Raw genomic sequence first — 230,686 nt, 5'->3', positions numbered from 1 at the left:
ACTTACTTTGTATTTGTTTGGTGATACTGTGCGTATTGGTGCAGCTGCTTTTAATTGTATCGAATAAACGTCAAGTCATGAAAGCTGTCTAAATACTATGGCGATGAAAGAAGACAGAGAACATTGGCATGTTTATGTTATCAAAACACGTTTAGATACCTTGTATACAGGTATCAGTACAGATGTTGAAAGGCGCTTTAAAGAGCACTCTGGGGCGAATAAACGAGGTTCCCGCTACCTAAAAGGTAAAGGTCCCCTTGAGCTGGTATGGCAGCAATTTATAGGTTCTAAAAGCGACGCACTGAAACTGGAATACCGTATTAAACAATTGAGCAGAAAGCAGAAAGAAAAGCTGATTAAAAATGAACTTGACCTAGGGAAGGTATGAATAAGTCTTCTGAACTTCAGTCTTATCAGAGAAATGACCTATCAAGGCAAGAGTGAGCAGGAATGTAAATACCTTTCAATCGCTCTTACTTTTGACCACTATTAATCTAGAGAGACCGTTTCTCTGAAAGACCCGAAGGGCGTGGGCTAAACTCTTTTTATTCTTTGTTAAGCTTCTTGCCAATATGTTCAATATTGGACGGCGAAACTTGCCTCGAATAATAAAGGTTTATCCACACGCTGAAGCCAGTGGACTTGTTCGTATCTTCCCTAGCGTCTTTATGTAAAGAGAAGGGCGGATTGACTTGTTTTTCTGAGGAATCGTTGTAGCATGATAGCTATTCTTTAAATGGCCTGAAAGAGGTAATGCAGGGCTATGATTTGCCATTTTGACCATATCGTTTTGACTGTAGCGGACATTGAAAAAGCGGTATCTTTTTATGAAACTGTTTTAAAAATGGAAGCCATTACTTTTGGTGATGGGCGACGTGCTGTGAAATTTGGTAATCAAAAAATCAACTTCCAGTTATTGGGGGATGAATTGCGTAATCATGCACTGGAAGGCTCGGGCGATCTTTGCTTGATTTCTAAATGGGCGATTGAAGATGTGATCGCCCACTTTAAAGAACAGGATATTAGAATACTGGAAGGCCCAGTGGAGAAAATGGGTGCCCAAGGGCCGATGCAATCCGTTTACTTTAATGATCTTGATAACAACCTTGTAGAAGTGGGTGTCTATCAGGAGCTACCTATTAATTACTGATCTATTAACGACTAAGTCGTTAACTGCTATCTTGTTAGCGATGTTTTAAATTTTTCACTTGATTTAATACCTCTCCATAAGCAAGCTTTTCACATACTCCAAACCCTGATAACTGTCTTGCTTTTACCTTGGTAAAAATAGGTTGTGATAAGCCTGTTAAAAAGCGGCAGATGAGTGTTTCTGTCATTACTGTCGTCGGACTTTTGCTGCTTACTTGGCCGACGAATTCTGCAACATAGCCTCTGATCGATTCTTCACTCAACATGTTTTGGTTAGCGTCCAGTAAACTACTCTGTTGTTCATCTAGAAAAGTTAGAACGTTTCCGCGACATACAGAACAATGGCCGCAGTGAGTGGGCGCATTTTGGTCGCCAAAATATCGCGCCAGATTGTGGTTCAAACATCTATCAAGTTGAAAGAAGCGAATCATGGTCGCAATACGCTCGATTTCGGAGGTTTGCTTTTCTTCCACATAAGTTTGTAGTTGAGAAGAAAGTGTTTGTGGATAAAAAGTACTCTTATTCATCATATAGACTTCTGTTAACCCCTTACTTTCTAATGTAAGGGCATTTTGCTCTGCGGCGAACTCTAATACTTGTAAAACATCACTTCGTGATAAATCGTATTGATTAAAAAGCGCCTCGAAATTTGGCGTGCCCCAAATTTTTTTGTATTGAATGTTCTTTAATATCGCTTGATAGCTTGCTTGCCATGGTTCGGGAACCTGTTGGGCGAAGGCTGTTCTATCCATCTCCCATTTCAGACGTACATCAGCGTAATAGCTAAACTTCGGGGTGATGGCGCCTAATAACTCCAATTGAACTAATAAGGTCTTTAAAGGCAATGAGCGAATGTTCGTTTGATTGGATAGGCCGTATAACTGTGTTTCCCATTCACCAGCTACACTTTGTTCTTCAATAATACTTAGCAAGTTGGCAATGTTATGGGCTTCAGGTGTATCGCCATAAACAAAGTTTTCTAATGTGTGTAAACCGTCTAAGCTAGCGAGCAACACGCAGCGACTTGGTAGGCTATCTCGTCCAGCACGGCCAATTTCTTGGCTATAGTTCTCAATGGACTTGGGCAAATCGAAATGCACTACAAGGCGGATGTCGGCTTTATCTATCCCCATCCCAAAAGCAATAGTCGCCACGATAATACGTGTGCTTCCTGCCATAAATTGAGCTTGTATATCACTGCGCATATCATTACCCAGCCCTGCATGGTAAGCCATGGCAGAATGACCATTACTCTTTAAGTGGTTGGCAATACTTTCAGCGGTTTGTTGTTGTGTCACATAAACGATGCTTGCGCCTTGGCTTTTTCCGAGTAGGTTCTCTAGTTTTTTGAGTTTATCCTGACTGCTAGTTTGAACCAGCTCAATATCCAAATTCTCTCGGTAAAAGCCCGTTTGTACTATGTGGTTGGGTTGAATAGCGAACTTTTCCGCCATATCTCGCTGTACGCGTCGAGTTGCTGTTGCCGTCAATAAAAGCACCAAAGGGATGGCTAACTCTTGTTGGTAAGAGGGCAGTTTTAAATAGTCTGGGCGAAAGTTATGCCCCCATTCAGAAATACAGTGGGCTTCATCTACGACTAGCATGGAAATTGGGATGTTTTTAATAAAACGGCGAAAGCGTTCGTTTTTAAAACGTTCCACAGAGATCATCAATACCTTTATTTGACCGCTTTGAACCCCAGCCATTACAGCTTGGCTTTCTTCTCGGCTTTGGCTGGAGTCTAAACTGGCAGCGGGCATGTTCTTAGAGCGTAGGAAGTCGAGCTGGTCGTGCATTAAGGCAATCAAGGGTGAGATAACTAGAGTTAAATTCGGTAGTTGAGTTGCCGTAAATTGATAACATAGGGACTTCCCTGAGCCAGTAGGGAAGACGGCTAAGGAAGATTGTCCATTGAGTAGCTGTTGAATAGTTTGTTCTTGGCCTTCGCGAAATTCTTCGAAGCCAAACAAGTTAGCAAGGGTATGCTTTATAGGGTTCATCGAGAAATATTACCCCATTCCAGCTCGCAATTTTTTAGTTCATTTAAGTGATTTAACCAATAGTCTTCACTACCAAACCAAGCAAAGGCTTTTTTGAAAGCTGGGTCACTCCAGCGGTTCTGTAACCAAGCTGCGTATTGAATAACGCGTACACTTTTGAACACATCGATTAAATCTAATTCGCGAGTTTCAAAGGGGAGATAAGCTTCATAACCTTCAATTAGCTCGCTTAATTGCTGCCTTGGATTTTCGGTTTGTGTGAGGTGAAGCCAAATGTCTTGAACAGCGACGCCGTTTTGGCAGTCATCAAAATCCAATAAATGAAATTGTCCTTCATGCAACATCAAGTTGCTGCGGTGACTATCACCATGTACTGGGCGTAACTGAGTTGGCCAATAATCATTGATACGAGCTTGGCTTTTCTCTCGTAAGATTTCTACTTGCTTGCGATAAATAGTTTTCAGCTTTTCAGGCATGAACTGGCCAGACAAAATGGTTTTGGCGGCGTTATCTAGCTGATCAAGAGGTGTCACGCTGATTCGAGCTTTAAAAGGTTCAGAGGACATACCTTGATGGACTTGCCCTATCAGCTCACCCAGTTGATATAGCTGGTCTAGGTTGTCAGCCTCAGGGTGCTGGCCAATCAATCGAGGTGACAAACAAAAATGTAACCCTTGATGGCTAAATAGACTTTTCCCTTCAAACTGCATAGGAGCCACAACAGGGACGCCTTTCTCTTTGAGTGTTAAGAGTGTTTCATGCTCTTCAAGAATTTGGGCTTCATTCCAACGTTCAGGGCGATAGAACTTGGCAATCACCGCAGGCGCGTCTTCTATACCAACCTGATAGACCCGATTTTCATAACTGTTTAAAGGGTAAATGCGTGAATCGCTCCAGATGCCCGTGGACTCAACCGCATCAAGAATGACATCGGGAACAAGAATAGAAAAAGGGTGATCTGATGTCATAGAAAAGCGTCTCAAAATGATTAGGAAATAAAAGGCATGCTGTTTCAGAAGAGCAAGCAAATGACCATAACGAGGACGATGTGAAATGGCAAGGGCTTGTTGCGGAGAAGGGTTAAAAAGCATCACCCTATCCAATAGGATACACTGGATAAGGTGATGAAAATGGTGACGGGTTATGAGCTGAGGTTAAAGACCATAAACAACAGTTGAAGAAAGGTTTTTGATGGCCCTGATAATCGCAAAGGGAACATCCGCGCTAGTGCTTGGCGTCAAGTTCGAAGGTACCCCAAGCCAAGAGGTTTTTAGGCTACCCACATCACTATTGAACTCGATATTAGTTTGCATCTCACTACTGTGTGGGTCAGCGACTAACTCAACATTCAAATGGTCTAAGCCAACTGTGGCTAAAGCAAGCATGGCGGTAATGTTGCTACTTTTTGGAAATAGGTTCGCAGCTTCTCTTGCTGTCCCCGTAAAGAAAGGCGTTACTTCCGTGATTTTGCTTAGTTCTACAAATTGCTCTGCGGGTGTGCCAATCCAAGAATTTACGGGCTTGGATTGGGTAATGGCGATACTATTGACTTCAGACAGCGCCGCAGCCGACATCCAATCTATTGCAGGCAGAGCGCCAGACGATAGTAGAATCTTAGCGCCGTGCCTTTCTGCAATACTCACAAACTCATAGAATATTTTGTCGTCAGTAAAGAGTCCGATACTAGAGACTAATATGCTAATCCCACTCTCAAGAATCTTAGGGCCATATTGAGCAAGAGATTCCTGTCCCGCGGCTTCAACAATGAGGTCTGGTTTAGCCGCTAAAACCTCATCAATATCGTTTGTAATGAGGGAGGTAAATTTTTCTCCCTTTAAAGCATGAAGCTTTTTATGCTTTTCTTGATCACGACATAAAATGGCAGAGAGTGCGACCTTGTTATCCTCATTGATAACGTAGTCTGCTACGGTTTGCCCAATGGCGCCAAGACCAATAATGGCAACGTTAAATGGTTTTATTGAGTTCATTATTATCCCTATAAAATGAAATTTAAATACCTAGGTAATTGGGAATATGTTTATTGAAAAATTAGGTTAGGAATCACCAAACTAAGCCAAGGAACATAAGTAATGATGACTAAGCCGATCAGCATAATAATTAAGAAAGGTACACAGCCTCGGAAGATGTCGAATAGCCCCATTTTTGAAATGGTGACGGCAACAAAGAGGTTTAGACCAACCGGAGGAGTAATCATTCCTACTGAGTAATTCACTAAGTTGATAATACCGAAGTGCACTGGATCTATGCCGACTTGAGCGGCAATAGGTGTCATTAAAGGAGCGAGCACAATAATGGCGGAGGCACTGTCTAAGAAGAAACCAGCAATTAACATGATGACATTTAACAGTGCTGTGATAGCTGCATTTGAATCACTAAAAGATAAGATAGCACTGGCCAAGTTTGAAGGTGCACCAGCCATAGTAAGTAACCATGAAAAGGCAGAGGCACCTGCTGTAATCAGTAAAAGAGAGCCAGAGGTTAGCCCTGTACTTTGTAGTATTTCCCATAGGTCTTTGGTTTTGACTTGTTTATAAATGAACATGCCAACAAATAAACCGTATAAACAGGCAACTGATGCAGATTCTGTTGCTGTGAAAATCCCACTGTAGATTCCACCCAGTAAAATAACTGGTAGTCCAAGCCCCCATGCAGAGCCTTTAAAGGCTGAGACCACTTCTTCCCATGTGGGAAAGTTTGCTTTTGCAAACTGCTTTCGCTGGGAGTAGATCATGCAATATAAAATCAGCATGCCTCCTAATAACAAAGCTGGGAGAATACCGGCAGCAAAGAGTTGGCCAACACTATTGGCGGTAACTGAGCCATAAATGATCAGTGCGATACTGGGAGGAATGATGGGGCCAAGGGTACCCGCGGTAGTTAATAATCCAATAGAAAAACGTTTACTGTAGCCAGCTTCGACGAGAGCTGGAAACATAATGCTACCAATCGCCACCACTGTTGCAGGGCTTGAGCCAGAAATGGAACCAAAGAATAAGCAAGATAAAACAGCAGCCGCTGCTAGGCCACCAGGTGCCCAGCCAATTAGTACTCGGGCAAGGTTAATTAGGCGTGCAGATAATCCTCCTACACGCATCAATTCTGCGGCAAGTATGAAAAACGGAATCGCCATCAAGGAAAAATTATTCATTCCCGAAAACATTCGCATTGGCACTATCATAGAGTTCATGGGGCTAGATAATTCCATTGTGCCGATAACAGATAAAGCTAAGGACCCATAAATAGGGAGCCCTAAGAGAAGTAATACAAGAAAAAGTGGCAAGAGTAGAGCTGTCATAATTTAAAGTCTCTTATTGAGATAGATTTACTAAGATAGGCTTCAATCGTTTTTACTTGCTTGTATTGGAGCAATACTTAATTCACATATCATCTGACCGTATCGAATAATTTGCAGCATAGCCGTGATAGGAATGAAGGCGTAAATAGCGGCAATAGGGATGCGTAAAGAAGAAGACAATTGGCCTCGCTCTAAGGTGTTCAGAAACAAGAGCCCCCCCAGATAAAGTAATGCCATGGCAAAAACGATACCTATTAAAGCGGAGATAAAGAAAAACAGAGGCTTGAGTCGGTTAGGTATAAGAGACTTTAATAGGTCCACAGTAATGTGGGAGCCCTTACGAATACCTAAACTCGTACTAAGAAAACTCATCGCAATGATTAAATATAAGATGGCTTCTTCTGCCCAAAAGATCGAGTCATTAAGGGCGTATCGAAAGAAAACCTGTGTCACAGTTAAAATAGAAGCGGCACCCAATATAATGGCAATACATGCACCTTCGATCTTATCTAGATATAAATTGAGTTTTGTTAGCATAAGAGTGTCTTGTTAAGGTCAACTTATTAATGGAATTAATGCCGTCCTTGGCAAAACACTGGTACATTAGTTGTTGATTTCGGCGTATACCAAATCGAGTAGATCAGATGTTACTGTCTCACGGAACTCTTCATGGACTGGCTGACTTGCTTTTACAAAAGCTTCGATTTGCTCATCCGATAAAGTCGTGACTTGAGTGTATTTTTTGATGTTATCAAGTGCAGAGCTTTCAAGGTCATTAGTCAATTTACGAGACAAATCACGAGCATTATTAAATGCAGTTGTCATAACCGCTTTCAGGTCGTCAGGTAGTGATTCCCACGCTTGCTTATTTACGATTGCCGCGTAACCATGATAAGCATTTGAAGTAAGAGTCATGTATTTTTGCACTTCATAAAAACGCTTACTGGTAATGTTAGCAATAGGATTTTCTTGGCCTTCAATCACACTTTGTTGTAAACCGTTATACACCTCGGTGTAAGCCATAGCTGTTGGGTTTGCATCGAAGTTACGGTAAGTGCTCAATAAGATAGGAGACTGCATAGTTCTCATCTTGATGCCACTAAGGTCTGAAGGCTCAGTAATTGGGCGTACATTATTTGTCATATGACGAAAGCCTGCACCCCAGAAATTCACTGCATGCATTCCATGACCATCCAACGTGTCTAGAATCTTACGTCCTGCAGGGCCATCTAGTACTTTTTTCATGATGGTTTCAGACGGTAGTAAGAAAGGTAAATCCAAAATTTGTACACGTGGCTCAAAGTTACCAAGAGTTGCTGTCGGTGGAATAGCAATTTGCACCATGTTCATTTGCAATTGCTCGATGATTTCTACATCGCCACCCAACTGTGCCGCAGGTAATACATTGATATCAATTCGACCGTTGGACTTTTCTTCTACCTCTTTTGCAAAAGACAGCGCAGCTTGCCCATTTGGCGTTTCATCAATAAGAACATGAGCAAAGGTGAAATTATAGTCAGCCGCAAACGCAGATGTCCCCAAGAGTGATAATGCAGTAAGTAGTACTTTTTTCATTCTGAGTGCCCTTTAGTTAAGAGTTAAGTGGAGGTTTCATTTGCTCAAATCATGATTAAGAAGCTTGTTAAAAAATAGGCCTCTCAGAAGGTAAAGACAATAGTATTTTTATTACACATACTGTAAAAAAAATAACAGTTATAGATAAGTTTAATTTTTATAAAGTGCTATTTCCTACTGAGAACTGTACATTTCACCTTGATGTATGGGATGTTTAGGCTAAATAGAAATAGAAGTTATGTTTTTAATATTTTTCTTTCTGTAATAAAAATCACATTGCTTTTAGCTGATTAAAAACGCTTTTTTATACGCAATTATGTACGGAGTAGAGCTTTACATGAATGAGTCACCCAGTTTGCTTACTATCAATTGGAATGATTTAAAGTACTTTTTAGCACTGTGGCGCTATAAGAGACTGTCTGTCGCGGCGACTAAGTTGGGTGTTACGCATGTAACCATTGCTAATAGAGTGGAGTGCCTAGAGAAGGCGATGGACGCCAAACTTTTTTTTCAAAATAGTAAAGGTTTTCACTTAACGAAAGCGGGTGAGGAGCTGATACCCTATGCGGAAAAATGCGAGAGGACGTTGCGATTAGCGAATGAAAGCTACCGAAGTGGTAAAGAGATTCGTTCGAAAATTCGTATCGGAGTAACGGAAGGCTTTAGTAACTATTACTTATCCGAGTATTTACCTGCTTGGTTAAAAGGCAAAAATATTGATATAGAACTGATTTCTTTAGCTGGCGTCACTTATATATCAAGTGGCGAAGTGGATATCAGCATAACAATTGGTCCTCAAAAAGGTGCCAATATTATTCAAAAGAAGCTAACAGATTACACATTGGGCTTATATGCGAGTAAAGGCTATATAGTCGAGAATGACGCCATTCAAAACCGCTCTGATTTGGTTTCCCATCCTTTTATTGGCTATATTGAAGATCAGGTTTTTTCTGATTTATTAAAGTATCAAAATGAAATCGCCCACGACCTTCAATTTGTCTACAAATCGACAACAATTCATACCCAACGCAAAGCGGTTAGAACGGGGTTAGGTATTGGGATATTACCGCATTTCGTTTCTTATAATGATGATTTACTCGCACCTGTTTTACCAAATTTTCTACTGCATCGAGAGTTGTGGATTTCCACGAGTAAAGATCTTCATCAATTTAAAGATTTAAAATTAACTTGGGATTTTATATTAGGCTCTTGTGCGCAACACCGAAGCCGTTTTATTGCGTTATAGAAGGCGCGAGTGATTATATTAGTAATGAAGTAAGGTATTAATGAGATGGAGCAATTTCTAGATATGCTAAAGTTTCCTTTAACTGAGGACGCTTTTCGCAAGAGATGTAGGGATACCCTTGAGGCAGAAGGTGCTCTGGTATTAAAGAACTTAGTTTATCCTGAAGCGATTAACCGTGTTCAACGTGAAGGGTATGAAAATCAACACAAGGCTTTTTATACGAAAGCAGATCATAATATTTACCTTACAACCTCTGATGAAAGTTATGATTCGAATCACCCTAGAAACCGTTTAATATCCTCTTCGAAAGGTTGCATTACGGACGATCAAATCCCACAAGAGTCGCTATTACATACCTTGTATGACTCTTCTATATTTCGAGACTTCCTTTGTGCGGTACTCGATACCCCTAAACTGTATGAGTACGCAGATCCCTTATCTTCAATTAACTTACATTATGCCAGTGAAGGGCAGGAGCTTGGTTGGCACTTTGATAATTCGTCTTTTGCCATTACCTTGATGATTCAGAAGCCAACTGCAGGTGGCAAGTTTGAGTATGTCAAAAATGTAAGAGATGCGGATGCTGGTGAAATGAACTATGGCTTAGCACAACAAGTTTTAGATGGAGAGATTGAGCCCAATGTGCTCGAAATGTCACCGGGGACTCTAGTTCTGTTTCGGGGAAGAAACTCATTACATAGAGTGACGCCAACCCAAGGAAATCAAACTCGGATGCTAGTGGTGTTTGCTTATAATACTGAGCCCGATGTGTCGCTATCAGAATCGGCTCGGATGACATTTTATGGACGGTTGAATTAATTCGTTATATTCAAATACTAAAGGCTGACTATACAGCAGTCTTTATTTCCTTCTTATAACTTTCCAATAAATACGCCACGGTACGAGCAAGTCAATGAGTTTCCATTCACGGAGAATGCAGGGGTATGGTAGAGGCTTTCAACGCTCTTTGATGCTTCTGGGAAAGGTAACTCCAAAGCTTCATCTTTATTATTAAATATCAGCCAAAGTTTAGTGGATGTATCGGCAGAGGCTAGCACCATAGCGATATAGCCACGGCTGCCTTGTTGCCAATCTTCGTGAGTCATAGGCACACTTTTTTCATTGAGCCACTCAATATGATCTGATGAAGCGTGGGCATAAAGTGCATCATCTTCTAGGCGAATCTCGGCTAATATAGGGTACTGCTTACGAAGCTCCATTAAACGAGAAATGGCTTCTTGAATTGCTGCTCTTTCATTACTTTCTTGCCAATCTAACCAAGTAATTTCATTATCCTGACAGTAAGCATTGTTATTACCTTGCTGGGAGTGAGAGAGCTCGTCACCGCCTAAAATATGTGGCGTGCCTTGGCTAAGTAATAAAGTTGAGATAAAGCAAAGCTGTTGATTGAGTCTTTTTTCTAAAACAGTGGAGTCGTTTGTTTCACCCTCCACACCAAAGTTCTGGCTAATATTATCGCCATGGCCATCACGGTTATTCTCCATATTGGCAAGGTTATGGCGCTGGTGGTAAGACACCAGATCACGCATGGTATAACCGTCGTGGTAAGTAATATAATTGACCGAGTTCAGGGCACTTCGCAGACCTTTATGGAAACAATCTCTCGAGCCCATGAAGCGGGTGGCAAACTCAGGAACGACATGTTCACCCCCTCGCCAAAAACGTCGCACAGTATCACGGTATTTGTCGTTGCACTCTAAAAAGCCTTTTGGGAAATGACCTACTTGATAACCATTTGGTCCTATGTCCCAAGGCTCCATAACCAAACAGGTTCGGCTCAATACAGGGTCTTGTAAAATAGCCTGTAAGAGGGGGGCATCTGTAGTGAAGTCATGGTCAGTCCTACCTAAGTCCACACCTAGATCAAAACGAAAGCCATCCACGCCCATCACTTCCACCCAATAACGCATGCTGTCACATATCAAACGAATCGAATTGGTGTTGTAGGTGTCTATGCAGTTGCCACAGCCCGTATAGTTAAGGTAACGACCTTCATGATGGCGATAATAGTGGGCGTTATCTAAGCCTCTAAAGCTGATACAGGCCTGATTTAACTCGCTTTCTGCTGTGTGGTTGTATACCACATCTAAAATCACTTCAAAGCCTGCTTCACGCAAAGCGTCTACCATCTCTTGAAACTCGGCCACCGCATCTTTTACAGCGTAAGAGGCTTCAGGCGCAAAGAAACTAATGGGGTTATAGCCCCAATAATTACGCAAATTGAGACGCTCTAAATGAGGTTCTGTCATGAAGCTAAAGCAAGGCATTAGCTGGATAGTGGTAATATTTAGGCTCTTTAAGTGTTGGATGCCAGCTGGAGAGGCGACCCCAAGATAGGTGCCTTTGAGTCCTTCATCTATGGCGAGATTTTGACTGAAGCCTTTTACATGTAGTTCGTATAAAGCTCGGCTGGAAGGCGTGACTTTTACTCGTGCTGGTCGACATTCCTTTGCTTGAACAGCACGAACAATGGACTTGGGTATTAGTTGTGCGGTATCTGTTTCATCTGGCTGGTTATGGCTGTTAATCGTTGTTAGATCTTTGTGCCACACCAACTTGTTAGTTAAGTCTTTAGCATATGGGTCAATAAGCAACTTATGTTCGTTAAAGACGTTTTGTGTATGAAGGTTGAAATCGCCTTTTGCTCTTAAAGCATAATGTTGGCCTTCTTTAAGGCCTATGACTTCCATAAACCAAATACCATTTTGCTTAGTGACGAAGGGTATTTGCTGAATTTCTTCTCCAGTTCTATCAAATAAGCAAAGGAGCAGTAGGCTGGCTTCTTCAGAGACGACGGAAAAATTTACGCCCTTCTCAGTAAGAGTTGCTCCTAGAGGAAAGGCTGAGCCCATTGCTATTTGATAGTCTGAATTCTTCATTAATGTCTCTTTGTTATTTACCTAGCCATTTAAATATCATGCCTGCAAGAGGCGATATTGGAATTTCGATACTTTGCTCACGCCCATGGCAGTCAACATCTTGTGTCTGGTAGATAGCGTTTTCTACAAAACCACTGCCTGCATATTGGCTATCATCCGTATCCAGTAGAAGCTGGTAGCGGCCCGCTTTAGGAACGCCAATTCTATATACTTCATGGGCCATAGGAGTGAAGTTAATTACCGCAACTGTATGCTCATCACTACCTTTGGCTTTACGAGCAAAGGCTAAGATACTGTTATGGCTATCATCATGGCTTATCCATTCGAAGCCAAGGTGAGAATGGTCATAATGTAAGCTGGCTTCATCTTTATAAAGGTGGTTTAGGTCTTTTGACAGCAATTGTTGTGCTTTGTGATAATCCACATCTAACAAATGCCAATCTAATGAGCGCTCATGTCCCCACTCCTGCCCCTGAGCAAATTCATTACCCATAAAGTTAAGCTTTTTGCCCGGGTGGAAATACATATATGCGGTAAAGGCTCTTAGGTTAGCGAACTTCTGCCAAGCATCGCCGGGCATTTTGGTAATCATGGAACCTTTCCCATGTACCACTTCGTCATGGGATATAGGTAGCACAAATTGCTCATCAAAGGCGTAGACCATACTGAAGCTCAATTCACCTTGGTGATGCTTACGGTAAATAGGGTCTTTTGCCATATAAGCCAATGAGTCGTTCATCCAGCCCATGTTCCATTTAAAGCCGAACCCTAAACCGTTCATGTAAGTGGGCTTAGATACTCCGGGGAAAGCGGTGGACTCTTCGGCAACTGTGAAGCAGCGTGGGTGGTTTAAGTACACTGTTTCATTTAGTTTACGTAAGAAGTCGATAGCCTCGTAATTATGATTGCCGCCATCTTTGTTAGGTATCCACTCACCATCTTCACGGGAATAATCTAGATATAACATAGAGGCCACAGCATCAACACGTAAGCCGTCAATATGGAACTCTTCTAGCCAATAAACGGCATTACTGATTAGGTAATTAACGACGTGACCTTTACCAAAATCGTAAATCAGAGAGTTCCATTCTGGATGCCAACCTTTTTTAGGATCTGGATACTCATATTGTTTAGAGCCATCAAAATTCGCCAAACCGTGGCTATCAGCAGGGAAGTGGGCTGGTACCCAATCCATGATGACCCCAATATTGGCTTGGTGTAAGGCATCGACTAATGCTTTGAAGTCTTCGGGTGTGCCAAAGCGAGAGGTAACAGCGTATAAGCCAACTGGCTGGTACCCCCAAGAACCATCAAAGGGGTACTCGGTGACAGGCAGTAATTCCACATGGGTGTACCCCATTTCAACCATGTAAGGAACGAGTTGTTCTTTGAGTTCTAAATAGGTTAAAGGTTGATTGTCGCCTTTTCTGCGCCATGAGCCCACATGAAGTTCATAAATACTCATGGGCTTTTCATAAAGGTCTTCTACTGGGCGAGATACCCAAGCTTGGTCTTGCCATTCATGTTTGTTATCAAAACAAGTGACACTCGCGAAAGAAGGGTATTGCTCGATGCGCTGGGCATAGGGGTCGCTGCGATGGGGAAGTAGATTGCCATCACTGGCACGTATTTCAAACTTGTAACTTGCGCCATGATTGATATCTGGAATGAATAAACGCCAGATGCCATCGCCATTACTGGACATAGGATAGGTGCGACCATCCCAAGAGTTAAAGTCGCCGACGACAGCAACAGATCGTGCTGCAGGCGCGTAAACCGCAAAACGTGTACCTTGAATTGTGAGTTTTTCACTTACTTTTGCACTTGCTCGAATCGCCCCTTGGCTTTTATATAAGCTCGCGGTGTGGTGCTCAGGGTCGGTAAAAGTGGTATCTGCAAACTGGTATGGGTCGACAATGGTGTTGGTCTGATCGTTAGGGTAAGTGATTTCTAGGCGATAATTAAAACGTTCTGTCGCTTTTGGCCATTGGGCAAAAAATAGCCCTTTTGTGTCGGTTTCTACCATGCTAGCGAGTTCTTTATCCGCGTCGATCGCGAGCACTCGTACCGATTTCGCTTCAGGTTGCCAAACCAATAAAGATAAGCCGTCTTCTATAGGTGAATCTTGTAGTCCTAGACAGCCAAATGGGTCTGAGCAGTGCGCATTTACCACATCGTTAACTAGGGCATTATTAATGAAATCCATTCACTTCTCCAATCGGTCTTGGTGTTATTATTTTGATGAATATTGATGACTGTGCAGCTTGCTCACGGCTAAACGTAGGTGCTGATTGACTTTGTTAGGTGTCAATTGGGCAAACTCATCTAGTGCGGCATCAATATGCTCTTCTTTGAAGTTTTCTTGCTGAATCTGTTGCGTGTAATGCAGTGCTGCTTGAGACACTAACACAGGTAAGTTTACTTCGCGCTCAAATTGACTGTCCGTATGTTGTTTACAGAACTGGATGAAGGCGTAGAGGGCTTCAAATATCAAACTTTTGTACCAGCTAGGGTGAATATCTGAAGTCAGTGATTCAATCATGTGAGCAAAAGTGTCTTCACCTTTGGTCATGGAGTTGAGTGCACGTTTGCAATCTAGCGCAGTTTTACTTTGCACGTCCCCAAAGATAATAGTGTCTACATGGCTTAGACTCTCCCAAAGCTGCAATAACATAGACTCTGGGAGCTTAGTTATCATGCCTTGTTCAGAACGCCAGTCAAACCAGTCTACGTCTTTGATATTGCTCTTCGCGTCAGTACTGTGATGATAGCGAAGGTTGCTGGCGATATGAGCAAATTCATCATGCTTTTGCTGAAGAACCTGTTTAAGTGCTTCATACAATTCGCTTGGTGAAACCTTAGCCAGTGTATCAAATGTAGATTTTACATCTTCCGAGCCAAACTTACGGGCGCAGAGAACAGCAAGGTTATGGGTTCTAATTGTTCTGATACCAGAGAAGAATTCAGGGTTTACCTTAATGAGAGTCCCTGTAATGGCAATTAACTCGTGGGTGATAACAAAACTAATAGGCGAGCTAGAAACTTGCTTCAGCATTTTTAGAATTTCATCTTGGTGCAGAGGCGTACTGATGTCGATCTCCGATTCAGGCGTTTCTCCAATCACCAAAATACGCTGCCTTACAGTGATATCGGCGATGTAAGTAGCGAGATCTGTGGTTGGTTGAGCAATCAAACTATATAGCTGTCGAGCTAATAACCATTGCTCCGCTAGCAAAGATTGTAGGTAGACACTGTTGAGCACTTTGTAGGCTGTAATCGCAGGTGCGGAGTTAGGTATTGTACTCATAAGGGCATGACGAGCTCCTAACTCAACTAAGCAGTCGACCGCTTCGTGTAGGCTAGGGTTATCAGCTAGCCTTGTTAGTAAGGCGTCAGTTTCAGCCCCTTTGATACTGTCTATATCGTAGAGTTTTATCTCTGATGACAGGGGCCAATGGGTATTATGTACAGGCAGTTGTGATTGCAACTCATGTTGATTTGAGTTGTTGATAATTATGTGACGTCTGTTGCCAGATTTAAAGGCATTCTTTGCTGATTGAGGAATAACACGGAACTCTTCATGCTCTCGTTTTTGTAACAGACGAATAAACTCAAATAACTCTTCGCTGCCCTGCATATCGCTCATGGCTTCATCAATTAATATGGTGAATACCGCATTTTCTTGGTAGTACCATTCGTCAGCAATGGTTTGTAACTCATTACGAATGTGAGCTTGGAACAAAATAGGATCAATTTTACGGTAATCTTTATTTTCGTTCTGAATCCAAGACAAACACAAATAGTTTTCATCATTAATATTAAAAGCTTGGGAGGTGGCTAAGCTATTTAATGCTCGGTTAGGGCGCCCCGTCAAAGAAAGCGCTTCTGATTCACCAAGGTGTCTATAGGTAGCGACCAATTGGTCGGCACTAATGGCTTTTAATGGTGCAATGTCTTCAAGCGTTTGACATAGGCAGCCAGCATCAATAAGTTTGCGTTTGACCTTGTCATTTTGAGCCAAAATGACCATGGACGTCGTTGCTTTCTTCGCTTTGTGTTGAACTCTGTGAAGCCCTAATGGATCTAAATCATCTGTTGTGATGAGTTCTTCATCCAGCATTCTTCCTACTAAAAACAAACTCTGTGCCCACACTAAAGGTAGGTTGTCGTTAGGCAGACGTTTTTGTGAGCCGGGCTTCTCTTTCTCGGCCAAGATGCTTTCTTGAGGGACATAGTAGAGCTCAGGGAGTAGCATATGACCGTCTTTTTCTACCATGAGAGATTCTAGTTTATGACGGTAAAAGTTAGCACTCTCCCAGTCTCGAGCGAATAAGCGGTCAATATATAAGTAGGTAAAAAAGAGCGGCCACTCAGATTCAATATGCTCAAAATTAATGAGCTCATCGTATTCATAATAAATACGGCTTTGATCTTCTAACTCAGATTGGTGACCATCTAGTAAGAAGCGTTTGCAGCCATATTCTCCGCCTAATTTGCTGATAATTTCTTTTCGGGTACGCTTGGTAAGTTTTTCATCATTCACAGCGAAAGCTGGGTAACTAATAATGCTTAGTGTTGCACTGTCTATTTCTTTGGATCGGGACTCTTTGGGCAGTAGAGACTGTAATACTGAACCTGCTCGTGCCACAGCATCTGCGAAAGAGTGAACTACCGCCCACTCAGGGCCATCTTTACCGAATAGGTTCAGTCCATCCATGGCTTCCATGGCCGCTTTTGCCATGCCTACTGAACTGGCGTTAATTTCAGCTTTACCATTATTTACCTTATTACCACGTTCCCAAATACCATAATCGGGTGTGCGGTACGTTCGAGAAATATAGTAAATAAGGTTCTGCACAAAGTTAAACTCATCACGAGAGAAAACCAGCTTGCTGCCAGATTTCGTCATTTGAGCCATCATTAGTAGATAAAAGCTGGTGGCGTCTATTTGTAAATGCCCCCACGCATCGTCAGCTACCGCTTCAAGGCCCGTTTTAGTGTCATACTTTGCGTGTAAGGCATCTTTAGGGTCTAGAGTGTGCTTAAAAGTTTCTACTTTATGACTTTGACGCATCATGGAAAAAAGCAGACCACGCATCATTTTTATACAAGCTAATTCTAGTTCATCTGCGCGATTATCAGGGTTCGACGCACGTTTGTAGGCTAGGTGTAATGCCCAAACGGCTTGAATGCTGTAAACATTATCCCGTACCCATGCATCCGTGTAATTACCATGAATACTAATGCTTGTACTTGCTGGGAATAGCCCTGTTACAGGGTGTTGGCGAGATAGAATGACGTCTTGAATATGTTGATAGAGGGAGTCTAGTTTCGCTTGTGTATCAGGTGTCATATTCGATCCTTAAAAAAGAACAGCTGTATGTAGGGTCAGCAAATCAACTTAAACTATATGTGGGAATGCATCGAAAAACTACCTATAGAGATAAGATAATCTTGTTTGATGAGTAACTTTCTGTATCGACTTAGTGTCATGTACGCGTTTTTATTTACATCTAGATTATTGCTTGATGACCTAAAACTCATCCACTTCTTACACTCCGGTGTCACTATTTTCAATGACCCATACAAATAGCTTAAGAAATTGATATCATTGATCAACAATTATTTTTTAGGTAAATCATATGAAATCAATGAAAAAAGCATGGTTAGTTATTGGAAGCTTGCTCCTCTTTATTTCTAGTAATCTGCAAGCTGAAGTAAAAGTAGAGTTTGCTGAAGCATCGACCCCTGAAACTAAAGTTTGGAAGGAGAAGCTTGAAACTTCTAGCGAGGTTCAGGCTGTTGTTGACTTCATTAATGAACGCCTTCAATTAAGCAGAGAACTATTATTTTCTTATGGCGTAGAAGACGGTCCCTTGTTTGATGGGGAAAAAGATACTGTGTTTATCCCTTACTCTTTCTTAGTGGAAGTGGAGGAACGTTTTTCTGATGCGCAATATGAGGAATCCGGTGTTAGCGTCGAGCAAGCAACAGTTGATGCGCTAGTCCATACCCTATTTCATGAGTTCGCCCATGCGATTATCTATTTTAATGAGATTCCTGTAACAGGTAGGGAAGAGGATGCTGCTGACTCTTTTGCCACAGTATTGTTAACAGAGTACTTTGATCGTGGAGAAGATATTTCTATCAGCGCTGCAGATTTGTTTCATTTAGAAAGTGGTGATTATGAAACAATTGAAGATTATGACTTTACTGGAGAGCATAGCTTAGACGCTCAGCGCTACTACATGATCATGTGTCATGTATATGGTAGCGACCCAGAATCTTATGGGGTGAATTTAGAAGAAATGTTTGAAGAAGAGAGAGGCTATAAGTGCATTGATGAGTACGAACTAGCTCGTCGCAGTTGGCTAGCTTTGTTAAAGCCACACATGAAGTAAGCTTAAGAGGAAAAGCCAAAACGATATCAAGCAGGATGTACTAACAACTAAGGTGTAGGATGATATGGTGTTTAATCAAGGAAGGCTCTATTAAGGTTAAGAAATACTGAAGTCTTAGAGAGCGATAATTTATACATAAAATAATTAAAAGGAATTTTTATGAGTACGAGTATTTGTGCCATGGCTGGCTATATTTTATGGATGCTTTTATTGTTAATAATATTGGAAATTTTTAGGTCGTATTTAGTTGTTTCTTCAGGTAGGGCTGCTAACAGCTTTCACCCTTCTGGAAGTGATACTACTGCCTTTGGTCAGAGGTTAACCAGAGCCCATGCCAATTGTTACGAATTTTTTCCTGTTTTTGCTGGCGTAATAATTTTAGCTGTTGTTAGCGACAAAACAGCTGTTACAGATTCGCTCGCATTATTTTGCTTAGGGGCAAGGTTAGCTCAAAGTTGTACTCACTTAATGTCTGCTTCTAATTTGGCTTCACAAGTCAGGTTTTTATTCTTTATAGCTCAAATAGGTATTTGTCTATTCTGGCTAATTGAAATTATAAAACTTGACGCTTGATAAAAGCATATTTAACCTTGTTCATATAAATAAGCCTGATTAATAGTTTATTGATCAGGCTTATTTATACATATCGCCTTGTTCTGAAATATATTCTTACCTGACTAGTTCAACTGCTCAACGTTAAAATAGAGGCTCCTAAGAATTATTTTGAGTACTTTCTAATTGATAAATGATCTGCTTTGCTTCTTGTGTAGCATATTCAAATTCGAGGGCTTTTACGTTCTTAACGATATTTGTGATGGCATCTTGATAAGGTGAACCTTGAGCTAAATTTTCTAGTGCTATTAAATGGCTTTCAGCTTTTAAACTAGATTCTTTTAGAAGAGGAAAGATTCTCTTAAGGACACTCTTCAAGTCCTGCTGGCCGTTTTCCGTTGCTTGATCTTGTTTATCCAATATATTGGATAGCTGACAGAGGATACGGGATAGTTCCCCTGATATTGCTTTACATAAATCTTCAAATGGAAACTCTTTCTTTTGTAACGTTTTTTCTATCTCCGAGCATAAAAATTGTAAGTGGTAGGCTCCAATATAGGTAGCATTTGATTTTAGCGTGTGAATAATATCAGGTAGTGCTTCGGCATTATCTAAAAAGTATGCTTTTGCTTCATCTAGCTCAGAGATGCTTTGGTATTTCTGCCAAAACTTATTTGTGATATCGAGATAGAGTGCATTGTTATTTTGAAGGTTTATTAACGCCTTTCTAGCATTTAGCTCGTTTATTTTTTCCAGTTCGTTAAAGATATCGTAATCCTTTGGAACTGGCTTGACGCGTTTTACTTCAGTATTTTTTGGAGTTAAAGCTAATAAATATTGTGAAATTTTTGCGAATAACTGATCGCGAAGTATTGGCTTATGAATATGATCATTCATTCCTGCGGCCAAACTTTCATTTTTATCTTCTTGTGAAGTGTGAGCTGTCATCGCGATAATGGGGGTGTTTTTATAAGCGTCTATTAAGCGAATTCTTGAACTTGCCGTTAGCCCATCCATTTCTGGCATTTGTATATCCATAAGAATTAAATCGACATCACGGTGCTTTTGAAGATACCTAAATGCAGTCAGACCATTATCTGCAGTTTCTATATTCACATTTGTATAGGCTAAATAGCCCTTGGCGACCTGCATGTTTATGGGATTATCTTCGACTAATAGAATGGTAAAACCAGCTAAGTTAGGGGCTGATGTCACTGGTGTTTTTTCGCTAGTCTCTGTTTGTATTTGAAAATACTTATTCAGTGAGTCTAAAAGAGTGGATTTGCTAATAGGTTTTTCTATGAATAAGTCTGCTAACCCACTGACTAAGTGTGGCTGGACATGACTTTTATTATGAGTCGTGCCCATTAATATAGGGGTGGGAATAGAGTATTCTTTGAAGGCTTTTTGAATATTTTCAGCAGTTTTTATCCCATCTACTTTCGGCATATGAGAGTCGATAAGAATAACATCGTACATAGAATTTTTGGCAACACACTCTTGTATTAGTGAGATGGCTTCATTCGTATTGTTCACGCAAGCGGGTACTAGGTTGAAAGAGAGAAGGTGCTCACTTAGTAGGGCTCTAGAGCGTTGATTTTTATCAATGACTAAGGCCGTCATTTGCTTTGAATGTGGATTGTTAAAATGACTACTTTCCGGTTGTGATGTAGGGAGGCTAAGAGGGATATTGGCTGTAAAGGTTGTTCCTTTCCCTAATACACTTTTGACCTCAATGCTTCCATTCATAAGCTCGCAGAGCTGTTTAGTAATAGTTAACCCTAGCCCTGTGCCGCCGTATTGTCTCGTAATACTATTATCGGCTTGGGTAAAAGAAGAAAACAGCAGGCTTATTTTATCTTCTGCTATTCCTATGCCTGTATCAGAAACCGAGCAGCTTAAAAGCAATCCTTGTGAACTTTGTTCACCAGTTAATTGAACAATAATAGTGCCATCCGAGGTGAACTTTACTGCGTTGCTTAATAAGTTGACTAGGATTTGCTGTAACCTTAATGGGTCACCTAAAGCAGTAGTAGGAAGTTCTGCTGCGATATCAATAATAAGTTCGATATTGTTTTTTTGCGCATTAATAGATATCAGATCAATTGCAGTGCGAACGATTTTTTCTAGAGAGAATGGCGTTGACTCTATTGCCAGTTTTCCGGCTTCAATTTTTGAAAAATCCAGTACATCATTTACTAGACCTAGCAAGGTGTCTCCGGAACTTTGTATTTTGGTAAGGTAATCTTGTTGCTCATTATCCAATGATGTTTTTAGTGCTAGGTAACTTAGCCCAATAACAGCATTTATAGGCGTACGTATCTCATGACTCATACGGGATACAAATGAGGTTTTTGCTTCTAACGCATCCTCTAATGCTATTTTTGCTTGTTCAAGTTCAGCCGTTCTTTGTTGTACTTTTTCATCGAGTCGGTTATTCACCTCTTCAAGAGCTGAGCTATATTTTTGTTGTTTCTCTTTAGCGTCAATGGCCAACTCTTTAGCTTCAATAGCTAGAACTTCTGCTTCTTTTACTTTTGTAATATCTCGGCTTACCCCACATATAAGTATAGGCTTATCAGACTCATCAAAAATGGGTACTAGAAGTGTATCGACGTAGAGTTCTTCTTCATTAACGATGACGAATTGCTCGATAGATATTGGTTTCTTAGCATCGATAGCAGAGCGGTAAGTGGCATAAAGCCCATCTGTTATCTCGTCACCATACTTTTCCCTAATGTTCAGTCTGTGAATATCCTCATCAGGGCTTAGCCCCATGGTCGCTCGTGAAGGGGGGTTACAGTCATGAAGTGAGAACTCACCGTCTTCTTCAACAACCATTACGAACATAGGGTCTATAGAGTTGTACCACAGGTGAGTGAAGCACTCGCTCAGGACCTTCGAATGAAAGTGAGTGTCTAAGATTTCTTTGAATTCCATTTCAGTATTGCCTTATTCGTCAACTTTATTTAGTAACCAATTCAAAGCCTTTGCTTGAAAATATGAATCAGCTGGCGAGGTAGAATTGGCATTCCAGCAAGTCAACTGTAACTTATTGTCCTCTATTAAAAGCTGTCCACTGAGTGAAATAGGAGTGTCTGAGGAGGATAGATAGCCTGATAGGGAAAGGCTTTGAAGAGAGAGGCCATCATCCGAGGCATATGTATCCGTAAAACCATTCATAGATATGCTTTCACCTTGGTAGAGTAAGGTGCCTGAAATATAACCTGTTTTCTGATCTGGTGTAGATAAGCTTAACTCTGCTCCAGAGATAGGGTCTAACCAAGAGCCTATTCGTGGATGATTGGCTTCGTTGATATTGTTTGGAAGTGCAGCGGATAATTTAGGTATGGATTTATTTTCTTGGGTGAAAGCAAGTTTGTCGATATAAGCGCCTGTAGAAAAGCCGGCAAACTCAATAGTGGCAACAAGAGAGTTAATGACAGATAAAGTACCATCGCTCTGTAATTGACCGCAGTAGGTAGAAACCCAATGCCAACTATTATCAGGATCTTTACCCTCAATTGCCCGCCAGAATATAGATAAAACAATACCTTGCCCTAGTTCTTTGGTTGGGTCATCTGGGCGACAATAACCAACAAGGTAATAGGTACCACTTGAGCCAGTGGTTGACGAGTATTCGCCAATTATTTGGCCACTCTCATCTGCTTGTATTTTTAAAACTGAACCGTAAGAGTTCACCCAAGTACCATTGATTTGTAACGACATAGCAAAAATCCTTTTAATTAGTTGGTAAATATTTGAGCCGGCGTGTCTTGTATTTTTTGAATGATTTTCGGACCGTTTGGTTTATTAAAAATCCACATGCCCTTAGGCTTTAATTCAAATTCAGATCCAACCTGAATCACTTCATATTCATAAACTGTATAAAGATGGTCTATTAAAACAGAACCAACAAGTGCTAAATTATCTAGGCCTGCCATTGCCTCGAATTGTGGTAATACCTTCCCTTTATCTTCACCACCTTCAATTTCAACCATATATACAGATGCTGGAACAACAAGCTCTTCTGTAGAGTTAGAACCAGATTCACCTAATTTGATAATTAAGTCTTCTTGGTTTTTATTTACTAGACTAAGGGCTTGATTCATCATGGTCGGATCACCTTTAAATCGCGAGGCACCTGAGTCAAGGCTGAGGAAGTCTTGATTTTCATTAGCAAAATTAAGCTGAGTGTTACCTATATAAGCGCTATTAAGATTCGTCGTCCAAATGTAGCTTACTGAGTCTATTGAGTATCTATCCCATGGAAGGAATAAATATTCTCGGCTGTCTTTATAGTCTTGATTTAGCTTGCCGAATGACACTTCATTAGAGCCATCTGCTTCATCGGTTAAAAAGCTAACGTAAGGCATGGAGGGGGAAATAATGTTGTTCTTAAGAAGGTCCGGAAAAAAGGTAAAGGAAGGAGATTGATCGCTTGATGGAGTATGGGAATACATACGGTATGGTATATGCAAAGCGTTTGATTCACTGGCATCGAAAGAGAAGTCGTATAAGCTGGGTATGCCAATACCTCCATCCCACACCAGCCCCTCAAATGATTCACTCTTGTACTCTTTCGCTAAAAATATATCTGATTCAATTGTGTAGCCATTGGAGCTGAGGCTGAAAATATCTTCCCCTGTTTCTACTTCCATTGTTCCCCAAGGGCCAAAATCTTGAGATGTTACGTCTTGGCTTATCCACTCAAAAGTCGAGGATTCTTCAATCTGAAATTGCCCTCCAGCAGCATGTGGACAGCTATCATCACCGCATAGTGAGGAAGTAACCCAAATAAAGTTACTACCAGTATCAAAAGAGAATTTTAGCGGTTGAGCTGCTGTCCCTAAACCTAATTCAGCTGACCAAGGTGAGGCGCCATTGTTATAAAGCTTTCCTCGAGTTAGAGGGGTTGAAAAACCATCTGCATAATTTGAAGTTTTATCTTTTCTTGAATCCATAAGTAGCTTCCATTGTTATCATAGGTTTCAATGATAAATTAATTGAGTATCAATATTTATCAAGGGTTAAATTTCTAATTGAAGAACTTACTTATAACAAACCTTCTTTTATTTACAAATAATATTTAACTTATAAATTAGAAAAGCAGCAGAGGGAAATTATCAATATGTTTTTAATGTGCTGTTTTTCATGTACATTTTTTAATAGGAAGTTTTAAATAAAAAAGCCAGATCAATTTAATATTGATCTGGCTTTTTATGCCTAGTATTTCGAATGCAATAAGACTAGTAAACGTCTCTTACGTAACGTTTGTTTTTCTTCAATGCATTAACGTAGTCAGCGGCTTGCTCTGCACTCATGTTACCTTCTTTTTCGATAACATCATGTAAGGCTTGATCAACGTCTTTTGCCATGCGAAGGGCATCACCACAAATGTAGAAGTAGCCACCACTTTCTAAGTCAGCAAAAAGTTGAGCGCCTTGCTCACGCATTTTATCTTGTACATAGACCTTTTCGCTTTGGTCACGAGAGAAGGCCAAGTCAAGCTGGTTTAATAAGCCTTTTTCTTGCATAGCTTCTAGCTCATCACGGTACAAGAAGTCGGTTTTGCTGTTTCTGTCACCAAAGAATAACCAGTTTTTACCGCTCGCACCTGTCATTTCGCGTTCTTCTAAGAAAGAGCGGAAAGGGGCGATACCCGTACCAGGGCCAACCATGATGATAGGCAAGCTACCGTCTTCTGGTATAGCGAAGTTCTTGTTAGGTGAGAAGTAGCAAGCAATGCTGTCACCTTCGTTTGCTTCATCGGCAAGGAAGGTTGAACACACACCGTTGTGGTCTCGATCTTGAGCATTGTAGCGAACCGAACCTATGGTTAGGTGTACTTCACCATCGTGTTTTTTGATGCTAGATGAAATCGAATAAGCGCGAGGAGCCAATGGCTTACATAGACCGACGAACTCTTCGATAGATAACTTTCCTGCCAGCTTATCTTGATATTGAATCAACAAATCTAGGCTGTCTTTTGCCCATAGGAAGTCGCTCAAGCCAGCTTTGTCATCGTTATCGATAAGCGCTTTGAAAGCGGTGTCATCACTTAACGAAGCGATGTGAGATACCAACTCTTTACTTGGGGTACGAATTTCTAGTTCTTCGATAAGTTGCTGCTTAAGCGCTTTATCTGCACCGGCTAATGTGACACTGCCATCGGCATCGAAGTAGCCTAATAGCTCTTCCACAAGATCCACACGGTTAAGTGGGATAATGTTTAGTGCATCACCCGCTTGGTAAGTTTCACCAGAATCACCTAGTGAAAACTCGAAGTGCATGACTTCTTTACTGGACTCAGGGTGTGTCAGTACTTTCTTGGTGGTTAAAGTCGCCATCAACGGGTTAGTACGATTGAATTTCGACTTAGCCGCTTTAGGGGTTGTAGAAACAGTACTAGCTGCTCCAGCAGAGTCAGAGCCTTTTTCAGCGATGGCAGGAATAACTGCATCCATCCAACTTTGTGCTGGTTCTTCGAATGCCACATCACAATCGACACGGGCACCGACACGGTTCGCCCCTAGTTCAGCCAAGCGCTCATCCCATAACTTACCAGCCAAACAAAACTCGTCGTAACTTGTGTCGCCTAAAGCTAATACACTGTAGTTAAGTTGGGCGAGTTGAGGGGCGCTGTCTTCACTAATTGCATCCCAAAGAGCTTGGGCGTTATCGGGCATTTCCCCTTCACCATAGGTACTAGTGACAATCAGTAGGCGTTCAATTTGGCTAAATTGGTCAATAGACACATCGTCCATATCCAATACAACTGGGCTAAGACCTAGTGCTTTGGCTTGTTCTGCCGCCAGCTCGGCAACGCCTTCTGCGTTACCCGTCTGGGTGCCGTAAATGATAGTAATAGGGCGAGTGCTAGTAGGCGCGGCAGTTTGTGTTGTGCTGCCTTCTACAACCATTAATTTACTGTGTAAACCTGCAAAGAAGCCGCCTAACCATTGACGTTGCTCGTCGTTAAACGGAATGTCTTGTGGAATAAAGCCTAAACTTGGCGCTGCGTTTTTGTTTTGTGTTTTATCTTCTTGATGACTCATTTCGATAACTCCAATAATTCTTCTTTGTCTCGTTATGCGGCTTGTGAACGCATAACGTCGGCAATCACTTTCATATAATGTTTTGCTATTTGCTCATCCAACTCTGGGTGCTCTGCAAGTTCGGCGAGGCTTTGGCGGTCTCGCTCAATGATCCAAGCATTGGTGCCCATAGAGTGGATATCCCACACTTCACGGATCTCAAGGGAGCGCTTGTAATCACTAACGCGTTTTTGAGCTAGTAAAGCCGCGAGTGCATCGTCAGAGTAGCCAGCTAGAGAAGCCTTCATGTCTTTCACAAGAGCATCAACCAGCTTGCGGTCTTTTTGCTGGATTAAGGCTTTAGCCATAATGTCTGTTTGGCTTTGCTCTGCGCTTGGGTTCGCTTTTTGTGCCAACTCTAGAGAGCGGCGTAATACACCAGTAGTAATGATGTATTTCAAAATCAGCGGACTATCGCATTCACCATACTGAGGCACTTGGCTATTAAAGATACTTGCTTGGTCATTTTGATAAGCATCAATCAGTAATGTCAGTTGTTGATTGGCAAAGAACTGTGCCAGCTCTTCTTGCATCTGTGCTGTTTTCGTTGCGGCAAGAATGCTTGAAGATTGCTGGTGGCTCAACATAGGGCGAGGCAAGACAACATAGAAATGCTGACGAGATTCCTGCCAGTTATCTAATAACTTTTTCGCCAAGCTAGAACGGCTGTATTCTGCGTGTTGTTCTAAGTGAATCAATAGTGCTTGCTCTTGACCTGTCACTAGCTGATCATCAGAAGTCATAGGAATGGCAATAACACTGTCTTGGCTGCAACGCTTCACAATATCGCCACTTGGGTCGTATTGGTAAGCGGTACCACCACTCATGCCATTACCAAAGCCTTTGCCGTATTCACCAAGGTTAACCACAGAGCCGTGGGTCATGTATTCACAACCAAAGTCACCAACCCCTTCCACGACAGCAACGGAGCCTGAGTTTCGTACACCAAAACGGTCACCCGCTAGGCCTTGAATAAATACACGGCCACCGGTAGCACCAAAGAGTGCAAAGTTGCCTATCAGCACATTATCTGAAAGAGGGTGCGCTTCTTTGTTTGGGTTTTTAATAACAATCACACCGCCAGAAGCTGCTTTGGCAACACCGTCATTACAAGTACCAGTGTGAACCAACTTCATACCTGTGTTGTTGAAAGCACCAAAACTTTGACCAGCGGAATTACTGGTATGAATCGTGACACTGTCTTGCGCCAATACCCAACGACCATTGCTTAACTGCATGATGGAAGGGTGGGCACGCTTTTCTTCTTCGCTTAGTGTGTAATTTAGGATGCGTTCAATATCAACGGCAAACTGACCAGAAGTGGTTTTGTTGCAGTTGTGTAGAGCAGGTCCTTGAATATCAATCGAAGCGGCTTGTTGTTTAATAAAGTTCTGCTCGAACTCCACTAAGTAATTATCATCTGGTGTGAAATCAGCTTCTAGGTAAACAGGCTTTTCATAAGTAATGGTGTCTGCTTCACGCAGCATGCCTGTCATATCTAGACGACCAATTAAGGACTTGTGATTAATCAAGGCCATTAATTGGCTCTTACCACGGATAGAACGCAATGATGGGTAACCCATAGAAGCTAGAATTTCGCGAACTTCATGGGCCAAGTTGATGAAGTATTGCGCTAAGGCACGCGGGTCACCTTCGTACATTTCGGCATTGGTGGTGAGACCTGCTGGACACTTCACATTACAGTTCTTCGCCATGACACACTTCAGCATCATCAGCGCTGTGGTACCGAACTCAAATGAGTCACCACCCATAAGGGCAGATTTCACCACATCCAAACCAGTTTGGTGTGAGTTGGAGCAACGTAGAACAACCTTGTCACGTAAGCCGTTTTCACTCAGTGCTTGGTGAACTTCGGCGATACCTACGTCAGCAGAACGACCTGTGTTTTTCAAACTGGTGACTTGGGCAGCACCTGTACCACCTGTGTTACCTGCCACGTTAATGACATCAGCACCTGCTTTTGCAACACCAACGGCAATGGTACCGATTCCTTCAGAAGACACGAGTTTGACGATCACTCGTACACGAGCCGCTTTAGCATCGTGAATTAGCTGACCTAAATCCTCAATTGAATAGGTGTCGTGGTGAGGAGGAGGTGAAATCAATTCAACACCCGGAGTCGCACAACGGGCGGCGGCGATTTCAACATCGACTTTGGCCGCAGGCAGCTGACCACCTTCACCCGGTTTAGCACCTTGGGCCAACTTAATTTCAATCTCTTCTAGGCAAGGATCAGCAAGGTAGCCAGTCCAAATGCCAAAGCGACCAGAAGCAAACTGTTTGATCTTACTGCCTTTGATGGTGTTATAGCGACGTGAGTTCTCACCACCTTCACCACAGTTACTCATGGCGCCAACAATGTTTGTGCCTTGGGCGACGGCTTCATGGGCTCTGGATACTAGAGCGCCGTGACTCATAGCACCAGAAGCCAAAGCGGAAGTGATTTCACATGCTGGTTGCACTTGAGTTAAATCAATTGGCTGCGGTGCTGTGTATAGCTTGCTGAAGAACTGAACTGCTGTGTCATTCAGTACCATAACAAGCTGTTCAGCAGAAACATTCAATACAGTGCTTGGTGTTTCACATTTAAACTGGCTAATAATGGCATCTGCCAAGGCTTGATGACGCTCAGTAGAAGGCTCAGATAAGCTAAGTTGCCATTGGTTGTCTTCGGTGCACTCAACCTGCAATCCCTGTACTGGATAGCTTGCGTTGCCTTCTAAATTAAATATTGACAGCTTTTGTGCAAAGTCTTCAGTAGAAACCGCATCGCAAAGGTTAACTGCTAGATGCAGTACATCACGCAAGGAAGCAGGGCGTTCATCACGTTCCGCATACAAGTTTTCACAGAAAGAGCGGTAGGCTGGTGTGATAGTGGCATTGTTAAGCTGCTCATCGGTGCGTTTTTCAAAGCCTAGGTCACGGTAGCTATCGTCTTGCGGTAATGCTGTTTGTTCTATCGCTTCGCTCTCATCCGTACTTTCATCAATATACTGGATGTCTTCTTCCGTCATATTAAGGTATTCACGAACAGAGGTATTACCAAAGGTATGGCCAGCACCATCGCCACGTTCTTTAAATAGACCGAGTACTGGAATTTCATTCTCAGACTGAATCTCAGTTACTTTAGCGTGCCAAGTGGCGGCACTTTTCGCCAAGTCGGCAAATTGAACACCACCAATTGGCGCATCAATATTTGGGAAAATAGTGGCTAGTAGAGGCTCTTTCGTGTCTAAGAAGTTACTCTCGAAGAACTCACCGCCAATGTAACTTTCTGCCGTACATAGACCAAATTTACCCATGGTTTTCATGAGGGCTTTTTCAACGGCTTTTTGGAACTTATTCAGTGCAGCTTGTGCTTCTTCATTGCTGTTCGACAATTCTAATGCACGGTAATAAACCGTAAGAGAACATACTGCAGCGGCACCAAAGCCTAGTAGACAAGCAATGTCGTGGGTGTTGGACGCTTGCCCTGTTTCCATAACGACACTGCAATTAAAGCTCAAACCTGCTTTGATTAAGCGCTGATTTACGGCTGCCATAATCATGATGGCGGGAATAGCGGCTTGGTTCGTGCTGATATTACGGTCAGACAGTATGATGATCTCACCGCCAGCGCGCACCAATGTTTCTACTTGGCTGCAAACTGTTTCAACAGCAGCCAATAGGTTTGCTTGGTTGTTCGCTTCGTTAGTAAGGTCTGGAGTAAATAGAGTCTCTACCGTTTCTACAGATAGATTGTCCTGCAAGCGAATCTGCTGCAATTGTGGCAACTGTAGAATAGGGGAGTTCAATACCAACTGATGGGGCTTGTTACTATCTTTGCCATTATAGAAATTAGGCTTAGGGCCAAGGGCAACACGCAGTGTCATACCATCGGCTTCACGAATACTGTCTAGAGGCGGGTTGGTGACTTGCGCAAAGCGTTGGCTGAAGTAGCGAGACATGCCGCCTTCGTCTTCATTTAATGCGTTAGGGGCAATGCCATAACCCATTGCTGAGATCTTCTCTAGGCCAGTTTGTAGCATAGGGTCCAACATGAACTTGAAGCTTTCTTGGTTCATGCTGTAAGCCACCATTCTGGCAGGAATGGATAAGTCAGATTGTACAGATACATCTGCCAAAGATAGGGCAGGTAAATCGGTTAAATTAAGACGAGTCTTTTCGACGAGTGCTGGGTAATCGGCTTGTGTTGCTAATCTTTCCAGTACCTCTTTGGTGTAAAGGATTTCACCATTTTCATGGTTGAACACTACCATGCCGCCGGCATCAACACGGCCACGGCGGACAATGCTTTCAGGTGGGAAGTCGATTTGCCCCGCTTCACTCATTACTGCTAGGTATTCGTCTGTTTCAACAGTACGTAGAGGCCTTAGCCCTAAGCGGTCAAGGCGAGCGCCCACTTTAATACCATCACTAAAGACGAGTGCGGCTGGGCCATCGTTTTTCTCTTCGCTAAGGCTGAAGTATTCCAGCATGTCTCGAACTTCTGAGCTTAATGTCTCATCGTTCTCCCATGCTGGAGGCATCATAGCCAGCACAGACTCCACAATATCCATGTCGTCTTCAGTAATACGGCGCGCCAACGTTTGGTCAAGACGAGCCGAGTCTGATTGGCCTTTAGGGAAAATAAGCTGCTTGTTATGGGACATAGCAATGGCATTTTCGCTAAGACGGTTTTTTCTATCGGTATTTAATTCACCGTTATGGGCCATGCGGCGGAACGGCTGAGCAAAGATTGGATTAGGTGCTGTATTGGTCGAAAATCGAGTGTGGAAGAACAAGGTCTTAATGCAATGCTCAGGGTGTTGTAAGTCTTTAAAGTAAGGTACGACTTCCCAGCTATTTAAACGGCCTTTATACACTTGTGTATAAGAGCTCATAGAGAGTGGATAAAAACCTTGTAGGTATTCGTCTTGGAAGGCAGGCTCTTCAATTTCAAGCAGAGCTTCATTGATGATAGCTTCAAATTCTTTTTGAGAGCTTGCCGAGCTTGGTCGTGAGAAAACTACTTGGCGGATAGATAACTGTTCCTTCGCGCTGGCTTCGTTTACCGCGCTAATATCGACTTCCACATCACGCCATAATAGAAGGCTTAAGTCATGCTTTTCTAATGCCTTCGAGATAATGCTTTCAGCGGTTTGGTGGGCATTGCTGTTTAAAGGATAAAAGAAGTTGCCAACACCAAAATCGCCGTACTCTAATGAATTGTCGTTGGTTAAGTATCGGTAAAAATTAACCGACAAATCGATGTTTACACCTGCGCCATCACCTATGCCTTGTGCATTCATACCGCCGCGGTGTGGAATCTTACAAAGAGCTTGATGGGAAAGGTTTAGTAGCTCATGGGTCTGAAGACTGAGTTTGTGAGTAATAAAGCCGACGCCGCAGCTAGAATGTTCAGCGTCTTTATCATATAAGCTTCTCATTAATACCTTCCTATTACTTTCTAAAACTATGCGCTAATGAATGTCCCGTTCTTGCGTGTGGCCTACTTGCCCTTCGTTAATAGTTTGTTGTTTTTTCATCGTTATTTAATTTGGCGGTGCAGGATACACACAGAGAAAATCTAATGCAAATCGTTATCATTACCTTTAAATTGCCTGTATGTGCTTGAACTAATGGGATATTTGGCGGTTTGTACTTTTTAGCAGGTGAAACGCAGAGGTTTTCCCTGAAAGGGGAGGGGTTGGGGACTTTTTCCTCTTTTGAAAAATGTTTAAAAAATGGAAGTTAGGCATATAACTCCCCTTTTACACAAATCATAAGCTTTAAGGGTTGTTTTTGGTCTAGTCTTTGTTTATTAATGTAATAAAAGCTCATCTTGAATATTTAAATGTAACTGTAATGTATCTATTTTATGTATTCATTGGACAAGGAATGTAGGGCCAAATAATAACAATAGACAAACAAGGACTTTAATTAATGACTTATCAGGTATTAGTTATCATTGATAGTAAGGCTTCTAAGTCATCTAATTTAGAGGACCCTTTACTTTTCTCAGAGACTCCACATCAGATTACTTCTTTATCCTATGAAGAGTTTGACCACACTAGTGTTTCAGATGATGAGTTCGATTGCGTTATTTTTATAACGCACCTTCACTCATCTTTACCTACTTCGTTGCGTTATTCCTTAATAGATAAGTTTCACCCTACACCAGTTATTGTTGTGTTAGATCAATACGACGAAGAACTAGAAAGAAAGGTAATAAACGAGGGCGCTAGGAACTGTTTTTTTCTTGATTGTTTTGATCAAGCTCACTTTGACTATGCTATGCAGGACGCGATTAGGCTAGCCAAACTTCAATATCATTCGCTTAGTAGAGTAAGTAAATCCAATCAACTTTTTCGGCAATTAAAAGACGAAAATGCGTTCTACGATTTAATTGAAAAAACCATGCCGGCCTACATATTTGTCAAAGATGAAAACTTTGTCATTTTGAGAGCAAATGATCGCTTTATTAATCTATATCCTGAGGAGCTACGTAACCAAGTAGTAGGTTATACAACTCTTGAGCATTATAGCTTGGAAGATAGGGAACCTTTTCTTATTAAGGATAGGGAAGCTTTTGATTATGGTTTTAGTGAAACGCTTGAAAAAATAACCTTTCCCGATGGAAAAGTTCGCACTATGCATACCACGAAAACTCGCTTTGATAGCTTAAATGGGCGCCCCCATATTCTAGGTTTATCTATTGATGTAACAGAGCGAGAGGTTTTAATCGAGCGATTACAAAAGTCCAATAAAGATTTAGAGCAATTTGCTTATACCGCTTCACATGATCTGAAATCCCCATTAAATGCCATTAAGAAATTAGTGAATTGGATAGAGGAAGATTACGGAGAACTTTTTCCAGCAGAAGTTACTACTCAGTTTGGGCTTATTAAAAGCAGAGCAGAGAGAATGTCGCAGCTTTTATCCGATTTACTGGAATACTCTCGTTTGCATAAAAGAATTGGTGAAGGGGACTATGAAAAATTTAAATTTAATGAGTTTGTTAAGCCCATACACGCGCTTAATGAAAACTCTGAAAGCTTTAGCCTTGATGTATCCGATATAGAAGTGCTTTTACCAAAAACCGCATTGAATATCGTACTGTTAAATTTACTGAATAATACTATTAAGCATCATCATGAATCTGTCGGTGTTATTTCTATCAAGGTGGATGAAAATAAGTCGGGTTATATTATCGATTATCAGGATGACGGTCCGGGTATAGACGACATGTATGCGCAAAAAATCTTTGAAATGTTTCAAACACTGCAACCTAGAGACAAAGTGGAAGGCAGTGGAATGGGGTTAGCTATTGTTCAAAAGATAATAGATTACTACGGTGGCAATATTCAACTTATGGATAGCTCAAAAGGCGTTCACTTTCGCATTGTTTGGCCTTCAAAAAATGTACTGAGCAATGATTGATTTTCTCAAGGGAGGGGTTATGAATTCAAACTCGGATGAAGTTTCATTATTAGTCGTTGAGGATGACGACATAGATTTTATGACCATTCAAAGAAGCTTTGCGAAAATGAAAATTGCTAATCCGCTTATTCGAGCGATAGACGGTGTAGAAGCTTTAAATATATTGATGTCAGGTGAGGTCTCAAAACCCTTCATAGTATTACTAGACCTCAATATGCCCAGAATGGGTGGACATGAGTTATTAAATAGCATCCGTTCTACGGAGGGAATAGCAGATACGGTTATTTTTATACTGACTTCCTCCGCGGATGAAAAAGATATTCTAAAAAGCTACCAATACAATGTGGCTGGTTACTTTGTTAAAGAAGAAGCTGGGCAAGGATTTTTAGAAATATTGTCTTTATTAAATGGTTATTGGCGTATTGCCTGCCTTCCCAAAAAATAACACGTTAGAGAAAGAGTGAATAAAGCTCATGGCTAAACTTAGAGTATTGATTATCGATGATGATACGGTTTCTCGCTTAGAGTTGAGAAGGGCGTTGTCACACTCTATGGCAGGCTCAAATGACCAATATAATATTGACGAAGTGAATTGTGCCCAAGATGCGTTAGTGAAATTAGAGTCTAATTTTTATGACGTATTATTGGTTGACTACTTGTTACCTGGAGCCAATGGAATAGATTTTCTTTTTGATATAAAAGAGTCGACAACTGGCCATAACGTTACCATTATCATGATAAGTAATCATTCTGACGATGATCTTATTGTTGAGTCTATCGATGCTGGTGCCCATGATTTCATCTTAAAGTCGGATCTTTCTGCATCTTTTTTAAAGCGCTCAATACTTCAGGCGAGAAAACGCTACGAACTCGAACAAGCTATTCATAGTAGCTATCAAAAAGTGAGACAACTCGCTGAGAGAGATATTCTAACAGGGTTATTTAATCGCTATTACTTTGATGAATATTTGTCCCATAAATTGAGTGTAGACCTAGGCAGTAACAAACGATTCGCCATCATGGTCATCGATATTAATAATTTTAAGCGCTTGAATGACACCCATGGCCATAATGTGGGCGATAAATTAATTTGTGCAATTGGTAGAAGACTTTCTAGCTGGTTTGGTGCAAATGAAAAGGTGTTTAGGATTGGTGGCGATGAGTTTGCCTTTATCTTGGACTACTCAGGAAGTAGCCAATCTTTGCTTGTTAAAGGTAACTCCCTAGTAAAAGCGTTATCAGCGCCCTTTTCGGTAGACGGCGTGGTGCATCATTGCTCTGGTAGTATTGGAGTGTCAACCTTTCCTCAGCATGGTACTTCATCTAGTGAGCTGGTTAAATGCGCAGAAATTGCCATGTATCGTGCTAAATCAACCAGTGAACATATACGCTTATATCAAGATGGTATGAAAGAAGAGTTGCTTCTTAAATACAGTGTTGAGACGGAACTTAAAGCGGCGAATATAGAAAAAGATTTTTCACTGCAATACCAACCTATTATGAAAAATGACCGCGTCAAAGGGGTTGAAGCCTTAGTGCGCTGGACAAACGGTACCTCAACACAAAGGCCAGATATTTTTATTCCTATCGCTGAAGAAAGTGGTGTGATTATTCCTTTGGGTAAATGGATAGTAGAAAAGGCCATTCAAGATATTCTTGATTATATTTTATGGGGAGATGATTTTTACCTTTCGATTAATGTATCGCCTCGCCAATTACAGGACAGGTCATTTGGCTATTTCCTTATTGATTGCCTAGAGCGACATCAAGTTTCACCTTCCAATTTGATTGTAGAGATTACCGAAACCGCAATGCTGGAAGACGATGAAACTTCATTGGAAACCATAGAGAGGCTGGCTGGAGCAGGTGTTCAAATCGCTTTTGATGATTTTGGTACGGGCTACTCGTCGTTATCTCATTTACTCAAATGGCCAATTGATTTTATTAAAGTAGATAAGTCTTTATTAGATGAGATTGATTTGTCTGTAGGCTCAACGACTAATACCGTATTGGAAGGCTTAGCGTTAATGCTCAATAAGCTAGAACTAAAAACCATTGCGGAAGGTATTGAAAGGCAGGAACAAGCTGATTTTTGTCGCAAATTAGGTATGGAGGCTCATCAAGGGTATCTTTATTCGAAACCCTTGGATATTGAGCCGCTGCACGAATTTTTAAGAAAAAACAGCAAAATAGAAAGGCTAAACGGCACCTTGATTTAAGAGGTTAGAGCTTCTATTAGTTTTCACTTCTATTAAATTGCACATCCATTAAATCGCGTTTCTATTTCGGGTATATTTTTTCATATATTGGAAGCCAATAAGCCCAGCTAACACAATGGCAGAAGCGATATAGAGTGGATCTGTCATTGGGTGATGGTGTCCAGCATTAACCTGCATGCTCCAATCAAAGTATTTCACTAGCCAATCTAGGATCAAACCTGATGCTATTGCCGTGGCGATTACACCGACTAGATACGCGGCTAAAGAGCGATTCCCCAATTCATTTTTTACCACCATGAGTGTGGCGATATTAGTCGCAGGGCCAGCAAGCATAAAGACCAAAGCTGCCCCGGGAGAAATGCCTGACAGCATCAAACCAGCAGCGATAGGCGTGGAAGCCGTAGCACAAATATACATGGGAATGGATATAAGGATGATGACGAGCATCGCCCATACACTGGTACCGTATTGAAGAAAGAAGTCAGTAGGTACAAAAGTCTTGATGATAGCAGCAAAGAATAAACCGATTAATAACCATGTCATAAAGTCAGAAAGCAGCTTTCCGTAACCATATTTAATGGCACGACCCACTTTGGTAACGATAGTGTCTTCTGGTGCTGATTGTGTTCCACAGCAGCTGGCTGTTTCAGGTTTAATAGCGGGCTCAGCTTTCTCTTGTTTGCTACTACAGCAGCTGGATGTTTCTGCTTTAACAGCAGGTTTAGGCTTGTTACTCTTACTGCTGCAACAGCTCACAGTTTCAGTTTTAATGTCTGGCTCTGCTTTAGCCTGTTTACTGCTACAACAGCCCGTTGTTTCGGCCTTCACACTAGGCTCTGCTGTCTTTTGATTGCTACAACAGCTGCTTACTTTTGTGTCAGTCTCTGTAGTGCCTGCTGGAGTTTCCTTATCCCATACTTGTACTAGCTTGCCAGCCACAATGGCTGAGGCAATGGCGGATATAGGTCGAGCAATGGCCATGATTGGGTTCATAAGAGCTAATGTGATACCGATAGAATCGACTCCTGTTTCAGGGGTCGCCACCATGAAACTGGCTGTGCTGGCTTTGCTTGCACCTGCCCGACGAATCCCCATCGCTGTTGGGATCACGGAACAGGAGCAAAGAGGGATTGGCGCGCCAATCAGTGCCGCTGTGGTCACAGAGCTGTCTTTACCAAGCACTTTTTGAATCCATGATTCGGGTACTGCCTGCTTAATGATGCCAGCAATAAAAAGCCCTATTAACAAATAAGGTGCTGACTCCATGAAAAGTTCAAAGAAGTTGCCTATAAACTCCATAATCATTGGTTGTTCTCCTTATTCGCTGAAGAGTCCGCTTCAAGCGTATCGAGTATTCGACAGAATTCCGCACTTTCGACCCCACCACAGCAGGCGTCGCTGAGTTGATGCAGTGTGTTTAGCAACTGTTGCATTTGCTGGATCTTACTTTCGACATCAAGAATCTTTTGTTCTGCTATTTGCTTAGCGTCTTCACAAACATAATTCGCTTTGTCAGCACGTATGGACAGTAATTCAGATACTTCCTCCAAACTAAAGCCAGTATCTCGGCAACGCTTGATGAACTTGGCGGTACTTAAATCTTGCTCAGTATATTGACGATAGTTGGAACCACTTCGGCTGCTGGCTTGAATTAAGCCCTGTTGTTCGTAGTAGCGAAGGGTGGACGAACTGATGCCTGACGATTTGGCGAGTTGACCTATTTTCATGTCTACCTCCAATATGAGCTACTAAAGATGTTTCTTTTAAGTGATAGCGCAAGTATAAACCTTAGAGTTAACTTTAAGGTCAAGGCGTGAAGGAAAATTTATGGAAGAAAGTCGTATTTTTGGAAAGTAATATCTGGAAAACGATAATAAAAACAGCATAAAAAAACGAGCACTAGGCTCGTTTTTACTGACTCTGATTTTTACCAGTCTTGCTTTTAATGCTTAGTGATGGCTACAACCACAAGATGGACCATCGTCTTGACCGGCATAGTGCTTCAGCTTACTAGTTTTACCAATCCCAGCATTGAAGCTGTTAGTTGGGTCAATTTGCTTATAGAAGTTACGGAGTGACTGCTTGGCAACATATTCATTACCCACGTTATGCTCGGCTGGATATTCTGCGCCGCGCTCATCATAGGTTTTCAGAATTTTTTGCTTAACGGCTTTCGCATCTGAACCTTCTTTCATAATGTAATTCTGGTGCATAACATGGCAGAAGAAGTGTCCGTAGTAGAGTTTTACGGCCAAGTGGTCTTCAATTTCTGCAGGAAGATTTTCTACCCACTCACGCTCGTTGCGAGGGAAAGCCACATCGATAGTCATGATACTACCCAGCTTCGCTGACTCTTTTTCCATGATGAGCTTACGACCAATGGCGCCACCAGCAACAAATCGATGAAGGATAGCTTGATCTGACTCACGTTCGGTACAGGCGAAGAAATCACCTTCGTTATCATTATGTTGAAAGAAGCTCTCTAAGTATTCTCGTGCTTCGTCTACACAATCGTTGCTGGTTTCAATAATCCAGTGGTGTTCATACTTATCACGGAAGTCTTCCATACGCTTAGGCAGGTGGTTTGGCATGAACTTACTCATGAACTGCAACATACGGTCAGAGAACTTGCTTGGCAAGAATGGGATTTTTTCCGCCATGCTGTCGATAGAGCGCTTCATTGAAAACAGCTTAGGCATGTATTTAGCGCCTAGTTTATCAATGACAACGAAAGAATCTTTACCGTACTTTTTACAAGCATCGTAACAATCGCGGTGTAGGTATTCACCAGAGATCGGCAGGTTCTTAAAAGTGGATAACATGTCACGACGAATTTGTGTCATCACAGTGGAATCATTCGTACCCACATAATAAGTACATTGCTTCTCAGCAATCGGGAAGGTATCTAAGCGAACGGCAAATACCGCCAGTTTACCGGCACAACCTGAAGATTCATGAAGGCGGCGAGGATCGGCATTAAAACGTGATGGTGTGTCCGCATCAATTTCACGAACGCGTTCATGGTACTGATTATCAGAAGCTAATTTATTAGGGAACTCCACATCGTCTTCTTGGTAGCGTCCGTTATGCAAATTGGTCAGCATTTCTTCTGGTGTGTCACCAAGCTTGATGCCAAGGTTATTGACCAGTTGTAGTTGGCCCTCTGCATTAACTTGCGCATAAATCGCTAACTCTGTGTAAGCTGGGCCACGGTGAACTAAAGCACCGCCAGAGTTATTACAAACACCACCGACAATAGAAGCACCGATACAAGAAGAACCGATTACAGAATGCGGTTCACGCCCAAACGGTTTTAGCTGATCTTCCAAACCAAACAAAGTACTGCCCGCAAGGCCGATGATTTGTTTGCCTTGGTCAATAATTTGAATCTCGCTAATACGCATTGTGCTAATGACAACAACAGGACGATCATAGCTATTGCCATCTGGTGTTGAACCACCGGTTAAACCTGTGTTTGCTGCCTGCATAATAACAATGACATCCGCTGCAACACACACCTCTAACAGTTTCCATATTTCTAACAAGGTACCCGGTCTAGCCACCGCAACGGCACTGCCCGAACCCAATCGAAAGCCTTTGCAGTAAGGTGCGGTTTTCGCAGCAGAGGTTAGGGTGTAGCGTTTTCCAACAATCTCTTGAAAACGCGAAATCAATTCGTTAACAGGCAGTTTAGACATAAGCTTGGGTACCATAAAATAAATTCGAGGTAAGTATACGGAATTAAGCAAAAGTTAAAATGAAATTTGCGAATAAAGTCTTGAGTTACATCAATATGATTTTGTCTAAAAGGTCACAGAAAGCGCTCATGAAAATAAGAGCTGGCTGCCTTTGCATAGACTCATAGCAAACTATTTATTCAATGATGTAATACGCTCATAACGAATAATTAGATTCATATTAGGTGAGGGGAATACGGGAAGGGCTGGGCCAAGAGGGTTAAGCCAAGAGGGCTAAGCCAATAAAGTTAAGCGTTATTTGGCCAAATTAGCCAAGGTAAGCCAATGCGTGCTGCGGCAATCAACTGCTCTTTTGAATGACTATGGTATCCATAAACTCTAATGCCGAAGATATGCACCATCAAGCTTGCCGCTCTGGCACTTGCTTCCTCTTCGGAATGACTTTTCAGAAAGTAGCTTTGATATAAGGTTTCTACTTTTCTTAACTGCTGAGAAACATATTCTTTTAGTTCAGTTTGATCTGCATTGAGTTCTAACTGGCTCTTCACTAGAAAGCAGCTGCAATACTCAGTCTGGCACGACTCATTAATCAAGTTCATCAGAATATGTGGAATGGCTGCTTCGGCATTGTCATATTGCGTCAGAATGGCTTCCAACTTGGCTAGTGATTGTTGAGTATAAAAATCAAGAGACTCTTTAAACAAACCTTCTTTATTGCCAAAAGCCAAATAAATGCTGCCGGGCTTTAGGCCAGTTTCTGCTACCACAGTTTGCATAGAGGTCGCATTGTAGCCCAATCGCCAAAAAGCATTGGATGCGTTTTCTAGTACCTGTTGCTTGTCAAACTGAGCTCTCGCCATGGTAGAGATAGCCTTTATTAATAAATGATGTGTGTTGCAAGTATAGCGACTGAATCAAGCTCACTCAAGATTTTGAGTGATCATTCAAAAAATAGCTTGATTGATCGTTCAAGTGGTGTTTGAATGAATGTTCAAGTTAATTCAATCTATCGATGAGGTTCACATGTCATTACAAGATAAGATCGCAGAATACAAAGCAGGCTTCGTTCAAAAAGCACCAGAGCATGTTCAAGCTTTGATGAAGCAAGCAACACTAAACCTTTCAGAAACAGGCATTGTTGATAAAGCACCAAAAGTGTCTGAAAAACTTCTGCCTTTCTCTCTGCCAAATCAAAATGGTGAAACAGTAAGCCTAGAATCACTATTAGAAGAAGGCCCAGTTGTCTTAACTTTTTACCGTGGTGGCTGGTGCCCATACTGCAACCTAGAACTAAAAGCTTTCCAAGACCAGTTAGCAAACATTAAAGCGGAAGGTGCTAGCCTTGTTGCTATCACACCAGAATTGCCAGACGCGTCACTTTCTACGGCAGAAAAGAATGAATTAGAGTTTTCTGTGTTGTCGGACGTAAATTCTGAGTACGCGAAAAGCCTTGGCCTTGTTTTCTCATTAGCCGAAGAACTACGTCCAATTTACTTGTCTTTCGGTATTGAAGTTGAAAAGCACAATGGTGAAGGTCAATTTGATCTGCCTCTAGCAGCAAGCTTTGTTATTGCTAAAGACGGCACTATCGTTAGTGCTTTTGTGGATGCTGACTACACAGCTCGCCAAGAGCCAGCAGAACTAGTAGAAGTATTGAAAGGTCTTTAATTTATTCTTCTACTTAATTAGAAAGCTCAATAACGAAGAGCTATTTAATTGAAGCTTCCATAGCCAAAAAGCCAGTTAATAACACTAACTGGCTTTTTTGTGCCTGTTTCTTATTATTTATACTCCCACCTGAACAATGTTCATTTTGAAACTAGACCTTTTCATCCCAAAAAATCACCAACCCCTGTACAATGCTGCTATTCGCGTTTTAAGCGCATGATTTGATATAGAGATGACATGACGAAGTTATTTGTAATGGGCATGGGGCCCGGTGATTTAGGCCTAGTAGCACCCAATGCCACAAAAGCATTAGCAGCTTGTACTGATTGGGTGGCCTATGGCTATTACCTAGATTTATTAGGTGAGTTGAGCGAAGGCAAACAATTCCACGACTTACCACTGGGTGAAGAAATTGGCCGAGCACGTTTGGCGCTAAGTTTGGCGGCAGAAGGTAAAACAACAGCCTTAATTTCCAGCGGCGATATTGGCATATACGCCATGGCGACCTTGGTGTTTGAACTGCTCGACCAGCAGTTGCAAGGTAAAGAGAACCACCCTGAATGGTTGGACGTAGAGATAGAAGTTATCCCCGGTATTTCTGCTATGCAAGCAGGCGCTAGCCGAGTGGGTGCCATGTTAGGTCACGACTTTTGTACCATCTCATTATCTGACCTACTGACCCCGTGGGAAACCATAGATAAGCGTCTTCATGCCTGTGGTGCTGGGGATTTTGTGGTGTCTTTTTATAACCCAGTATCGAAAAAGCGGGACTGGCAATTGAACCACGCCCGTGATGTCTTATTGCAATATCGTCCAGCGAGTACTCCGGTGATGATTGGCCGACAGCTTACAAGACCAGAAGAAGAAATTACCTTCACGACATTGGGCGAGTTGGATGCCAAAGACGTAGACATGTTTACCATGGTCAGCGTAGGCAATTCGGACACTAAGCACATAGTGAATGGGCAAAAGAATTGGATCTATACACCTCGCGGGTATTCCAAAAAACTTTAACGCTTAACACCTAACTCTTAGAAAGACAGAGTTGTTTAAATAGCGTGAAAATTAAGGTAGTAAAATGACAGTTTTCTTTATCGGCGCTGGGCCGGGCGATCCTGATTTAATGACGGTAAAAGCCGTTAAAACCATAGAGCGTTGTCAGGTCATTCTGTACGCAGGGTCTCTCATTCCCATGCAAGTCATCGACAGTGTGCGTGGCTCGGCAGAAGCTATTTACGACACAGCAGAAATGACGCTCGAAGAAACCACGGCTGTGATCGAAAAAGCCTCGGAAGAGGGTAAAGATGTGGCACGCCTACAATCGGGTGACCCTGCTTTATACGGTGCCATTGGCGAACAAATTCGTCGTTTAGAAGCTTTGGATATAAATTACGAAGTGATTCCCGGTGTCAGTGCTGTGGCCGCTTCAGCTGCTTTATTGAAAAAAGAGCTGACTCTTTCGGGTGTGTCTCAAACTGTCATCATGACCCGCTATGAAGGCAAAACCCCTTTCCCTGAAAGAGAGCGTTTGCCGGCCCTTGCACAAAGTGGCGCGACCTTGGCGATTCACCTTGGTATTACCCGCATTCATAAAATTGTAGAAGAGCTGATTCCTCACTATGGGGAAGATTGCCCTGTGGCTGTGTGTTATCGCACTAGCTGGCCAGACCAAGATTTTGTGGTCGGTACCCTAGCTGACATAGTGGCAAAAGTAAGGGAGAAGAAATTTACCCGCACTAGCTTAGTATTGGTGGGCAAGGTCTTAGATACGGACGACTTTGCCGATTCTTATCTCTACGATAAAAGTCAGCCGCACATATTTAGAAAAGTACACAAACCGAAAACACGCTCTGTGACTTCAGAGCAACCTAAAAGTGAGAAGGATTGATCATGCAACTTAATAAAATTCCAACGACAATCGTGACTGGCTTTCTAGGTAGCGGTAAAACCACGCTCTTGTCTAATGTTTTGAAACAAGCCCAAGGCAAACGCATTGCCGTTATCGTAAATGAGTTTGGTGAACTGGATATTGATTCCGATTTACTGCGTTCTTGTCCTCTGGATTGTGACGATGAGCAAGGCGCCGGAGAAGGGGATGATGGTTTCTATGAACTGGCTAATGGTTGTATCTGCTGCACGGTAGAAGAAGAGTTCTTACCTGTTATGGAACAATTGGTTGCTCGCCGTGACGACATTGACCACATTCTTATTGAAACCAGCGGTTTGGCTCTACCTAAGCCCCTAGTACAAGCCTTCAATTGGCCGGGTATTAAAGAATACTGCACAGTGGATGCGGTTATCACAGTCGTTGATGGTGCAGCTGTCGCTGCAGGTCGTTTTGCCCATGATGAAAACAAGGTGCAAGCGCAACGTGAAGCAGACGAAAGCCTAGATCATGATCCAAGTTTGCAAGAGCTACTGGATGATCAGCTAAGTGCAGCGGATCTTGTGGTAGTGACCAAAAACGATTTGCTAGATGAGCCATCCCGTGACCGAGTACAGGGTGTGATTAGCCATGAAGTACCGAGCACGGTGAAAACCGTCTACGTGGAAAATGGCGAAGTCGCACTGGATGCTTTGTTGGGTATCGATGCTGCAACCGAAAGCCGTATTGAAGAAGTTCATAACCACCATGATCACCATCACGCCCATGGTGAGCATCATGATCATGCCCACGATCATTTTGACTCTTTTGTTATCACCCTTGGTGAAGTGCAATCCGACCTTTTGCAAGAAACCCTTACCCAGCTGGTGGAGCAACATAATATCTTCCGAGTAAAAGGTTTTGCGGCGGTACATGGCAAGCCTATGCGTCAGGTATTCCAAGTGGTCGGTACGCGTCTAGACCGTTACTTTGATCGTCTATGGCAAGCGGATGAAGCCCGTAAAACGCAACTGGTTTTCATCGGTAAAGGTATTTCTAAATCGCAAATCGAAGGTGCCTTGCTTGATTCTTTAAGCGCTTAAAAAGACCTTTCACGACTACTTCGCTTGTTAATACGTCGTTAAAAACAGACTCGAAATGCTCATTTATAACTTATAAACTCCGCTTTCTCGTCTGTTTTTGCCTTGTCTTATCTTCGCTCGCGACATCGTGTTAAGGCTTTTGGGGTTTTGAATATTCAAATTAAGTGAATTACGGGGAAATAAGAAGTGCATCTATTAGCAGCCAAACCGGGGGGATTTGTAGACGACGAAGGCATTGTCGACCTAGGACAAACCCCTGCGAATATCGTTGTTTTGGCTGCTGCTGATTCCGTATTAAGTGCCTTAGGCAGTGGTTTAGATTCCCTGCATGCTTCCCTAGCAGATGAATTAGCCGATGATGGATTGGATGCTAGTCAATTACCAACGGTACGCCTTGCTAACTGGATGCAACTCGTAAAACCCGCCGCCTATGACCTTTATGAAGATAAGGTGTTGGACTCGGCAAACCTAGTAGTAGTTTCCCTATTGGGCGGCGAGCATTACTGGGCTTATGGCTTTCAACAGCTGCAAGCGTGGGCGCAAGCCAAGCCAAACCGCACTCTTATTTTTGTACCGGGGGACGACACTCCAGATCCTGCCTTACTGCAAGCTTCTAGCTGTAGCATGGAAAACGCCCACCGAGTATGGCGTTATCTTCGTGAAAGTGGCCTTGCCAACAGTGAAGCTTTATTCCGATTTCTTTTTGCGGAATTCTTCCAACACCAGATTGTATGGCGAGAGCCAGCCCCTTTGCCCAATGCCTTGCTCTATTTCAAAGGCCAAGCGTCTAGCCTGAGTGAATGGCAGTCTCACTATGAAGCGGACTTAACCAATAAGCCTGTGGCCTTAGTGCTTTTCTATCGCTCTCATTTGCAGAGTGGCAATACAGGCATGTTCGATGCCTTGCTAGAAGTAATGGAAGATGAAGGCATGGTGCCACTGGCAGTTGCCGTTGGCTCATTGAAAGACGCGGTTTGCGTTAGCTTAATCGAAACGCTAGCCACACAAACCCAAGCCAGCGTTATTTTGAACACCACAGGCTTTGCGGCGAACCGTGTGGGTACGCCTGATCTTGCTTCTGAACCGACGGATTTTCAGTCAGCTTTTGATTTACCCTTGCCTGTTTTGCAGTTGATTTTATCGGGCAGTACGGAAGAAGACTGGCAGCAGCAAACTCAAGGTTTGCGCAGTCGAGATGTGGCCATGCAAATCGTATTGCCTGAAATGGACGGCCGTATTGTCACCCGTGCAGTGAGCTTTAAAGCTTTAAGCCATTACCATGAAACTGCTCAAATCGACCTGATACGTTATGAGCTTCATGAAGAGCGAGCGAGGTTTGTCGCTCAATTGGCTAAGCGCTACGCCAACCTTGCCAGTAAAGCCAATAGCGAAAAACGCATTGCATTTGTATTGGCCAACTACCCAACCAAAGATGGTCGCATTGGTAATGGTGTGGGGCTAGATACCCCTGCTTCAACGGTGAACTTACTCAATGCCTTGGCGCAAGCTGATTATCCCATCGAAGATATTCCAGCCGATGGCAATGGCTTAATTGAAGCTTTATTAGGTGTGGTGACCAATAACCCTAATAGCCTTCATGAGCGGGGGTGTTGGCAGAGTTTGGCGCTGGATACCTACCTAGAATATTTTTATCAGTTGCCTTTGTCCTCTCAACAAGCGGTTTGGGAAAGGTGGGGGCCACCGGAAGACGACCACAAATGCCGAGAGCAAAATGGCCAATGGCGCATTATGCTAGCGGGTATTCGTTTAGGGGAGACCTTTGTGGGCATTCAGCCAGCACGAGGTTTCAACCTTGATCTGTTAGCAAACTACCATGACCCAGATTTGGTGCCGCCTCACAGCTATTTGGCTTTCTATTTTTGGCTGCGTCACGTTTATAAAGTGGATGCTTTTGTACACGTGGGCAAACATGGCAATCTCGAATGGTTACCGGGTAAAGGTACGGCCTTGTCTGATGAATGCTGGCCAGATATCGCCCTTGGGCCAATGCCCAACTTTTACCCTTTTATCGTCAATGATCCGGGGGAAGGGGCGCAGGCCAAACGCCGTAATCAAGCTACTATTATTGATCACCTGATGCCGCCGATGACACGAGCGGAAAGCTATGGGGAAATGGCCGAGCTGGAAAACTTGGTAGACGAGTACTACCAAGCTATGGGTATGGATATTCGTCGTGAAACTTGGTTACGGGAACAAATTCTCAAAAAGGTTCAAGAAACCCACTTATTAGAAGAACTCAGCTCGGTGGATGCCCAAGATGAAAAATCGGTACTTGAGGGGCTAGACACTTACCTATGTGACATTAAAGAAGCACAGATTCGCCATGGTTTGCATCGCCTTGGCCAATTGCCAGAGGAAGACAAGTTCGCCGATACATTGGTAGCCTTATTGCGCTTACCCCGCGGTAACGAAGTGACCAGTCAGGGGATTTTGCACAGCTTAGCCAAAGACCTAAATTTATGGGCAAAGGACGACAGCTTTGACCCAATGCAAAGCCTGCGCACCCCTTGGTTAGGCGATAAGCCAGCCCAGTTGTTGGCGGTGAGTAATGAAGATTGGCGAACCCATGCTGACACCAAAGAGCGGTTAGAATTGCTCGCAAAAGACTTGGTGTTGGCGCATCTCATCCACCAAGAAAACTTAGATTTGATCGAAATCGATTTACCGCAAACCGCCGCTTTATTAGCCCACAGTAAAACCACCTTAATGGCGGCTCTAGAGCGTAGCGCAGAAGCTGAAATCTCGGCGCTGATAACTGGCTTAGAGGGCGGCTTTATTCCTCCGGGGCCAAGTGGCGCACCCACAAGAGGGCGCTTAGATACTTTGCCCACAGGTCGCAACTTCTTCTCTGTGGATAATAGAGCCATTCCGTCTCCAGCGGCGTGGGCAATTGGTCAAAAATCGGCGGAAGCCTTAGTGCAACGCCATTTACAAGAACACGGTGATTACCCGAAAGACCTAGGTTTGTCCGTGTGGGGTACGGCCACCATGCGAACGGGGGGCGATGATATTGCCCAAGCCTTTGCGTTGATGGGGGTTCGCCCTATTTGGGCACCGGGATCAAATCGTGTCACTGACTTTGAAGTTTTATCTTGCATGCAACTTGGTCGTCCAAGGGTGGATGTCACCTTACGAGTATCTGGCTTCTTCCGAGATGCTTTTGCCAATGTTATGCGGCTTTATGACGCGGCTGTGCAAGCCATTGCCGATTTCGAAGAACCAGGACAGGGCAATGTGATTCGTCAAAATATCACTGCCCGTAAGCAAATCTTGCTTGAGCAAGGAATGGACGAAACACAAGCGAGTCGACAAGCCTCTTATCGAGTATTTGGTAGTAAACCGGGGGCATATGGCGCTGGCCTACAGGGCTTGATTGACGAGCGTTGTTGGGACAGCAAAGCCGACCTTGCGGAAGCCTATGTGAACTGGGGCGGCTACGCCTACGATGGTAGCTATCATTCTGGTGAAACCTCAGGTCAACAGGATGGCGTTGAAGCGAAAGGCGCTTTTGTCGAGCGTTTGTCCCAGTTAGACGCAGTGGTACAAAACCAAGATAATCGCGAGCACGATATTCTCGATTCGGACGATTATTACCAGTTCCAAGGGGGGATGACCAATGCGGTCACTGAGTTTAGTGGACAAGTGCCGAGCGTGTACCATAATGACCATTCCAATCCGACCAGCCCTAAGGTGCGTACTTTAAAAGAAGAGCTAAACCGTGTGGTGCGCTCCCGTGTCTTGAACCCGAAATGGATCGGTGCCATGCAAGAGCACGGCTATAAAGGGGCGTTTGAAATGACGGCGACCGTGGATTACTTGTTCGCCTACGATGCCACCACAGATTTGGTATCCGATTACCAATACGAACAAGTCACAGACAGCCTTTTACTCGACCCGAAAAACCAGCAATTTATGCGCGATAATAATCCCCATGCCCTAGAGGAAATGGGCGAGCGATTGTTAGAAGCAATTCAACGTGGCATGTGGCAAAATGCCGATGACCACCAAGAGCAGATTCAATCCCTGTTGATTGATTTAGATCAGCAGCAAGAGCAAGGCCGGTAACTCATAATACTGGCCATGTAAAAATGAGAAAGAACAGCATTAATACCATGATCACTTCGCCATGAAGGCGACAGAAAGAGAGACAGAATGAGCAATACCAAAAAACAGGGAATTATGATTTGCGGCCACGGTAGTCGCGACAAAGACGCCGAACGCGAATTTGGCTTAGTGGCAAAAGGGCTGAAAGAGCGCTTTCCAGATATGCCAGTGGAATACGGTTTCTTGGAATTCTCCGCACCGAATATTCACATGGGGTTAAACAGCCTATTAAAGCAGGGAGTAGAAGAGATCTATGCCGTGCCGGGTATGTTGTTTGCGGCCACCCATGCGAAAAATGATATTCCCTCTGTTTTAACGACCTACGAAGAAAAGAACCAAGGTTTACAGGTGACCTATGGTCGTGAGTTGGGCTTGCAAGATGACATGATCAACGCCTTTCAAGCGCGTATTTATGAGTCCCTTGGTTTAGACCCAGAGAATCCACCTGAAAATCTATACGACACCTTGCTTGTGGTGGTGGGACGCGGTACTTCCGATACCTCAGCCAATGCCGAAGCAGCGAAGCTGACTCGTATTGTGAACGAAAACATGGGCTTTGGTTGGGCGGATACGGTTTATTCTGGTGTGACTTACCCATCCGTTGGTGTGGGCTTAGAAAAGCTCATGAAGCTGGGCTATAAGCGCATTGTTGTTGCCCCTTACTTCTTATTCACAGGTCGCTTGATTAAGCGTATTCAGGGCTATGTGGACAAAGTGGCACAAGCAAACCCTGAGGTTAAGTTCATTCAAACGCCTTACCTAAGTGATCACCCAAGGGTGATAGATGCCTTCCAAAATCGTGTTGAAGAGATCATGCAAGGCTCGCAAACAAGCGGTGAAGAAACCTTAATGAGTTCTTTCAAACGCCGACTTGCGGCGGGTGAAGTGGATGTGCATCACCACCATGCGGAGTTTGTGGACCCAGAGGATGATACACAAGGTGTGGCTGCGACGGATAAAGCCCATTCACACGAAGATAGTCATTCTCACGATCACTCACATGGACATTCCCATAGCCACGATCCTAGTCATTCACACGGACATTCTCACGATCATTCCCATAGCCACGGTCATTCGCACGGTCATAGCCATGGGCATGGTCACAGCCATGGTGTGTATAAGCATATTGGTCATCCAATGGGGCCAAGAACTATGATAGGTGAAGGTATTTGTTGCTGTTTCATGGGGCAGTTTACGGATGATATTTTGGCGGAAGAGCAAGATAAATTAGATGGGGATTGTACGAAGACGGCGTTTGCTCATAAAAAGTAAACGCGTTGTTTTAATCCGAAAATACCCAGCTTAGGCTGGGTATTTTTTTTGTCTGTTCCTTCCCCTTTCTTCAAGGGGAAGGCTAGGATGGGGTTCTTTCTATTTCCATTAGAACGCTTTGTAGTTGGGAGTATTTTTCCGCCCTGCTGGGCGGGTAACTTTTGCCCAGATCCGCAAAAGTAACCAAAAGGTCTCTTCGGTCAGAATCTTAACGCCTCCTTTTTCTGTTTATAGCTTTTTATCTCCTACGCGGTCATTTACGTAAGGTGTTTAGGATATTCTCTGTGATTTACTTGGTATTTCAAACACGGTAACCCGACTATCGAGCTGTCGTGCAATCGGGATTGCATCGAAGGGGTGCTGGGGAAATACGAAAACAAATACATGATTTTCGTTTAATGGTTTTTAAAGCTGTTTTTGGTCAATGAATCATAGTTTTTTTATGGAAGGGGTATCGGGCAGTAGTCTCCTGATCAGAGTTCAGAAATAACATGTATGTTCTATTTTCCCATTTTTAGGATTGTTAATAAACTTAGAAGTTTTTTCAAGATAATAGTATAGAATATTATTTGGTTGATTCTGAGAATATGTAAACGAATATATATTATTAAAAGGCTAAAAGAATAAAGGTAAGTTATGGCGTCAGTGGATAGAACTGTAGAGTATTTCAAGGATGACTTTTCTAAAGGGTTGTTCCCTTTAGATACAAATCGAATTGTTATTGAAAATGGTGCTGTTGAACTAAGTGAATATATATATCAAAGTGTGCTGAATAATAATGAAGAATCACATCATTTTCTTCCTCAAGCTAGGTGTCATGCGGCAAAGCATGGTTTGCATCTTAGGAGAACATTAAAATTAGACCCTGTTGCCGAATTTTATATATATGATCTAATAAACAGAAACCGAACTTCATTTAGAAAGGACTTTTCAGACAATAGAATTAGTTTTGGGCATCGTTTCGAAAATGGCAAAGCTATTCCCCTAAGTAAAGCCTATAGAGAGTTTAAAAAGTCTGTAGCTGAAGCCAATGCAAAGTTTGAATATGGGTTGAAACTTGATATTGCTACATATTTCAACTCAGTTTATCACCATGATATTGTAAAGTGGTTTGATGATGGAGATAGGGACCAATCCGATGTTGAGGGGCTGGGGCAGTTTTTGAGAGAAATAAACTCTGGCCGAAGCGTAGATTGTTTACCTCAGGGAATTCACCCATGCAAGGTTATTGGTGCAGAGTTTCTTAAGTTTTTAGACAATTCAAGAATATTGAAATCAGATCTAATGTTTCGATTCATGGATGATATTTACCTCTTTTCAAATAATCAGCAAAAGGTTGAGCATGACTTTATTCTTCTTCAACAGCTTTCAGGGGAGAAAGGCCTTAGCTTCAATAGCTCTAAAACAAAACAGGGAAAGATTGCTATTGAAAATGTGGATGAACACATAGAAGAAGTTAGAAAGCAGCTTTTATATGTTAGAACTGAGCTTGTAGAAACGTATAACGGTGAAGAAGAAGTTGAGATTGAGGGTGAGTTGACCCTTGATTCTGAGCAGCAAGAGTATTTATACAACCTTCTCCATAATCCCGAGTTAGAGGAAATGGATGCAGAGCTTATCCTTACTTTTATGAACGATAAAGGTGAAGATGTACTTGAATATATAGCAGTGTTTTTTGATAAATTTCCAAATCTAAGTAAAAAGCTATTTTATTTCTGCAAAAATATTGATGATAAGAGCTCATTAGCTCAGGTTATAATTGATCATCTAGATAACTCAGTAATCGTTACTGAAGAACAACTATTTTGGTTTGCAAAAATAGCTGAAGAATACTTAGGTGGAACATCTGAATATAGCTCAATTTTAGTAAAGCTTTTAGAGCATAAGTATGCCACTGATATTAGTAAAAGTAAGATCTTAGAAATTCCAGATCTGAGGTTTGGTTTACCTGATATAAGAGAGCAATATCTGAGGGTTGGCAGGGCTGACTGGCTTTCTTGGTCATCTGCAGTTGGCACAAGAGGTATGAGCAGAAATAATAGGAATCATATGCTGAAGTATTTTAGCAACGTATCTCAAATGAATTTTCTAATAGCGAGTGCTGTTCGTAAAATATAAATTTAACAGGGCATGTGCTGTAATAATTGAGAGGCTCATAAGCTAGTCGTAATAATAAAATTTACTTCAACCTTATTTATTAGATTTTTAGTTAGAGGGATTATGGCTTTACAAGAAGTTAAGGAAGCAAAATATAAATATCAAAAGGTTAGGTACTCGCATATATCAATGGAGCCTGCAGAGTTAGCTATTTTGACAGCTGACCCTTGGTCGTTTATGCATGGTCATCTTCTTGAAAGAATTGATAAATCTGTAGGTAATAATAGAAAGTGTTTTACAAGAGCAAGGTATTTTGCATCTCTAGCCGAAGACTTTTACAAAGCTGCAGAGTCAGTCAGCATGCCTGCAAAAGGCACACTTTATTATTACGGTATGATGAACCTTGTTAAAACACTTCTTTCTGTTAATAAAATAAAGCTTGAGGATATTGCTGAGCATCACGGTATAACAAATACTCATGGAAAAAAACACTCATTGACAATATCTGGGAAAATCAAAAACTGTACAAATGTCTTTTTAGAATTTGCAAAAATACTGGGAACTCCAGTGTCGGGTAAGCATGAGTTAATGCTTCGTAATGTATGTACATTTATTCCAGAGCTTAGTGGTATTAGCAGGAACCTTGGTTTTTTCAAACAGCCAAAGTACTTGCCTATTAATATTAGATTTTGTGTTAATGAAGCAGCCACTTATCTTATGACTGAGGTTGATTATCCAAAAGGTCTTGAAAATAGTATTGATACAAAAAAATTCCGGAAAAATAACAGGAAAGACTATTTCTTGGAACCATATGAAAAAGACGGGAAAGTAATATATAGAAGTCAGAAAAGAAAAAAAGTCAGTAACGATAACTGGCCCAGTGTTTACAAAAATGTGTTGAAAGAATACTCCACCCTTGGAATTGCCTCCATTCTAACTCGTAATGGATATAGGTATTATTGCTCCATACAGGAAGGTACATACCACCATTTATGTAATTCTTATCTTCTAATGTTCTATTTGGGGCATTCTGCTAGGTATAGGCCAAGTGAGATTGAAGAAATAATGCAGGGTGAACTTAGGCCTATAGCGACAGAGGCCGTAGCTATATTACCCAAACAATTCATGTATCAAATGGTTAGTATGATTACAGGTAAATTATGTGTAATTCCATTTTCAGAAATATAAAAAATAATTGGAATAATTGGGGCTGGAGTAAACATAAAGCTGAATCCTAGTTGTTTCATACCTTCCCCAAATTTCTGTTTAGCATTGTTGTTTGGGTACTGTTATTTAGGCGAATATAAGTAATGGCCGTGCTACCTTGTTAAGAGTTAAGAAAACTGGAAATAGGACTTTCAAATGGAATTAATTAACCTTCTTCTTTTTATACCTGCGTGTTTTGCTTTGAGTATGGCACCTGGCCCCAATAATCTTTTGGCGATGAATAATGCTCGTTGTTATGGCTTGAAAGCGGCGATGATTGCTGGCTTTGGTCGGATTGTCGTTTTCTCAATCATGATTGTATTGGCAGCTTCTGGGTTGGCGGTTGTCTTATATACATCGGAGATGTTGTTTCTTCTTATCAAATTAGTTGGGGCGTTGTATTTGCTTTGGCTGGCTTTCAACCTTTGGCGCTCTGATGTGAGTCCTATTACTGATGTCGTCAAAACCAAGAACTATCGTGGCCTATTTAAGCAAGAGTTCCTGCTCGCAGCGGGGAACCCTAAGGCCATTCTTGTTTTTACTGCCTTTCTGCCTCAGTTTGTGAATGTTGAAGCCAATGTTACTCAGCAGTTTTATACACTGGGTGCTATGTCTCTTGTACTTGAATATGTGGCTTTAACCATTTACGCCATGTTTGGTGTGTATTTAAGGCAGTGGTTTTCAAAGCCTGCCATGGCTAAGCGATTTAACCGAGGCTGTGCGCTTTTCCTTGGCTTCTCAGGTGGAAATTTATTGCTTGCTCGAAATTAAATACCGCTCATATGAGTAAATGAGCCGGAGTAAAGTTTCTAATGTGTGGTTATTATTTAAGTGCCAAGTGCATATAAATTGATATGCTCAGTGTTGTTAGTTGGAGTGTTATAACACCACAGATAAAGCAAAAAGATAGCCTACCGGAAAGCAGGCTACCTTTTTAATTTACTTATTTAGTTACGGCCTGCGATTACACCACCATCAACGTCCCATATTGCACCTGTTACCCAGCTTGATTCATCACTTAGTAGCAGATTTGCGACTTTAGCAACATCTTCTGGCTGACCGATTCTTCCAATTGGGTGGAAACCATTAAAAGTCGCTAGCGTTTCATCCATAACCGTTGGATCAATGAAAGATTCGAAAATCGTTGATTTCACCAAAGCAGGGGAGATCGCATTTACGCGAATGTTGCTGTCTGCTAACTCCATTGCCATGTGCTGTGTTAATGAATGCAAGCCTGCTTTTGCCATTGAATAGGCGGAAGAAGGGGTTGCTTTGATTGCTTGCTTTGCCCACATAGAACCAATATTTACAATAGAACCACCGCCATTTTTAATCATGTTCTTTGCCACAGCTTGAGATATAAAAAATATGGCGCGATTTAATTCGTGGTAAATATCGAAGTCACCATTATCGTGTTCAACGAATGGTTTAGGTTTAAAGTAGCCTGCAGAATTCAGTAAGTATTTGATATACAGATTATTAACGCCCGCAAACTCAATAATGCTTTGTACATCATCTTGATTGTATAGGTCTGCTTGAATCGTGCTAACCTCTCCATATACAGACAAAGCTTGGCTGGCTTTGTTTAGCTTTTCTAAATTACGTCCGACAATGATTGTCTTTATGTTATTTTTCAGTAAAAGCTTTGCACTTTCGAATCCCATTCCGCTTGATCCACCAACGATAAGTGCAATAGGTTGCTTTGTATTTTCCATTTGTTAATCCTCGTATTCATATGTAAAGTGAGGCCAAGATTACAAGTGAGATGGGCTTAAAAATAGTAAGTACTATTTGGTAAGGTAGGTACTTAAAGGTATATCTTTATGATTAATAAGAAAAAAATAGTTAAAATTAATTCTGTGCCAGAACGTAGTACGCGTATTGTTGAAGCTGTTTTTCGCTGTAAATGGTCTCTGACGGTATATCAGCTTTTGACAGAAGGTATTAACCGACCCGGTGAAATGGTTAGAAGTGTGGACGGTTTATCAACCAAGGTACTTAATGATTGTCTACGGAAGAATGTTGATTTTGGCATTATTGAGCGAATCGAATACAACGAAATACCTCCTAAAGTAGAGTATGTTGCAACGCCTTTTGGTAAAAAGTTCATTACTATTGTGGAAGAGCTAAAAGATCTAGAAGATGAAATGAGTTAATCAACTTAGCTTTTGAAAAAGGGAGTGTTACTAGGGTAAAGACTGTACTAAGTTTATATATTTTTAGGAGTAGAAATGAACTTTGGAAATGGTTTATTTCTGCATACAAAGCAATAGTAAGAGCTGAAACGTGCTGGTCCGAGTGGATAGAAGCTAATGTCCATAGAGTAGCGGGTATTGAAGAGCAATTAAGTTTTGAGACGGTTTCCTTAGGGTAGGCATCTTATAAGAATAGGAAAGTTTTTAGGACTGATGCCTTAATCATCCGATAGATTAAAGCTGTTCGCGCTTTATTTCGTTTTTGCCTTTTTCCATGCATTCTTACTTTGTGTTTTCCGTAAAAAGGGAGGTTTATTAACTCGATCTCTTATTTATTAAGGCAATGGTAATGAAGAGGGCTTAAGAAAGTGCAAGGGTAATGACATGACATCGATTAGCAATGAAGTGCTGTTGTTCTTGCCTGTCAGTTGGAAAGGGGACTTTTCCGTCAATTAATAAAATCGACAAACCATGGACTATGGACCAAGTTGAGGTTGTTGCGGCTTCAACAGTGAGTCCACTTTGCTTGTTATCTAATAACTTACTCACCTCTAAGGATAGTGGCTCGTAACACATCGCACTTGCTTCTCTATGTCTCTCCGAGACTGTTAACTCTGCTAGTTCGCGACCAAACATCAAGCGAAAGAGTTGTACATTTTCCAATGCAAAAGACACGTAGCCAATAGCTAAACGCTCTATCATCTCAAAGCGGGTTAACTCGGTCATTTCATCAAGTGATTGTCTGAGCTTTTCATAGCCTTCAATCGCAATAGCTTCTAGTAGCTTATCTTTATTTTTAAAATGGCTATAAGGAGCAGCTTCACTTACGCCAGCTAATTTTGCTACCGCTCGCACAGACAAACCTTTCAACCCTTTGTCATTTAAAATCTCGATAGATTTCGATAGCAAAGTGTCTCTTAAATTACCGTGATGATAACTGTTTTTCATAGGCTTTTTGCCTTTTTCGATGAGCTTTACTGCTCTATTTTAATGAATGCTTTATTAAAAAATAGAGCAAAAACACATATTGACAGAAATTAGTAATAATTCTATCTTAACAGTGTTAAGTTTGTGTTTTATATAGAGGGTCCCCATGATTGTTCTTTATATTTTTATACCCACTTTTTTGTTATGTGAATTGCTTCGTAGGTTTAGAGGCCGTGCAGGTAAGTTTCAAGTGGATTGGCAATTGGCTGATAGCCTTCGTTTTGCTGTCATCTTAGTTTTATGTGTAATTGGCAGTAGTCATTTTTCGCCATTGAAGTTGGATATGTTAGCGATGCTTCCACCGCCTATTCCAAAAGACCTTTCTATAATATATCTAACGGGCTTGTTTGAATTTGCGGGGGCAATTGGATTGCTATTACCAAGAACACGGATACTGGCAAGCTATTGTTTGATTGTTATGCTGATATGTTTTTTTCCTGCAAACATTTATGCTGCATTAAATGATATTCCTTTTAATGGACGAGCTGCGACACCACTAATCATCAGGACACCTATTCAGCTTTTGCTTATCATCTCACTGGTATTTATTGCATGGCATGAAAGGAAAAATAGAGTCTACAACTAGGTCATTTGTACATAAGCATTTTTTCCAAAACGAGTGATATCTTGCTAATTCTTGTTTAGAAAGGATAATAATCCGCTCTTCCACTTTTTGAATTTTCTACCATGCGCCTTGATAAGTTGTTGTGTAAAAGTACTGAGCTTACGAAGCCTGAGGCGATTCAGTGTATTCATGCTGGCGATGTTTTGGTTAACGGAATGTTAGCTGTGAATGAAGCTATGCAAGTCCATGAAAATAATGTGGTTCTGCTCAATGGTGTTAAGCTGGTTCCTCGGGCTTTTCGCTATCTTCTGCTGCATAAACCTGCGAATACGGTTTGCTCAAATATCGATGAAGCTTACCCATCTGTGTTTCATTGTTTAGATATTGATAAGGTCTCTGAATTACACATTGCAGGGCGTTTAGATGCAGACACAACGGGCTTGGTGTTAATTACGGATGATGGACGTTGGTCATTTCATATTACTTCACCTAAAAATGCCTGCCGTAAGGTGTATCGCGTTGGGCTTTCACGAGCTATGTCTAATGATGCTGCAGCTGATATATCAGAGAAGTTCGCAAAGGGCATACAACTGCAAGGGGAGGATAAGTTAACCTTGCCTGCTGATCTGGAAATACTTACTCCAAAGGAAGTACTACTGACTATAACGGAAGGTCGATTCCATCAGGTAAAGCGCATGTTTGCTGCCGTGGGGAATCGTGTAGTGTCGCTTCATCGGGAGCAAATAGGCGATGTTTACCTTGATGTCGAAGTAGGCCAATGGCGTTATTTAACTGAGCCTGAAATCGCTTCGTTGGGAAAATACTCTGTAGATAAATAGAAAGGGTGATTAGGGACAGAGTGAAATTTTATGTACTTCAAGATATTAGACGGCTATGAGTACCTTAACTAGAGGTGCATATAGCCGTCTTTTTCCTTCTAAAAGCGTTAACTTTTAACTCAATATTTAGTCAAAACCTTAGCTATTAAGAATGCTTTCTAACGTTTCAATAAACAAATCAACTTCAGCTTCGGTGTTGTAGTGCGTTAGACCAATTCGTAGTATCCCGCCTTTATCACTTAAGCCTAGTGAGTCGATAAGTTTGTCTGCGTACAAGTGACCGCTCCATGTGAAAATATTTTTTTCTCCCAACGCTTGAGCAATTTCTTTAGGCTGGTGATTAGCAAATGATAACGCGAAGGTCGGCGTTCTCTCATGGTAGCTATCGTTATGTACACCATAGATTGTGACTTCTGGCATAGCGATTAGCTTATCTAGACACATTTTTGCTAGATGGTGTTCGTAACGAATAATGTTTTGGTAAGCATCATCCAGTTGTTCATCTAACGAGTCACCTTCACCGAGTGAGGCCATATAATGAATGGCAGCAACCGTACCGGCGAGGGCTTCAAAGTTAAGCGTTCCTGTTTCCCAACAATTAGGTGGGAAGGTCGGTGCTGGCTCGACTTTGTAAGGCTTAAAGCCTTCTAAATGTTGTTTTTTCCCGTAAACAAATCCCACATGTGGGCCAAAGAATTTGTACACAGATCCCGCTAAAAAGTCACAGTCTAACTCTGTTACATTAAGACGTTGATGCGGTAATAGATGCACAGCATCAATGTAACTTATCGCTCCGTTCTCTTTTGCTGCTTTTATAATGTGTTCTAGATCGGTTCTAGTACCACTCACGTTACTAGCAGCGGTCACAGCAACTAAGCGCGTTTTGTTATTGATTAAGGTATCAAAATACTTAAGATCCAACGCACATTTCTTGTCAATAATAGGGATGTAATGCACATGAACGCCTCGTTCTTCTGCAATACGTTTCCATGCGCTGCGGTTTCCACCGTGGTCAGCTTCGGACAAAATAATATTATCTCCAGCCTGCCATGTTTGCCCAATTGAGCGGCTAAAGCTTAGGGTTAGGCTGGTCATATTCGCGCCAAAAACAATCGTACTTGGAGACGTTGCTCCAACCAATGTTGCGACGCAGTCACGGGCTGTATTTACGATATCAACAGTTTTTCGGCTTACGCTAAAGTCTCCTCCTAAATTGGAGTTTCCTTGTCGGTAATAATCGCCCACTGCGGCAATAACAGAGGTAGGGATTTGCGTCCCTCCTGGACCATCAAAAAATATTGGTAGGGACTCGGAGTCTTGAGTATTTAAAGCAGGAAATTGCTGCCTGATGCTATTAATCTGCTCTAGTAATTTTGGTTTATGCTGTGAAAACGAAGACATCTCTTACTCCTTTTTTTCCTTGTTGTTCTGATAAGGTTTCTGACACATAGTGGTAATAACGCTGGTCATTAAAAATGATAAATTGGCCTTCTTCTAACACCGTGTTTATGTGCAAATCTTCACCTTCTGAGTCAGTGAAAATCTTGGTGTTTCCGCCAGAAATATCTTGGCGCTTAAGACAGCAAATTCCTACAAAGTTAAATCCATCCTGATGGATGCCTTCTGGGGCAGGGTTACCCGCTTGTTGGGCGTCACAGGTTACTCGAATTTGATGTGCCTCAATAACGCCATCTTCACCCCCCAGTGTATATTCAGCAAACGAGCGTAATAGGTGCTGAAGCTCATCCGTATGATCGATGTGCTCATCCATAGGCGAAAAATCACGCTGAACGTCACCTACCAAGCGATTAATATTTGACGACTGACAAAATGGTGTATGGGGTAAGCGAGTGTAGCTATCGCCTTTTTTCTGATAACGAGAATAACCTCGTAGTCGATAATCTCCGTCGATATAAGGATCAACGGGTAATTGTTCGAAATACATCCCTAATTCGGAATGAAAATTATGGGGTATTTGGAACGCAGCAAGTAGCAATTTATTCTTCATGGGTTCTCCTTAATAAATACTAAGCAACTGGTTTTTAGTATAACGACGAACTAAAAGAAAAATTTTGCTATTAATGCGCTATAAAAAGGAATATTGGCTAATTTTTCTAAAATAAATTAGATTGTTAGAAAAATATTTTCAATTAACTAAATTAGAGCATAAGTAATGCGTAGCTAATACCGAAAACGGAACATGAGGAGAGAAAAATATGAATAATGAACTTGATAAAATAGATCTCGCTATTTTGGGGTGCCTACAGGTTGACGCAAGCTTATCGACCTTAGAAATTGCTGAAAAAGTTAATCTATCCCAAACCCCTTGTTGGAGAAGAATTCAACGACTAGAAGAAAAAGGGTTTATTCAGCAGAAAGTCGCTGTGCTCAACCGTAAATCCTTGGGTTTTAATTTGGTACTCTATACAGAGGTTAAGTTATCAGAGAACGATGAGAACACACTCGCTTTGTTTGAGCAGGCGATCTGTCAGCATGCAGAAATAACGGAATGTTATTCAATGCTAGGCAACAGTGATTTTCTATTACGCATTGTCACTAAAGACATGGAAAGCTATGAACGTTTTTTTTATAAGCACCTATCAAAATTGCCTAAGATTCACGCCATAAACTCAAATGCCGTATTGAGTGAATTAAAGAATACTCAGGCATTACCTCTGCAAATTATTGGTTAATATAACCTCATTGCTTATGTTGAATGAGTGGGATGGAAAACAGGTACGAGTAAAATTTAAGGTGCTTTTTAACATATGAATATGATGCCAAACTTTCCTAGTGATATCGCTGTTCCTGTGCAAAATTACCTTTCGGGAGAAAGGTATATTCTGAGGCGTATCGATGAGCTCGAAGTTAGTCCAAGTCTTGTTCAAGGTGTGACGACTATTTGTAATGAGCCAAGTGTCTATAAGTGGATATTTGAAGACTTGTTTGGCAGTACTCCATACACGAAGGACAAAGCAGAAAGTTTTTTTGAAATAGGGCTTAACGGCTGGAAAGAAAAAAAGCACTTTATCTTTCTGCTGATGTCTCAGACTGGTGATGTGGTGGCAGCCATTGATATAAAGTCCCCTGATTTAGAAAATGCAGAAATAGGCTACTGGGCGAGTGAACTTCATCGGGGCTGTATGACGAATACAGTATTGGCTTTGCTAAGTTTAGCTCGTACAGCGGGTTATTTTCGGTTATTCGGAAGAGTGAAAAAAGAAAATATAGCCTCAATGAAGGTGCTTTCAAGAGCTGGCTTCCAGAATGACACCGTAAAATCTGAAAGTTGTGACACGCATAATTATTACCAAGTATTTTTGAAGACAATGGGAGAGTAAGGCTCGTCTCTTTCTGAAAGGTGGCTGAAAGATTTTTATCTTAAAGGGTTAGTAAGTTTACTTAGGTACTTGCTTTACTAGTCTGTTAGATTCTCGAATGAACATAATCAAAAGTAATAGACTACTTTGTCTATTACTTTACTCTTTATGGCTTTATTCATTAAGCGATTTTAAAGCGGCTAATAAGATCTTTTAGGCTAACGGATAATACTTCAATTTCTTCCGTGGCTTGATTGACCATTGAAACTCCTGCAGAGCTTTCTTTTGCAGAATCGTTCAATCGAGTGATAGACCTATTCACTTCTTCTGTTACCGAGCTTTGTTGTTCTGCAGCACTGGCGACTTGAAGATTCATATTGCTAATTTGCTCCATTGCAGCATAGATATCTTCAATATACTGCACTGCTTCTGTGGATAGGGTAGCACTTGATTGTGTTTTTTTCTGTCCATTTTCCATTGCATCAGAAGAGGATTGAGCCTCAGATTTTAATCTGTTAGTGGTTGATTGAACTTCATTAATAGAGTCTTGTGTTCGGATGGCTAGAGTTCGGACCTCGTCGGCAACGACTGCAAAACCGCGACCTTGCTCACCAGCACGAGCTGCTTCAATTGCAGCGTTTAATGCTAATAGGTTGGTTTGCTCGGCTATTGTTGTAATGACTTCTAGAATGGTATCTACATTTTCTGTTTCGGCTTCCAATTTTCCAGCAATGACTTTTATTCCGTCAAAGTCTCTTGCTAATGCAGTGATAGCACCGCAGGCATCATTTATTTTATTGCGTCCAGTCAGGGCATGCTCTTTTGCTTTCGAGGTTGAAACTGATGTCTCCTGAGCGCTAGAAGCCACCTCTTGGATAGAGCTACTCATCTCATTCATAGCCACTAGAACCTGATCAAGCTCATCATTTTGTAATAATATATTGCTGGTTGTTTGGCTGGTTACTATCGAAACTTCATGGGTAGATTGGGTTAGTTGTTCTGATGCAGCAGATATTTGGTGAACCATATCTAATAGGTTATTAACCATTTCCTGCATAGCACTTAGTAGCTGGCCAGTTTCGTCTTTTGATGTCACTTCGACTTGAACGGTTAGGTCACCACCTGCAAGGCGTTTGGCAATATTGGTCGCGTAGTTAAGGGGCTTTGTGATGGAGTGTGTGATGAAAATACCAGAAACTAAACCTATGACAGTAGAAATAATACTAATCCAGACCATCTCACTTAACGCAGCTTCTTCATGATGAATGGCTGTTTCCATTGCATGCTCAGTCATAAGTTCAATTTTGACAAGCAGTTCTTCCAAGTGTTTATTGAGTAAGTGTTGAGCATTTTCCAATTGAATAACACTTTGGCTGTTAATTACTTGCCCTTCGGCCATTTTAATGACAATGGCATCGACTTGTTTTTCAAACTCCATATGCTCCATTTCAATACTGTGAAGTATTTTGTTCAAACGAGCTAATTCTATTTCTAGTTCTTTTGATATGGCATGTGATGCTGCAACTTTTAAAATTGCTTCCCCTTTTTTTATCTCCACATCAATTTCTTCTGCGAGTCGTTTAACAACATTAATCAAGTCATGAATGGAGTCATCCGAACTGGTAATGTTAGAAACTCGAAATGCTTTTTCTAGTGCAATGGACTTTTCCAATTGCTTAATGGTTATGTCTGATATGAGAGCTGTGAGGGGGATGTCTTCTGAATGAACCGTTTGTAGCTCATGCCCGATCGAGGAGACTCTAGCAATGCTAAATACAGACGTTATGATGAGTAGAGATAATAGTAGGCCGACAGCACTACCGATTTTTTGGCCAATAGACCTATTTCTAAAAAATTCCATGTTACTCCTTCCTTTGAGTTGCCTAATTATTTAGTTGTCCTGACAATCTTTGAGTATGTAGCTATGTTATGAAATGTCAATTAATGTCAGAAAGTGTAACTTGCATATCTCAGACTTTAATTATTTAAGGTAGTTAAAATAAGCCTTTGTAGGGGAGTAAATGGGTATAAATAAGAGGTGAGTAAAATTAGCCTATTGCTTTCTAGTTATCGTCGGCTAATTTTACCAAGAGTTGAAGGCTTGCTTTCTAACGCTATTAACGGTTTTTAATTTCCACTGAGATATTGAGTTTATTGCCATCGAGGTCACGCACATAAGCACCGTAATAGTCTGGGTGGTAATTTCTTGGCCCCGGTGCTCCTTCGTCAGTTCCACCATTTTGTATGGCTGCCCTATGGAAAGTTCTTACGGTTTCTTTATCTGGGGCGTAAAACATGACTTGGGTGCCGTTTCCAAAAGAAGCTTTGTCTCCATTAAATGGTGTTAAAACATAAAAAGTGATTTTACCGTCTTCTCCTGCATAGCCTTTTTCGTGGGAGTCAGAAAAAACACACTGTATACCAATAGTGGCTAGCACCGCGTCATAAAAGTCACCTGCTGCGGCTAGGTCATTCGTACCAATGCAAACACCTGAAAGCATAATCTCTTCTCACATATAAGTTATTTAAGTTTTGCTACATCAGGGTAGCTGAATAGGCTGAATCATACCTTGTCGCAAAACTTTCATATACCTTTCTTATTTATGTCTTATCAAGGGCAGCACAATACTAGCCGAAAGCTTTTACTCTTAAAGGTCGTTGATTCTCATCGTATTTGAACCGAAACAGTGAACTTTTTTAGACATAGATTCGTAGTATTTTAAAAACGGTCAGGGTATTGAAATGGAAAAGAAAATTGAGCTTCGCTTAGGCGAACAAGTAATGCCTGAAGCGCCAGTGGTTGAGCTAAGCAATGGTGAACTTTGTATTCCACAACACTATCTAACTTACCACCACACTTTAGAAAGTGTGGAAGCTTTAATATGCTCAATCGATTACGACCCGCGCTATCTCATTTTTGCTGCGCAAGATGATTCCTGTATTTACATTCAAGTTGGGGTTGTTGGACATGACAACTATAAAAAGAGTGATATGAACAATGATTCAAAGTTGTTGTTTGGTCGTAAATGGCGAGTCGAACCAGAGTTGCCAACCTCTGAGATTATCCAAACTGTTTTTCTAGCGATCAAAAAAGCCCGTGAACATGAAGTACGAGAGTTATTTAAGCTGAATATACAGGACAGCATTACTACTCCTTTTAACACTCATATTGATTTGCCCTTAATGGCAGAGTTTTACACGCTTAATAGAGAGCGTAATGAGCATAAAAAAGCTTCATCATATTGGAATCTAACGGCACTTGAGCGGGTAGAAGAGATTCTTAGTTGTATTAGCTATGACGACTGCCAATTTAAGCTAATACACCTTGAGCAACGTGCCAATGGCTTGTGGTTGATTGATTTAGAGATTCACAATGAACAAGGCAGCCACTTGTCAGAGGCAGTAGGGCGAACCTTATATCTACAAGTGAATGATCTGAGTCTAAATTTAATTTGCCGTGAGATCATGCAAGAGTTAATCCGCATAAGCGATGCCCATGTGGATGCGCATTTTAGCTATAAGGGCTTCCATCGATTTGACCCGAGCATTGAAATCACAGAAGTGGCTCACCTCTCTCAACAAACACGTAAAGTGGAACTGGCGGAAGACTTTGAGCGAGAGCTTATTAAGAATAATTATTTAACCGATCAGATGCGCATCCCCCCCCTAAAGCAAGGCCCACTTACAGAGAAATATCGAGAGGTTATCGAGCGCTTTGGTCTGTATCGATATGAACAATAGTGTTGGCTTTTCTATGCCAGATAATGAACGCATTGACTTTTAATAATTCGTTCATCAAAATGATTTTATGAATATACATCCTACGCAAAAAACAGTTCGAATTATTATCATCATTTCTTAGAAATGGTGGGACTTGTGATGCGTTAATTATTTATCAAACCCGCCCAAGAGGCGGGTTTTCTATTTCTGCTTCTGGGTAATTATTTTAGTTGGAGGCGTTAAAATGAAAAAAATTGCGGTATTTGGCAAGCCAGCAAATGGTAAGTCCACCTTAAGTAAAAAGCTCGCTTTAGCAACAGGTATAAAGTTGTATGCAGTGGACTCTATTTTATATAAGCCAAATGGCGAAGAAGTTGATCGAAAATATTACGAGGAAACCCATGAGAGCATTCTTTCCTCGGATAAATGGATCATAGAAGGCTTTGGGCCAATGAATTCAATGGAATCCTTCAATAGACGCTTGGAAGCAGCGGATACTATTATTTATATCGACTTATCTTACCCAGTAACTTATTGGCTGGTGGCGAAACGTTTCTTAAAAGGCCTCTTTATCAAACCTGAGGGCTGGCCTGAAGGTTGTTCAATATTAAAAGGAGCACTAGAAAGTTATAAAATATTAAAGTTGTGTCCTAAATTTTGGAACCATGCTTTCTTGGAAAGGTTGGAGAAGCGTACAGAGGGGAAGTCTTTACATGTAATTCGCTCTGTATCAGCACTAAATCGCTTTATAAAAGACAATGTTGAGTGATTTATACAACCTAATAGGGTTAGATGTTGACGACCATTAATAGCCTTAAGGAAGTAGTGTTTTGAAAAGCTACTTCCTTTCTCTCATCTCCCTCTGTCGCATTGGCATAGCATCAATTTGTGAGAAAATATTTGGCAGATTTATTTGGCTTTGCTGAGACTTTAAACCGCTGTCTTTACCTATCAAGGTGACAGTGTCTTCACCTAACAGGTACATCTGCTTAGTATTGTATGTAAATCTAGCTGATAAACGCCCAGTGTAGTTTGTTAAGACCTCTTTATTATCAAAGATAAACCAGACTATATCTCGATCATTTATTTCATCATTATTTGCCTTGATAAGCGCTAAAACCGAGTCTGTTTTTTGTGGCTCGTTTACTATGATAAGCCGGTTTTTCCACTGTAAGGGGGTTGGATCATTTAAAACAACTGGGTGGTTAGCGTATGAAGAAGAGCTAAATACTACCATCATCAATAGAGAGAAGTTTTTCATAATAGTGCCAATGAGTATGGGAATATAAGTGTTACGTAGGATATTACTTTTAAGTTTTGTGCTGCTTCCTAATGAGTGTCTTTTTTTGGTGTTAGACTGATGTTGCGATGCAAGCTCAATTGAAAGCTGGAAGCTAACTTAGAGAAATATAAAAAGGAGTTTTTATGGATGTAGATCATGTTGTTATTTGGGTAAAGGATGTTAGACGCTCTTTGGATTTTTATGTTGATATTCTTGGCTTTACCCCTGAGCGTGAAGATGATTATTTCAATAATAACGCCCCTTTTCCTAGTGTCCGTCTGAATGAAAAAACTATTTTTGATTTAATGGAATACGACACTTTATTTCCTCTTGTGACAAACTTTACTGGCAGCGAAGCTGGCGGCACTCCAATTAATCATATATGTCTATCTATGACGGAAGAAGAATACAGTGACATTATAGGTCGGCTGAAATCTCAAAATACCAAACTCACTTCAGCGGGAGAAAATTCCTTTGGTGCGCAGGGAGTTGCAGCTGTTTCCACCTACTTTAATGACCCTGACGGTAATGTCCTAGAAATTAGATTTTATTCTGATTGTGTGGATGTGTAGCCATTAGCTGGAAAGACGATAAATGGATAAAAATACAGAAGTATGGCGACAATATTATGATCAAGCATTATCTCGCCCTCATTCTAAGCGTATAGAGTTTGCAGTCAGTCTTAATAAATCCGGTCTCGAAGTAGCGATAGACTGTGGGTGTGGTACAGGACGTGATATTGCTTATCTTGCAGAAAAGGGCTATCGAGTTTACGGGTTTGATATTAACCCAGATGCCATTGATATTTGCCGTGATAGGTTTGACCCTTTTACACCTGTATCTATCACAGAATCTTCTTTTGAAAATTTCGATTACCCCATAGCAGGCATTATTAACGCCAGCTCAAGCTTGTTTTTTGCGAACCCATTGGTGTTTGAAAATACGTGGAATAATCTAGAGTCTTCTATTGTTGCTGGTGGCGTTTTTGTTGGAGATTTTATGGGGCTTAAGGATAGTTGGGCTTCCAATTATCGCACTCCAACAACACCATTATCAGAGGATGCTGTGAGAGTCTTGTTTGAAAACTTTGATGTTATTAAGTTTATTGAACGAGATGAAAAAGCTAAAACCTCTCTTGGGAAACTGAAACACTGGCATACCTATTCTGTCATAGCGATAAAACGTCAGTAATAAATACTTGATAAACTCCTTTTTCAAACTGAACTTTATTCTTAACATTAGAGTCTCAGGCAGTGTTTCTAATTGAGATAGAGTTTAATGCTGCTCCCCAATAAGAATCTGTTTAGCGCAGTGAGCCTTGTTAGGTATATTGTATTTGTCTGCGTCTCACTTTTCTTAACTGCCTGTTTTATGGACGATGATATGAGAAAAAACCAAGCTACGATTAAGCAATTAAACAATGCACCAGAGCTTAAAGAGCATCACACACTCGCCTTGTCTGACTATTCTCTTCATTATGTTGAAGCCATTCCAAGCCATTCTGAATCGAATCACTCCCTTGATAAAGAAAGCTTAGTGTTTGTGCATGGAACTCCGGGTAGCTGGGAGGGCTTTGCCCAATACTTTTTAGACGAAGAGTTGAAGCAGGATTTTTATGTGTACTCCATGGATAGACCAGGGTGGGGAGGGTCTACTTATCCTAATTCAAGGTTTCCAAGTGACCTAGCTGCCCAGTCAGCTCTTATTGGCCCTATGTTAGAATCGATATGGCGAGCTAATGACGAAGAGAAAGTCATTTTAGTGGGGCATTCTTTAGGTGGTTCTTTGGTGCCAAAACTGGCGGCCGATTACCCTCATTTAGTCAAAGGTATCGTCATCTTGGCAGGCGATTTAGACCCAGCTCTAGCGGAAGCAAGATGGTTCAATAAACTTTTTGATTGGCTTCCCGACTTTATCCTGCCTGCCATGTGGCGCCACTCCAATGATGAAGTGATGGCCATTCAACCTAGTTTAGCTGAGGCGCAATATTTGTTCTCTCAATTGGATTTGCCCATTGTGATTGTGCAAGGCAAAAAAGACGGTTTAGTGAGACCCGGTAGTGCAGTTAAAGCACCAAACATTTTTACCTCGGCAGATTTAGACGTGGTCTTTTTAGAAGAGGCTAATCATATTATCCACCTCACTCACGCTGAAGAAGTAAAAAAAGCCATTTATCGCTTAAAAGCAAAGTTTTAGGGAAATATTGCCTCTTCCACTGATCACTTTTTTCGCCCTTGAGAGCTGTAGTTAGTGCAGCTTTTCTAAGTTGCACTAATAAAAAAGGCTATTTAAATACTAAGTATTCTCTTTTACATGTAAAACTATATACTGATGGTTATTTTTTGAACAATGTTTGATGTTGCAGGAAGTGATAAAGTGGACACCGAGGTTTTAAGAGTTTTACTTGCTAAAAAGTGCATGCTCTATGTTGCTTGTTTGATTGCTTTTGCAACAGTGGTAAGACCGATGTTTGTAGAGCAGTCTATGGTCTTTACTTATATCGGAGTGTTTAATTCCTGTTTAGGTTTGTCATTTTATTTTTACATCTCTCCACAAATTAAAAAAGTAACTCTCAGCTTTATTATTATTTTTTATAGCTTACTTGCTTTGGTTCCTTTGCTTGTCATTTCTGGTGGGGTAAATAGCCAGTTTTCTGTTATTTTTCCAATTATTCCCATTTTTATCTGTTTACTTGTTTATAGCGCGAAAGCGGCTTGGCTTATGTGCGTTATGCTGACTGTACTTGTCGTTGCCTTACTAGTTTCTGAGATGCACCTGCCAAATTACACTGAAGAAATTGTTTCGGAATCAAAAACCAAATCACGGGCATTTTGGATAGTACTATCAACCATTCTCTCTACAATATTTAGCGTTGAGTTTCTTCGCATCACTAATATTTATAGTACTAGACTGAATCGTCAGGCCAATATGGATGTACTCACAAAGATCTCTAACCGCCGTAGTGTCTTAAAGTCTTTGTATCAAATACATGAAAGGTCTCTACTTGAAGGCGAGGCTTATGCAGTCATAATGCTTGATATTGATTTCTTTAAAAGGATTAACGATCAATACGGCCATTCTGTGGGGGATCAAGTATTAGTTCATGTTGCAAAAATACTGGAAACTTCACTGAGAACTAAAGGTGATTCTGTTGGGCGTTATGGTGGGGAAGAGTTTTTAATTATATTGTCAGATGTTACTGCAGAGCAGGCCGAGAATATTGCTAATAAAATATTAGAAACTCTAGAATCTGCTCCTTTCCTGTTTAAAGATAACAGTATTACTATTACAGCAACAGTGGGCATTTGCTGCTCAGAAGTTGGTCAATTAAGTGCGCCTGAGACCTTGATCAACCATGCAGATACCGCTTTGTATCAAGGCAAGAAAGAAGGCCGAAACAGAGTGATTTGTTGCCAGCATTGATAATAGTCCAGTGCATTAATAAATATTCTTACACCTTACTTTATATAGAAAAGCCAACACTCGGAACTGATCCCAAACTGTTGGCTTTTCTATTGATAGATTGAACTCAGCAGAACACTTAAATTTTATTCAGCAGCTCTGTTTTTTTACTATTGTATTCACTTTCAGATATAGCTCCCATGTCTTTTAACTTGGCTAACTTTTCGATAATTTGAATTGTCTCATCAATTGAGTTTGAGCTAGCTAGATTCATAGTCGGAGCATCTAAGTTTTGGTGTTGAGGCTGAAAATTATTATTTTGCTGAACTGGCTCTGCAAAATTTTGCTGCGGTGCAGGTGCTAGCCCTGCACCAGAAACAATAGGTAAACTGCTAACAGCAATAGTGCCATATTGACTACTAAAGGTGAGGGATGAGTCTCCACCTTGTTGTTGGTTTACTCCGCTAATGTTGTTGTCTAGCGTGTTATAAACAGTAACCTGACCGTTGAGCTCAACGGCTAAACGATTAGGGAATACAGCGTAACGAATGTTGTTTTGTGCACCGCTGCTAAAGGGTTGTCCTAAGTCTCCCGGCCACCATAAACTGCTACCCGGTGTACCCTGTGGAATTGGTACAAACACTTGTAGATTAGCGAGGCCGTTTGCAAGCTCATTACATAAATTATCGACGGTAGCTTTCAGTCCATAATTAAACATATCACCGACCATTGTCATGCCGCCACGCATCCATTGACCAGATCCACCTAACTCTGGGCAACTAAACTGCGCCATACCGCCAGATCCATTGTTGACTGCTATCAGCATATGTAACACAGCGTCATAGCTCAGGTTATATCTAGCACAAAGGCCATTAACGAGCTGTTGTCCATCCGTAGTAAGGTTTTGCATTTTGGTTACTCTTTAAATATTAGATAAGCAGCAGATTTTGCTGACTGAAGGTTTGGTGTAGGTTCTGAATAGGCGGGAGTCTAGCACATAGATTCAAAAGAAAATGCTTTAACTTGATTATTTATTAAACAATTTACTAAGGTGTATTTTATAGAGAGAGATACTACTGAAACTTGGGGATTTGTTGTCGAATCCTAGAGTAATTACTTTGCAGATATTAAAGGGAGCAACTTACTAGTTGCTCCCTTTAATATCTCAAAATGGTGCGAAGGTATCCTGTTTACTGGTAGGAGTAGTCCAACGTTGAGCTGCATCTATACTCGTATTTTGATTCCTGCCATTGGGTATTTGCATACGATCTCCATAAAGCCAAAGTACAAGGTTGGAGCGTGTACCGCTGGTTATCGGTTGCGCTGCATGGGCGACGTTGCCCCTATGTATCATTGCTGTCCCCGGCTTGAAGGAGAGCCTATTTACCTTACCTGTGCTCGGGTCATAGAAGTCTACTTCTGAGCCGGCGAACTCTTCATCAGGAAGGTTAATATTGATATTTAGGGTAACCGACGACGCATCCGTATGAAGTCGAAGAGAAGTGTCTTTCCCTGCTTGATACTGGATAGAAAAGCCAAAGCTTTGTGTGTCGTAGCCGACTATTTCTGGGAACAAAAGGCGTGCGATAGGTCGCATATATTCGTCCACAATTTTGCGGTAAAGCTTTTGAAAACTAGGCGCAGCAAGATACCCCTCTGAACGTGGATCCAGCATGGCACCATAGCGGTTCAATACAATTCCGTAGGGAGGGCGCATGGGGATTTCACTTGCAGCGACTTTATCTAAGTAATTACGTAGCTCGACGATTTGTTCTGGGTCAAAGAACTGGCTCTGATAAACATCCGTTGATACCTCTTGCCATAAATTTTCTACCTCAGACTCAATGGCGGGTTCACGCCATGCTTGAGTGACTGCAGCACGTAATTTTTCGTCTAAAAGTAGGTCGCTTTCAATATTTAGCTGATTACTTGGAATTGCCTCCCATTCCTGCCAAGCGTCAGCCAATAAGTTGCGGTTTGAATCCCAAAAGTGCTGAACAGAAGGTGCACGCTGGAGCATCTCTTCTCGTGAAGGCAAGACAAGGTTTTGCGCCATTAATAATGGGGTTTGAGCAGTTGTACTTTGAGCAACTGTACCTTGAGTAACAGGGCTTTGAGTTAGAGTGCTTTGAGATAGAGTGTTTTGAGTTGGAGTGCTTTGATGGTTAGTTGTATATTTCATATTGATATCCTCAAATTTGGTTCGAAAAACGTGTCGAACTCAGATAATGAAATCAATATAGTTGTTATTTTATTGTAGATAAACTGGCTTTATATCTAATCAGAATCAATATTTTATTGATAATTAAAGAAAGAGATAACCAAGGGATCGTTTAATTGGTTATCTCTGTTTTTCTTATAAGCAACAAGAGCAATTGCGCTTGGTTTTTTCCATTTTGCCGATACCCGGATTAAAGGTATTAGTTGGGTCGAGCTTTTTGTAGAACTTAACGAGATCATCTTCAGCTTTATAAAGATGACCCACATTGTGCTCTGCTGGGTATTTCGCACCGCGACCATCTAAAATTCTGAGCATTTCTGCCTTTACTTCTTTGGCATCTACGCCTTTCTTAAGTACGTAATCTTGGTGAAATACATGGCAGAAAAAATGTCCGTAGTATAAGGATTTATCGATCTTTTCTTGTAACGATGCAGGAAGCTGTTCTACCCAGTCAAACTCGTTACGGCGCAAGGCGATATCAAGGGCTATCATTTCGCCAACCTCTTTTTGGTGTAGCAATTGATAACGAATAGCGGCACCCGCTGCGGCAAAGCGGTGTAAATAAGCACTAGAAGCTTCTTCTGCATTACATTCGAAATAGGCACCATTGTCTTTGTCATCAAAGAATTCGGGTAAGAACTTTTCTGCCTCAGCGATTCCTTCATCGCTCATTTTTAATATGAGGTAGTGTTCATACTTTTCTCTAAATTCCAGCATGCGCTTTGGCAGGTGTTGAGGGAATAATTTGGCAACGCCTTGCATCACTCTGTCTGTTAGGTAGTCAGGAGCGAGTGCGGACTTATTCAATACAGAGTCGATTTTACCCTTTAGGGCGAACATCTTTGGCATTCTGTCCGTGCCTAGGTGCTTGATGCTTAAAAAGGTGTCTTTACCATATTTTGTTGCAACATCAAAAATATCACGATGAACGTATTCGCCTACTTCAGGAAGGTTGGTGAATTCAGATAAGATTCTGCGTCGTAACTGAGTAAGAGCGGACGCGCTGTTGGTACCAATGTAAAAAGACTTTTCTTTTTTCGCGACAGGGAAGCTATCGAGCCTTACAGCAAAAACTGCAAGTTTTCCTGCGCAGCCACTGGCTTCATACAAGCGTGAGGTGTCTGCGTTGTAGCGGCTTGGGGTATTAGCATCCACATTTCGTAGTAACTCTTGGTAATTTTGTGCGCTGGCTTGTTTGTTTGGGTCTGCATTGAAAGAGGAATGATCAAAGTTACCATCTTCTAGGTTTTGTAGAATCTCTTCTGGGGATTCACCTAGGTCTATACCTAAATGGTTAACGAGGTTCAGTTCACCTTTTTCGTTAACCTGAGCAAACAAAGATAGCTGGGTATAAGCAGGCCCTCGTTTCACTAAAGCACCGCCAGAGTTATTGGCAACCCCACCAACAATAGTCGCCCCAAGGCTAGAAGACCCAATAACTGAATGTGGTGAGCGTGATAGCGGTTTTAATGTTTTTTCAAGCTTATGTAAGGTTGTTCCCGGGAAGCTGATGACTTGCTCGCCTTCGCCTAATATCAGTAGCTGATTCATCGAAAGAGTGTTGATAACAACCACATCACGGTCGTAATCGTTACCGCTTGGCGTCGAGCCTTCGGTTAAGCCTGTTTTTGCAGCCTGCATTATGACGATGCAATCATGGGCAATACAGACTTTTAAAACTTGCCAATATTCCACCAATGTTTGCGGAAAAAGTACAGCCAACGCAGTGCCCTTGCCGGAGCGCCAACCAGAACGATAGTGTTCAGTACGGCGTTCGTTGGTTTCAATATGTTGGTTGGATAAAATTTTTGAAAATTCTACAACGGCTGGGTGCTGTTTCATCTCTTATTGCTCCGAAAGGTAGGCATTATTTTTATAATGCCACTCTATAATTCCAGCGCCGCTTAATATATAGTCAAAAACGATTTTATTTTTTCCTTTTTTGACATAATCGTACAGAGATTACTATGGTAAAAGCAGATGACATCTTACTGTTTGTTCATGTTGTAGAGGAATCTTCCTTCTCTCGTGTATCCGAAAAACACAACATCACCATGTCGGTAGTCAGTAAGCGTATTGCACGTTTAGAGGCAGCTCTGAATGTACAGCTCCTGTACCGAACCACTAGAAAACTAAGCCTCACCGAAGCAGGGCAAGCCCTTTATAAAAAAGCCAAAATTGCTCAAGCCGCAGTGCAGGATGCAAAAGATGTGGTTTCTGGTTTTGGTAGTGATGTGCGAGGGAAAATACGTATTACTATGCCTGTTGTGACCGCCAATTTGGTGCTGAATCGGGCAGCAGTCGAGTTCTGTGAGCAATACCCAGGTATTGAATTAGAGCTTAATGTGACCAATCGACTGCCGAATATTCTGGATGAAGGCTATGATCTGGCGATACGTACGGCAGACCTGAGTGACTCCTCTTTAGTCGCACGGCGCTTAGTAGATTCTCAATGGGTGGTTTGCGCAACGCCTGAATATCTCCATACCCATGGTATGCCAGAATACCCAGATGACCTGATGAAGCACCATTGTTTAGTCTACAAATCTCCATTAGGCAAAGCGGAACCTTGGAAGTTTTATGTTGAGAGTATAGATCTTTCTTTGCCTGTGAACGGGCGCTTTCAAGCAGATAATTTAGACAGTATTAAGCAAGCTGTGATGGGGGACTTTGGCATTGCCTATTTACCAAGAGCGCTGATCTTTAATGAGTTGAATAATGGCAAGCTAGTCAGTGTTCTAGATGAATTTGCCAGTAAAAAATTGGGTATATACGCGGTTTACCCAAATACCCGTTTAACCGACACAAAACTGACCTTGTTGATAGAACATTTCCGCAATGCTCTACAACAGAGTAAAGGTCACTTTTGTTAGTTTTCTATTGGTTTTAGACAAAACCTCTTTTCGGTTTTTTGATAGTCTATTGTTGCCAAAAGTTTACCAATAATACTTGAGCTTATTGCAATAGTGGATCGTCTTTTGGCAGATGCTTCATTATCCAAAGAGCCAGTTTGTGTTTCATAGTTTGTAGGTTTTCTTGGTCTTCTGGTAATGCAACAATCAGCTTATCTAATACTAATAAACGATAGATAGCTTCTGTCTTTTCATTGGCTGACATGGTTGAAGAGAAGCCTGCGTAGCCTCGTTTTAATGCGTAGTTTTCCCCAACTTGAATGGCTTTTTTACTCAGTGCAATTTCATTTTTAATTTTTTTCATGAGCTCTTTTTCAAATGGTTATGTATGTGCCTTTGACTCTATCAGTTTTTGTGAGCAAACAACATTAATGACAGTATTAAAACTGAGTGAAAGAAAAGGTAGTGAGATTAGAAGATAAGCTAATAAAAAAGCCCCTTAATAGAAAACTATTAAAGGGCTTTAAAAAGAAACCATCAAAGTTTTGAAAGTATATTTGTAGGCTTCTTAACTGAGCTCCTAATTTAATTAGGTCAGCATAATCAAATGGAAGCCAATGCCGCCAATGGCTGCACCTAGGTATTTCAATTTTTGATCGCCTTGGCTTAATTTTCCTAAGAATGTACCGACAATAACGCCTGCAATATGAATGGCGATTGTGCCTAGAAGGAAACCAGAGACGTAAAGCGCTGGCTCAGCTAAATAAGGCATTTCGATGCCGTGTGCGTAACCGTGGAATACGGCAAAGAAGCCAACGAACATCATAGCGATAAGTGCAGGTAGTTTTCTGTCCACACAAATAGTCACGCCCAATGCGAATACGGAAACAGCAATGCCTAATTCAACAGAGAATAAGGAAATGCCTTGCATACCCATTACACCACCAATAAACATAACGGCAACGAAGGTTGCTGGCACTGTCCAAATAGCACGACCACCCATTTGAGCACTTAGAATACCAACACTTAGCATTGCCAGTAGATGGTCAAAGCCTAAAACAGGATGGCTAAGGCCAGAGATAAAGCCACCACCGTCAGCCATTTCGTGTGCATATGCAGGGTTAGCAAAGCAGAAAATGACTAATAAGGCGTTTACTATCATCATGGGAATTTTTTTCATAACTATCTCCAACTTGAGGCTTTATTGAATTCGCTTAGGCTACCATAAAAATAGAGTTTAATTCGTATTTAGTCATGGTGATTACGTGACTTTTACAGAGTTTTGGATGAAATTATTTCAACCTATAAAATGAAATTATGCTTGAGTGCGACCGAGCAAATAAATCATTTGTTTAGGGTTAAAAAATCAACTTGATAACACCTTACTTATAACCTGAGATTAATGCTTTTTAGCACTCATTATTTGTACATAGATAGCACTTATTACTACGAGTAACATTCCTAGCAAACTTAAACTGTCAGCATGTGACGAAAATATACTGTTGGGCCACCAGTTTAGGTAGACACATAGCTCGGTAAGAATAAACGAAGTGACGGGTGTTAATACTACAGCGGCACTCACTTGTACGGTTTGCCAATAGCGCATAGCTTGAGCAAAAGCACCGTAGGCGATCAATGTATTCAGGCTACAAAATATAAGGATCCATATATCTTCTACTGAGGCTGATGACAGTTTACTTGGTGATGAAAAAGGCAGCATAACAATTACAGCGTAGGCATAAATCGCTAATAGGATATTTGAAGGGGATAAATGTTTAAAAAGCGACTTTTGCAGTAATGCGTATATTGACCAAGCGGCTGCGGAAACCTGCACTATAAGAACACCGAGCCAAATAGAACCTTGGCCGCTTTCCCCAAAAATAGGGTGAAAGAAAGTGAGCATACCTATTCCAATACCTAGAAAGCACAGCCACTGTTTCCAATGTACTTTCTCACCTAAGAAAAATATACCACCGAGTGCCAGAAAGAGCGGTGCTACTTGAAAGCTAAGCTGTGCTGAGCCGGGTAATAGATAGTTTAAGCTCCACACGAAAGTTGTGTAATTGATGATTAAAAAAGAGCCGGCAACAATTAATCGTCCCCAGTGCTTTTTCTCTAGCAATTTAAACTCTTTTAAGCTGCCACGACGCCATTGCCATAGCCCCAGAATGACACCTGCAATCGCGAAGCGAAACCAAGTTAGTGTAATGGGGTCATAGAAATTCCCCGATACTTTCAAGGCAATAGGCAGCATACCCCAGAAGAATACGGTAATCGCACTAAAAAATAAGCCATATAAAAATGCATGCTTTGCTTGAGTCACTCTTCTTCCCTTAATCAAATTTGTTAGCTAAAGGATGGCGTTTTATTAGCTTTTAATCTAATGCATAATGTTTCTAACTATTATTCTTAAATCGAGTATTGCTTATGATTTCGAATGCCTTGCAGCAGCTAGACCTAAAATCCTTAACGGGCTTTTTGTACCTTATTGAAGAGCGTCATGTTGGCCGTGCAGCAGAGCGTCTTTCACTTAGTCAGTCGGCCATGAGTCGTTTGCTTATAAGGCTTCGCAATGCTTTTGATGATCCGCTGTTTATTCGTACTTCAAAAGAAATGTTGCCGACTTCCAGAGCATTAGAGTTAGAAACTCCAATCCGCTATATGATCGAAAAAATGGTGCATATGGAGTCTTCCCCTAATTTTATACCAGCCCAGAGTGAGCGAACCTTCCATCTAAAAACCTCCCATTATCAGGCTCAGGCCTATGTGCCTGAGATTGCCAAACGCTTTTATGGAGAAGCGCCCCTAGCTGTACTTGAAACCACCACAATTACCGAAAATAGCCTGTTACAGTCTATCGAACAGCCACTTGATGTGGTGTTATGCAGTGAATACATTCAGGTGCCTAATAGCTTTCATAAAGAATTATTAGGGCGGGAAAAGTTTCACTGCATTATGTCTAAACATCACCCTTTAGCAGAGCAAGACACCATCACATTAGAGGATTATCTGGGTTACTCTCATGTTTTAGTGAGTATGGGCGGCTCAGGGCGAGTACTAAGTGACACCTTGCTGGGGGAGCGTGCGAAAGAGAGGCACTTTGCTTTTCGTACCCCTTACTTCTTGTCTGCGTTAGAAACGGTGGGGAAAACCTCGTTATTGATGAGTACCGCAGGCTTATTATCTCAGAGGTTCAGTGAGCAATTTGGCTTGGTAATGAAAGAGGTGCCTGTTGCCTTCCCTGAAACCAATTATTATATCTGCTGGCCGCGGTCAAAAACTAATGATCCTGCGGTGCAATGGTTTAGAAAAGTTGTGGCGCAAAGTGTTAACGACCTGATTCCTTACCCTGAGGGTTCGGTTAACTATTCCTAATCTATTTAATAGGCGTATAAATAATAGTTAAGAGACATAATGGATAAGACAAATAAAAGCCCAGTAGATGCTGGGCTTTTTGGTTTGTGCTGATAGTAGCGTTTAGCTAATGCTTAGTTACTTAGCTTTTTCACCGTTTGGCTAATGTTAGAGAAATCGAACGCTTTTTTACTTGGTAGTACCAGTAAAGCTAATGAGATCGCAACAGGCACCAGTGTCGCCAGTACAAAGGATTCAAATAAGAAGGCAATCGGCTCCCACGGCATAGGGAAGTAGAAGAAACCAGCCACTAAACCACCAATGATACTTAATAGAGCTTGGTAGCTTTGGTAGCGAGCGTTGTAGAAGCCAAAGAATACTGGGAAGGCCGCCGCACAACATAGCAAATCAGCCAGCAAGAAAAGGTACAAAATACTGTAGCCTTTTGAAGCAACCAATAGTGCCAATACAGAGATCACTATGATTAACCAACGAGAGGTTTTCGCCAGTTTATTCTCAGCTAGGTTTGGCATAATGCGGTTTAGGTCGATGATGAATAAACTGTGGAAGCCACTAATAGTGGAATCAGCACTACTCATAATCAGAGCCAAACCAAAGAAGATCATGCCGATTAATAACCAGTAAGGTGCATCACCTAGCATCACACTAAATAAAGCTGTTGATCCTGAACCCGGTAAAGACAAACCAACGAAAGCTAAACCAAATAGACCCAGTGCGAGGATGATAGGGAAGCTAACAACGCCACTCAAAATAAAGCCATTGCGAATCACTTTGTCGTCTTTAGCTGCGAAAATACGCTGCCACGTACCTTGGTAGAAAAGGCCTGTTAAGCAAACCGCTAGGAAGAAAGTCACACCCGTCTGTAAACTATTGGTATCAAATGGGTTAAGCAATTGAGGTGCTTTTTCTTTCAACCCTTCGATAGCAGGTGTGAAACCGCCAGTCGCCTGCCAACCTAAGAACAAGATCAACATAATGAAAGGCAAGATAACAATCATCTGTAATCTGTCTGTGAAGATGGTGACTTTTAGGCCGCCATATAGGGTGTAAAGCAGAGTTGATAGCATAACGATAGAGGCTGTTACCCAAAGTGGAACTGGTGCTAATAATGCAACCATTTGAGCAATCCCTGTTAGGCCCGCTGTTAAGCTAATAAAGAGGTAAAACAGCATGATGAAAAGCACGAAAACATAAACACTGCGGCCATAACGGGCGTAAACGAACTCCGTTAGCGTGTGTCCTGTTGGCATGATTTGACGAATACGTGTACCAAGGGGGATCATCACAAGGCGAGGGATTAATACGCCTAGAGCGTAGCCTAAAACGGCACCAATACCACCCCAAGTAGCGGCTTCCGCTGGGCCAAACAAGACCCACGTGCCCATTGTTGTAGCGAGCAGTGTAAGAAAAGTGGCGTTACTGGTTTGGCTATTACGTGCAACGATAAAATCTTCCATGCCATCCTGTTGGCGACGTGCAAATACAAGTCCTGCAACGGCGAATAGTGCGGCAAATAAGCCGAGCCAAAGTATGGCTGATTGTGCATTTATCATTTTATTTCCTGTTCTTTAAACGTTTGTTAGTATTTTTTATAAAGGGTTATGCAAGCAGTCTTATTTTCCTGCTCGTAAACCCATGGTCCAGAAATTCGCTTCTAACTCGGTTGCCTTGGTAAAGCGCTCTTGCATCTTGTTCCAGCGAGGGCTGGCAGTTGGGTTATCACCCACACGAGTTGCAATGGCCAAATCCACTAAACGACCCACTTCGACACAGACATTTTGGAATTCTTCACCCGCGTAGATCTTGATCCATTTTTCGTAAGGGTGGCCGTCGTAGAGGCTGCCTTTTAGGCGCATGCCCACTTCACCATAGCCAAATGCACAAGGAGCTAATGCCAAGATCAAATCTAAGAAGTCCCCTTGTAGGCCAGAATCCAACACATAGCGTGTGTATGCTATGGTTTCTAATTCTTCTTTGGCGTTGAATAGGGAGGATTCGTCAATTCCTTGAGCGGCGCAGGTTTCCACGTGCAGAGACAACTCTTGGTTGATGAGGGAATCCACCGTTGCTGCACATAAACGCATTTCTTCAGACGATTCGGCTTTCACCACACCCAGTGCCCATGCGCGAGCATAGTGAATGAGGTATACATAATCTTGCACCATGTAATGTATGAAGGCTTCTTCAGGTAGAGAGCCGTCAGCTAAACCTTTTACAAAATCGTGTTGGATGTACGCTTGCCATTGTTCGACACAGCCTTCACGCATAAGCGCGAACGTTTTGCCGTAGTCTGGTATGTCACTTGTCATAATCGAGACCATTTTTTTTAGTTAATGAAGGTTATCTTCCATTGAATTGCGAGTCGGTTACTCACAAAGGGTCGTCACCCAATGCAATTAAGCCAATTTCGCCTTGCCAATAGCTTTGTAAAATTCGTGCCGCTCGCCATGCTGTGAGCCCAGTTCGGCAAACAATAACGGCGCGCTGGTTAGTATTCGGTGTTGCTTGTTCTTGTTGAAAATCATCCAGTGATAAGTGTTGAACTGGACGATTTTCAGATGTTTGTTGAGTTTTTATGCCTCTTAAATCCACGAGCCAATCTGTTGGTGTAATGTCTTCAATGGCTAAAAAGCCTAAGTGCTGTGTTAAGGGTGGCTCTGGTGCCTCATCAAAACGGAAACTGCTTTGGCGCAGATTTTGTAAGTCGATGGACAGCAATTGACCAAGTGGAGAGGGATGTAGCTTGAGTAAAAAGTTAAGTGCAAATTGTGCTTGAATACAGCCTATGGTACCGACAACTGGCCCCATGATTCCCGCGGAGGAACAATTTTGAGCACGCTGTGGAAGCTCTGGAAAAACCGCTCGTAAAGAAGGCTTGCCAGCACAAAAGCCGCCTACATAGCCATTGAAACCTAGGGCAGATGCAGAAATGAGAGGCAGCCCGTGGGTATGACAATAATCAGATAAGATGTAGCTCACGGCAAAATTGTCAGCACAATCTAAAACAAGGTCGACTGAGCCTGTGCTACAAAGGGTGGCGACATTGCTGGCTGTCAGGGCGCTCGCATGAGTTGTAATTTGGCACTCGTCATTGAGCGTCATTAAATGCTGTTTCGCACAGTCTACTTTTAACGCGCCTAGGTCTGTCTCGCGATACAGTACTTGGCGATGAAGATTCGAAAGAGACACGGTATCTTCGTCAACTAAGCTGATATGGCCAACGCCAGCAGAGACAAGGTAAGGTAAAACTGCACATCCTAGACCTCCAGCTCCCACAACAAGTACATGAGCTGCAGCGATTTCTTGTTGTCCACTGTCGCCCACTTCTGACAAACAGGTTTGGCGTTGGTAACGGCTCACGCTGACTCTTCCTGTTGTGCATTTTGATTTGCAAAGTCTTGAACGAACTCTCTATTTACAGTTATGTCGCAGGCTTCTAGCCATTCTATGATGCGCTGTTCAGGGTTCTTATTTAGGGTGATATCGGTAACCGCAGCGACGATATCGGCACCTGCAGCAAAAGCACCTTCAGCCCTTTCTACCGACATACCACCAATGGCGACTAATGGGGTGTCCGCCATCTTTTCTTTCCATTCTGTGACTCTTCCTAAACCCTGTTGATGCCATTTCATCTTTTTCAAAATGGTCGGATACACTGGGCCGAGCGCTATATAGTCAGGTTCTAATTGGTAGGCTCTTAGTAGCTCTTCTAGGTCATGGGTACTGACCCCAACCTTGATATTAGCCTCTTTGATTTGTGCCATATCGGCACTGTCTAAATCTTCTTGGCCTAGGTGAATCCAATCGCAACCGAGCTCGATTGCCAGACGCCAATAATCATTAATGACGAGGGTACAGCCGTGTTTCTCGCAAATTTCCTTAGCCTTCAAAATTTCTGCACGTATGTGGGATTGCGGCTTGTCTTTGATTCGTAACTGAACAAGCTTGATTCCCAAAGGCACTAGGCGAGCTATCCATTGGCTACTGTCAAAAACTGGGTAAAAACGACTGAGTTTCATGTGTTTAATCCAAAAAGGCTTTGCCGAGTAAAGGGGTGGAAGGGGAAGCCATATCACGGGGCTGCATAGGGTCAGCTTGTTCTGCTAGTTGCCCTGAGCGAATAGCCAAGGCAAACGCTTCTGCCATTTTGGCTGGGTCGCCGGCTTTAGATACGGCGGTGTTGAGCAGGATTGCATCCATTCCCAGTTCCATCGCTTGTGCCGCTTGGCTCGGTAAGCCTAAGCCAGCATCAACTACCAAAGGAATATCTGGGAAGTGAGAGCGCAAAGCTCGCAGGCCAAAGACATTGTTGAGCCCCATGCCAGAGCCAATAGGCGCGCCCCAAGGCATGAGAACACGGCAGCCAGCATCGACCAGTTTATCGGCTACGACTAAGTCTTCTGTGGTGTAAGGGAATACCTGAAAACCCTCCTCCGAGAGAATACGAGCCGCTTCTACTAGGCCGAATACATCAGGTTGTAAGGTATCTTCTTCACCTATGACTTCTAGCTTAATCCAAGGTGTGCCGAAGATTTCTCGTGCCATATGGGCTGTGGTAACCGCTTCTTTTACTGTGTGACAGCCAGCAGTATTCGGCAATATATGTACATTTAGCTCTTTAATCAGCTGCCAAAAATCTTGCCCTGCTTTGGCGTCACTAGCTTCGCGGCGTAAGGATACGGTTGCCACGCTGGCGCCACTGCGCTTAAAGGCATTGGATAGAATCGCGGGAGAAGGGTATTGAGCTGTTCCCAACATAAAAGGTGTTTCTAGTTTAGTGCCGTAAAAATCTTTCATGGTTAGCCTCCTTGCATTGGGGCGAGTATTTCAATGCGGTCGCCATCTTTTAATGGCGTGCTTGCACGAAGACCTTGTGCCACAAAGTCACCGTTCAGAGCGGTGGCGACAATAGCATCGCCATAATTTAGCTCAGTTAATAAATCAGCCAGATTCTCGGCTTGGCAGCTAATGTTTTCGCTGTTTACTTGTATGTTTTTCATAAAAATCAATGCTTCTATATGGCCTCGAACCATTGAGGTTCGGTACCTAAATGAATGTAATCTGCCACCATCTTTGCCAGTGAAGGTGCCAATAAAAAACCGTGTCGATAGAGACCATTGGCTTGAATAATCTGACCTTGGTGACGAATTTTTGGTAAGTTATCGTGAAATGCAGGGCGACTATCGACGCCTATCTCTAGAATTTCAGCTTCCCCAAAAGCAGGGTTTAAGGCGTATGCTGAGCTCAGTAATTCCATAACTGAGCGAACCGTGGCATGTTGTTTAGCACTGCTTTCCACCATGGTGGCCCCCAGCATGTAAATACCATCGCCACGGGGCACAATATAAAGCGGAATCCTTGGATGAAGTAGACGAATAGGGCGCTCTAATTGCACATCTGGGCAGCGTAAAATCAGCATTTCACCCTTTACCCCGCGTAGACCCTCTAAGTCTGGCTTGGCCTTGATGCCACGACAATCAACGACAAGACCATCCTTTGCTAGAGTTTCGGGCTCAGCTGTTTTATGTATAAATTGCACGCCTTTTTTGATGAGCTTTTCCTTTAGCGCGCGCAAAGCATCACGCGGTGCCAAATGCGCTTCTGCTTGGTAATACAGGCCTCGTCGAAAGCGCTTTTCTAAGTCTGGCTCTAAGTCAGCAATAGCGCCTTCGTCTAGCATTTCATAAGCTTCAGTACGTTTAGCGAAACGTTGTAAATCAGCTTGGTCACGATTCAGTGCTAATACCAAAGAGCCTTTTTGCTGAACTAAACCAGTATGCTCTTGCCACCATTGGGCGGCTGTTTTTCCATAGGTAACGACATCTTCTTCTGCGCTTTCCGCTTCACAAAAAGGTGCTAGCATACCGCCTGCCCACCAAGAACAAGCTTGAGGGCCGAGCTCTGTTTGGCGATCAACAATGGTAGGAATGATGTCTCGCTCTACTAGCTCTGTAGCGACACAAAGTCCTGCTACGCCGCCGCCAAGGATAGTCACTTTGTCCGCTAACGGTTGGATATTTAACGCAGAAGCCGTACTCATTTTTGTGCCCAAAGATTATGGAAATGGTGTACAGGACCATGGCCGTGTCCAATATCAAGCTGATCGGAGTTTTCAATCGCACGATGTAAGTAACGGTGGGACTCTTCCACTGCTTTCGCCATGCTCTCACCTTTCGCTAACCATGCGGCAATACTGGAAGAATAAGTGCAGCCTGTTCCATGGGTATTTTTGGTATTGATACGTTGTGCTTGGAGTACTAGCGGTGCTTCATCATGGCCGACTAATACGTCCGTACATGTTTCACTTTCACCATGGCCGCCTTTTAATAAAACTTGTTTGGAGCCGAGTTTAAGAAGTTCTGTGGCGTATGTGGCTAACTGTTTTTCGTCAAAGCTCTCATTTGGGGAGCGCCCTAATAAAACTTGCGCTTCTGGGTAATTAGGGGTGAGTAGATCCACATGGGGAATGAGTTTTGTTTTTAAGGCATTGACCGCTTCTTCTTGCAAAAGCGCATCGCCAGATTTCGCTATCATCACAGGGTCTAATACCACTAAGCCTTGGAAGTCTTTTAGGGCTTGGACAACAGCTTCGACTAACTCACTGGAGAAGAGCATACCAATTTTAATGGCTTGGACATTTAGGTCGCTGAGTACAGCGGATATTTGAGCAGAAACAACATCAATGGGAATCGCGTGGACAGCGGTAACGGCTTGGGTATTTTGTGCCGTCACAGCGGTGATGACACTGGCGCCATAAACACCATTAGCGGAAAAGGCTTTTAAATCTGCCTGAATACCAGCCCCACCACCACTGTCTGAACCCGCAATGGTTAGTGCGATCGGTGTTGCTTTGGAAGAAGTTTTTTCAAATAGAACAGACATCTATATCACCAAGTTTTACCAAGCGACATAGGAAAAGAATGCACGAAAGAATGCAAAAAATAGGCTGCATGACATCGTATCCGTTCCCTACGCCGATACTAATCGGATCAGGTTCACCGGGTTGATGAAGTACATCTCTCAGCCTAATTAAATTAAGCACCCCGACGGAATAATTGAGGCAAGCATAAAAGACTTAAATTCAGTTTACAAGCAAGGAAGTTTTCAAAAGATGCGGTAAAACTATCTCTAAGTAGTAGAAACTCTCTGTTTTTTAAAAGAAAAAATATAATTTAAATTTTTTCAAAAATGCTTTTTTTAGATATTTATAGAATGGCTTTTGTGATGAAATAGGGCTCTTTTTTTCTACAAAGGAGCAATAAATCTCACTTTGGATCGCGGATATTTCATTCTTCATAAAGGGAAGTTTAAGTGATAATTATCGGCTAATAATGTACTCAACAAGAGAAGGTAAATACAGGGATGATGTTTTATATTGGACTGGGAATTTTTGTTAATTGTATTTGGGGAACGGCTTTTCTAATTCCTCATATTCTTGAAGATACGAACCCCACGGTTATCGCGTTGGGGCGCTATTTTTCCTACGGTATTTTGTCCCTTCTTATTATGTTTTTTGCACGTAAGCATTGGCAGGGGCTGACCAACAAACAGTGGTTATTTGCCTTTTTATTTGGCTTCGTGGGTAACTTTGGTTACTACTTATTGCTGGCTAGTAGCATTCACTTCGGGGGTATTGTTACTACCAGTTTAATCATAGGAATCTTGCCTGTGTCATTGCTGATAACGGGTAATTTCCTCGAAAGAAACATTCCTTTTAGGCGGCTGTTATTACCTATTTTGTTGATTCTTTCGGGGATGTTGGCATTAAGCGTTCAGCATAAAACTGGCACTCACCTCGCTGAAAACTACCTTGTAGGGAGTCTATTAGCCTTTGGCGCGCTGGTTATGTGGACCTATTTTGGTGTTGGTAATGCTCGTTTTTTAAAACATAACTCAGAAATTACCTCTAACACATGGGCGTTAGCAATCGGCATAGGTTGTTTGTTGCAATGCCTTATCAGTTTGCCTTTTATTATGATCTTTACGGATTGGTTCTCCGTACTTTTTTCTAAACCCAGCTCAAGTTTGTGGTCGCTGCTTGGCATTAGTCTCTTTTTAGGTGTGATTGTATCTTGGTGGGCAGCAGTTTTATGGAATCGTGCATCACGAAACCTGCCAATTGGCTTATGTGGTCAGTTGTTGGTATTCGAGACCTTGTCTAGCTTAACCTATGGTTTTATAGCGGATTGGCGACTGCCTGAGACAATGGAGTTTATTTCTATTTTCTTGGTCGTTTCGGGTGTTTTTATCGTGCTCAGGAATAAGTGGTAAACTCAGGTTTTATCATAGAGCTGCTTTCAGGCGATCCTATTTAGAATTTAGGCAAAAGCTATTACGTAAGGGTGATTAAAGTGAAATATTTACACACAATGATACGCGTGAGCGATATAGAAGAGAGCAAAAAGTTTTACTGTGATTTACTCGGATTAGTCGAGACAAGACGTAAAGGCAGTGAGAAAGGTCGCTTTACATTAGTTTTTCTTGCTCCACCGAATCAACCAGATGCGGAGTTGGAATTAACCTATAACTGGGATGCTGAAGAAGCCTATGACGGAGGTCGAAACTTCGGACACCTTGCTTACCGTGTCGAAAATATTTACGAAACCTGCCAACGTTTGATGGATGCCGGTGTGGTGATAAATCGCCCGCCACGTGATGGTCATATGGCTTTTGTAAAATCACCTGATGGTATTTCTATTGAGCTCCTTCAAGAGGGTTATTTAGAGCCAGAAGAGCCATGGTTAAGTATGGAAAATACAGGGAAATGGTGATACTTGATCTCTAAATTACGAAAAATGTTATGAAAGTGAGACATGCCGTAATGCTCGAAGTGGCATGCCTCATTGGTTTTTTCTTAGTCTTCTTTAGAGCTAAACTTGGCTTTTTCTTCTGCTGCTTTGATGCTGCTTTGAATCAATGGCGATATGGTTAAGCCTTGTACTATGATGGAGAAAATGACCACTACATAGGTAATGATAACCATCATATCGTGTAAATCGTGGCCATCAATGTTTACCTTATTCGCAGGAATGGAAGCGGCCATAGCGAGTGATAGACCCCCTCTTAATCCACCCCAAGTTAGAATCTTCACTGTGTGTTTGTCGTAGCTTCGAAAACGTTTAAATAGAATGAAAGGGCTGCCAATACTGATGAAACGCGCAAACAGCACCACAGGTATCATCATCAAACCAAAGCCTATTGCCGTCCAACTGAGTGGCATGGTGACAAGTAGCATACCGATAATGAGGAACAGCAGAGCGTTTAAGAAACTGTCTGTGGCGTGCCAAAAGTCTTTAATGTAGCGGTTGCTATCAGGTCCACGCCTTTTCGCTGTTTTGTCTCGGGTGATGTTCCCTAGGAAAATACCACTGGTTACCATAGCTAGCGCACCCGATATTTCCCAGATATTGGCTAGAGCAAAACCCGCTGTAGGTATGGTTAAGGTAATCAGTAGACGGATGTTAGCGTCTTTACAGTTGATCATGGTGAAGTGTCCCAAGACCGCAATGGCTAGACCAAAGGCGATACCGCCTACGGCATCTTTTAAGAACATTTCTGATACATCGTGGAAGTTAGGGTCGATACCGTAAAAAGCGACTGTGAATATGGTGGTAAAAATCACCAAGCCAACACCGTCATTAAATAAAGACTCGCCTTCAACCTGAATGGAAATACCTTTTGGAGCACTCATTTGCTTGATAATTGCCAATACTGCAATCGGGTCGGTTGGGCTGATGAGTGCGCCAAATAACAAACAAAAAATAAACGGCAGAGGGAAGCCCAAAAAGTGGAAAATATAAAAGCTCAAATAGCCCACTATAAAAGTGGAGAGCAGGGTAGAGAAGAGTACGAGAACCGTGATTTCCCAGCGTTGTTTTTTTAATGCCGCAAGGTCGATTTCTAAAGCACCAGCAAAGAGTAAAAAGCCTAGCATTCCTTTAAGTAATAGCTGATTAAAGTCTATTTCGGAGACGATTTCGGTAATGAAGAGTGCCGTTTCATCACCTAATACCATTACTGCTAATGTCAGTAATAAAGAGATAATCACAGAGCCCGTGGTGATCGCTATGGTGGTTTGCATCTTGACGATAAATTGGTTCGCAAAAGCGATAAAAATCGCAATGGCGGATAAAAAACAAATTAAATACCAAGCGTTCATTGATGGTCCTTTTTATTTAGCCAAACCGAATTGAGTGGCAAGCGATTATTTGGCAGGACGTTTCACTGCCATCGTGTTATTGGGTTGTGGGCATTGTAAGAATATATAGGATAGTCGAGAAATGAATTTTCTATGACAGTTTTAGATACTCGCTTTACTTGAAGCTAGACCTGATAGAGACATTGATACTATTATCGAACCCCATAATTTGGCGCATATTCTAGCACTCTGTCTATGAAGAACTTCAACTTTATTGATGGATCTTTGATGTTTTTTTGATCATATATGATGCTTGCTCGATAGTTCAGTGTTCCTGTTATCAATTTAACTGTTATGGGTAGAGCATTTAGAGGAAAGGAAAATGAAGAGTATTGAAATTAAGGCATTTGTACCTGCTAAAGACTATGAATTGTCGAAGCAGTTTTATGTGGATTTTGGTTTTGAAATGGCTTCAGACAATAATGGCATAGCTTACTTCAAATCAGGTGATTCGAGTTTTCTTTTACAGGATTTCTATGAAGAGGAGCATGCAAATAACTTCATGATGCACCTTTTAGTGGAAGATGCTCACGCTTGTCATACGCAACTAAAAAATGCTGGCATCGCATCTAAATATCAGGTCAAAATGACAGAGCCCGTTGAGCAACCATGGGGTATGTTAGATTTTGTCATCATTGATCCTTCTGGTGTGCTGTGGCGTGTTGGTCAGAATATATAGACTTGAACGGACAAGTGGAGTTTTGCTCGCTGGCGTTTATTTTTATAGTGAGATCTCCTTTATAACCTTGGCAGGGTTGCCAGCAATCACCAGATGACTGCCAAAGCTCTTGGTGACCACAGCCCCGGATGCTACGACGACGTTGTCTCCTAAGGAAACACCAGGATTAATAGTGGCATGACCACCTATCCAGACGTTATCTCCTATAGTAATTGGCTTGGCGTACTCTAGCCCAGTATTTCTTTCTACTGGGTTTAAAGGGTGTGTCGCTGTGTAGATTCCCACTTGTGGCGCAATCATACAGTTATCACCAAACCGAACCTCAGCCGCATCCAAAATAACGCAGTTAAAGTTGGCGTAGAAATTTTCCCCCACATGAATATTCGAACCATAATCGCATTGGAAAGAAGGCTCAATGTGTATGTTGTTCCCTGTACTGTCAAACAAGGACTTTAATAGATTTGCCCTTTCTTCTTTATCCATAGCGGAGATGCTATTGAAACGCTCAGTGGAAATACGGGCTTTTCGCCTTAGCTCTGTTAATTCATCGTCATAGGGGTCATAAAGCTCACCCGCTAACATTTTTGTTTTTTCTGACATGGTAAATATCCTTGAACAATTAGTAATGAGTAGGTAATAGTATTCCAAGGCAACTCTATTTAACGCTCTGAATAAGCCATAGTTTAGAGTTACTTTTCTATACCATATATTAGTTCAGGAGAAAGGTGTCGCATGATTGAAAAGGAATACTTTGGAAGCTGCCATTGTGGCGAGGTTCAATTCAAAATCATCACAGATTTCCCTGAGTTAACAACTTGTGACTGCTCGATTTGTATTCGTAAAAATGCCCTTATGGTGAAAGTACATGAAAGTCACTTCACTTTGATTAAGGGGGAAAGCTTTTTATCTGAATACCAGTTTCATACTAAGACAGCACATCATTATTTTTGCAAGCAATGTGGTATTTACCCTTTCCACAGAAAACGAGTGACGCCAGATAACTATGGGATTAATGTCTATTGTCTTGAAAACGTTAACCCTGATGGCATTCCTGTTAGAGCTACTGTTGGCAAAGGGATGAAATAAAACGACTAAATAGATTGTTATTGCTCTGAGACGATCTAATCTTCTGCGCTCTGTTTGTATGTATCACTTTAAGCCTCTATTATGAAACCATAAAAAGAAAAATTGAGAGGGCGATATTATGAAGTTGAATCATCTAATGAGTGTTCTGATATGCAGTCTTACACTGTCTCTATCAACCAGTGCTCATGCATATACTTTAAAGCAGATGAGTAGTGAAAAAGTATCAGGTGAGTGCAAAGGTGCGCCATTCTGGGGAAGTAAAAAGAGCAATGGTGAATGGACTGTGACAGGCCCAGCAGGAAAGTTTACTAGCCGAATTGTATCGGAAGCGATTCGAAAATCTTGTAATGAGTAACCCTGTTATTAAGGGTTACTCACTAGAGTTATTCTTAATGGGCAGGCTTCATATTGCCTTTTTCTGCCCAGTACATAATGGCTAATGCCATCCCACCCATCACAAAGAAACCTGCCGAAAGAGGGATCAATGTATTGTTGTACATGAGTCCCACTACCGTGCCAATACACATGGACATCACCGAAGAAACAGACCCTATAATGGCGGAAGCAATTCCAGCCACATGCCCCATTGGCTCCATAGCCAGAGAGTTAACATTGCCAAAGACTAAGCCTGAACAGAAGAAGAGCGTAGCAGCGTAAAGTAAAAATAGTACTAAGTTAATTTCCATGAAGGCATGCAATAGCAAGAAAGCTAATGAAGACAAGGCGATGACGCACATGGCTTTAAAAGCAATGGCTTTTGCCCCATGTTTCTCAACGATTCGGGAATTGAGCAAGGAAGCAGAACCTAAAACTAAAGCCAGTAAACCAAAGTACAGAGAAAACATATTTCCAGTATTAAACTGTACTTGAAAGACTTGCTGGGCGGAGTTGATGTAGCCAATGAAACTACCAAAAAATAATCCCATAGCAATGGTGTAGCTGGCCGTTATTCGATTTGTAAGCACCTCTTTGAAACCATCCAAAAAGCCTTTCTTTGAAAAGGGAATGCGGTTTGATACGGGCAAGGTTTCTTTTAAACGGAAAAATACCCAGCCAGCCAGAATAATTGCGTAAACCAAGTAAAACTCAAAAATTCCATGCCAATCAGCAAGAAATAAAATAGCCTGACCAATGCTTGGCGCTAAAGCTGGAACCAAGACAAAAATCATCATAACTAACGACATAATACGTGCCATTTTGGCACCATGGTAAAGGTCTCTTACCAGTGATATAGCCGAAATGTAAGGACCTGCCACACCTAACCCTTGAATAAAGCGACCTAACATTAACCCTTCCAATGTATTTGCCTGATAGCAAATCACGGTACCTACAAGGTATAAACTAAAGCCGATAAATAGAATGGGGCGACGACCCATGGCGTCAGATAAAGGCCCAGATATGAGTTGCCCAAGTGCCATACCAAGAAACAGCATGCTAATAAGGAGCTGAGGCTGATTGGCTGAAGTGGCATTTAAGTCGCTACCGATAATACCTAAAGCTGGTAACAAGGCGTCAATAGATACTGCTACTAAAGACATAAGTAATGCGACTAAGATAGTAAATTCTTTGGCAGATATGCCTGAAGCGTCCGTGTTGCTGTGCGTATTTTCCATTAAAGTGTCCTAAAAGAAAATTAGAGGAGGCAGAGGGCTCCTCTAGGACGCAAAATTATACCTTATCTGAATAAAATAATAGGGATAATCTGGTTATTTCTTTCATGCTTTTAACGCATGGAGAATATAAGGTAGTAGCTGTAGAGCTCCCTACTAAAAAATTAACTTTGTCTTCTTTTAGTCGTATTTTATTTTACCTCTAAACCTCTTGATGGCAAAGGAAGTGCCGTTTTATAACGAACTTGTTTAAGAGCAAAACTTGAGCGGATATTTTCTACCCCTGGGATTTTAGTCAAACGTGTAAGTATGAGTTTTTCTAGCTCATGAATATCAGCGACCAAAACCCTTAATAAGTAATCTTCATCCCCTGTCATTAGGTAACATTCCATCACTTCTGAGCACTCAGAAATCGCAAATTCAAATACTTTAAGTGCTTCCTCATCTTGTTTCTTCAAACGGATATGAATGAATACATTGACATTAAGGCCTAACCTTTTGGCACAAACGAGAGATACTTTGCCATTTAGGATGCCAATCTCTTCTAGTCTTTTTACGCGATTAAAGCAGGGGGTAGGAGATAAGTTGACTAATTTTGCCAGCTCTGCATTTGTGATATCGGCGTTTTTTTGTAGGTGATTTAAAATCGATATATCTTTGCTATCCAACTTGGCCATATAAAAAATCTCTATTTTTATGTTAATTAAGATAATTTATTCTGTATTTGTTTCTTTGGCAATGAATTAAAGACACTTTGTCTCAGAGTATTTAGGTACGCTATTTGTTGATCACTACAACAACGAGTAGGAGAGAACGATGTCTAAATTAATGCCGTCAGAATATTTAAGGTCGCGTTTTGGGGGAGATGGCCTTTCAACTAAGTCGAAAGCACTTATTACATTATTCATCGCGATTGTTATTTGGGGTGGGAATTGGCCTGTCATGAAGTTGGGACTAGATCATATTACGCCTTTATGGTTTTCCATGGTCCGTTTTGCTTTAGGAGGAGCTGTGTTATTTGTCTTTCAAATCGCAACCAAATCTCTTTATATCCCTAAAAAAAGAGATATTGCTTTAATTGGTAGTATTGGCTTAATTCAAATGATGACCTTTACCGTATTGGGTTCACTTGCAATGACAACGGTGGATGCTGGCAGGTCTGCTATTTTAGCCTATACAACGACATTATGGGTTTTACCCTTATCTGTTTTGTTTTTTCGAGAACCGCTATCGAAGAAGCCATTATTAGGTACATTATTGGGTTTGACTGGTGTAATTGTACTTTTTAACCCTTTTTCATTTGATTGGGGAGATAAAGAAGTGGTGATCGCTAACGGCTTTTTACTGATTGCTGCGCTTGGTTGGAGCTTGTGTATTTTGCACCTAAGACATGCCAAGTCTAAGGCCACAGCTTATCAACTTGCTCCATGGCAAATGCTTGTGGCAACGGTTATGTTAATTCCCATTGCGTATAGAGTAGAGGGGGTATTTACAGGGGATGGTAGTATGAGCTTTTGGCAAATTTGCTTCTACTTAGGCCCCCTTGCAACCGCCTTTTGTTTTTGTGCTGTTAATGGTGCCAGCCAGCAGTTATCCAGTACTTTTATATCTACGACAATGCTTGCTGTGCCTGTCACTGGGCTTATTTTCTCCTGCTTGCTGTTGGGCGAAGCGGTGACGGCTCCATTAGTAATCGGCACATTGTTTATTTGTGGTGGAATATTTTACGTGATTAGAAGCAATGCTTAGGAAATTGTTTTTTAAAGGTTTTATTTCTTTATTGAGGAGAGGAGGGGAAATAAATTCCAATTTTTTTTTGCAAAAGGAGTTTTTCTTTCAAAACCTATTGAGGTTTTGACTGCTCCTTTCTAAATGCCTTGAAATATGAAACCCATAATCATCTTAATCAATGTACTCTAATAAGAGTGAACTGTTTCTTCTAGGTTTTATTCGAAATATAAATTCGGAATTAGTATAAAGGCAGATTGATGATTAATAAGACATATATCTCGACTCATAGAGCGCCTGAGGCCATATGGCCATCCTCTCAGGCCTTACGAATGGATGGTGTGGTATTTATAAGTGGGCAATCGGGTATAGACCCCTACACAATGCAAATTAATTATACTTCAATCGAAGCGCAAACGATCCAAGCCTTGGAGAACTTTAAAGCGATTGTAGAGGCTACGAATGGTTCATTATTAGATGTTGTTAAGCTGAACGTATATGTTACTGATATGTTCAACTTACCTATCGTTAATCAAGTTATGTCTTTGTACTTTTCACCTCCATACCCGCCAAGAACTGTACTGTCAGTAAAAGAATTGTCGAATAATGCAGGTATTGAGATAGACGGCTTCTTACTACTCTCTAATCGTTTCTCACTGGAAGAGCTTGGGGTTACTTAGTCTCTGTCATTAATCTAAGTCCTTTTTCCACAGCCTCTTACTTCTCTTTGTATCACTTGTATAAAAGTCATTGCAGCTCCCACCCTAGCTAGACTAGATTGCCTTCTCTTAACGCTTTTGTTCTTTTCCTCGCGTCTTATTCATTATTTTTCTCCTTGGGATCTATCCCGAACTTCTAGTTATTTATATCCCAGAACATAGGGACGCTTATTGTTAAAAGATTTGATGGCTTTTTGATGTAAGGATATTTCATTTTTTTTGTTTTATTTGAGATATTTCTTATATTTATTATATTTATTATGGTTTTTAATTTCTTATTTTGTTAAAAATAAGAAAGCACATTTCCTTTTAAAAAAGTTAGCCTAGATATACACAAACTCAATAAAGGTGCTAACAATGAATCTAGAAAAATTTGAACGATACCCCCTTACATTTGGTGAAACCGCGATTGAACATTTACCTCGCCTTTCTGCTGCTGTAGGTGGGAAAGTAGAAATTTATGCTAAGCGTGAAGACTGTAACTCTGGTTTAGCAATGGGAGGAAATAAGCTTCGTAAACTTGAGTATATTTTGCCAGATGCTATTGCCTCAGGTGCTGATACTTTGGTTTCTATAGGTGGTGTTCAGTCTAACCATACTCGTATGGTTGCTGCAGCGGCTGCTAAGGTAGGGATGAAATGTCGTTTAGTACAAGAAAGTTGGGTGCCCCATGAAGATGCCGTTTATGACCGTGTTGGCAATATCCTGATGACTCGTTTAATGGGTGCGGATAGCCGTATCGTAGATGATGGCTTCGACATCGGTATTCGTACTTCTTATGAAGCAGCAATTGAAGATGTGAAAGCAGAAGGCGGCAAGCCTTATGGTATTCCTGCTGGTGGTTCGGTCAATAAGTTCGGTGCGATAGGTTATGTTGCTTTTGCTGAAGAGGTTAAAAAGCAAGAAGAAGAGTTGGGCTTCATGTTCGACTACATAGTTGTGTGTGTTGTAACTGGGTCAACGCAAGCAGGTATGATCGTCGGGTTTGCTGACCAAGGCCGAGCTGATCGAGTAATTGGTATTGATGCATCAGGTACCGTTGAGCAAACAAGAGCTCAAGTTTGTCAAATTGTTGATAATGCGGCAGACCTTGTTGAGCTAGGTAGGAAAGTGACTGACGATGAAATCGTCATTAACCCAGATTATGCATATCCTGCTTATGGTGTGCCTAGTGAAGAAACCAATGAGGCAATTCGTTTAGCGGCACAAACTGAAGCTATGATGACTGACCCTGTGTATGAGGGTAAGTCTATGCAAGGCATGATTGATCTCATTCGTAAAGGTGATATTCCAGAAGGCTCAAAAGTGCTTTATGTACATTTAGGTGGTGCACCAGCATTAAATGGATATAGCTACACATACCGCAATGGTTAATGGTGTAGGTACCTAATGTTTATATTGAAAAGTTAGGACATCTTCACTAACTAGATAAAAAATTTAGTGTGGGCCTCTGTTCAACTCTACATGATAGTGTTGAACAGAGGCTTTCTTTACTAGGCTGGATCATAGGCTCTTTTTGCTTGTTTTATTTCATAGTTTTATGCATATCTATATGATACTTTCATAAGACTCATAATGTTTGGAAGATATGCTTATGAATAAAGTTGATAAAAAAATTCTCCAACTACTTCAAAAGGATGGCCGCTTAACGAATGCGGACTTATCAGAGAAAGTAAATGTGAGCCCGGCTACGTGTCATCGCCGTACTTCTCAGCTTTTTAAAGATGGGTATATCAGTGAAACAAGGGCAATCATTGCTCCCGAGAAGGTTGATCGCAGTACATTAGTATTAGTCGGGGTGGTACTAGATAGATCAACTCAAGAAAGCTTTGCTTCATTTGAAAGTGCGATTAAGAAATTTTCCTTCATATTGGATTGCTATTTAGTGGCTGGTGATTTCGATTATTTTCTAAAAGTTAGAGTAAAGGACATGGCAGGCTTTAATAAACTGCATAGTAGCCAGCTGCTTGATTTACCCTCAGTTAGACAATTAAGAACTTTTTTTGTTATGAAAGAAGTGCAAGATAATGCGCCTTTGTCTTTTTAGGGGATTATTGGCTAGCAAAGGGCTGTAGTTTCCCTTTATTTACCGCATTACTTTATCTTACTTGGTAAGCATGCTTTTCTGGTAGGCTGCGGCATCTTGAACAATAGCGAGTTTTAAAGTGGTAGTTTGCTTTAGAAATGCTAAATTTTTATCTGTGTAATCGTCCAAAATCTCTAAGCTCTCTTCAATATAAGACTTTGCAGAATGGAAGTGGGGGCTAATGGCTCCTAATGAAACCTCATAGGCGGACATTTTTAAATTGTATAGGGCGAAGTTGATACGAGACTTTTTATCATCTTTGCCTTTGAATTGGTTAATGCCTTGATAAATGTCCTTTTTATAATGGATTTTATAGCCAGTCAGATTTATCAGTTTATCAGTAGGTGGTTTTATTAATCCATCGCTGATAAGGAATTCTTCATATCTTTCTATGGTTTTTTCGAATTGCTGAAAGCTGTTGTAGTGGGTAACAAGAATGTCTTTTATTAAGCTCTTTCTTTCGGTTTTTGTAAGTTGTGCTTGCAAGCCTTCATAGCGCTCTTTAATGGCATTAGCATCTTTTATTTTGCTATCAAATAAGCCAGAAAGAATGGCGGTTGAGCCCCATATATAAGCCTTGTTAAGGTCGCTTTGATCTAGATATAAGTCCATAAGCGTCTGGGCAACACCACTTTTAAACTTATAAGGAATATTGTCTGAAGTTTCACTGAAAGCCAAAGTTTTAAACGCTTCTATGGCTTTGAGCGCTTGTCCACTGTCTTTGTATAGTATGGCCAAATTACGTTGACTATATTGGCTGCCATTTTCCAAAGCACTTAGGTAGAGTTGTTCCGCTTTATCCCAGTTTTGTTCAATGCCTATACCATGGTGGTAAAGGATGCCTAGATTATCTTGTGCTTTCGGGTTTCCAGCCTCTGCTGCGATTTCATAGTAATACACCGACTCACTATAAAGCTTATCTTTTTGATAAATGATCCCCAGATTAAAGGCGGCGGAATCACTGCCGTTATCTGCTGCTAGTCGGTAATACTCAATGGCTTTTTCTTTGTTTCGAGCTAGGTCTTTAGTGCCATAAAAGTAACTATCTGCAAGAATTAGCTGCTCTTTTACGTTGCCTTCATCAGCTTTGGCTTGATATTTTTCAAGGGTGGTTTTCGAGGCACAAGCGCTAATTAATAGAGTAATAATTAGAGTTAGGGCATTTTTTCGAATAAATATTGTGCTTATAGAAGCCTTTGGAAATACGTTGATCCTTTTCACCCTTACTTTTCCTCATATCATCTAGTATTCATTGTTATTAGCCTATGATGAACTACGAAAATAGTACCAAGGTAAGGCTAAATTTAAACTAATATTAAGATTTTAGATAGAAACACCTTTCATTGGCTCAATCTTTGCTTTTTTGTATAAAAAAGGACTTTTTATACAAATTATATTTAATGGGAAGTACAAAAGGTCTGTAAACAAAAACCATACATATTTACTAAATAAAATCGTATAAAGTTTTATTTTAATGTTGTATCAAAATAAAAGGTTGTATTTATGCAAAAGTATTTGTCGAAGAACCTCTCTAAGATCTCTTTGTTACCAACTCTAATTTTGTTAATACTAATGACTCTTTCTTTAGTCAATTCAGCTCGTGATTATAATAAATCCATGCATACTCATGATAATGCCAGAGTTGTTGCTTTAACGAGTGCTTTGCTTCATGAAATGCAAAAAGAACGTGGTATGACCGCTGGCTTCCTTGGATCTAAAGGGCAGCAGTTTGGCGCTGAAATTAAGAAACAGCGCGCCTTAGTCGATACGAAAAATGCGGATCTACAGAGTTTCGCTTCGACCCATGATTTTCCCCCTGCGACAGTTGAAGAAATAGCGGCGTTCAATAAACATTTGTCCTCATTAAGCGCTGTTCGCTCCCGCGTCGATAGTCTATCTATGCCCTTAGGAGAAGCGCTTTCCTATTACACAAAGGGTAATTATTACTTACTGCATTTTAATAGTGTTTTAGCTCATGATGCCGGCGATATAGAGGCATTACGCGATTTAACAACTTTATATAACCTAGCTTATACGAAAGAACAGTCTGGTATTGAAAGAGCGGTATTAAGTAATGTCTTTGCAAAAGGCGAAATGAGTGACGCTTTATATGGACGATTCTCTGAACTGCTAATTAAACAAAGAACCTATTTCAGTGAAGCCCAAGATTTAGCCGCATATGACTTTGCAAGTGAGCTAGAAGCTTTTGAAAAGAGCCCAGAAAACAGCAAAGTAGAAAGCTTCCGTGACTATGTTTTATCAAATTTGGGCTCTGCAATGGAGCAGAGTGCATCAGAGTGGTTCAAGGCTGCGACTGAGCGTATTAATCTTTTAAAGAATGTAGAAGATACGTTACTGGAAAAAATTACTGTCAATGCTGAATCGGAAATTCGTACTAGCATCGTAACCATGGCTATTACAGTGGTCTTATTCCTCATGTTGCTGTTGTTCGCTTATGTTCTCTACAGGGTTTTACAAAAAAGCCAAGAACAAGCTCGCTTGATTAAGAAAGTGATGTCTAAAGTGGAAGATCAACATGATATTTCGAATACTATTTCGATAGTAAGTAATGATGACTTAGGTAGGGTCGCAGAGTTGTTGAATAAAACGTTTGATAGGTTGCGAAATGACTTTGCAAGTTTCCAACACTATTCGACAACGATTGCAGATGAGAGTAAATCTACTGCTACGATTACACTACAGAGCCAAACAAATTTATCTCAGCAGCAAGAAAATATCGAACGCTCTGTCTCATTGATTGATGCTGTCTCTACTGGCATAAAACAGGCGTCAGATGAGCTTAAAACATCAGCGCGTTACGCACTGGAATCAAAAACTAGTGCAGAGAACGGGGAAGCGGCTGTTGATGAAACCGTCAAAGGAATCAAGCAAACGGCAAGGGATATTTCAGAAGCGAATAATGAAGTGGATAACTTGAATCAAAGTGTAAGCGATATTGTCGGCATGGTAGATGTTATCCACTCAGTTGCAGATCAAACTAATTTATTAGCACTAAATGCGGCTATCGAAGCGGCTAGGGCCGGTGAGCAAGGCCGTGGTTTTGCAGTAGTGGCCGATGAAGTGAGAACCCTTGCAAAACGTACTCAAGATTCGACAGAAGAAATATCAAAAATCATAAACCAGTTAAAAGATAGTGCTGTTAAAGCGTCAGGATTGATTAAAACTGGTAATGATCAAGTGTCGAACTCTGTTGCATTAGCAGAAAATGTTCATCAAGTATTACGTGATATCGTTGCTAATATGGTAGAGCTTGATAATGTCAACCAAGTTGTTAATGCCTCTGCTGATCAGCAATTGGATAGCATCATTAATATAGCTGAAATCTCAACGCAAATTGGTCAACATGCCGGAGAAAATAGCCAAGGGGCAGAAGCCATTTCAGTTTCTGCAACAGAGCTTTCTTCGATTGCCGATAGCATGCTTAAAGATATACAGAGATATAAAGTTAAAAGCTAGAGAGTTGAAGTTATAAAGCTCATTAGGTTATTTAGTTGATCTAATGAGCTTTATAAAATTTTTGTTTAGAGAATATCTCCCACCAACACAAAGTCTTTTATGTCATTAAAAAGCATGTTGAAAGGCTGCTCTTGTTGTACATATTTCCCATCCTTACAGTCTTGAACAACTTTTAATGCCTTATACAGGTAAAGTGTTTTGTTGTCCGCGGGTGGTGGTGTTGAACCTTGAGACCACAGCAGCTCCTCTAGCGCTTTGGTTTTTATCGACTTGCCTTGGAAACGCCATAAATCGGTGGATTGATCGTAAGCATAATAAGGTAAAATTGCTAACGCATATTCAGCGATGAAGTCGATTGCGTCTAGAATGAAATGCGCTTCACTCTCTTCGATAAAGTAGTTTAAGTTGAGTCGAACCCAACCCGGCTTTACTAGCTTTTCACCTTGTTTTAAGGACGATTGAATGCGAGCCGTTTTCTCAGAGTCTAGGGATAGTAATTCATGGCCGTATGGCCCAGCGCAAGAGCAACCACCTCTTACTTGGATGCCAAATAAGTCATTGAGTAGTGCGGTGACAAAGCCGTGATGTAAATAGCCAAATTCTGTTTTAATGCGAAAAGCTGTGATGGATAAACGTGATGCGTCTGCATTTCCCAATCGCTCAACATTGGGTTGATTACTCCAACGTTTTTCAATGATATTAACTAACTTGTGTTCTCTTTCCTCAATGAATTTTGCCCCAACACTTTGCTTTAGTTGGAAGACCAAGCCTGCGCGAATAGAGTCTACAATGCTGGGGGTACCGCCTTCTTCTCGTCGTTCACCTATGGGTAAAAAGGTATGGTCATCGGGAGTCACAAAAGACACGGTGCCACCACCAATATGGCTGGGTTTCTGATTAACAATAATATCTTTGCGAACAACCAAAATACCCGGTGTACCGGGGCCACCAATAAATTTATGGGTTGAAAAGAAGATGGCATCTTTTGCGAAAGCTGCGTTATCTGTTGGTACCATGTCTATATCAACATAAGGTGCGGCAGCCGCAAAATCCCAGAAGGATAGAGCGCCATACTGATGCAATAGTTGAGTAATGGCATTTTGATCACAAAGAATGCCCGTCACATTGGAAGCGGCACTGAAGCTACCGATAAGGCGCTTGCCTTGGTGAGCAACAAGCTGTTTTTCTAAGGACTCTAAACACACACCACCAGATTGGGCTTCAGGAATGCGAACCATGTTTACCCCAAGCTCACGCCAAGGTAGCTCATTAGAGTGGTGCTCGTAGGGGCCAATGATGACACATACTTCGTTTTTTTCAGCTTCACCTAATTCACGTAACCCCAGTTGGCTAATCAGAGTGTTGATGGCTGCTGTAGCACCGCTTCCACAGAATAAGACAAGGTGTTCTTGATTGGCATTGACTGCGTTGCGAATGAACTCCCGAGCTTGTTCTCGAAATGCCGTGGTTTGCTGCCCAGTGGCGTTAGATTCTGTGTGTGTATTGGCATATAAAGGCAATACTTGCTGACGTATGGCATCTTCTATGAAGTCTAGGCTACGACCAGAAGCCGTATAATCCGCATAAGTCAGGGTTCTTTTCCCAAAAGGGGTCGTGATTTGCGTGTCTTTACCTATGACGCCTTGGCGGATACGTGACAGTAACTCATGCTCTACTGTCGATTTGTTAGTGTCTTTTAATTCTGTCACTGACATGAAATAGTTTTCCTTTTGGTTTCATGCCAGCCAATAAAATAGTCTGATTAGCTCTTATCTGCTTTAGGTAAGGGCAATTCTGTCGTCCATTTTATCTGCTCCATGGCGAAGTTAGAGGTAACATCCGTCAGGGAGGTGGCACTGATTAATCGTTTATAAAATTGGTCGAACGCTGGAATATCTTTTACCAACACTCGAAGTAGGTAGTCGTAGTCGCCCGCCATGCGATAAAACTCGACTACCTCGGGAAACTCGGCAACGATTCGAACAAACTCGGCTGACCAGTTGGCATCGTGTTTATTGGTTTTTACCTGCATGAAAACAGATACCCCAAGACCTAACTTATCTGCGTCTAATAGTGCGACTCGCCGCTTTACAAATCCCGCTTTTTCTAGCTTTTGAACACGTCTCCAGCAGGGAGTTTTTGATAGCCCTACTTGCTGTGCCATTGAATCTATAGAAATACTATCATCGGATTGAATTAAGGCAAGTAGTTGCAAATCTGTGTTATCTAAGTTCATTTTGTTCTCTAAATTTTTAATTTTAAGGTATTTTATTCCCATTTTAGTTTTTTATGAATAGGTTGTGAAATTGTATTTCTTAAAAGGGAGGGTATGGGGAATGGCAGTTTTAAAAAACGGCTGAAAAAAGTTGAAAAAATGTCTGTTTTTCTTTGTTTTCTTCAATTTATATTAATTAATGAGATGTTTTTCACCTGTTTTGCTAGTGTTGATAGAAAGCGGTTAGTGGCCCTTAGGTTGTCCGAGGTGAGTGACTTTAGTTGATTTTGACGTTAGGTCGATAAAATATGAAGGTAGAAATTGCAAAAGGCGATGATGGCCTGGCGTTAGCTGAGCTTAGGGTCTTGGCTATGCGTGAAAGTTTGGAGTCGATAGGACGCTTTGACCCGAAAAGAGCAAGGGAGAGATTCTTATCGTCCTTTCAATCTAGCAACACCCATAAAGTGATAGATGGCGAGAAGCTGGTGGCTTTTTATGTGATAGAAAATCATAAAGATCATTTATTCCTCGATCACCTATACGTACATCCGTCTTACCAAGGCAAAAGAGTGGGGTCAGAAATTCTGCTTTCTATTATTGATATGGGTGTTTCGGAGAAGAAAGCAATTCGCCTTGGCGCTTTGAAGGGTAGTCGATCCAATAACTTCTATATGGCCCATGGTTTTGTGAAAACCCATGAAGAAGAATTTGATAACTATTATGAGCTTGCTTTTGAATGAAAGCATAATGATTATATGAGTTTGAATAGGTAAGGGTTATTAGTGAGAGAATTTAATAAAGGAATAGAAAATGCTCATTCCCCAAAAGCTAAAAGCAGGTGACGAAGTAAGAGTAGTGGCTCCTTCACGCAGTCTAGCCATCATCAGTCAAGAAAACAGAGCATTGGCGAATAAAAGATTTACAGAATTGGGTCTAACCTTATCTTTTTCGAAACACTGTGAGGTGATAGATGAGTTTGCATCATCGTCTATTGAAGAAAGAGTTCAAGATTTACATGACGCTTTTTTGGATAAAAATGTGAAGGCGATTTTCACTGTGATCGGTGGCCATAATGTAAACCAGATATTGCAATACCTTGATTACTCAATAGTGAAGAACAATCCTAAAATCTTCTGTGGTTTTTCGGATACCACAGCTTTGTCTAATGCGTTATTCCATAAAACAGGGCTAGTCACTTATTCGGGCCCCTCGTATTCCACTTTAAGTATGCTTAAAGGCTTGGATCATTCCTTAGGCTATCTGAAAAAGGCTTTATTTTCAGGTGAGCGTTACGCTATTGAAAACACTAACGAATGGAGTGACGATGCTTGGTACCTAGATCAAGAGAGTAGAGTCTTCTATCAAGATGAAGGAATTAAAGTACTGAATGAAGGAGCAGTAGAAGGGACTATTATTGGCGGCAACTTATGCACTTTGAATTTGCTTCAAGGAACCGATTTTATGCCATCTCTTGTGGATACTGTTTTATTTCTTGAGGATGATGAACTGACCTTTCCTGAAAACTTTGATCGAGATCTACAATCTCTGATTCATCAAAGAGATTTTGATAAAGTGAAAGGCTTGGTTATCGGTCGGTTTCAGAAGAAATCCCAAATAGCAGAAGCACTTTTAATCAAAATACTGAAAAGTAAAAAAGAATTAGAAGGGCTGCCAATTTTGTATGATGTGAGCTTCGGGCATACGACACCCCACGTTACTTTTCCTATTGGCGGGAAGGTGAGGATAGACACAAGCCAAAATAATAAAATTGTTATTCTTGAACATTGAAAATGATTCGTAGAGTTGAACAAAATAACCCCGTATCAATAGGATTGATACGGGGTTATTTTTAATGGCTTTTCTAAGTTAGCCGCTAAGCGATTTTACAGAGTAAAAGGACGGTCGCCGTCTTCGTCTTTAATGCGTGTTGGTAAGCCCATGTCGTTAAGCAAACCTAGGAAAGGTTTGGGATCTAGCTGCTCAACGTTACGCATTTCGTTTGTATCCCATGTGCCGTTTGCAACGAGAAGTGCTGCAGCAACAGGCGGTACACCAGCTGTGTAAGAAATGCCTTGGCTACCCACCTCGTTGTAAGCATCTTTGTGGTCTGACACATTGTAGATGAAGACTTCTTTTTCTTTACCATCTTTAATGCCTTTTACCACATCGCCGATGCAAGTTTTACCTGTGTATTCAGGAGCAAGGGAAGAAGGGTCAGGAAGAACGGCTTTCACCACTTTTAATGGCACCACTTCTAGACCTTCTGCGGTAGTAACAGGTTGCTCAGACAAAAGCCCTAAGTTATTGAGGATAGTGAAAACGTTAATGTAATGTTCGCCGAAGCCCATCCAGAAACGTACGTTAGGTACGTCTAGGTTTTGCGAAATAGAATGCACTTCATCATGGCCTGTCATGTAAGCTGTTTGCTTACCAACAACGGGTAGGTCGTCAGTACGGCTGATTTCAAACATCTTGTTGGTTTGCCATTGGCTGTCTTGCCAAGAGTAAACGCGACCTGTGAACTCACGGAAGTTGATTTCAGGGTCAAAGTTTGTAGCGAAGTATTTGCCATGGCTACCCGCGTTGATGTCGATAATATCGATGTCGCTTACTGTATCGAAGTAGTCGTTGTAAGCCAAAGCAGCATAAGCGTTTACCACACCTGGATCAAAACCCACACCTAGAATGGCTGTGACGCCTTTGTCTTTACAACGCTCACGACGCTGCCATTCGTAGTTGGCATACCAAGGTGGTTGCTCACAAATTTTCTCTGGCTCTTCATGAATGGCTGTATCTAGGTAAGCTGCGCCTGTTTCGATGCAGGCCTCAAGTACCGACATATTGATAAAAGCCGAACCTACGTTGATAACAATCTCAGACTCAGTGTCTTGTATAAGTTTTACAGTTGCTGCAACGTCTAGGGCGTTTAAAGCGTAGGCTTTGAAGCTGCCTTCAACTTTCATGCTGCCTTTTTCTAATACACTAGCAACGATTTCTTCACATTTATCTACGCTACGAGAGGCGATAGAAAGTTTGCCTAAGGCATCGTTATGTTGAGCACATTTGTGGGCAACAACACGTGCTACACCACCGCCGCCAATAATGAGGACATTTTGTTTCATGTTTTCTGTATCTCCAAAGTTTATAAATCTGGGCTGAGTGTGTGAGCCGAGTTAAGATAAATTGCTTTCAAAATCTTGATAATCAAATTCTCTAACCAATTCGATATTGCCATCCAGTTGACGAATCGCAATGGAGGGCATTTTTACCCCATTAAACCAGTTCTTTTTCACCATGGTGTAACCTGCTGCATCTTGAAAAGACAAACGGTCGCCAACTTGCAGAGGTTTATCAAATTTGAACTCACCAAAGATATCGCCAGCAAGGCAAGATTTTCCGCAGACCATGTATTCATGTTCGCCATCACAAGGTGCCATTTTGGCATTCTCACGATAAATCAATAAATCTAGCATATGTGCTTCGATAGAGCTGTCTACTACTGCAAGGTTTTTACCGTTAAATAAGGTATCGAGCACAGTGACTTCTAAGCTTGTACTTTTGGTGATTGAGGCTTCACCGGGTTCTAAATAGACCTGAATATCGTACTTTTCTGAGAAGGATTTTAAACGCTGGCAGAATTTATCCAGTGGGTAGTCTTCTCCTGTGAAGTGAATACCGCCCCCAAGGCTAACCCACTTAACCTGCTGGATTAAATGACCAAAGCGTTCTTCTATCAGAGTCAGCATCTCATCGAAGCGATCGAAGTCATCATTCTCACAATTGTTGTGGAACATAAAGCCAGAAATACCTTCGATGACAGTGGCAATTTTTTCTGGGTCCCATTCCCCTAAGCGGCTAAAGGGCCTTGCAGGGTCGGCGATTAAGAATTCTGATGTGCTGACCTGAGGATTGACTCTTAGGCCACGAGTTTTGTTTTGGCTTATCTCTTTAAAACGGTTGAATTGCCCAATAGAGTTGAAGATGATTTTATCTGAATGCGCTAGGACTTCTTCTATTTCCTCATCGGCGTAGGCAACACTGTAAGCGTGTGTTTCTCCTTGAAACTTGGTCTTGCCTAGTTTCACTTCGTAGAGAGAAGAGGAGGTGGTGCCATCCATATATTCTTGCATGAGATCAAACACAGACCATGTTGCAAAGCACTTTAGAGCCAACAAGGACTTAGCGCCAGATACTTGGCGAACATAGGCAATCTTCTCTAGATTTTTAAGAAGAGCGGCTTTATCTATCAGATAATAAGGCGTCTTTAACATGGTTGTCTGCTCGAGCTTGAAAAAGGCGTATTCTAGGTAAATTAGGGGGCTATTTCTAGCGAAAATGCTGATAAAAGATAGAAATTTAATATTAAGTTTCTATCTTTTCTTTTCACATGTTGGGATGAAGAATTGCAGTGTAAGTCTCTTATTATGTTTCACTTTATAGGGCACTATGGGGATTATATATCTCTTTCTTTGAAGGGGCGTTATTAGTTGGACTGGCCAGTAAATTAAGATGGGGTTGAATGGTGGAAGAGCAATATATAAAAGTACATGAAGCTTCAGCTCTTTTGGATAAGGTTCATAACTGTTCATTGTGTGCCAACTTACCTTTCGACCCTAAGCCCATTTTACAATTTAACCCCGAAGCAAAAATATTGATTGCTGGGCAAGCCCCCGGCCAGATAACTCACCATAAAGGCATACCTTTTGACGATCCTTCTGGAGACCGATTACGTGACTGGATGGGACTGAGTCGTGAAGAGTTTTACGATGATAAAAAAGTCGCTATTTTGCCTATGGCTTTTTGTTATCCGGGAACAGGTAAAAGTGGTGATCTTGCACCCCCAGCGCAATGTGCGGCTGAGTGGCGGGCCTCCTTGCTTAGTGTATTGCCCAATGTGCGTCTAACATTAGTAATAGGGCAATACGCCATTGCTTGGCACCTTAAAGAAGAAGCCTCCAGTACGTTAACTGAAACAGTTAAACAGTGGCGCACAGGCTGGCCAACTAGGTTAGTTATGCCTCATCCTAGCCCCCGAAATAATCGCTGGCTAAAGAATAACTCTTGGTTTGCACTAGAGGTGTTACCAGAACTTAAAAAGCAGGTTAAGTTATTGTTATAAGGTTTCGCTCTTAATTGGTGGTTATTTTCCCCACTTATTAATGTTGGGTAGGCACCGATATAAGATCCAGTGATAAATGCGTTGGGGAATCAAGGTTCTCATTAATTTAAAGAAAACAGCATCTGGAGTGCCTGCCACCCGTAGAGGAGGATTTTTCGCACGCATAACTTTTAACACTTTAAGGGCCACAGTTTTTGATGTGTAAGGTGTTATCCGCATGATTTTATCAATGAAATTTTCCATATTGACGTAATGCTGGTGGTAAGCAGAATCTTTCTCTTCTGATGATTGCTGACTTAACTCTGTTTTCTTTACTTTTTCAAAGCCCTTGGAGTTAATAAATCCGGGTTGTATGAGTGTGACTTTAATATCCCAAGGCTTTAACTCATACCACAAACTTTCTGTCGCACCTTCAAGGGCATGTTTAGAAGCGCTATACACTGCCATAGTTGGCATAGCCATTTGCCCTCCCATGGAGGAAATATTAATAATCTTGCCTTTTCTTTTTTGCCTCATACTCGGTAGACATAATCGAGTGAGTTCCATGGGGGATCTGAAATTTGTATTCATTTGCATTAGGCGATTTTCTTCGGAGACATCTTCCACAACAGCTCTGAATGCGAAGCCTGCATTATTAATAAGAATGTCGACACCACCGTATTGCTCATTGATTTCACTAATTAGAGCGGCTCTCATCTCAGGACAAGTGATATCGAGAGGTCGTAGGATGATGTCGTTGCTTTCAATAATATCTTCGCTTTGGAAGCGTTTTAATGAATTCGGCCTTGCTGTTAAAACGACACGGTACAGGTTAGTTGCTATAACCTGCCTAGCAATCTCAAGGCCTAAGCCAGATGAAGCACCAGTTATCAAAACAACGTCTTTTTTCATGTATATGCTCACCCTCACAGTGTTTTGTAACATAATAGTCTATATGTAAGACTCAGAATTCCTTTATTTAAAGACTTTTGATTTATGGTGACTGACATGTTCTCAAATTTAGAAGTGGAGCAGGTTTATATGGCTTTTCCCGATAGTATTAGGGATAAGCTATTACAGACCAGAGCATTTATTTTCGAAATCGCAGAGGAAGCAGAGGAAATAGGTCACATTGAAGAAACTCTGAAGTGGGGAGTACCTAGTTATCTAACATCCTCTCCTAAGAGTGGAACAACCTTGAGGCTATCTAAGCTAAAATCAGAAGAGACAAAATATGCTATGTCAGTGCATTGTCAGTCTTCTTTGATAAGTGAGTTTAAAGAAATATATCCAGATCAAATGTATGACGGAAATCGCAGTATTATCTTCGATGTGCGGGACAATCCATCAGAAACTTTGATTAAACATTTTGTCTATGCAGCTCTTACGTACCATTGTCGAAAAAAGTAGGGGACAGTCTTTAATCTTACCCAGCGCCCCATTACTTTTTATTGCTTGATAAGCCTGAAAGATTAAATACCAGTTCTAAGTAGAGCAGAGATCAAAAGGCCTTATCTTGCTTATAATCCAGAAGCTCGGCTAGCGGCATCGGCTTTGCAAAATAAAACCCCTGTAAATAATCGCATTCATAGCTCAACAGCACTTCCATTTGTTTTTGTGTTTCTATGCCTTCAGCGATGACTTTGATATTTAGCTGATGGGCCATGGAGATGATGGTTTCACATAAGGGCGAGTTAGAGGATTCGTTTATCTGTTGAACAAACTTTTTATCTATTTTTAGATAATCAATATCATAATCCATAATGTAGGACAGTGAAGAATAACCTGTTCCAAAGTCATCCAAGGCGACTTGAATGTCCATATCTTTAAAATCTAGCAGAGACTTACGTGTATTTTCGTCTAGATTCATCAGCAGGTTTTCAGTGATCTCAACGACTAGGCCATTGTGTTTTGATTTTCTATCTGTCAGTAAAAGACTAGAAAGCTCGCGGCCATGTTGCTTAGATAATTGTAAGGGGGAAATGTTGACGCTAACTTGCACGTCTCCGAAGACCTTTTGGATTTCTGGTAAAGCTTGCTTTGCTTCTTTTATCACCCAGTTACCTATCTCGATAATTTGACCTGAGCCTTCTGCTAAACCAATAAAATTATCAGGAGAGACAAAGCCTCTCGTAGGGTGATTCCAACGTATTAGTGCTTCAAATTTTACTACTGTTCCTTGATTGTCGATTATAGGCTGGTAAGCCAAATAGAACTCTTTGTTAACAATTGCTTTGCGTAGGTCATGAATAAGCTGAGTTTTTTCTAGTAGTTTATATTTTAAATCCCAATTAAAGAGGCTTGTTACATCTCTTCCTCGGTTTTTGGACAGGTGCATAGCTTGATCGACAGCACTAATCAGCTCTTTGGCCGTTTCTCCATCATTTGGATACATAGCAATGCCCAAGCTTGCAGATATGTAAGCGGTACCTGTGGTAATTTCATAAGGCTTTTTAATTAAGTCACTAATGTCATTAGCCACTTTTTGTAGAGAAGTGGAAGTTACATTGTCTTTTAATAAGAAGATAAACTCGTCACCAGCAAACCTTCCAATATAACTTGCATGGTAAAGCTCTTGGATTAGCCTTAATGCCATTTTTTTGATGACTTCATCGCCTACATCATGGCCATGAAGGTCGTTGATATCTTTGAAATTATCTAAATCGAAAAGTATTAAGCCAAGTTTTGAATGGTGCTTTTTAGCTATTTCAATCTCTGAAACTAAGGTTTCATAAAAGGTATCCCGATTTGGGATATTAGTGAGGGTATCTGTTTTCGCTTGTGAAATGCTGTGTTGTTCTGCTTCACGTTTGAGTGTGGCCATCTGCATGAAGCTCTTTTGCAGATGATCCATTTCAGTCACATAAGTAGGGTTGTAATGGTCTACGTCTTCATTCTTACCTAACCTAAGTGCTAAATCTGAAATAGTGTTTAGCGGTGTAGATATCGATTTGATGAAGAAGGCACGTGATAAAGCAAGGACGACTATGATCATGGCAAAAAATGATAGGATAATATTCCCGTAGCGCTCATTGATAGACTGTAGCGATGAGTCAATTGCCACACCTGTTAAGAAGGTCAGAATGATTTCATTTTGGCTGTTATAGACGTGGTGCTTATTAAATACTCGACTGATACCATCCTTTCCTGCCCATATCTTTTCGAATGCTTGGGGAGGTTCATAGGCAGTACCTTCAGGGAAGCTAGCCACAGCTTGTTGTTTATGGTCTAACACGAAAGCGGTGCTGCCCTCTGGTAGCTGGCTACTCTCTAGTAATTCATCCCACCATTTTAATGAAATGACGGCGACGGCGGCTCCTACAATATCTTTATTATTAAATTTGCTTTGTACCGGGTAGGCAAAGTTAATTGTTGGATGGCCTGTAGCACGATCACTTAGAACGCCGCTTGAAGAAAACTCATTATTAGATAATGCATTGTTAATATAGGTTCGGTCCTTAACGTTAACTGGCTTGTTTAACTCGGTTCCATTGCAGGTCAAGATACCGTCTTTATTGGGGACGCCAATATTGACGTATTGATCAGATAAGGACGTTATTTTAGTTATGAACTCTCGGCATTCTTGTGAGTCGGGGTTTTGTAGCTCTGGTGAAGAGGCTAGAGAGGCTAAGAAAGAATGAGTAGAAGTAATTAAGTTTTGTTGTGTTGAAGCAGCTTGTGATGAAGCTAAATGGGCGGTTTTAAGTAACTCTGCTTTTGCCGAAGATTTATTATATTGGAAGTCGAGAAAGATAAATACACAGCAAGGCATGATCACCATTAATGTTAAAATATACAGCCGCATCTTCAGTGTCTTAAACATTTCTACTCCCTTGTTAAATTTCCTTTCTCACCTAACGCTCTATATCCACTTGGGATACTTTTCTGGAAAACTAAGGTGCTTTTAATTGTTATAGCGGCCTTATCCAGTCCAATAATACTAGCAGGTATGTAACTATTTTCCCGCAAGGAGATGGCGCAGCGGGTGTGTATATTCTCGTTTCTTGATAAGGATATACATACCTTTTTATATTTTTTACAGGTCTTTTAGATATACCTCAATATTTATATCAATAAATTTATATTTTTCCTGCTGCCTTTATATCATTGACTAGGATTGGGTGTGGGGATGTTGGTCTGCTTAAGTTGAGGGTATAGTGTGAGCGTCTAATTGAGGAAGAACTTATATGTTGACGTTAACCGTAGGGTTAGTGATTTTTTTTGCGGTGCATTCGATCAGTTTAGTCGCGCCAGAATGGCGAGATAGAAATATGACGGGGCGTAAAGGCGTACTTCAATGGCATACTCGTATTGGGATGATATCTTTATTGTCTACAGCTTTTATTATTATGGGTTACCAAGAAGCTAGACTAGAACCTATTTGGCTCTGGTTTCCACCGCTTTTTACAAGGCATATCACATCATTACTTATGGTAATTGCTTTGTTTTTTGTGGGGGCGGCTATCATTCCTAAGACCAAGACTAAAAGCAAAGTAGGTTACCCTTTTCTTATTGCTATTAAGCTTTGGGCGGTTGCTCATTTGATAAGTAACGGCAATTTGGCAGATCTTGTTCTATTTGGTGGTTTTTTAGCTTGGTCTGTAACTAGTTATGTTGTGTATCGCCGACGTGATAGGCAGGCTGGTGTGAAGCCAAGTGAATCATCTATTCGGTTTGATCTAATGGCCGTATCTTTTGCGTTAGCTTCTAGCTTTTTCATTATTGCCTATCTTCATAAGGCCCTCATTGGTGTCTCTCCACTCATCTAGATTTGAAGAAAGCCTGTAGGATCACCTCTAGTTATCGTGGATCGCTTTATATACTCCCCTTAGGGATGCTGGGGATTTGCCATGAATGATTTTGGTTAAAACGAGAAAAAGCTCTCCTGTGGCAATGGAGTCTGATAAAGCATTGTGTGCATGGTAGGGTGGGAGGTTATGGCGCTCTCGAACCGATGCAAGTTGATAATCCCCAGAGCCTGAATCACTTTTGTTACGTAATAGCGATTTTTCTAGTAACAAGGTATCCAACCAAAGTAGAGGTAAAGGCTCTAAGTCATAGCGACGTTTCACATAAGCGTCGATAAAGTTTTTTTCCACGACAGTGCCATGGGCGATAAGCACTTTTCCCTGCATAGCGAGAAATAGCGCTTCCATCGCTTCATCAAATGGCTGTCCACTAGAGAGCATTTCGGGAACGATATGATTAATGACTGCCGCTTCTGCTTTAACGTACTTTTCCGCTTGGATATAGGTATGAACCGATGTACTGATATCTACCCGCATGTCTTTTATTTCCAGATATCCAATACTTAATATACGGTCTTCTTTTGGGTCGAGCCCCGTTGTTTCTAAATCGAAGACGAGAAACTCAAGGTCTTTTAACTTACTATCAGGTGTTGGGTAAGGTTGTTTTAGTAGCTTAGCAATAATACCGGGCAAGTTATCTTTGGCGAGTAAAGCCGCTCGTCTCTTTTCAAGCTGATTAATCTGGTGGAATCGATTAAGTAAATTTTTCAAAATGCACCAGCCTCACCGAACTTAATTTTTGCAGCATCTTGTAAGTTAGCAATAATTCGAAAAGCATCTTTTAAATGGGCTCTTTCAAAACTACCAAATAGGCTTGGGTCAATGTTGTTTATGGGCTTTTCGCCTTTTTTCATTGCCTCATATTGATGGGTGAACCTTAGCTGGCAGATAAGGCGGTAGGTTCCCGTTATGTTTTTAAAGGCATCTTCGCTTAGCACGCCTTTTTTATTGGCATAGCGAAAGCGTTCTTCCGTGTTCGTGGAGGTACAGCCAACAGAAATGCCGTAAATTCGAGCAAGGTCAACCACCAAGGTAATCGCATATCTTTTAATATTTAAGGTATTGCTGTTAGCCCCACCTTTTTCTAATACTAAGCTATTGAAAATGCCTAGTGGTGGGTGAACGGAAATCGCATCTTTCACCAATATGGATAGAAAGTTGCGGTTTTGTGCGATGAGTTTATGCAGATGCTGGTGGAGTTGCTCATTGTAATTGGCTTCGCCATAGATACTACGCGTCTCAAGAAATACGCTGGCATTTAGCAAGGTATCCTGATCTGGAGAAGTAATCCAATCACGGTAGTACTTCTTCCAAACACTCAATTTTTGCAGCCACTGAGGGTTGGAAGCCATAAAATTGCCAGTACAAAGAGTGAAACCGCATTCCGCTAAAGACTTGCATACATAGTCAGCTAATAGTTTGAAGTATTTCACGTCATCTTCGCTGGCTGAGTCTTCAATAATTAGAGCGTTATCTTGGTCAGATGCAATATGGATTTCATTACGGGCGTGTGAACCTGCAACAATCCATGAAAATTTACAGGGTGGAGTGCCAAATTTCTCAATGGCAAGCTGGATTAGCCGACGGTTAAATGCATCGTAAATCATCGCCATGACTTGGCCTATAATGTCTGAGCTCACTTTACCTTCAACCAAGGCTTCAAAAATGGCTTGCCTTTGTTGAGTTAGCTCTGCCAGTGCTTCGGCTGAGTTAGTGTGCTTAATAGTATCGATCAAGAAGAGGGATTGTACGCGGTTTTTTTGCACCATATCGTAAGGGGTGAGCAAGCCATGTACTGTATTGCCGCTCACCACAGGTAAGCTACGAACATTGTTTTGCATCATGATGGATGCGGCTTTAAGGACTAATTCGTTTGGTCCAATGGTGAGAGGTGACTTTGTCATTACATCGCTAATGGGCCTATCAGTACTAATGCCTTCTGCAACAACACGGCGGGTCATATCACGGTCTGTCATCAGGCCAACAATCCTGCCTTTCTTTTTGACAACGGCGGTATTGACCCTGAGCACATTACGCATCTCATGGGCGACTTCACGTATGCTCATTTCGGCATTCACAATAGCGGGTGAGCTGGTGGCGATTTCAGAAACCTTTTTAACAAAAATACCTTTGTCGTTATCTGACCAGACGACATTCAAGGCATTTTGAATACGTATCTGCGCTTGAGAGGCAAAGTGTTCAGCGTACTCTGGGTGTTCTTCTAAGAGCTTCTTTAGTGCTTCATGGGGGATTTGATACAAAAGAGTAGACTCTGCTGCAATGGCATCATAGCTTTCTTCGTTGTTTGCATGATCATCTAAAAAGGTGAAACCAAACAAATCTTGAGAGCCTAATTTTGCTCTCAGTACACCATTTTGCATGCGCTGTTCCATGGCTCCGGTGCGAATAATATGCAGATATCGTTTTGGGTCACCGGGTTGGAAGCCTATTTTTTCACCACGAACCAAATAGGCGATATTGACTGAGCTAGCAATATGTTTCTGCAAGTCAGGAGGGAGTTTATCGAATGGATCTATTTGTGAAATGAACTCAAGAATATTAGGTAATAAAGACTGAACCATAGATAAAAAGCACCGTATAAAAGGCTATTGTTCGTTAGATTTTAGTCAAAATAGTATACTTAATATGAAAAATAAATACCTATTTTAAAGACCTCTAATAAGGGAATAGGCAATATTTTTACGACACTTCTCAGCTTGGCTTCGATAACTGTTATGATATTTAATCTTCTTTTAGAACAATAAAATAGAACATAAAGGCGCCATTGAGCCTTTCATATTTACGAGTAAATACATAGGTAAAGCATGATTTGTGGTTTTGATTACGGGACATCCAATTGCGCCTTAGGCGTGCCTCAAGATACTAATGTTCAGTTGGTTCCATTAGAAGGGAAACATACATTTTTACCTTCCACTTTGTATGCCTTAGACCGAGATTTAATTACTGAGTTTGTTGCACGCCAACTAACCTCTACTGTGACACGCCAAGATTATGTTGCCTCTCGAAGGAATGCACTGACTAGAGCCCAGCGAGCAAGGCGTGAAGAAGATATTAGTGATAGCGACCAAACGCTGTTTTTTGGACGTGCGGCTTTTGAAGAGTATTTTGAATGGCCAGAAGAAGGCTATTTTGTAAAGTCACCTAAGTCTTTTCTAGGGGCAACAGGTTTACGGGGAGAGCACATTAACTTCTTTGAAGATGTGGTCGCCGCCATGATGATGAATATTAAGGCCAGATCAGAAAAAGCCCTAGGTACAGAAGTGACTCATACTGTGATTGGTCGTCCAGTGAACTTTCAAGGGTTAGATTCGGAAGCGAGTAATCGTCAAGCCATAGATATATTAACTTCAGCAGGTAAACGCGCAGGCTTTAAAGAGATTGAGTTTCTGTATGAACCGATTGCCGCTGGTTTGGACTTTGAAACCCAGCTTGAAAAAAATATGACAGTGCTGGTTGTGGATATCGGCGGTGGTACAACCGACTGCGCCATGGTGAGAATGGGGCCAAATTACCTTGGGAAAACCGATAGGCAAGATGACTTCTTAGGCCACACAGGGGAGCGAGTTGGCGGAAATGATTTGGATATTCGCATTGCGGGTAAACATCTAATGCCTTTGTTTGGTATGGACTCTTTGCTGAAAAATGGCCTACCTATGCCGACGCAATTATACTGGAATGCAGTCACCACCAATGATGTCTCTGCTATTAGTCTATTTAATAGCATGGAAACTAAGTATCAATTAGAGCAGCTTAGAGTGGATGCGGCGCAACCAAAACTGTTACAACGTTTTTTAAAACTACGGGAAGAAAAACAAAACTTTCACCTTGTTCGTAATGCAGAAGAAGCCAAGATCGCTTTGTCAGAAGCTCAACAGCACAGGCTGATATTAGACTATATCGAAGAGGGTCTAGAGCAAATGGTTGACCGAGAAGCTATGGCACAATCCATTGCCCCTCCCTTAGAGAAAATGCTACAGCTAATGAATGAGGCCATTACACAAGCAGGTGAGAAACCTGATGTCATTTACATAACGGGTGGTTCAGCTAAGTCTCCTGTTATTCGTCAGGCCATTCAAGACAATATAGGGAATGTTCCTGTGCAGGATGGTGATCACTTTGGTAGTGTGGCAGCAGGGCTAACAGTTTGGGCAAAACGACTCTTCCAATAGCTGATAACTAGGTTGGAAGGAGCTGCCTATGAATAATTCGTAGCTCATCTTGTATAGCTGCCATGATTACTGTGGTTTTTACGGGACTTGGTTGCTTAATTGCTCTGTAAAACGTAGGCTTCGAAATGCAAGTAAAGGTGTTGGTAAGTTTTACCAATGAAACGGGAAATAGGTGAGTGTTAAACAAATCCTATGCTGCCCCCGCAACGGTAAATGAGCATTAAACTAAGCCGAAATATCACTGTCTTTGATGGGAAGGTATTAGGTAATAATTGGTTTAAATTCTATTGCTTCATAAGCCCGGAGACCGGCCTTTATTATGGTGGCTTTCATTTAACTGTTTTTATTAAGTTATGGATAAGCTTTTCTTTGTCATCATACGGGTGAGTATGAAACATATTTTTGGAGGCACATAGTGCACATTGAACCTGGCGTCGTTGATGGCGCAAAAATTGTTCTAAGTTATGCTACCGCACTTACCGCGTTAGCTTTCACTGCGAAAGCGTCGTTTGATACGATAAAAAATGATGGTCTTATATCGCTGCTCAGCAGAAGTATATTAACGACTCTATTAGTCTTTATTTTCTTTCAAGTCTTACCTCATTACCCTGTCGGGGTTTCTGAAGTCCACTTTATTTTGGGCTCCACTTTGTTTTTGCTGTTTGGTTCTGCCGCTGCAGCCATTGGTTTAGGGTTAGGGCTTTTGGCACAGGGCGTTTTCTTTGCACCGATTGACTTGCCTCAATACGGTATGAATATCACCACCTTATTGTTGCCTTTGTTTGCAATGAGTCTGATTGCTCGTCGTACTATCTCAGCTAACACTGCTTATGTTGATATTACTTATCAGCAAGCATTAAAACTGTCTCTTACTTATCAAGGTGGCATTGTTGCTTGGGTGGCATTCTGGGCCTTTTATGGGCAAGGCTTTGGCGCGGAGAGTCTAGTTTCTGTATCTAGCTTTGGTGCTGCATACCTAACAGTTGTTTTACTTGAACCAGTTCTAGATCTTGCTGTGCTTGCAGGCGCAAAAAGCTTACATGGCTTGAAGCAATCATGGTTATTTGAGAAACGCTTGTTTAATTAATAGCTGCTATTTGATTAGTAGAATGAAAGATATAAAAATGCCCAAGCCTCAATGAGGTTTGGGCATTTTTGTTTTAGCAGGCAGACTCTTTATTTGGTGGTCGCTACTGATAAGGCTTTTAGAACATTGGATACCTTGCCAATTACTGCATCGCAGCCAACTATCTTGTGACGCGTTTTTAAATACTCAGGGTTGTTATATGAAAGCCATACTTTTTGTTCACTGTCTTGGCTGACTAATATTTTTTGTGGCAGGTCAATGGCAACATCTTGAGCACATTGCATGAGAGGTGTGCCGACTTTAGGGTTACCAAAAATGATAACCTGTGTTGGTCTCAACTTAAGTCCCGCTTTTTCTGCATTTTCTTGGTGGTTAATACGGGTGAAGATAGTCAGTTCTTTGCTACTGGCAATTGATACAAAACGATCTGCCGTTTCTTGTACTGAATAGGGACTTTCGTATTTTAATAAACTCTCCGTAGCATTTACGGATAAGGTAAAAAGGGATGCCCCAATGATAAGTGCGGTTGCTTTTAGCATAATTATGTCCTTATAAAATAGTAGTATGAAAAGGTTTGATCTTTTATCTGTGGCTTAGTTCCATTTACTTTTTTAGCTCCTTGATTCATGTGATTGCAGTGTAAAAAATGGATTGAGAATCATTGTTATAAAAAATCTAATGTCATTATTAATTAAACAAGTGTAATGGGAAAGTAGCATTGAGTTACGTATTTGTATTTTGGGTTGCGTTTGTCTCTGCCACTCTATTGCCCCTAGGGTCTGAGGGAGTCTTGGTGTATTACGCTCGTGAGGCGGGCATATCTATTTCCTTATTGTGGTTTTGCGCAACCATGGGAAACACCTTAGGGAGTTTGACTAACTGGTTACTAGGTAGATACTTGATTAGGTACGAAGATAGAAAGTGGTTTCCCATTAACTCTAGTTCACGAAAGTCGACAGAAGCTTTTTTTAGTAAATATGGAAAGTGGAGTCTTCTATTAGTTTGGCTACCGATTATTGGCGATGCACTTGCTGTGGTCGCAGGTGTATTAAAAACACCTTTCTGGTGGTTCTTTGTATTGGTTTTTTTAGGTAAAGCAAGCAGATACGCTTTGATTTTGTGGGGGCATTACGTATTCTTTAGTTAGTCATTGAATTAGATAGCGAACATAAAAGTTAATTAGTAACAAAAGTATGGTTATGATGGACTTATTGAAAACGGGATTTAGGAGTGAAGAATTAACATGATGAAAAATCTTATTTTGGCAGCGATGGGCTTGTCACTAGTAGCATGTTCTTCCACAGGTGAGCAAAACACTTTTATGGCGTATGGCGAATTGCAGAGAAAAGTTCGTTCTCATGATGAGCAATGGCAAAGCGTACAAGAAAAATTAGATAAAATTGATGCGTTAGAGGCTGAGATCGCCGAACTAAAAAAAGAGAAAGAAGAAGCGTGGAATAATGAACAGAGTGCAGTTGAAGTTGCGCCATCTATTTATGAGACAACGCCCCCATCTGTTTTAGACTCGGAAAGCATACAGACTCAGGACTCTGGTCTACTTGAGGCGAGAACCATAGCTGAAAGAGGGTTTGCGGAAAGTGAAACCGTAATGAATGAAGCTCCACAAGCATTGCCACAGAATCAGGTTACGAATGCAGAAGAAGCTTCTTCTGAAACCGGTGAAAGAACTGACCCTGAGCCTGAGTACGCAGTGCAGATAGGTGCTTATCGATATAAAGATGAAGTCGTGCGTGGTTGGCAAGCCTTCTTGAAAAAAGATCCAGATAGCTTTCAAACCTTGCAACCTTTAATAGATCAAAAAGAGGTAAGAGGCAGTACCATGTATTTGCTTAAAGCAGGTCCTTTTATCAACCGCTCTTACAGTAATGATTTTTGCACTGGCTTGAAAAGTAAAGGTACGGATTGTTTAGTCACAGAATATAAAGGCGAGAGTTTTACATTAAACTGATCTTATCTGTAGAGTTGAAACGGTAAATATAAAAAAGCCTGCTTAGTCATCTTAATTATCGGTGACTAAGCAGGCTTTTTTAGCAATATAGAACAGAAATATATGGCATTAGCCAAGTTGTGAAAACTGCTCGTACGTATTACGTAACCAAACTTTCATACGCTGACGCTCGGCAATATTCATGATGCTCTTGTCATTGGCGACAGCCCAGAAGCTGGTGTTATTAAAATCAATTTTTTGAGTCAATTTAGTCTGCAATTTAGGCAGTTCTAGAATGAGTGCACCACGTGAGCTTGCTAGCTGATAAACTTCGGATTGTTGGAAGCGGGAAAAATCGCTGCCGCGGCCATGGTTTTGTACTATTACGAAGTCAACAGACTCTTGGGTGTAACGTGTTAATAGCTGCTCTAATAGATTGACAGAGTCAGCACCATCATCCATTACATGCCATAGGCAGACTTGATAGCCCATTTCATCGAGTAGGCCAAATACGTCGGTCTCTTCAATCCACTTTCCAAGTGGGCCAGCGGCTTGGGCTGCTAGATCAATAATTAAATCTCTTTCAGGAAAAGCTTCGATTGCTGCAAGCATGCCATCTAGGCTTTCTTCTTCGCCAATAATCACTTGCGAAGCAAACTCTTCATAAAATCGTGAAAAGGTACTATTAGAAGAATCACAATCAAAGCCGATAAATGGCATGTTATTGTCGATGTGATATTGCGCTAATACTCGGGCCGTCATGGATTTCCCCACACCGCCTTTTTCGCCACCAATAAAATGAACTCTATTCACTCGGATACCCCCATCCTATAAATGTTAATTGTAGTCTCGGATTTTTTTACATAAATTGTGGTTTATCTATATGACACTTTATCAATCTTTATTGGTAAAAGGGTGAATTTCTACTGACTATTTCACCCTTTACCAAAAGCACTTTCTCGCTAAGCCTAAATAAGAGCTAATACTTCCATCGCATGGCGAATCTTTTGTTTAGTTATCTCTTGTAGAGTGGTTATTGGTAGACGACATTCTTCACTGCATAGTCCCAATAAGGATAAAGCATATTTAGCGCCAGCAGGGTTAGGCTCAATAAAAAGAGCGCTATGCAGTTGAAAAAGTTTATCTTGTAGCTCAGCTGCTTGTGAGAAATTGCCTTCTCGGCAAAGTCTGTGTAGCTCGACAATCTGCTTAGGTGCTATGTTGGATGAAACTGAAATACACCCTTGTCCCCCCCCTAAGTTATAGGCGACAGAGGTAAAGTCGTCCCCGCTTAAGTAATCAAAAGGCGTCTTTATTAAGGCTCGTTCTTGAATCGGTCGTGTTATATCTCCTGTGGCATCCTTTACGCCGATGATTCGAGGTAGCTCGGTAAGTTTTGCCATTGTATCTACTTCGACATTAACGATGGCACGAGGTGGGATGTTATAAATAATCATAGGGAGTTGGCTATGATCATGCACATACTTAAAGTGCTCATATAAGCCGGATTGGTTGGGGCGGTTGTAATAGCCTGCCACATGTAGGGTCGCATCTGCACCGGCTTGGTATGCATAATTAGCATAATTTACCGCTTCAACTGGGTTGTTAGAACCAGCGCCAGCCAAAATAGGCACAGCACCGTTTGCTTCCTCAACGGTAATTTCAATGACTCTTTTATGCTCTTGTTCAGTAAGCGTTGGTGATTCTCCGGTTGTGCCAACGGGAACCAAGCCATTAATGCCTTGATCCAGCTGCCAACGGACTATATTACGCAGGGCTGTTTCATCCAATTGGCCATCTTTAAAAGGAGTGACTAACGCTGTTATTGCACCGTAAAACATATCTTTGCCTCATTTAAGGCCGGCGGCATTTTACTGAACAATCAAAAGGAAGGGTCCCGTCAGCAAAATGCTGCCGGGGAGTTTTGATTCTTAAATCCGCACGTCAGCACCGCAAAGCTTTTTAGCCTTACGTTTATCGCCGCTGCGTTTATTATTTAAGAAAACAGGATTCATGAAGTTTCTCATGTACATATTAATAATGAATTTCTATGCTGACGAGATATGTAATAAAGGTCAATACCTTAGGCTTAATTATTTGATTTTCAGTGTGTGCTTTAAACGAGGGAAGGCCTATTAGACAAAAGGATTATTGACATTGGAGACTCAAAAATCATTTGTATTATTATATGTCTTCAATTATGGTATGGGTCTGTAGTGTTTCTCATTACACACAAAATTACGGTAAATAAAAATTACGCCACAAAAAAAATAAAAGGTGTTGAGATATGATTAACAAGTTCAAAGGAACCATACTGGTTGGTTTGTCCGTTCTTGCTGTAGGTTGTTCGGTTGGGCCTACTCCTCCTCCAATTAGCGCTTCCGCTAGTGATCATGATGGCAATGGCCCAGAAAGGCTTATCGATGGTGATATCAAAACCCGTTGGTCAGCTAATGGTGACGGTGCCTGGGCGGTTATTGATTACGGTAAAAAAATCAAAATTAATGCTGTTAAAATGGCTTTCCACAAAGGTGACGCACGAGCGACTTCTTTCGTACTAGAAGGCAGTAACGATGGTGAAACTTGGAAAACTATCCTGCCTAAAACACAAAGCTCAGGATTAAGCCTAGAACTAGAACGCTTTAACTTTTCTGATACAAAAACACGTTATATCAAGTACGTTGGTTATGGTAATACCTCTAACACTTGGAACAGTGTTACTGAGTTTGTTGCTGCTAACTGTGATGTTGACGCTTGTTCTGATGAAGAATTAAACCCAATGGCAGTCGCTTCCACTCCAGCGGAAGTTACAGCGAGTGACCACGATGGTAACGGCCCAGATAGACTTTTAGACCGTAACTTTAAGACACGTTGGTCTGCAAATGGTGACGGTGCTTGGGTTCAGTTTGATTACGGTAAAGAAATTGAACTTGATGCTGTGAAAATGGCTTTCCACAAAGGTAACGCACGAGCGACTTCCTTCATGCTTGAAGGTAGTAATGACGGCCAGACTTGGAATACTCTTCTACCTAAAACACAAAGCTCTGGTTTAACCCTAGGCTTAGAGCGTTTCGACTTCCCGAAAGCGAAAGCACGCTATGTTAAATACGTAGGTTACGGCAACACATCTAATACTTGGAATAGTGTTACTGAGTTTGTTGCAGCTAATTGTAGTGTTGACCCATGTTCTACAAACGAGCTAAACCCAAGAGATGTGGTTTCTGTTCCAGTATCTGTTACTGCCAGTGATCATGATGGTAACGGCCCTGATCGTTTAGTTGATCTTGATATTAAAACTCGTTGGTCAGCAAATGGTGAAGGTGCTTGGGCACAATTTGATTACGGTAAAACAATTGAATTAGACGCTGTAAAAATGTCTTTCCACAAGGGTAATGCACGCTCTACTTCTTTCATGCTTGAAGGTAGTGAAGACGGTAAAGAGTGGAAAACAATTTTACCGAAAACACAAAGCTCTGGTTATAGCTTGGATTTAGAGCGTTTTGCTCTAGAACCTACTAAAGTTCGTTACATCAAGTATGTTGGCTACGGTAATACATCCAATACATGGAACAGTGTTACTGAGTTCTTGGCGGCAAACTGTAATGTAGATGCTTGTCCTAAGAGTGAAACGATTCCTGAGTTGAAGAAAGCATTCGAAAAAGCCAAAGCAAAAGCGGCTAAGAAGAAAGCGGAAAGCAAGAAGCCAAAAGTTCGCCCAGGTGATTTTGGTACCCATGTGCCGCTAGTGTGTGATCCTAAAGTTTCTGATTGTACTTGTGTTAAAACAGATCCTAATTGTCAGTGGTGGGAAGCACCTCTACCAGTAGTAGATGTTCCTGCTCAAGTTCGCCCTGACTTTAAGCCAGGACAAAACTTTGACCTAGGTGGTTGGTACTTGTCTATCGCAACAGACCATGATGCGAACGGTAAGCCTGATGATGTGCCAGAGCAGTACCTTGCTCAAGGTTACGAAAACCCTGACTTCTTCTACACAGCGAAAGATGGTGGTCTAGTATTCAAGAGCTTCATCAAAGGTGTTCGTACTTCTAAGAACACTAAGTATGTTCGTACTGAATTACGTCAGATGCTGCGTCGTGGTGATCAAAGTATTGATCTGAAAGGTGTGACTAAGAACAACTGGGTATTCGGTTCAGCTCCTGAAGCAGACTTGAAAAAAGCTGGTGCAGTAGACGGTATTTTGGAAGCAACGCTTAAGATTGACCACACAACGACAACAGGTGAGCCTGAGCAAGTTGGTCGTTTCATCATAGGCCAGATCCACGCTAACGATGATGAACCAATTCGCCTTTACTTCCGCATGCTTCCTGGTCACAAGAAAGGTTCAATCTACTTTGCCCATGAAAACCGTAACGAAGGTTCTGATATCTACTACAACCTAGTAGGTAGCCGCTCAGGTGGTGCTCCAGATCCAGTAGATGGTATCGCTCTTGGCGATGTATTCAGCTACCGTATCGAAGTGAAAGGCAACGACATGACCGTTACCTTGTCACGCGATGGTTACCCTGATGCGATTCAAAAAGTTGATATGAGCAACAGTGGTTACGATGCTGGTGGTCAGTACATGTACTTTAAAGCAGGTGTATATAACCAAAACCATTCTGGTGATCCAGATGATTATGTTCAAGCAACTTTCTATAAGTTGAAGACAACTCACTAAACTGTAAATGAGTTTAAAAAGCCCGCTTACTAGCGGGCTTTTTTGTGCCTGAATTTCATGGTTTTTTGCAGTACCGATAGAGATAAAAAAAGCCACCCAAAGGTGGCTTTGATGTGTATTAATTGATGACCTTATTGGTTCTAAGATCCAAAGATAAACTCTTGGCTCTTCTTAAGTTCCTTCGTCCATAGGTCATAGGCTTTATTACTAACATGCAATCTATCTCCTTCGAATAGATTTTCTTTAATAGCACCTTTCGAGTCCAATAAAGTATCAAATAAGTTTACAAATTGAGTGTTAGGGCGGCTCTTAGCAAGGCGCTCTAGTTGTACGTTTGTTTTCTCAATTGTGCTGCGCATACTGGAGCGCGTAGGACTGCATTTGATGCTCAATAAAGTCACTGGAATACCAGGTAAGTGACGATCCACCTTTTGTAATAACTCAATATAAAGTTCTACCACTTTATTGCAGCTGCAGTGGTTGCCAATATCATTATCGCCTGCGTAAATAACTAAAGAGCGAGGTTTTTGCGGTAACACAATACGCTCAAAGTAATAGACGCACGCTTCTAACGTGGCAGCATCAAAGCCTAAATTAATGGCGCCTTTTCCGCTGAAATGTTTGTCAAAATCGTTCCAAAGGCGCATGGTGGTTGAGCCATAGAAAGCGACTGGCGAGGTTTTTTTGGCCTGTTCAGAGAGGCTGAACTCAAGCTTTCTTACGTCAGATTCAAACTCAATGTTAATTTGGTTCAAACTCATTACGTTAGAGCGATAGCCAGCTTTGCCACTAAAAATAGGGTACTTACGTATCTCTTTAGAAAGCTCGACAGCTTCTTCAACATAGCCACGATATTCTTCTTGGTAATCTTTTAAGAATTGTTTGAAAGCGACTTTATCATTGTAATTAACTCGTTCAGACAGTTTGAAAGCAGGCTTAATTACAATGGTATAGATATTATGATCAGCACGCTTATCAAAGTTAGCCACAATAATAGGCACGATCCAAGGCTCTTCATTTTCCATAGTGCCTGCAATATCAAACACATGGGGGAGGAAGGCTCCAGGAGATTGGTGTGTGCTAAAACTCTTTCCTTCAGGTGAGATTAGAATAGGGAAGTTCTGACGCAAAGTATCATGGGATTGTTCGATGAACTGATCATGATCAGGCGTATCTTGTGTCAAACTATCCCAGCTCTTGATAAAAATATTACCGAACTTGTTGTAAAAGTTATCTCGCCAAAATTCGCTGTCTTTGCTGCGACGTACAACCCTTTGACCAGAGATACCATATTCATTATCTATAACCATAGAGCTAATAAATTGCGCGTCTAGAGAGAAGCGGAAACCGTTTGGGAGTCGGTTGGTAGGTGAACCTAGAAGGTGATTGTAAATAAATAATGAGCCAGCTTTTTTAGGCAAATTTTCTAAGCCTTTAATGACATAAGGGACCTCTTCAAAAGCTTGTTTAAACAACTCTGTCCCTAAGCGTCTTGCATCTAAGGCCGGGGTTTCAGTTGGTAAGTTGTTAATAGTGTCATAGGTATTCTGTAAATGACGGTAGAAAGCGTTTTCCCTTTGTAGGTCTTTTAGAATATCCAAACACATTCCAGAAATAGTGCGTTCTAGCACAGTACCAAAATGTAGGCAGTGATAGAAAATGCCAAAGGCTTCATCTGTGGTGATGGCACTTTTTAAGAGCTCACTGACTTTATAGAGGGGGGAGCTTACAGGTAGTAGGGCGGCATTTTGTTGTATTACGTTACTAACCGCGAGCACTTCGTCGTTTGCAATTTGTGAAAGGTAACGCATTCTCGCAGCGAGTAAATGGGTGCCGACTAACCAAATTAGTCGATATAGATATTTTACCGATAGCTTTGGGCTTTCCTCGAAAATTTTTAATAAATCTTCCTGCTTAATAAACAGAATGCTGCTATCACGAGAAGAAATAATAGAAGTTCGATTCTTTAGTTCAGTATTTTGTGTTGCCCAAGCTAATACTGTACCTGCTCTTGAAATAGAACGAGTTGTAATGATGTCGCCAGAATCTGTTTGATAGCTGACAATAGCTTTACCTTTGATAAGTAAGTACAGGCCATCTTCAGGCTGATCCTGCTGAGATATAATATCGCCTTGATGGGCTAGTAAAATTGTCGCTTTCTTCGCAAGCGTATGAATTTCAGCTTGCGTGAAGGTTTCACAAAATGGAGCGAAATTAAGCAGAGCTACAGAATCTTTTAGTGGCTGAGATTGTGTTTCTGAACCGTCCAAAGGGCGTGTCTCTTCAAAAGCCAATGACTCATTTGAAAGGAAAGGGTGAGTCTGGTTTTGAATACTAGTTAATACTGTCAGAGACTCCTGATAAACAAACTGCAAGAAAGCTTCCGCAAAAGCTAAGTTTTGATCGAGAAGCTTTTGTAGCTCAACAATAGGCCAAGCAACAAGAGTAGATGATTTGGTGGCAGTAAAGGTGGTCGCATAGCGAGATGGGTGACGGAACGCGGACCAACCAATTGGAGCAAGGGGCTCATTCATTAAAGTGACATTATAAGACTTTACGGAATCTTGTAGTGGAACTGAAATCGCTATTTCACCTTCTAATAGAAAATAAAGGTTTTCGCCAATCTCGAATTGCTTTGCCAGTACTTCACCCGCTGTGAGTGTTCTGGTACTGGCCATTGAAGTTAATAAGTTTTCTAAGTCGGAATCGACATTTGCCATAAATGGGAAGGCTTGTATCTGTGTCGCTATGTCCATTGATTACTCCTTAAATCGGTGTTGGCTTAGTTAGGGCGCTTTAAAGTGAGCGTCTCGCCTAATAATGAATAATGATTTCCCCCAAGTCGTCCGAGGGGGTTAAGTTCTTTATGGTCGACAGTGACTCGACTTTCTTCTTCGTTAGCAATGTCATCACTGATATACAAATCTAATATTTCTAAATACAGACTATCAAAATTTGAGTTGCCCAGTTGGTGCCTATCAAACAAACGGCAGTGTAGGGCAACCTTTGCTTCTTTAACGCGAGGTAATGATTGAGTGAACTCAGCGAGAGCTAAATTCATGTGTGATACTTCTGATTCGCCTGAGCCTAAATTCATCGCGCTTTGGTTTACAGCTTCTACTAACTCCCCGCTAGGGATGTGCACAACACACTCTTCTTCACGGAGCAGGTTTTCTTTCGTGTCTTTTTTAGTGTCTTGATCTTTATTGCCAATAGATACGACAAGTAAAGCTGGGTCTGAGGAAAGTGGTGCGAAGTAAGAGAAGGGAGCAAGGTTAAATGTTGCGTTAGAGTTTTTGGTGAGAATCCAAGCAATAGGCCGAGGGGTAATGGTTTGCGTAATCAGATGATAGCGCTCAGTTCCACTCAGTTGATCAAATTGAAAACGCATTGCTACTCCCAAGTCATAATCTCCAATAAGTTAAATTACTACAAATTAGGTGACTTGGGGAATGTTTACCGTGAAAGTTAAAATTTTTTTTATCTTTCTGGTGTGGTTTTAGGGAATAAGTCGATTAATACATCTCGATAAGACTATTGAATGCGATGACGACTCGATCTTTATCTCCAAAATAAGGCAGTGCAGAATGTTTCAAGTAAGAGGGGAAAATGACTATTTGGCCTTCTTTGGGGGTAAAGTCCCATATCCCTTGGCCACCTAAATAAGCGGTACCTGGATCAGCATAATGTTCCGCATTAACACGTGGGTCGTAAAAACGGTTTAGCCCACCATTACCTAATTCTTGAGCATCACCTGGCTCTAAATAATAGATGCCGCACCAAGAGCAGTTAGGGTGTGAGTGTGCGTCGTGGTAGCCATTTTTTTGGGTGACGTGATACCAAGATTCAATAATATGCGCATCGACTTCAACGTTCTCTGGCCAAAAACCTTGGTTGACAGATGAAGCCACTTCTAGAATGAGCTCTTCTAAAATACGCTTAGTTTCCATCACATTGGCATCGGCGAGATCGAGAAAATCCAAGGTACTTTCATGTAAAGCATGTTTGGCTTTTGGTGCTATCTGGCTCTCTATTGCGGTGCTTTGCAGAGATTTTTGCTGGTACACAGCAGTTAGTAAGGCCTCTTTGAGAAAGTCATGGTAAGGCATTTGGGTGACAAACAGTGGTGTTGCCCAAACTTTAATTTCTTCAATAACGTTGGAATGGTTCATCTCAATAGCCTGACAATGGAAAGTGTAAGTTTTGAATTAAGCGGGAATATCAAGTTCTGTTGTTACGGGTTTATAACCACAGAACATCATAACAAGATTACGAAAGCCGATATTAACATCCGGCCCTTCTAAGCCTTTGATGGTTTTATCCATAAGGGCTAGATAGTTTTGTATGTAAGGTAGAGTGTTGGCGTTGTGCCTAGACATAGCGCTTTCATAAAAGGGGATGCGACTATCCCATATTCTCTCTGCTTGGCAGGCCTGTCGTAAGCTGGATGTGGCTTGTGCTTTGGATAACTTGGCGAGAGTTTGCGTTTCTCTGTTGAAGAGCCAAAGTAAAATGTTCGCTTCTACCCCTTCACTGATTAGTTGGTTTAGGCAGTGCATCGCCTCTTTGGTTTTACCAAGTAGTAGTCGGTCGCTGAGGTCATAAATAGAATAACGACTACTATCTGAGACGGCATCGATGACATTTTCTGCTTCAATGTGCGCTCCATTACCATGGGCTAGTAGGAGCTTTTCGAGCTCTTGAGACAGGGCGAGAAGGTTACCCTCACCTCGTTCACAAATAATGCTGGCTGCCTCACGGCTCAGTGTTAAGCCAATAGATTGTGCTCTTTGTTGTACCCAGTTAGGTAAACGTTTTGCTTCAATAGGCCAAACTTGAACAAAAACACCTTGAGATTCGAGTTGTTTAAACCACTTGGTTTTTTGAGTGCGTGCATCGACCTTGGGTAACGTCAATAAAATGATATTGTCGTCAGTCAGAGATGACCCAAGTTGTGCAAGGGCTTTACTGTGCTTTTCGCCCATTTTATCAATCTGAATGTCGAATAATCGACGAGAAGAAAATAAGGATAGGCTTTGGCTCTCATTGATAATGTCTTGCCAGTCAAACTGGGCATCTGCGACAAAGCGGAGGCGCTCATCAATGCGATGAAGCTGTGCAGATTTACGAATGGTATCTGCCGCTTCTTGGCACAGTAATACCTCATCACCAGAGATAATATAGATAGGAGCAAGGTCTTTTTTAACCTGTTGTTCTAACTGCTCAGCCCTTACTTTCATCTATGCCTTCCTAACATGTCTAATGTTAACGTGATAAAAAGGTTAAGGTGATACATAGCTTAAATCCATGACAATCTGGTTAGCTAAGTCCTTATGCATCAACTGAGTTTGCTCTGTGTTATAAGACAGCTTGGTACTTTCTGCTGCATCTTGATTGGTTAAAGTGCGAGCTGTAGTGGTTTTTCTTGGACCATGCAGAGCTTTACCGTCATTTTTCAAAATGAAGTAGTGAGTACTTAAGCGACGTTGTAGTTGGGAAACTTCGTTGGAGCTATTGCGGGCAAGCTCGGTATCTTCAGAGGTGATTTTATTCACTTTAAGGGTTAACAAAGTACTATGCTCTGTGTGCTCCTCAACAATACTTACGCCAGCTTTAATCAGCTCAACGCGTAACGCTCGATCAAACTCATCTGAACCACTTTCAGAAGTAAGGTTCATGACTTTTAGCTCATTAGGAATATTAACCTGCCCTCTTAACTGAAAGCCGCAAGCGCTTATGCTGATAGCCAGTGTAATCAGTACTAATAAACGAAAGGTGGTTGTCAGTTGAGTAAACATAATTTTCCTTATTTACCAGAATGAAAAAGGGAGCAGCGATAGCTACTCCCTTTAATAGGCTTTAGTTGGCGACAATGTTTACCAAACGGCCTGGAACAACGATCACTTTACGAACGGTTTTGCCTTCTATGTATTTAGTGACATTTGGGTGAGCCAAGGCTTCTGCTTCGATGGTTTTATTGTCGGCACTTGCTGATACGGTTAATTCAGCGCGTTTTTTGCCAAGAACCTGAACAACAATCGTCAGTTCGTCTTTAACCAGAGCAGCTTCATCTAATATCGGCCAAGGTGTATTCACGACATTATCAGTATGCCCCAGATCTCCCCATAATTGGTGAGCAATATGAGGAACAATAGGAGATAGCAATAATATCGCGGCTTCTAATGCTTCTTTTTCGACAGCAAGACCTTGCTCTGATTGATCTTCGAATTTACTGATCTCGTTGCAAAGTTCCATCACTGCAGCAATGGCTGTGTTGAAAGTTTGACGACGTTCAATATCGTCTGTGACCTTCTGGATCGTTTCATGAGTCTTACGGCGAAGTGCTTTTTGTGCGCCATTAAGAGCATTGACATCTAACTCACCCACTTTGCCTTCTGCTGTACTGTGACGGTATGACAAAGACCAGATACGGCGTAAGAAACGTGACGCTCCATCAACACCAGCATCGTTCCACTCAAGGGATTGCTCCGGTGGGGCAGTAAACATGATGAATAGGCGAACCGTATCGGCGCCGTATTTCTCGATCATTTCTTGAGGGTCAACCGTGTTGCCCTTAGACTTCGACATCTTAGTGCCGTCTTTGTTGACCATGCCTTGAGTTAATAGACGCTTAAATGGCTCGTCAGAGTTAACCAAACCGGCATCACGTAACAACTTATGGAAGAAGCGAGAGTATAGAAGGTGCAAGATAGCGTGCTCTACACCGCCAATGTATTGGTCTACAGGAAGCCAGTAGTTCGCTTCTTCTGTAAGCATGGCATCCGTTGCTTCTGGGCAGCAGTAACGAGCAAAGTACCATGATGATTCCATGAAGGTATCAAAGGTATCTGTTTCGCGTTCAGCTTCTTCTCCATTGAAAAGAATGCTTGAGAAATCTGGGTTGTTCTTGATTGGAGAGTTTACGCCATCCATCACCACATCAGTAGGCAGTTCAACAGGTAACTGATCTGCAGGTACTGGAACAACCGAACCATCTTTTAAGTTAATGGTTGGGATTGGTGTTCCCCAATAGCGTTGGCGGCTAACGCCCCAGTCACGTAGGCGGTAGTTTACTTTTACTTCTCCAAGTTTATGATCCACAAACCATGCTGAAATAGCGGCGAAAGCATCTTTGAAGTTCAGGCCATCAAACTCACCAGAGTTGCAAAGAACTCCTTTGTCTGTGAACGCTTCTTTCTCAAGGTCTACAGCTACCTCTTGGCTTGCTGGTTTGATCACTTGCTTGATTGGTAAACTGTACTTTTGAGCGAACTCAAAATCACGCTGGTCATGGGCTGGAACAGACATTACAGCGCCAGAGCCGTATTCCATCAATACGAAGTTAGCAGCGTAAACAGGAACAATATCACCTGTAATTGGGTGAACTGCTTTAAAACCAGTATCAATACCTTTTTTCTCAACCGTGGCCATATCGGCTTCAGTTGTTGAGATTAGTTTGCTTTCTGCAATGAAAGCTTCTAGCTCACTATTATTTTTAGCGGCTTCAAGAGAAAGAGGGTGTTGAGTGGCTACGGCGACATAAGTAACACCCATGATAGTATCAGGACGTGTCGTGTAGACTGACAAACGCTCTTCTTTACCCTGTACTTCGAAACTGAATTCTAGGCCTTCTGAACGACCAATCCAGTTACGTTGCATGGTTTTAACTTTCTCTGGCCAATCATCCAACTGATCAAGATCATTAAGTAGCTCTTCTGCATAATCAGTAATACGGATAAACCACTGGGAAATTTCTTTACGCTCGATTAAAGCGTTAGAACGCCATCCTCTGCCTTCGATAACTTGTTCGTTAGCAAGTACAGTTTGATCTACAGGGTCCCAGTTCACGACAGCGTTCTTTTTGTACGCTAGGCCTTTCTCAATTAATTGAGTGAAAAACCATTGTTCCCATTTGTAATATTCTGGTGTGCAAGTTGCGATCTCACGATCCCAATCGTAGCCAAAGCCTAGTTCTTTCAATTGGCCTTTCATGTAGGCAACGTTTTCTGTTGTCCATTTAGCTGGTGCTGTTTTGTGTTTTATTGCGGCGTTTTCAGCAGGTAGACCAAAAGCATCCCAACCCATAGGCTGTAGAACGTTTTTACCTTGCATGCGCTGGTAGCGAGAAATAACGTCACCAATTGTGTAGTTACGAACATGTCCCATGTGCAGTCTGCCACTTGGGTAAGGGAACATAGAAAGGCAGTAGAACTTTTCTTTGCTTGAGTCAGCAACGGCTTTGAAAACTTTGTTTTCGTCCCAAAAAGATTGAGCAGATTGTTCAATTTGCTGCGGATTATATTGTTCTTGCATGATATGTACTTGTCCCGTGTTCGATGTAAAGTATTTGACTCATATTGTCATTTTTTAATAGGCGGCATTATAGCGATTTTGCGCAAGATAATGGAGCATTAACTAACAGAGTCTGAAAAGTTAGGTTATTTTATAGAGGTAGGTTGTTAATTAGAAGATGCACGGAGGGTGAGTTATGAAATCTGTCAAAAAAGATCCGTCTAACCATGACGATAACGCAAATTTGGTAGAAGAAGCCCGTAGTATATTGGTAGGAGCCAAAGATTGGTTGCTCGAAGATGCCGCACTGATGACCGCATACTGGCATGACAAAATGGGTTACATGGAAGCGTGGGTTGATGCGAATTGGCATTTATTGCTAGATGAAGGGCATGACCTCATTGATAAACTGGATGAAAAAGAAGATGCCGCATTCTTATGGCTGGTTAATCACGCCAATAATAATCCTGTTCCTTTAGAGCAGTGTCATATTGCTGGTTCCATCGTGGCGCCAGGTACATATCGATGTATGGCTTGCAATTTCGATACTGAGATCAAAGTCGCAAAAGTATTAGCGCCTTGCTCTATATGTCACTATGGCCTGATGTCGAGCCATTAAATATCTTTTTTAGAGCGTCTATTCCATCTTAAAGACGCAACTAGGCATAGAAAAATTAGGCTAATCGTGGGCAGATAGCCCCATTGTACATATGGGGTGATACCTGCAAAAGTTTTCACATTTGCGGTGAGTGTTGTTCGCTGGAACTGAGGTGCTTGATCCGTGATTTCTCCACGTTCATTTATAATAGCGGTTAGTCCAGTATTGGTTGAACGAATCACGTAGCGCCCAGCTTCTTTCGCTCTAAACTGCGCGATTTGTAAGTGCTGCCAAGGCCCTATGGAACTACCGAACCAAGCGTCATTACTAATGGTAATTAGAACATCACTGTCTCGAACCATGCTTCTAACTTGTTCTGCATACACAATTTCATAGCAAATAAAGGGCGCGATTCCCCATTCACCTACTTGTAAAACCGGCTGGTTTTTCTCCCCTGATTTGAAGGCGGATATAGGCATTTGGAAAAGGTCTAAAATTGGGCCTAACAGATCACTTAATGGAATGTACTCGCCAAAAGGAACAAGCCTCTGCTTATAGTAAAGACCAAAGCCATTACCTGTTGCTAATATGGCATTGTAATACTGGGTTTTATCTTCGCTTAGATCTGGAATGCCAGTAATGAGAGTTGTGTCGCTCTCAGAGAGCTCTTTACTAAAGGGAGCTAAATAGGGTTTTATTTGTGGGTAAAGGTAAGTGATCGCTGTTTCTGGCCAGACAACCAAATCACTGTTTAAATGATTCATGGTGGCTTGTTGGTAATAGGATAGAGACTCCCTTGCCATATCCGCGAGCCATTTCTCATCTTGTTTCACGTTTCCTTGTACCAGCGTTGTTTTTAAACTGCCTGTTTGTTCGACCCATGATATTGGAAGGTATGAAAGCACCGCGGAAAGACACCAAATAGGAAGTATCACAAAAGTGAAAGCTTTGTTTTCAGTGATTCCCTGTCTAAGGTGGCGAGTGCTAAGGTTATGAATGCTGAGGAATAACTCCGCTACACTACAAGCGGTAAGCACGACTATGGCACTGTTTAGCCAAATGCCACCAATAGGTAATAACTCGAATAGCCATGTATTTTCTGTCGCGTAGCCTGGCAGTAACCAAGGAAACCCTGTAAATAAAGTGCTCCTTGCGAATTCTGCTAGTAGCAGGAAAAGGCTGATGATTAGGCCTCGAGGTAAGAGGGGAAGCTTTTTACTGCTTAGCCATGCAAGCCAAGCAGAGCAGCCCCAAAACAGGCTGAGCAAGGCAACAAAAGCGAATGTTATGGCGCAAGCTATAAAGCTACTGACTTGTCCATATTCCGCAATGCTAACGTATACCCATGATACCCCAGCACCAAAAAAGCCAAGAGCGACAGATAGCCCTCTCCAAAAAGCCGCTTTTGCTGACGGGCTAGTCATTATGAATAGGCTAAATATGAAAAGACTAAAAAAGTAGTTAGGACCGAAATTAAAAGGCGAGAAACTGGTAACGCCAATTGCCCCAGATGCTAAACCTAGGCAGTAAATAAGAGGAGAGGGTAGTTTCTGAATTAAAAGTAGCAAGCTAGACTCCTGCCCCAGAGCATTAAGAGTGGCATTGGGGGAGGAGTGCGACATAGTTAGTCCTGTGTGCTTGTCTCTACATAAGCAACTTGAATGCTTTTGATTCGGCGGCTATCAGAAGTAAGAATGCGGAATAGGAAATTGTTAAAAACAAGCTCCTCACCACGTAAGGGTACATGACCAAACTGATGCGCTAAAATACCACCGATGGTATCAAATTCCTCTTCATCAAATTCTACTTTAAAGAAGTCGTTAAAATCTTCAATAGAGCATAGTGCTGAAACAGTATAAGTACCTTCAACATTTGAAGGTTGAATGTGGGCGTTTTCATGTTTGTCGGTTTCATCTTCAATCTCACCAACAATTTGTTCTAAGACATCTTCAATAGTCACTAGGCCAGAAACACTGCCGTATTCGTCTAAAACAATCGCCATGTGATGGCGCATGGTTCTGAATTCATTCAGTAGCACATTCAGTCGTTTACTTTCAGGTATAAAATTAGCTGGGCGTAAACGGGAGAGTATGTCCTCATTCGTGATGTCTTCTTCTTTGAAAAGTAGAGGTAGTAAATCTTTGGCGAGTAAAACGCCTAGGATTTTATCAGAGTCTTCGCCAACGACTGGGAAGCGCGAATGAGAGGAGTCAATAATTTTTCGAAGTGAGGTTTTTGGATCATCTTCAGAACGAATAACAACCATTTGTGATGGTGGAATAGTGATGTCACGTGCTTGTACTTCTGATACTTCAAGGGCGCCTTCAACAATAGTAAAAGCATCTTGGTCAATAATATCGGATTTTACAGCGGCATCGAGTAGGTTAATTATATCCCCTCGACTTTGTGGTTCATCATTAAAGGCTTGTGTTAATCGCTCAAACCAAGATTTCTGTTGATCGTTGGAGGAACTCGATCGGTCTTCACTCATTAGGGGTGTAACTCACTCTGTTATTAAATAAGGGTCTGGAATCGATAAAGAAGCCAGTAATTGTGTTTCTAACGCTTCCATTTCTTCTGCTTCATCGTCCTTTATATGGTCATATCCACATAAATGCAAGACACCATGAATGATCATGTGCGCCCAGTGGTGCATTAATGGCTTATTTTGTTCATGCGCTTCTCTTGTGACCACCTGAACACACACCACAAGATCGCCTAATAATGGTAACTCAATACCTTCAGGTGACTCAAATGGGAATGATAATACATTGGTTGATTTGTCTTTACCTCTGTACTGGTGATTTAGGCTATGGCTTTCTTCTTCATCTACTAAACGAATAGTTACTTCAAAGTCGTCATTTGAGTTCGCTAACGCAGTATCAAGCCAAGTTTGAAAGTGTGCCTCGTTAGGCAGGTTTTCGGTGTCTGTAGTAGCAATTTGAAGGTCTAAGGTGACATTGGCCATTAGTTGTTTTTCTCGGCTTGAGCATCTCTTTCAGCTTGGCGAGCTTCGGCTTTTGCTTTGCGCTCGGCTTCCGCTTCCTGATCAAAACTGTCGTAAGCTTCTACGATACGTTGGACCAGAGGGTGGCGAACAACATCAGACGAGCTAAATAGCGTCATACTAATGCCCTTCACATTTTTCAGTACATGCATGGCATGGGCTAAACCAGAAGATGTGCCTCGCGGTAAATCGACCTGCGTAGTATCTCCTGTTATGACTGCTGTAGAACCAAAGCCAATACGTGTTAAAAACATTTTCATTTGTTCTTGTGTGGTGTTTTGGCTTTCATCTAGAATAATAAAGGCATTGTTGAGAGTTCGACCACGCATGAACGCAAGAGGAGCAATTTCAATCACGTTTTTCTCGATGAGCTTATCTACGAGCTCAAAGCCCAGCATTTCATAAAGTGCGTCGTACAGTGGGCGTAGGTACGGATCAATTTTTTGAGATAAGTCTCCAGGTAAGAATCCAAGCTTTTCCCCTGCTTCAACAGCAGGTCGAACTAGCATAATACGCTCAACTCTATCTGCCTCTAAAGCTTCGACAGCACACGCAACTGCTAGGTAAGTTTTACCTGTACCGGCAGGTCCAATACCAAAGTTGATATCATTTTTACGAATTTGCTTAACGTACTCTTGCTGATTTTTACCTTTGGGTTTAATAAAAGCTTTACGAGTTTTGATGACGACTTGATTTGATTGATTCTTTTTGTTGCTTGATAAAGACTCAACAGCAGACTCTTGTAAATAGAGGTGGATGGTTTCAGGCGTTACTTGGGCGTTAGCTAGGGCTTCTCGATATAGGTTCTCGATAAGTACCTTTGTTGCTGCCACATGCTCCGAGTTTTCACCTGAAATATCAAAGACTTCAGCACGATGCCTAATCGTTACTTCGAGCCTGTTTTCAATGAGTTTGATGTTCTCATCGAGTTGGCCACATAGCACAGCTAAAGCTTTTGCTTCAGACGGTGCTAAACGAATTTGTTGAGTTGTTTGTGTGGTTTCCAAGAGCGACCTTTTATTGATTAAGTAGTCTTTATTGAACTGTGAAGCCTGAGTCAAGTTCAGAGCTGATTAATTCACCGAGTAGAGAATTGGTGTAAGCATCTGTTATAACAACGTCAGCAAATTTACCTATGAGCTGTGGATCTGTAGCACGGAAATTCACAATACGATTGTTTTCTGTACGACCCTGAAGCTGACCCGGATCACGGGGCGAGTAGCCGCTTATTAAGATACGCTGGACTTCGCCAACCATAGATAAGCTAATGTCGAATGCTTGTTGGCTAATACGGCGCTGTAAAATCGCTAAACGTTGCTTCTTCACTTCTTCTGGTGTGTCATCTTCCAAATCAGATGCGGGAGTTCCCGGGCGTTGGCTGTAGACAAAGCTGAATGAATGATCAAAACCAATTTCTTGTATTAAGTTCATGGTATCGATGAAATCTTCGTCAGTTTCTCCTGGGAAACCGATAATAAAGTCAGAAGACAAGCTAATTCCTGGACGAGCTTCTTTAATACGGTTCATTTTATCAATGTAGTACTTACGATCATGACCGCGTTTCATAGCACTCAAAATCTTATCTGCACCACTTTGCACAGGAAGGTGCAAGTGGCTTACGAGTTTAGGCTCTGTGCGGAAAGCTTCAATAAGACTGTCGGTGAACTCGACAGGGTGTGAAGTAGTAAAACGAATGCGCTCTATGCCATCTACTTTTGCAACAGCATGAATTATATCCGCAAGGTCCGCTTCATCACCTTCTTCTGTTTCGCCACGATAGGCATTTACGTTTTGCCCAAGCAAATGGATTTCTCGTACACCTTGTTCAGCCAGTTGAGAAACTTCAACTAATATACTGTCAAATGGGCGGCTGACTTCTTCACCGCGAGTGTAAGGTACAACACAGAAAGTACAGTATTTACTGCAGCCTTCCATTATAGAAACAAAGGCTTCAGCACCTTCCACACGAGGTGCAGGCAGGTGGTCAAATTTCTCAATTTCAGGGAAGGTAACATCCGTGATTGGAATCTGGTTGCCTGCCGCATTAACCATTTCAGGAAGCTTATGCAAGGTCTGTGGGCCAAAAATCATATCAACATGCTTTGCACGTTTACGGATGGTATCGCCTTCTTGGCTGGCAACACAGCCGCCAACACCAATCACAAGATCAGGGTTCTTCTGCTTGAGTTTTTTCCAACGACCTAGTTGGTGAAATACCTTGTCTTGGGCTTTTTCACGAATAGAGCAGGTGTTTAGTAGTAAAACGTCCGCATCGTCTGCATTGTCGGTAAGCTCCATCTCATGACTTTCACCTAGTAAATCGGCCATACGAGAGGAATCGTATTCGTTCATCTGACAGCCATGAGTTTGGATAAAGAGTTTTTTTGCCATGTAACCTATAAACCTAAAAAAATATGTCTAAGCGACTTTGAGGGTATTATATTGGGCTTTGCTTCGGAATCCCATAGCTGTTGACGGATCATGATGCTTTAAATTCAATAATTACTGAAAGAAGTTCTACCATACAGTGAGAAATTTATTAGACAGTACTTTAATGTGCTGGGCATCCCGCTATAAGATAAGGTTTCACTCAGTAGGATGAATTGTATTGTGATCTCATGGATGTCTTTACCTTTGTTATTGTTCTTCGCCCTTTGCTCAACAATAGTTCATGCCCAAGACGAAGCTGTGCAGGCTGAGCTTTTGCAATCAGATTTGTTGCAAACATATTCGTCGCAAACAAATAGTTTTGATATAGGGAAGGAGCAAGAGCTCGAAGAGTCTGCGAACTTCATGTTTGGGTTAGGCTATGGCCGGTTGAATGAAAAGTCTTTAGTGAATATTGACCTCAACATCAATATGCCAATTAATAACTTCCTTATTTCTCAAATTCAATTGAATAGTAATTATCTAGTGACTGGCTCAACTAAAGACAGTTTTGCTCAATCAGAGCTATCGTCTAATTGGTTTGTGCATAATCAACATGGGTATATAGGGGCTGGTATTGGCTTTAATGAGCTAGAGCCATTAGATACTGAGCAAGCAACCAAGAGAAACGCATTAGGTCAGTTTATGGTGGGCTGGTATTTGAAGTCTTGGGCGTTTAATGCGCGCTATATTTCTCACGATACCGCATTTAGTAACATTACAAGCTCTCGTGCAGGTGTGAGCTATTATCTGCATGCTGACCATAGGGTATCTTTTTACCAAGAAAAATACAGCGAAGATGATATAGGTTGGCGTTTAGAAAGCTACCACCAGCCTAAAAAACATAATCGAACGTTTGGGATTGGATGGATAGTGAAAAGTAGTGATGATAATGATTACCTAGGTGTGGTTGCTCAATATTATTTTGATCATACTCTTTCATTGAGAGATAGAGATGCCATGCATCGCTGATGCACTTTATTTTTATGGTCCTTTATTAATAATTAGTTCATGATATTCCAAAAGGCTGGAGAGTGGTGAGATGGATTGAGTTTTGGTTTTTCTTCTTCTGAAACTTCTTGAAAAGGCAGTTCTTCTCCTACATTCCAAATATCCCATTTTTGTAAGTAAACTTGCTTCTCTGCTTGATGGCGGGTGGCGAGGATAATTTCCACTCGACGATTTTTTACTCTCCCTTCCTCGGTTTCATTAGAGTAAAGAGGCGAGCTTTGACCATGGCCTATAACTTTTAGTTTTGCTTTTAAAATAAAATACTCATCGTATATAGCGTCGGCAACGGCTTTAGCTCGTGCTTTAGACACTCGATTATTAAAGTCTTCTTCTCCTGTGTTATCCGTATGCCCTTCTATCAATAAGAATTTGTCTGGTTGGCTGTCTAGTATGGTGACAATCTGTCTGATGATGCTCTGCGTTTGTTCTTGTTGTATTGTTGCCAGGGTGTCGTTTTGGTACGTTTTAAGGCTCTCAGTAAAGGAGAAAGGGATAATAACTTTTCCCTCGTTATGCTCTGTTGAGCCTGTGTTTGATAGTATATGAGAAGGCCACGGAATAATTTCAATGATCTCCCCCGACACTCGGCGGTTTTCTTGTCGTCCAGCTTCAGTTAGATTGGATGTGATAGGTTGGTTTTCCCCATGCCCTATAGCTCTAATTTGCCTTTTGGGAATATTGAATACTGACTCAAGAGTCTTGGCTATAGATTCCGCACGCCTTTCAGATAAGGGAATATTAAAATCGTCTTCTCCTACGTTGTCTGTGTGGCCTTCAATAAGAATGAGGTTGTCGGGGGATTGGTTGAGAAACTGAGCGAAGTCCTTGAGCTCAGAATAGTATTCGGGCTTCAGCTCGTGTTTAGCGGTTTCGAACTGCACGTCAAAGTGCACAAAAAACTGCTTTAAATGAATAATAGGGCAGCCTTCGTAGTCTATGTCTTGATCTAAAGGTGTGCCTGCACATAGGTCTCTTAAGTCTATAACACCATCTAAATCAGAATCTTTATAAAATGAAAGTATGTCAGCTGGTTTAATAGTTTGGCCGCTAGACACAGCTATGCATAGACATAAAATGCATGTAACTGTGAGTACGGCTCTTACCATTGCTTACCACTCCGTTTCCTCATAAATAAGGAATATACTAATACCTTAAAAAGACTAGGCTGTAGTATGTGTAACCTATTGAAATTTTAGGTTATCTGATCGTTTATTTGTTCCTTTCTTGTGTGTAGAAACATTTTTCCTATAAATTATTTTTACCTTCTTATTTCTTAATAGGCAAAACTACTAACTAAAAAGTTCTTTGTTCTTATGTCGCTTTAACTGTTGTGTATAAATATTGATCAGCAATACATTTTATCGACAGTTAGTAGCTATTCTTTACCTGTTATGAGTTTAGTTGGTGTTGTCGTAGGGGATTGTTTTAATTAGCGTTATTTATTCTTTGTATTGATGTCTATATTGCTATTTGGAGGACTTTTAATAAATTGATAAAAGAAATCAGGGGAAATAAGTGAATTACTTATTTAGACGGGGTGGAAAAGTGGTTTGCTAAAGCGAGCCATAGTTTCTCGGACTGGGTTGCCAACATTTCTCCTTCTAGCATGTAAGGTTTGTATTCTGAACCATCTAATGGCCTGCATATTCCGCCTGCTTCAGAATAAATGAGTACGCCAGCAGCGTGATCCCAAGGTAACATTTTATAGGTTAGGCTAAAGTGAAAATGGCCTAGTGATAGCTGGCGATAAGCAGGGCAGGATGGCAAATTATTGATGCGAGCGAAATGCGTTGCTTGTGTAGCAAGGTGTTGTTGCTTTCTTCCTGTATAGGAGTGAACAGACATAATGCCAGCTAACTGATAAAACTCTTGTTGAGGGCTGATTTTTAATACCAAAGGTGGTTGACTAGGCTGCTTTAAGCTGTGTTGTTCTTGTAATGATGTACGCTGAAAATAGGCACCTTCAGATAAATTTGCGTACATCCAATCATCGTTAACTGGGTCATATAATAGGCCAAACTGAGTTACTCCCTTCATGACAACTGCCAGAATAATTCCGAAATCTGGAACACCATGGGCGTAGTTCCAAGTGCCATCTATTGGATCTATGATGAGGCAGGTGTCCGCCGTTTGGATTTTTTCGGTGATAGATGTATCTAATGCAGTCGCTTCCTCACCTACTATTTCCCAATCGGGAAACTGTTGCTTTACTTCTTCGCTAATGAACAGCTCACATGCTTTATCTGCAATGGTCACAAGATCACTTGCACAGGATTTTGTTTCAACCTCTGAGTGACTTAACTGTCTAAAATGAGGCATGACAATTTCTCGTCCTGCGCGCCGGGCAATATTAATCAATACTTTTTGCGAGTTGGCCGAAATCATAATATGAGACCGTAGGTTGGATGTATGACATTAAAGAACATACCAGATTAATATGACAAATAGACTGCGTTATTAATCTGGTAGTTTTTTCTTTATGCCAGTTGTCGAGAGTGGCTTTCTACTGAGGTTTGCAGAGTTAGGTTTGCTATGGTGGTTTCTGCAATGTGGTTTAATGCTTCATCTGTGAAGTAGCCTTGGTGTCCTGTAACAACGACATTAGGAAAGGTTAGCATTAGCTGAAAAACACTGTCTTGAATGATGTGTGATGACATGTCTTCAAAGAAAATGGCGTTTTCTTGTTCATAGACATCTAGCCCTAGATAGCCGATTTTTTGAGAATACAGAGCATCAATAGCGGCTTGAGCGTTTACTAACGCCCCTCGGCTAGTATTTATAATCATGACGCCAGACTTCATTTTTTTAAGGCTTTTCTCATCTATTAGGTGATGTGTAGATGTGGTCAAAGGGCAGTGTAAACTGATTATGTCTGACCTTTGGTAGAGCTCGTCTAAAGACAAATACTTGCACCCTAAATCAACAAGCTCAGGCGCAGGGTATAGGTCATAACATAAGACTTCACAGCCAAAGCCTTTCATTATGCGACAAAAGGCAGCGCCAATTCTTCCAGTACCAATACAGCCGACTACTTTTCCTTGTAAATTGAACCCAAGCAATCCTTCTAAGGCGAAATTACCTTCCTTGACTCTGTGATAGGCCCTATGAGTTTTTCTGTTTAGTGACATGATGAGCGCAACGGCATGTTCGGCAACCGAAGTAGGGCTGTAATCAGGAACATGAAAGACTTTAATCTCATGCAACTTAGCTGCTTCTAAGTCGACATTGTTAAACCCTGCACAGCGTAATGCTATGCATTTAACGCCTTGCTCTTTTAATAAATGAATAACTTCAGCATTGATATCATCGTTTACAAAGCATGATACAGCATCAAAATTTTTGACCAGACTAACGGTTTCCAAGGATAAGCGGCTTTCGAAAAAGTGTAGCGCTAAAGGTGTATTTAAAGCCGCAGAAGTTAATGTCCTTTTGTCGTATGGCTTGCAAGAAAAAACAGCAACCTTCATATATTTTGCCTCTGGATATTGGGTGATAAGAAGAGTTATAGCGCATCCAGTGATGGAAAGGGGATATAAGCACGGGTTATTTGATTTAGCTCAAAATTCAAGCGTAACTTTATGTAATGTTATTTTATGTAAGTGGTTTACATAAGGTTACATATTAATGATAATGCATCTCGTTTGTGATTTTTGAAAGACTTTTTAGTGAATTTTAAATATTTGTGGACGAATTTGATTCTTAAAATCTTCTAAAAAACTAATAAATTCAAGTAAATAAACGTGTTTGTAAAGGAAATCGAGAATGTCATTTTTGTCTAACCTGAAAGTTTCCCGTGCTGTGGCGATTGTTGGAGCAGTGCCAACAATATTTGCAATCTTTGTTATGTCGTTTTTAGTTTCCTATCTCAATGACGAGGTTAAGGGGGCAAGATTACAAGAAGATTCTATTAAGCTTTCTCTTGCCATGGAGTCAATTGCCCATAATTTCGCTGTTGAGCGTGGTTTGACGGCGGGCTTTTTGGGAAACAATAATGAATCGAATCGCCAGAAGCTATTGGCCCAGCGTCGTTTGTCAGATAGGGCTCAATCTACACTCTTTAATTTATCTGAAGACGATTTTTTAGTGCTCACTAAGGATCAATTAACATGGTCATTGGCTCCTTTAAAAGAAAAGCTATCAAATAAGGCTATGGTGAGAAATGCCGTTGACTCATCCAGTTCTAGTGTTGACCCCTTTGATTATTATTCCGATGTTAATAAACAAGCTCTTATTGCGATTCAGCACACACTGGCAGACGTATCAGATCCCAAAGTAGCGAAGGAAATCGAGTCTTGGTTGTCTCTACTGTGGATGAAGGAGAGAACAGGCCAATATAGAGGTAAGTTAAATGGGATATTGGCAAAGGGGGGAGAGTATTCGGAATTAGATAAGTACCTAATAGAGTATTACGCTTCTGAGGAGCGAGACTATCAGAAAGAGTTTGCTACTCTGGCAACGAATGAGCACCTCTCTCTATATAGGAATATCACAAGAAAGCCTGATTGGACCTTGGTTGATGATTCATTAAACCAATTCTTTAGTCAAAAAAGCTTAGATAATATGGGGACTTCTCAAAATTGGTTTGCTATGGCAACTAAGCGAATAACCCTAGTGCGCGACTTGTCTTTAATAGTAAAAGATGATGTTTTGAAAGTCTCGATAGCTTTAGATCACCAGGCGGCAAATCTACGTAATGTGATGATATTAGGCTTCATTCTAGTGGTTGTGCTGATTGCAATATTTGCTAGGAAAGTCATTAATTCGATATCCACTCGTGTGGAGCTGATTAACAAAGCTTTAGAATCTGTATCTAAGGACAGAGATTTAACTTGCGTATTAGATAACGCCTCTGGTGATGAGTTAGGGCAGATTATTTATTCGTTAAATGATCACCTTTCTCACTTAAAGGGCTCATTTGTTCTGCTAAATGAGAAGTCTAATGACTCAAAGCGTGATATGGACCACTTAGCTGAAACATCCCAGAAAGTCTTATCCGAAACACAAGCGCAGTTCTTGCGGACGGATCAAATAGCAACATCGATCCATGAGATGTCTCTAACTAGTCATGAAATATCAAAAGATATGCAGCTTGCCGCAAAAGAAACAGAAAGTATGCAACAGCAAAGTACGCAAAGTAGTAATAGTATGAGGTCTATTTCTAGCGCTATGGATGGGTTGTCGCAAGAAATAGCGGGTAGCCGTAATGTGGTTCAAGAGGTGACGACGCAAACGGAAGCGATTGGTGCGATCTTGCAAACGATTGAATCTATCGCAGAGCAAACAAATCTATTAGCCCTTAATGCTGCCATTGAGGCTGCTCGTGCTGGGGATCAGGGGCGTGGATTTGCTGTTGTAGCGGATGAGGTAAGAAGCCTTGCACAACGGACTCAAGGCTCAACAGAAGAGATACGTAATATGATTCAATCATTAATTTCTTCTGGATTGAACGCGTTAAATTCGATGGAGAAATGTTCCACAATGGCGGACGGTACGAGAGATGTTGTGGAGGATAATGCTGATATGATTCGGACTCTTTTTGAATCTATAGACAGGTTGAACGCTACCATTGAACGAGTTGCGACAGCGTCAGAAGAGCAGTCCTATGTGACAGAAGATATTAATAAAAATGTTCAGCAAATGAATGATCAATCACAAGTTATCGTTCAATCCGTAAATGAGACAAATAGTGATACTAAGGCGGTCCGTAATCGTTTTGATGAGGTGATTCGAGAGGTTTCTTCGTATCGATTATCTTAATTTTGCAATTATAAAAGCTCTGTATCAGGTGATATGGAGCTTTAGGAAGACACGAACAAGTCCACTGGCTTCAGCGCGTAGATAAACCTTTATTACTCGCATCTTCCTTTACCCTGTATCTTTACGTTCCCTAACTTCGTTTATTCTGTTGCTATTTTCTCACCATTTAAAGCTAATGTTGCTTCGTTCTCTCTTTTTTCGCTTCTCTTCTCTCTTTAAGTACATGGTTTTTTTAAACCCTCTATATATAAAGAAAATAACTTAGAAATTTCCACAGAACTTCGTAAAAAGATACATTATTATCAATAATGTATTACTTTAAAGGGGGGGAATTAAAAAATCACTCATACTCTTGAAATTATAAGATTAAGGTGTATTTTTGTAACTAATATGTAATCTTTTGGTTTCATCATAAATTAAATTGATCAAACTCTTTAAAAAAGTATGCTCTGGCTGTTCGGCTTAAGAGACGTTGTATCTACTTTTTATATTTCAGCTAAATTAACTACCTTATAGGTCATTTTTAAAAGGAATTAAAATGTCGATATTGTCCAACCTGAAAGTTTCCCATGCCGTTACTATTGCTGGTGTGGTTCCTCTTATCTTCTCTATCGTTATCATGCTGTTTCTTATTTCTGCTTTAAATGAGGAGGTGCATGATGCAAAGTTAGAGAAGGATGCAGTTAAACTGTCTCTTGCTCTAGAATCTGTGGCGCATAACTTTGCAGTTGAACGTGGTTTAACAGCGGGTTATTTGGGAAATAATTCCGATCAAAATCGTCAGAAGGTTTTAGCTCAACGTAAGATAGCGGATGAAGCAGACTCTGTTGTTGTCAACTTTACGGTGGATGATTTTGAGGTTCTTGATGCACAAGAGTTATCTACTATTCTAAGGCCTATTCGAAAAGATTTGGCAAACAAGAATGTCATACGTCAATCAGTTGATAACGCTGATGCTCAAGCTAATTTCTTCAGTTATTACTCTACTGTGAATAAACATGCCCTAGTTGGAATTAAACATTTACTTGCCGATGTTCGTGACCCCCATGCTGCGAAAGTTATCGAGTCTTGGCTGGCTTTATTGTGGATGAAAGAGCGGTCAGGTCAGTACCGTGGCAAGCTGAATGGCATTTTGGCACGGGGAATTGGCTATACTCCGATAGAGAAATATCAAATTCAAGAATATGTTACTAGTGAGCATGATTACCATGATGAGTTTCTTGATGTGGCTACGCCGCATGATCAAGTGCTTTTCAAAGAAATGCTGAAAAAGCCAGAATGGGTAAGAGTAGATACCTTGGTTAATGAATTCCTAGAGCAAGAAAACCTATCGGCCGTAAATAATACTGGGGACTGGTTTGCTATAGCGACTGCAAAAATTAGCTTAATTGCTAACTTAGCTCATGTCTTAAAAGATGAGATTTTAATGATTAGTGAGGAGACGGACAGTGCAGCGAGTACCTCGCGAACCATCTTAATTGCAGTCTTTATTGTTTTAGTAATGATCATGAGTTGGTTTATGAAGATGGTCATTAGCTCAATCTCTACGAGAGTTGAAGACATAAACCTAAAACTACAATCGATATCAAAAGACCGTGATCTCACGGGGCAGTTAGAAAGCTCATCGAGTGATGAGTTAGGCCAAATTATTTTGTCTTTGAATTATCATCTGACACACTTAAATCAATCTTTCGTTCTTTTACATGAGAAAGCGAGCGCCTCTAAAATAAATATGGACCAGTTAGGTGGCGCGTCTAAGCGAGTATTGACAGAGACTCAAGCGCAGTTTTCACGAACTGATCAAATAGCCGCATCGATTCGTGAAATGGCTTTGACCAGCAACGCTATTTCAGAAGATATGCAAATAGCGGCGAAAGAAACAGAAACTATGCAACAACAGAGCACCCAAGGTAGTAATCAAATGAAGGCTATCTTGTCCTCAATCGGCTCGCTATCGAAAGAAATACAAGGCAGTCATAGTGTTGTGCAAGAAGTGACTGAGCAAACAGAAAGCATAGGTACGATTTTACAAACCATCGAATCAATTGCGGAGCAAACGAACCTATTGGCCTTAAATGCTGCGATTGAAGCGGCGCGAGCTGGCGAACAAGGTCGTGGTTTTGCTGTGGTAGCAGATGAAGTTCGTAGCTTGGCCCAGAGAACGCAAGATTCAACAGAAGAAATTCGTTCAATGATTCAATCGCTAACAGGTTCAAGTAAAAACGCCCTTAGTTCAATGGAAGAATGTACGGGAATGGCGGAGAAAACCATGGAAATTGTGGACGGGAATGTTGCCATGATTCAATCATTGTTTGAGTCCATTGACCGTATTAACGCGACGATTGAACGAGTAGCGACGGCTTCAGAAGAGCAATCTCAAGTATCTGAAGACGTGAATAAGAGCGTACAGGAAGTAAATTCGAAATCGGAAGATATTCTTGCCGCAGTGACGCAAACCAATAAAGACACTAGCATCGTGAGCCAGCGTTTTGATGAGGTGTTAGAAGAAGTTGAGTCATACCGTTTGTCATAATTCGTAATTGATAGCCTTATGGGCTTAGTAAAGCCGAAAAAAGACCAGGAGGATTACCTCTTGGTCTTTTTTATTTGCTAGAGTGTAATGTTTCTAAAGTACATTAGAAAATCATTTTAAAATGGTAGAGAGACATTTTACTGACTCATGAAGAAAACAGATAAGAAGATAGAGAAAGCGTTACGAGAAAGTTTAACGAATGTTTGTGATTTAGCGCTAGAAAATGTGTCGGGATTTCTTTGGTTAACACATCTTGTAAACTTTAATTCATACCCTAGCTCATTGAAAATTATTTGTGTGTTTGAAACAGATATTATGTTGTCGAATGCGATGGATAATAATCAACACGAACTGTTTTGTCGTTGGATCAGCGATGAACTTTCTAAAGCTAATCTGATTGTTAAATCACTTTCAAAACACATATCTTTTGATACAGAAGAAGCTTGTCAGCGCTCCCATAATGGGAAATGGGATGAGCGCTTGAGTAGGTTGTAAGTGAGCTTTTCTTACGATCCGTATTTTAAGGTAAAAGCTGAATCGACTGAGCAAAGCTCTTAACACTGTCCCAATCTGTAAACTCTTTATTTGTTTTCGGGTTTGTTGGGCCTTTAGTCATCCACATAATAAAGCGAATCATGTTTTTATCCAGAAAGCCGTATTTTGCGTAGTTTAGCTTTCCTGCAAAGACTCCTTGTAAATTAGGTGCCCAATTAAGCTCAGCTAAAAATTTAATAATATATGGGTTTGTCTCTGGGTGGCATTTCTCAGGTTTTCGGGCAACTAGATTTACCGTGAAAAAGGCCGTCGCTTTGTTTTCCAGTTGAGCTTTATTGTCCTTAACAAACTCAGCAACCGATTTTTGATGTTTGCCATAGCGAATACTGGCGCCAATCACCACCTTATCGTGTACTTCAATCTGATTAGCCGTTACGTCATCAATAGAAACTAAAGTCACCTTATTCTCGGCTTGGGTTAAGTGCTGTAGAATAGTCTGGCAAATTTTTATTGTGTGACCATCGGTAGTTGAGAAAACAATTAAAATATTTGCCATAGTGTTACTGTATTGCCTCAGGTAGGGATTGAAATGCACAGATTTGTACTGGTGAGGAGCGATTATAAGAGCACGAATCTGGTTGCTAGGATTGATATTCTATATTGAGTGGTGAGAAAAGCCATATTTAAAGGGTAGGAAGATGACTAAGTTCGATGATGTTGGAGAAATAAGAGTTGCTGCGAGTGGTGATGCAAAAGCAATTCAGTCATTGGTAATGTCTTTGTCCCATTTTTATCTGGAGGATATAGAGGCGCCTTTACCTAAGTGGTTTCTGAAAACATTGTCTCTTGATGCCGTTATTGATCGTTTAACTAGCTCTGAATATCAAACACTTGTTTATGTAGAGGACGGCATAGTATGTGGCTATGTCTCTATTAAAAGTGAAAGTCATCTTTATCATTTGTTTGTCTGCGAGGAACATCAGGGTAAAGGCATTGCAAGGCAACTATGGAATGCGATTACTTCGGGTTCAGATGTTAATACCTATACTGTGCGTTCTTCACTTTATGCTGTGCCTGTTTACGAACGCTTAGGCTTTCAAAGAACGGGTGAAGTAGCCAGTAAGGAAGGGATTTGTTACTTGGCGATGTCGGCTGTATTGAAGAGATAATCAACACATTAGACTAATTGTCTGTAGTGTATGAAAATGGTGGCATCTAATTAGCTCCGATAAACATTAATGACTTTGAAAATGAATCCGGCATTATTGCCCTTGGTGTTTCACCCCCATTACAGTATTCCTTTCCCTGCTGGTCACCGTTTTCCTATGTCTAAGTTTCGTCTTTTAGCAGAGACGTTAAGGGAGCAAAACATTCTTACTCAAGAGAATGAATATCAACCGTCACCATTATCACTTTCTACTCTAATGGCGGCTCACACACCAGATTATGTTCAACGTTTTATTCGTGGTGAACTGACTGATGACGAGCAAAAGGACATTGGTTTACCTTGGTCTGAATGGTTGGTTGAGCGTACATTGAGAGCTGTGTCCGGCACCTTACTAACCAGCGAGTTGGCATTACAGCATGGACTAGCATGCCATCTTGCTGGTGGAACACATCATGCTTTCCCTAGTAAAGGATCTGGCTTTTGTATTTTTAATGACCTCGCTGTTGCGTCTTTGAATTTGGTTAACCAAGGCAAGGCTAAAAAAATTCTCATACTAGACTGTGATGTTCATCAAGGAGATGGCACTGCCGCTTTCTTTGCTGGCAGGACAGATATTATTGCTGTGTCATGGCACTGTGAAGAAAACTACCCACAAGTAAAACAATCTGGCGGCATTAATATTAATATTCCTAAAGGGGCCGACGATCAAACCTACTTAACGATTATAAAAAATACCTTACCGCAATTATTGATGGAGCATGAACCTGATTTTATTTTTTATGACGCGGGTGTAGATGTTCATAAAGAAGACCGTCTGGGCTATGTAAACCTCACCGATAAAGGAGTCTATCAGAGGGATAAATACATAATAGAAACATGTATTTTGCATAACTTACCAACCGCTTGTGTAATTGGCGGAGGTTATGATCGACAAGAGGAAAAAGTGGCATGGCGGCACAGCCTGCTGCATCAGGCTGCAAATAAAGTGTGGAAAGAAGCCGTATCAATAAATAAGTAGACCTTGTCTGTACTGCATCGATGAGTCTTCATAATATTGTTGTAAATTTCTAAAAGGAAAATAAAGTGATTAGACACATATTGCTAATTAAGTTTAACGCCAGAGCAACGAAGGCAAATATAGAAGAGTTAAAAGAATTATTTGAGTCAATTACTGAAAAAATTCAAGGTGTCGTAAGTGTGGAGTGGGGGACTAATAATAGCCCTGAAGGATTAAATAAAGACTACACGCATTCAGTGGTAATGACATTTTTGAATGAAGAGGCAAGGCAGGATTACCTTCCCCACAAAGAGCATGATTCTCTAAAGGCGGTATTTGTTCCATTGCTCGAAGATATTATTGTTTTCGATTACGAAGCTTAAAATATTGGTCTTTAGATTTGTGACCGTTAACCTATTTATGTGATCTTTATTGATGCTAAGTCAGCCATGCTTTACGTGAGCTATAACATATTTCTTTATAGCTCACGTAAATTTTATCCACTCTTTAAGGGGTGTGTCTCAACTTAAACCTTAAATTGGTTAAGGTCGGAATTTAGGTTAACGACACTCATGGCAATTTCTTCATTTGCTTGCGCAACGCGAGAAGCATCTTCCCCTGTGTTTTGTGCTATCTGATTTATATTATCAATATTCTTTTGAACTTGATCCGCTACCGCCGCTTGTTGTTCGGCAGCTGTGGCTATCTGCTCATTTAATTCAGCGATATGATTTACTGCATTCACCGTGTTTTCAAAACTAGTAGCGGTTTGTTGCCCTATCTCAGAGCATTGTTGGGTGACGCTCAAGCCTTGGTTCATGCGCTTCATCGCATCTTCTGCGCCACTCTGTAAGCTTTCAACAAGCTTTTGAATGTCAATTGTCGACGTTTGTACTCTTTGAGCCAGTGAGCGAACTTCGTCAGCCACAACAGCAAATCCTCGACCTGTTTCGCCCGCTCGAGCTGCTTCTATAGCCGCGTTAAGAGCCAATAAGTTAGTTTGCTCAGCAATGCCTTGAATGGTATCTAGTACGGTACCAATGTTGTTGGTTTCTTCTGCAAGGTTGCTAATACTGTCTGAAGTCTCTTGCACATCTTGGGCGAGTTTTGCAGTGATTTTTTGGTTTCGTTCTGCTGCCTCCTTGCCTTCCGCGACAATGGTGCGGACACTGTTGGCGACATCCGATGCTTCAATCGTGCTCTGTGCAACAGCATTGGTCGCTTTACTCATTTCATCTACAGCTTGATATACTTCGGCTGTTTCTGCTTTTTGGTTTTTAACGCTATTAAGCGTGTTTTGAATGACTTCTACAGCGGCTTCTGAGCTTGCATTAAGTTGATTGGATGAATTTGAAACACTGGAGATAATACGATGCAATTTCTCCATAAATAGATCAAGTTTAGAAGCAACAACACCTAATTCATCCTTAGAAGTAAAGTTAAGGCGTATGGTTAGGTCTCCTTCTCCGGTTACTAAATCTTCCAGTCTTGTGAGTAGCTCTTTTAAAGATTTTAGAATAGAAGTGCTAATGAAATAAGGGATGATGATGCCTAGTACAACGGCGATAGCTAAGACGATGGCAATGACTTTAATCGCGGCTTGCTCGTCACTATAAGCTTGATTTGCTGCGTTTATGGAAAACTGTTGAACCTCATTCAATACTTCAATGAGATGTTCATCAAGTGAATGGTTTAACTTCTCAAGAGTGCTTATTTTACCCAAAGCTTTTTGGATGCCATCTTTGGTTATGGCATTTAGAAAAGCATTAGTTTCTTTTTCTAATTGGAAAAATTCATTTTCTATTTTTATATACTCAGTATGCAGCTTTTTATATTCAGCCTTTGACTCTGGTAGCTCAACATCATTTTCTAGGGTAGTTATTGTTTTTTCAGCCCCTACAATTTCGTCATGTAGTTTTTTCAGGGAGGTATTTAGGGATTGAATAAGAGCTGATGTTTCATTTGAGAGTTTTTCCCCTTTCACTACATCTAATAAAGAGTGCGAAACCACTTTCTCAAGAGCAATTGCTTGCTGTAACTGATGCTCGGTTATGAGTGTGAGAGTGTTTGTTAAGGGAAGGTGGTCGTTCGAAATCTCTTTAATTTCATGGCCTATTTTGGCCATTTGCGAAAGTGCAAACCAGCCCAAAATAACGATGAGTAAAATTTGAATACTACTCATTAAAAGAAACTTTTGAGAAATTTTCATAGACTTCAGCATCTGCTACTCCTGACAAGCTTTATTCGAAGATAAGCTCTTTTGTTTTATTTTTAAAATTGGTTAATACCTTTAAAGCGAAATCGGTATCGTCAGATACAAAATGCTCTAGTTTCTCGTCATCCATAAAGACGGTTGCTTTACTTGCATCAATTAGTTCATCGTTACTTAGTTTTCGAAACCCCATACGCCATTCAGAGAAACTTCGAGCTTGTATCTCTGCACGTCTTAAACAAGTCACGTTTGTGTGTCTATTATCATTTTTTATGCTTTGATACAGAGGATCAATAACTTCCTGTTCGCCTTCAATAATTTGGATAAATGTTCCTGCACCGTTATAGAGTAAAACCCCTGATATATTGCTTTTTTCATTATTTTTTTGAAAGCCTCCTAGCATTTCTAAAAGTTCACTATCAGAAAACTTTTTTTCGGCTTTACTAATATAAGAAACAGAAATCATTCTTATTTACTCCTTTAAACTAAGTTAAATATTGAGCTCCAATGTAGCAGAGTATGCACCTTAATATTTTGAATTATAATAGTACTCTGGTTGTAGTTGTTAGGCTCTCAATATTTATAGGTAAATTAATTATTAGTAATTTAAGTGCTAATTAGAAACTAATATAAATAGCTCTGCATTTATTACCAGAATTTTAATGTTTCAAAATGTACCACTTGCTTCCTAATAAAAAAGGAAGACCATATACCTCTTTCACACTGAAAGAGGGGCTCTTTAACCACTTTGTAAATCTTCTAGACAGTCATACTTTCCATCCATAGGATTACTAGTTTGTACAATTTGGGGTGCTGGACGGTTGAGGAGGTGAGTATTATGTTTTCAGATGATGTTAAAGCGTCAATTCAGGAGAGTATTTTATGCTGGTTAGCGACTTCGGGTGAGGATAATTTCCCGAGTGTTTCACCAAAGGAAATCTTCACATTTAATGGTGATAACGAAATACTAATAGCCAATATTGCTTCCCCTAACAGTGTTAATAATATCCTAGAAAACCCTAAGGTTTGTGTCAGTTTTATCCATGTATTTAAACAAAAAGGCTTTCAAATTTATGGTTCTGCTGACTACATAACGAAAGATGATAGTGACTTCTCAGAACTATATACATTAAAAATACAGCCAATGACGGATGGTGTTTACCCCGTCGCAGGGATTATCCGCATTCGAGCGGAAAAGATAAAACCGATCGTAGCGCCAAGTTATGCGTTATTCCCAGATATACCAGAAGAAGATAAGGTGAAAAGTGCTAAAAAGCATTATGGTCTGGAATAGGTTGGATATGATAAGACTGTAAGCGGAATGATTTGGAGCATTGTATGGCTAAAAAAGTTGTTTTAGTGACTGGAGGAAGCCGAGGTATAGGTGCTGAAACCGCCTTGTTAGCAGCAGAAAAAGGTTGGAACCTTGTCATTACTTATAATAGTAAGAAGACAGAAGCGGATTTAATTATTAAGAAAGCTCAATCATTTGGTATACGCGCCTTAGCTGTGAAGTTAGATGTATCAAATGAGCAAGAAGTTGATGAGCTCTTTAAATATATAGATAAAGAATTTGGTCGCCTCGATGCCCTGATTAATAACGCAGGCATAATTAAGCCAATTTCAAGTTTTGTGGATATGCCTGTAGCGCGCATTCGTGATGTTTTCAATGTCAATGTGGTCGGCTCCTTTGTTTGTGCTCAGGAAGCCGTTAAAAGAATGGCACTCTCTCGTGGTGGTTTTGGGGGCGCGATTGTCAATGTATCTTCTACAGCGGCACGTATTGGTGGACCAAATGAGTTTATTGATTATGCAGCCACCAAAGGCGCGATAGACACTTTGACATTAGGGCTTTCAAAAGAAGTTGCTGTGGATGGCATTCGGGTTAACGGGGTTCGCCCGGGAATGATTACAACAGAAATGCATGCTGCAGCAGGGGATGAGAATCGCCCTGATAAATTCAAATCTGCTATTCCTATGAGAAGAGCAGGTGAAGCTTTTGAAGTTGCTAGCGCAATCGTTTGGCTTATTTCTGAAGAGGCTTCCTATGTGAATGGTGCCTTACTAGACGTTGCTGGGGGCCGATGATGAATATGGAGCTTATATTGCAAAAACAGGAGTATAGGCTTTGAAAGAAACTACCATTCTATTTGATATTAATGAAACAGTATTAGATCTTGGGGTGTTGAAACCTAAATTCTCGGCAGCCTTTGGTGATGAAATTATGTTGGATATATGGTTTTCAACGCTATTGCACTCATCAACGGTTGCTATGATCACTGGAATAAAAACAAACTTCTTTAACTTGGCTAAACAGGCCTTGGAGACGCTCGCTGCAAAGCAAGGAGTGTATTTATCTGCATCGTCTATTGACGATATCCTCCAAGCACTTAGTAACTTACCTCCCCATGCAGATATGCATATTGCTCTTGAAAAACTGCGCTCAGCTGGCTTTTATATCGTTGCTTTATCAAACTCCTCTCTTAATTTAGTGGCTAAACAAATAGAAAACTCAGGGTTAAGCGAGTACTTTGATGAAGTGATTTCTGTTGAGGCATTTGGTAGCTTCAAACCTAGTAAGGATGTTTATCTTCAAACGGCTAAAAAACTACAAAAAACACCATCTAACCTACGTTTGATCGCAACTCATGATTGGGATACCCATGGTGCATTGATGGCGGGTTTAAAGGCGGCTTATATAAATCGCTCAGGTGCTTTATATAATAAACTCTATGAAAAGCCCGAAATAGAAGGGGTGAGCATGCTTGCTATAGCGGAAAAAATCATTTTGAAGGACAAGTGACACTTTTCATGTACTGCCACAAAGAGGCGTTTAAGCTTTCTCTCATTTTTTACAGGAAGTGTTTTTCGCTGATTTTTATAAATAATGTTCTGTAAAAAAAACCTTACCTAAATTAGAATAGGCTTTCTAAATAATAATACAAATAGGTTTTTTATGAAAAAATCATTAGCGTTGAGTAGCTTCTTACTATTGTCTATTCCTTTAAGTGGCTTGGTTGAGGCTGCAACAGCACCTTCTACCAAATTCGATCTACTTAATTGGAAACTAAGTGTCCCCGTTGATGAAGATGGAAATGGGAAAGCGGATGACATCAAAGAGAAAAAGCTGAATGGTGGCTATGTGTCCCCCGAGTTTTTCTATTTAAGTGAAGATGGCGGCATGGTGTTTAAAGCGCCAATTGCTGGAGCTAAAACGTCAAAAAATACTACTTATACTCGCTCAGAATTGCGTGAAATGATTCGCCGTGGCAATACTAAGCATAAGACCACAGGGGTAACAGGGAATAACTGGGTTTTCTCTACGGCTCCAGAAGAAGACCAAAAGCGTGCTGGTGGTGTCGATGGTTCCCTAGAAGCTACGTTAGCTGTAGATTATGTTACGACGACAGGTAAAGATTACCAAGTGGGTCGTGTGGTGATAGGACAAATTCATGCGAATCATAATGAGCCGATCCGTATTTACTACCGTAAACTACCGAATAACATGAACGGCTCTTTGTATTATGCCCATGAACCTACCAAGAAATCTGGCCGAAAAGAAATCTTTGTAGAAATGATAGGGTCAAAAAGCAATAGCGCGAGAAACCCTGCAGATGGTATAGCCCTTGGTGAGAAGTTTAGCTACCGAATTGATGTTGTCGGTAACACTTTAACCGTGACTATTATGCGCCCAGGTAAGCCTGATGTGGTGAGCGTGACGGACATGGATAAGAGTGGTTACGATAAAGGTGGCCTTTACATGTACTTTAAAGCTGGTGTCTACAACCAGAATAAGTCGGGTGACGGTGATGACTATGTTCAAGCTACTTTCTATGACCTGAAGGTCACTCACTAGAACGAGATGCCTTATTACTCGTAACCTATTTAGATTAAAAAGCCTGAATTCTCGATGAGAATTCAGGCTTTTTTGTCACTTATGAATATAAAGAGCTATTTAACCCTTTTCTAGACATATCAATAAAATGCTACTTGCTAATTAGCTAATCTGTAGTTAAAAAATCTCCCGATTGATGGCTCCAAAATTCAGCGTATAAGCCGTTTTGGGAAAGAAGCTCATCATGGCTACCTTCTTCTACAGTGAGCCCGTCTTTAAATACGAGGATTCTATCCATTTGAGCAATAGTGGATAACCTATGGGCGATTGCTATCACTGTTTTATCTTTCATTATGTTTTTTAGAGCGGCCTGAATATCTGCCTCGACCTTGCTGTCTAAAGCGCTAGTGGCTTCATCAAGAATTAGAATCGGGGCATCTTTTAGTATTACTCTGGCGAGTGCAATACGTTGACGTTGCCCCCCAGATAGTTTAATTCCTCGTTCACCTACGTGAGCATCATAACCCGTATTACCATTTTGGTCTTTTAGCGTCAGAATAAAGTCATGGGCATGAGCTTGCTTTGCTGCAGAGATAATATCTTCAAGGGACTTATTTTCTTGGCCTAAGGCGATGTTGTCTTTGACGGAACGGTTGAGCAAAGAAGCATGCTGGCTAACGATGCCAATGGCAGCACGTAAACTGTCTTGCTCGACCTCACGAATATTTTGCTTATCAATAAGGATGTTGCCCTGTTCGGCTTCAAAAAACCGTAATATCAAATTCACTAAGGTGGATTTTCCTGCTCCAGAGGCACCGACTAGTCCTACTTTCTCTCCTGACGCAATGGATAAATTAATGCCTCTCAGTCCCCCTAACCCAGTACCGTATTGGTGTTTAAGGTTTTGTATATCAATACTCGCTGATTTTACGACCAGCTCTGGAGCGCCTTTTTTAGGTGGTATAAGTAAAGGTTGGGCAAGGGTTTTTAGTGAGTCACCAAGGTTACCCACATTTAAGAAAATCGCCCATGATGCATCGATTACCCATTCAGCTAATGCGGTAATCCGAAAGGTTAGCGCCAATGCCGAAGCGATTAAGCCGATACTGGCTGCATCTACAGACCATAGCCAAATACCATAACCTAAGAAGCTAACGACCATGATGCCTTCTAGCAACATAACCGTGGTGCGCAAGCCAACACTTAAACTCTGTGGTACCGATAAGGCTCGTCTTGTTGCTTCTATGTCAGATTGAAAATCTTTCGTCATAACATCAGTACGTGCGAAGAGTTTTACTGTGTCGAAATTCGAAAAGCAGTCAACCACACGACCTGTCAGTGCCGCTCTTGTCGCTTGGAAACGCCTTTGTGCAGAAATCATTTTAGGGATGACTTTGACAACCAACGCAATGTATAAAGTTAGCCAGATAAACAATGGGATAGCTAAACGTGAGTCAGTATTCGACATTAAAATCACAATACCGAGCATATAAATAAGGCCAAAAGAAATGGCATTTATACCTTCATAAATGATTTTCGCCGCGTGGTTACCGCTCTCAATCATACGAGCAGAAGTGCGGCCAGAGTAATCTTCTTGGAACCAGCCTATAGATTGTTGTGATAAATGCCGGTAAGCACGCCAACGTACTAATTGAGCAATATTACAATCTAGTCCAATTGAGTTAGCACAGTGTCTAGCAAATTGTAGAATTGGTCTGAGAAAAATCAGCAAAAAAGCTGCGGTAAGAAGTTGGCTTCCTTGGGTTTGCCAAATGGTTTCAGGGTCAGAGTTTGATAGGATATCAATTAATTGCCCAGCGTACGCTATTAGCCAAACTTCAAACGCGGCGGCTAGCATGGTGCTGATAAGGCTGAGAATTAATACTTTTTTTAGTGGAGTTATCTGATCAAAAATATAAGACCAAACATTATGAGTCGGTTGCGATGTCGTGTCTGTATAAGGGTTTACTAATTCTAATACCGCATTGTTAATACGCTTAAATAAACCAAACAATCCATTTCTCCTTGTTTATTTTCTCACCATTATATCAGGCTTATTGACTTAATTGTGGTGAATGGGTGTAAGCGGTATGATGTTTTTAATATGACATTGACTTTATTGGAGAGCTTTAAAATGTTGTCTTTATTAAGTATTGGGTTAGCGTTTTTTGTTATTGCTGTATCACCTGGCCCTGCCACTCTTTCTAATGCCACTATCGCTATGAGTAGAGGGAGAAAAATAAGTTTGATTTATGGTGCTGGGCTATCAACAGGCCTGGTCTTTTGGGGAATTATCGCGGCGAGTGGATTGGGTGTCATATTACAACAATCTGTCTATTTGTTGATGATATTAAAAGTATTAGGGGGTGTGTATTTAATATGGTTAGCATTTTTGTCTGCTAAATCAGCCATCAAAGGCGATAGTTTGACGATTAATATGGAGAGCGCGCCCAAAGATAACAGCCGATGGTTTATTAAAGGTTTTCTTCTCAATATATCTAACCCGAAAACAGTGATAGCTTGGATGGCTGCATTGTCCGTTGGCTTAGGAGAAAATGATAGTACCGCATTTTTGGTTTTAGGTGTTCTAGTTTGTGTGGCGGTCGGCTTTTTTACTAACGCTCTTTATTCATTTGTATTCTCTTGCAACGGCGTTATGGCGCTCTATCAAAAAGCAAACCGCTGGGTAAATGGTGTTGTGGCTGGGCTATTTAGTTTCGCAGGCCTTGGACTAATTCGTTCGGCATTTAACCGATAGTAGTCATCATATAACTATTATCTTGTTCTTACCAAAAGTTGTCGATCGTTACGAGTAAAATAGTGCTAACAATAAAAACGATATAAAAAGCCTTATAGTTGACCTGAGGGCTATTACAATTTGGACATTTTCTGTCCTTACTACTAACTTTATGGTGGCAGGTGGAACACTCTTTTATAGACATATATGCCTTCAGATTATTTTAATAGACAAGTTATCCCTTACTTTAAACAAACACTTACCTTAAGTGAAGTTTGTTATGAGTTTATATAAGTCAGGTTTATGAACCCTTTCCGCAATGAATATCAATAAGGTTGTAAAGCATGGAGTATTCCAGTGATTTTTTAAGCCAGATTCTTAACTCGATGTCTGAGCATATTGCGGTTATAAATGAAGCTGGAGACATTAAGTATGTGAATGAACGTTGGAATGCGTTTTCTAGTATTCAATGGGACGATTCATATAGCTTATTCGGTGAAAATTACCTGTCTGTTTGCGATAAAGCGGCTTTAGAGGGAGATGAGTTCGGCGAAGCTGCTGGGAAGGGTATAAGAAGTGTTATAAACCAAGAAGGGTCAAATTTTTACTTGGAGTATCCGTGCGGGGTTAATGGTCAGCAACGCTGGTTTATGATGCGTGTAACCCCTTTCGAACTCGGAAATAAACGTTATTTCGTATTGGTTCATCAAGAGGTGACTGAGAGAAAACTCGCGGAGGAAAAAGTCAACGCGTTAGCAAGAGAAGACAGTTTAACTGAGCTCCCTAATAGGCGTGCCTTTGATGAATTTCTTACCTTAGAGTGGCAGTCTGGCTGCTCCAGTAATGATGTGATAACTCTTGCTATATTGGATTTGGACTATTTCAAATATTTAAATGATAGTTATGGTCATCAGGCAGGTGACATGTGCTTGATTAAAATAGGCAAACAGCTGCGAGAATTTATGGAAGGGCGTGATGGTATGTGCGCCCGATATGGCGGCGAAGAATTTGTGATTGTTCTGAAGGGAGTCACACTGTCACAAGCTGTGGATACCCTTAGTGACTTACTAGTGCAAATTGCCGACTTGAAAATTGCTAATGAAAATGCCCCAAATAATAGCTACTTAACAACCAGCATAGGTGTCGCACAAATTATCCCTAATGAAGAAAACCGTCCTGAGGACATTATTAATAAAGCGGATAGTATGCTTTACAAAGCCAAATCCTTAGGGCGTAATAGAATCATGTATTCTAGTTAGTTAATCGCTCATCAGCTTTTCAAAAAACTTAAATAAGTAATAGTATTTAAGGAAGGTTCGAATAAGTCCACTGGCTTCAGTGTGTGGGTAACTCTTCATTATTAGTACCTCCCTCAATTACCACCTCTAGAGAAGTAGGGCTCAAAATGCTTTACCTTTTATAGAGTTGTCTAATATTTAAGCACTTTCACTTTCACTTTCACTTTCACTTTCATTGATGTATTTAGTTAATATTAAAAATGTTAGCTATGCTTATTAAATTACAGCGATGGTTGAGCAATATATAAAGGCAAGGAATGGCCAAATAGATGTAGTTATGGAATAAAACGCTCTGGAGCTTCCCTTAAGGAGAAGGCGTTATGGCATATAGGTATATAGCCCTAGTTCTTTTGTTTTTTAGTTTTGCTATACCTGTTTTTGCTGGCACCACTTATCAGTCATTTGATCTTGGAAGTAATCAAGTTAGTTCAACTGTTTTTACGTCATATACAAGAGCTTTTGAAGATGTGGAAGCTGAACTCACAATTGAAGACATCATTCGGCCTAATGCGTATCATTCATTTTTAATTTCAGATAAAGCAGACCGGACTTATAGTTTTGGTGGCACTAACTCAGCTATTTGGATCAGCTTCGTTCTGGAAAACTCTTCCGATAGAGTGGAAAGGCGCTTTCTTGAGCTTCCTTTTGCAGAGCTGTCTGAGGTGGACTTTTATACAGTCAGTGAGCATGGCCATTACGAGGTATTTAAAACAGGCGCTTCTCGGCCTTTTTCGACAAGAGCCTATGACAATCGATTTTTTGTGTTCCCTCTTACTATGGAGCCGAAAAGTCAGAAGACCTTCTATCTTAGGGTAAAGTCTAAATCGGAAGTTCTTATCCCTTTGGTACTTTGGCAAGAACAAGCTTTCTTTTACCACGTGCGTAATGACTCTATTAGGCAGGTGGCTTTTTATTCTGTCGTTATAGGGTTAATGCTGTTTAATCTACTATTGTTTATTACTTCCAAAAGTATTTCTTTTTTACAATACATCGCATTTTCTCTAAGTATGTCGTTGCTTATAGCTAGCGGTGGAGGGGTAGCGCACCAATATTTATGGCCTAACATTGGCTGGTGGTCTAATAATGCTGCAAACTTCTTTTCCATCTGTTCAATGGCCACCTTTATGGTTTTTATACGCAGACAATTCAATACTAAGCAGAGTTTACCTAAGTTACATGGCTGGATGAATTGGCTGCTAATATCTGCTCCTATAGTCGCTGTATTTTTATGTGTTTTTCCGCTAAATGTTGTTTTTCTTGTACAGCCTTATGCGCTTATCTCTTTAGTTGTCATCTTGATGACAGCGTCATTTAAGGCCTATCAAAAGCATCGTAATGCATATTTTATACTTTGTGCTTTCCTATCCTTGTTAACCTGTTCTGTTATCTATATAGCTCAATCAAACGGGCTTATTGAAAGTAATACATTCACTATTAGTAGCTTACAAATGGGAGCTTCCCTCGAAATGCTATTTCTCGTTGTTATGCTAGCGGATCAATTTAACCAAATACGAAAAGAAAAAGAGACCGCTAAGATGGGCTTAATTGATACCCAAAAAGAGACTCTTTTAGCACAAGAACAACTGTTGAATAATTTGAAAAATTCAGAGCATGAGCTCAATCTAAAAGTTCATCAGCGTACTCAAGAAGTGAATGCTGCTTTCAAAATGAATAATGCAATCCTACTTAACTCTCCCATTCCCATGTTGTTAACTGATTCTAACGGTGTTTGTCTTGAGGCAAATGAATCCGCTGGTTTGTTAGTGGGGGGGAGCAGGGAGCGCATGTTGGGGGTGGATATCAAGGAAAATCGAGCTTGGTATGAGTCAGGGCTTATACATCAATTACATCGAGTATTAGCAACGAACCAACAAACGAAATTTGAAGCAAAACTCACTTCTAGATTCGGTAAAGCGCTGTGGTTGGATATATACCTTTTACCTCTTGAAATTCAAGGAAAAATGAGAATATTGATTCAACTTTTTGATCTAACGAAACAGAAAAAAAATGAAAAAAAGTTAGAAGAGCTCGCCTTTTATGATGGACTCACAGAGCTTCCTAATCGCCGTTTATTACTGAGTAAATTAAACCATGCCCTTGAGAATGGAGTTAGGTATCAACAGTATTGTGCATTGCTTTTTTTAGACTTAGACAAGTTCAAACTGTTAAATGACACATATGGGCATGACATAGGCGATAAGCTGCTTATAGAGGTTGCTAAGCGTTTGATTAGCATCACCCGTCAATCGGATACCGTCGCGCGTTTAGGGGGCGATGAGTTTATTATTCTCCTAGAAGGGTTAGGCAGCGACGAGAGTCTGGCACAAGAATATGCGGACAAAATGGCGGAAAAAGTGCGAGAAGTTTTATCTGAAGAGTACTGGATTGACGGTATTTTCCATAGCGGGGCAGGCAGTGTGGGGGTAACCGTATTTAGTGGAGAAGACTCCGATGCTGATCAGGTATTAAAAGAAGCTGATACCGCTATGTATGAAGCAAAAAAGACCAAGCTTTCGTAATATTACTAAGGTAATGAAATGAAGAGTCGATTTTTGGGTTAATAAGGATATGACATTTAGTATGAGAGCCTTCGTTATAAATTGCTTTAATTATCAGGGTATTATGAAGTTAAGCTGGATCTTAAGTATTGTTCTTAGCATAGGTATGATTTCTCCGGGGCTAGCTTTTGCAAGTGCATCTCAGGCCTCAACTGTCTATTTATCTGGCATAAAAGAAGATCCAATTTCTCTTACTAAGTATTTAAGCATTTTACAGGATCCGACTCAGTCTCTTTCCCTTAAAGAAATACGTCAGCCAGAATATAAAGAACGCTTTTTGCCTGCTAACTCATCGAGTCTGGCGTTAAATTTAGGCCTTTCGAAATCCGCATACTGGGTTCGTGTTGAATTTAGCAATATGGGGAAAGAGACATTAGAAAAGCTTTTTGAAATATCCATGCGTCAAATCTCAGAAGTAGATTTTTACTTTCCCGATAGTGAAGGGAATTATCAGACTATAAGCACAGGATCATCTCGCCCTTTCTCAACAAGAGCGTATAAAAATCGGAACTTTGTCTTCCCGTTACTTATTCCAGAGGGTTCTAAGTATGAGGTTTACTTTCGAATAGCCTCTCAAAATACCATGATCTTACCGGCGTTATTATGGAGTGAGAAAGCCTTCCATGATAATGAAAGCCTTGATTATTCGTTGCAGGTTGTTTTCTTTGTTATGGCAGCACTATTAATGCTCTTTAATAGCTTTGTGTACATAGCACTTAGAGATATTAGCTATCTTGTCTATATTGGTTTTTCTTTTTGCTCTGTTGCTTTTGTTGCTAGCTCGGGGGGATTGGCCCATGAGTTTATATGGCCGAGATCTGGCCCATGGAATGATATATCTCAGTCAGTATTTTCGGTACTTTCTCCCGCCATTTTAATGCTATTTACATGCAGTATTTTGAAAACCAAGGAGTTTTATCCAAAGCTACATTTATTACTTACAGTCAGCATTATCGCAGTGTTTTTTGTTTTAGTCGCTCTTAGTATTTTGGACTCGCCTGTCAACCTAGTGCAAATGTATGCGGCATGGTCGTTTATATTAATTTTAGTCACATTAGTCTTTGGTATGAGACATAAACGCCAGAGCACCTTTTTATTCTTCCTTGCTCTCTTGGTCTTTTTAATAGGCAGCTCTATTTACATAGCACTAACGCGAGGGGCATTACCCTATAATGCTTTTACTTCAAACAGTGTACAAATCGGCTCGTGTCTTGAGATTATGATATTTGCTCTTATGTTGGGCGAGCGGTTTAACCGTTTGGTAAAAGAAAAGCAAAGGGACCAAGAAGCCTTAATTCAGGCCCAAAATGAGTCCTTAAGCGTGCAGAAAAGGCTCGTTAATACGTTGCATCAGTCTGAAAAAAGGTTGGAGAAGGCAGTTGAACAGCGCACTTCTGAGCTAAAAGGGGCGCTAAAGGCTAATAGAAAGGTAATGGAATATTCTCCTCTAGCAATGTTAGTGATAGAAGGGAATGGCATATGCAGTGCAGCGAATCAGGCTGCTCAAGTTCTATTTTACAAAACACGCAATCAGTTGATTGGCTTAGATATTTCTAAAGAGGAACTATGGCGTGAAAAGGGCTTATATACGCAATTTCTTAAGGTGTTAGAAACGAAGAAAAGTCAGGCAATAGAAGTTTCTATCTCTAACGGTTTAAGTGAAGAGCGCTTTTTAGATGTACAGCTCTTATCTATAGAGTTAGACGGGACAGTGAAAGTACTCATACAAATAGTTGACCTGACCAAGCATAAGCAGAGTGAAAAAGAGCTAAAAGAACTTGCTTTCTACGATGGTTTGACGGGGTTGAAAAATCGTCGTTCGTTATTGGAGCGGTTAGATCAAGCTATAATGGATAGCCATCATTATGGACACTTTAGTGCGCTACTCTTTATTGACCTAAATAAGTTTAAGCAGCTAAATGACACACATGGTCATGATGCAGGAGACAAACTTCTCATCGAAGTGGCCAAACGTCTTAAAAAGAATGCACGACAATCCGATGTTGTGGCACGATTAGGTGGCGACGAATTTATTATACTGGCGGAGGGGCTAGGGACAGAAAAAACGCTTGCAAGCAAATATAGCAATAATATGGTCGGTAAAATCCAAGAGGCGTTATCTGATGTCTACTCTGTAGGTAATATCATCCACCACGGCTCAGCAAGTGTAGGTGTGACCTTATTTTCTGGTAATGAATTGGATGCCGATGAGATTCTGAAAAAAGCAGACTTGTCCATGTATGAAGTAAAGCGACAGCAAAGAGGCTAATTGAGACGCTAGGTGAAGAGCTCCATCATGCCACCCAAACGAAAACGGCCAAAGTTTCTTCTGGACTCTAATTTTTCTTTAGTGAGCCCTTTGAACTTAAGCGGGCTGATAAACTCAAACTCTGTAAATTAACTTTCTTGAATAAGGTTTGGTCACGTGGAAAACGATGTGTTACGACTGGTGATTTTTGTAGGTGTGCTCGTTTTAATGATGATGTTAGAAGCATTATTCCCCCGCAAGAGTCGGCAACAAACTAGGTCAAAGCGTTGGGCATCAAATCTATCTTTAGTTGTCATTAACTCTTTAACGTTAAAACTCTTAGGGCCGATATCAGCTGTTGCCGCAGCAAGTTATGCATTTGATAACAATTGGGGGCTATTAACCTTCCTGCCGGCTCAATTACCGTTTTTTCTTGAAGTGATTGTTGGCGTTGTTTTCTTGGATTTTTCGGTATACATACAACATGTTGCTTCTCACAAGATACCGCTGCTCTGGCGTTTGCATAAAGTTCATCATGCAGATAGAGATATAGATGTTACAACCGGTGTGCGCTTTCACCCTTTGGAAGCCATGTTATCTATGGTGTATAAATGTGGTGTGGTCTTACTTTTAGGTCCATTAGCACTCGCTGTAGTGATATTTGAAGTGTTACTGAATGCTTCCGCCATGTTCAACCATGCCAATCTTCGCTTGCCAAAGTTGATGGATTCGATTCTCAGAAAAGTCATAGTTACCCCGGACTTTCATCGAGTTCATCATTCCGTTTATGTAGAAGAAACGGATAGTAATTATGGTTTTTTCTTATCTATTTGGGATCGTTTATGTGGTACTCACACGGCACAGCCTAGAGAAGGTCACCAAGAAATGAGTATAGGCCTAAAGCGTTATCAAACGGCTGAACCAGCTAAGCTATCGTGGTGTTTAATTACCCCTTTTAAAAAGCGAAATAAACAAATGGACTAGTTTAAATTCGTTTGATGTTATTCTTCCCGCCGAGCTTCATGAGACACCCTAGAGAAGCTCAATTGATCTTTAGCGAAATAATTTAGCTATTAGACCTTTTCCTTATTGGTCCAGTGTTTACGTTATTAGTACCAGTCATTTGTGTATTTTACTGGGTTGTATATTATTTTTGCTCTTTTTTGGTGCGACTGTTTTGAGGAGGTATTTTGGGCTGTATATGCTGCTCAATAACAGAGCATAGTGTTTTTTGCTGGCTCTACCGAAATTAAAATACTGGCTCTACTGGCTTTTGGCTTTAATTAGACACACTAGATGCAAGTGTTTTGATCATGAAGAAAAAAAGGAATTAGCATGACAATCACCAAACCAGGTAAAGCTTCAGAACCCGATTTTAAATTCCGTTGATAGCAAATCTTGAGACGGCAAATAGATAAATTGTAAAACTTATGAGGTATAAACAATGCGTAATAAATTGGTAAAAGTTCTCTCATTAACAGCTGGTCTAGTGCTATCGGCAAATGCAGTATCTGCTACGTGGAAAATGGCAGTAGGTGATGGTGGTGGCAGTGCTCAAGAAGCGTTGGGTCTTAAATTTGTAGAAGAGCTTTCTGCAAGAACTGACGGTAAATACAAAGCAGACCTTTTCGTTAATGGTCAGTTAGGTAGTGAGCAAGCGACAGTAAATGATGTATCTCTTGGTACATTGGACATGTCTATCCTTGCTAGTAACAACTTGGCACCGTTCGCACCTGCTTTGGGTATTCTTTCACTTCCTTATGCTTTTGAAAATATTGATCAAGCAGAAACGATTATTAACAGTGACATTGCTAAAGAGTTAGTTGAAGCTGGTATTAATCAAGCTGGCGTTCGTATTGTTGCATGGAGCTACTCTGGCTTCCGTATGTTAACCAACTCTAAGCGTCCTGTTACTAAGTTGGCTGATCTTGAAGGTCTATTCATTCGAGTACCAAAAAGTGACTTGATCATTAAAACGTACCAGTCTTTCGGCATTAACCCTACGCCTGTAGCTTGGTCTGAAACCTTCACAGCACTTCAGCAAAAAGTAGTTGACGGTCAAGAGACTCCTTACGCTGCAATCTACTCTATGAAGTTTGCTGAGATTCAAAAGTACCTAACAGAGACTCATTACTTGTTCGCTCTAGAGCCACTAATTATCTCTGAAGCACTTTTCCAAGATCAATCTGCTGACGTTCAAAAAGCGATTCTTGAAGCTGGTGAAGCAGCGACTGAATACAGCTTGAGCTGGATCAAAGAGAAAGAAGAAGGTATCAAGAAAGAGCTTGTTTCTAAATACGGCATGCAAATTGATCAGCTAGAAGATGAAGCAGAGTGGGCTAGCAGAGCGCAATCTGAAGTATGGCCAGCATACTACGATCAAGTGGGTGGTTTAGAAAAAGTAAACGCATTTCTTCGTACTCTAGGTCGTGACGAAATCTAAAGTGACTGAAAGGCTGAGTGGCAACACTCAGCCTTTTTTTTGCTTTATTGTTACAGGTACTAAATATGTTGAAGTGCCTATTTCACAACAAGGTCTTGTTGTTTTCTATATAGGATACGCAAAAACATGATGAATATAATCTCGAAGATATTCGATAATTTAGAAAGCTATATTTGTAGAGCCTTACTGTTGAGCTTTGTAACCTTGCTATTTGCGCAAATCGTTACACGTGAATTCTTCGGTTTCTCTATTACATGGAGTGAAGAGCTTTCAGTATATATGTTTGTGTGGTTCGTCTTTCTTGGATCAAGCTACGCTGCCAAATTATCGGCCCATAACAGGGTGACGTTTCAATACAAATGGTTGTCTCCTAAGCTACGTACATTTTCCGAATTTTTATCCGATGTTGCATGGGTTGGTTTTAACAGCTACTTCATTTTCATTAGCTACGATTTTGTATTCAACCGCATGAATCTTTTCTGGAAGTCGCAAACTCTTGGCATTCCAATGAAATATATTTACCTCATTTTACCAATCGCTTTTACCTTGATGACGATTCGCATACTGCAAGTGAATTATCTGAAGTTTATTAAAGGCGAAGAAATTATTGATCCTGAAGCAAAAGAAATGAACGAATTAATTAACTCAGATCTTCCAGATGAAAAAACACCTAACACAGTGGAGGGTAAACTATGAGTGAATCATCTATTGTATTAGTGCTTTTTGGGTCATTTTTGGCTCTTTTGATATTAGGTGCGCCAGTGATGGCGTCATTGGGCATCGCCGCATTAGCTTCATTTTTGTATTTAGATGAAAATCCGATTAAGTTGGTGCAGATCGCATTTAACTCAGTTGGCTCGTTTCCATTAATGGCCTTACCTGCATTTATTTTGGCGGGTGCATTAATGGAAGCTTCTGGTATCTCAAAACGCCTTGTCGCCATAGCAGAAAGTTTTGCAGGCCCAGTGACGGGTGGTATCTCGGCTGCGGCTATTTTAGCTTGTATGTTCTTTGGTGCGATTTCAGGATCAGGCCCTGCTACTACCGCAGCGGTTGGTATGTTGATGATCCCTGCTATGACTCGCCGAGGTTATGATAAAGGCTATGCCTCAGCGGTAACGGCATCTTCTGGTGGTTTGGGTATCATTATTCCACCGTCTATTCCTATGGTGATTTTTGGCATCTCGGCTCTTGGTATGACAGTGCCTTTAGACGCTATTGCCAAGCATGGTGAGTTTCAAAGTATTTCTATTCCTAAGCTCTTTATAGCAGGCTTCTTTCCGGGTCTAGTTATGTCGGTTTCTTTAATGACGCTTAATTACATTCAGTGTCGTCGATACGGCTACAAAGGCACAGGAGAAGGCTGGTCTACAGCGGATATTCGTAAAGCGATGCGCTCAGGCATCTGGTCTATGTTAGCGCCTCTGGTTATTTTGGGCGGTATCTATTCTGGCTTCTTTACACCGACAGAGTCTGCCATTGTGGCGATTTTCTATACGCTATTCATAGGTCTGTTTGTTCATAGAGAGTTGAAGCTTAAAGACTTGATTCACTCTTTGGAAACCACAACCTGGTTATCTGGCCGAGTGCTCTTGATTCTGTTTACAGCAACCGCTTTTGGTCGAATCCTTGTGGAGCATCAAATTCCAACCATTATTGCTGACTCTATGTTAGGCGTGACAGATAACCTTTATGTTATTTGGTTGCTCATTATTGCCTTCCTGTTGTTTGTCGGTATGTTCATGGAAACGCTTGCTGCAATTATGATACTGACGCCTGTGCTACTGCCGGTAACCTATTCACTAGGTATTGACCCAGTACATTTTGGTATCGTGATGGTATGTAGCTTGTCTATCGGCTTCTCCACTCCGCCTCTTGGTGAGAACCTCTTTGTTGCTTCCGGTATCTCTAAAACACCGTTGGAAGAAGTCACAGCCAAAGCATTGCCTTTTGCTTGTGTTTCAACCATTGCTGTTATCGTGATTGCTTATGTACCAAGTATTTCTCTAACCCTTCCTAGCTGGTTAGGTTACTAAACCCAATGGCTAGTCTTAAGAACCGTTAAGACTAGCGCTGTTCAAAAGGAGGCTTATGATGCTTCAAGTTAGTAAAATTCTATACTGTACAGACCTATCAAAAGGCGCGGAAGAAGCCTTTAAATATGCAGCCTTTCTATCCAAATGTACTAAAGCTGATATCCATATATTGCATGTGGTGGAGAAGCTTTCTAGTGAAGCAAGAATGACACTAGAAACTTACGTAATGGACTCTGATCAGCGTAAAGGCATGCTTAAAGCCCGTAAAGAACAAGCCCTGCAAGTGCTAAAGGAAAAGCAGGAGGAGTTTTGGGATAGTGTGCCACTAGAAGATCTTAAAGTTCGTAATTACGTTAAGTCGCTCGATATCGTGGAGTCCTTCCCTATGGAAGCGATTCTAGGAAAATCGAAAGCGCTTTCTGCAGACTTGATTGTAATGGGGACTCATGAGAAGGGCTTAGTAGAAACTTTTCTTGGTAGTGTCGCGAGAAATGTTCTAGCTCGCTCACGTATTCCTGTCTTAGTTGTGCCATTAGCTAAAAAAGAGCATTAAACCCTTCTTGTATATCTATAGCGTCATTCATTACTGGGGCAATGACTTTGCCCCTTTTTAATTCAATAACATAGGAATTGTTGTATATGTTGTCAAAGATTAGAAAAGTGGCACTGCCAAAGCAACTGGGTTTTGGTGTACTCATTTTTGTTTCTCTTATCTTTGTTGTATTGATGGCTGTCATCAGTGAATTATTTACCAATAAGATTGATAGCATCGTTACTACTCATCAGTTAAAAGAAGCTGAACTCATTGCTAATCAATTGTCTGAATCCTACTACACGTTGAAAACAGATTTACAACACAGTAGTGACTTTTTAAATAGCCAATTAAAAGATGTTCAAATAGTGGCTGATAAGCCAATTCTTTTAGAGGGTGCGGAAATGCCAACCTTGCGTTTACGGTATCAAAGGTTGAATGGTCATAGCACTTTTATGAAAAACTTTACTAAGACATCTGGTTTTGAAACGAGCATTATCTATCAAAAAAGCGGTGTCTTCTATCGTATTGCTCATTCACAGAAAGGTATTTCCAACACTCTTGCTGATGGTGTTATTTCCCAGTCACTTCAAGCAGATAAAGCTTATATTGGCAAAATTATGCTGGGTAATAAGAGTTATATTGCTCTTTATTCAAGCTTATCAAATCTCCCTAATTTCTTCAGTGAGATTCTTATTCCATATGAACAAGTACTTTCCCCATTAACGGTTTCAATAAATAAAATGAAGTTCGGAAAAGATGGTTATGTGTATGTCTCAGATGGCAAGTTAAATAGGGGAGAGTTAATCATTCACCCAACTTTAACTGGTGAGAGTCTATTTTCTATCACAGGTGGTGATACTAATGTTGATAAAGCATTTAGTGATATGTACGAGGCTTCAAGTGGTGTGGTTTATTATACTCTAGATGTGCAGGGCATAAACTCTGTTTCTAGAGAGTCAAAAGTAATCTTTAGAGCCGTACCTGGTTGGGACTGGGTTGTTTCTCTAAAGACCTATAGTGATGAATACCAAGAAGATGTGAACAGCATTTTGTATCTGATTGCCTTAGTTTCCTTGGTATCCTCTGTCGCATTAACGGCTATTCTATGGTTCTTGATCCGCCGTGCGTTGAAGCCGTTACAAGCACTTTCGAAAGGGTTAAGCCAGTTAGGGCAGGGTAATCTTGCTTTTGAATTTCCTAATAGCATTGATGACGACAGTAAAAATGAAATTGATTTGCTGCAAAGAGATGCGGTGCTAATGCGTGATAATCTGGTAAGGCTGGTGAATAAAATTCATTTGTCTAGTTTGGAGCTAGTCAAGTCCACGCAATCCATTTCCGAATCGAGTGTTGATTTAAGAGGCAGTGCGACTACGAGCCAAGGTGCTTGTCTTCATGTTGCGTCCTCTATATCACAAATGTCTTCTTCTATTGAAGAGGTGTCTCACAGCGCTAGTCTAGTATCACAAGAGTCCCAGAATGTGCGCTCCTCAACTGAAAAAGGTAATCAAGCTGTGAAGTCGGTGGAGCAAACAGTTGCCCAACTTTCTTCTGCTTTTGGTCAAGCTTCCGAAACCATAAAAATGGTGGAAGAGAGCTCTAGTAACATAGGTAATGTTGTTAACGTCATTAATGAAATTGCAGAACAGACTAACCTGTTGGCATTGAATGCAGCAATCGAAGCTGCACGAGCAGGTGAGCAAGGAAGAGGTTTTGCCGTTGTCGCTGATGAAGTTCGAGTCTTAGCTCAGCGTACTCAACAATCAACAGAAGAAATTCAAAAAGTAGTTGAGACATTGCAGAGAAACAGTAAGTCGGCTGTTCAGGATATGGAGGACGGTGGAGAGCAAGTCAAACGCAGTGTTGATTTGGCAAAAGAAGCCGGCAAGCTACTAGAAACCATATATGATTCAATTAAAGTGGTTGAATCTGGTGTAGGGAATGTTGCAGCGACTACAGAAGAGCAGAGTGTCGCATCTACTGAAATTCGCCAGAACGCAATTTCTTTAGAGGAGGCGGCAACAGAGACCTTACAGCAAGCGGATAATACACAGGGGCATAGCGATGATATTCGGGCTATTGCCGACGGGCTGAAAAAAGACCTTGCGGTCTTTACCTTGAAGTAATGCCTTATTATTAGATGTAAAAAAAGCCCATAAAAGGTTCTCTCTTTTATGGGCTTTTTATTGGTAGGTTAAAAATGGTCGAATACTTTTTTGAGTGCTGCTATTCCGGGTTCTATCTTGTGAGTTTCAATAGCGGAGAAGCCCAAACGGAAAAAGTTTTTTGGAGGGTCATCTGATATGAAGTGTATTGCTCCTGACTCCATTAAAATACTATTACGCGCAGCCTGCCAGGATACTTCTTCTGTATTTACATCTTCTGGTGCAGCTAACCAAATGGAAGTGGAGCCTTGATTCATTTTATCTGCTGTAAACATATGAGATAAGTGGCGATCAACGGAGTCAACCATACGTTGTTGTTTGGAAGAGTTAATAACACGCAGCTTGCGTAAATAAGTATCGTAATACCCAAGAGATAAAAATAGCGCCAGTTGTCGTTGAACATTTACAGGCGGGTGGCGATACATGAGCCGTCTCAGAGCGCGAATTTCACCAATGAGCTCTTCATCCGCCACCATATAGCCAACTCTTAAGCCGGGTGAGGTGGACTTAGACATACTGCCCAAATAGATAACTCGATTATTTTTATCTAAAGCTTTTAGTGCTGGTAATGGTGTTTCTTTGACATTAATCTCTGCGTCATAGTCGTCTTCAATCAGGATTAGGTCTTCTTTTACAGAGATATCTAGTAAAGCTTGACGGCGAGATTCACTTAACTCCGCTCCTGTTGGAACCTGAGTGCTCGGAGTGACATAGAGATAATCACAAGAGTGTAATCTCTCATCAACAATGATGCCTTCATTATCCACAGGTTGTTTGTGAATGTTGCTATCAAAAGCAGAGAATATGTTTAGGGCATCACGAAATCCAGGGTTTTCCATACCCACTTTGGTTCTGCTGCTACATAGTAGATTCGCTAATAAATAAAGCGAGTTTTGCGTACCTATAGTGATAATGATTTCACTCGGTTCAGCATAAATACCACGACGAGGCAGTAAGCGGGTTCGAATTTGTTCAATGAGAATAGGGTCGTCAGAGTCAACCATGTCGTTGATCCAGTACTTGTTCCAACGTCCAGTCATACTTTTTCGCACTGTGTCACGCCATTGTTCTAGCGGAAAGAACTCCCTTTGGATTTGCCCATAAATGAAAGGAAACTCAAATTGCTGCCAATCATTAGGTTTGACAATATTAGGCTGATTACTTGGTGTTTTATTGAATCGAGTGCCCCAGTTCGGTAAGGCGCCTTCATCATTTGTTGTTAGATTTGTGCTGATGGTCTCAGGTGCGCGAAAGTTTTTCGTGACGAAGAAACCTTTCCTAGCGCGGGCTTCAATGTAGCCATTGTCTACTAGGCTGTCATAAATCAATACTATGGTGTTACGCGATACGCCAAGTTTTTTCGCGAGATTACGGGAAGAGGGAAGCGGCTCATCAAGAGGCAACCGTGCTGAAAGAATAAGATTAACAAGGTATTCACGAATTTGATCCTGTAACGTTCTCTCAGGATCAAATTCGATATGGAAATATTGTTCGAGCAAGGTTGAGCCTCTAATAAACTAACTAATATGATTCTATCAAGTGGTGCGATTCTCCTACTATATATCGTTTATATATAACTGTCTTCAGAAAGTCAGCTTACCCTTACGTAAGGGAAGGCACGAATCAGTTTACGGATTTACTTATTAGTTATCTTTTATGCTTGCTAGCAAAATCTAACATGAACTGAGCCAGTGTCGCCGCTTCTTTAATAGTCACACCGTTATAGAGGCTTGCCCTCAAGTAATCGCCCACACCAAATGGTGTTAGGGTACGTAAACCGACCATGCCTTTTTCCCAGCTTTCAATCAAAAACTGATTGGTGAGCTTTTCGTCGCCGTTATTAATATTAAAAGGGACATTCATACGGCTTCTTACGGATACATCACTAACAGGCGTTTTATAAAAACCATTTGAGTTATCGATAACTTGATACAAAAGCTCTGCTTTTTTGATAGATCTATTTTCGTTTTCTATCACACCACCTTGCTTTTCAAGCCAGTCCATAAGAATGCCAACGACTTCGATATTGAAAGTCGCAGGTGTGTTCCATAGGTTGCCAGCTTCGCTGTTGGTTGTGTAATTAAAAACGCCTGGACAAAGGCGGGAAGCTTTACCTTCGCCAAGCAAATCGTTACGGACAACCGTAATGGTTAATCCAGGGTGGCCGATATTCTTAGAAGCACACGCAAATAAAACGCCGACATTACTACCGAGCCAATCAATTGGCTTCGTTGAAAAGTCAGAGCTCGCATCCACAATCATAGGGATATGTTGACGAGACTCAGGAAGTTTAGGGAGCCTGTGCAGCTCAATACCGTTCACTGTTTCATTTGAGCATAAGTAAACGAACTTACTATTAGCATCTATATTTTCTTCAGTGAGATCTGGAAAGGCGGAGTATTTTCCTGTGACAGGGTCTTTCCCATCAATCAATTGGACTTGACAGTATTTCTCAGCTTCGCCAGTTGCCCTTTCAGACCAAGTACCGCTCACAACATAAGTACCTATATCGGTAAGCTCTCGGCAAAGGTTTAGCGGTAATGCAGCGAATTGGCCGTGGCCACCAGCATGAGTGAAAAGCACTTCGTAGTTGTCTGGAATCTCCATGACCTTACGAGCCATAGAAACAGCATGTTCAAGAATGGCAACAAACTCTGGTGAACGATGAGATAAAGCGAGTGAAGTCAAACCGCCGCTCGTAAAACGATCTGCGATTTGCTGCTCTACTTCTTTTGGAAGAGAAGTAGGGCCGGGGCTAAAGTTGATTACAGCATCTGCTGGGGCAGAAGAGTTAAGGGAGCCAATAAGTGCTGGATGAATATCTGTTTTCATTCTGCGTTTATCCTTTCACAATTCAAAGTGATATGTTTTCAAAAGTGACGCTTTATTTGATATGAATCACGCGTCATTTTTATCTAAATTTTAAAAAATATAAGCTTATAAAATGGGTTAAAAAGCCTCTCCAATTGAGGCGCTAACACCTAAAAGAGCAACAGTTACCATTATGGGCAAGGCGAAATGTTTAAGAGATTTAGGAGGCTTTCGGTTAAAAGCCCACTGACCCACTTTAACTGCGATCAACGAAGGTATAAGCAAGATGGCAATTAACTTGATAACGTCTAAGCCAACGAGATTGCTAATGAAAAGGCCGCCCATTGATATAGATTCACTCATGATAAAAAACATAATCATGGTTGCTCTTTGTACTGTGGCGCTTAATGAGCTTGATAGCATGTAGCAAACCACCATAGGTCCACCGATTGATGCCCCTGATGTCCCTGTCCCTGCCAGCACCCCAAAACCTAATTTTGCCGGTGTTTTGTCTGTGTTTTTGATACGAATGTCTAAAAGTAATAGAACAGAAAATATTAATATAGCGATACAAATTAATAATTTTAGGGTTTCGCTTGGTACCAGCAATAACAAAGATAAACCAACAGGAATCCCTATAATGGCTCCTAAAGTCAAAAACTTTAAGGTAGGCATATCGGCTTGGCGAAGTGCTTGTCTGAAAAGAGGGGCGCTACAAATAACATCTAATCCCAAGACAATAGGAATAGATTGTTGTGGGGATAAGAAAAGGTTTATGCCGACGACGGCAATAGCAGCAAACCCGAAGCCGGAATAGCCTCGAACAAAGGCTGCGAAAGTAACCACCAGCACTAGGATCCATATTTCTTCTAATGGCACAAACCACCTCATTCTCTATTGAATAAATCTGTGGGTAGTATGCTGCCTGCGCCTATGGACTAATTAGCACCAGCTATAAGTTTATATGGTGCCAGAAGGTAACTAGTCTAAAGAAGTGCATCATTTTGGCAACTGTCAAAATAAGGTGGTGCGAAAATTGATACGGGCATTATTCCGTAATGGGAAGCGATATAAAGCGAAGCGTATAAAAGAAAATAAAGTTGTCCAAGAGGTTAGCGAAGTCAGTAAGAGATAGTTATCCTCCTAATCGTTCACGCTCATATTCCGCATAGCTTTTTTGAGTGCTATTGATACACTCATCTTGTTGGGATTGGGGGAGTTTGTAACATTCTCTTTGATTGCTTAACTGAATGCTTTCATAGGCTCCACGGTAAGAACATCCGATTAGTGAGCTAAATAATAAAATAAATAAAAGATATCGCATTTTAAACTCCTAACCAGAATATATTAGCTATTCTCTATATCACTTTTAATGAACTGATTGTTCTTTTGAGCATATACATAGCCATGCTTTTTTAATCGATCCATTAATATTTTTTCATCTAATTCAAAGCTTGAACACAAAGATTTAACAGATGAAAACTCATCTCTAAGCTTCATGTTAACGACACTAAAGAGGATATTAAAGTCGATAGTTTCTAGGTTGTTAGCAGACAGCATCTAATTATGACCTCTTATGTCGATAGCAGTGTAAAAGTATGACGTTCTTAATAGTATAGATAGACCCTGATTAGGGGTGAGAGCTCTCACTGTATCGGCTCACTTAGTGACTTCACATAAGGTATTATTATTTGTAATCACTAAGTGCTCGTAAAAGAGCTAGTGAGGCTTCTTAGTACCGTAGCGAACCATGTCTTTACCGTTTTCAAACACTTCAGTCGTAACCCAGCGACCCAATACCAGCTGCTGGTTATCATCTAATACTGCAACAAAAGGGCGACCGTTACTGTTATTCGTTGCTAGTGCTACACCTGCAACATTATTCAGCCCTAGGCCACCTGCTTCTAATAAGCGAAGAAAGGTCTCTAATTCGTCTATGGTCTCGATTACTTTATCATCATCTATCATGAGTATTCTCTGTTATTTACTTAGAATATTTTAGGTTGCTTGTTAAGGAAGGTGCGAATAAGCCTTCTGAGCTTCAGTCTTATCAGAGAAATGGTCTATCAAGGCAAGAGTGAGCAGGAATGTTAATACCTTTCAATCACTCTTAACACAGAGAGGCCATTTCTCTGAAAGACCCGAAGGGCGTGGGCTAAACTCTTTTTATTCTTTGTTAAGCTTCTTGCCAATATGTTCAATATTGGACTGCGAAACTTGCCTCGAATAATAAAGGTTTATCAACACGCTGAAGCCAGTGGACTTGTTCATACCTTCCTTAAATAAAAAATGTCAGAGTTAATGGTGTTTCAACTCTGACATTTTTATAACTGAGGCGATTATAACATTTAGTTAAAAATCTTAGACAGTAAACTTATCTGTAATGCTTTTGATGATTTTAGATTGTTCTTCTAACTTAGACATTTGTATTGCTGTCTGTTCAGAATCTTTACCTATGTTCTCGGCTAACATCGCAATACCCGCTACGTTTTTCGAAATACTGTTTGCCACATCAGATTGCTCATTTGCACCATTAGCCACTTGTACGTTCATAGAGGTCAGGTGATTAATGGATTGAGTGCTGGTATTGATAATGGCGTTAATTTGCTCCATTGCTTGAGTCACTTTCTCACGCTGTGTAACTGAACCTTTCATATCTTCAATGGTTTTGGTTGCACTGGCTTGAAGTTTTTCAAGAATGTCTTTGATTTCGACCGTGCTTTCTTGGCTGCGTTGGGCAAGACCACGTACTTCATCCGCAACGACGGCAAAGCCTCGACCTTGCTCACCGGCGCGCGCAGCTTCAATAGCCGCGTTAAGAGCGAGTAGGTTGGTCTGCTCTGAGATCGATTGAATAACTCCCAATGCCACATTGATCTCGTCAACATTACTACCAACCACTTCTACAGATTGTTCTACATTATCAAGGATACGGCTGAGTTCATTAAGCTGTGATGAGGATAGCTGTACTTGTGTAACAACCTGCTGAACTTCTGCTTCAGTATTTTGAGCGGTTTGTTTTGTTTCTTGTGCATTACCAGCAATTTCTACAGAGTTGGATGCCATTTCTTCTATGGCAGCAGCAACCATGTTGGTTTCGTCTATTTGCTGTGCGGAGACATCCTGTAATTTCTCTTTTTGTTTTTGAGACTGTTGTGAAATGCTCAAAAGCTCTTCACTAGAGTGTTTTAGTTCTTGAATGTCTTTTGCCATAGAAGCAATAAAGGTATTAAAGTCGTTAGCAATGCTATCTAAGATATCAATGGAACTATTTGGAAGCTTGTTAGATAAGTCACCTTGTCCCGCAGCCAGTTTTTGTACTGAGTCTTTGAACTGGTGAAGTGTATTAAGAATTGTTTTAGCGGAAAACCATACAGCGGCAATAATAGCCGCAAAAATTACTAAACCTATAGCAATTTGTTTTGCGACACTATCACTTTGAATGCGATCTATTTCACCATTTATATTGCTAATGATTTTGTCTGTTGAATCAATATAAAAGCCAGTACCAATAATCAGATTCCATTTAGCTACATAAACGGAATATGAGTATTTTTCAGAGGACTCTGTTGCTCCTGGTTTTGGAAAAAAGTAAGTGGTGTAACCATCCCCATTCTTGGCGGATGCTATAATGTCTCTGATTAAGTAATTACCTGCTTTATCTTGCAAGTCCCAGAAGTTTCCTCCTAATTTCCCACCAGCTCCATGAGCAAGCCTTTTACCTTGAACATCATAAGAAAAAAGGTAACCTTGTCCGTTATCAAACTTAGCCTTGCCCAGTTTTGCTAAACCACTTTCAAGGCCCTCTTTTCCAGGTTTATCAATGTCTTCTTGGATAATGCTCAAAGATGTATCAATGATAGACTTTAGCCTTTGCTTCTCAACTTCAATAGTGGCACTTTCTACTATATGAGATACACCGCTAGTTATGTCAGTCATAGTGCCTTTCTGCATAAAAGCACTGATGATAACAGCGAGTAGAAAGGGAACAAAAGCCAGTAAATACAAGCGGAGCGTTAGGGATTTGAACATGTTTTTTGCTTTCCTTAATGAAAGATTAAACCGAGCTTTCTATAGAACTTAGCCGGAAGTTGAAATTATTGCGCATTATATACAGAGGATTAGAAAAGGTGTATACCAAGTAGTGATATATAAATATAAAATAAGCTTATGCCATATAAAAATGTTAACTCTTGTAATTTAGGCGTTCTTAATTTGTATTAATACCAAGCCAAATCCAATAAAAATACCCCCCGTTGCCCGATGGAATGCTCTAATGAAGCGAGCTTTTTTAAACCAGTGTCTTACCGATTTTCCTAAGTAGCCATAGGTGATTAAACTCATAAAAGACATGACCATGAAGGTGAAGGTCATGATCATAAACTGTGGTGTTAAAGGAGCCGTTGCATCGAGAAAAATTGGGAAGAAAGCCACAAAGAATAAGATCGCCTTAGGGTTAGTGATCGCAATAAAGAAGGCTTCTTTGCACTGCTTAAAATACTGTAAGTTGCCTGTATTTTTGGGTTGCTCTTCAATAACAAGAGGGGTATCACTACTCCTGATCTTTTTAATACCAAGGTAGATCAAGTAACCAGCACCAAGAAACTTTAACGCTGTGAATAGAATGGCTGAAGTTTGTAGTAATAAGCCTAATCCAAACATGGATACCGTTGATATGATAAATAAGCCGAGCACATTTCCGAGCGCGGAAACAGTCACGGACTTCATACCATGGGTTACCCCATTTGATATTGCTAATAAAATAGCAGGGCCGGGACTAATAATATTAACTAAAGCGGCGGCAGAGAAAATCAACCATACATCCAATGTCATAGGTACCTCTGTAAAATCGTACGTGTTTAGTGAGTGTGTTATTACTCAGTTTCTTCTTTATAGATCTTTAAGCCTCTGGCTTGGTAATTTCTCAGAGCCGATTCGTGGTCAAGAGTACAAGTATGGACAAAGACACGTCTTGTTGATGGCATTTGCCAAGCGCACTTAATGGCTTCTGAAAGTAAGTAGCCCCCGAAGCCTCGGCCAATAAAAGGGCTCGATAAGCCAAAGTAAGCAATTTCGGTATCACCATCATCAGTGGCTAGTAGCTCAAAGTAACCTGCGATAGCACCATCAAAATACGCTACCCAAGTCCTTAAATTTGGGTTTTCAACATACTGCTTCCACTCGTCATCAGGTAAAGACAGTTTATCTGTCCACTCCCATGGCCCACCAATGTATTGATAGAGAAAGCGATTGAACTCAAATTGATCAACTCTCACTTCAAGCAGATTTAGACCTTTGGAATTGGTCTTTTCTATTAATTCAGAAGGGGAGTTCATTTCTAAATAATAGGTTGTTACCGCAGTCATCTTTTATTCCTAGGTATGTAGAAAATTTAATCACCATTACATGAAATAATCATAGCTTGGTCAAGATTTATCATGCAGTACAGCTTGCCTAAAGTCTGGTTTCAATAAGAGGGATTATTTAGGCATTCGCTTTCGAAAAGTAGTAGCAAAAGAGTTGATAAAAGCGAGTAACATGCACTGGCTTTTTCCCTTTATATTGATGCAGAAAATAAAAGTGCCATGCTTTACCTCGTACGTTTGGGAGCACTCTAATAATTTGCTCATCGGCAAGGTAAGGGCGAGCTAAAAACTCGGGGAGTAAGGCGACCCCCATATCATTAAGTACCATTTCTAATGCAGTATTAAGCGTATTTACTTTGGAGCTGTGTTTTACATCGACCCAATGTTGGCCTTTTTGCTGGTTATCAAAAAGCTCTAATCTGTCGTGTTGCCAAGCTGTGGCGATAAACTGATGAGTAGAGAATGATTCAACAGAATCGAGTTCCCCCTGTTGTTTTAAATAGCGAGAAGAGGCACAAAATACTTCTGATACTTTACCAATTGAAAGCGCACGATAGTCACAATCTTGTATATCCCCTCCAAAAATAGCCGCATCCAATTGGTTATCAATCAGGTCTTGCCATTTCCCGGTAATGATCACTTCAGGCTTGAGTTTAGGAAACTCCAAAGACAGCTGTTTTAAGACGGGAACAACTATGCCTTTTTCAAAAAAGGGAGGAACCGATACTCTAAAGTCTCCACTAGGTTGTTCTTTGGCACTGTCTAATTCTGTGAGTGTCATACTCAGCTGTTCATTGAATAGTTCACTTCGGGATAACAGGGTTTCACCAACAGCGGTTAGTACTACACCTCTGGTATTACGAATAAGTAGCTGTTGTCCTGTCTCTTCTTCAAGGCGTTTAATTTGCTGACTAATGGCAGATTTACTCAAACCTAGCTTTTTTGCCGCAGCGGTAAAGGAGCGCTTCTTAGCCACTTCAACAAAAATAAGTAATAGGGGGGCGAGCTTTATACTGTTCATATTTTTAAACAACATGTTTATTTTGGGGTTATTGTCTAATTTATGACGTCACCTTAACCTGTGTCAACTGAATCAATACTGACCTCAGATAACAGGAGAGTACAAATATGAAAGTGTTAGTGATCGTAGAATCAACCCCAATGGATAAAGAGCAACTGGCTGAATACAGTGCCTTAGCGGCGGAAACCTTAAAACCCTTTAATGGCCAGTTTCTCGCCAAAGGCCCGATAGAAGTCTTGCATGGCGAAGCAAGTCACCCAGCGAAAGCGGTAATTGAGTTCCCAAATCAGCAAAGCGCAAAAGATTGGTATAACAGCGCGGCTTATCAAGCTCTTATCCCATTAAGAGAAAAGGGCATGAAGAGTCACTTCCACTTACTCTAATAGGCTGCGTGATAAAAGCGTCATTGGAAATGTCATAGAAAGTTTAAGGTGCAGTGCTGGATCTATTGGGTGAAATACAAAAGCTATTCAATGAAATACGAAAGCACTGCCTTTAGACTTATACCTTAATAGCGTTAACAAGTTTCTCGTGGATTGTTATGATCGCAGGGTTAAATTCATATTAATAAAAAAAAGAGTATTTAAATAATGCGCCCTAGCGAGATGTTAAAAGACAGCTGTTCCCTAGAATGGCAAGCCGCAACCAATCATGTATTTTGCCAAGAACTCACCTTGGGTTCGCTTTCATTAGATAAAATGCGAATCTACTTAGCACAAGACTATACCTTTATTGATAACTTCGTACGTTTAGCTGCCTCGGCTATTCATCATGCGCCAACCCTTGCAGATAGGCTTCCTCTTGCTGCTTTCCTGGGCATTATTGCTGGGCCTGAGAATACCTACTTCCAACGCTCATTTGACAGCTTAAACGTCAGTAAAGAGGAACAAGAAACACCAAGCTTACTAGCACCCACCGCAGGCTTTCAAGCCCTTATGTTAAAAGCCGCACAAAGCGGAAGCTATGCAAACATGGTGGCCGTACTGACAGTGGCGGAATGGGTGTATTTAAGCTGGACACAAAATACAGACCGTATCGATAGCCCTTTACCATTTTACTTCCAAGAATGGATTAACTTACATGAAGGGGAATACTTTGAATCGGTTGTTGAACACCTGCGCACCCAACTAGACCGAGCTTACGATGCCGCTGATGGAGCAGAAAAAGCAACTATTGCAGACTACTTCAAGCAAGCTGTTACACTGGAAAAACAGTTCTTCGATGCCTGCTATGACATCTAAAATATACTGAGTGATACGTAATAAAAAGCCGCTGGTCTAAGCATGTTTATGTACAGCATTAGACCCGCGGCTTTTTTAATGGTCGTAGTTCATTCTGATATAGCTTTACTTATCGCCCATACCCGCCAAATGTAGTAAGGCATCGCCAGTCAGTTGATAGCCAAGCCACTCTGTTTTTTCAACAGCGCCAATCGACTTATAAAATTGAATGGCAGGCTCATTCCAATCCAAAACACTCCATTCAAAGCGGCCACAATTTTTATCGACAGCAATCTTTGCCAGATGTTTCAGAAACTGTTTGCCAGCCCCCGTACCACGTTCAGATTCAGTAATGAACAAGTCTTCAAGGTACAGCCCATTCTTGCCTAACCATGTGGAATAATTAAAGAAATACACCGCAAAGCCCACAGGCTTGCCGTCTCTTTCACAAATGAGAGCATGTACCGTGGAACCTTCCCCAAAGATGGATTCCTCAACCATAGGCACCGTCGCTACAACCTCATGTTCAGCTTTTTCATAGCGGGCCAGTTCTTTCACAAAATTCAAAATGACCGAAGCATCCTCAACCTGAGCTTTTCTTATAACTAAAGACAAAACTGACTCCTTGTTCTGAAAGTGAATGCCAAAATACACGGCAATGAATCTTTGGTGTTATATAAAATGATGGGAACGAAAAATGTGTTTTCAACTCAAGTAGGAGGTGTTTTGAGTGAGAATCTTCATAGAGCTTTATCGATAGTTATAATACTCACTGAATACAGTGAGTATTATATTAACTAATGAAAAATCAATGCATCACCTTTAACAAGTGAACTTCATACGCAGCACTTTTTGGCCTGTGGCTTCATGTAATTTCTCTTCAATTTCTTTGAAACCATATTTAGTATAAAAATTCCGGCCAATTGAGTTTACAGCAAATACCTCTACCTCAAGGTCTCCATGCAGTTCCTGTGCTTTATCCATTAGCATGGTGCCGATTCCTTTCTTATGTTGGTTAGGTTGTAAAAATATAGCACCAACTTCGTTCCCCATTAGAGCAATGAAGCCTTCCACCTGCCCCTCTAATTCCGCGACCCAAGTTTGCGTATTAGGTATGTATATTTCTGCGACATTGATTCGTTCTTTAGCGATAAATTCTTCTGTCATAAATGGGTGGGCGAGCTTGGTGGCAACTTCCCAAGAATCTAACACTGCTTCTAAATCGGCAACGGTATAGGGGCGTATTTGTACTTGCATCATTTGTCCTTTTCTATTTATTGATTTGATGTAAGCAACTTTAATGGGAAGAGAGCTTGTATAGCTTGAAGAAAAACGACAGTTTTTAGTCGAACTCGAAATCACCATAGACATCAATGGTTAGATTTCTTTGCTTTGCATATTTGGCTGGTGTGTTATCAATGGTGTCTTTTAAGTAACGAGTTAAATGGGGCTGATCACTAAAGCCGTGCTTACTGGCAATGTCTGCCCAATGGATGTCGTTATCTTTAAGCAAATATAAGTCATTCAATAAAGACTCTAAAAGCATCATAGATTGAACCTGCTTCATTGACATGCCCATCACCTTGCTAAAGCTACGCTCAATGGTACGTTGTGAACGATGTAAAACATCTCCCATTTCGGCAATGGCGTTATCTGCAAGAATGGGGAGGATTTGGCGAACCAAACGACTGTGCTTATCTTCATGACTCTGCAACAGCCATGGCAAAAGAGCCTCATCAAGTAAACGGCAGGTGTGCGTTGCACCTTCTGTAATTTGCTCTAGAAAAAACTTCGAGTTATAGGTTTGTGAACCCAAAAGCTTAGCAATATCGACCTTGCTAATGTGATCTAAAGGAGCACTAATACCCTGCAACCCCACTGAATAAAATGCTCCAGCTTTAAACTTCACCCCGATAATTTGAAAAGGAGAAGAGTGATCCATGGCAAAGGTCTTTAGGTGAGGGAAGATCCAATGGCTTCCAGTGGCGGTTTGCACAGAGTCTTTATGTTCATAGCTAAAGACAGTATCAGGGGGAGTAATAATTAAATGGGAAGAAGGATCAGGATTTAATTGGGGATAATTTAAAGAGTTATCCTCTGGCTCCTTCTCTAAAAACCAGTAGCACTCCACATACTTGGCTACTTCCTCGTTTTCAGGCTGCTTCTTCCAGTTCTTCATGTATATTACTTTTTAATTTAGGGGTTAATGAACAAGAGAGTACGACTTCAACGCCTCTAAAGCTACTAACTCTCTTATACCCAATAAACTAAAAAATTGTTACTTAAAGGAGTTATAGCGTCACACTCACGTCTTCTAATATCTTCCCCCAAGCCAGTAACTTATAAGTACGATACTTGGGGTTAAAGTAAGGGTCATTTTCGACAAGCTCTTTTGCCCTAGCTTTACTTTCCACATTAAGAATCCACAAACCGCCAACAAAAGCGTCGTCAGGGTTATGCTTCAACCCACCGCCAATCAAAATCTCACTGACATGCTCACGAACATACTCAACATGTTCTTTACTGTACAACTTCCTGTGCTCCATCATCTCAGGGGAGTCTTTGAATAGTGCAATCCATCTCATAGATCTTTCCTTTTGCGTAGTAAGCAATTGAGTCTCTTCAAGTATAGATATTGTCATGAATCAAGTTGATGAAGTGATTTAATTTTACTCCGACCCTAATTATTTAAAATGTTTGTTATGAGATTACTTTTCGGTGACTGATTTTAGGGAGGCTTACAGCGACATACCCTAAACTTTCGTAGAACTTTATTGCGTCTTCAAAGCTAGTAAACAGAACGAGGCTAGTAAAATAGTTACAACTATGAGCTTCTATCGTCGATATTAGCTTTTTACCTGCCCCCAAACCCCGTGCGGATTTAGATATGTAAACGTGGCGGATTCGACCAACCGATGGATCATCACCAGACTGAATATTGACACCACCAATGCCCACTAACTTACCGTTATCACGAACAGAAAATAAGGCTTCACCTAAACTAGAAAAGCAATTTTCCCCCGACACATATTCATCGACGAGACGCCTAACCAAACGATAACCCTCAAGCTCGCTTTCAGAGACAAGCTCCATAACATCTGTAGGTAATTGAGCTATTTTTTGAATATCCATATCAACCTATAAAATCACGTAAAGCCACCAAGCAAGGTGCCTAATATTACTATTGGGATAGGGAAGTGTGGTGCAATCTTTTGAAGGGCTTCGTTAGAAACTACTCAACGTATAAACCAACTTCGGCACTTTGGTTAATCATACTCTCAGCCACTGGCCATAAGCTAGGTACAAACTCTTTGATATAGGCTTTTTTAGCTCTAACTTTTTCTACTGCGATCTTACCTTCAGCCGAAGTAGGGTCTCCAGTTAACAAGTGATTAATGAGTGGTTGAAGACCGTCGATAGCAGAGGCGTACTTTGCCTCATCAGTTTGCCTTTCTTCAAACTCATGCCACAAATGAATAAATTCATCAGCTTGGTCTTTAGGTAAAATTGAGAAAATACGTTGGGCACATTGCTGCTCATCAACAAACTTAGATTGCTGATTCTCCGCATACGCCCATGTATCGCCAGCATCAATTTCAACAAGATCATGGATCAACAGCATCTTCACCACTTTAAGAAGATCTACATCACCTAAATTGGAGTTCTCACTGAAAATAATCGCCATCAAAGCAACGTGCCACGAATGTTCCGCAGAATTTTCCTCTCTTCCTGAATCTAACGTTTTATTCGCTCGAAACACCAGCTTTAACTTCTCAACCTCATTCAGGAATTGAACTTGCTGTAGCAACCTATCGTTCATCATCACACCTCCTTATGTCAGATAACAAAACAGGCTCTTAAAGAGCCTGTTTTGGGGTAAATGAGTGACAGCTCTTAAAGTGACTGTCCTAACAACATTATAAAATTACGCTTATATTCTCTAATATTAAGTTTAATAAGTAATTTAATTTTACTCTGACTCTAATTATTTTATCCATTATTCACCAACAGCCAAGTCCAAACTGTCTTGCTCTGGTGCTGCAAGTAATTCATTTAAGAGACTATCTTGCTCTAAACCTGTATAGCGACTTTCTATTTTTTCTTTTAAAGAAAACAGCCTAGCCTCAGCAGTCCTTACCATTTCTATGTATGTTAAAGCATGAACTTCACCATATTGATTTTCTTTATCGGAACCAACACTTTCAAACTTTCCTGTAAAGTGATCAATAGTATCACCTACTACGTAGGCTTTGATGTACGGCCTTGATGAGCCAACGCCAGCATGCCATATATCATCAACATAATATTTTGCTTGAGTCATCTCTTCTCGACTTATCTCAAAACCACCTTTTTTAAGCTCAATTAATAAGACCTTCTTGGTTTTTTTTATTTCTTCATCGAATTGCTCTAAGCCTAATGCACTCAAAGAAGAGTTTTCACCAACGACAATATCTGGTCTTTTGGCCGAATTTTTAAAGTTCTTTTTCTTATGTTTCTTCTTAAAGACTGTATCCATTGTCTTTATTAAGCCTTTATTACTGGAGTATTCTGGCGTATCAAACTCAGGCCCAAAAACCCAGCGCGCTTTTTCTATCAGTGGGTGTAATGTATGAAGTTCATCAACAGAGTGGTCGCTACTTAACCTTTCAATTGCTTCGATAACTTTTATTCTCGAATCAATTTCGCATAAAATGCTCATGGCATCTGATATACACCATTCTTCTAATAGTGAATCTACGGCTTCTACATCGCTGCTAGAAATAGTAGTTAGTTTATGTAAAAGAGCTACACCTGCTCGCGATTTCTCTAAATTCATTGCTGCTCGAAATGCTAACTCTAATAACTCAGGTTTAATATCTGGATTTTCAGTCAAAATTTGATCAATAAAATCATATAACTCTTTTCTTGCTAATTGAGGTAATTCTTTAATATCGGATTTATGGATATTAATTATCTCTCTTTTAGCTCTATCTATTTCACTCTTGGATAATTCCAAATAACAAGCTTTTACAAACAAACCAATAGCTTCAGCTATTACCCCTAACGTACTAAAATCAGATTTAAACCCCGACCAGTCAGCTTCAATATGATCAAATAGATCGTCAGATTCAGCAATAAGTGTATAACGCTTTGCAAATGATTTTCGTCCGTCTAAGATTTGGTTTCCTTGAATTGACCAAGATGGACTACCTAGTAGGCGCCCCCCTAGCCAAAAGGCTACACCATGTTGATTCGATGTTCTCGAAACAGCAGATGAATCAACTAATGTCAGCTTAATGTTAATATTACCAATAGGGTTTATTATCTGAGTTTTTACTATTCCAGGGTGTTCGGATAAGCAAACTTGTTTACCATTTATTTCAACTTTAAATTCAGGGTTGAATAAAAACCTTGCTGAAATTATTTCTGTTAGCTCCTGCACTGATATTAAATTTCTTTTCACAAGAACTTTAATTTTTGTTCCATGGCCACCTTTTTGAAAACTTGATGAATCAATGACTTTAATTGGCTGCGAGCCATCCGATAATGTCAATTCATATGAATTAGATTCACCGTTTTTCCAAGTTTCTACGATATATGAATCGTCAAAACATAACCCTGCGTGACGACCGACGCCATTCCGGCCAAAAGCGAGCCTTCTTCTAACTATGTCATTATCTTCGGGTATTTCAACAAATGAACCTTGGTGTCTTCTTCTATCGTACCTAAGCTTCAGCCACCTTTGCTCAAATTCACGATTAGAAAGACCAATACCATTATCCTCAACTGTAATATATTGATCATAATCAGCAGGAATTATTATAGATACTTTTGACGCACCAGCATCGTGAGCATTAGCAATTAACTCTGTAATTGCTACGTCAGGTTTTGTTCCTATAGAACCTATTTCTCTTACCAAGAAACCTTCTTCATAAGTAACTGAATATGTCATTTTCCTTCCTTAGCTTAAAGGTGCACCGGCTATTATAGATGCAAGTTAACATTTTAATGCTGCACATATGCGTTATTCCTTAACCCTTATCAAGGGACTACAGCACCTTGTTTACTCTGTAATAGCTCTTATTAATTGATAGTAAAATACTTTAAAAGGTATCACCAGTACAAAACATACAGGACCATCAGCCAAAACTAATAGCCATAACAAAAAACATTCGATGCAATCCTGATTGCACGACCGCTCGATAGTCGGGTTACCGTGTTTGAAGCAAGAAGAAAATTACGACGATAATCTAAACACCTTACGTAAAAGACCGCCTAGGAGATAAATACTCAAAGAAGGTAACGAGGCGTTCAAGGTCTTAAAGCGAATTTTTGGTAACTTTTTGGGCGCAAGCAAAAAGTTACCCGCCCAGTGGGGCGGAAAACACTCTCAAACCAAAGCACTAGAAAGGAATCTAGAAAAGCTGAATCTCATCAAGAAAGAAAAGCTAAAAAAAGAACTAAAAAGGACACGGTGCCACAAACGCCACCCAAGCCTGCGTAAACGGATGCCGAAACTCCAACCGATAAGCATGCAACAACAACCTAGGTTCATTGCTAAACTGATCGTCATAAAACTCATCCCCCACAATACCATGCCCTAGGCTCTGCATATGAACCCTAAGCTGATGGGAACGACCAGTATAAGGCACAAGGCGGACTCGGGTATTCACACCCTCATAAGCCATTTTCTCCCACAGGGTAATGGAGTTTTTGCTCCACTCGTCTGTACAGATAATTTGCCTTGGTCGGTTCGGCCAGTCACAACGTAAGGGCTTACGCACTTGGCCTTTTTCGCCAGCGAGATGACCACGAATTAACGCGCGATATTCCTTTTCTACTTCACGCTCTCGAAAGTGAGCATAAAGGCGCTTTTGACATTCGTGGGTTTTGGCGACCAGCATTAAGCCAGAGGTGGCCTCATCGAGGCGATGGACCACAAAGGCTTCATCAAAAGTATTTTCTGCACGGAATAAAATAGAGTCCTGTTTGTCTGGACCGCGACCCGGTACAGACAAACAGTTAGCCGGTTTATTGATGACGGCAAACCAGTCATCTTCGTACAATATCTCTAGTGACACTTGGCTATCTGGCACAGAGGCTTATTCCGGTTTGGTGGTTAAAATGATGCGGATCGCATCGAGGCGAATTTGGTGTTCGTCAATTCGCGTCAAACCTTCTTGCATGTTGCTTTCTAGCATGGCGACATCGTCATCACTAATAGCGCTATTAAAGGCTTTTAGCTCTACCAAACGGTCGATTTCATTTTGGCATTTGTGCTGATAGCTGGCTTTCGCCTCTTGCACGATAGGGCGTGCTTGGTCTTGGGCGTTTAGCTGGTGGGCTTGCAGTACTTCGATTAGGTCTTTACGAAGTGCCGCAATCCATTGTTCTGCTACACGATTTGGCACGCCTTTTAGTTTCTCTGCCCATATATCGGCAGTAAACTGCTTATGCAGGAACTTGCTGTTTGAATCCGATAGTTGCCACATTGGCGTCATAGGCAGGGCTTGGGCCAGCTTCAAACGCGGGTGAGCGGTTGCTTCGATAACAAACATACTTTCTACCAATACCGTACCTTCTGGCAAAGCGGAGATAGGCAGAATAGCTGAGGTTAATTTACCTGAGTCAAAGCCTTGTACTTCATCCATCAGCATGGTGATTAATGGGTGTTCCCATGTGGCAAAGGCCACGTCTTCACGCTGGCTGGCTGGGCGGCGATTGAGCATCAAGGTTTTACCTTCTTCTTCAATACCGGGTAGGGCTTCTAACATCATGTCGCTGGAAGGGCGCAAGAACCACGCAGAGTTCTCTGGGTCGTCTTGCAGGCAATCTGTGTAGATATTGAAGGCGTGGGTCACATCTTCAATGTAGTTATGCAGGCCTTTAGTTGCTTGGTCATTAATGGCTGCGATCAGCTGTTGAGCTTGCTCTGGGCGGCAAGAACTCATTTCCAACAAGCGGTTACGGCCTTCTTCCATCTGCTTTAATAGCGCTTCATGGTAAACGCGAGCTTCGTTGATGAGATCCGTGTCATCATCTTGACCATGTAGGTAAGCATGTAAGCTATCACCAAAGGCTTGCTCCACTTTATCGCCAGAACCTGTGGTGCGGCAGAAAGCGTTAAGGGCATGGTGATACCAGCTGAACAGGCGCTCTTGCACGCTGTCTTTTAAGTAAGGCACGTGGATTTGGACGTCGTTCAACTGACCTAGGCGATCAAGACGACCAATACGCTGTTCCAATAAGTCTGGGTGCTCAGGTAGGTCATACATGACAATGTGATGGCTGAACTGGAAGTTACGTCCTTCACTGCCTATCTCTGAACATACTAAGACTTGTGCGCCTTCTTCATCGGCAAAGTAAGCCGCGGCACGGTCACGATGGATCAGCGGCATGCGTTCATGGAAGTCCGCACTTTGGAAACCAGCAAAGGTCAGTTGGTCATTCAACCACTGAGCCATGTCCGCCGAGTGACAAATCACCAATACTTTGTTGGCTTGGCACTCTAGGAATTCTTTTAACCAAGACCAGCGAGGGTCTTGTTCCCATAGGCCTTCTGCAACTTCGCTTTCAGGCAGTACATGGTGGTTTGCAGACGCGAAGGCTTCGTTGTTGTCCAGTGGATAAGAGTGCAGGTAACGGTCTGGGAAACCGCCCACTGCTGCACGGGTATTACGGAACATTTCTCGGCCTGTACCGTGGCGGTCAATCAACCAGCTAATGGCTTCTTTGGCGGCACTGACTTGGGTTGCGCCTTTGCTAGAAGTAAGTGCTTGGAACCAGTCTTTGGCTTTCACTTCTTCTAGGTAAGCACCAAAGGCTTGTGGCCAGTCTAGGTCTGCCGCTTGATTGTCTTCTTGGCTGAAAGGCAATAAGGCTTCTGCTAATTCGGCCGCTTGTTTGAACTCTTGCTGTTGCGCTTGGTAAAGGTCGAAATCGTGGTAGTGATCCGCGTCTAATAGTTGTAGACGAGAGAAGTGCTCACGTTCACCTGTTTGTTCTGGTGTGGCACTCAATAGTAGTAAGGACTCGGTTTTAGCGGCTAGGCGCGCAACCACTTGATAGCCCATGCTAGGTGTTTCTGGATGCCATGCTAAATGGTGGGCTTCATCGACAATCACCATGTCCCATTCGGCTGTCAACATGTGCTGAGTAGCGTGGGGGTGCTGGCTTGCCCAATCGATAGGAGCAATTACAAAAGGTTGTTGCTCAAATGGGTTGTCGTCGCCTTCCATGAAGTCTTCGTAGGCATTCTCATTAATGAGGGAGAATGGTTGATGGAAGCGGCGTAACATTTCGACCAACCATTGGTGTTGTAGGTTGGTTGGCGTCAAGATGAGGGCGCGTTTACATAAGCCATTTAATAGGCGTTGGTGCAAAATCAGGCCGGCTTCTAAGGTCTTACCCATGCCGACTTCATCGCACAATAAGGCACGCGCTTGAGGGCGGTTAGCAATGTCATGGGCAAGGTATATTTGGTGAGGCAGTAGTTCTGCTTTTAAGCCCATCAAGCCGCGCACTGGTGAGGCTGCATTGGCGGCTTGGTGTTCCAGTGTGTGGCGACGTAGGTCAAACCACATACGGCGAGCAGGCGATAAAGCTAAAATAGAATCCAGTTCGTTTTTGTCGTTACGAGGGAATTGAATCAAAGACTCTTCTAACCAATCTTCATCATCGCTGACGCGGTATTCGATTAGGTCATCTACGTCTTCAACTTCTAATACTGTGTAAGTTTCGCCACGGAAGTGCAGTTGGTCGCCCGGTGTTAGGGTTCGACGCACTAGGCTAGTTTGATCATGGGAATATTGACGATCGACTTCGGCATCGGGAAAGTGCAAGGTAAAAGATTTGCTTTTTTTGTCTACTATCATGCCAACACCGAGATCAGGTTCGTTGCGGCTACTCCATCTTTGTCCTACTTGATACATGTTTATGCTTTGTCCGATTCTATTAAAGTTAAGCTGCCTTGGCACAATTCAGTCAAGCTGACTTTTTGTTCTGGCCAAGTTCGTTCAATGACAGCAAGGTCTATTACTATATTGTCGCTGTATGTCTTGTTGATGACTTCTATGTCACTTTGTTCCAGCCAGTATTCAACCTTGCCTAATAAAGGGTAGGCTATTTTTAGCTGGACAGGTTCCCTTGGATAAATATTTTCATGGATAGTATTCGCCAAGGCTTCTTGAACGGCTTGGCTATAGGCTCTTACTAAGCCGCCTGCGCCTAGTTTAATACCACCAAAATAGCGTGTTACCACGATAGCCGTTTCGCCAAAGTTCGAATGCTGAAGTACATTCAACATGGGCTTGCCTGCTGTACCTTTGGGCTCGCCGTCATCGCTTTGATCCCAAAGGTGAGCGTTGTTTGGCGCACCAGCAATAAAAGCCCAACAGTTATGGTTTGCATCTGGGTAACGTTGCTTCATATCGTCCACAAACGCCTTTGCCTCAGCTCGGCCATTGGTACGGCAAACCGTGGTAATGAACTGGCTGTTTTTAATTTCCAATTCAAAGCGTTGTGTGTGTGTTGGGCTGAGGTAGTAATCCATGTAAACTTATTGTGACCTTAAATACTTTTATAAAAACAGCTATAAAAAACAAATTCGTTTGTGGTGTTCTATAAAGGTCTCTTACTCATTAAATTCAAAAGTGATTGATTTCACGATAAAAATACTAGGTTAACTATTTATGGCTGATTGGCTTGTACAATCGATTTTGGTGTTATCAGGCTTTTGTCTTGGCGCGATACTGTGTTCCATAATTGCGTGGGCTATTGTACAACCTATGCGTCGCCAGTGGCAGCATACAAAGGCAGAAATGCAGCAACAAAATGAAGAATTACAGCGTTTATTGACTCAATCGAAAGAGCAAATCCATTCTTTAGAAAAAGAGTCCCTAGTATTGGAGCAACAGTTTGCGGCGGCGCAAACCGTTTGGCAGGAAAAAGACGCTTTTTATCAACAGCAAAAAAAGCAAAATGAAACAGAGTTTAAGCAGCTAGCCCAAGATATTTTGAACAAACAGGGTCAAAATTTGGCGAAAGAAAATGAGCGTCAGCTAGGTTCCTTATTAACGCCTCTTGGCTCACAAATTCATAAGTTCCAGCAGAGTGTGGAAAAGAGCTACCAAGAAGAAGCGCGGGAGCGATTTTCTTTGGTGAAAGAAATTAAAGGCTTGCAACAACTCAATCAAAAAATCAGTGATGATGCGATTAGCTTAACCCATGCGTTAAAAGGTCAAAATAAACTGCAAGGTGGTTGGGGCGAAGTGATTCTAGAGCGTATTTTAGAACGCTCGGGATTAGAGAAGGGCCGTGAATACGAAGTACAAACCTCTTATCATACCGAGGAAGGTCGACGTTTACAGCCAGATGTGGTGATTCATCTCCCAGAAGGTAAGCAAGTGGTGGTGGATTCTAAAATGGTGCTGGTAAGCTACCTTGCTTATATGGAAGCGGAAACAGACGAAGATAGAAACCGTGCTCTGAAGCAACACCTAGACGCTGTACGCCGTCATATGAAAGACTTAAGTGCCAAGTCTTACCATGATTTACCGAAAGTCACTTCGCTTGATTTTGTACTCTTGTTTATCCCAATCGAAGCAGCGTTTGGCTTGGCCTTACAAGGGGATAATGGACTCTTTAGTGAGGCGTTTGAACACAATATTATTATTGTGGGACCTTCTAACTTGTTAGCCACATTGCGTACCATTCAAAATATTTGGCGTAATGAAAAGCAAAGCCAGAATGCGGTAGAGATCGCCCGACAAGCTGGAGCTATGTACGATAAGTTCGCTGGCTTTGTTCAGGACATGGACGATATTGGAGATAAGTTGGAAAATGTTAGCCGAAGCCATGATGCTGCATTGAAAAAGCTCACCACAGGTCGCGGTAACCTAGTTGCACGAGCGGAAAAGCTAAAGCTTATGGGAGCGAAAACCAATAAAGCGTTACCTACCGATTATCTAGAGGATGAGCCTTCGGGGAATTAAACGAGAGTTTTAGAAATTAAAAAGCACCTTGCTGAGTCAGGTTTTGATGACCCATTAAGGTGCTTTATTTATTGTGATTAGTTAGAAACAGCGGCAATACATTCCACTTCAATTCTAGCCCCTAAAGCAAGACCACTGGCTGCAAAAGCACTTCTCGCTGGGTAGTTACCAGAGAAATACTTTTTATATATGTTATTGAAAACGCCCCATTCCTTTATGTCTGCAAGCATTACGGTGCATTTTACGACATCGCTCATACTGTAGCCGTGGTTTTCCAAAGAGGCTTTAATATTATCCATGGTTTGGATGGACTCGCCCTCAATGCCGCCAGGTGCTAGCTTTCCCGTTTTTGAATCTAAGCCAATTTGTCCAGATAAGTAGAGGGTATTGCCTACTTTTACGGCTTCCGAGAAAGGGTAGCCTTTGGATTTGTAATATTCGTTACTGAGAAATTCGATGTCTGAGCTAGCCAAAGCTTGTGTGCTAAGAATGGACGTAAGCGCGCTAATGGTTAGAAGCTTTAAAAGTGTTGCTTTCATGTATATTCCCTCATTTTTGGATTTGGTCTTATACAAAAGCAAAACCTGTACCATTAGCGATAGCTAAGTACTTAAGACTTTATTCGCCATAGTACAGTGGCATTTTTGATGTATTTTGCGTTTTCTATATCCTGCAGAATACTGGCTGTTAACTGTTTTAAATCCGCTTGTTCAGGAACTAGATCAGACGTTGCTATGATCTCTAGGCTTAAGTGATTATGCAAATAATGTAATCTGGTATCTGGAATATCCACATAACTTTCGTGCTGACGTAATAAGAACTTGAGGTCCGCTAAGATTTGGTTGCGGGCGGGTAGTTTAAGCAAAGGAGGTTTTTCTGTTGTCGGCTCTCGCAACAAGCTGTCTGTCTGAATTTTCTCATTGGTGTCTATATGTACTAAAACATCGACCACTTCAGGGTGGGCTTTTTTGATAGTGTAAGCGACTAAATCTCCAAGATAATGTCCTTCACTGACAGTGGCATTTTTGGGTACATGTATGTGCATATCTAAATAGACCTTACCCGCCATAGAACGTGCTCGCACATCATGGGGAGCCATGACTTCCTTTAAGCTTTGGGCAGTTTCTACTATTCGTTTTATCAGCTCTGGATCGGGGGCGGTATCCACTAACTCAGCAAGGTTTTCCCAGATCATACTGATGGCTAATTTTGCAATGAGTGCAGCCACAATGATGGACGCTAGAACATCGGCTTGTGGATAGCCTAGGTAGATACCCACAAAGCCTGCGAGTACAGCAATAGAAGACAGGGCATCACTGCGACTGTGCCATGCATTGGCAATCAGCATCTTGCTATTAATTTGTTCTCCTGCTTTCTTTGTGTAGTGAAAAATGGCTTCTTTAACGATAATAGTGAGTAAAATGGCGGCTAGACCGTACCAAGTTGATTGTGGCTTTAGTGATTGATTTGAAAGGGAATCATAAACAATTCCTAAGGCGACAATGATCAAGACTAAACCTAAAAAAACCGTGGTTAGGGTTTCGAACCTTAGGTGTCCATAAGGGTGATTATGGTCAGGGCCTTGGCGTGATTTTGCCGATGTGAAGTAAACAAATAAATCGGTAATTAAGTCAGATAAAGAGTGTATACCATCTGCTAGTAAAGCTTGAGACTGGGAAAAGTGCCCAGCGACAATTTTGACTAAGCCTAATACAGCATCCCAAAATGCCCCTACTAGAGTCACTCGTTTTGCTATCTTTTTTTCTTGATTTAATGTTGACATCTGCTACTCGCTAAGTATGAAAACTAAGACTGATATTTTTTTTCATATTGCTTAAAAAAGACGAAAATTAATCACATTAGCATGGCTATTGGCTTAGCGGATTTTCTCCCCAAGCTTATCCACGATATCTGTGGAAAAGCTTGGCACAGAAATGGATTATTCGATTTCAAACCATTGACAATAGGATGCAAAGAAGTCTCGTAAAGTGAGAGACATGATAGAGAAGTTAGCATCCATGTCCGATAGGCCGCCCCCTTGGGAGTCATTGAAGGCCGCTTCTTTTAATGCATCATCAAACTTAAGTTTGCGTAAAGTCAGGTCTTCATGGAGTACAAAGCTTAGTTTGTCTGTCCAGCGTAAAGCGAGGTTTTTCACCGCCATTCCTTGCTCTAAGTGACGTGTTACGTCCTCTGAGAGGGGTTCTAGCGATTTGAATTTGATTGTCGCTTTGTCTTCTGAGCTGTCTTGAATTTCGCACTCTGAGCCTGTTTCTAAACTCGCTGGAACCTCATTTTTTTGTAGCCAGTCCGTCATGATAGAAGCAGGTGATACTTGAGCTTGTAAGGGCGCCATTGGGAAGCTGCCAAGGGTGGTTTGTAGTTGTTTAAATAACAACTCTGTCATACTTGCATTAGTGCTGTTGATAACTAATATTTTTGCTTTTAAATCAATGTATGCCCATACGTCTGTACGCTTAGTAAAGGCTTTTGGACGTAACGTAAAAACGAGCTCATCTTTTAAATCAGACTTTTCTTTACGGCCAACTTTTCTGCCTTCTATTAGCTCTATCTCAGCGACCTTGGTTTCAAGCTCTTCTCGCACCACGGCCGTTGGTAAGACTTTTTCCTCTTTGCCAGCGCGGAAGAGTAGGCAGCGGTCAGTGGCTAGGCTCCATTGCTCACTGTTACGAATAAGTGGCATCCAACCAAAAGAGAACTCCTCCTGAGAGCCACACTCTTTTAAAGGGAAGTCGGGAAGCTTGTTAATAAGATCATTGGTATCAAGTGATTCTGTATCAGTCAGTTGGAAAATTTGGGCATTGGTGAACCACATAGTTAGTCTCTCACGGCTTCTTTAAAGTGTTTTCGGCAAACGGATACATAGCGGTCATTACCACCTATCTCAACTTGTTGCCCTTCTTTTACTGGGATACCTTGTTCATTAACGCGCATCACCATGGTGGCTTTTTTACCGCAATGGCATACGGTTTTTAGTTCTACCAGTTTGTCAGACCAAGCTAATAGCGCTTGGCTACCTTCGAATAATTCCCCTTGGAAATCGGTACGAATACCAAAAGCTAACACTGGGATTTTTAGTTTATCAACCACCTCAGAAATGGCATAAACCTGCTGCTTGGTTAGAAACTGGGCTTCATCTATTAATATGCAGCTAAGTGCTTTGGGTTGTGCTTTTACTAGCTGCATAATATCTGTGTTTTTATCAAATAGGCTGGCTTCTGCTGAGATACCAATACGTGAGGCTATTTTGCCTGTCTCGACGCGGTTATCAATCGCTGCGGTCATTAATAAGACGGACATGCCACGTTCTTGATAATTATGGGCAGACTGCAATAACGCCGTGGATTTACCAGCATTCATTGCAGAATAATAAAAGTAGAGTTTGGCCATGGTGTTGTTCTTTGCCTTTTTCGGGGTGTCTCGCTAAACAAGTGCCAGAGAGTATATCAAATGACAATTGTGAATAACTTATTTTTTCAGCTTCTTAGCACTGGATTTGCTGAAGCTTTTAGTGATTTGCAGACTAAGCCATTCAGCGCGTTTCAAGTCGTTGAGCTCACATAGTTGATCAAGCTTCTCAATAATTTCCTGATCTACTTTAAGCTCAAGACGCTTTAAACCTTGAGCCTTTTCTTTTTCTCGTTGGGCACGTTTATTGAGTTTGACTTGCTCTTGCCTTGATAAGGCACGTGTTCGTGGGCGACCGGGTGTTCTGTTAAATAGGTCTATGGTGTTTCTGTCTGCTGACGATTTAGCCATGGTGGTAGGTTCAATTAGGTTAGAGATAGTGATGAAAAGTATTTGTCTATAAAAGCGTTTTGCCAGAAAGCTTGCTTAGCGCTTTCTGGCAATCGGACTCAGTTATTTTGTGCGGTTTTCTTTTGTGCTTCTTGTTGCTGATTGATCGCAATAAAGTCTAATAAGATTTCCGATGCTTCTTCTGCATAGGTGTCTTCTTCCGTGGGCTCTATATCATCAACAGATTCAAGCAGTTCCAAGCCAAGGGCTTCGCGGCGGGTATTTTCTCGTGCCAGTTGCCTTTCTTTGCTGGCTTCCCTTTGCTGTTTGCGAACCTCTTCATTTAGCGACAAGTTTTTGTAACTCTCGGCTTGCAACTTGTATTCTTTGATTTGCTCGTTGATGGCAATAAAGTTTGGATTAGTCGCCATTCTTTCTTCATGTCTTGGTGACAAAAGTGGCACATAAGCAGGAATATTCCAATAAACAGGGTAGCGAGTATCGTGGATATGGTCCCATTTTAGCGGGTTGTCTAACGCACTTTCACCTACTTCTTCTTTGTCGATAAGAGATGGGAAGAAGATGTCAGGTACTACACCTTTATGTTGCGTACTTTCTCCAGATACTCGGTAGAATTTCGCTTGGGTGACTTTGAGTTGCCCTTTGTCTAGGCCTTTTAATACCTGTACCGTGCCTTTACCGAAGGTTTGATCACCAAGAATGATGGCACGGCCATAGTCCTGTAATGCCCCTGCCACGATTTCAGACGCAGAAGCACTCATGCGATTAATCAGCACTGCCATAGGGCCACTGTAAGCGAGCCCCTTGTCAAAGTCTCCTAGGGGAGTGACGCGGCCAGCTTGGTCACGAATTTGTACCGTTGGACCTGACGGAATGAATAGACCTGTTAGGGAGTTAGCTTCCTGTAGGGAGCCGCCGCCATTGTTTCTTAAATCAAGAATAAGCGCAGTGATGCCTTCTTCTCTTAGTTCTTCAATGAGTTTCTTAGTGTCTTTGGTTGAGCTTTTATAATCTTTTTCACCCGCTTGTATTGCGGCAAAGTCTGAGTAGAAAGTGGGGAGGCTAATAACGCCAACTTTATAGGCTTCTCCATCACGTTCTATTTCGACAATTTCTTTCTGGGCAGATTGGTCTTCTAGTTTTACCTTCTTACGAACAATCTCGATCAATCGGCTACTTTGGGCATCGCCTTTACTTGAGGTGACTTCTAAGGTGACCTTGGTGTCCCGCTCACCACGAATCATGTCGACTACATCGTCAAGACGCATGCCGACCACATCTATCATGGCTTCGCCTTCTTGACCGACGGCAACAATCCTTTCATTAGGAGACAGGTCGCTCTGGGTAGCCGCTGGACCACCGGGCACGAGTCTAACCACCTTGGTGTAATCATCGTCCATTTGCAGAACCGCGCCGATCCCTTCTAATGACAAGCTCATATTGATATTAAAGGTTTCGGATGCCCTTGGTGCAAGGTAGCTAGTATGTGGGTCTAAAGCTGCGGTAACAGAATTGACGAAAGCTTGGTAGATATCCACCGCGTTGGTTTGATCGACTTGCTTGATTTGGTTCTTGTAGCGACGTTCAATAGTGGAGATGATTTTTTCTTCATCTTCACCGTTTAGCTTTAGTACTAGAGCACGGTTCTTAATACGCTTGCGCCAAATTTCATCGAGCTCTTCTTCCGTGTTTGCCCAGCTAATAGATTCTGGGTCTGCGTTATAGGTTTCGTCGATAGTGTAATCGAAGCCTTTGACCATCTCAGGTAAGTTTTCCTGAAGGCCTTTTAAACGTTTCTCTAGGCGCTTTAAGTAGAGGTTATATATGGTGTAAGCCACTTGAGTGTCGCCGTTTCTTAAGGCGTCATCAAAGCTGGTTTTATGCTGTGAAAGCAGCTCTATATCGGCTTTCAAGAAGAAGCTTTTGGTTGGATCTAGGGAGTCAATATAGTTATCAAAGGCCTGCTCTGAAATGCTGTCATCAATTTCGGGTCTGTTATAATGTATGCCTTCTAGCATACTGATGAGTTCTTGCGATACTTGATCGTACTCATGGGGTGGATGAAGGCCTTCGGATGCAAATGAAGGCGTGGATACAAGAGCGTATCCAGTTAATAAACTTAATAAAAGGCGTTTGTAATTCATCCAGAATGTGTTCTCTTTATAGGTGTTTTTATCTTCTTGGGTAAAATCATATTAAACACTGGCCGTTAACGCTAGCCAAACCGTTAAAAAGTCATATTTTTACAATAATTCGTATATTAGGACGTTATGGAATATTCAAATTTTAATGAGTCATTGTTGTCGTTTTTGATGTCTTCACCGACCCCGTTTCACGCCACAAACAGCATACGTAGTGCCTTACTTGCGGAAGGTTTTGTTGAATTATTTGAAGAAGATGACTGGGTGATTGATGAGGCTGGTAAATATTTTGTCACGCGTAATGAGTCGTCATTAATTGCTTTTACACTACCTACTCTAGAGGTGAGCCAATCGGGATGGCGCATGATTGGCGCGCATACGGATAGCCCTTGTTTTAAATTAAAGCCTAATGCGCAAGTGGATAGACATGGTTATCACCAACTGGGGGTTGAGGTTTATGGTGGTGTGCTAATGCATACTTGGTTAGACAGGGATTTATCCATTGCTGGGCGTATTACATTAAAAACAACCAGTGGCGACATTGTTAGTCGTTTAGTGGACTTTAAAGACCCAATTGCTGTGATTCCTAATCTGGCTATTCATCTAAATCGTGATGTAAACAAAGGCTTCTCGGTTAATGCACAGGAAGAAATTCTACCTATACTGTGTGGTGCCGAAAATGAGTTTGATTTGCACAAGATGTTAATACAGCAGTTACAAAATCAATATGCTGATTTGTCGATTGATCATATTTTAGATTTTGAGCTGAGCTTATACGATACCCAGCCTGCCGCATTGGTGGGTTTGCATAAAGAATATATTGCAGCGGCACGTTTGGATAACTTGTTGAGTTGTTATGTGGGGCTACAGGCGCTATTAGACTCCAATATGCAGTGTCCTAGCTTACTAGTATGTACAGACCATGAAGAAATTGGCAGCTTATCCACATGTGGTGCTAATGGACCTTTCTTAGAGGATGTACTGCGTCGTTTATCCCCAGTGCCTGAGCAATATGTACAGGCCATGCAACGTTCTATGATGGTATCCGCTGATAATGCCCATGCTTTGCACCCTAATTATGCCAATAGGCACGATAAGCACCATGCTCCAGCTATTAATCAAGGGGCGGTGATTAAAATAAATAGCAATCAGCGTTATGCGACGAACAGTGAAACGTCTAGTCTCTATCGCGATATTGCAGCAGAAGAAAATTACGAAGTGCAAAGCTTTGTGGTACGCAGCGATATGGCTTGTGGTAGTACGATTGGGCCTATTACCGCTGGTGGGATAGGGGTGCCAACAATAGATATTGGTTTGCCAACTTTTGGAATGCACTCTATTCGAGAGCTAGCTGGCAGTAAAGATGCCTATGGCTTGTATAAGGTACTAACGCGCTTTACTCAAAGAGAAAAGCTCATGACGCGCTAATTCTTCTTTCTTGTCATTACCTAAAAAGCCGTAAATAGTCACCTGTTTACGGCTTTTTAATGAGCTTAATTGACTGACTTTGTTATTCAATGACTCGTAGTTAGTGTTTGGTGCTTATTAGTTAATCAGCCATTTATCCAAAGCTTGAATTTCGTTTTCAGTCAGGCTGCCTGTTGCTTCCAATAGTTGAAGTTTAGTAAGGATGAAGTTGTATCTATATTGCTCATAAGTGTTTTGAGCATTGTATAAATTCGTTTGTGCATTAAGCAGTTCGACTAAATTACGTGTGCCGACATCGTAGCCTGATTGCGTCGCCTCCAAGGCGCTACGGCGGGATTGAATCAGTTGCTTCTGTGCTTCCACTTGAGCAACGGCCGTTTGCAGGTCTAAGTGTAGGCTGCGAATTCTCAACTCAATACTTTGTAGAGTGCTGGCTCTTTGCTCGATGACAGATTCTGCTTCGGCAGAGGCTTGTCGCACAGAGGCATTAATGGCACCACCGCTGTAAAGGGGAATGCTCACGCCTAAAGCAATAGAAGTAGAGTTGGTTACACCGTCTACATAAGAGGTTGAAGTAGTGTCGTAGTTGTTGTCGACGCGAGCAAGAGAGCCTGTGATGGCTACGGTAGGAGAGCGGCCATTAGACTTTTGAATTTGTATATTAGTCTCAGCACTTTCCACTGATAAGTTAAGCAAGCGTATGTCTTTATTATCCTTGTGGGCCTTTTCTATCAAGCTTTCAACAGTGACGCTGCCGTCCATCCTGATAGGATAATCACTAGATAGTTCAGGAATACTTTGTAGTGCTTTACCTGTTCTTTGTTGCAATGCTTTTTGGGCATAGGCTACTGAAGACTGGGCACTCAATTGGTTTACCTTAACCGAATCGTATTCTGCTTGCGCATCTTGTAAGTCGGCAATGGAAGTCAGGCCTACTTCATATTGCTTTTTGACTCTATCAAGCTGGCTCGCTGTGCTTGTGCTTAACGCTTGGGTAGTCTTAAGGGCGGATTGAGCGATTAGCACATTAAAGTACTCTGTTAATGTGGTAAGCGCTAGGTCTTCCTCTTCATTGCTAAAGCTCACTCCAGCACTGTCAAACCCAAGCTCCACTGCATCCACAGCATAGCCTAGGGCAGGAGAGTAAATAGGGTAAGAGAGGGATAAAGCTAGGGTGTTAGAAGTATTGCCATAGGCGACAGAAGGGCTATCTACATCGTCATAACCTAGCTCACCACTAAAAGTAATTTCTGGGTATAGATTACCTTTAGTGACAGCAACACTCTCTTTCTGAGCCTTATAGGTAGCAGCCGCAGCACGTAAGCCAGGGTCATTTTGTTTTGCCAGTTTATAAACTTCGTAAAGGCTTTCGGCATTCAGTGAAGTGCTGCCTAATGCCATACTTATTAAAGAGGTGCTTATTAATGAAGTGATAGTATGCTTTTTCATGGATTTCTGTCAGCTCGTAGTATGAAATATAGTTATAATACTACCCCAAGTGTTTCCCTTCGGGCAGCTATATTCTTGCTATATCTAATATGACTTTTGACCATATCATGACCAAAGTGGTCAATTATGTCCCTAAAATTGTCATTCCTGTGAAAGACGTTTTTGCACTTTCTTTTGTTTAGTTCTTGAGTTCAATTTGGTAAGTCACTGTTTTTGTTGAATGGGGCTTAACCTGACCAGATACCATCACGCCATTAGCGTTGATTTTCTCAACACCCTTGCCTTTTATTAGATTCACCACAGCGTTGGTATTATGCGTAATGGCGTAGTTTTGTACCTGTGAAGAATGATTGGTAATGATCGTCTGCCAAGTTTGAAAGCTTGGCAGTTGCCTTGAACTTGCCTCTAGTAAAGTTAGCTGGCCGCTGATGTCTTGGCTCTTGTTGGTGGTTACATTAATGATATTGCCAGCACGAGCTTTGCTAATCGCAATGCTCCTACTCGGAATAAGTAACTGGCCTTTTTTCCAGAGGATTTGGTACTGACCGGGTAAACTGTCTTTTTCGAGTTTAAACGTGAGTTGGTAATCAAAATTTAATGGAATTTCCCCACGGCTATTTTGGTGGGTATAAAGCGTCGCTGAATGCATTTGTTTGTCTATGAAACTTTTGCTGCTAGGTAAAGGGTAAAGTAGGTCTGATCGAGCTGGAATTTGAATGTTTTTACCTGAGAGAGGATAGAGGATTTCATTATCAATATTTTGTACCTGTGTTTGAGGCGCTACTTCCATAGCCATAGCTGTAAGGTTTCGATTGCTCTTAGTTAACTGTGTAACAGGCTGCTTAAAATAATGAAGTAACGTATTTTCTAAGGTTATGTCTATATTCGAATGATTATGTAACATGGCATTTTGTAAAATCGCGATGCGGCTACCTTCAATAATAAGGCTTAGCTGAGGTGTCCATGTTAATTCTTCTGTCTGATAACTAAGAGGTACATAAGGAATAGTCGCTTCGGCGAGGCTATCTTCTTTCTCAAGAGGGAAGAGGTAGAAATCGTTTAATGGTAACTGGCTAACATGATTACCAATTTTAATATCAAAGGTAGCCATTGGGGATTGCACTGAGATTAATTGCCCTGTGAAACTTAAATCCCTTTGCTTATGCTCAATACGAATATTTTTATTAATCTGATAGACCCACTTATCGTGAGGTGTTTTTTGACTTTGCAGGATAGCAGGAAAGCTTTCTTCTAATGGGGTTAATGAGCCGGGGATAATAGCCAGCTTGTTTTTCCCATGTTCTAAAACCTGACTACGATCTAAGCCAATCACAGCATTGATGGATGTAGCATACGCTGCACTAGAAATTAGAAGACTACCAAAGCAGTAAATGAATAATGAACGTAACATATAAAAAGTCCTTTCGTATATTGAGTAATAACATTTCATCGATCGTGATACCTTTCCTCCCATGTTAACCTAATTGTTAAACGAAGGTACGAACAAGTTCAGAAGGCTTATTTTTATCTTACTTCAAGATATAGCAATAGATTTTAATAAAAGAGTGTATGAAGTTGGACAAAAAACTACTAATTATAGATGGGTTAAATTTAATTCGACGTTTGTATGCTGCGTTAGAATCGGAGCAAGATTTATCTCGACGTATTGAAAGAACGCAAAGCATTTCCGTAGAGGCGTTAACTAAGCTCATTCATCAATTTACCCCTTCGTATGCCGTTGTTGTTTTTGATTCAAGTGGCAAAACTTGGCGTCACGAGGTTTTCCCTGAATATAAGCTTGGGCGAGTTCCTATGGACGATGCGTTACTAGACTCCCTTGCTGATTTTGCCAAAGTCTTCCGCTTTAATAATTTACCTTGTTTGAGATTAGAAGGGTGGGAGGCTGATGACCTAATTGCGACCTTAGCAGTGAAAGCGGCACGTAATGATGTTAAGGCGTTTATTGTTTCAACAGATAAAGGCTTTACTCAATTACTAGGCGACGAACGAATCTACCAGTACGACTATTTCGCGAAGTTAGGTTACGACAAGGTATGGGTGCCGGAAAAATACGGTGTTCAGGTTGAGCAGCTTGTTGATTATTGGGCGCTAGTGGGAGATACGACCAACCGGATCCCAGGGGTAAAAGGTATTGGTCCAAAGACGGCGGCATCTTTGTTAAAGGACTTCTCAACCATAGAAGCTCTATATGAAAATATTGGGTTATTGCCTGAAAGGGTGCAGAGGCAGTTGTCCGGTGTTGGTAGCTATGAGCAATGCCTACTTGCTCGATCTTTGGTTGCCTTGAAAACTGATGTTGAGATAGGGATTCGCCTATCTCAACTAGAATTCACGTTGAAAACAACGGACAGGTAAAAATTATTTTTTTAGCTGAATGGACGGATCCACCTAGCTGTTTTCAAATTTTCCGTTTAGGTCGTCAAAACCTGAGTTAATGAAGACAAAGATATCATCAATAACCTTTGTTGCTTCTTGAAACAGAATATCAGGGTTTTGTTCGGTTAACTCTGCGGTTTTGATATCTTGTTTAACTTTGGCTACAAAACGTGTGAGCTCATTATTGGTTGCGCTCGGTAGCGGTGTTACAAGGTTTTTGTGGTGACTTTCTATTTTGCCTAGAGTGAAGAGTAACTGTAGTTTTTTGTCTGAGCTCATTTCTTGTTTTGACGCAACTTGCACAGAAAGAGCTCGCACTTGACCTAGTGATTCGGCCAATTCAGGTAGTGTTTTTACAAGTTGTTGGGCGACATTACGAATATCTTCTTTCTGGTTGGACGTTAGCGAAAATTCGTCTGCTAAATCCCATACAGCATCAAGTTGACGTGCAATTAAACCTGAGTGAATCTGAAAACTTTCGCTGCTTTGAATTTGTTTGTTGTTGAGTAAGCGTTGCCATTGCTTGAGCAAGTAATGAATACTTAATGACTCTGGGTAATCATTTTTCTTTTCAAAAGTTAAAATATCATTGTAATAGGTCTCTACTTTTTTTGCTAAAGGTAATAGCTTTTCTTTAAACTCGGATTTACCGTTTAGATACCCAGAGTGCATTCCACGATGCTGTTGAGTGAGTTTAATTAGTTCAATCAGAAGTTTAGTGCCTGATATTCCTCTGATAGAGCGTTCTCTTGCAATCCTCTGAGACCAAATTTGGCGGCCAACGGCGAGTGCTAAAATCATAAAACATACGAGAAAAAATACGCTAGTAAGCATCATACTTCCATTTCCTTTTGTTCCAAACGAGAGGATAGCCACTCTAAATATTTCACCATGTCTTTAGTGTCTTTGCTGACTTGGCTATGCTGCTCGCTTACTTTGGCTATATTGAGTAAGCGTTTGCTCATTTCTTCGTTAGCAAGGCCAAACTCGGTAATAGAATCCGTAGATTGTTGAATTTCTTTTTGTGTTGATTGTGCCGCAGTTTTAATAGAGTCTAGGGACTGAATTGCAGTGTCTGATCCATTAACAACTTTACTGGTGAACCCCATTAGCTCAACACTGGTTTCTTTAGATATATTGACTTGAGAGGCGATTGAACCGACTAACTTGCTAATATCATGTGTTGCGTTTTCTGTGCTTTCTGCTAATAGCCTTACTTCATTTGCAACTACAGCAAAGCCTCGCCCAGCCTCTCCTGCCCGTGCAGCCTCAATTGATGCGTTTAGAGCAAGTAAATTGATTTGTGAGGTAATCTGCTCAATTGTTTCAACGAAGTTGGTAATATCTTCGGCAGTTTGAATTAACTGCATCATTTGCTCTTGGTTATGACGAACCGTCGACTGCATGGTATTAACTTGATTTTTTAGTTCTTCTAAAGCGCTGTAACCGCTGTTGGACTCGGTTAGCGTCATCTGTGCCATATCTGCAGTAGAGTTAACTCGACCAAGGATATCACCAATGGTTTGATTCATTTCTTCACTGGTTACTACGATAGCATCAAGTGCAATGTGCTCTTCTTCTGCCCCTAAAGCTACGGCATTAGAAGAGGTTTGTAATTCAGTGGCTGTGTAACGAGCTTCTTGAGAACAACTCTGAAGTAAGTGTTCTTTTCGGCTTAGTATACGTAATAGATAATTAACGTGATTGGCTAATTTATTAAAAACGGGATCATTGTAAGACAGATTCACCACATCATCATTTTTAAAGTCTTCCAAGTGACTCGTTAACTCACGAATTCGTTGTTTAGTTAATTCCCAGGACGATATTGAAAAGTAAACTAATATCGCAATTACCGTTGGGATGATAGTGGTTGAATAAGCACTTAAGCTTGAGGTGAATAGGCAAGATATTCCAAGAATACCCAGTAAGATGACGATACTAATACGTGCATAGTAGGGTAACGCCGCTATTAGAATAGCTCCAGGTGTGAATAACATAGCAATTCCTTTTTTAAGGTAAAGGCATAAATTAGCCTTATAAAAAATTAAGCAATTTACAGACCACACATAAAATCCTATAGAACGCTTTTCAAAGCGACAACTGTAATTTAAATGAAATTATGTTAAAGAAAGGCTGAAACGCCCATATATGGACTTCATTTTTGTCATGAATGGCAGAGATATATGATTTTCATTCGCGTTTTAACCGAAAAAACTTAGCTTTTGTCGCAATTTCTCAAAGGGTAGTGAGGGGGTTTTGTTATTTTTTGTTTGTTTTGTGTATCTTTTTGGTGTGTTTCTGTCGAATAGGTTTTGTTGTGGTGCATCTGGCTATGTTGGGGCTGAAATAAACTAGTACTGAGAGAAAATACAGTCGATATCCCGTGAAAAACGCTTTAAGCCCCTTACTCAGAGTGTGAGAGAGGCTTATAATGGTGGCATTTTTTGGACAATAGAAGATAAGAGATTTATATGTCAGAAGTAAGAACTCGTATTGCCCCATCTCCAACGGGTGATCCTCATGTGGGAACCGCTTATATTGCGCTATTTAATATGGCGTTCGCGCGTAAAATGGGTGGTAAATTTATTCTTCGCATAGAAGACACCGACCAAGTTCGTAGTACACCAGAGTCTGAGAAAATGATTCTAGATGCTTTGCGCTGGTTAGGGCTGGATTGGGATGAAGGTCCTGATGTTGGTGGTGAGTGTGGTCCTTATCGTCAAAGTGAGCGTAGTGATATTTACGCACAATACGCCCAAGAGCTTATTTCTAAAGGGCATGCTTTCTACGCTTTTGAAACACCTGAAGAGCTTGATCAAATGCGCTTTGAGCAAAAAGAGCAAGGCTTACCTCAAAAGTACGATGGTCGAGCGTTAAAGCTTAGCCAAGAAGAGGTTCAAGCTAAGTTAGATGCTGGCATACCTTATGTTGTTCGCATGAAGGTTCCCGAAGAAGGTACCTGTGTTGTCGAAGATATGTTGCGTGGCACCATTGAAATTGACTGGTCGCAAGTTGATATGCAAGTCCTTCTTAAAGCCGATGGTATGCCAACTTATCATTTAGCGAATGTGGTGGATGATCACTTAATGAAGATCACCCATGTTATCCGCGGTGAAGAGTGGATCAATTCTGCGCCTAAGCACATTCTTCTTTATCAGTACTTTGGCTGGGATATGCCGACTCTATGTCACATGCCGCTTTTGCGTAACCCTGATAAGTCTAAACTTTCTAAACGTAAAAACCCGACAAGCATTTTGTATTATCAACGCATGGGCTACATGTCTGAGGCGGTGATTAACTACCTTGGCCGTATGGGCTGGTCTATGCCAGATGAAAGAGAAAAATTCTCTTTAGATGAGATGGTTGAGCATTTTGATATTCAACGTGTTTCTCTTGGCGGTCCTATTTTTGATGTAGACAAATTAAGCTGGCTAAATGGCATGTGGATTCGAGAGAACCTATCTCCAGAAGCCTTCGCGCAAAAGTATGTTGAATGGGCGCTGAACCCTGAGTACTTAATGAAAATTTTGCCTCTAGTCATTCCTCGAGTTGAAACTTTCTCTGATGTTGCTGATGTAGCAGGCTTTTTCTTAAAAGGAATGTTGCCAATAACAAAAGAAGACTTTGCAACGGTTAAGCTAGAAGAGACGATGTTACGTAAATCTATGCAATTCGCATTATGGCGCTTGGAAGCTTTAAGTACATGGGAGAAAGATGAAATCTTTAATTCTATGAAGTCACTAGCTCAATCTCTTGAGATTAAACCAAAAGACTTCTTTGCTCCTCTGTTTGTTGCTATATCTGGAACCACAGCTTCTGTGTCTGTCTTTGATTCAATGGCGATTTTAGGCTCTGATATTTCTCGTGCTCGAATGAGAACTGCGGTAAATGTCTTAGGTGGCCCATCTAAGAAAGAAGCCAAGGTTTGGCAAAAAGAGTTTGCTCAACTTTAATGGTTTGCCACAAAAAACGAATATAAAAAAACCGGCAGAAGCCGGTTTTTTTATATTCATCAGAATACTTAGTTCGTTTTAAATACACTTGTTTTACTATCCAAGTTATTAACTTGGTTATAAATGTCGCCAGTATTACCTTCGATATTTTTGATGTTGCCAGAGTCACTTTGTAACTGCTGAGCTATCTTATCCATCTCAGCACTCATATGAATGGCTGTTTCAGCCACTTCTTGTATGGACTGCGCCATTGCAATAGAAGAAGATGAGCTGGTTTGAGCATTCTGTTCAATTTCTTGAATAGCGACGTCGGCTTTTTCACTAAACTCCTCAATAGCATGCAGGCTCTTCTGTCCGTCTTGCATAGTGGTAATAGCCGTTTGGGTAGATGTTTGAATAGTGCCGACGATATCGGTAATTCGAGAAGTGGCATCAACGGTTTTTTCTGCCAATGAGCGAACTTCATCGGCCACAACTGAGAAGCCTCTTCCAGCTTCGCCTGCCCGTGCGGCTTCAATAGCCGCATTAAGAGCAAGTAGGTTAGTCTGGTTAGCAAGGTCGTTGATCATACTGATAACGTTATCAATGTCTTTAGATAGCTTGCCCAGCTCATCAAGCTGAGAGCTAGTGTTGTTAACGACATTAATGGTGTCAGACAAGTTAGATAGAACTTCTTTAATCGTGCCAGATCCTACTTTAGCTGATTCGTAGGTATTCTGTGACTGAGAACTTAAGTCTTTAGTAACATCCGAAATGTTTGAGATGGTGTTTGAAATTTCATCGGTTGCTGTCGCCAAAGAATTTGTTTGCTCGCTTACTAGTTGATTGCTCTGGGCAATGCTGCTAACTGATGTATTGAGTTCAGATACCATGTTGTTGACGCCGCTGGTGGTATCAACCACTTCACCGATAACAGAGCTTAGCCCTGTCGTCATTTCATTAACAGAGCTGCAAAGCATGTCAAATTCATCGTTACGCTTTTCATTGACTGGTAACCGTGCCGTCAAGTCGCCATTCTTGACTCTGCCTAAATCTTTCATGATTTGAGATAGAGTACCACTCACACTTTTTATAATACCCATTATCATGACAGCGGCCGCTGCAGCGACAAGAATACTTACGATGATTAGGGTAATGCTTGCTTGCTGAGAGCTTGCAGAGGCTTGCTCTCGTGCATCAACTACCGCGCTTTGCATATAATTGACAGCTGTTGATCGAGCTTCATTTAGTTGTGTTCTAGTGGTTTGAAAGCTTTTTTGTAATGCTTCTACTTTTTGGATTTCTGTCTCAAATGACTCTATAGCATCAAAGTAGGCTTGAATATTAGGCCCGAATCGCTCAGCCAGTCCAAAATCATTAATGCGATTATAGAATTTTTCGTAGCGTTCTAAGAATAGCGCTTTATTTTCTGGAGTGGGCTCAAAAATAAAGGTGGTTTCCGTTTCGCGGACAGGTAAAAACTCTTGTTTTAAGAGGCTTAGGAAAGATATTTCTCCTAGAACTACTTCGCCAAGCTCGGAAATTTTACCCTTGATGCCAGCACTACTGCCTAAACCAATTTTTTGCCTTTCAACTAATAATTGAGTTAAACCTTGGTTGTATTGGGACAAGAGTGTTGATATGTCGGTAAGGTAACTTTTCGCCTGCTGATCTTGAATACTATTACCATCCGTTTGCAGTGTTGCAATAAAGGTTTGGTGGTTTGCGTTTAATTGATCAACAATACTTTTAAAGTTTGAATCTGTTAATGTGGAAAGAGACTCATATTCTTCCATAAGTGTAATAGCAAGAGTCGCTAGGTTTTTATCTACAGCCGTTAAGCTTTCAAATTTAGAAGATGACTCGTCTTGCGCTTTTAACCCTTTTAAAGCAACGAGTGTTACCACTACAAAGCCAAGTATTGCTGCGATAAGTAAGGAAAGCAGTTTAGTGCGAAAACTGAGATTTGCTAGCATAAGTTTTGCCTCGCTTTTTATTATAATTCGATAGTCAAAGTGCTTATATTTAATCGTTTGTAAAACAGTACATCTATTTAATAAATAGAATTCACCTTTATTTCATTCTATTGCTAACCATTGTTAGTATGCAAATGAAATGTACATAAAAGTAAACTTTTGTTAATAGTCACGGTTTTATTTTTTGACTTAAGTCAAAGAATAGAGAAAAGGCGGCTTTTTTATTCACAATTGAAAATGTTAAGGGCTTAACAAAATTGTCCCCGTTAATTGTCCATATATTAAGTGTCCATCGGAAAAAGAAGCTTAGATTTGGTAAAACGAATTTGTTCAAATTTAATGGCTTGCTACAAAAACGTTATAAAAAAACCGGCTGCTGCCGGTTTTTTTATATTCATCAGAATACCTAGTTCGTTTTAAAGACGCTTGTTTTACTATCTAAGCTATTCACTTGGTTATATATGTCGCCAGTATTGCCTTCGATATTTTTGATGTTGCCAGAGTCACTTTGTAACTGCTGAGCTATCTTATCCATCTCGGCACTCATATGAATGGCTGTTTCAGCCACTTCTTGTATGGATTGCGCCATTGCAATAGAAGAAGATGAACTGGTTTGGGCATTCTGTTCAATTTCTTGAATAGCCACATCGGCTTTCTCACTAAACTCCTCAATCGCGTGCAGACTTTTCTGTCCATCTTGCATAGTGGTAATGGCTGTTTGGGTGGATGTTTGAATGGTACCAACGATATCGGTTATTCGAGAAGTGGCATCAACGGTTTTCTCTGCTAACGAACGTACTTCGTCGGCCACAACTGAGAAGCCTCTTCCAGCTTCGCCTGCCCGTGCGGCTTCAATAGCCGCATTAAGAGCAAGTAGGTTAGTCTGGTTAGCAAGGTCGTTGATCATACTGATAACGTTATCAATGTCTTTAGATAGCTTGCCCAGCTCATCAAGCTGAGAGCTAGTGTTGTTAACGACATTAATGGTGTCAGACAAATTAGATAGAACTTCTTTAATTGTTCCTGAGCCCATTTTAGCTGATTGATAAGTGTTCTGGGATTGGTTACTCAAATCTTTCGTCACATCAGAAATATTTGAAATAGTATTAGATATCTCATCTGTTGCTGTTGCCAAAGAATTGGTTTGTTCCGTTACTAAATGGTTGCTCTGGGTAATATTGCTAACAGAGGTGTTGAGTTCGGACACCATGTTATTAACGCCACGAGTCGTTTCAATGACTTCACCGATGACAGAGTTTAGACCAGTAGTCATCTCATTAACGGAACTACAAAGCACATCAAATTCATCATTACGTTTTTGATTAACCGATAACCGTGCCGTCAAATCACCATTTTTAACTTTTTCTAAGTCTTTCATGATTTGAGATAGGGTGCTGCTCACACTTTTGATAATCCCCATTATCATGATAGCCGCCGCAGCAGCGACAAGAATACTGACAATAATAAGTGTAATACTTGCTTGCTGAGAGCTTGCGGAAGCTTGCTCTCGTGCGTCAATAACTGCATTTTGCATATGATTTACAGCTACAGAGCGTGCTTCATTTAATTGTGCTCTGGTCGCTAGAAAGTTTTTCTGTAGTGAGTCTACTTTCGTGACTTCTGCTTCAAAGTCTTTCATTGCATCAGCGTAGGCATGTATATTAGGGCCAAAGCGCTCAACCAGTCCAAAATCAATAACGCTATTATAAAATTTCTCATAGTGCTGCAGAAATAAGCTTTTATTTTCTGGAGTGGGTTCAAAAATAAAGGAGGTTTCCGCTTCGCGAACAGGTAAAAAATCTTGTTTTAGCAGGCCCAAAAAGGATATTTCGTTCATGACGACTTCACCTAGGTTGGCAATCTTACCCTTGACGCCTGCATCACTGCCCAGACCAATTTTCTGTTTTTCTATTAAGAGTCGAGTTAACGCCCCATTATATTGAGATAGTAGAGTAGATATCTCGGCAAGGTGGCTTTTGGCCTGAGGGTCTTGAATGTTATTGGCATCCGTTTGCAGTGTTGAAATAAAGGTTTGATGGTTTGCATTCAGTTGGTCGACAAATGGTGCAAATTTTGCGTCTGTCAGTGAAGAGAGGGATTCGTATTCTTCCATTAGGGTAATGGCAAGAGTTGCTAGGTTTTTATCTACGGCGGTTAAGGCGTCAAATTTTGAGGATGATTCGTCTTGCGCTTTTAACCCTTTTAAAGCAACCAGTGTTACTACCACAAAGCCGAAAACTGCGGCGATAAGTAATGAAAACAGTTTAGTCCTAAAACTGAGATTTTCTAACATAAATTATGCCTCGCTAAATTCTACTTTGGTAGTCAAAGTATTATATGTATATCCAGTACTAGCGTAGGTAGCGATTAAAATAGCTAAAGAGCCACCATGACTTCATTCTATTGTTAACTATTGTAGCTATGCAAATAAATGTGTATGGAAGTTAATTTTTGTTAGTGAAAATTGTTTATTTGGGTATTAGGTAGGGCTGTTTTTATACAGGTAAGAAGTTAAAAGTCGTGGGGGCTTAACCATATATTTTCTTGTTGGTTACCAATATATTGAATTTTTCCTGAATAGCGAGTTAGGCCACTAGAAGTAAATTCAAAGCGGTAGTGTCGACGTATTTTTATTTGGCCTTGATGCCAGGTAGGTAGCCACTTTGTACCAGCAATGCTCTCATCTAATAGTTGTAAATCGAGTGATTGACAATGCTTCTTAGTGCGGGCGAGTGCCATCTCTCTTATAGCTATATTGCGCCACCAAGCGTAAACAATAATAAAAACAAAGGTGAGTATAAAAAGATCGAAAAGTTCTATATGCATAAAAAGACAGCTGTTGAGTTATTGAAAACTAATCATAACCAACATTGATGGGAAAAAGAAATGCGTGACTACCTCCAAGCAGGAGAGAAGGGGAGATAGTCACGTTCTTTACACTTCTGAAAGCAATAAGCATTATTATCTCATTAAATAGAATGTAAATTTGGCATTCGGGGCAGCGAATGTGTGGACCCAAATTTTAGTCGTTAACTTCTATTTAATGGTCAGTCAGGTGATAACCTATGCTAATTCTACTGCTCTCTCCGCGTAAACTTGTATAACCCACTGCTCGATACGTTCATCAGTGAGTTCAAATTGTTGGTCTTCATCGATCGCAAGACCAATGAAATTTTCTTTGTTCTCAACACATGCACGAGATGCTTCGAACTCGTAACCTTCCGTTGACCATTGGCCTACGAATTTTGCTTTTGTTGGAAGTAACTTTTCATATAACCAACCCACCGCGTCAATGAAGTAGTCACCGTAGCCAAACTGGTCTCCCAATCCGTATAGAGCTACTACTGTATTGTCTAAAGATAGAGCTGTTAAGCTGTCTTCGATGTCTTCCCAGTCAGACTGGATGCCACCAAAGTCCCAAGTAGGGATACCAAGAATTAGAGTGCCGTAGCTTTCAAGTAAGCTAGGTTCAATATCTTTAATATTGAAGATATCAACCGTTTCACCTAATTCTTCAAACTGCTTCGCTATTTTGTTTCCAACTTCTTCTGTGTTGTTTGTATCAGTACCGTATATAAGGGCTATAGATGATTGAGCCATGTTCTGCAATAAATCCTATCGTCTAATGAATTTGTCCATAATGGTGACTACTGACACCAAAATGTTGAAGGAAGGCTGCTTCAAATTGCTCTTCTGAAAGACCGCTTTGAGCAAGAATACTCCCTTTATTAGTAGGATTTTCCCTTAATCTAACAGCAGCCGATTTGACTCTTGTGAGAGTCCAATAACTTCTAATGGGCTGACCGACAATAAGATTGAAGCCAATTTCTAATGCTTCTGGGTTTAATCCTACTTGCTGAGATAACTGCTTAATATCCAGCACTTCATAATTTAACATTTCTATTCGGTTTTGTGCATTGAATAGTTTGCTTTGACAGTCTTCACATTGAGATAAATGGCTCAACATCTGCAATTGTTCTATTAAATTAAAAATTACTGCGTAAATATGGCCAGCTAAGCTAATGGAATGACCCGTATGAGTTAATACTGGTTCACACAAGCTAGCGAGCTTTTCAGTAAAAGGTAATTCAATAATTCCATTATCGTTACCTAGTTTCTCTTTCATCATTCTGAAGTGCTGAATGATTTGGTCTTCGTTTTCGCCTAATGTTGTGGCTAGGTGTGCTGAGGAAATCTTCATTTGAAGCAAACCTACCTGCTCACCTTTTGTAAATTCTAATTCACCTTGTAGTTTTCTCGGTAAATAAGAGATTTGTACAGAGTCTATGTCGTCAATGGATTGAATGGCCTGACCACCGATAAAAGAAAAATATAACCCGGCGTCTGCTTCTTCAATAATGGATAAGTCACTGCGACTTTTTATGTGTTGATTTAGTAAAAACAAGTTAGGCAATAAAGCAACATGGTGTTTATGACCGACGATATGCTTGGCCATATTTTGGTTAACCTTGCCTGTCTTTTCATATACATCATGCATGTGAACTTGCATTGCATATCGCCTCTAACTTGATAATGGTTATCATTAAAGATCTTTTTTCTTCCTAATGCAAGTGATTCCCATTAAAAAAATTAAATTCTTATTTTGGAGGTGCTTTACAGTGGCGCTTTACAGCTCAGGCCACTGTACTTTGGTTGATTTGGGGGGGGAGACTCTAGCGGTGGTTACCTTAGTTACTAATTACTTTGGATTGTCGTTACTTAAGATAATCTATGCGATTTAAGCCGTATTTCTGCATTTTTTGGTTTAGTGTGCGACGGGGTAACTGAAGTTGTTCCAAGACAAGCTGAATATTGCCCTTATGTTGCTTTATGCTAGCTTCAATTAAACTGCGTTCAAAATCTTGAACCTTTACACTTAAAGGTAGGGGGGATATGGAATGGGTGTCTTCCTGAGCTTGGTAGCCTGCCAATATTTTGGCAATACTGGTATTAGGTTCAAGAGTGTACCTTAGCGCCACATTTCTTAGTTCCCTAACGTTTCCGGGCCACCCATAAAGCGTCAATGTTTCATGATCTATGGGGCTGAGGGAGGTGAACTCACCGCCACGTTCTTTAACGGCAATCCGGCAAAAGTGTTCAAACAAAAGAGGGATGTCATTTCCTCTATGGCGTAGGTCAGGTAAGTGTATCTGAGAGACGTTGAGTCGATAGTATAAATCTTGGCGAAAGTTCTCTAGGGTTTGTAAATCGCTTTTAGCGGCAGCAACAACTCGCAAGTCAATATTGATTGTGGTGTTACTACCAATACGCTCAAGTTGATTCTCCTGTAATACTCTTAAGAGTTTAATTTGCATGGCGAGTGGCATGCTTTCAATTTCATCTAAAAATAGTGTGCCACCGCTAGCGTATTCCAATTTTCCGATACGCCTTTTATTTGCGCTAGTAAAGGCGCCAGCCTCATGCCCGAATAGTTCACTTTCAAATAAGTCAGCAGGGATGGCTGCACAGTTTATCGCAACAAAGGGACTGCCTCTGCGGGGGCTGCAATCGTGAAGTGCTTTAGCAACGAGCTCCTTACCGCAGCCGGTTTTACCGTAAACAATGGCGTGGGTATCCATATTGGCAAAGGTATAGATTTGTTGCCTGACTCTTACCATGTGTTCGTCTTGGCCAATAATGACTTCTTCTAATCCGTGCAGATCACCAAGATATGAGGTTTGGTTCGCATGCTGCAGTTGTACACGTCTTAGCTGAATGGCTTTTTCAACGGTTTGTATTAACCTATTTGGGTCAAAGGGCTTTTCTAAAAAATCGAAAGCACCATCACGTAAGGCGTTGACGGCGGTATCAACATCGCCGTGTCCGGTGATAAGTAAAAAAGGAAAGCTTTTTTCTTCCTTCAGACAAGCGTGCATTAATGTGAGTCCATCCATTGGCTCCATTCTGATATCACTGACAATAATACTGGCAACGCCTGTTTTATATTCTTGTAAAAGAGCATTGGCATCTTTAAATTCTTTTACGTGGTAGTCAGATAATCTTAGCCATTGGGCGGTAGTTGACCTCACGGTATCATCGTCATCTAATAGCCAAACTTCGATGTTCTTTTCTATATTTTGGTTCATGTCTAGGCCTTAAATAATGTCAGTTGGAAGACCAGCTCGGAGGATGAGTTATTATAAGCGGTTAATGAACCATTCATATCCTTAGCTAAATTCGCGCTAATGGCTAATCCAAGCCCTAGCCCTTTACCGATTGGCTTAGTGGTAAAAAATGGTTCGAAAATATGGCTTAACTTCTCTGCTTGTATGCCAGGGCCGTTATCTTGGTAGTAAATGGTAATCTGCTTTTCATTGCTTTTTGAAAATAGACTAATTGAAGGTGGAATATCTGCTTCTTGGCAGGCTTGTAAAGAATTACTAATTAAGTTTGAGAAGATCCTTTCTAACCGTGTGGCCTCTGCAATGACTTTATCAGTCTCGTTTATTTGAATGTTCCAATTGGCATTCTGGGCCTCGTCACCTAAGTTTTCGATAGCAACCATGATGGATTTTTTGATGGAAATGGCAGATAGGTGTTCAGGTCTTTGATAAGCAAATACTTTGAGCCCATTGGTGAGTGTCTGCACTCTGCCAACCAAAGAGATTAGATCGGGTAAGGTGCTTAAGGCTTGCTCGATATTTTTTCTCTTTAGTAATAGTTCTGTGGTGTAAGCGAGGTTTTTGATACCAGTTAAAGGTTGATTGATTTCATGGGTAATGGCTGTCGACATTTTTCCGATTGCTGCTAACTTTTCTGCTCTTAATAATTCTTGTTGGGTGTCTTCTAAGGCTCTTGTTCTTTCGAGAACTCTTTCTTCTAGTCGACTATTAGCTTCCACTAAACTCAATTCAGCTTTTTTCCGTTTACTGATGTTGATAAAAGTGACCAGATAGCCTTGAGAGTCACTCCATTCTAGAGCCGAAATAGACAGCAAAGCAGGGAAATAGGTATGGTCGCCTTTTTGAAGGGTGACTTCTTGTTCAATAAAGTCTGTAGCTAAGTGAGCAGGAGGTCTTTGTTGTTTCTTTAGTTCTAAGATGAAAGAGCGAACGAATGTGTTCTCTTCCAGATTTGGTAAGAAATCGGTAAGTCGGTGATTGTGTAGTTGTTTATTCTGACCTAAATAACGTAACCCCATAGGGTTAACAAAAGAGATTTCACCGTATCTTGTGAGCTGCATTAGGCCCACATGAGTATTTTCTATTAGGGCTCGTTGTCGCTGAGCACTGTCTTCAATCAAGATTTTATTTTCTTTCTTGGAAGCGATTTTTAAGGCGCGTTCACGGCGGTAAAGCCAAAATAATGAAGCAAGAGCGCATAATGCGAGGGCAAAAGAGGCGATTTGTCGAGCTTCTGTTTGGGTGCTTCTCATATCGGCAAAGAGGTGGATTTCCCACTGCAAATCATCCAATAAAACGCTTTGTAGTAGGAAGTACTCTTTCTGGGTTTGGTAGACTTCCGCTTGCGTGCCATCTAAAAAACGAATGTTTTTCTTTTTGCTTAACCAATCTGAATTTAAATCATAATTGGATTTGTGGGAGAAGACGGCCCGAGATTGATTATCTGTAATGGCAGCGAGCTCATGGAATAGGTTCCACCTATCTATCAACTGGTCAATATTAATACGGACACCAACGGCACCCACTAACCCACTAGTATTGTAAACAGGGGCAAGGGCTAAATGAATGGTCTCTTGGTTGGTGAGGCTTCTTCCAGCAAGCAGTAGATGTTCTCCTTGATGTTCTTTCAGGCGCTTACTAAATAGTGCTTCGTCGAAATAATCACTAAAGACAAAATTAGAGGATTGCTCGTTGGAAAGAAGTAGCCCTCCTTGTTTAGAGAAAATAAACCAGCCTTGTGTTTTGGAGACTTGAGTGAGGTCTTCTAAGTGACGTTTTAATCGGTCGGCGAGTACAGGGTTATCAGGATATTTTATATAGGATAGTAAAGAAGGGTTGTCGGTAAGAGCATAAGGAAGGATTTGATAGGTCTTTAACTCTTCGCGTAGCTCTACCACATAGTCGAGAAGCCTATTTTGCCCCTCGGAATGCTTATCAATAATCAGAAATTGATAAGCGATGGAGTGAACGCCGAGAAAGATCAGAGTGAGTAACCCTAATCCATATAATAGAGAAAGAAGGCGGTTTTGATTTAATTTAGAAAACAAGTGATCACTAGGCCTTTTATTATTATGTAAACACTGTGGGTATTTAGATTAGGTTCATAGCTCTCAACAAAGTAACTCCGATGCTGGTGGTAATCAAGGAAGCAATTGTGGTGATGACAATAATATTTGCTGCTAACTCTGAATTTCCTTTCATTGCTCTGACCATAATATAGCTGGCTGATGCGGTTGGTGCCGATGCCATCAAGAAGAGAACGCCAAGTTCCATATCACGATAACCAAGTAAATAGCCGCCAAATGTCAAAGTGATGGGGATGAAGACGAGTTTTCCAAAAGAGGCGATAAGAGCCCCGAAAATCCCCTTCTTAAGAGAGTTAAAGTTAAGTGAGGCACCAGCGCATAGTAGGGCTAAAGGTAGTGTCATTTGCGCAAAATAATCCCCAGCTCTAAAAAGAGTTTCGGGCAGTTTTAAAGAGGCAAGAGACATCACAAACGCTGCCACAATGGCGATGATAAGAGGGTTCTTAGCGATGTTTTTAATAATGCCTAAGGTGTTTATATCTCCCCCAAGTCCTCTACTTAAACCAATTACCGAAAGGATGTTAAAAAGTACTGTTACTCCACCTAGATAAACAGAGGCAACAGCATAAACGCCATCGCCATAGGCGTTAACACAATAAGCAAGGCCTATTATTCCCATGTTTGAGCGGAAAGCACCTTGTATTAAGACGGCGCGGTCTGCTTTGTCTTTTTCGAGGTACCTCATGAAAAACTCTAAAAAAAGGTAGGTGGCAAATACCGCTGCCATGGCATAAAGAACCAGAGAAAAGTTGGTGTCACTACTGAAACTGGTTTTTGAAATACTGATAAAGAGTAAAGCGGGAAGGGTAACGTTAAATACTAACTTAGATGCAGTATCAATGAAGTTATCATTGATGAGTTTTATTCGATAAAGCACCACACCTAGCCCCAGTATTAAAAAAATCGGCATGGTGATCGAAAAAGAAAACGCTAGTACATCTAAGAAGTTATTCACATCTTTCCTTAATAAATAGAAGGTGCATAAACCAGTCTATTAAGGAAGGTACGCATAAGTCCACTGGCTTCAGCGTGTGGATAAACCTTTATTATTCGAGGCAGGCTTCGCCGTCCAATATTGAACATATTTGCAAGAAGCTTAACAAAGAATAAAAAGTGCTTAGCCCACGCCCTTCGGGTCTTTCAGAGAAATGGCCTCTCGGTGTTAAGAGTTATAGACCGTTTCTCTGATAAGACTGAAGCTCAGAAGACTTATTCTCACCTTCCTTAAGGTTAGTCGATGTTCTCAAATCGATAGCCTGCACCATAGACTGAGTGTATGGCATTTAGCTCTGGCGCTACGGCTGCAATTTTCTTACGTAGCTTTTTTATATGGCTGTCGATTGTTCTATCGCTAACCACTCTGCTATCGGAGTATATACTTTTCATAATGTGATCTCGACCAAATACTCGACCGGGTTCAGCTATCAGTAATTGAAATAGTTGAAACTCTACTGTTGTTAAGTCAATTAACTCACCTTTGTAAGTCACTCTTAAGCGGTTAGTGTCTAGCTCAAAACCATCGTTTCGGGGAGCTTCTTCTTGATCAAGTTGTACGCGTCGAAGGTTAGCTTTTACACGGGCAACGATCTCGCGAGGGCTGAAGGGTTTGCATACATAGTCATCTGCGCCCATTTCTAGACCGATTAATCTGTCAATTTCTTCCGCTTTCGCGGTCACCATAATAATAGGGACAGCGCTAAACTGACGGACTTGTTTGCAAATTTCCACGCCATCTAAGCCAGGCAGCATGAGGTCTAAGAGGATTAAGTCGATAGGGTTGTTCTTGATATAATCAACCGCAATGTCGCCTCTGTCTAAATGGTGATGTTCATACCCTGCTTGTGCTAGGTAAGCTGCCATAAGTTCCGCTAGTTTTGGTTCGTCTTCGATGATTAATACTTTGTTCATAGTTTTTGTGTGTCCATCTAACGTAATGGGAATTCGATTTTGATGCCTAGGCCCCCATCTTGGGAGTCATAGGCAGAAATATTACCTTGGTGTCCGTCCACTATGCTCGAGCATATTGATAGACCTAAACCGCGTCCACCGGTTGCTCTGTTACGAGAGTTTTCAACTCGATAAAATTGTTCAAAGATTTTGTCTTTTTCTTCTTCTCTTACCCCTGGAGCTGAATCCTCAAAGGTAACGATAATTTTTTTATTTTGCTTATAGGAGTGTATAGTGAGACAGCCCGGAGCATTAGTGTATTTCAATGAGTTATTCATTAAATTGGTAAATAGCTGATGCAGTCTGTCTCCATCCCCTAGAACCTTAGCCGATTTTGTTAGTTTATTGATGACCTTTAATTCAATGTTTGCTTCTTTAAACGGCAGTAACATAGAGCCGCTTACTTGATCAATAATGTCGGTAATGGCTAAGCTTTCCATCTCATAGTTCAAGCTGCCAATATCATGCATAGACAGTTGGTTTAAATCATCAATAAGACGGGCAATATGCAGTGTTTCATGGTGTAGCGACGCTAAGCTCTCATTGCTAGGTTTGATGATGCCATCTTGCATGGCTTCAATTTCACCTCGTAAGATAGCTACAGGAGTGCGCAATTCATGGGCAGTATCGGCAATCCAGCGCTTTCTGGCTTCTCGAGAGCTTTCTAAAGTACAGGCCAGCCGGTTGAAATTACAGCTTAAGTCTGAAAGTTCATCAGAGCCTTTAACCGGTATGCGGGTGTCAAATTGACCAGCAGCTAATTTCTTTGTCGCTCTTTGCATCGAGCATAAAGGTTTGCATAACCATTGTGCTAAGGGCCAAGTTAGTAAGGCTGCGATGGCAAGCATGAATATTGAAATTAATAAAAAGGCTTCACCTTGCTGTCGAACGAAACGCAGAGTCTGATCTTGAACAATATCCCTAATTGAACGAAGCCCAACATAGCCTACGGTTTGGTTGTTAATGGTGACTGGGTGAGTTTCTGTTTCGGAAAAACGCCCCTTACCAATCAGAATTTTTTTATCCTCATCATAAAGAATAAAACGCTGACGGTAGTATTGTGATGGGTATATCAAATCCAAGTTTGGGGTGCTAGGAGGCGGTATTAAATCTTGCAAATTATCTAGCTTAGCCTTGTACCACTTTTTTTCTTGCTGGCTTTCTTTTATGAGAACGGACCAGTCATTAAATAAGAAATAGCGGTTGGCAGTACGGTTGGCCATTTGTTGTAAAAAATCACGATCCCGCTCTGTTGCGTAAGAAGCGAAGCCTCGGTCAAAGCTCCATTGAAAGACCTGCCACATAGATACAATAAGTAAAACGTTGCTTAATACAAAGACGGCAAAAAGCTTATGACGAATTTTCAAGCCTTTTAATGGCAACATAATAAAGAGGATTCCTGTTTGTTGGAGATAAAGCTGTTTCGGAGCGTGCTTTAGAATATATCAATTAATGAGTTAGAGGCTCATCTTTTAATCGTTTTCCATATTTTACTCACTATACATTTTATTAATGAAAGCTGGCTATTCTTGCTGGTGCAAAAAATAAGGAACTATTTAGAAGCCTTTAGTTATTCATACTCATTTAGTCTGAAGGCTTTCTGTATGGTGCGGAAAAGCATGATCTGTGTCTTTTTTGCTCACTAAATATAGGAGATTTTAGTGGCTGTTATTTATCAATAAGGTCTCCTTTTATATGGATATTTCACATCTTTTAAATTCCTCAGTTTCAAATATGGAACCATCCTTGGTTCGTGAATTATTACATTATAGCCAGCAACCAAACATCATTTCTTTAGCGGGTGGCTTGCCAGACGATGCTTTGATGCCTGCGTATCCAGATGTTAATCAATTGCTAGATAGTCGACAGTATGGGGCGAGCGATGGCGAGGCGGTTTTGCAGCAACACATCGCTCAGATATTGGCTGGACGGGGGCTTGATCGGCAGAAAGCAGTCTTAGTAACAAATGGTTCGCAGCAAGGCTTGGATATTGTGAGTCGCTCAGTATTGGATAACAGCGCCACGATACTTACTGAGCAGCCGACTTACTTGGCGGCCTGTCAGGTATTTAGGTTGCAAGGTGCCAATATTCAGGGAGTTACTTCCGATGAATTTGGTATGTCTGTAAAGGATTTTGAGGAAAAGCTGGAAGAGTACAAACCAAAAGCTGTCTATATGATCCCTAATTTCCAGAATCCTTCTGGCCATTGTTACAGTCTAGAAAGACGTAAAGAAATTGCCTCGTTACTAGAAAAAAAGAACGTTTTGCTTATAGAGGATGACCCTTATGGTGAGCTTTGTTATGAAGAGATTAAATTGCCCCCTATATCAAGTATGTTAAAAACTTCTTCTTGGGTGTATTTGGGGAGTTTTTCAAAAGTGCTTTGGCCCGGTTTAAGGGTGGGCTATATGGCATGCGATGAAGAGTTAATGCCTTATTTTGAGAAAGTGAAGCAGGCAACTGACTTGCATACTAATCGTCTTGCACAAATGATGGTGAGCCATTTCTTAGGTTCAGGTCAGTACCTCCTTCATATAGCTAAACTGAAAGCTGTGTATAAGAAAAAGCGTGATGCTATGGCGGATGCCTTGTTGAAATATTTGGGCAATCAGATTTCGTATCGCATTCCAGCGGGTGGCATGTTCTTTTGGGTTAGATTGCCAGAGGGTGTTTCCTCCATGCTAGTGATGGAGCGCGCTTTGCAAGAGCAAGTCTTGGTGTTACCCGGAAAACCGTTTTTCTCCTCGGATCACATGTTAGATGATGCTTATTTAAGATTGAACTTTACCCGCGTTAATGAAGAAGATTTAGATAGGGCAATTTATACCTTGTCTTTGGTGGTAAAAGGGCTATCAGTCGATAGGGTGGGGTAAAAGATAGGTTATTTATAGATTTGAATAAGCGATTTATCTAACTGAATAGGTTCCTTCTTTTTAGGGGACACGTTAGAATCGGCGTTTTAAGATTTTAAAGAATAGGAATATCTAATGGGCAGAGCCTTTCAAAACCGCAAAGAGTCCATGGCGAAAACGTCAGATCAAAAAGCCAAGGTATACAGTAAATATGGCCGTGAAATATATGTTTGCGCAAAATCTGGTGGCATTGATCCTAACGGTAATTTAGCCCTTCGTTCATTAATTGATAGAGCGAAGAAGGACCAAGTTCCAACCCACGTCATCGATAAGGCGATTGATAAGGCTAAAGGCGGTGGTGGTGAAGATTTTGATACTGCCCGTTATGAAGGTTTTGGCCCAGGTAATACTATGGTCATAGTGGATTGCTTATCTGATAATCCTAACCGTACTTTTGGTGATGTTCGTACTTGTTTCAACAAGGTGAAATCTAAGATCGGTGGTCAAGGTAGTGTGAGTCATATGTTTGACCACAGCGCTATCTTTGTTTTCGCTGGTGACGACGAAGAAGCGGTTCTAGAAGCTCTAATGATGGCTGACGTGGATGTTACCGATATTGAATTGGATGACGGCAAGGTAACTGTTTTCGCGCCGAATACTGAGTACGGTAAAGCCAAAGCTGCTATTACAGAAGCTTTTGGTGATATTGAATTTGATATTGATGAGATTCAGTTTGTACCACAAACAACAACTGAAATATCAGGTGAAGATGTAGAGCAATTCGAACGTTTCTTAGATCTATTGAACGATCTTGATGACGTGCAGCGTGTTTACCACAACGCTGAGTTTTAATTCTCCGTTTTTATCGAATTAATGTTATCTATAAAAATGCCCTGAGCGGCTTCAATCGCTCAGGGCATTTTTTATTTGTCTGTAATGGTGTTTTTGAGCTCGATCCATTGGGACATGTATTGAGTGCTTTTTAAGCTATGGTGCCTCATCATTAACCCTAAGAAGTGCTTCTTTCTGAGGGTGTCTTTTAACTGAACTTGCAACGCGAGCCTTTGAATGAGTTTGGGCTCCCATTCTGATGCTTGGTAGTGAGTATTGAGGATTTGCATGCCATTGTTCTGCATTAGCTGCCAGTCGGTCTTATTTTGATATAAGGAAACGGCAGCGTCCGCAAGGGTGTTGAAGTCGTCAGTTACGACACCATTCCATGGTAAAGGCTGGTGCATAGATTCGGCACCAATTGAGGTTGTAATACTTGCGGTACCAGTTTGCATGGCTTCAACCAATTTGCCTTTTATGCCTGCCCCAAAACGAAGAGGAGCTAAGCATATTCGTGCTTTCTCCATGACTTCTTTGGCGTCTTCAGCCCAACCTTTCACTAAGAAACCTTCTTTTGCATTATTTAGCTGGGTGGCTTTTGGTGGGGGGTAAGCGCCATAGATATGCAGTTCTGCTTTTGGGAGTCGCTTACGAATTTTGGGCCAGATTTGAGTTTTTAACTGCAAAACCGCATCCCAGTTGGGGGCATGGCGAAAGTTGCCAATGCTAATGAAGTGTTCTCTTTGCTCGAAGGGGAGCAGTGAGTCGAGCTCAGGTGGCTTATCTAGCATAAAGGGAAGGTGGAGTAGATGTGTTTCTGGCACATTAAAATGATCTATGAGGAGTTTAGTCTCTGTAGAAGAGATCATTAATGTTAAATCTGATCTATGGATAGCGGCAATTTCCCTAATGCCATGATCACAATGTAGGTCATTAATTTGGAATGAACGATCCTGTTTGACTGCTTTTTCTCGTGCTTGTCTAAGTGAGTGTAAATCTTCAGTGTTTAATACTCTAAGGGAATCTGGGCTGTGTTTTTCTACTCGCCAGCCGAACTGTTCTTCCATCATAAAACGGTCAAACATAACAATGTCTGGTTTCTTTTGTGCGATATATTGATCGAATGACGTGTTGTTAAGTTCGATTTTATCGCACTGAATATCAAGTTTTGAAAGGTCAGCCATATGTTCGGTTTCTTGGGCCGGACTGGCAAAAGAGATCTGCCACTTTTGTTTGTGGAAACAATTGAGTAATTGCATCATTCTGCTGCCCGCTGCAGAAGAATTGGGTTCGGGCCAGACGTAACCTATAACAAGAAGGTGCACAGTAAAATCTCAGGATTAAAGTGGGTTTAAAAAATGGTGATTTGAATAAGAATTAGGACATATTCTGCTGGCTATTGTATCATGGCGAACAGATTTGTGTTGCTAGCTTCATTTCAGGGATTGCTTGGCAATACGTTAGAAAAACATGACGTTGAGAAAAAATTATGATCATTAAGCCAAAAATTCGAGGATTTATCTGTACAACGACTCACCCTGTAGGTTGTGAGCAAAATGTCAGAGAACAAATTGCTTTCACTAAAGCGAAAGGGCAAGTTGAAAACGGACCTAAAAAAGTACTAGTTATTGGTGCTTCTAGTGGTTATGGATTATCTTCTCGAATTGCCGCGGCATTTGGTTCTGGTGCAGCAACTATTGGTGTTTTCTTTGAAAAACCTGGTACAGAAAGAAAGACAGGTACAGCAGGTTGGTATAATGCCGCAGCGTTTGATAAAGCAGCAAAAGAAGAAGGCTTGTACTCAAAAAGTATCAACGGTGATGCTTTCTCTAATGAAGCCCGTGACCGTGTTATTGATCTAATTAAAGAAGATCTTGGTCAAATCGATATGGTGGTTTACTCCTTGGCATCTCCAGTGCGTAAATTGCCTGAGACTGGTGAAGTCATTCGTTCTGTATTAAAGCCTATTGGCGAACCTTACCGCTCAACAGCCATTGATACCAATAAAGATGTCATCATCGAAGCCGAAATCGAGCCAGCGACTGAAGAAGAAGTTGCCGCTACGACAACCGTGATGGGTGGTCAGGATTGGGAGCTTTGGATGTCTGCTCTACAAGAAGCTGGTGTATTGGCTGAAGGTGTTCGTACTGTTGCTTACTCGTACATAGGTTCTGATATTACTTGGCCTATCTACTGGCATGGTGCATTAGGTAAAGCGAAGGAAGATTTGGATCGTGCGTCTAGCGCAATCAATACGCAATTGTCTTCTCTTGGTGGTGGTGCCAACGTTGCTGTTCTGAAGTCTGTTGTTACTCAAGCGTCTTCTGCTATTCCTGTTATGCCTTTGTACTTAGCAATGGTCTTTAAAGTAATGCGTGAGAAAAATATCCATGAAGGTTGTATGGATCAGATTTATCGCATGTTCTCTGAGCGTTTATACAACAACAATACTATTGCAGAATTGGTAGATGATTCTAACCGTTTGCGTTTAGATGATTGGGAATTGCGTGAGGATGTTCAGCAAGCTTGTCGTGATCTATGGCCGACAATTACTGATGAAAACCTGTTCTCTGAAACGGACTATCAGTTGTATAAAGATGAGTTCTTGAAGTTGTTTGGATTTGGTGTTGAAGGTGTCGACTACGAGGCTGATGCAAATCCAGTTGCTGATTTTGAAGTGATCACGCTTTAAAAGTTAGCATGGTGTTACTGAAGGGAGTTCAAGATAGTTTGAACTCCCTTTTTTATTGGCTCTTTTTCTCTTATAGTTAATCTATTCATACTCAGGAGAAGTGATGAGATACTTTTTGTGGTTGGTCTTATGGATGCCATTTTTTGTTATAGGGCAGTCTATTGAGCTTAGAGAAATTGATATTTACTATGGTGAAGAGGTGATACGGTCTCAGCATCAAGTGGTTGAGAGCTCTCCGGAAGAGGTTTCCATTATCCCTGTTGAGAGGCAAGAGAAAAAACTCGATCAGCATATTGTGTTAGGCGGCAGTGGCTCAGTATCTTATGTGGAAGAAGGTAAAATTGCTGAACGCGAACAGGCAATATACGAAGAGGTAAACAAAAGGACGAAAGAGTCGCCTTTTACTGTTTTGTTTACGGGGCACATACCCGAAGAGATTCAAGAGAAACGTTTAAGGGTCATGCCTGACTTCGGCTTAAGAGAGAAAGCGGACGATACCGATGTTAGTGCCGAAGATGTATTTGGGGGGAGTGGGGCGAGCTCTTCTGAGAGTTCATCAACCGAGGCTCCAGATGTAGGATCATTTGCCCCAATAGGCCGCGATACACCTTCGGGTACGAATTGATTTGATATTAATTGCGATTCTAGCGCTGAGAAGTTTGAAATAGGCAGGTCATTGTTGTGACCTGCCTTATTATTTTGTGGTGTAGAAAACTGCCTTATTGGGCATTAATAGAATGGCCGTTGATCTCCAAGCTATCGTCACCCATCAAATATAAGTAAGCAGGCATTATGTCGCTTGCCGTTGCCAGTGTATTTGGGTCTTCACTAGGGTAAGCAGTAGCTCTCATCTTGGTTCGGGTTGCACCTGGGTTGATTGCGTTGGTGCGTACAGTAGGAGTGAACTCTGCTGATTCGTTAGCAAACAATTGCACCATGGCTTCAGTGGCAAATTTTGACACGGCATAGGCGCCCCAGTTGGCTTTTGCTGTCTTGCCGACGCCTGAAGAGGTAAAAACCACAGAGGCATGATTCGCTTTCTTTAAAAGAGGAAGCAGTGCCTGAGTAAGAATAAGTTGGCTGGTTACATTAACCCTCATAACTTGCTCAAACAGAACGGGGTCGTAGCTACTGATTGGCTCTCTTTCACCAAGCATGCTGGCATTGTGTAGTATGCCGTCAAGTCGTCCAAATTCGCATTCGATGGTGTTGGCGAGCTCTAAAAAATCGTGCTCTGCTGCGCCATCTAAATTGAGCGGTACTATGGCAGCTTGTGGAAGTTTTTTCTGTTCAATTTCGTCGTAAACTTCCTCTAGCTTTTTTGTTGTGCGGCCCAATAAGATAACCGTGGCGCCATGTTCCGCATAGGTGATGGCAGCTGTTTTTCCTATGCCGTCTCCGGCTCCTGTTACCAATACGATTTTATCTTTAAGTAGTTGTTTTGGCGCTTGATAGTCAAACATATCTTCTCCTTGTGCCTTTGTCTGGCTTAGAGTTTTTGAGTATGCATCAAGTAATTAACGGATACATCTTTATCGTTTAGCTTGTATACCTTAGTGAATGGATTATAGGTCATCCCCGTCATATGGTGTGTTTCTAGACCGGCTTGTCTTGCGTAATTGCACAGCTCAGCAGGTTGAATGAACTTAGCGTAATCGTGAGTGCCTTTGGGGAGCATGTTGAGAATGTACTCTGCGCCGACAATGGCAAATAGATAGGCTTTGGGGTTTCTGTTAATGGTCGAGAAAAAAACATGGCCGCCCGGTTTTACAAGTGTCATACAGGCTTTGATCACTGAAGATGGGTCGGGAACGTGCTCTAGCATTTCTAGGCATGTTACTACATCGTATTGGCCTGCTTCGCGAGCAGCAATTTCTTCAGCAGTGATTTTTTCGTAGTCGATATCAAGGTTAGACTCTTGCTTGTGTAACTTGGCAACGGCAAGAGGCGCTTCGCCCATATCAATGCCTTTTACCTGAGCACCGAGCTTAGCCATGGCTTCAGATAGAATTCCCCCGCCACAACCAACATCAATGACTTTCTTGCCTTTTAAGCCTTCGCAGCGTTCATCTACATACCCTGTACGTAATGGGTTGATGTCATGTAGGGGCTTAAATTCATTTTCTGTATCCCACCAACGGCTTGCAAGTGCTTCAAATTTAGCGACTTCATTTAAATCTACATTGGTTTGTTGTTGGTCGGTCATTGGTTGTTTTCCGTATTGTCTGTATGGCGATAAAATTCGAATGTTTAATGGATTTAGTATAGCGGTATCTATATGGCAGACCAATAGTTAAATGATTAGCTATTGGCTTGTTATTAATACGATTTCTTTTGATATTTGGATCTAAAGTGGATGGGGTGACGGTTTGGTGTTTGTAGTCAAGAAAACATGCATTTTGGAAGGGGTGTTATTTATTTGCTTATGTTACAATGCTGCGCTTATAAAAAGAGATGGTGAAGCTTATAAAGCTTCCGAGGCATAAGGATCGATTGTATCTATGGGTGAACTAGCCAAAGAAATTACTCCCGTCAGTATCGAAAATGAACTTAAGGGATCTTATCTAGATTACGCAATGAGTGTAATTGTAGGTCGAGCATTACCTGATGTACGTGACGGACTAAAACCTGTTCACCGTCGCGTTCTATTTGCGATGAATGAACTTAAGAACGATTGGAATAAGCCATACAAAAAATCGGCTCGTATCGTTGGTGATGTCATCGGTAAATATCACCCACATGGTGATTCTGCTGTATACGATACTATCGTACGTATGGCCCAGCCTTTTTCAATGCGTTACACCTTGGTAGATGGTCAAGGTAACTTCGGTTCTGTCGACGGAGACAGCGCGGCAGCAATGCGTTATACCGAAATTCGTATGGCTAAAATCTCTCATCATTTATTGATGGATCTTGAGAAAGAAACCGTAGATTTTGTGCCTAACTACGATGGCACTGAATTCATGCCAGAAGTTTTACCTGCTCGAGTGCCCGGCCTTCTTGTTAATGGCTC

At 41.2% G+C, this 230,686-nt stretch carries 200 protein-coding genes and 2 riboswitches (2 of these 202 cut by a window edge); of the genes, 85 read left to right on the top strand and 115 right to left on the bottom strand.

All coding sequences use genetic code 11. The features are described 5' to 3' along the window. From OFY17_RS06570 to OFY17_RS06560, 3 genes are all read left to right on the top strand, one after another. Positions 1 to 92: the 3' portion of an MFS transporter gene (locus tag OFY17_RS06570; protein ID WP_263529935.1), read on the top strand. 1,132 nt of this gene lie to the left of the window's left edge; only the last 92 of its 1,224 coding nucleotides appear in the window; its start codon lies off the left edge, out of view; it ends in the stop codon at positions 90 to 92. 5 nt (positions 93 to 97) lie between these two features. Then, positions 98 to 388 (top strand): GIY-YIG nuclease family protein, encoded by a 291-nt coding sequence (locus OFY17_RS06565; protein ID WP_263529934.1) that lies wholly within the window; start codon positions 98 to 100, stop codon positions 386 to 388. Between the two features lie 375 nt (positions 389 to 763). Beyond that, positions 764 to 1,150 carry a VOC family protein gene (locus tag OFY17_RS06560; RefSeq protein ID WP_263529933.1) on the top strand — a complete coding sequence of 129 codons (387 nt, stop codon included), beginning with the start codon at positions 764 to 766 and terminating at the stop codon, positions 1,148 to 1,150. Between the two features lie 34 nt (positions 1,151 to 1,184). Here the strand turns inward: OFY17_RS06560 and OFY17_RS06555 are convergent, their stop codons facing one another. The 6 genes from OFY17_RS06555 to OFY17_RS06530 form a co-directional block, all read right to left on the bottom strand. Further along, on the bottom strand, positions 1,185 to 3,149 hold the full coding sequence (locus OFY17_RS06555; protein WP_263529932.1) for a RecQ family ATP-dependent DNA helicase: 1,965 nt from the start codon (positions 3,147 to 3,149) through the stop codon (positions 1,185 to 1,187). Beyond that, complete coding sequence (locus OFY17_RS06550; RefSeq protein ID WP_263529931.1) at positions 3,146 to 4,240, bottom strand: serine/threonine protein kinase; 1,095 nt, start codon at positions 4,238 to 4,240, stop codon at positions 3,146 to 3,148. The genes OFY17_RS06555 and OFY17_RS06550 overlap by 4 nt, the downstream gene beginning before the upstream one ends. A gap of 63 nt (positions 4,241 to 4,303) precedes the next feature. Next, a complete protein-coding gene (locus OFY17_RS06545) occupies positions 4,304 to 5,137 on the bottom strand; it encodes an aspartate dehydrogenase (RefSeq protein ID WP_263529930.1) in 834 nt (277 codons plus the stop codon). Positions 5,138 to 5,187: 50 nt separating this feature from the next. Further along, the gene (locus OFY17_RS06540) at positions 5,188 to 6,465 is read right to left on the bottom strand and encodes a TRAP transporter large permease (RefSeq protein ID WP_263529929.1); all 1,278 of its coding nucleotides are present in this window, start codon (positions 6,463 to 6,465) and stop codon (positions 5,188 to 5,190) included. 42 nt (positions 6,466 to 6,507) lie between these two features. Further along, positions 6,508 to 7,002: a TRAP transporter small permease gene (locus OFY17_RS06535; protein WP_263529928.1), complete on the bottom strand. Its 495-nt coding sequence runs from the start codon at positions 7,000 to 7,002 to the stop codon at positions 6,508 to 6,510. 66 nt (positions 7,003 to 7,068) lie between these two features. After that, positions 7,069 to 8,040: a TRAP transporter substrate-binding protein gene (locus OFY17_RS06530; RefSeq protein WP_263529927.1), complete on the bottom strand. Its 972-nt coding sequence runs from the start codon at positions 8,038 to 8,040 to the stop codon at positions 7,069 to 7,071. A 337-nt stretch (positions 8,041 to 8,377) separates the two neighbouring features. On the opposite strand from OFY17_RS06530, the gene OFY17_RS06525 reads away from it, so the two are divergent. Both OFY17_RS06525 and OFY17_RS06520 read left to right on the top strand, forming a co-directional pair. Beyond that, positions 8,378 to 9,286, top strand: a complete 909-nt coding sequence (locus OFY17_RS06525; RefSeq protein ID WP_263529926.1) for a LysR family transcriptional regulator — start codon at positions 8,378 to 8,380, stop codon at positions 9,284 to 9,286. Positions 9,287 to 9,349: 63 nt separating this feature from the next. Further along, complete coding sequence (locus OFY17_RS06520) at positions 9,350 to 10,105, top strand: HalD/BesD family halogenase (protein WP_263529925.1); 756 nt, start codon at positions 9,350 to 9,352, stop codon at positions 10,103 to 10,105. A gap of 53 nt (positions 10,106 to 10,158) precedes the next feature. Here OFY17_RS06520 and glgX read toward each other — a convergent pair whose 3' ends face one another. Genes glgX through OFY17_RS06505 form a run of 3 tightly spaced genes read right to left on the bottom strand, consistent with a single transcriptional unit; the run spans position 10,159 to position 17,539 of the window. Further along, complete coding sequence (glgX, locus tag OFY17_RS06515; RefSeq protein ID WP_263529924.1) at positions 10,159 to 12,186, bottom strand: glycogen debranching protein GlgX; 2,028 nt, start codon at positions 12,184 to 12,186, stop codon at positions 10,159 to 10,161. A gap of 13 nt (positions 12,187 to 12,199) precedes the next feature. After that, positions 12,200 to 14,392 (bottom strand): 1,4-alpha-glucan branching protein GlgB, encoded by a 2,193-nt coding sequence (gene glgB, locus OFY17_RS06510; RefSeq protein ID WP_263529923.1) that lies wholly within the window; start codon positions 14,390 to 14,392, stop codon positions 12,200 to 12,202. Positions 14,393 to 14,419: 27 nt separating this feature from the next. Next, positions 14,420 to 17,539, bottom strand: a complete 3,120-nt coding sequence (locus OFY17_RS06505; RefSeq protein ID WP_263529922.1) for a glycoside hydrolase family 15 protein — start codon at positions 17,537 to 17,539, stop codon at positions 14,420 to 14,422. A gap of 289 nt (positions 17,540 to 17,828) precedes the next feature. Between OFY17_RS06505 and OFY17_RS06500 the strand changes: the two genes are divergently transcribed. Beyond that, positions 17,829 to 18,587 (top strand): DUF4344 domain-containing metallopeptidase, encoded by a 759-nt coding sequence (locus OFY17_RS06500; RefSeq protein ID WP_263529921.1) that lies wholly within the window; start codon positions 17,829 to 17,831, stop codon positions 18,585 to 18,587. Positions 18,588 to 18,767: 180 nt separating this feature from the next. Further along, positions 18,768 to 19,160, top strand: coding sequence for an MAPEG family protein (locus OFY17_RS06495; RefSeq protein ID WP_263529920.1), 393 nt, complete (start codon positions 18,768 to 18,770; stop codon positions 19,158 to 19,160). Between the two features lie 138 nt (positions 19,161 to 19,298). Here the strand turns inward: OFY17_RS06495 and OFY17_RS06490 are convergent, their stop codons facing one another. The 5 genes from OFY17_RS06490 to OFY17_RS06470 all read right to left on the bottom strand — a co-directional run bounded on the left by OFY17_RS06490 (position 19,299) and on the right by OFY17_RS06470 (position 31,686). Continuing rightward, positions 19,299 to 22,079 carry a response regulator gene (locus OFY17_RS06490; RefSeq protein WP_263529919.1) on the bottom strand — a complete coding sequence of 927 codons (2,781 nt, stop codon included), beginning with the start codon at positions 22,077 to 22,079 and terminating at the stop codon, positions 19,299 to 19,301. 12 nt (positions 22,080 to 22,091) lie between these two features. Continuing rightward, positions 22,092 to 22,868, bottom strand: a complete 777-nt coding sequence (locus tag OFY17_RS06485; protein ID WP_263529918.1) for an avidin/streptavidin family protein — start codon at positions 22,866 to 22,868, stop codon at positions 22,092 to 22,094. A 17-nt stretch (positions 22,869 to 22,885) separates the two neighbouring features. Continuing rightward, a complete protein-coding gene (locus tag OFY17_RS06480; RefSeq protein WP_263529917.1) occupies positions 22,886 to 24,103 on the bottom strand; it encodes a pepsin-like aspartic protease in 1,218 nt (405 codons plus the stop codon). Positions 24,104 to 24,388: 285 nt separating this feature from the next. Then, positions 24,389 to 26,197, bottom strand: a complete 1,809-nt coding sequence (locus tag OFY17_RS06475) for a diflavin oxidoreductase (protein WP_263529916.1) — start codon at positions 26,195 to 26,197, stop codon at positions 24,389 to 24,391. Positions 26,198 to 26,229: 32 nt separating this feature from the next. Continuing rightward, on the bottom strand, positions 26,230 to 31,686 hold the full coding sequence (locus OFY17_RS06470) for a glutamate synthase-related protein (RefSeq protein WP_263529915.1): 5,457 nt from the start codon (positions 31,684 to 31,686) through the stop codon (positions 26,230 to 26,232). Between the two features lie 496 nt (positions 31,687 to 32,182). On the opposite strand from OFY17_RS06470, the gene OFY17_RS06465 reads away from it, so the two are divergent. From OFY17_RS06465 to OFY17_RS06455, 3 genes are read left to right on the top strand one after another with little or no spacing between them, the layout of a single operon-like run. After that, the gene (locus OFY17_RS06465; protein WP_263529914.1) at positions 32,183 to 33,679 is read left to right on the top strand and encodes a sensor histidine kinase; all 1,497 of its coding nucleotides are present in this window, start codon (positions 32,183 to 32,185) and stop codon (positions 33,677 to 33,679) included. A gap of 19 nt (positions 33,680 to 33,698) precedes the next feature. Beyond that, positions 33,699 to 34,124, top strand: a complete 426-nt coding sequence (locus OFY17_RS06460; protein ID WP_263529913.1) for a response regulator — start codon at positions 33,699 to 33,701, stop codon at positions 34,122 to 34,124. A 28-nt stretch (positions 34,125 to 34,152) separates the two neighbouring features. Further along, positions 34,153 to 35,898, top strand: coding sequence for a putative bifunctional diguanylate cyclase/phosphodiesterase (locus OFY17_RS06455; protein WP_263529912.1), 1,746 nt, complete (start codon positions 34,153 to 34,155; stop codon positions 35,896 to 35,898). Between the two features lie 48 nt (positions 35,899 to 35,946). Here the strand turns inward: OFY17_RS06455 and OFY17_RS06450 are convergent, their stop codons facing one another. The 4 genes from OFY17_RS06450 to OFY17_RS06435 all read right to left on the bottom strand — a co-directional run bounded on the left by OFY17_RS06450 (position 35,947) and on the right by OFY17_RS06435 (position 40,456). Next, positions 35,947 to 37,203 carry an SO_0444 family Cu/Zn efflux transporter gene (locus tag OFY17_RS06450; RefSeq protein ID WP_263529911.1) on the bottom strand — a complete coding sequence of 419 codons (1,257 nt, stop codon included), beginning with the start codon at positions 37,201 to 37,203 and terminating at the stop codon, positions 35,947 to 35,949. Next, the gene (zntR, locus tag OFY17_RS06445; protein WP_263529910.1) at positions 37,200 to 37,625 is read right to left on the bottom strand and encodes a Zn(2+)-responsive transcriptional regulator; all 426 of its coding nucleotides are present in this window, start codon (positions 37,623 to 37,625) and stop codon (positions 37,200 to 37,202) included. Before zntR ends, OFY17_RS06450 begins: the two co-directional genes overlap by 4 nt. Positions 37,626 to 37,847: 222 nt before the next feature. Continuing rightward, the gene (gene dld, locus OFY17_RS06440) at positions 37,848 to 39,596 is read right to left on the bottom strand and encodes a D-lactate dehydrogenase (protein WP_263529909.1); all 1,749 of its coding nucleotides are present in this window, start codon (positions 39,594 to 39,596) and stop codon (positions 37,848 to 37,850) included. Between the two features lie 287 nt (positions 39,597 to 39,883). After that, entirely contained in the window at positions 39,884 to 40,456 is a 573-nt protein-coding gene (locus OFY17_RS06435; protein WP_263529908.1) for a TetR/AcrR family transcriptional regulator, read from the bottom strand. A gap of 127 nt (positions 40,457 to 40,583) precedes the next feature. Here OFY17_RS06435 and OFY17_RS06430 point away from each other — a divergent pair, with 127 nt between their 5' ends. The 9 genes from OFY17_RS06430 to OFY17_RS06390 all read left to right on the top strand — a co-directional run bounded on the left by OFY17_RS06430 (position 40,584) and on the right by OFY17_RS06390 (position 53,702). Continuing rightward, positions 40,584 to 41,264 carry a peroxiredoxin-like family protein gene (locus OFY17_RS06430; RefSeq protein WP_263529907.1) on the top strand — a complete coding sequence of 227 codons (681 nt, stop codon included), beginning with the start codon at positions 40,584 to 40,586 and terminating at the stop codon, positions 41,262 to 41,264. 237 nt (positions 41,265 to 41,501) lie between these two features. Beyond that, positions 41,502 to 42,278: a precorrin-3B C(17)-methyltransferase gene (gene cobJ, locus OFY17_RS06425; RefSeq protein WP_263529906.1), complete on the top strand. Its 777-nt coding sequence runs from the start codon at positions 41,502 to 41,504 to the stop codon at positions 42,276 to 42,278. 64 nt (positions 42,279 to 42,342) lie between these two features. After that, positions 42,343 to 43,152 (top strand): precorrin-4 C(11)-methyltransferase, encoded by an 810-nt coding sequence (gene cobM, locus OFY17_RS06420; protein ID WP_263529905.1) that lies wholly within the window; start codon positions 42,343 to 42,345, stop codon positions 43,150 to 43,152. Between the two features lie 2 nt (positions 43,153 to 43,154). Then, positions 43,155 to 44,231, top strand: coding sequence for a cobalamin biosynthesis protein CobW (gene cobW / locus OFY17_RS06415; protein ID WP_263529904.1), 1,077 nt, complete (start codon positions 43,155 to 43,157; stop codon positions 44,229 to 44,231). Positions 44,232 to 44,417: 186 nt separating this feature from the next. Continuing rightward, complete coding sequence (gene cobN / locus OFY17_RS06410; protein WP_263529903.1) at positions 44,418 to 48,317, top strand: cobaltochelatase subunit CobN; 3,900 nt, start codon at positions 44,418 to 44,420, stop codon at positions 48,315 to 48,317. A gap of 87 nt (positions 48,318 to 48,404) precedes the next feature. Next, positions 48,405 to 49,628 (top strand): sirohydrochlorin chelatase, encoded by a 1,224-nt coding sequence (locus tag OFY17_RS06405; RefSeq protein WP_263529902.1) that lies wholly within the window; start codon positions 48,405 to 48,407, stop codon positions 49,626 to 49,628. A gap of 636 nt (positions 49,629 to 50,264) precedes the next feature. Then, positions 50,265 to 51,746, top strand: a complete 1,482-nt coding sequence (gene drt5 / locus OFY17_RS06400) for an antiviral reverse transcriptase Drt5 (RefSeq protein ID WP_263529901.1) — start codon at positions 50,265 to 50,267, stop codon at positions 51,744 to 51,746. Positions 51,747 to 51,848: 102 nt separating this feature from the next. Continuing rightward, positions 51,849 to 52,913 (top strand): YaaC family protein, encoded by a 1,065-nt coding sequence (locus tag OFY17_RS06395; RefSeq protein WP_263529900.1) that lies wholly within the window; start codon positions 51,849 to 51,851, stop codon positions 52,911 to 52,913. 174 nt (positions 52,914 to 53,087) lie between these two features. Next, positions 53,088 to 53,702 (top strand): LysE family translocator, encoded by a 615-nt coding sequence (locus tag OFY17_RS06390; protein WP_263529899.1) that lies wholly within the window; start codon positions 53,088 to 53,090, stop codon positions 53,700 to 53,702. Between the two features lie 176 nt (positions 53,703 to 53,878). Here OFY17_RS06390 and OFY17_RS06385 read toward each other — a convergent pair whose 3' ends face one another. Further along, positions 53,879 to 54,646: an SDR family NAD(P)-dependent oxidoreductase gene (locus OFY17_RS06385; protein WP_263529898.1), complete on the bottom strand. Its 768-nt coding sequence runs from the start codon at positions 54,644 to 54,646 to the stop codon at positions 53,879 to 53,881. A gap of 108 nt (positions 54,647 to 54,754) precedes the next feature. Here OFY17_RS06385 and OFY17_RS06380 point away from each other — a divergent pair, with 108 nt between their 5' ends. Continuing rightward, positions 54,755 to 55,087: a winged helix-turn-helix transcriptional regulator gene (locus OFY17_RS06380; protein WP_263529897.1), complete on the top strand. Its 333-nt coding sequence runs from the start codon at positions 54,755 to 54,757 to the stop codon at positions 55,085 to 55,087. Positions 55,088 to 55,486: 399 nt separating this feature from the next. Here the strand turns inward: OFY17_RS06380 and OFY17_RS06375 are convergent, their stop codons facing one another. Beyond that, positions 55,487 to 56,074, bottom strand: a complete 588-nt coding sequence (locus OFY17_RS06375) for a TetR/AcrR family transcriptional regulator (protein WP_263529896.1) — start codon at positions 56,072 to 56,074, stop codon at positions 55,487 to 55,489. Between the two features lie 145 nt (positions 56,075 to 56,219). Between OFY17_RS06375 and OFY17_RS06370 the strand changes: the two genes are divergently transcribed. Together OFY17_RS06370 and OFY17_RS06365 are read left to right on the top strand one after the other, a co-directional pair. Further along, on the top strand, positions 56,220 to 56,699 hold the full coding sequence (locus OFY17_RS06370) for a DoxX family protein (protein ID WP_263529895.1): 480 nt from the start codon (positions 56,220 to 56,222) through the stop codon (positions 56,697 to 56,699). Between the two features lie 101 nt (positions 56,700 to 56,800). After that, entirely contained in the window at positions 56,801 to 57,517 is a 717-nt protein-coding gene (locus OFY17_RS06365; RefSeq protein WP_263529894.1) for a pseudouridine synthase, read from the top strand. Between the two features lie 138 nt (positions 57,518 to 57,655). Here OFY17_RS06365 and OFY17_RS06360 read toward each other — a convergent pair whose 3' ends face one another. Then, positions 57,656 to 58,918, bottom strand: coding sequence for a cysteine desulfurase-like protein (locus OFY17_RS06360; protein ID WP_263529893.1), 1,263 nt, complete (start codon positions 58,916 to 58,918; stop codon positions 57,656 to 57,658). Next, the gene (locus tag OFY17_RS06355) at positions 58,896 to 59,525 is read right to left on the bottom strand and encodes a 2OG-Fe dioxygenase family protein (protein WP_263529892.1); all 630 of its coding nucleotides are present in this window, start codon (positions 59,523 to 59,525) and stop codon (positions 58,896 to 58,898) included. The genes OFY17_RS06360 and OFY17_RS06355 overlap by 23 nt, the downstream gene beginning before the upstream one ends. 208 nt (positions 59,526 to 59,733) lie before the next feature. Between OFY17_RS06355 and OFY17_RS06350 the strand changes: the two genes are divergently transcribed. Both OFY17_RS06350 and OFY17_RS06345 read left to right on the top strand, forming a co-directional pair. After that, a complete protein-coding gene (locus OFY17_RS06350; protein ID WP_263529891.1) occupies positions 59,734 to 60,210 on the top strand; it encodes an Lrp/AsnC family transcriptional regulator in 477 nt (158 codons plus the stop codon). Positions 60,211 to 60,285: 75 nt separating this feature from the next. Then, positions 60,286 to 60,858, top strand: a complete 573-nt coding sequence (locus OFY17_RS06345; protein ID WP_263529890.1) for a GNAT family N-acetyltransferase — start codon at positions 60,286 to 60,288, stop codon at positions 60,856 to 60,858. Between the two features lie 160 nt (positions 60,859 to 61,018). Here the strand turns inward: OFY17_RS06345 and OFY17_RS14890 are convergent, their stop codons facing one another. Together OFY17_RS14890 and OFY17_RS06335 are read right to left on the bottom strand one after the other, a co-directional pair. Continuing rightward, positions 61,019 to 62,698, bottom strand: a complete 1,680-nt coding sequence (locus OFY17_RS14890) for a methyl-accepting chemotaxis protein (RefSeq protein ID WP_263529889.1) — start codon at positions 62,696 to 62,698, stop codon at positions 61,019 to 61,021. A 256-nt stretch (positions 62,699 to 62,954) separates the two neighbouring features. Further along, positions 62,955 to 63,338, bottom strand: a complete 384-nt coding sequence (locus OFY17_RS06335; protein WP_263529888.1) for a VOC family protein — start codon at positions 63,336 to 63,338, stop codon at positions 62,955 to 62,957. A gap of 241 nt (positions 63,339 to 63,579) precedes the next feature. Here OFY17_RS06335 and OFY17_RS06330 point away from each other — a divergent pair, with 241 nt between their 5' ends. Both OFY17_RS06330 and OFY17_RS06325 read left to right on the top strand, forming a co-directional pair. Beyond that, the gene (locus OFY17_RS06330) at positions 63,580 to 64,578 is read left to right on the top strand and encodes a hypothetical protein (protein WP_263529887.1); all 999 of its coding nucleotides are present in this window, start codon (positions 63,580 to 63,582) and stop codon (positions 64,576 to 64,578) included. Between the two features lie 223 nt (positions 64,579 to 64,801). Further along, positions 64,802 to 65,326, top strand: coding sequence for a P-loop NTPase family protein (locus OFY17_RS06325; protein ID WP_263529886.1), 525 nt, complete (start codon positions 64,802 to 64,804; stop codon positions 65,324 to 65,326). Between the two features lie 69 nt (positions 65,327 to 65,395). On the opposite strand, the gene OFY17_RS06320 is transcribed toward OFY17_RS06325, so the two are convergent. Then, positions 65,396 to 65,818: a DUF4174 domain-containing protein gene (locus tag OFY17_RS06320; protein WP_263529885.1), complete on the bottom strand. Its 423-nt coding sequence runs from the start codon at positions 65,816 to 65,818 to the stop codon at positions 65,396 to 65,398. A gap of 164 nt (positions 65,819 to 65,982) precedes the next feature. Here OFY17_RS06320 and OFY17_RS06315 point away from each other — a divergent pair, with 164 nt between their 5' ends. From OFY17_RS06315 to OFY17_RS06300, 4 genes are all read left to right on the top strand, one after another. Then, entirely contained in the window at positions 65,983 to 66,411 is a 429-nt protein-coding gene (locus tag OFY17_RS06315; protein ID WP_263529884.1) for a VOC family protein, read from the top strand. 22 nt (positions 66,412 to 66,433) lie between these two features. Continuing rightward, entirely contained in the window at positions 66,434 to 67,030 is a 597-nt protein-coding gene (locus OFY17_RS06310; RefSeq protein WP_263529883.1) for a class I SAM-dependent methyltransferase, read from the top strand. 192 nt (positions 67,031 to 67,222) lie between these two features. Next, a complete protein-coding gene (locus OFY17_RS06305) occupies positions 67,223 to 68,035 on the top strand; it encodes an alpha/beta fold hydrolase (RefSeq protein ID WP_263529882.1) in 813 nt (270 codons plus the stop codon). A gap of 153 nt (positions 68,036 to 68,188) precedes the next feature. Further along, the gene (locus tag OFY17_RS06300) at positions 68,189 to 69,262 is read left to right on the top strand and encodes a GGDEF domain-containing protein (protein ID WP_263529881.1); all 1,074 of its coding nucleotides are present in this window, start codon (positions 68,189 to 68,191) and stop codon (positions 69,260 to 69,262) included. A 118-nt stretch (positions 69,263 to 69,380) separates the two neighbouring features. Here the strand turns inward: OFY17_RS06300 and OFY17_RS06295 are convergent, their stop codons facing one another. The 3 genes from OFY17_RS06295 to dld (OFY17_RS06285) form a co-directional block, all read right to left on the bottom strand. Continuing rightward, a complete protein-coding gene (locus tag OFY17_RS06295) occupies positions 69,381 to 70,151 on the bottom strand; it encodes an SHOCT domain-containing protein (protein ID WP_263529880.1) in 771 nt (256 codons plus the stop codon). A 255-nt stretch (positions 70,152 to 70,406) separates the two neighbouring features. Further along, on the bottom strand, positions 70,407 to 71,423 hold the full coding sequence (locus OFY17_RS06290) for a 2OG-Fe(II) oxygenase family protein (RefSeq protein ID WP_263529879.1): 1,017 nt from the start codon (positions 71,421 to 71,423) through the stop codon (positions 70,407 to 70,409). A 174-nt stretch (positions 71,424 to 71,597) separates the two neighbouring features. After that, the gene (gene dld / locus OFY17_RS06285; RefSeq protein ID WP_263529878.1) at positions 71,598 to 73,304 is read right to left on the bottom strand and encodes a D-lactate dehydrogenase; all 1,707 of its coding nucleotides are present in this window, start codon (positions 73,302 to 73,304) and stop codon (positions 71,598 to 71,600) included. Between the two features lie 125 nt (positions 73,305 to 73,429). On the opposite strand from dld (OFY17_RS06285), the gene OFY17_RS06280 reads away from it, so the two are divergent. After that, the gene (locus tag OFY17_RS06280; protein ID WP_263529877.1) at positions 73,430 to 74,335 is read left to right on the top strand and encodes a LysR family transcriptional regulator; all 906 of its coding nucleotides are present in this window, start codon (positions 73,430 to 73,432) and stop codon (positions 74,333 to 74,335) included. 82 nt (positions 74,336 to 74,417) lie between these two features. On the opposite strand, the gene OFY17_RS06275 is transcribed toward OFY17_RS06280, so the two are convergent. From OFY17_RS06275 to OFY17_RS06265, 3 genes are all read right to left on the bottom strand, one after another. Continuing rightward, positions 74,418 to 74,678, bottom strand: a complete 261-nt coding sequence (locus OFY17_RS06275; protein WP_263529876.1) for a DUF5062 family protein — start codon at positions 74,676 to 74,678, stop codon at positions 74,418 to 74,420. 225 nt (positions 74,679 to 74,903) lie between these two features. Continuing rightward, positions 74,904 to 75,494: a HupE/UreJ family protein gene (locus OFY17_RS06270; RefSeq protein ID WP_263529875.1), complete on the bottom strand. Its 591-nt coding sequence runs from the start codon at positions 75,492 to 75,494 to the stop codon at positions 74,904 to 74,906. Positions 75,495 to 75,713: 219 nt separating this feature from the next. Next, the gene (locus OFY17_RS06265; protein ID WP_263529874.1) at positions 75,714 to 76,637 is read right to left on the bottom strand and encodes a DMT family transporter; all 924 of its coding nucleotides are present in this window, start codon (positions 76,635 to 76,637) and stop codon (positions 75,714 to 75,716) included. 104 nt (positions 76,638 to 76,741) lie between these two features. Here OFY17_RS06265 and OFY17_RS06260 point away from each other — a divergent pair, with 104 nt between their 5' ends. Further along, positions 76,742 to 77,689 carry a LysR family transcriptional regulator gene (locus OFY17_RS06260; RefSeq protein ID WP_263529873.1) on the top strand — a complete coding sequence of 316 codons (948 nt, stop codon included), beginning with the start codon at positions 76,742 to 76,744 and terminating at the stop codon, positions 77,687 to 77,689. Between the two features lie 113 nt (positions 77,690 to 77,802). On the opposite strand, the gene OFY17_RS06255 is transcribed toward OFY17_RS06260, so the two are convergent. From OFY17_RS06255 to thiD, 8 genes are all read right to left on the bottom strand, one after another. Beyond that, positions 77,803 to 79,242 (bottom strand): sodium:solute symporter family transporter, encoded by a 1,440-nt coding sequence (locus tag OFY17_RS06255; RefSeq protein WP_263529872.1) that lies wholly within the window; start codon positions 79,240 to 79,242, stop codon positions 77,803 to 77,805. Between the two features lie 60 nt (positions 79,243 to 79,302). Continuing rightward, positions 79,303 to 79,998 (bottom strand): thiaminase II, encoded by a 696-nt coding sequence (tenA, locus tag OFY17_RS06250; RefSeq protein WP_263529871.1) that lies wholly within the window; start codon positions 79,996 to 79,998, stop codon positions 79,303 to 79,305. Positions 79,999 to 80,059: 61 nt separating this feature from the next. Beyond that, entirely contained in the window at positions 80,060 to 81,049 is a 990-nt protein-coding gene (locus OFY17_RS06245) for a HesA/MoeB/ThiF family protein (RefSeq protein WP_263529870.1), read from the bottom strand. Continuing rightward, positions 81,046 to 81,708, bottom strand: a complete 663-nt coding sequence (locus OFY17_RS06240; RefSeq protein WP_263529869.1) for a thiamine phosphate synthase — start codon at positions 81,706 to 81,708, stop codon at positions 81,046 to 81,048. Before OFY17_RS06240 ends, OFY17_RS06245 begins: the two co-directional genes overlap by 4 nt. Positions 81,709 to 81,712: 4 nt before the next feature. After that, positions 81,713 to 82,486 carry a thiazole synthase gene (locus OFY17_RS06235; protein WP_263529868.1) on the bottom strand — a complete coding sequence of 258 codons (774 nt, stop codon included), beginning with the start codon at positions 82,484 to 82,486 and terminating at the stop codon, positions 81,713 to 81,715. Between the two features lie 2 nt (positions 82,487 to 82,488). Then, on the bottom strand, positions 82,489 to 82,689 hold the full coding sequence (gene thiS / locus OFY17_RS06230) for a sulfur carrier protein ThiS (protein WP_263529867.1): 201 nt from the start codon (positions 82,687 to 82,689) through the stop codon (positions 82,489 to 82,491). Positions 82,690 to 82,703: 14 nt separating this feature from the next. Continuing rightward, a complete protein-coding gene (thiO, locus tag OFY17_RS06225; RefSeq protein ID WP_263529866.1) occupies positions 82,704 to 83,729 on the bottom strand; it encodes a glycine oxidase ThiO in 1,026 nt (341 codons plus the stop codon). Beyond that, positions 83,726 to 84,571: a bifunctional hydroxymethylpyrimidine kinase/phosphomethylpyrimidine kinase gene (gene thiD / locus OFY17_RS06220; RefSeq protein WP_263529865.1), complete on the bottom strand. Its 846-nt coding sequence runs from the start codon at positions 84,569 to 84,571 to the stop codon at positions 83,726 to 83,728. Before thiD ends, thiO begins: the two co-directional genes overlap by 4 nt. 67 nt (positions 84,572 to 84,638) lie before the next feature. Next, positions 84,639 to 84,745: riboswitch (TPP riboswitch) on the bottom strand. A 306-nt stretch (positions 84,746 to 85,051) separates the two neighbouring features. On the opposite strand from thiD, the gene OFY17_RS06215 reads away from it, so the two are divergent. Together OFY17_RS06215 and OFY17_RS06210 are read left to right on the top strand one after the other, a co-directional pair. Beyond that, positions 85,052 to 85,960: a DMT family transporter gene (locus OFY17_RS06215; RefSeq protein ID WP_263529864.1), complete on the top strand. Its 909-nt coding sequence runs from the start codon at positions 85,052 to 85,054 to the stop codon at positions 85,958 to 85,960. Positions 85,961 to 86,040: 80 nt separating this feature from the next. Next, complete coding sequence (locus OFY17_RS06210) at positions 86,041 to 86,460, top strand: VOC family protein (protein WP_263529863.1); 420 nt, start codon at positions 86,041 to 86,043, stop codon at positions 86,458 to 86,460. 83 nt (positions 86,461 to 86,543) lie between these two features. Here the strand turns inward: OFY17_RS06210 and OFY17_RS06205 are convergent, their stop codons facing one another. After that, on the bottom strand, positions 86,544 to 87,848 hold the full coding sequence (locus OFY17_RS06205; protein WP_263529862.1) for a cation:proton antiporter: 1,305 nt from the start codon (positions 87,846 to 87,848) through the stop codon (positions 86,544 to 86,546). Between the two features lie 361 nt (positions 87,849 to 88,209). On the opposite strand from OFY17_RS06205, the gene OFY17_RS06200 reads away from it, so the two are divergent. Then, positions 88,210 to 88,566 carry a VOC family protein gene (locus OFY17_RS06200; protein WP_263529861.1) on the top strand — a complete coding sequence of 119 codons (357 nt, stop codon included), beginning with the start codon at positions 88,210 to 88,212 and terminating at the stop codon, positions 88,564 to 88,566. Between the two features lie 42 nt (positions 88,567 to 88,608). On the opposite strand, the gene OFY17_RS06195 is transcribed toward OFY17_RS06200, so the two are convergent. Next, a complete protein-coding gene (locus OFY17_RS06195) occupies positions 88,609 to 89,166 on the bottom strand; it encodes a sugar O-acetyltransferase (protein ID WP_263529860.1) in 558 nt (185 codons plus the stop codon). Between the two features lie 132 nt (positions 89,167 to 89,298). Between OFY17_RS06195 and OFY17_RS06190 the strand changes: the two genes are divergently transcribed. Together OFY17_RS06190 and OFY17_RS06185 are read left to right on the top strand one after the other, a co-directional pair. Then, a complete protein-coding gene (locus tag OFY17_RS06190; RefSeq protein ID WP_263529859.1) occupies positions 89,299 to 89,652 on the top strand; it encodes a GFA family protein in 354 nt (117 codons plus the stop codon). 118 nt (positions 89,653 to 89,770) lie between these two features. After that, positions 89,771 to 90,007: a hypothetical protein gene (locus OFY17_RS06185; protein ID WP_263529858.1), complete on the top strand. Its 237-nt coding sequence runs from the start codon at positions 89,771 to 89,773 to the stop codon at positions 90,005 to 90,007. 34 nt (positions 90,008 to 90,041) lie between these two features. Here OFY17_RS06185 and OFY17_RS06180 read toward each other — a convergent pair whose 3' ends face one another. Next, positions 90,042 to 91,265, bottom strand: coding sequence for a multidrug effflux MFS transporter (locus OFY17_RS06180; RefSeq protein WP_263529857.1), 1,224 nt, complete (start codon positions 91,263 to 91,265; stop codon positions 90,042 to 90,044). A gap of 188 nt (positions 91,266 to 91,453) precedes the next feature. Continuing rightward, positions 91,454 to 91,939 carry an Lrp/AsnC family transcriptional regulator gene (locus OFY17_RS06175; protein WP_263529856.1) on the bottom strand — a complete coding sequence of 162 codons (486 nt, stop codon included), beginning with the start codon at positions 91,937 to 91,939 and terminating at the stop codon, positions 91,454 to 91,456. Between the two features lie 139 nt (positions 91,940 to 92,078). On the opposite strand from OFY17_RS06175, the gene OFY17_RS06170 reads away from it, so the two are divergent. The 4 genes from OFY17_RS06170 to OFY17_RS06155 all read left to right on the top strand — a co-directional run bounded on the left by OFY17_RS06170 (position 92,079) and on the right by OFY17_RS06155 (position 95,756). Next, the gene (locus OFY17_RS06170; protein ID WP_263529855.1) at positions 92,079 to 93,011 is read left to right on the top strand and encodes a DMT family transporter; all 933 of its coding nucleotides are present in this window, start codon (positions 92,079 to 92,081) and stop codon (positions 93,009 to 93,011) included. A 239-nt stretch (positions 93,012 to 93,250) separates the two neighbouring features. Next, positions 93,251 to 93,670, top strand: a complete 420-nt coding sequence (locus OFY17_RS06165; protein ID WP_263529854.1) for a Rid family detoxifying hydrolase — start codon at positions 93,251 to 93,253, stop codon at positions 93,668 to 93,670. Positions 93,671 to 94,066: 396 nt separating this feature from the next. Then, complete coding sequence (locus OFY17_RS06160) at positions 94,067 to 95,083, top strand: 1-aminocyclopropane-1-carboxylate deaminase (RefSeq protein ID WP_263529853.1); 1,017 nt, start codon at positions 94,067 to 94,069, stop codon at positions 95,081 to 95,083. A gap of 220 nt (positions 95,084 to 95,303) precedes the next feature. Next, a complete protein-coding gene (locus tag OFY17_RS06155; RefSeq protein WP_263529852.1) occupies positions 95,304 to 95,756 on the top strand; it encodes an Lrp/AsnC family transcriptional regulator in 453 nt (150 codons plus the stop codon). Positions 95,757 to 95,813: 57 nt separating this feature from the next. Here OFY17_RS06155 and OFY17_RS06150 read toward each other — a convergent pair whose 3' ends face one another. Continuing rightward, the gene (locus OFY17_RS06150; protein ID WP_263529851.1) at positions 95,814 to 97,016 is read right to left on the bottom strand and encodes a tetratricopeptide repeat protein; all 1,203 of its coding nucleotides are present in this window, start codon (positions 97,014 to 97,016) and stop codon (positions 95,814 to 95,816) included. Positions 97,017 to 97,298: 282 nt separating this feature from the next. Between OFY17_RS06150 and OFY17_RS06145 the strand changes: the two genes are divergently transcribed. Continuing rightward, entirely contained in the window at positions 97,299 to 99,272 is a 1,974-nt protein-coding gene (locus tag OFY17_RS06145) for a methyl-accepting chemotaxis protein (RefSeq protein WP_263529850.1), read from the top strand. A 65-nt stretch (positions 99,273 to 99,337) separates the two neighbouring features. Here the strand turns inward: OFY17_RS06145 and OFY17_RS06140 are convergent, their stop codons facing one another. Together OFY17_RS06140 and OFY17_RS06135 are read right to left on the bottom strand one after the other, a co-directional pair. After that, entirely contained in the window at positions 99,338 to 100,987 is a 1,650-nt protein-coding gene (locus OFY17_RS06140; protein WP_263529849.1) for an aminotransferase class V-fold PLP-dependent enzyme, read from the bottom strand. A gap of 47 nt (positions 100,988 to 101,034) precedes the next feature. Beyond that, positions 101,035 to 101,508 carry an Lrp/AsnC family transcriptional regulator gene (locus tag OFY17_RS06135; RefSeq protein ID WP_263529848.1) on the bottom strand — a complete coding sequence of 158 codons (474 nt, stop codon included), beginning with the start codon at positions 101,506 to 101,508 and terminating at the stop codon, positions 101,035 to 101,037. Between the two features lie 287 nt (positions 101,509 to 101,795). Between OFY17_RS06135 and OFY17_RS06130 the strand changes: the two genes are divergently transcribed. Further along, a complete protein-coding gene (locus tag OFY17_RS06130) occupies positions 101,796 to 102,227 on the top strand; it encodes a GNAT family N-acetyltransferase (RefSeq protein WP_263529847.1) in 432 nt (143 codons plus the stop codon). A gap of 70 nt (positions 102,228 to 102,297) precedes the next feature. Next, the gene (locus OFY17_RS06125; RefSeq protein WP_263529846.1) at positions 102,298 to 103,275 is read left to right on the top strand and encodes a S66 family peptidase; all 978 of its coding nucleotides are present in this window, start codon (positions 102,298 to 102,300) and stop codon (positions 103,273 to 103,275) included. A gap of 95 nt (positions 103,276 to 103,370) precedes the next feature. Here OFY17_RS06125 and OFY17_RS06120 read toward each other — a convergent pair whose 3' ends face one another. Then, positions 103,371 to 104,609 carry a saccharopine dehydrogenase family protein gene (locus OFY17_RS06120; RefSeq protein WP_263529845.1) on the bottom strand — a complete coding sequence of 413 codons (1,239 nt, stop codon included), beginning with the start codon at positions 104,607 to 104,609 and terminating at the stop codon, positions 103,371 to 103,373. Positions 104,610 to 104,660: 51 nt separating this feature from the next. Beyond that, on the bottom strand, positions 104,661 to 105,758 hold the full coding sequence (gene nspC, locus OFY17_RS06115; protein WP_263529844.1) for a carboxynorspermidine decarboxylase: 1,098 nt from the start codon (positions 105,756 to 105,758) through the stop codon (positions 104,661 to 104,663). A gap of 248 nt (positions 105,759 to 106,006) precedes the next feature. Between nspC and OFY17_RS06110 the strand changes: the two genes are divergently transcribed. Further along, positions 106,007 to 106,606, top strand: a complete 600-nt coding sequence (locus OFY17_RS06110) for a uracil-DNA glycosylase family protein (protein ID WP_263529843.1) — start codon at positions 106,007 to 106,009, stop codon at positions 106,604 to 106,606. 21 nt (positions 106,607 to 106,627) lie between these two features. On the opposite strand, the gene OFY17_RS06105 is transcribed toward OFY17_RS06110, so the two are convergent. Beyond that, positions 106,628 to 107,497, bottom strand: coding sequence for an SDR family NAD(P)-dependent oxidoreductase (locus OFY17_RS06105; protein ID WP_263529842.1), 870 nt, complete (start codon positions 107,495 to 107,497; stop codon positions 106,628 to 106,630). An 84-nt stretch (positions 107,498 to 107,581) separates the two neighbouring features. Between OFY17_RS06105 and OFY17_RS06100 the strand changes: the two genes are divergently transcribed. After that, positions 107,582 to 107,995, top strand: a complete 414-nt coding sequence (locus OFY17_RS06100) for a DUF1801 domain-containing protein (RefSeq protein WP_263529841.1) — start codon at positions 107,582 to 107,584, stop codon at positions 107,993 to 107,995. 91 nt (positions 107,996 to 108,086) lie between these two features. Here the strand turns inward: OFY17_RS06100 and OFY17_RS06095 are convergent, their stop codons facing one another. Then, the gene (locus OFY17_RS06095) at positions 108,087 to 110,408 is read right to left on the bottom strand and encodes a bifunctional diguanylate cyclase/phosphodiesterase (protein ID WP_263529840.1); all 2,322 of its coding nucleotides are present in this window, start codon (positions 110,406 to 110,408) and stop codon (positions 108,087 to 108,089) included. A gap of 364 nt (positions 110,409 to 110,772) precedes the next feature. On the opposite strand from OFY17_RS06095, the gene OFY17_RS06090 reads away from it, so the two are divergent. Beyond that, a complete protein-coding gene (locus OFY17_RS06090; protein WP_263529839.1) occupies positions 110,773 to 111,354 on the top strand; it encodes an NnrU family protein in 582 nt (193 codons plus the stop codon). A gap of 27 nt (positions 111,355 to 111,381) precedes the next feature. Here OFY17_RS06090 and OFY17_RS06085 read toward each other — a convergent pair whose 3' ends face one another. Continuing rightward, entirely contained in the window at positions 111,382 to 112,104 is a 723-nt protein-coding gene (locus OFY17_RS06085; RefSeq protein ID WP_263529838.1) for a 3'-5' exonuclease, read from the bottom strand. Further along, the gene (locus OFY17_RS06080) at positions 112,101 to 113,975 is read right to left on the bottom strand and encodes a DUF294 nucleotidyltransferase-like domain-containing protein (protein ID WP_263529837.1); all 1,875 of its coding nucleotides are present in this window, start codon (positions 113,973 to 113,975) and stop codon (positions 112,101 to 112,103) included. Before OFY17_RS06080 ends, OFY17_RS06085 begins: the two co-directional genes overlap by 4 nt. Before the next feature lie 243 nt (positions 113,976 to 114,218). Here OFY17_RS06080 and yegD point away from each other — a divergent pair, with 243 nt between their 5' ends. Both yegD and OFY17_RS06070 read left to right on the top strand, forming a co-directional pair. Beyond that, entirely contained in the window at positions 114,219 to 115,583 is a 1,365-nt protein-coding gene (gene yegD, locus OFY17_RS06075; protein WP_263529836.1) for a molecular chaperone, read from the top strand. Between the two features lie 118 nt (positions 115,584 to 115,701). After that, a riboswitch (cobalamin riboswitch) is annotated at positions 115,702 to 115,913 on the top strand. 85 nt (positions 115,914 to 115,998) lie between these two features. Continuing rightward, positions 115,999 to 116,670, top strand: a complete 672-nt coding sequence (locus tag OFY17_RS06070; RefSeq protein ID WP_263529835.1) for an energy-coupling factor ABC transporter permease — start codon at positions 115,999 to 116,001, stop codon at positions 116,668 to 116,670. Between the two features lie 89 nt (positions 116,671 to 116,759). Here OFY17_RS06070 and OFY17_RS06065 read toward each other — a convergent pair whose 3' ends face one another. Beyond that, positions 116,760 to 117,209, bottom strand: a complete 450-nt coding sequence (locus tag OFY17_RS06065; protein ID WP_263529834.1) for a DUF302 domain-containing protein — start codon at positions 117,207 to 117,209, stop codon at positions 116,760 to 116,762. 179 nt (positions 117,210 to 117,388) lie between these two features. On the opposite strand from OFY17_RS06065, the gene OFY17_RS06060 reads away from it, so the two are divergent. Beyond that, positions 117,389 to 117,817 carry a YqaA family protein gene (locus tag OFY17_RS06060; protein WP_263529833.1) on the top strand — a complete coding sequence of 143 codons (429 nt, stop codon included), beginning with the start codon at positions 117,389 to 117,391 and terminating at the stop codon, positions 117,815 to 117,817. A 96-nt stretch (positions 117,818 to 117,913) separates the two neighbouring features. Beyond that, on the top strand, positions 117,914 to 118,639 hold the full coding sequence (locus OFY17_RS06055; protein ID WP_263529832.1) for an SPOR domain-containing protein: 726 nt from the start codon (positions 117,914 to 117,916) through the stop codon (positions 118,637 to 118,639). Between the two features lie 108 nt (positions 118,640 to 118,747). Here OFY17_RS06055 and OFY17_RS06050 read toward each other — a convergent pair whose 3' ends face one another. Both OFY17_RS06050 and dapA read right to left on the bottom strand, forming a co-directional pair. Beyond that, positions 118,748 to 119,431, bottom strand: a complete 684-nt coding sequence (locus tag OFY17_RS06050; protein WP_263529831.1) for a P-loop NTPase family protein — start codon at positions 119,429 to 119,431, stop codon at positions 118,748 to 118,750. A 155-nt stretch (positions 119,432 to 119,586) separates the two neighbouring features. Beyond that, a complete protein-coding gene (gene dapA, locus OFY17_RS06045) occupies positions 119,587 to 120,459 on the bottom strand; it encodes a 4-hydroxy-tetrahydrodipicolinate synthase (protein WP_263529830.1) in 873 nt (290 codons plus the stop codon). Positions 120,460 to 120,905: 446 nt separating this feature from the next. Here dapA and OFY17_RS06040 point away from each other — a divergent pair, with 446 nt between their 5' ends. After that, entirely contained in the window at positions 120,906 to 123,296 is a 2,391-nt protein-coding gene (locus OFY17_RS06040; protein ID WP_263529829.1) for a polysaccharide lyase family 7 protein, read from the top strand. 140 nt (positions 123,297 to 123,436) lie between these two features. Here OFY17_RS06040 and OFY17_RS06035 read toward each other — a convergent pair whose 3' ends face one another. The 6 genes from OFY17_RS06035 to leuS form a co-directional block, all read right to left on the bottom strand. Continuing rightward, positions 123,437 to 126,052, bottom strand: a complete 2,616-nt coding sequence (locus tag OFY17_RS06035) for a cyclic nucleotide-binding domain-containing protein (RefSeq protein ID WP_263529828.1) — start codon at positions 126,050 to 126,052, stop codon at positions 123,437 to 123,439. A 26-nt stretch (positions 126,053 to 126,078) separates the two neighbouring features. Beyond that, positions 126,079 to 126,687, bottom strand: coding sequence for a flavin reductase family protein (locus OFY17_RS06030; RefSeq protein ID WP_263529827.1), 609 nt, complete (start codon positions 126,685 to 126,687; stop codon positions 126,079 to 126,081). Positions 126,688 to 126,811: 124 nt separating this feature from the next. Continuing rightward, positions 126,812 to 127,468 carry a 2OG-Fe(II) oxygenase family protein gene (locus OFY17_RS06025; protein ID WP_263529826.1) on the bottom strand — a complete coding sequence of 219 codons (657 nt, stop codon included), beginning with the start codon at positions 127,466 to 127,468 and terminating at the stop codon, positions 126,812 to 126,814. Positions 127,469 to 127,504: 36 nt separating this feature from the next. Next, entirely contained in the window at positions 127,505 to 128,536 is a 1,032-nt protein-coding gene (holA, locus tag OFY17_RS06020; RefSeq protein WP_263529825.1) for a DNA polymerase III subunit delta, read from the bottom strand. A gap of 42 nt (positions 128,537 to 128,578) precedes the next feature. Next, positions 128,579 to 129,094 (bottom strand): LPS-assembly lipoprotein LptE, encoded by a 516-nt coding sequence (locus tag OFY17_RS06015; protein WP_263529824.1) that lies wholly within the window; start codon positions 129,092 to 129,094, stop codon positions 128,579 to 128,581. 61 nt (positions 129,095 to 129,155) lie between these two features. Further along, complete coding sequence (gene leuS, locus OFY17_RS06010) at positions 129,156 to 131,609, bottom strand: leucine--tRNA ligase (RefSeq protein ID WP_263529823.1); 2,454 nt, start codon at positions 131,607 to 131,609, stop codon at positions 129,156 to 129,158. A 175-nt stretch (positions 131,610 to 131,784) separates the two neighbouring features. On the opposite strand from leuS, the gene OFY17_RS06005 reads away from it, so the two are divergent. Then, the gene (locus OFY17_RS06005; protein ID WP_263529822.1) at positions 131,785 to 132,207 is read left to right on the top strand and encodes a zinc ribbon-containing protein; all 423 of its coding nucleotides are present in this window, start codon (positions 131,785 to 131,787) and stop codon (positions 132,205 to 132,207) included. On the opposite strand, the gene lnt is transcribed toward OFY17_RS06005, so the two are convergent. From lnt to miaB, 5 genes are read right to left on the bottom strand one after another with little or no spacing between them, the layout of a single operon-like run. After that, entirely contained in the window at positions 132,204 to 133,808 is a 1,605-nt protein-coding gene (gene lnt / locus OFY17_RS06000; protein ID WP_263529821.1) for an apolipoprotein N-acyltransferase, read from the bottom strand. The genes OFY17_RS06005 and lnt overlap by 4 nt on opposite strands. Before the next feature lie 2 nt (positions 133,809 to 133,810). Then, the gene (locus tag OFY17_RS05995) at positions 133,811 to 134,677 is read right to left on the bottom strand and encodes an HlyC/CorC family transporter (RefSeq protein ID WP_263529820.1); all 867 of its coding nucleotides are present in this window, start codon (positions 134,675 to 134,677) and stop codon (positions 133,811 to 133,813) included. 12 nt (positions 134,678 to 134,689) lie between these two features. Then, the gene (gene ybeY, locus OFY17_RS05990; protein ID WP_263529819.1) at positions 134,690 to 135,154 is read right to left on the bottom strand and encodes an rRNA maturation RNase YbeY; all 465 of its coding nucleotides are present in this window, start codon (positions 135,152 to 135,154) and stop codon (positions 134,690 to 134,692) included. After that, positions 135,154 to 136,200, bottom strand: coding sequence for a PhoH family protein (locus tag OFY17_RS05985; RefSeq protein WP_263529818.1), 1,047 nt, complete (start codon positions 136,198 to 136,200; stop codon positions 135,154 to 135,156). Before OFY17_RS05985 ends, ybeY begins: the two co-directional genes overlap by 1 nt. 28 nt (positions 136,201 to 136,228) lie before the next feature. Then, positions 136,229 to 137,584, bottom strand: coding sequence for a tRNA (N6-isopentenyl adenosine(37)-C2)-methylthiotransferase MiaB (miaB, locus tag OFY17_RS05980; protein WP_263529817.1), 1,356 nt, complete (start codon positions 137,582 to 137,584; stop codon positions 136,229 to 136,231). A gap of 207 nt (positions 137,585 to 137,791) precedes the next feature. Between miaB and OFY17_RS05975 the strand changes: the two genes are divergently transcribed. Then, the gene (locus OFY17_RS05975) at positions 137,792 to 138,592 is read left to right on the top strand and encodes a hypothetical protein (RefSeq protein ID WP_263529816.1); all 801 of its coding nucleotides are present in this window, start codon (positions 137,792 to 137,794) and stop codon (positions 138,590 to 138,592) included. A gap of 32 nt (positions 138,593 to 138,624) precedes the next feature. Here OFY17_RS05975 and OFY17_RS05970 read toward each other — a convergent pair whose 3' ends face one another. The 3 genes from OFY17_RS05970 to OFY17_RS05960 all read right to left on the bottom strand — a co-directional run bounded on the left by OFY17_RS05970 (position 138,625) and on the right by OFY17_RS05960 (position 142,098). After that, a complete protein-coding gene (locus tag OFY17_RS05970) occupies positions 138,625 to 139,686 on the bottom strand; it encodes an OmpA family protein (protein ID WP_263529815.1) in 1,062 nt (353 codons plus the stop codon). A gap of 469 nt (positions 139,687 to 140,155) precedes the next feature. Beyond that, on the bottom strand, positions 140,156 to 141,016 hold the full coding sequence (locus OFY17_RS05965; protein ID WP_263529814.1) for an inositol monophosphatase family protein: 861 nt from the start codon (positions 141,014 to 141,016) through the stop codon (positions 140,156 to 140,158). Positions 141,017 to 141,108: 92 nt separating this feature from the next. After that, positions 141,109 to 142,098, bottom strand: coding sequence for a 2-hydroxyacid dehydrogenase (locus OFY17_RS05960; protein WP_263529813.1), 990 nt, complete (start codon positions 142,096 to 142,098; stop codon positions 141,109 to 141,111). 295 nt (positions 142,099 to 142,393) lie between these two features. Between OFY17_RS05960 and OFY17_RS05955 the strand changes: the two genes are divergently transcribed. The 3 genes from OFY17_RS05955 (at position 142,394) to OFY17_RS05945 (ending at position 147,416) form a co-directional block, all read left to right on the top strand. Continuing rightward, positions 142,394 to 144,388, top strand: coding sequence for a methyl-accepting chemotaxis protein (locus tag OFY17_RS05955; RefSeq protein WP_263529812.1), 1,995 nt, complete (start codon positions 142,394 to 142,396; stop codon positions 144,386 to 144,388). A 538-nt stretch (positions 144,389 to 144,926) separates the two neighbouring features. After that, the gene (locus OFY17_RS05950) at positions 144,927 to 146,921 is read left to right on the top strand and encodes a methyl-accepting chemotaxis protein (RefSeq protein WP_263529811.1); all 1,995 of its coding nucleotides are present in this window, start codon (positions 144,927 to 144,929) and stop codon (positions 146,919 to 146,921) included. A gap of 147 nt (positions 146,922 to 147,068) precedes the next feature. Beyond that, on the top strand, positions 147,069 to 147,416 hold the full coding sequence (locus OFY17_RS05945) for a Fis family transcriptional regulator (protein WP_263529810.1): 348 nt from the start codon (positions 147,069 to 147,071) through the stop codon (positions 147,414 to 147,416). Between the two features lie 25 nt (positions 147,417 to 147,441). Here the strand turns inward: OFY17_RS05945 and hemG are convergent, their stop codons facing one another. Then, on the bottom strand, positions 147,442 to 147,972 hold the full coding sequence (hemG, locus tag OFY17_RS05940; RefSeq protein WP_263529809.1) for a menaquinone-dependent protoporphyrinogen IX dehydrogenase: 531 nt from the start codon (positions 147,970 to 147,972) through the stop codon (positions 147,442 to 147,444). Between the two features lie 142 nt (positions 147,973 to 148,114). Here hemG and OFY17_RS05935 point away from each other — a divergent pair, with 142 nt between their 5' ends. The 3 genes from OFY17_RS05935 (at position 148,115) to OFY17_RS05925 (ending at position 149,964) form a co-directional block, all read left to right on the top strand. Beyond that, positions 148,115 to 148,585, top strand: a complete 471-nt coding sequence (locus tag OFY17_RS05935) for a GNAT family N-acetyltransferase (protein WP_263529808.1) — start codon at positions 148,115 to 148,117, stop codon at positions 148,583 to 148,585. Positions 148,586 to 148,666: 81 nt separating this feature from the next. Continuing rightward, positions 148,667 to 149,602: a histone deacetylase family protein gene (locus OFY17_RS05930; protein ID WP_263529807.1), complete on the top strand. Its 936-nt coding sequence runs from the start codon at positions 148,667 to 148,669 to the stop codon at positions 149,600 to 149,602. Between the two features lie 65 nt (positions 149,603 to 149,667). Then, positions 149,668 to 149,964 carry a Dabb family protein gene (locus tag OFY17_RS05925; protein WP_263529806.1) on the top strand — a complete coding sequence of 99 codons (297 nt, stop codon included), beginning with the start codon at positions 149,668 to 149,670 and terminating at the stop codon, positions 149,962 to 149,964. Between the two features lie 143 nt (positions 149,965 to 150,107). On the opposite strand, the gene OFY17_RS05920 is transcribed toward OFY17_RS05925, so the two are convergent. Together OFY17_RS05920 and OFY17_RS05915 are read right to left on the bottom strand one after the other, a co-directional pair. Then, positions 150,108 to 151,763, bottom strand: a complete 1,656-nt coding sequence (locus tag OFY17_RS05920; protein WP_263529805.1) for a methyl-accepting chemotaxis protein — start codon at positions 151,761 to 151,763, stop codon at positions 150,108 to 150,110. A gap of 58 nt (positions 151,764 to 151,821) precedes the next feature. After that, a complete protein-coding gene (locus OFY17_RS05915; protein ID WP_263529804.1) occupies positions 151,822 to 152,259 on the bottom strand; it encodes a BLUF domain-containing protein in 438 nt (145 codons plus the stop codon). Positions 152,260 to 152,631: 372 nt separating this feature from the next. Between OFY17_RS05915 and OFY17_RS05910 the strand changes: the two genes are divergently transcribed. The 4 genes from OFY17_RS05910 (at position 152,632) to OFY17_RS05895 (ending at position 155,649) form a co-directional block, all read left to right on the top strand. Then, on the top strand, positions 152,632 to 153,087 hold the full coding sequence (locus OFY17_RS05910) for a pyridoxamine 5'-phosphate oxidase family protein (protein ID WP_263529803.1): 456 nt from the start codon (positions 152,632 to 152,634) through the stop codon (positions 153,085 to 153,087). A 44-nt stretch (positions 153,088 to 153,131) separates the two neighbouring features. Beyond that, positions 153,132 to 153,881 carry an SDR family oxidoreductase gene (locus tag OFY17_RS05905; RefSeq protein WP_263529802.1) on the top strand — a complete coding sequence of 250 codons (750 nt, stop codon included), beginning with the start codon at positions 153,132 to 153,134 and terminating at the stop codon, positions 153,879 to 153,881. 40 nt (positions 153,882 to 153,921) lie between these two features. After that, positions 153,922 to 154,596, top strand: a complete 675-nt coding sequence (locus tag OFY17_RS05900) for a haloacid dehalogenase type II (protein ID WP_263529801.1) — start codon at positions 153,922 to 153,924, stop codon at positions 154,594 to 154,596. Positions 154,597 to 154,749: 153 nt separating this feature from the next. Next, positions 154,750 to 155,649 carry a polysaccharide lyase family 7 protein gene (locus OFY17_RS05895; protein WP_263529800.1) on the top strand — a complete coding sequence of 300 codons (900 nt, stop codon included), beginning with the start codon at positions 154,750 to 154,752 and terminating at the stop codon, positions 155,647 to 155,649. A gap of 145 nt (positions 155,650 to 155,794) precedes the next feature. On the opposite strand, the gene OFY17_RS05890 is transcribed toward OFY17_RS05895, so the two are convergent. Then, the gene (locus tag OFY17_RS05890; protein WP_263529799.1) at positions 155,795 to 157,642 is read right to left on the bottom strand and encodes an ABC transporter ATP-binding protein; all 1,848 of its coding nucleotides are present in this window, start codon (positions 157,640 to 157,642) and stop codon (positions 155,795 to 155,797) included. A 90-nt stretch (positions 157,643 to 157,732) separates the two neighbouring features. On the opposite strand from OFY17_RS05890, the gene OFY17_RS05885 reads away from it, so the two are divergent. The 10 genes from OFY17_RS05885 (at position 157,733) to OFY17_RS05840 (ending at position 171,609) form a co-directional block, all read left to right on the top strand. Further along, the gene (locus OFY17_RS05885; protein ID WP_263529798.1) at positions 157,733 to 158,386 is read left to right on the top strand and encodes a LysE family translocator; all 654 of its coding nucleotides are present in this window, start codon (positions 157,733 to 157,735) and stop codon (positions 158,384 to 158,386) included. Between the two features lie 323 nt (positions 158,387 to 158,709). Beyond that, entirely contained in the window at positions 158,710 to 159,624 is a 915-nt protein-coding gene (locus tag OFY17_RS05880) for a sensor domain-containing diguanylate cyclase (protein WP_263529797.1), read from the top strand. Between the two features lie 359 nt (positions 159,625 to 159,983). Further along, entirely contained in the window at positions 159,984 to 162,182 is a 2,199-nt protein-coding gene (locus OFY17_RS05875; RefSeq protein WP_263529796.1) for a diguanylate cyclase domain-containing protein, read from the top strand. A gap of 103 nt (positions 162,183 to 162,285) precedes the next feature. Next, positions 162,286 to 164,490 carry a diguanylate cyclase domain-containing protein gene (locus OFY17_RS05870; RefSeq protein WP_263529795.1) on the top strand — a complete coding sequence of 735 codons (2,205 nt, stop codon included), beginning with the start codon at positions 162,286 to 162,288 and terminating at the stop codon, positions 164,488 to 164,490. Positions 164,491 to 164,646: 156 nt separating this feature from the next. Continuing rightward, the gene (locus OFY17_RS05865) at positions 164,647 to 165,453 is read left to right on the top strand and encodes a sterol desaturase family protein (RefSeq protein ID WP_263529794.1); all 807 of its coding nucleotides are present in this window, start codon (positions 164,647 to 164,649) and stop codon (positions 165,451 to 165,453) included. A 460-nt stretch (positions 165,454 to 165,913) separates the two neighbouring features. Then, on the top strand, positions 165,914 to 166,912 hold the full coding sequence (locus OFY17_RS05860; RefSeq protein ID WP_263529793.1) for a TRAP transporter substrate-binding protein: 999 nt from the start codon (positions 165,914 to 165,916) through the stop codon (positions 166,910 to 166,912). Between the two features lie 126 nt (positions 166,913 to 167,038). Next, entirely contained in the window at positions 167,039 to 167,608 is a 570-nt protein-coding gene (locus tag OFY17_RS05855) for a TRAP transporter small permease (RefSeq protein WP_263529792.1), read from the top strand. Further along, the gene (locus OFY17_RS05850; RefSeq protein WP_263529791.1) at positions 167,605 to 168,948 is read left to right on the top strand and encodes a TRAP transporter large permease; all 1,344 of its coding nucleotides are present in this window, start codon (positions 167,605 to 167,607) and stop codon (positions 168,946 to 168,948) included. The genes OFY17_RS05855 and OFY17_RS05850 overlap by 4 nt, the downstream gene beginning before the upstream one ends. 55 nt (positions 168,949 to 169,003) lie before the next feature. Then, the gene (locus OFY17_RS05845) at positions 169,004 to 169,501 is read left to right on the top strand and encodes a universal stress protein (protein ID WP_263529790.1); all 498 of its coding nucleotides are present in this window, start codon (positions 169,004 to 169,006) and stop codon (positions 169,499 to 169,501) included. Between the two features lie 86 nt (positions 169,502 to 169,587). Continuing rightward, a complete protein-coding gene (locus OFY17_RS05840) occupies positions 169,588 to 171,609 on the top strand; it encodes a methyl-accepting chemotaxis protein (protein WP_263529789.1) in 2,022 nt (673 codons plus the stop codon). 68 nt (positions 171,610 to 171,677) lie between these two features. On the opposite strand, the gene pdxR is transcribed toward OFY17_RS05840, so the two are convergent. From pdxR to OFY17_RS05795, 9 genes are all read right to left on the bottom strand, one after another. Further along, the gene (gene pdxR / locus OFY17_RS05835; protein WP_263529788.1) at positions 171,678 to 173,147 is read right to left on the bottom strand and encodes a MocR-like pyridoxine biosynthesis transcription factor PdxR; all 1,470 of its coding nucleotides are present in this window, start codon (positions 173,145 to 173,147) and stop codon (positions 171,678 to 171,680) included. A gap of 148 nt (positions 173,148 to 173,295) precedes the next feature. Beyond that, positions 173,296 to 174,480 (bottom strand): 3-phosphoserine/phosphohydroxythreonine transaminase, encoded by a 1,185-nt coding sequence (gene serC, locus OFY17_RS05830; RefSeq protein WP_263529787.1) that lies wholly within the window; start codon positions 174,478 to 174,480, stop codon positions 173,296 to 173,298. A 117-nt stretch (positions 174,481 to 174,597) separates the two neighbouring features. Then, positions 174,598 to 175,338 carry a sulfite exporter TauE/SafE family protein gene (locus tag OFY17_RS05825; RefSeq protein ID WP_263529786.1) on the bottom strand — a complete coding sequence of 247 codons (741 nt, stop codon included), beginning with the start codon at positions 175,336 to 175,338 and terminating at the stop codon, positions 174,598 to 174,600. A gap of 468 nt (positions 175,339 to 175,806) precedes the next feature. After that, complete coding sequence (locus OFY17_RS05820; protein ID WP_263529785.1) at positions 175,807 to 176,019, bottom strand: DUF4250 domain-containing protein; 213 nt, start codon at positions 176,017 to 176,019, stop codon at positions 175,807 to 175,809. Positions 176,020 to 176,178: 159 nt separating this feature from the next. Then, positions 176,179 to 176,427, bottom strand: a complete 249-nt coding sequence (locus tag OFY17_RS05815) for a hypothetical protein (RefSeq protein ID WP_263529784.1) — start codon at positions 176,425 to 176,427, stop codon at positions 176,179 to 176,181. A gap of 393 nt (positions 176,428 to 176,820) precedes the next feature. Next, entirely contained in the window at positions 176,821 to 178,491 is a 1,671-nt protein-coding gene (locus tag OFY17_RS05810; RefSeq protein ID WP_263529783.1) for a methyl-accepting chemotaxis protein, read from the bottom strand. A 168-nt stretch (positions 178,492 to 178,659) separates the two neighbouring features. Then, on the bottom strand, positions 178,660 to 179,292 hold the full coding sequence (locus OFY17_RS05805; protein ID WP_263529782.1) for a LysE family translocator: 633 nt from the start codon (positions 179,290 to 179,292) through the stop codon (positions 178,660 to 178,662). Positions 179,293 to 179,333: 41 nt separating this feature from the next. After that, on the bottom strand, positions 179,334 to 179,825 hold the full coding sequence (locus OFY17_RS05800; RefSeq protein ID WP_263529781.1) for a GNAT family N-acetyltransferase: 492 nt from the start codon (positions 179,823 to 179,825) through the stop codon (positions 179,334 to 179,336). A gap of 118 nt (positions 179,826 to 179,943) precedes the next feature. Next, positions 179,944 to 180,846 (bottom strand): LysR family transcriptional regulator, encoded by a 903-nt coding sequence (locus OFY17_RS05795; RefSeq protein ID WP_263529780.1) that lies wholly within the window; start codon positions 180,844 to 180,846, stop codon positions 179,944 to 179,946. Between the two features lie 107 nt (positions 180,847 to 180,953). Here OFY17_RS05795 and OFY17_RS05790 point away from each other — a divergent pair, with 107 nt between their 5' ends. Both OFY17_RS05790 and OFY17_RS05785 read left to right on the top strand, forming a co-directional pair. Continuing rightward, positions 180,954 to 181,229: a DUF1330 domain-containing protein gene (locus tag OFY17_RS05790; protein WP_263529779.1), complete on the top strand. Its 276-nt coding sequence runs from the start codon at positions 180,954 to 180,956 to the stop codon at positions 181,227 to 181,229. A gap of 207 nt (positions 181,230 to 181,436) precedes the next feature. Beyond that, entirely contained in the window at positions 181,437 to 182,087 is a 651-nt protein-coding gene (locus OFY17_RS05785; RefSeq protein WP_263529778.1) for a TenA family protein, read from the top strand. Between the two features lie 105 nt (positions 182,088 to 182,192). Here OFY17_RS05785 and OFY17_RS05780 read toward each other — a convergent pair whose 3' ends face one another. From OFY17_RS05780 to OFY17_RS05735, 10 genes are all read right to left on the bottom strand, one after another. Then, entirely contained in the window at positions 182,193 to 182,681 is a 489-nt protein-coding gene (locus OFY17_RS05780) for a GNAT family N-acetyltransferase (protein ID WP_263529777.1), read from the bottom strand. A gap of 207 nt (positions 182,682 to 182,888) precedes the next feature. Next, positions 182,889 to 183,326, bottom strand: a complete 438-nt coding sequence (locus OFY17_RS05775) for a GNAT family N-acetyltransferase (protein ID WP_263529776.1) — start codon at positions 183,324 to 183,326, stop codon at positions 182,889 to 182,891. A gap of 82 nt (positions 183,327 to 183,408) precedes the next feature. Next, positions 183,409 to 184,245 (bottom strand): helix-turn-helix domain-containing protein, encoded by an 837-nt coding sequence (locus OFY17_RS05770; protein ID WP_263529775.1) that lies wholly within the window; start codon positions 184,243 to 184,245, stop codon positions 183,409 to 183,411. 112 nt (positions 184,246 to 184,357) lie between these two features. Then, positions 184,358 to 184,651 (bottom strand): YciI family protein, encoded by a 294-nt coding sequence (locus OFY17_RS05765; protein WP_263529774.1) that lies wholly within the window; start codon positions 184,649 to 184,651, stop codon positions 184,358 to 184,360. A gap of 115 nt (positions 184,652 to 184,766) precedes the next feature. Continuing rightward, the gene (locus OFY17_RS05760) at positions 184,767 to 185,198 is read right to left on the bottom strand and encodes a GNAT family N-acetyltransferase (protein WP_263529773.1); all 432 of its coding nucleotides are present in this window, start codon (positions 185,196 to 185,198) and stop codon (positions 184,767 to 184,769) included. Positions 185,199 to 185,298: 100 nt separating this feature from the next. After that, a complete protein-coding gene (locus OFY17_RS05755; RefSeq protein ID WP_263529772.1) occupies positions 185,299 to 185,889 on the bottom strand; it encodes an HD domain-containing protein in 591 nt (196 codons plus the stop codon). 174 nt (positions 185,890 to 186,063) lie between these two features. Continuing rightward, entirely contained in the window at positions 186,064 to 187,998 is a 1,935-nt protein-coding gene (locus OFY17_RS05750) for an ATP-binding protein (protein WP_263529771.1), read from the bottom strand. Positions 187,999 to 188,506: 508 nt separating this feature from the next. Then, complete coding sequence (locus OFY17_RS05745; protein ID WP_263529770.1) at positions 188,507 to 189,142, bottom strand: RluA family pseudouridine synthase; 636 nt, start codon at positions 189,140 to 189,142, stop codon at positions 188,507 to 188,509. A gap of 6 nt (positions 189,143 to 189,148) precedes the next feature. Continuing rightward, complete coding sequence (gene rapA, locus OFY17_RS05740) at positions 189,149 to 191,977, bottom strand: RNA polymerase-associated protein RapA (protein ID WP_263529769.1); 2,829 nt, start codon at positions 191,975 to 191,977, stop codon at positions 189,149 to 189,151. Positions 191,978 to 191,979: 2 nt separating this feature from the next. Next, positions 191,980 to 192,597 (bottom strand): YigZ family protein, encoded by a 618-nt coding sequence (locus tag OFY17_RS05735; RefSeq protein ID WP_263529768.1) that lies wholly within the window; start codon positions 192,595 to 192,597, stop codon positions 191,980 to 191,982. A 139-nt stretch (positions 192,598 to 192,736) separates the two neighbouring features. On the opposite strand from OFY17_RS05735, the gene rmuC reads away from it, so the two are divergent. Continuing rightward, positions 192,737 to 194,038, top strand: coding sequence for a DNA recombination protein RmuC (gene rmuC, locus OFY17_RS05730; RefSeq protein WP_263529767.1), 1,302 nt, complete (start codon positions 192,737 to 192,739; stop codon positions 194,036 to 194,038). A gap of 77 nt (positions 194,039 to 194,115) precedes the next feature. Here the strand turns inward: rmuC and OFY17_RS05725 are convergent, their stop codons facing one another. The 6 genes from OFY17_RS05725 to OFY17_RS05700 all read right to left on the bottom strand — a co-directional run bounded on the left by OFY17_RS05725 (position 194,116) and on the right by OFY17_RS05700 (position 199,962). Further along, positions 194,116 to 194,577, bottom strand: a complete 462-nt coding sequence (locus tag OFY17_RS05725) for a RidA family protein (RefSeq protein ID WP_263529766.1) — start codon at positions 194,575 to 194,577, stop codon at positions 194,116 to 194,118. Between the two features lie 71 nt (positions 194,578 to 194,648). Beyond that, complete coding sequence (locus OFY17_RS05720) at positions 194,649 to 195,821, bottom strand: cation diffusion facilitator family transporter (RefSeq protein ID WP_263529765.1); 1,173 nt, start codon at positions 195,819 to 195,821, stop codon at positions 194,649 to 194,651. Positions 195,822 to 195,977: 156 nt separating this feature from the next. Next, complete coding sequence (locus tag OFY17_RS05715; RefSeq protein ID WP_263529764.1) at positions 195,978 to 196,874, bottom strand: recombination-associated protein RdgC; 897 nt, start codon at positions 196,872 to 196,874, stop codon at positions 195,978 to 195,980. 2 nt (positions 196,875 to 196,876) lie between these two features. After that, positions 196,877 to 197,449 (bottom strand): thymidine kinase, encoded by a 573-nt coding sequence (locus tag OFY17_RS05710; protein ID WP_263529763.1) that lies wholly within the window; start codon positions 197,447 to 197,449, stop codon positions 196,877 to 196,879. A 78-nt stretch (positions 197,450 to 197,527) separates the two neighbouring features. Beyond that, positions 197,528 to 197,818: a LexA regulated protein gene (gene ybfE, locus OFY17_RS05705; protein WP_263529762.1), complete on the bottom strand. Its 291-nt coding sequence runs from the start codon at positions 197,816 to 197,818 to the stop codon at positions 197,528 to 197,530. A gap of 98 nt (positions 197,819 to 197,916) precedes the next feature. Beyond that, positions 197,917 to 199,962: a carboxy terminal-processing peptidase gene (locus OFY17_RS05700; RefSeq protein WP_263529761.1), complete on the bottom strand. Its 2,046-nt coding sequence runs from the start codon at positions 199,960 to 199,962 to the stop codon at positions 197,917 to 197,919. Between the two features lie 126 nt (positions 199,963 to 200,088). Here OFY17_RS05700 and OFY17_RS05695 point away from each other — a divergent pair, with 126 nt between their 5' ends. Then, complete coding sequence (locus tag OFY17_RS05695) at positions 200,089 to 201,387, top strand: M18 family aminopeptidase (RefSeq protein ID WP_263529760.1); 1,299 nt, start codon at positions 200,089 to 200,091, stop codon at positions 201,385 to 201,387. Positions 201,388 to 201,504: 117 nt separating this feature from the next. Here OFY17_RS05695 and OFY17_RS05690 read toward each other — a convergent pair whose 3' ends face one another. Together OFY17_RS05690 and OFY17_RS05685 are read right to left on the bottom strand one after the other, a co-directional pair. Beyond that, entirely contained in the window at positions 201,505 to 202,836 is a 1,332-nt protein-coding gene (locus OFY17_RS05690; protein WP_263529759.1) for a TolC family outer membrane protein, read from the bottom strand. Positions 202,837 to 203,014: 178 nt separating this feature from the next. Next, the gene (locus OFY17_RS05685) at positions 203,015 to 204,247 is read right to left on the bottom strand and encodes a hypothetical protein (protein WP_263529758.1); all 1,233 of its coding nucleotides are present in this window, start codon (positions 204,245 to 204,247) and stop codon (positions 203,015 to 203,017) included. Between the two features lie 158 nt (positions 204,248 to 204,405). Here OFY17_RS05685 and xni point away from each other — a divergent pair, with 158 nt between their 5' ends. Beyond that, positions 204,406 to 205,212 (top strand): flap endonuclease Xni, encoded by an 807-nt coding sequence (gene xni / locus OFY17_RS05680; protein WP_263529757.1) that lies wholly within the window; start codon positions 204,406 to 204,408, stop codon positions 205,210 to 205,212. A 33-nt stretch (positions 205,213 to 205,245) separates the two neighbouring features. Here xni and OFY17_RS05675 read toward each other — a convergent pair whose 3' ends face one another. Both OFY17_RS05675 and OFY17_RS05670 read right to left on the bottom strand, forming a co-directional pair. Next, the gene (locus OFY17_RS05675) at positions 205,246 to 206,070 is read right to left on the bottom strand and encodes a nitrate- and nitrite sensing domain-containing protein (protein ID WP_263529756.1); all 825 of its coding nucleotides are present in this window, start codon (positions 206,068 to 206,070) and stop codon (positions 205,246 to 205,248) included. Further along, positions 206,067 to 207,230, bottom strand: a complete 1,164-nt coding sequence (locus OFY17_RS05670) for a methyl-accepting chemotaxis protein (RefSeq protein WP_263529755.1) — start codon at positions 207,228 to 207,230, stop codon at positions 206,067 to 206,069. Before OFY17_RS05670 ends, OFY17_RS05675 begins: the two co-directional genes overlap by 4 nt. A gap of 474 nt (positions 207,231 to 207,704) precedes the next feature. On the opposite strand from OFY17_RS05670, the gene gltX reads away from it, so the two are divergent. Continuing rightward, a complete protein-coding gene (gene gltX / locus OFY17_RS05665; protein WP_263529754.1) occupies positions 207,705 to 209,186 on the top strand; it encodes a glutamate--tRNA ligase in 1,482 nt (493 codons plus the stop codon). Between the two features lie 68 nt (positions 209,187 to 209,254). On the opposite strand, the gene OFY17_RS05660 is transcribed toward gltX, so the two are convergent. From OFY17_RS05660 to OFY17_RS05615, 10 genes are all read right to left on the bottom strand, one after another. After that, positions 209,255 to 211,141: a methyl-accepting chemotaxis protein gene (locus OFY17_RS05660; RefSeq protein WP_263529753.1), complete on the bottom strand. Its 1,887-nt coding sequence runs from the start codon at positions 211,139 to 211,141 to the stop codon at positions 209,255 to 209,257. A 406-nt stretch (positions 211,142 to 211,547) separates the two neighbouring features. Continuing rightward, positions 211,548 to 213,434: a methyl-accepting chemotaxis protein gene (locus OFY17_RS05655; protein WP_263529752.1), complete on the bottom strand. Its 1,887-nt coding sequence runs from the start codon at positions 213,432 to 213,434 to the stop codon at positions 211,548 to 211,550. A 218-nt stretch (positions 213,435 to 213,652) separates the two neighbouring features. Beyond that, the gene (locus OFY17_RS05650; RefSeq protein WP_263529751.1) at positions 213,653 to 213,967 is read right to left on the bottom strand and encodes a DUF3301 domain-containing protein; all 315 of its coding nucleotides are present in this window, start codon (positions 213,965 to 213,967) and stop codon (positions 213,653 to 213,655) included. A gap of 237 nt (positions 213,968 to 214,204) precedes the next feature. After that, on the bottom strand, positions 214,205 to 214,741 hold the full coding sequence (locus tag OFY17_RS05645) for a flavodoxin (protein ID WP_263529750.1): 537 nt from the start codon (positions 214,739 to 214,741) through the stop codon (positions 214,205 to 214,207). Between the two features lie 22 nt (positions 214,742 to 214,763). Next, on the bottom strand, positions 214,764 to 215,651 hold the full coding sequence (locus OFY17_RS05640; protein ID WP_263529749.1) for a helix-turn-helix transcriptional regulator: 888 nt from the start codon (positions 215,649 to 215,651) through the stop codon (positions 214,764 to 214,766). 205 nt (positions 215,652 to 215,856) lie between these two features. Next, entirely contained in the window at positions 215,857 to 217,227 is a 1,371-nt protein-coding gene (locus tag OFY17_RS05635; protein ID WP_263529748.1) for a sigma-54-dependent transcriptional regulator, read from the bottom strand. Positions 217,228 to 217,229: 2 nt separating this feature from the next. Beyond that, positions 217,230 to 219,311 (bottom strand): PAS domain-containing sensor histidine kinase, encoded by a 2,082-nt coding sequence (locus tag OFY17_RS05630; protein ID WP_263529747.1) that lies wholly within the window; start codon positions 219,309 to 219,311, stop codon positions 217,230 to 217,232. 43 nt (positions 219,312 to 219,354) lie between these two features. Beyond that, entirely contained in the window at positions 219,355 to 220,305 is a 951-nt protein-coding gene (locus OFY17_RS05625; protein ID WP_263529746.1) for an AEC family transporter, read from the bottom strand. A 275-nt stretch (positions 220,306 to 220,580) separates the two neighbouring features. Beyond that, a complete protein-coding gene (locus tag OFY17_RS05620) occupies positions 220,581 to 221,258 on the bottom strand; it encodes a response regulator (protein WP_263529745.1) in 678 nt (225 codons plus the stop codon). 17 nt (positions 221,259 to 221,275) lie between these two features. Continuing rightward, complete coding sequence (locus tag OFY17_RS05615; protein WP_263529744.1) at positions 221,276 to 222,682, bottom strand: ATP-binding protein; 1,407 nt, start codon at positions 222,680 to 222,682, stop codon at positions 221,276 to 221,278. Between the two features lie 349 nt (positions 222,683 to 223,031). Here OFY17_RS05615 and OFY17_RS05610 point away from each other — a divergent pair, with 349 nt between their 5' ends. Together OFY17_RS05610 and OFY17_RS05605 are read left to right on the top strand one after the other, a co-directional pair. Then, positions 223,032 to 224,171 (top strand): aminotransferase-like domain-containing protein, encoded by a 1,140-nt coding sequence (locus OFY17_RS05610; RefSeq protein ID WP_263529743.1) that lies wholly within the window; start codon positions 223,032 to 223,034, stop codon positions 224,169 to 224,171. Between the two features lie 114 nt (positions 224,172 to 224,285). Beyond that, entirely contained in the window at positions 224,286 to 225,002 is a 717-nt protein-coding gene (locus tag OFY17_RS05605) for a YebC/PmpR family DNA-binding transcriptional regulator (protein ID WP_263529742.1), read from the top strand. 71 nt (positions 225,003 to 225,073) lie between these two features. On the opposite strand, the gene OFY17_RS05600 is transcribed toward OFY17_RS05605, so the two are convergent. Further along, positions 225,074 to 226,306: a glycosyltransferase gene (locus OFY17_RS05600; RefSeq protein ID WP_263529741.1), complete on the bottom strand. Its 1,233-nt coding sequence runs from the start codon at positions 226,304 to 226,306 to the stop codon at positions 225,074 to 225,076. 164 nt (positions 226,307 to 226,470) lie between these two features. Here OFY17_RS05600 and fabV point away from each other — a divergent pair, with 164 nt between their 5' ends. Together fabV and OFY17_RS05590 are read left to right on the top strand one after the other, a co-directional pair. Further along, positions 226,471 to 227,673 carry an enoyl-ACP reductase FabV gene (fabV, locus tag OFY17_RS05595; protein ID WP_263529740.1) on the top strand — a complete coding sequence of 401 codons (1,203 nt, stop codon included), beginning with the start codon at positions 226,471 to 226,473 and terminating at the stop codon, positions 227,671 to 227,673. 103 nt (positions 227,674 to 227,776) lie between these two features. Next, entirely contained in the window at positions 227,777 to 228,298 is a 522-nt protein-coding gene (locus tag OFY17_RS05590; protein WP_263529739.1) for a hypothetical protein, read from the top strand. 94 nt (positions 228,299 to 228,392) lie between these two features. Here the strand turns inward: OFY17_RS05590 and OFY17_RS05585 are convergent, their stop codons facing one another. Together OFY17_RS05585 and ubiG are read right to left on the bottom strand one after the other, a co-directional pair. After that, on the bottom strand, positions 228,393 to 229,136 hold the full coding sequence (locus OFY17_RS05585; RefSeq protein WP_263529738.1) for a YciK family oxidoreductase: 744 nt from the start codon (positions 229,134 to 229,136) through the stop codon (positions 228,393 to 228,395). A 26-nt stretch (positions 229,137 to 229,162) separates the two neighbouring features. After that, positions 229,163 to 229,879 (bottom strand): bifunctional 2-polyprenyl-6-hydroxyphenol methylase/3-demethylubiquinol 3-O-methyltransferase UbiG, encoded by a 717-nt coding sequence (gene ubiG, locus OFY17_RS05580; protein ID WP_263529737.1) that lies wholly within the window; start codon positions 229,877 to 229,879, stop codon positions 229,163 to 229,165. Positions 229,880 to 230,174: 295 nt separating this feature from the next. Here ubiG and gyrA point away from each other — a divergent pair, with 295 nt between their 5' ends. Continuing rightward, positions 230,175 to 230,686 carry the 5' portion of a DNA gyrase subunit A gene (gene gyrA / locus OFY17_RS05575; protein ID WP_263529736.1) on the top strand. 2,164 nt of this gene lie beyond the right edge of the window, so the window shows 512 of its 2,676 coding nt (coding positions 1-512); its start codon is at positions 230,175 to 230,177; its stop codon lies beyond the right edge, outside the window.

This window comes from Marinomonas sargassi, from assembly GCF_025716875.1.
GTDB classification, from domain to species: domain Bacteria; phylum Pseudomonadota; class Gammaproteobacteria; order Pseudomonadales; family Marinomonadaceae; genus Marinomonas; species Marinomonas sargassi.
This window is presented reverse-complemented; position numbering and strand designations above follow the sequence as displayed.

Coding starts and splice junctions, on each gene's coding strand:
- OFY17_RS06565 (WP_263529934.1), top strand. CDS start 98: ATGGCGATGAAAGAAGACAGAGAACATTGGCATGTTTATGTTATCAAA.
- OFY17_RS06560 (WP_263529933.1), top strand. CDS start 764: ATGATTTGCCATTTTGACCATATCGTTTTGACTGTAGCGGACATTGAA.
- OFY17_RS06555 (WP_263529932.1), bottom strand. CDS start 3,149: ATGAACCCTATAAAGCATACCCTTGCTAACTTGTTTGGCTTCGAAGAA.
- OFY17_RS06550 (WP_263529931.1), bottom strand. CDS start 4,240: ATGCTTTTTAACCCTTCTCCGCAACAAGCCCTTGCCATTTCACATCGT.
- OFY17_RS06545 (WP_263529930.1), bottom strand. CDS start 5,137: ATGAACTCAATAAAACCATTTAACGTTGCCATTATTGGTCTTGGCGCC.
- OFY17_RS06540 (WP_263529929.1), bottom strand. CDS start 6,465: ATGACAGCTCTACTCTTGCCACTTTTTCTTGTATTACTTCTCTTAGGG.
- OFY17_RS06535 (WP_263529928.1), bottom strand. CDS start 7,002: ATGCTAACAAAACTCAATTTATATCTAGATAAGATCGAAGGTGCATGT.
- OFY17_RS06530 (WP_263529927.1), bottom strand. CDS start 8,040: ATGAAAAAAGTACTACTTACTGCATTATCACTCTTGGGGACATCTGCG.
- OFY17_RS06525 (WP_263529926.1), top strand. CDS start 8,378: ATGAATGAGTCACCCAGTTTGCTTACTATCAATTGGAATGATTTAAAG.
- OFY17_RS06520 (WP_263529925.1), top strand. CDS start 9,350: ATGCTAAAGTTTCCTTTAACTGAGGACGCTTTTCGCAAGAGATGTAGG.
- glgX (WP_263529924.1), bottom strand. CDS start 12,186: ATGAAGAATTCAGACTATCAAATAGCAATGGGCTCAGCCTTTCCTCTA.
- glgB (WP_263529923.1), bottom strand. CDS start 14,392: ATGGATTTCATTAATAATGCCCTAGTTAACGATGTGGTAAATGCGCAC.
- OFY17_RS06505 (WP_263529922.1), bottom strand. CDS start 17,539: ATGACACCTGATACACAAGCGAAACTAGACTCCCTCTATCAACATATT.
- OFY17_RS06500 (WP_263529921.1), top strand. CDS start 17,829: ATGAAATCAATGAAAAAAGCATGGTTAGTTATTGGAAGCTTGCTCCTC.
- OFY17_RS06495 (WP_263529920.1), top strand. CDS start 18,768: ATGGCTGGCTATATTTTATGGATGCTTTTATTGTTAATAATATTGGAA.
- OFY17_RS06490 (WP_263529919.1), bottom strand. CDS start 22,079: ATGGAATTCAAAGAAATCTTAGACACTCACTTTCATTCGAAGGTCCTG.
- OFY17_RS06485 (WP_263529918.1), bottom strand. CDS start 22,868: ATGTCGTTACAAATCAATGGTACTTGGGTGAACTCTTACGGTTCAGTT.
- OFY17_RS06480 (WP_263529917.1), bottom strand. CDS start 24,103: ATGGATTCAAGAAAAGATAAAACTTCAAATTATGCAGATGGTTTTTCA.
- OFY17_RS06475 (WP_263529916.1), bottom strand. CDS start 26,197: ATGAGTCATCAAGAAGATAAAACACAAAACAAAAACGCAGCGCCAAGT.
- OFY17_RS06470 (WP_263529915.1), bottom strand. CDS start 31,686: ATGAGAAGCTTATATGATAAAGACGCTGAACATTCTAGCTGCGGCGTC.
- OFY17_RS06465 (WP_263529914.1), top strand. CDS start 32,183: ATGACTTATCAGGTATTAGTTATCATTGATAGTAAGGCTTCTAAGTCA.
- OFY17_RS06460 (WP_263529913.1), top strand. CDS start 33,699: ATGAATTCAAACTCGGATGAAGTTTCATTATTAGTCGTTGAGGATGAC.
- OFY17_RS06455 (WP_263529912.1), top strand. CDS start 34,153: ATGGCTAAACTTAGAGTATTGATTATCGATGATGATACGGTTTCTCGC.
- OFY17_RS06450 (WP_263529911.1), bottom strand. CDS start 37,203: ATGATTATGGAGTTTATAGGCAACTTCTTTGAACTTTTCATGGAGTCA.
- zntR (WP_263529910.1), bottom strand. CDS start 37,625: ATGAAAATAGGTCAACTCGCCAAATCGTCAGGCATCAGTTCGTCCACC.
- dld (WP_263529909.1), bottom strand. CDS start 39,596: ATGTCTAAACTGCCTGTTAACGAATTGATTTCGCGTTTTCAAGAGATT.
- OFY17_RS06435 (WP_263529908.1), bottom strand. CDS start 40,456: ATGGCGAGAGCTCAGTTTGACAAGCAACAGGTACTAGAAAACGCATCC.
- OFY17_RS06430 (WP_263529907.1), top strand. CDS start 40,584: ATGTTCAAGTTAATTCAATCTATCGATGAGGTTCACATGTCATTACAA.
- cobJ (WP_263529906.1), top strand. CDS start 41,502: ATGACGAAGTTATTTGTAATGGGCATGGGGCCCGGTGATTTAGGCCTA.
- cobM (WP_263529905.1), top strand. CDS start 42,343: ATGACAGTTTTCTTTATCGGCGCTGGGCCGGGCGATCCTGATTTAATG.
- cobW (WP_263529904.1), top strand. CDS start 43,155: ATGCAACTTAATAAAATTCCAACGACAATCGTGACTGGCTTTCTAGGT.
- OFY17_RS06405 (WP_263529902.1), top strand. CDS start 48,405: ATGAGCAATACCAAAAAACAGGGAATTATGATTTGCGGCCACGGTAGT.
- drt5 (WP_263529901.1), top strand. CDS start 50,265: ATGGCGTCAGTGGATAGAACTGTAGAGTATTTCAAGGATGACTTTTCT.
- OFY17_RS06395 (WP_263529900.1), top strand. CDS start 51,849: ATGGCTTTACAAGAAGTTAAGGAAGCAAAATATAAATATCAAAAGGTT.
- OFY17_RS06390 (WP_263529899.1), top strand. CDS start 53,088: ATGGAATTAATTAACCTTCTTCTTTTTATACCTGCGTGTTTTGCTTTG.
- OFY17_RS06385 (WP_263529898.1), bottom strand. CDS start 54,646: ATGGAAAATACAAAGCAACCTATTGCACTTATCGTTGGTGGATCAAGC.
- OFY17_RS06380 (WP_263529897.1), top strand. CDS start 54,755: ATGATTAATAAGAAAAAAATAGTTAAAATTAATTCTGTGCCAGAACGT.
- OFY17_RS06375 (WP_263529896.1), bottom strand. CDS start 56,074: ATGAAAAACAGTTATCATCACGGTAATTTAAGAGACACTTTGCTATCG.
- OFY17_RS06370 (WP_263529895.1), top strand. CDS start 56,220: ATGATTGTTCTTTATATTTTTATACCCACTTTTTTGTTATGTGAATTG.
- OFY17_RS06365 (WP_263529894.1), top strand. CDS start 56,801: ATGCGCCTTGATAAGTTGTTGTGTAAAAGTACTGAGCTTACGAAGCCT.
- OFY17_RS06360 (WP_263529893.1), bottom strand. CDS start 58,918: ATGTCTTCGTTTTCACAGCATAAACCAAAATTACTAGAGCAGATTAAT.
- OFY17_RS06355 (WP_263529892.1), bottom strand. CDS start 59,525: ATGAAGAATAAATTGCTACTTGCTGCGTTCCAAATACCCCATAATTTT.
- OFY17_RS06350 (WP_263529891.1), top strand. CDS start 59,734: ATGAATAATGAACTTGATAAAATAGATCTCGCTATTTTGGGGTGCCTA.
- OFY17_RS06345 (WP_263529890.1), top strand. CDS start 60,286: ATGAATATGATGCCAAACTTTCCTAGTGATATCGCTGTTCCTGTGCAA.
- OFY17_RS14890 (WP_263529889.1), bottom strand. CDS start 62,698: ATGGAATTTTTTAGAAATAGGTCTATTGGCCAAAAAATCGGTAGTGCT.
- OFY17_RS06335 (WP_263529888.1), bottom strand. CDS start 63,338: ATGCTTTCAGGTGTTTGCATTGGTACGAATGACCTAGCCGCAGCAGGT.
- OFY17_RS06330 (WP_263529887.1), top strand. CDS start 63,580: ATGGAAAAGAAAATTGAGCTTCGCTTAGGCGAACAAGTAATGCCTGAA.
- OFY17_RS06325 (WP_263529886.1), top strand. CDS start 64,802: ATGAAAAAAATTGCGGTATTTGGCAAGCCAGCAAATGGTAAGTCCACC.
- OFY17_RS06320 (WP_263529885.1), bottom strand. CDS start 65,818: ATGAAAAACTTCTCTCTATTGATGATGGTAGTATTTAGCTCTTCTTCA.
- OFY17_RS06315 (WP_263529884.1), top strand. CDS start 65,983: ATGGATGTAGATCATGTTGTTATTTGGGTAAAGGATGTTAGACGCTCT.
- OFY17_RS06310 (WP_263529883.1), top strand. CDS start 66,434: ATGGATAAAAATACAGAAGTATGGCGACAATATTATGATCAAGCATTA.
- OFY17_RS06305 (WP_263529882.1), top strand. CDS start 67,223: ATGAGAAAAAACCAAGCTACGATTAAGCAATTAAACAATGCACCAGAG.
- OFY17_RS06300 (WP_263529881.1), top strand. CDS start 68,189: ATGTTTGATGTTGCAGGAAGTGATAAAGTGGACACCGAGGTTTTAAGA.
- OFY17_RS06295 (WP_263529880.1), bottom strand. CDS start 70,151: ATGCAAAACCTTACTACGGATGGACAACAGCTCGTTAATGGCCTTTGT.
- OFY17_RS06290 (WP_263529879.1), bottom strand. CDS start 71,423: ATGAAATATACAACTAACCATCAAAGCACTCCAACTCAAAACACTCTA.
- dld (WP_263529878.1), bottom strand. CDS start 73,304: ATGAAACAGCACCCAGCCGTTGTAGAATTTTCAAAAATTTTATCCAAC.
- OFY17_RS06280 (WP_263529877.1), top strand. CDS start 73,430: ATGGTAAAAGCAGATGACATCTTACTGTTTGTTCATGTTGTAGAGGAA.
- OFY17_RS06275 (WP_263529876.1), bottom strand. CDS start 74,678: ATGAAAAAAATTAAAAATGAAATTGCACTGAGTAAAAAAGCCATTCAA.
- OFY17_RS06270 (WP_263529875.1), bottom strand. CDS start 75,494: ATGAAAAAAATTCCCATGATGATAGTAAACGCCTTATTAGTCATTTTC.
- OFY17_RS06260 (WP_263529873.1), top strand. CDS start 76,742: ATGATTTCGAATGCCTTGCAGCAGCTAGACCTAAAATCCTTAACGGGC.
- OFY17_RS06255 (WP_263529872.1), bottom strand. CDS start 79,242: ATGATAAATGCACAATCAGCCATACTTTGGCTCGGCTTATTTGCCGCA.
- tenA (WP_263529871.1), bottom strand. CDS start 79,998: ATGACAAGTGACATACCAGACTACGGCAAAACGTTCGCGCTTATGCGT.
- OFY17_RS06240 (WP_263529869.1), bottom strand. CDS start 81,708: ATGAAACTCAGTCGTTTTTACCCAGTTTTTGACAGTAGCCAATGGATA.
- OFY17_RS06235 (WP_263529868.1), bottom strand. CDS start 82,486: ATGAAAGATTTTTACGGCACTAAACTAGAAACACCTTTTATGTTGGGA.
- thiS (WP_263529867.1), bottom strand. CDS start 82,689: ATGAAAAACATACAAGTAAACAGCGAAAACATTAGCTGCCAAGCCGAG.
- thiO (WP_263529866.1), bottom strand. CDS start 83,729: ATGAGTACGGCTTCTGCGTTAAATATCCAACCGTTAGCGGACAAAGTG.
- thiD (WP_263529865.1), bottom strand. CDS start 84,571: ATGTCTGTTCTATTTGAAAAAACTTCTTCCAAAGCAACACCGATCGCA.
- OFY17_RS06215 (WP_263529864.1), top strand. CDS start 85,052: ATGATGTTTTATATTGGACTGGGAATTTTTGTTAATTGTATTTGGGGA.
- OFY17_RS06205 (WP_263529862.1), bottom strand. CDS start 87,848: ATGAACGCTTGGTATTTAATTTGTTTTTTATCCGCCATTGCGATTTTT.
- OFY17_RS06200 (WP_263529861.1), top strand. CDS start 88,210: ATGAAGAGTATTGAAATTAAGGCATTTGTACCTGCTAAAGACTATGAA.
- OFY17_RS06195 (WP_263529860.1), bottom strand. CDS start 89,166: ATGTCAGAAAAAACAAAAATGTTAGCGGGTGAGCTTTATGACCCCTAT.
- OFY17_RS06190 (WP_263529859.1), top strand. CDS start 89,299: ATGATTGAAAAGGAATACTTTGGAAGCTGCCATTGTGGCGAGGTTCAA.
- OFY17_RS06185 (WP_263529858.1), top strand. CDS start 89,771: ATGAAGTTGAATCATCTAATGAGTGTTCTGATATGCAGTCTTACACTG.
- OFY17_RS06180 (WP_263529857.1), bottom strand. CDS start 91,265: ATGGAAAATACGCACAGCAACACGGACGCTTCAGGCATATCTGCCAAA.
- OFY17_RS06175 (WP_263529856.1), bottom strand. CDS start 91,939: ATGGCCAAGTTGGATAGCAAAGATATATCGATTTTAAATCACCTACAA.
- OFY17_RS06170 (WP_263529855.1), top strand. CDS start 92,079: ATGTCTAAATTAATGCCGTCAGAATATTTAAGGTCGCGTTTTGGGGGA.
- OFY17_RS06165 (WP_263529854.1), top strand. CDS start 93,251: ATGATTAATAAGACATATATCTCGACTCATAGAGCGCCTGAGGCCATA.
- OFY17_RS06160 (WP_263529853.1), top strand. CDS start 94,067: ATGAATCTAGAAAAATTTGAACGATACCCCCTTACATTTGGTGAAACC.
- OFY17_RS06155 (WP_263529852.1), top strand. CDS start 95,304: ATGAATAAAGTTGATAAAAAAATTCTCCAACTACTTCAAAAGGATGGC.
- OFY17_RS06145 (WP_263529850.1), top strand. CDS start 97,299: ATGCAAAAGTATTTGTCGAAGAACCTCTCTAAGATCTCTTTGTTACCA.
- OFY17_RS06140 (WP_263529849.1), bottom strand. CDS start 100,987: ATGTCAGTGACAGAATTAAAAGACACTAACAAATCGACAGTAGAGCAT.
- OFY17_RS06135 (WP_263529848.1), bottom strand. CDS start 101,508: ATGAACTTAGATAACACAGATTTGCAACTACTTGCCTTAATTCAATCC.
- OFY17_RS06130 (WP_263529847.1), top strand. CDS start 101,796: ATGAAGGTAGAAATTGCAAAAGGCGATGATGGCCTGGCGTTAGCTGAG.
- OFY17_RS06125 (WP_263529846.1), top strand. CDS start 102,298: ATGCTCATTCCCCAAAAGCTAAAAGCAGGTGACGAAGTAAGAGTAGTG.
- OFY17_RS06120 (WP_263529845.1), bottom strand. CDS start 104,609: ATGAAACAAAATGTCCTCATTATTGGCGGCGGTGGTGTAGCACGTGTT.
- nspC (WP_263529844.1), bottom strand. CDS start 105,758: ATGTTAAAGACGCCTTATTATCTGATAGATAAAGCCGCTCTTCTTAAA.
- OFY17_RS06110 (WP_263529843.1), top strand. CDS start 106,007: ATGGTGGAAGAGCAATATATAAAAGTACATGAAGCTTCAGCTCTTTTG.
- OFY17_RS06105 (WP_263529842.1), bottom strand. CDS start 107,497: ATGAAAAAAGACGTTGTTTTGATAACTGGTGCTTCATCTGGCTTAGGC.
- OFY17_RS06100 (WP_263529841.1), top strand. CDS start 107,582: ATGGTGACTGACATGTTCTCAAATTTAGAAGTGGAGCAGGTTTATATG.
- OFY17_RS06095 (WP_263529840.1), bottom strand. CDS start 110,408: ATGTTTAAGACACTGAAGATGCGGCTGTATATTTTAACATTAATGGTG.
- OFY17_RS06090 (WP_263529839.1), top strand. CDS start 110,773: ATGTTGACGTTAACCGTAGGGTTAGTGATTTTTTTTGCGGTGCATTCG.
- OFY17_RS06080 (WP_263529837.1), bottom strand. CDS start 113,975: ATGGTTCAGTCTTTATTACCTAATATTCTTGAGTTCATTTCACAAATA.
- yegD (WP_263529836.1), top strand. CDS start 114,219: ATGATTTGTGGTTTTGATTACGGGACATCCAATTGCGCCTTAGGCGTG.
- OFY17_RS06065 (WP_263529834.1), bottom strand. CDS start 117,209: ATGCTAAAAGCAACCGCACTTATCATTGGGGCATCCCTTTTTACCTTA.
- OFY17_RS06055 (WP_263529832.1), top strand. CDS start 117,914: ATGATGAAAAATCTTATTTTGGCAGCGATGGGCTTGTCACTAGTAGCA.
- dapA (WP_263529830.1), bottom strand. CDS start 120,459: ATGTTTTACGGTGCAATAACAGCGTTAGTCACTCCTTTTAAAGATGGC.
- OFY17_RS06040 (WP_263529829.1), top strand. CDS start 120,906: ATGATTAACAAGTTCAAAGGAACCATACTGGTTGGTTTGTCCGTTCTT.
- OFY17_RS06035 (WP_263529828.1), bottom strand. CDS start 126,052: ATGGACATAGCGACACAGATACAAGCCTTCCCATTTATGGCAAATGTC.
- OFY17_RS06030 (WP_263529827.1), bottom strand. CDS start 126,687: ATGCGTTTTCAATTTGATCAACTGAGTGGAACTGAGCGCTATCATCTG.
- OFY17_RS06025 (WP_263529826.1), bottom strand. CDS start 127,468: ATGAACCATTCCAACGTTATTGAAGAAATTAAAGTTTGGGCAACACCA.
- holA (WP_263529825.1), bottom strand. CDS start 128,536: ATGAAAGTAAGGGCTGAGCAGTTAGAACAACAGGTTAAAAAAGACCTT.
- OFY17_RS06015 (WP_263529824.1), bottom strand. CDS start 129,094: ATGTTTACTCAACTGACAACCACCTTTCGTTTATTAGTACTGATTACA.
- leuS (WP_263529823.1), bottom strand. CDS start 131,609: ATGCAAGAACAATATAATCCGCAGCAAATTGAACAATCTGCTCAATCT.
- OFY17_RS06005 (WP_263529822.1), top strand. CDS start 131,785: ATGAAATCTGTCAAAAAAGATCCGTCTAACCATGACGATAACGCAAAT.
- lnt (WP_263529821.1), bottom strand. CDS start 133,808: ATGTCGCACTCCTCCCCCAATGCCACTCTTAATGCTCTGGGGCAGGAG.
- OFY17_RS05995 (WP_263529820.1), bottom strand. CDS start 134,677: ATGAGTGAAGACCGATCGAGTTCCTCCAACGATCAACAGAAATCTTGG.
- ybeY (WP_263529819.1), bottom strand. CDS start 135,154: ATGGCCAATGTCACCTTAGACCTTCAAATTGCTACTACAGACACCGAA.
- miaB (WP_263529817.1), bottom strand. CDS start 137,584: ATGGCAAAAAAACTCTTTATCCAAACTCATGGCTGTCAGATGAACGAA.
- OFY17_RS05975 (WP_263529816.1), top strand. CDS start 137,792: ATGAATTGTATTGTGATCTCATGGATGTCTTTACCTTTGTTATTGTTC.
- OFY17_RS05965 (WP_263529814.1), bottom strand. CDS start 141,016: ATGATTTCGGCCAACTCGCAAAAAGTATTGATTAATATTGCCCGGCGC.
- OFY17_RS05960 (WP_263529813.1), bottom strand. CDS start 142,098: ATGAAGGTTGCTGTTTTTTCTTGCAAGCCATACGACAAAAGGACATTA.
- OFY17_RS05955 (WP_263529812.1), top strand. CDS start 142,394: ATGTCATTTTTGTCTAACCTGAAAGTTTCCCGTGCTGTGGCGATTGTT.
- OFY17_RS05950 (WP_263529811.1), top strand. CDS start 144,927: ATGTCGATATTGTCCAACCTGAAAGTTTCCCATGCCGTTACTATTGCT.
- OFY17_RS05945 (WP_263529810.1), top strand. CDS start 147,069: ATGAAGAAAACAGATAAGAAGATAGAGAAAGCGTTACGAGAAAGTTTA.
- hemG (WP_263529809.1), bottom strand. CDS start 147,972: ATGGCAAATATTTTAATTGTTTTCTCAACTACCGATGGTCACACAATA.
- OFY17_RS05935 (WP_263529808.1), top strand. CDS start 148,115: ATGACTAAGTTCGATGATGTTGGAGAAATAAGAGTTGCTGCGAGTGGT.
- OFY17_RS05930 (WP_263529807.1), top strand. CDS start 148,667: ATGAATCCGGCATTATTGCCCTTGGTGTTTCACCCCCATTACAGTATT.
- OFY17_RS05920 (WP_263529805.1), bottom strand. CDS start 151,763: ATGAGTAGTATTCAAATTTTACTCATCGTTATTTTGGGCTGGTTTGCA.
- OFY17_RS05915 (WP_263529804.1), bottom strand. CDS start 152,259: ATGATTTCTGTTTCTTATATTAGTAAAGCCGAAAAAAAGTTTTCTGAT.
- OFY17_RS05910 (WP_263529803.1), top strand. CDS start 152,632: ATGTTTTCAGATGATGTTAAAGCGTCAATTCAGGAGAGTATTTTATGC.
- OFY17_RS05905 (WP_263529802.1), top strand. CDS start 153,132: ATGGCTAAAAAAGTTGTTTTAGTGACTGGAGGAAGCCGAGGTATAGGT.
- OFY17_RS05895 (WP_263529800.1), top strand. CDS start 154,750: ATGAAAAAATCATTAGCGTTGAGTAGCTTCTTACTATTGTCTATTCCT.
- OFY17_RS05885 (WP_263529798.1), top strand. CDS start 157,733: ATGACATTGACTTTATTGGAGAGCTTTAAAATGTTGTCTTTATTAAGT.
- OFY17_RS05880 (WP_263529797.1), top strand. CDS start 158,710: ATGGAGTATTCCAGTGATTTTTTAAGCCAGATTCTTAACTCGATGTCT.
- OFY17_RS05875 (WP_263529796.1), top strand. CDS start 159,984: ATGGCATATAGGTATATAGCCCTAGTTCTTTTGTTTTTTAGTTTTGCT.
- OFY17_RS05870 (WP_263529795.1), top strand. CDS start 162,286: ATGAAGTTAAGCTGGATCTTAAGTATTGTTCTTAGCATAGGTATGATT.
- OFY17_RS05860 (WP_263529793.1), top strand. CDS start 165,914: ATGCGTAATAAATTGGTAAAAGTTCTCTCATTAACAGCTGGTCTAGTG.
- OFY17_RS05855 (WP_263529792.1), top strand. CDS start 167,039: ATGATGAATATAATCTCGAAGATATTCGATAATTTAGAAAGCTATATT.
- OFY17_RS05850 (WP_263529791.1), top strand. CDS start 167,605: ATGAGTGAATCATCTATTGTATTAGTGCTTTTTGGGTCATTTTTGGCT.
- OFY17_RS05845 (WP_263529790.1), top strand. CDS start 169,004: ATGATGCTTCAAGTTAGTAAAATTCTATACTGTACAGACCTATCAAAA.
- OFY17_RS05840 (WP_263529789.1), top strand. CDS start 169,588: ATGTTGTCAAAGATTAGAAAAGTGGCACTGCCAAAGCAACTGGGTTTT.
- serC (WP_263529787.1), bottom strand. CDS start 174,480: ATGAAAACAGATATTCATCCAGCACTTATTGGCTCCCTTAACTCTTCT.
- OFY17_RS05820 (WP_263529785.1), bottom strand. CDS start 176,019: ATGCTGTCTGCTAACAACCTAGAAACTATCGACTTTAATATCCTCTTT.
- OFY17_RS05815 (WP_263529784.1), bottom strand. CDS start 176,427: ATGATAGATGATGATAAAGTAATCGAGACCATAGACGAATTAGAGACC.
- OFY17_RS05810 (WP_263529783.1), bottom strand. CDS start 178,491: ATGTTCAAATCCCTAACGCTCCGCTTGTATTTACTGGCTTTTGTTCCC.
- OFY17_RS05805 (WP_263529782.1), bottom strand. CDS start 179,292: ATGACATTGGATGTATGGTTGATTTTCTCTGCCGCCGCTTTAGTTAAT.
- OFY17_RS05800 (WP_263529781.1), bottom strand. CDS start 179,825: ATGACTGCGGTAACAACCTATTATTTAGAAATGAACTCCCCTTCTGAA.
- OFY17_RS05795 (WP_263529780.1), bottom strand. CDS start 180,846: ATGAACAGTATAAAGCTCGCCCCCCTATTACTTATTTTTGTTGAAGTG.
- OFY17_RS05790 (WP_263529779.1), top strand. CDS start 180,954: ATGAAAGTGTTAGTGATCGTAGAATCAACCCCAATGGATAAAGAGCAA.
- OFY17_RS05785 (WP_263529778.1), top strand. CDS start 181,437: ATGCGCCCTAGCGAGATGTTAAAAGACAGCTGTTCCCTAGAATGGCAA.
- OFY17_RS05775 (WP_263529776.1), bottom strand. CDS start 183,326: ATGATGCAAGTACAAATACGCCCCTATACCGTTGCCGATTTAGAAGCA.
- OFY17_RS05770 (WP_263529775.1), bottom strand. CDS start 184,245: ATGAAGAACTGGAAGAAGCAGCCTGAAAACGAGGAAGTAGCCAAGTAT.
- OFY17_RS05765 (WP_263529774.1), bottom strand. CDS start 184,651: ATGAGATGGATTGCACTATTCAAAGACTCCCCTGAGATGATGGAGCAC.
- OFY17_RS05760 (WP_263529773.1), bottom strand. CDS start 185,198: ATGGATATTCAAAAAATAGCTCAATTACCTACAGATGTTATGGAGCTT.
- OFY17_RS05755 (WP_263529772.1), bottom strand. CDS start 185,889: ATGATGAACGATAGGTTGCTACAGCAAGTTCAATTCCTGAATGAGGTT.
- OFY17_RS05750 (WP_263529771.1), bottom strand. CDS start 187,998: ATGACATATTCAGTTACTTATGAAGAAGGTTTCTTGGTAAGAGAAATA.
- rapA (WP_263529769.1), bottom strand. CDS start 191,977: ATGTATCAAGTAGGACAAAGATGGAGTAGCCGCAACGAACCTGATCTC.
- OFY17_RS05735 (WP_263529768.1), bottom strand. CDS start 192,597: ATGGATTACTACCTCAGCCCAACACACACACAACGCTTTGAATTGGAA.
- rmuC (WP_263529767.1), top strand. CDS start 192,737: ATGGCTGATTGGCTTGTACAATCGATTTTGGTGTTATCAGGCTTTTGT.
- OFY17_RS05725 (WP_263529766.1), bottom strand. CDS start 194,577: ATGAAAGCAACACTTTTAAAGCTTCTAACCATTAGCGCGCTTACGTCC.
- OFY17_RS05720 (WP_263529765.1), bottom strand. CDS start 195,821: ATGTCAACATTAAATCAAGAAAAAAAGATAGCAAAACGAGTGACTCTA.
- OFY17_RS05715 (WP_263529764.1), bottom strand. CDS start 196,874: ATGTGGTTCACCAATGCCCAAATTTTCCAACTGACTGATACAGAATCA.
- OFY17_RS05710 (WP_263529763.1), bottom strand. CDS start 197,449: ATGGCCAAACTCTACTTTTATTATTCTGCAATGAATGCTGGTAAATCC.
- ybfE (WP_263529762.1), bottom strand. CDS start 197,818: ATGGCTAAATCGTCAGCAGACAGAAACACCATAGACCTATTTAACAGA.
- OFY17_RS05700 (WP_263529761.1), bottom strand. CDS start 199,962: ATGAATTACAAACGCCTTTTATTAAGTTTATTAACTGGATACGCTCTT.
- OFY17_RS05695 (WP_263529760.1), top strand. CDS start 200,089: ATGGAATATTCAAATTTTAATGAGTCATTGTTGTCGTTTTTGATGTCT.
- OFY17_RS05690 (WP_263529759.1), bottom strand. CDS start 202,836: ATGAAAAAGCATACTATCACTTCATTAATAAGCACCTCTTTAATAAGT.
- OFY17_RS05685 (WP_263529758.1), bottom strand. CDS start 204,247: ATGTTACGTTCATTATTCATTTACTGCTTTGGTAGTCTTCTAATTTCT.
- xni (WP_263529757.1), top strand. CDS start 204,406: ATGAAGTTGGACAAAAAACTACTAATTATAGATGGGTTAAATTTAATT.
- OFY17_RS05675 (WP_263529756.1), bottom strand. CDS start 206,070: ATGATGCTTACTAGCGTATTTTTTCTCGTATGTTTTATGATTTTAGCA.
- OFY17_RS05670 (WP_263529755.1), bottom strand. CDS start 207,230: ATGTTATTCACACCTGGAGCTATTCTAATAGCGGCGTTACCCTACTAT.
- gltX (WP_263529754.1), top strand. CDS start 207,705: ATGTCAGAAGTAAGAACTCGTATTGCCCCATCTCCAACGGGTGATCCT.
- OFY17_RS05660 (WP_263529753.1), bottom strand. CDS start 211,141: ATGCTAGCAAATCTCAGTTTTCGCACTAAACTGCTTTCCTTACTTATC.
- OFY17_RS05655 (WP_263529752.1), bottom strand. CDS start 213,434: ATGTTAGAAAATCTCAGTTTTAGGACTAAACTGTTTTCATTACTTATC.
- OFY17_RS05650 (WP_263529751.1), bottom strand. CDS start 213,967: ATGCATATAGAACTTTTCGATCTTTTTATACTCACCTTTGTTTTTATT.
- OFY17_RS05645 (WP_263529750.1), bottom strand. CDS start 214,741: ATGGCTCAATCATCTATAGCCCTTATATACGGTACTGATACAAACAAC.
- OFY17_RS05640 (WP_263529749.1), bottom strand. CDS start 215,651: ATGCAAGTTCACATGCATGATGTATATGAAAAGACAGGCAAGGTTAAC.
- OFY17_RS05635 (WP_263529748.1), bottom strand. CDS start 217,227: ATGAACCAAAATATAGAAAAGAACATCGAAGTTTGGCTATTAGATGAC.
- OFY17_RS05620 (WP_263529745.1), bottom strand. CDS start 221,258: ATGAACAAAGTATTAATCATCGAAGACGAACCAAAACTAGCGGAACTT.
- OFY17_RS05615 (WP_263529744.1), bottom strand. CDS start 222,682: ATGTTGCCATTAAAAGGCTTGAAAATTCGTCATAAGCTTTTTGCCGTC.
- OFY17_RS05610 (WP_263529743.1), top strand. CDS start 223,032: ATGGAACCATCCTTGGTTCGTGAATTATTACATTATAGCCAGCAACCA.
- OFY17_RS05605 (WP_263529742.1), top strand. CDS start 224,286: ATGGGCAGAGCCTTTCAAAACCGCAAAGAGTCCATGGCGAAAACGTCA.
- fabV (WP_263529740.1), top strand. CDS start 226,471: ATGATCATTAAGCCAAAAATTCGAGGATTTATCTGTACAACGACTCAC.
- OFY17_RS05590 (WP_263529739.1), top strand. CDS start 227,777: ATGAGATACTTTTTGTGGTTGGTCTTATGGATGCCATTTTTTGTTATA.
- OFY17_RS05585 (WP_263529738.1), bottom strand. CDS start 229,136: ATGTTTGACTATCAAGCGCCAAAACAACTACTTAAAGATAAAATCGTA.
- ubiG (WP_263529737.1), bottom strand. CDS start 229,879: ATGACCGACCAACAACAAACCAATGTAGATTTAAATGAAGTCGCTAAA.